This window comes from Paenibacillus sp. NPDC056933, from assembly GCF_042674385.1.
Taxonomy (GTDB): Bacteria; Bacillota; Bacilli; order Paenibacillales; family Paenibacillaceae; genus Paenibacillus.
Genome location: NZ_JBHUQN010000001.1, coordinates 703895 through 933411 on the forward strand (window position 1 = coordinate 703895; position 229517 = coordinate 933411).

The 229517-nt window shown below is 45.1% G+C and carries 243 protein-coding genes, 1 tRNA gene, 6 pseudogenes and 2 riboswitches (2 of these 252 running past the window's edge); of the genes and pseudogenes, 197 read left to right on the forward strand and 53 right to left on the reverse strand.

The window, feature by feature from the left end:
* Positions 1-452 carry the 5' portion of an urease accessory protein UreF gene (locus tag ACFTRD_RS03015; RefSeq protein ID WP_379377680.1) on the reverse strand. Its footprint begins 250 nt before the window's first position, so 452 of the gene's 702 nt are visible here — the first part of the coding sequence; its start codon is at positions 450-452; its stop codon lies off the left edge, out of view.
* A 420-nt stretch (positions 453-872) separates the two neighbouring features.
* Here ACFTRD_RS03015 and ACFTRD_RS03020 point away from each other — a divergent pair.
* A tRNA-Leu gene (locus ACFTRD_RS03020) sits at positions 873-955 on the forward strand.
* Positions 956-1094: 139 nt separating this feature from the next.
* Here the strand turns inward: ACFTRD_RS03020 and ACFTRD_RS03025 are convergent.
* Positions 1095-1571, reverse strand: coding sequence for a glutathione peroxidase (locus tag ACFTRD_RS03025; protein WP_024629320.1), 477 nt, complete (start codon positions 1569-1571; stop codon positions 1095-1097).
* A 367-nt stretch (positions 1572-1938) separates the two neighbouring features.
* Positions 1939-2114, forward strand: a riboswitch (cyclic di-AMP (ydaO/yuaA leader).
* Positions 2115-2231: 117 nt separating this feature from the next.
* Between ACFTRD_RS03025 and ACFTRD_RS03030 the strand changes: the two genes are divergently transcribed.
* Together ACFTRD_RS03030 and ACFTRD_RS03035 are read left to right on the forward strand one after the other, a co-directional pair.
* Positions 2232-2630, forward strand: coding sequence for an HAD family hydrolase (locus tag ACFTRD_RS03030; RefSeq protein WP_228469185.1), 399 nt, complete (start codon positions 2232-2234; stop codon positions 2628-2630).
* A gap of 177 nt (positions 2631-2807) precedes the next feature.
* Positions 2808-3497 (forward strand): HAD family hydrolase, encoded by a 690-nt coding sequence (locus ACFTRD_RS03035; RefSeq protein WP_379377681.1) that lies wholly within the window; start codon positions 2808-2810, stop codon positions 3495-3497.
* 149 nt (positions 3498-3646) lie between these two features.
* On the opposite strand, the gene ACFTRD_RS03040 is transcribed toward ACFTRD_RS03035, so the two are convergent.
* Positions 3647-4942: an Nramp family divalent metal transporter gene (locus ACFTRD_RS03040; protein ID WP_192273248.1), complete on the reverse strand. Its 1296-nt coding sequence runs from the start codon at positions 4940-4942 to the stop codon at positions 3647-3649.
* Positions 4943-5385: 443 nt separating this feature from the next.
* Here ACFTRD_RS03040 and ACFTRD_RS03045 point away from each other — a divergent pair, with 443 nt between their 5' ends.
* The 16 genes from ACFTRD_RS03045 (at position 5386) to ACFTRD_RS03120 (ending at position 19791) form a co-directional block, all read left to right on the forward strand.
* Entirely contained in the window at positions 5386-5805 is a 420-nt protein-coding gene (locus tag ACFTRD_RS03045; RefSeq protein WP_063564421.1) for an organic hydroperoxide resistance protein, read from the forward strand.
* 207 nt (positions 5806-6012) lie between these two features.
* Complete coding sequence (locus ACFTRD_RS03050) at positions 6013-6258, forward strand: zinc ribbon domain-containing protein (RefSeq protein ID WP_024629326.1); 246 nt, start codon at positions 6013-6015, stop codon at positions 6256-6258.
* Between the two features lie 110 nt (positions 6259-6368).
* Positions 6369-6647 (forward strand): hypothetical protein, encoded by a 279-nt coding sequence (locus ACFTRD_RS03055; protein ID WP_192264867.1) that lies wholly within the window; start codon positions 6369-6371, stop codon positions 6645-6647.
* 144 nt (positions 6648-6791) lie between these two features.
* A complete protein-coding gene (locus ACFTRD_RS03060) occupies positions 6792-7214 on the forward strand; it encodes a thiol-disulfide oxidoreductase DCC family protein (RefSeq protein ID WP_192264868.1) in 423 nt (140 codons plus the stop codon).
* Positions 7215-7314: 100 nt separating this feature from the next.
* Entirely contained in the window at positions 7315-8178 is an 864-nt protein-coding gene (locus ACFTRD_RS03065) for a DUF6612 family protein (RefSeq protein WP_379377682.1), read from the forward strand.
* A gap of 259 nt (positions 8179-8437) precedes the next feature.
* The gene (locus ACFTRD_RS03070; protein ID WP_379377683.1) at positions 8438-8821 is read left to right on the forward strand and encodes a VOC family protein; all 384 of its coding nucleotides are present in this window, start codon (positions 8438-8440) and stop codon (positions 8819-8821) included.
* Between the two features lie 160 nt (positions 8822-8981).
* Entirely contained in the window at positions 8982-10205 is a 1224-nt protein-coding gene (locus tag ACFTRD_RS03075) for a nucleotide-binding protein (protein WP_379377684.1), read from the forward strand.
* Positions 10202-11506: a TadA family conjugal transfer-associated ATPase gene (locus ACFTRD_RS03080; RefSeq protein WP_379381142.1), complete on the forward strand. Its 1305-nt coding sequence runs from the start codon at positions 10202-10204 to the stop codon at positions 11504-11506. The genes ACFTRD_RS03075 and ACFTRD_RS03080 overlap by 4 nt, the downstream gene beginning before the upstream one ends.
* A 19-nt stretch (positions 11507-11525) precedes the next feature.
* Positions 11526-12293 (forward strand): type II secretion system F family protein, encoded by a 768-nt coding sequence (locus tag ACFTRD_RS03085; protein ID WP_379381144.1) that lies wholly within the window; start codon positions 11526-11528, stop codon positions 12291-12293.
* Between the two features lie 12 nt (positions 12294-12305).
* On the forward strand, positions 12306-13175 hold the full coding sequence (locus ACFTRD_RS03090; RefSeq protein WP_379377685.1) for a type II secretion system F family protein: 870 nt from the start codon (positions 12306-12308) through the stop codon (positions 13173-13175).
* Positions 13176-13186: 11 nt separating this feature from the next.
* Positions 13187-13375 (forward strand): Flp1 family type IVb pilin, encoded by a 189-nt coding sequence (locus tag ACFTRD_RS03095; protein WP_379377686.1) that lies wholly within the window; start codon positions 13187-13189, stop codon positions 13373-13375.
* Complete coding sequence (locus ACFTRD_RS03100) at positions 13359-14033, forward strand: TadE/TadG family type IV pilus assembly protein (RefSeq protein ID WP_379377687.1); 675 nt, start codon at positions 13359-13361, stop codon at positions 14031-14033. Before ACFTRD_RS03095 ends, ACFTRD_RS03100 begins: the two co-directional genes overlap by 17 nt.
* A 57-nt stretch (positions 14034-14090) precedes the next feature.
* Positions 14091-16241 (forward strand): hypothetical protein, encoded by a 2151-nt coding sequence (locus ACFTRD_RS03105; protein WP_379377688.1) that lies wholly within the window; start codon positions 14091-14093, stop codon positions 16239-16241.
* 29 nt (positions 16242-16270) lie between these two features.
* Positions 16271-17317, forward strand: coding sequence for a pilus assembly protein (locus ACFTRD_RS03110; RefSeq protein WP_379377689.1), 1047 nt, complete (start codon positions 16271-16273; stop codon positions 17315-17317).
* Positions 17318-17325: 8 nt separating this feature from the next.
* On the forward strand, positions 17326-17841 hold the full coding sequence (locus tag ACFTRD_RS03115; protein WP_379377690.1) for an A24 family peptidase: 516 nt from the start codon (positions 17326-17328) through the stop codon (positions 17839-17841).
* Positions 17842-17901: 60 nt separating this feature from the next.
* Positions 17902-19791, forward strand: coding sequence for a DUF6382 domain-containing protein (locus ACFTRD_RS03120; RefSeq protein WP_379377691.1), 1890 nt, complete (start codon positions 17902-17904; stop codon positions 19789-19791).
* Here the strand turns inward: ACFTRD_RS03120 and ACFTRD_RS03125 are convergent.
* Positions 19780-20691 (reverse strand): TIGR01777 family oxidoreductase, encoded by a 912-nt coding sequence (locus ACFTRD_RS03125; RefSeq protein ID WP_379377692.1) that lies wholly within the window; start codon positions 20689-20691, stop codon positions 19780-19782. The genes ACFTRD_RS03120 and ACFTRD_RS03125 overlap by 12 nt on opposite strands.
* A 166-nt stretch (positions 20692-20857) precedes the next feature.
* Positions 20858-21325: a DUF2621 domain-containing protein gene (locus tag ACFTRD_RS03130; protein WP_379381146.1), complete on the reverse strand. Its 468-nt coding sequence runs from the start codon at positions 21323-21325 to the stop codon at positions 20858-20860.
* 173 nt (positions 21326-21498) lie between these two features.
* On the opposite strand from ACFTRD_RS03130, the gene ACFTRD_RS03135 reads away from it, so the two are divergent.
* Both ACFTRD_RS03135 and purU read left to right on the forward strand, forming a co-directional pair.
* On the forward strand, positions 21499-22626 hold the full coding sequence (locus ACFTRD_RS03135) for a deoxyribonuclease IV (protein WP_379381148.1): 1128 nt from the start codon (positions 21499-21501) through the stop codon (positions 22624-22626).
* A gap of 22 nt (positions 22627-22648) precedes the next feature.
* Positions 22649-23542 carry a formyltetrahydrofolate deformylase gene (purU, locus tag ACFTRD_RS03140; protein ID WP_379377693.1) on the forward strand — a complete coding sequence of 298 codons (894 nt, stop codon included), beginning with the start codon at positions 22649-22651 and terminating at the stop codon, positions 23540-23542.
* Here the strand turns inward: purU and ACFTRD_RS03145 are convergent.
* Positions 23484-24110 (reverse strand): hypothetical protein, encoded by a 627-nt coding sequence (locus tag ACFTRD_RS03145; protein WP_379377694.1) that lies wholly within the window; start codon positions 24108-24110, stop codon positions 23484-23486. The genes purU and ACFTRD_RS03145 overlap by 59 nt on opposite strands.
* Before the next feature lie 432 nt (positions 24111-24542).
* On the opposite strand from ACFTRD_RS03145, the gene tkt reads away from it, so the two are divergent.
* The 5 genes from tkt to ACFTRD_RS03170 all read left to right on the forward strand — a co-directional run bounded on the left by tkt (position 24543) and on the right by ACFTRD_RS03170 (position 29992).
* The gene (gene tkt / locus ACFTRD_RS03150) at positions 24543-26585 is read left to right on the forward strand and encodes a transketolase (RefSeq protein WP_379377695.1); all 2043 of its coding nucleotides are present in this window, start codon (positions 24543-24545) and stop codon (positions 26583-26585) included.
* A gap of 147 nt (positions 26586-26732) precedes the next feature.
* The gene (ppnP, locus tag ACFTRD_RS03155) at positions 26733-27050 is read left to right on the forward strand and encodes a pyrimidine/purine nucleoside phosphorylase (RefSeq protein ID WP_062326904.1); all 318 of its coding nucleotides are present in this window, start codon (positions 26733-26735) and stop codon (positions 27048-27050) included.
* Positions 27051-27236: 186 nt separating this feature from the next.
* Positions 27237-28592: a glucose-6-phosphate isomerase gene (locus ACFTRD_RS03160; protein WP_379377696.1), complete on the forward strand. Its 1356-nt coding sequence runs from the start codon at positions 27237-27239 to the stop codon at positions 28590-28592.
* 159 nt (positions 28593-28751) lie between these two features.
* The gene (locus ACFTRD_RS03165; protein ID WP_379377697.1) at positions 28752-29384 is read left to right on the forward strand and encodes a YigZ family protein; all 633 of its coding nucleotides are present in this window, start codon (positions 28752-28754) and stop codon (positions 29382-29384) included.
* Positions 29385-29389: 5 nt separating this feature from the next.
* Positions 29390-29992, forward strand: coding sequence for a TetR/AcrR family transcriptional regulator (locus tag ACFTRD_RS03170; RefSeq protein ID WP_062326899.1), 603 nt, complete (start codon positions 29390-29392; stop codon positions 29990-29992).
* A gap of 187 nt (positions 29993-30179) precedes the next feature.
* Here ACFTRD_RS03170 and ACFTRD_RS03175 read toward each other — a convergent pair whose 3' ends face one another.
* Positions 30180-30581 (reverse strand): secondary thiamine-phosphate synthase enzyme YjbQ, encoded by a 402-nt coding sequence (locus tag ACFTRD_RS03175; protein WP_192264920.1) that lies wholly within the window; start codon positions 30579-30581, stop codon positions 30180-30182.
* A gap of 330 nt (positions 30582-30911) precedes the next feature.
* On the opposite strand from ACFTRD_RS03175, the gene cysT reads away from it, so the two are divergent.
* The 16 genes from cysT (at position 30912) to ACFTRD_RS03255 (ending at position 45912) form a co-directional block, all read left to right on the forward strand.
* The gene (cysT, locus tag ACFTRD_RS03180) at positions 30912-31727 is read left to right on the forward strand and encodes a sulfate ABC transporter permease subunit CysT (protein ID WP_379377698.1); all 816 of its coding nucleotides are present in this window, start codon (positions 30912-30914) and stop codon (positions 31725-31727) included.
* A complete protein-coding gene (locus ACFTRD_RS03185; protein ID WP_379377699.1) occupies positions 31724-32521 on the forward strand; it encodes a sulfate ABC transporter permease subunit in 798 nt (265 codons plus the stop codon). The genes cysT and ACFTRD_RS03185 overlap by 4 nt, the downstream gene beginning before the upstream one ends.
* A 1-nt stretch (position 32522) precedes the next feature.
* The gene (locus ACFTRD_RS03190; protein WP_379377700.1) at positions 32523-33587 is read left to right on the forward strand and encodes a sulfate/molybdate ABC transporter ATP-binding protein; all 1065 of its coding nucleotides are present in this window, start codon (positions 32523-32525) and stop codon (positions 33585-33587) included.
* 55 nt (positions 33588-33642) lie between these two features.
* The gene (locus tag ACFTRD_RS03195) at positions 33643-34704 is read left to right on the forward strand and encodes a sulfate ABC transporter substrate-binding protein (protein WP_379377701.1); all 1062 of its coding nucleotides are present in this window, start codon (positions 33643-33645) and stop codon (positions 34702-34704) included.
* Between the two features lie 221 nt (positions 34705-34925).
* Entirely contained in the window at positions 34926-36533 is a 1608-nt protein-coding gene (locus tag ACFTRD_RS03200) for an ABC transporter substrate-binding protein (protein ID WP_379377702.1), read from the forward strand.
* A gap of 274 nt (positions 36534-36807) precedes the next feature.
* The gene (locus ACFTRD_RS03205) at positions 36808-37758 is read left to right on the forward strand and encodes an ABC transporter permease (protein ID WP_379377703.1); all 951 of its coding nucleotides are present in this window, start codon (positions 36808-36810) and stop codon (positions 37756-37758) included.
* 7 nt (positions 37759-37765) lie between these two features.
* On the forward strand, positions 37766-38611 hold the full coding sequence (locus tag ACFTRD_RS03210) for an ABC transporter permease (protein ID WP_113051907.1): 846 nt from the start codon (positions 37766-37768) through the stop codon (positions 38609-38611).
* A gap of 138 nt (positions 38612-38749) precedes the next feature.
* The gene (locus tag ACFTRD_RS03215) at positions 38750-39775 is read left to right on the forward strand and encodes an ABC transporter ATP-binding protein (protein WP_379377704.1); all 1026 of its coding nucleotides are present in this window, start codon (positions 38750-38752) and stop codon (positions 39773-39775) included.
* Positions 39772-40707 (forward strand): ABC transporter ATP-binding protein, encoded by a 936-nt coding sequence (locus ACFTRD_RS03220; RefSeq protein ID WP_379377705.1) that lies wholly within the window; start codon positions 39772-39774, stop codon positions 40705-40707. Before ACFTRD_RS03215 ends, ACFTRD_RS03220 begins: the two co-directional genes overlap by 4 nt.
* A 59-nt stretch (positions 40708-40766) precedes the next feature.
* Entirely contained in the window at positions 40767-41213 is a 447-nt protein-coding gene (locus ACFTRD_RS03225) for a hypothetical protein (RefSeq protein WP_379377706.1), read from the forward strand.
* Between the two features lie 198 nt (positions 41214-41411).
* A complete protein-coding gene (locus ACFTRD_RS03230) occupies positions 41412-42191 on the forward strand; it encodes an MBL fold metallo-hydrolase (RefSeq protein ID WP_379377707.1) in 780 nt (259 codons plus the stop codon).
* A gap of 133 nt (positions 42192-42324) precedes the next feature.
* The gene (locus ACFTRD_RS03235) at positions 42325-43191 is read left to right on the forward strand and encodes an RNA polymerase sigma factor (RefSeq protein WP_379377708.1); all 867 of its coding nucleotides are present in this window, start codon (positions 42325-42327) and stop codon (positions 43189-43191) included.
* Between the two features lie 18 nt (positions 43192-43209).
* Positions 43210-43791, forward strand: a complete 582-nt coding sequence (gene clpP, locus ACFTRD_RS03240; protein WP_379377709.1) for an ATP-dependent Clp endopeptidase proteolytic subunit ClpP — start codon at positions 43210-43212, stop codon at positions 43789-43791.
* Between the two features lie 255 nt (positions 43792-44046).
* On the forward strand, positions 44047-44427 hold the full coding sequence (locus ACFTRD_RS03245) for a GntR family transcriptional regulator (protein ID WP_379381150.1): 381 nt from the start codon (positions 44047-44049) through the stop codon (positions 44425-44427).
* Entirely contained in the window at positions 44424-45293 is an 870-nt protein-coding gene (locus tag ACFTRD_RS03250; RefSeq protein WP_379377710.1) for an ABC transporter ATP-binding protein, read from the forward strand. Before ACFTRD_RS03245 ends, ACFTRD_RS03250 begins: the two co-directional genes overlap by 4 nt.
* The gene (locus tag ACFTRD_RS03255; protein ID WP_379377711.1) at positions 45286-45912 is read left to right on the forward strand and encodes an ABC-2 transporter permease; all 627 of its coding nucleotides are present in this window, start codon (positions 45286-45288) and stop codon (positions 45910-45912) included. Before ACFTRD_RS03250 ends, ACFTRD_RS03255 begins: the two co-directional genes overlap by 8 nt.
* 188 nt (positions 45913-46100) lie before the next feature.
* Here ACFTRD_RS03255 and ACFTRD_RS03260 read toward each other — a convergent pair whose 3' ends face one another.
* Positions 46101-47522 carry an aminotransferase-like domain-containing protein gene (locus ACFTRD_RS03260; RefSeq protein WP_379377712.1) on the reverse strand — a complete coding sequence of 474 codons (1422 nt, stop codon included), beginning with the start codon at positions 47520-47522 and terminating at the stop codon, positions 46101-46103.
* A 120-nt stretch (positions 47523-47642) separates the two neighbouring features.
* On the opposite strand from ACFTRD_RS03260, the gene ACFTRD_RS03265 reads away from it, so the two are divergent.
* Entirely contained in the window at positions 47643-48581 is a 939-nt protein-coding gene (locus tag ACFTRD_RS03265) for a DMT family transporter (protein ID WP_379377713.1), read from the forward strand.
* Between the two features lie 122 nt (positions 48582-48703).
* Here the strand turns inward: ACFTRD_RS03265 and ACFTRD_RS03270 are convergent, their stop codons facing one another.
* Positions 48704-49273 carry a TetR/AcrR family transcriptional regulator gene (locus ACFTRD_RS03270; RefSeq protein WP_379377714.1) on the reverse strand — a complete coding sequence of 190 codons (570 nt, stop codon included), beginning with the start codon at positions 49271-49273 and terminating at the stop codon, positions 48704-48706.
* Between the two features lie 156 nt (positions 49274-49429).
* Between ACFTRD_RS03270 and ACFTRD_RS03275 the strand changes: the two genes are divergently transcribed.
* Positions 49430-50956 carry an NAD(P)/FAD-dependent oxidoreductase gene (locus tag ACFTRD_RS03275; RefSeq protein ID WP_379377715.1) on the forward strand — a complete coding sequence of 509 codons (1527 nt, stop codon included), beginning with the start codon at positions 49430-49432 and terminating at the stop codon, positions 50954-50956.
* 139 nt (positions 50957-51095) lie between these two features.
* Here the strand turns inward: ACFTRD_RS03275 and ACFTRD_RS03280 are convergent, their stop codons facing one another.
* Entirely contained in the window at positions 51096-51899 is an 804-nt protein-coding gene (locus ACFTRD_RS03280) for a Cof-type HAD-IIB family hydrolase (RefSeq protein WP_379377716.1), read from the reverse strand.
* Positions 51900-52140: 241 nt separating this feature from the next.
* Positions 52141-53142, reverse strand: a complete 1002-nt coding sequence (gene lplA / locus ACFTRD_RS03285; RefSeq protein ID WP_379377717.1) for a lipoate--protein ligase — start codon at positions 53140-53142, stop codon at positions 52141-52143.
* Between the two features lie 211 nt (positions 53143-53353).
* Between lplA and cobD the strand changes: the two genes are divergently transcribed.
* From cobD to ACFTRD_RS03340, 11 genes are all read left to right on the forward strand, one after another.
* The gene (gene cobD / locus ACFTRD_RS03290) at positions 53354-54502 is read left to right on the forward strand and encodes a threonine-phosphate decarboxylase CobD (RefSeq protein ID WP_379377718.1); all 1149 of its coding nucleotides are present in this window, start codon (positions 53354-53356) and stop codon (positions 54500-54502) included.
* Complete coding sequence (locus ACFTRD_RS03295) at positions 54483-55328, forward strand: adenosylcobinamide amidohydrolase (protein WP_379377719.1); 846 nt, start codon at positions 54483-54485, stop codon at positions 55326-55328. Before cobD ends, ACFTRD_RS03295 begins: the two co-directional genes overlap by 20 nt.
* 44 nt (positions 55329-55372) lie before the next feature.
* Complete coding sequence (gene cbiB, locus ACFTRD_RS03300) at positions 55373-56353, forward strand: adenosylcobinamide-phosphate synthase CbiB (RefSeq protein WP_379381152.1); 981 nt, start codon at positions 55373-55375, stop codon at positions 56351-56353.
* A complete protein-coding gene (locus tag ACFTRD_RS03305; RefSeq protein ID WP_379377720.1) occupies positions 56344-56991 on the forward strand; it encodes a histidine phosphatase family protein in 648 nt (215 codons plus the stop codon). Before cbiB ends, ACFTRD_RS03305 begins: the two co-directional genes overlap by 10 nt.
* Before the next feature lie 165 nt (positions 56992-57156).
* Positions 57157-57293, forward strand: a riboswitch (cobalamin riboswitch).
* Between the two features lie 201 nt (positions 57294-57494).
* A complete protein-coding gene (locus ACFTRD_RS03310) occupies positions 57495-58499 on the forward strand; it encodes an ABC transporter substrate-binding protein (protein WP_379377721.1) in 1005 nt (334 codons plus the stop codon).
* Complete coding sequence (locus ACFTRD_RS03315) at positions 58496-59542, forward strand: FecCD family ABC transporter permease (RefSeq protein ID WP_379377722.1); 1047 nt, start codon at positions 58496-58498, stop codon at positions 59540-59542. The genes ACFTRD_RS03310 and ACFTRD_RS03315 overlap by 4 nt, the downstream gene beginning before the upstream one ends.
* Positions 59539-60345: an ABC transporter ATP-binding protein gene (locus ACFTRD_RS03320; protein WP_379377723.1), complete on the forward strand. Its 807-nt coding sequence runs from the start codon at positions 59539-59541 to the stop codon at positions 60343-60345. The genes ACFTRD_RS03315 and ACFTRD_RS03320 overlap by 4 nt, the downstream gene beginning before the upstream one ends.
* Positions 60346-60394: 49 nt before the next feature.
* Entirely contained in the window at positions 60395-61525 is a 1131-nt protein-coding gene (gene cobT / locus ACFTRD_RS03325) for a nicotinate-nucleotide--dimethylbenzimidazole phosphoribosyltransferase (protein ID WP_379377724.1), read from the forward strand.
* The gene (cobU, locus tag ACFTRD_RS03330) at positions 61522-62082 is read left to right on the forward strand and encodes a bifunctional adenosylcobinamide kinase/adenosylcobinamide-phosphate guanylyltransferase (RefSeq protein WP_379377725.1); all 561 of its coding nucleotides are present in this window, start codon (positions 61522-61524) and stop codon (positions 62080-62082) included. The genes cobT and cobU overlap by 4 nt, the downstream gene beginning before the upstream one ends.
* Positions 62079-62969 (forward strand): adenosylcobinamide-GDP ribazoletransferase, encoded by an 891-nt coding sequence (cobS, locus tag ACFTRD_RS03335; protein ID WP_379377726.1) that lies wholly within the window; start codon positions 62079-62081, stop codon positions 62967-62969. Before cobU ends, cobS begins: the two co-directional genes overlap by 4 nt.
* Positions 62970-63029: 60 nt before the next feature.
* Positions 63030-64571: a cobyric acid synthase gene (locus tag ACFTRD_RS03340; protein ID WP_379381154.1), complete on the forward strand. Its 1542-nt coding sequence runs from the start codon at positions 63030-63032 to the stop codon at positions 64569-64571.
* A gap of 147 nt (positions 64572-64718) precedes the next feature.
* On the opposite strand, the gene ACFTRD_RS03345 is transcribed toward ACFTRD_RS03340, so the two are convergent.
* Complete coding sequence (locus tag ACFTRD_RS03345) at positions 64719-66419, reverse strand: methyl-accepting chemotaxis protein (RefSeq protein WP_379377727.1); 1701 nt, start codon at positions 66417-66419, stop codon at positions 64719-64721.
* A 333-nt stretch (positions 66420-66752) separates the two neighbouring features.
* Here ACFTRD_RS03345 and ACFTRD_RS03350 point away from each other — a divergent pair, with 333 nt between their 5' ends.
* Both ACFTRD_RS03350 and ACFTRD_RS03355 read left to right on the forward strand, forming a co-directional pair.
* Positions 66753-68150: an L-cystine transporter gene (locus ACFTRD_RS03350; RefSeq protein WP_062326839.1), complete on the forward strand. Its 1398-nt coding sequence runs from the start codon at positions 66753-66755 to the stop codon at positions 68148-68150.
* 240 nt (positions 68151-68390) lie between these two features.
* A complete protein-coding gene (locus ACFTRD_RS03355) occupies positions 68391-69074 on the forward strand; it encodes a queuosine precursor transporter (RefSeq protein ID WP_379377728.1) in 684 nt (227 codons plus the stop codon).
* A gap of 148 nt (positions 69075-69222) precedes the next feature.
* Here the strand turns inward: ACFTRD_RS03355 and ACFTRD_RS03360 are convergent, their stop codons facing one another.
* Complete coding sequence (locus ACFTRD_RS03360) at positions 69223-70314, reverse strand: M24 family metallopeptidase (RefSeq protein ID WP_379377729.1); 1092 nt, start codon at positions 70312-70314, stop codon at positions 69223-69225.
* A gap of 252 nt (positions 70315-70566) precedes the next feature.
* Here ACFTRD_RS03360 and ACFTRD_RS03365 point away from each other — a divergent pair, with 252 nt between their 5' ends.
* Positions 70567-71760: a PQQ-dependent sugar dehydrogenase gene (locus ACFTRD_RS03365; protein WP_379377730.1), complete on the forward strand. Its 1194-nt coding sequence runs from the start codon at positions 70567-70569 to the stop codon at positions 71758-71760.
* Between the two features lie 154 nt (positions 71761-71914).
* Here ACFTRD_RS03365 and ACFTRD_RS03370 read toward each other — a convergent pair whose 3' ends face one another.
* Together ACFTRD_RS03370 and ACFTRD_RS03375 are read right to left on the reverse strand one after the other, a co-directional pair.
* Positions 71915-72646 (reverse strand): MBL fold metallo-hydrolase, encoded by a 732-nt coding sequence (locus tag ACFTRD_RS03370; RefSeq protein ID WP_379377731.1) that lies wholly within the window; start codon positions 72644-72646, stop codon positions 71915-71917.
* A 76-nt stretch (positions 72647-72722) separates the two neighbouring features.
* Positions 72723-73229: a hypothetical protein gene (locus ACFTRD_RS03375; protein WP_379377732.1), complete on the reverse strand. Its 507-nt coding sequence runs from the start codon at positions 73227-73229 to the stop codon at positions 72723-72725.
* Between the two features lie 130 nt (positions 73230-73359).
* Between ACFTRD_RS03375 and ACFTRD_RS03380 the strand changes: the two genes are divergently transcribed.
* On the forward strand, positions 73360-74223 hold the full coding sequence (locus tag ACFTRD_RS03380) for an SDR family oxidoreductase (protein WP_379377733.1): 864 nt from the start codon (positions 73360-73362) through the stop codon (positions 74221-74223).
* A gap of 136 nt (positions 74224-74359) precedes the next feature.
* Here the strand turns inward: ACFTRD_RS03380 and thrS are convergent, their stop codons facing one another.
* From thrS to ACFTRD_RS03395, 3 genes are all read right to left on the reverse strand, one after another.
* Complete coding sequence (gene thrS / locus ACFTRD_RS03385; protein WP_379377734.1) at positions 74360-76336, reverse strand: threonine--tRNA ligase; 1977 nt, start codon at positions 76334-76336, stop codon at positions 74360-74362.
* A 474-nt stretch (positions 76337-76810) separates the two neighbouring features.
* Positions 76811-78571, reverse strand: a complete 1761-nt coding sequence (locus ACFTRD_RS03390; protein ID WP_379377735.1) for a sensor histidine kinase — start codon at positions 78569-78571, stop codon at positions 76811-76813.
* A complete protein-coding gene (locus ACFTRD_RS03395) occupies positions 78568-79335 on the reverse strand; it encodes a response regulator transcription factor (RefSeq protein WP_379377736.1) in 768 nt (255 codons plus the stop codon). The genes ACFTRD_RS03390 and ACFTRD_RS03395 overlap by 4 nt, the downstream gene beginning before the upstream one ends.
* Before the next feature lie 215 nt (positions 79336-79550).
* Between ACFTRD_RS03395 and ACFTRD_RS03400 the strand changes: the two genes are divergently transcribed.
* Both ACFTRD_RS03400 and ACFTRD_RS03405 read left to right on the forward strand, forming a co-directional pair.
* The gene (locus ACFTRD_RS03400) at positions 79551-80657 is read left to right on the forward strand and encodes a M23 family metallopeptidase (RefSeq protein WP_379377737.1); all 1107 of its coding nucleotides are present in this window, start codon (positions 79551-79553) and stop codon (positions 80655-80657) included.
* 175 nt (positions 80658-80832) lie between these two features.
* Positions 80833-81336, forward strand: coding sequence for a GNAT family N-acetyltransferase (locus tag ACFTRD_RS03405; protein ID WP_379377738.1), 504 nt, complete (start codon positions 80833-80835; stop codon positions 81334-81336).
* 89 nt (positions 81337-81425) lie between these two features.
* Here the strand turns inward: ACFTRD_RS03405 and ACFTRD_RS03410 are convergent, their stop codons facing one another.
* Together ACFTRD_RS03410 and ACFTRD_RS03415 are read right to left on the reverse strand one after the other, a co-directional pair.
* Positions 81426-81707, reverse strand: a complete 282-nt coding sequence (locus ACFTRD_RS03410; protein ID WP_379381156.1) for a DinB family protein — start codon at positions 81705-81707, stop codon at positions 81426-81428.
* On the reverse strand, positions 81599-81922 hold the full coding sequence (locus ACFTRD_RS03415) for a DinB family protein (protein ID WP_379377739.1): 324 nt from the start codon (positions 81920-81922) through the stop codon (positions 81599-81601). Before ACFTRD_RS03415 ends, ACFTRD_RS03410 begins: the two co-directional genes overlap by 109 nt.
* 280 nt (positions 81923-82202) lie before the next feature.
* On the opposite strand from ACFTRD_RS03415, the gene ACFTRD_RS03420 reads away from it, so the two are divergent.
* From ACFTRD_RS03420 to ACFTRD_RS03440, 5 genes are all read left to right on the forward strand, one after another.
* A complete protein-coding gene (locus ACFTRD_RS03420) occupies positions 82203-82622 on the forward strand; it encodes a hypothetical protein (RefSeq protein WP_379377740.1) in 420 nt (139 codons plus the stop codon).
* A complete protein-coding gene (locus ACFTRD_RS03425) occupies positions 82619-83908 on the forward strand; it encodes an ammonium transporter (RefSeq protein WP_379377741.1) in 1290 nt (429 codons plus the stop codon). Before ACFTRD_RS03420 ends, ACFTRD_RS03425 begins: the two co-directional genes overlap by 4 nt.
* Before the next feature lie 150 nt (positions 83909-84058).
* Positions 84059-85003 (forward strand): YwqG family protein, encoded by a 945-nt coding sequence (locus tag ACFTRD_RS03430; RefSeq protein ID WP_379377742.1) that lies wholly within the window; start codon positions 84059-84061, stop codon positions 85001-85003.
* 170 nt (positions 85004-85173) lie between these two features.
* Positions 85174-85641, forward strand: a complete 468-nt coding sequence (locus tag ACFTRD_RS03435) for a DinB family protein (protein WP_379377743.1) — start codon at positions 85174-85176, stop codon at positions 85639-85641.
* A gap of 163 nt (positions 85642-85804) precedes the next feature.
* On the forward strand, positions 85805-86668 hold the full coding sequence (locus ACFTRD_RS03440) for a transglycosylase domain-containing protein (RefSeq protein WP_379377744.1): 864 nt from the start codon (positions 85805-85807) through the stop codon (positions 86666-86668).
* A 235-nt stretch (positions 86669-86903) separates the two neighbouring features.
* Here ACFTRD_RS03440 and ACFTRD_RS03445 read toward each other — a convergent pair whose 3' ends face one another.
* The 12 genes and pseudogenes from ACFTRD_RS03445 to ACFTRD_RS03500 all read right to left on the reverse strand — a co-directional run bounded on the left by ACFTRD_RS03445 (position 86904) and on the right by ACFTRD_RS03500 (position 96728).
* The gene (locus tag ACFTRD_RS03445) at positions 86904-87353 is read right to left on the reverse strand and encodes a threonine/serine exporter family protein (protein ID WP_379377745.1); all 450 of its coding nucleotides are present in this window, start codon (positions 87351-87353) and stop codon (positions 86904-86906) included.
* An 18-nt stretch (positions 87354-87371) separates the two neighbouring features.
* On the reverse strand, positions 87372-88067 hold the full coding sequence (locus tag ACFTRD_RS03450; protein ID WP_379381158.1) for a threonine/serine exporter family protein: 696 nt from the start codon (positions 88065-88067) through the stop codon (positions 87372-87374).
* A gap of 360 nt (positions 88068-88427) precedes the next feature.
* Entirely contained in the window at positions 88428-88733 is a 306-nt protein-coding gene (locus tag ACFTRD_RS03455) for a hypothetical protein (protein ID WP_076291774.1), read from the reverse strand.
* A 64-nt stretch (positions 88734-88797) separates the two neighbouring features.
* Complete coding sequence (locus ACFTRD_RS03460) at positions 88798-89841, reverse strand: S66 family peptidase (RefSeq protein WP_379377746.1); 1044 nt, start codon at positions 89839-89841, stop codon at positions 88798-88800.
* Between the two features lie 100 nt (positions 89842-89941).
* On the reverse strand, positions 89942-91273 hold the full coding sequence (locus tag ACFTRD_RS03465) for a DUF4179 domain-containing protein (RefSeq protein ID WP_379377747.1): 1332 nt from the start codon (positions 91271-91273) through the stop codon (positions 89942-89944).
* Complete coding sequence (locus ACFTRD_RS03470; protein WP_379377748.1) at positions 91270-91785, reverse strand: sigma-70 family RNA polymerase sigma factor; 516 nt, start codon at positions 91783-91785, stop codon at positions 91270-91272. The genes ACFTRD_RS03465 and ACFTRD_RS03470 overlap by 4 nt, the downstream gene beginning before the upstream one ends.
* A gap of 232 nt (positions 91786-92017) precedes the next feature.
* Complete coding sequence (locus tag ACFTRD_RS03475; RefSeq protein WP_379381160.1) at positions 92018-92419, reverse strand: NUDIX domain-containing protein; 402 nt, start codon at positions 92417-92419, stop codon at positions 92018-92020.
* Positions 92420-92620: 201 nt separating this feature from the next.
* Positions 92621-93112, reverse strand: a pseudogene (locus ACFTRD_RS03480) (GNAT family N-acetyltransferase); the annotation flags it as partial.
* A gap of 213 nt (positions 93113-93325) precedes the next feature.
* The gene (gene flgB, locus ACFTRD_RS03485) at positions 93326-93736 is read right to left on the reverse strand and encodes a flagellar basal body rod protein FlgB (RefSeq protein ID WP_379377749.1); all 411 of its coding nucleotides are present in this window, start codon (positions 93734-93736) and stop codon (positions 93326-93328) included.
* A gap of 168 nt (positions 93737-93904) precedes the next feature.
* Positions 93905-94720, reverse strand: a complete 816-nt coding sequence (gene speD, locus ACFTRD_RS03490; RefSeq protein ID WP_379377750.1) for an adenosylmethionine decarboxylase — start codon at positions 94718-94720, stop codon at positions 93905-93907.
* Between the two features lie 177 nt (positions 94721-94897).
* Positions 94898-95476, reverse strand: coding sequence for an SLOG family protein (locus ACFTRD_RS03495; protein ID WP_192273260.1), 579 nt, complete (start codon positions 95474-95476; stop codon positions 94898-94900).
* Positions 95477-95594: 118 nt separating this feature from the next.
* Positions 95595-96728 carry an RluA family pseudouridine synthase gene (locus ACFTRD_RS03500; RefSeq protein ID WP_379377751.1) on the reverse strand — a complete coding sequence of 378 codons (1134 nt, stop codon included), beginning with the start codon at positions 96726-96728 and terminating at the stop codon, positions 95595-95597.
* 189 nt (positions 96729-96917) lie between these two features.
* Between ACFTRD_RS03500 and ACFTRD_RS03505 the strand changes: the two genes are divergently transcribed.
* Positions 96918-97325 carry a hypothetical protein gene (locus tag ACFTRD_RS03505; protein WP_379377752.1) on the forward strand — a complete coding sequence of 136 codons (408 nt, stop codon included), beginning with the start codon at positions 96918-96920 and terminating at the stop codon, positions 97323-97325.
* A gap of 219 nt (positions 97326-97544) precedes the next feature.
* Here ACFTRD_RS03505 and ACFTRD_RS03510 read toward each other — a convergent pair whose 3' ends face one another.
* Complete coding sequence (locus ACFTRD_RS03510) at positions 97545-98255, reverse strand: GT-D fold domain-containing glycosyltransferase (RefSeq protein WP_379377753.1); 711 nt, start codon at positions 98253-98255, stop codon at positions 97545-97547.
* Between the two features lie 353 nt (positions 98256-98608).
* On the opposite strand from ACFTRD_RS03510, the gene ACFTRD_RS03515 reads away from it, so the two are divergent.
* From ACFTRD_RS03515 to ACFTRD_RS03585, 15 genes and pseudogenes are all read left to right on the forward strand, one after another.
* Positions 98609-99298 (forward strand): glycosyltransferase, encoded by a 690-nt coding sequence (locus tag ACFTRD_RS03515; protein WP_379377754.1) that lies wholly within the window; start codon positions 98609-98611, stop codon positions 99296-99298.
* A gap of 18 nt (positions 99299-99316) precedes the next feature.
* On the forward strand, positions 99317-100306 hold the full coding sequence (locus ACFTRD_RS03520) for a polysaccharide biosynthesis protein (RefSeq protein ID WP_379377755.1): 990 nt from the start codon (positions 99317-99319) through the stop codon (positions 100304-100306).
* Positions 100307-100331: 25 nt separating this feature from the next.
* Positions 100332-101885 carry a nucleotide sugar dehydrogenase gene (locus ACFTRD_RS03525; RefSeq protein ID WP_379381162.1) on the forward strand — a complete coding sequence of 518 codons (1554 nt, stop codon included), beginning with the start codon at positions 100332-100334 and terminating at the stop codon, positions 101883-101885.
* Positions 101872-102618, forward strand: coding sequence for a class I SAM-dependent methyltransferase (locus tag ACFTRD_RS03530; protein WP_379377756.1), 747 nt, complete (start codon positions 101872-101874; stop codon positions 102616-102618). Before ACFTRD_RS03525 ends, ACFTRD_RS03530 begins: the two co-directional genes overlap by 14 nt.
* Before the next feature lie 196 nt (positions 102619-102814).
* On the forward strand, positions 102815-103933 hold the full coding sequence (locus tag ACFTRD_RS03535) for a glycosyltransferase (protein ID WP_379377757.1): 1119 nt from the start codon (positions 102815-102817) through the stop codon (positions 103931-103933).
* Positions 103934-103942: 9 nt separating this feature from the next.
* A pseudogene (locus ACFTRD_RS03540) lies at positions 103943-104257 on the forward strand (Rpn family recombination-promoting nuclease/putative transposase); the annotation flags it as partial.
* A 341-nt stretch (positions 104258-104598) separates the two neighbouring features.
* Complete coding sequence (recQ, locus tag ACFTRD_RS03545; RefSeq protein WP_379377759.1) at positions 104599-106479, forward strand: DNA helicase RecQ; 1881 nt, start codon at positions 104599-104601, stop codon at positions 106477-106479.
* Between the two features lie 493 nt (positions 106480-106972).
* Positions 106973-109015, forward strand: a complete 2043-nt coding sequence (locus ACFTRD_RS03550) for a B12-binding domain-containing radical SAM protein (protein WP_379377760.1) — start codon at positions 106973-106975, stop codon at positions 109013-109015.
* An 881-nt stretch (positions 109016-109896) separates the two neighbouring features.
* Positions 109897-113031 (forward strand): S-layer homology domain-containing protein, encoded by a 3135-nt coding sequence (locus tag ACFTRD_RS03555; RefSeq protein WP_379377761.1) that lies wholly within the window; start codon positions 109897-109899, stop codon positions 113029-113031.
* Positions 113032-113641: 610 nt separating this feature from the next.
* A complete protein-coding gene (locus ACFTRD_RS03560; protein ID WP_379377762.1) occupies positions 113642-114241 on the forward strand; it encodes a DUF6933 domain-containing protein in 600 nt (199 codons plus the stop codon).
* 90 nt (positions 114242-114331) lie between these two features.
* Complete coding sequence (locus tag ACFTRD_RS03565) at positions 114332-114724, forward strand: GNAT family N-acetyltransferase (protein ID WP_379377763.1); 393 nt, start codon at positions 114332-114334, stop codon at positions 114722-114724.
* Positions 114725-114930: 206 nt separating this feature from the next.
* Positions 114931-115173 (forward strand): hypothetical protein, encoded by a 243-nt coding sequence (locus ACFTRD_RS03570; protein ID WP_379377764.1) that lies wholly within the window; start codon positions 114931-114933, stop codon positions 115171-115173.
* A 321-nt stretch (positions 115174-115494) separates the two neighbouring features.
* Entirely contained in the window at positions 115495-115866 is a 372-nt protein-coding gene (locus ACFTRD_RS03575; RefSeq protein ID WP_379377765.1) for a DUF7674 family protein, read from the forward strand.
* Between the two features lie 318 nt (positions 115867-116184).
* Complete coding sequence (locus tag ACFTRD_RS03580; protein ID WP_379377766.1) at positions 116185-116472, forward strand: hypothetical protein; 288 nt, start codon at positions 116185-116187, stop codon at positions 116470-116472.
* A gap of 252 nt (positions 116473-116724) precedes the next feature.
* The gene (locus ACFTRD_RS03585) at positions 116725-117168 is read left to right on the forward strand and encodes a hypothetical protein (RefSeq protein ID WP_094938018.1); all 444 of its coding nucleotides are present in this window, start codon (positions 116725-116727) and stop codon (positions 117166-117168) included.
* A gap of 390 nt (positions 117169-117558) precedes the next feature.
* Here the strand turns inward: ACFTRD_RS03585 and ACFTRD_RS03590 are convergent, their stop codons facing one another.
* A complete protein-coding gene (locus tag ACFTRD_RS03590) occupies positions 117559-118266 on the reverse strand; it encodes a CAP domain-containing protein (RefSeq protein WP_379377767.1) in 708 nt (235 codons plus the stop codon).
* Between the two features lie 729 nt (positions 118267-118995).
* Between ACFTRD_RS03590 and ACFTRD_RS03595 the strand changes: the two genes are divergently transcribed.
* The 15 genes and pseudogenes from ACFTRD_RS03595 to ACFTRD_RS03665 all read left to right on the forward strand — a co-directional run bounded on the left by ACFTRD_RS03595 (position 118996) and on the right by ACFTRD_RS03665 (position 134650).
* The gene (locus tag ACFTRD_RS03595; RefSeq protein WP_024634496.1) at positions 118996-119517 is read left to right on the forward strand and encodes a GNAT family N-acetyltransferase; all 522 of its coding nucleotides are present in this window, start codon (positions 118996-118998) and stop codon (positions 119515-119517) included.
* Positions 119518-119834: 317 nt separating this feature from the next.
* Positions 119835-120218 carry a nuclear transport factor 2 family protein gene (locus ACFTRD_RS03600; protein WP_379377768.1) on the forward strand — a complete coding sequence of 128 codons (384 nt, stop codon included), beginning with the start codon at positions 119835-119837 and terminating at the stop codon, positions 120216-120218.
* Between the two features lie 194 nt (positions 120219-120412).
* Complete coding sequence (locus ACFTRD_RS03605; RefSeq protein WP_379377769.1) at positions 120413-121180, forward strand: nucleotidyltransferase domain-containing protein; 768 nt, start codon at positions 120413-120415, stop codon at positions 121178-121180.
* A 190-nt stretch (positions 121181-121370) separates the two neighbouring features.
* Complete coding sequence (locus ACFTRD_RS03610; protein ID WP_379377770.1) at positions 121371-122090, forward strand: ferritin-like domain-containing protein; 720 nt, start codon at positions 121371-121373, stop codon at positions 122088-122090.
* Between the two features lie 57 nt (positions 122091-122147).
* Positions 122148-122657 (forward strand): tetratricopeptide repeat protein, encoded by a 510-nt coding sequence (locus ACFTRD_RS03615; RefSeq protein WP_379377771.1) that lies wholly within the window; start codon positions 122148-122150, stop codon positions 122655-122657.
* A gap of 33 nt (positions 122658-122690) precedes the next feature.
* Positions 122691-122916 (forward strand): annotated as a pseudogene (locus tag ACFTRD_RS03620) (Rid family hydrolase); the annotation flags it as partial.
* A gap of 223 nt (positions 122917-123139) precedes the next feature.
* Complete coding sequence (locus tag ACFTRD_RS03625; protein ID WP_379377772.1) at positions 123140-124192, forward strand: LacI family DNA-binding transcriptional regulator; 1053 nt, start codon at positions 123140-123142, stop codon at positions 124190-124192.
* Between the two features lie 627 nt (positions 124193-124819).
* Complete coding sequence (locus tag ACFTRD_RS03630; protein WP_379377773.1) at positions 124820-125782, forward strand: ABC transporter permease; 963 nt, start codon at positions 124820-124822, stop codon at positions 125780-125782.
* A 15-nt stretch (positions 125783-125797) separates the two neighbouring features.
* Entirely contained in the window at positions 125798-126682 is an 885-nt protein-coding gene (locus ACFTRD_RS03635) for a carbohydrate ABC transporter permease (RefSeq protein WP_379377774.1), read from the forward strand.
* 41 nt (positions 126683-126723) lie between these two features.
* The gene (locus ACFTRD_RS03640; RefSeq protein WP_379377775.1) at positions 126724-128349 is read left to right on the forward strand and encodes a type 2 periplasmic-binding domain-containing protein; all 1626 of its coding nucleotides are present in this window, start codon (positions 126724-126726) and stop codon (positions 128347-128349) included.
* Positions 128350-128391: 42 nt separating this feature from the next.
* Positions 128392-129663 (forward strand): Gfo/Idh/MocA family protein, encoded by a 1272-nt coding sequence (locus ACFTRD_RS03645; protein ID WP_379377776.1) that lies wholly within the window; start codon positions 128392-128394, stop codon positions 129661-129663.
* 185 nt (positions 129664-129848) lie between these two features.
* A complete protein-coding gene (locus ACFTRD_RS03650) occupies positions 129849-130973 on the forward strand; it encodes a GntR family transcriptional regulator (protein WP_379377777.1) in 1125 nt (374 codons plus the stop codon).
* 644 nt (positions 130974-131617) lie between these two features.
* On the forward strand, positions 131618-132790 hold the full coding sequence (locus tag ACFTRD_RS03655) for an ABC transporter substrate-binding protein (protein ID WP_379377778.1): 1173 nt from the start codon (positions 131618-131620) through the stop codon (positions 132788-132790).
* A gap of 70 nt (positions 132791-132860) precedes the next feature.
* Positions 132861-133796 (forward strand): carbohydrate ABC transporter permease, encoded by a 936-nt coding sequence (locus ACFTRD_RS03660; RefSeq protein WP_379377779.1) that lies wholly within the window; start codon positions 132861-132863, stop codon positions 133794-133796.
* Positions 133797-133813: 17 nt separating this feature from the next.
* A complete protein-coding gene (locus tag ACFTRD_RS03665) occupies positions 133814-134650 on the forward strand; it encodes a carbohydrate ABC transporter permease (protein WP_379377780.1) in 837 nt (278 codons plus the stop codon).
* A gap of 226 nt (positions 134651-134876) precedes the next feature.
* Here the strand turns inward: ACFTRD_RS03665 and ACFTRD_RS03670 are convergent, their stop codons facing one another.
* Positions 134877-135302, reverse strand: a complete 426-nt coding sequence (locus ACFTRD_RS03670; protein ID WP_379377781.1) for an exosporium protein C — start codon at positions 135300-135302, stop codon at positions 134877-134879.
* A 201-nt stretch (positions 135303-135503) separates the two neighbouring features.
* Positions 135504-135897 (reverse strand): annotated as a pseudogene (locus ACFTRD_RS03675) (ABC transporter ATP-binding protein); the annotation flags it as partial.
* A gap of 635 nt (positions 135898-136532) precedes the next feature.
* Between ACFTRD_RS03675 and ACFTRD_RS03680 the strand changes: the two are divergent.
* The 40 genes and pseudogenes from ACFTRD_RS03680 to ACFTRD_RS03875 all read left to right on the forward strand — a co-directional run bounded on the left by ACFTRD_RS03680 (position 136533) and on the right by ACFTRD_RS03875 (position 165974).
* Positions 136533-137039 (forward strand): hypothetical protein, encoded by a 507-nt coding sequence (locus tag ACFTRD_RS03680; protein ID WP_379377782.1) that lies wholly within the window; start codon positions 136533-136535, stop codon positions 137037-137039.
* A gap of 248 nt (positions 137040-137287) precedes the next feature.
* Positions 137288-137656: pseudogene (locus tag ACFTRD_RS03685) on the forward strand (ATP-binding protein); the annotation flags it as partial.
* A gap of 105 nt (positions 137657-137761) precedes the next feature.
* Positions 137762-137944: pseudogene (locus ACFTRD_RS03690) on the forward strand (hypothetical protein); the annotation flags it as partial.
* A 30-nt stretch (positions 137945-137974) separates the two neighbouring features.
* Entirely contained in the window at positions 137975-138700 is a 726-nt protein-coding gene (locus ACFTRD_RS03695) for a hypothetical protein (RefSeq protein ID WP_379377783.1), read from the forward strand.
* A 60-nt stretch (positions 138701-138760) separates the two neighbouring features.
* Positions 138761-139474: a HEAT repeat domain-containing protein gene (locus ACFTRD_RS03700; protein ID WP_379377784.1), complete on the forward strand. Its 714-nt coding sequence runs from the start codon at positions 138761-138763 to the stop codon at positions 139472-139474.
* Between the two features lie 127 nt (positions 139475-139601).
* Positions 139602-139724: a hypothetical protein gene (locus tag ACFTRD_RS03705; protein WP_379377785.1), complete on the forward strand. Its 123-nt coding sequence runs from the start codon at positions 139602-139604 to the stop codon at positions 139722-139724.
* 331 nt (positions 139725-140055) lie between these two features.
* Positions 140056-140607: a hypothetical protein gene (locus ACFTRD_RS03710; protein WP_379377786.1), complete on the forward strand. Its 552-nt coding sequence runs from the start codon at positions 140056-140058 to the stop codon at positions 140605-140607.
* A gap of 57 nt (positions 140608-140664) precedes the next feature.
* A complete protein-coding gene (locus ACFTRD_RS03715; protein ID WP_379377787.1) occupies positions 140665-141012 on the forward strand; it encodes a DUF3969 family protein in 348 nt (115 codons plus the stop codon).
* Between the two features lie 65 nt (positions 141013-141077).
* Positions 141078-141674 carry a chloramphenicol phosphotransferase CPT family protein gene (locus ACFTRD_RS03720; protein WP_379381164.1) on the forward strand — a complete coding sequence of 199 codons (597 nt, stop codon included), beginning with the start codon at positions 141078-141080 and terminating at the stop codon, positions 141672-141674.
* Between the two features lie 324 nt (positions 141675-141998).
* On the forward strand, positions 141999-142304 hold the full coding sequence (locus tag ACFTRD_RS03725; protein WP_379377788.1) for a hypothetical protein: 306 nt from the start codon (positions 141999-142001) through the stop codon (positions 142302-142304).
* Positions 142305-142534: 230 nt separating this feature from the next.
* Complete coding sequence (locus ACFTRD_RS03730; RefSeq protein WP_379377789.1) at positions 142535-142867, forward strand: DUF3139 domain-containing protein; 333 nt, start codon at positions 142535-142537, stop codon at positions 142865-142867.
* A gap of 646 nt (positions 142868-143513) precedes the next feature.
* Positions 143514-143792 (forward strand): hypothetical protein, encoded by a 279-nt coding sequence (locus tag ACFTRD_RS03735; RefSeq protein WP_379377790.1) that lies wholly within the window; start codon positions 143514-143516, stop codon positions 143790-143792.
* 136 nt (positions 143793-143928) lie between these two features.
* Positions 143929-144969, forward strand: a complete 1041-nt coding sequence (locus tag ACFTRD_RS03740) for an ABC transporter substrate-binding protein (RefSeq protein WP_379377791.1) — start codon at positions 143929-143931, stop codon at positions 144967-144969.
* 1 nt (position 144970) lies between these two features.
* Positions 144971-145747 carry an IucA/IucC family C-terminal-domain containing protein gene (locus tag ACFTRD_RS03745; protein ID WP_379377792.1) on the forward strand — a complete coding sequence of 259 codons (777 nt, stop codon included), beginning with the start codon at positions 144971-144973 and terminating at the stop codon, positions 145745-145747.
* A gap of 45 nt (positions 145748-145792) precedes the next feature.
* A complete protein-coding gene (locus ACFTRD_RS03750) occupies positions 145793-147514 on the forward strand; it encodes a helix-turn-helix domain-containing protein (RefSeq protein WP_379377793.1) in 1722 nt (573 codons plus the stop codon).
* A 234-nt stretch (positions 147515-147748) separates the two neighbouring features.
* Positions 147749-148006 carry a hypothetical protein gene (locus ACFTRD_RS03755; protein ID WP_379377794.1) on the forward strand — a complete coding sequence of 86 codons (258 nt, stop codon included), beginning with the start codon at positions 147749-147751 and terminating at the stop codon, positions 148004-148006.
* Positions 148007-148081: 75 nt separating this feature from the next.
* Entirely contained in the window at positions 148082-148366 is a 285-nt protein-coding gene (locus tag ACFTRD_RS03760) for a retropepsin-like aspartic protease (protein ID WP_379381166.1), read from the forward strand.
* 106 nt (positions 148367-148472) lie between these two features.
* On the forward strand, positions 148473-148886 hold the full coding sequence (locus ACFTRD_RS03765; RefSeq protein ID WP_379377795.1) for a hypothetical protein: 414 nt from the start codon (positions 148473-148475) through the stop codon (positions 148884-148886).
* Positions 148887-148970: 84 nt separating this feature from the next.
* Positions 148971-149279 carry a hypothetical protein gene (locus ACFTRD_RS03770; RefSeq protein WP_379377796.1) on the forward strand — a complete coding sequence of 103 codons (309 nt, stop codon included), beginning with the start codon at positions 148971-148973 and terminating at the stop codon, positions 149277-149279.
* A gap of 48 nt (positions 149280-149327) precedes the next feature.
* Positions 149328-149660 carry an SRPBCC domain-containing protein gene (locus ACFTRD_RS03775; protein WP_379377797.1) on the forward strand — a complete coding sequence of 111 codons (333 nt, stop codon included), beginning with the start codon at positions 149328-149330 and terminating at the stop codon, positions 149658-149660.
* A gap of 172 nt (positions 149661-149832) precedes the next feature.
* Positions 149833-150300: a hypothetical protein gene (locus ACFTRD_RS03780; RefSeq protein ID WP_379377798.1), complete on the forward strand. Its 468-nt coding sequence runs from the start codon at positions 149833-149835 to the stop codon at positions 150298-150300.
* A 389-nt stretch (positions 150301-150689) separates the two neighbouring features.
* Positions 150690-150845: a hypothetical protein gene (locus ACFTRD_RS03785; RefSeq protein WP_379377799.1), complete on the forward strand. Its 156-nt coding sequence runs from the start codon at positions 150690-150692 to the stop codon at positions 150843-150845.
* A 160-nt stretch (positions 150846-151005) separates the two neighbouring features.
* Positions 151006-151407, forward strand: a complete 402-nt coding sequence (locus ACFTRD_RS03790; RefSeq protein ID WP_379377800.1) for a DUF4279 domain-containing protein — start codon at positions 151006-151008, stop codon at positions 151405-151407.
* Between the two features lie 246 nt (positions 151408-151653).
* Positions 151654-152112, forward strand: a complete 459-nt coding sequence (locus ACFTRD_RS03795) for a hypothetical protein (protein ID WP_379377801.1) — start codon at positions 151654-151656, stop codon at positions 152110-152112.
* Positions 152113-152164: 52 nt separating this feature from the next.
* A complete protein-coding gene (locus tag ACFTRD_RS03800; protein ID WP_379377802.1) occupies positions 152165-152515 on the forward strand; it encodes a hypothetical protein in 351 nt (116 codons plus the stop codon).
* A 270-nt stretch (positions 152516-152785) separates the two neighbouring features.
* The gene (locus ACFTRD_RS03805; RefSeq protein WP_379381168.1) at positions 152786-154420 is read left to right on the forward strand and encodes a serine hydrolase domain-containing protein; all 1635 of its coding nucleotides are present in this window, start codon (positions 152786-152788) and stop codon (positions 154418-154420) included.
* 130 nt (positions 154421-154550) lie between these two features.
* On the forward strand, positions 154551-154862 hold the full coding sequence (locus ACFTRD_RS03810; RefSeq protein ID WP_379377803.1) for a hypothetical protein: 312 nt from the start codon (positions 154551-154553) through the stop codon (positions 154860-154862).
* A gap of 195 nt (positions 154863-155057) precedes the next feature.
* A complete protein-coding gene (locus ACFTRD_RS03815; RefSeq protein ID WP_379377804.1) occupies positions 155058-155318 on the forward strand; it encodes a hypothetical protein in 261 nt (86 codons plus the stop codon).
* Between the two features lie 9 nt (positions 155319-155327).
* Entirely contained in the window at positions 155328-155567 is a 240-nt protein-coding gene (locus tag ACFTRD_RS03820; RefSeq protein WP_379377805.1) for a phage integrase N-terminal SAM-like domain-containing protein, read from the forward strand.
* 62 nt (positions 155568-155629) lie between these two features.
* The gene (locus ACFTRD_RS03825; protein ID WP_379377806.1) at positions 155630-156121 is read left to right on the forward strand and encodes a tyrosine-type recombinase/integrase; all 492 of its coding nucleotides are present in this window, start codon (positions 155630-155632) and stop codon (positions 156119-156121) included.
* A gap of 169 nt (positions 156122-156290) precedes the next feature.
* Positions 156291-156848 (forward strand): DEAD/DEAH box helicase family protein, encoded by a 558-nt coding sequence (locus ACFTRD_RS03830; RefSeq protein ID WP_326087871.1) that lies wholly within the window; start codon positions 156291-156293, stop codon positions 156846-156848.
* A 286-nt stretch (positions 156849-157134) separates the two neighbouring features.
* Positions 157135-157878 carry a barstar family protein gene (locus tag ACFTRD_RS03835; RefSeq protein WP_379377807.1) on the forward strand — a complete coding sequence of 248 codons (744 nt, stop codon included), beginning with the start codon at positions 157135-157137 and terminating at the stop codon, positions 157876-157878.
* 229 nt (positions 157879-158107) lie between these two features.
* A complete protein-coding gene (locus tag ACFTRD_RS03840; RefSeq protein WP_379377808.1) occupies positions 158108-158920 on the forward strand; it encodes a DUF6602 domain-containing protein in 813 nt (270 codons plus the stop codon).
* A gap of 150 nt (positions 158921-159070) precedes the next feature.
* Positions 159071-159847 carry a hypothetical protein gene (locus ACFTRD_RS03845; RefSeq protein WP_379377809.1) on the forward strand — a complete coding sequence of 259 codons (777 nt, stop codon included), beginning with the start codon at positions 159071-159073 and terminating at the stop codon, positions 159845-159847.
* A 147-nt stretch (positions 159848-159994) separates the two neighbouring features.
* Positions 159995-160492, forward strand: a complete 498-nt coding sequence (locus ACFTRD_RS03850) for a hypothetical protein (RefSeq protein WP_379377810.1) — start codon at positions 159995-159997, stop codon at positions 160490-160492.
* 234 nt (positions 160493-160726) lie between these two features.
* Positions 160727-161314, forward strand: coding sequence for an RES family NAD+ phosphorylase (locus ACFTRD_RS03855; protein ID WP_379377811.1), 588 nt, complete (start codon positions 160727-160729; stop codon positions 161312-161314).
* Between the two features lie 233 nt (positions 161315-161547).
* Positions 161548-162540: a hypothetical protein gene (locus tag ACFTRD_RS03860; RefSeq protein ID WP_379377812.1), complete on the forward strand. Its 993-nt coding sequence runs from the start codon at positions 161548-161550 to the stop codon at positions 162538-162540.
* 206 nt (positions 162541-162746) lie between these two features.
* Positions 162747-164129, forward strand: coding sequence for a hypothetical protein (locus ACFTRD_RS03865; RefSeq protein WP_379377813.1), 1383 nt, complete (start codon positions 162747-162749; stop codon positions 164127-164129).
* A 261-nt stretch (positions 164130-164390) separates the two neighbouring features.
* A complete protein-coding gene (locus tag ACFTRD_RS03870) occupies positions 164391-164975 on the forward strand; it encodes a hypothetical protein (RefSeq protein WP_379377814.1) in 585 nt (194 codons plus the stop codon).
* 159 nt (positions 164976-165134) lie between these two features.
* Positions 165135-165974, forward strand: coding sequence for a hypothetical protein (locus tag ACFTRD_RS03875; RefSeq protein ID WP_379377815.1), 840 nt, complete (start codon positions 165135-165137; stop codon positions 165972-165974).
* A gap of 467 nt (positions 165975-166441) precedes the next feature.
* Here the strand turns inward: ACFTRD_RS03875 and ACFTRD_RS03880 are convergent, their stop codons facing one another.
* Together ACFTRD_RS03880 and ACFTRD_RS03885 are read right to left on the reverse strand one after the other, a co-directional pair.
* On the reverse strand, positions 166442-167398 hold the full coding sequence (locus tag ACFTRD_RS03880) for an IS30 family transposase (RefSeq protein ID WP_379377816.1): 957 nt from the start codon (positions 167396-167398) through the stop codon (positions 166442-166444).
* Between the two features lie 439 nt (positions 167399-167837).
* Entirely contained in the window at positions 167838-168092 is a 255-nt protein-coding gene (locus tag ACFTRD_RS03885; RefSeq protein ID WP_379377817.1) for a helix-turn-helix domain-containing protein, read from the reverse strand.
* Positions 168093-168256: 164 nt separating this feature from the next.
* Between ACFTRD_RS03885 and ACFTRD_RS03890 the strand changes: the two genes are divergently transcribed.
* The 3 genes from ACFTRD_RS03890 (at position 168257) to ACFTRD_RS03900 (ending at position 169661) form a co-directional block, all read left to right on the forward strand.
* Positions 168257-168442 carry an aspartyl-phosphate phosphatase Spo0E family protein gene (locus ACFTRD_RS03890; RefSeq protein ID WP_379377818.1) on the forward strand — a complete coding sequence of 62 codons (186 nt, stop codon included), beginning with the start codon at positions 168257-168259 and terminating at the stop codon, positions 168440-168442.
* Positions 168443-168476: 34 nt separating this feature from the next.
* Positions 168477-168779, forward strand: coding sequence for a hypothetical protein (locus ACFTRD_RS03895; RefSeq protein ID WP_379377819.1), 303 nt, complete (start codon positions 168477-168479; stop codon positions 168777-168779).
* Positions 168780-169061: 282 nt separating this feature from the next.
* Positions 169062-169661: a hypothetical protein gene (locus ACFTRD_RS03900; RefSeq protein WP_379377820.1), complete on the forward strand. Its 600-nt coding sequence runs from the start codon at positions 169062-169064 to the stop codon at positions 169659-169661.
* A 105-nt stretch (positions 169662-169766) separates the two neighbouring features.
* Here ACFTRD_RS03900 and ACFTRD_RS03905 read toward each other — a convergent pair whose 3' ends face one another.
* The 3 genes from ACFTRD_RS03905 to ACFTRD_RS03915 all read right to left on the reverse strand — a co-directional run bounded on the left by ACFTRD_RS03905 (position 169767) and on the right by ACFTRD_RS03915 (position 175232).
* Positions 169767-171446 (reverse strand): type 2 periplasmic-binding domain-containing protein, encoded by a 1680-nt coding sequence (locus ACFTRD_RS03905; protein ID WP_379377821.1) that lies wholly within the window; start codon positions 171444-171446, stop codon positions 169767-169769.
* Between the two features lie 134 nt (positions 171447-171580).
* On the reverse strand, positions 171581-173191 hold the full coding sequence (locus ACFTRD_RS03910; protein ID WP_379377822.1) for a response regulator transcription factor: 1611 nt from the start codon (positions 173189-173191) through the stop codon (positions 171581-171583).
* Positions 173192-173420: 229 nt separating this feature from the next.
* Entirely contained in the window at positions 173421-175232 is a 1812-nt protein-coding gene (locus tag ACFTRD_RS03915; protein ID WP_379377823.1) for a sensor histidine kinase, read from the reverse strand.
* 275 nt (positions 175233-175507) lie between these two features.
* Between ACFTRD_RS03915 and ACFTRD_RS03920 the strand changes: the two genes are divergently transcribed.
* The 5 genes from ACFTRD_RS03920 to ACFTRD_RS03940 all read left to right on the forward strand — a co-directional run bounded on the left by ACFTRD_RS03920 (position 175508) and on the right by ACFTRD_RS03940 (position 179043).
* The gene (locus ACFTRD_RS03920; RefSeq protein WP_177185780.1) at positions 175508-176365 is read left to right on the forward strand and encodes an ABC transporter permease; all 858 of its coding nucleotides are present in this window, start codon (positions 175508-175510) and stop codon (positions 176363-176365) included.
* 16 nt (positions 176366-176381) lie between these two features.
* Positions 176382-177254 carry a carbohydrate ABC transporter permease gene (locus ACFTRD_RS03925; RefSeq protein ID WP_264930476.1) on the forward strand — a complete coding sequence of 291 codons (873 nt, stop codon included), beginning with the start codon at positions 176382-176384 and terminating at the stop codon, positions 177252-177254.
* A gap of 228 nt (positions 177255-177482) precedes the next feature.
* A complete protein-coding gene (locus ACFTRD_RS03930) occupies positions 177483-177725 on the forward strand; it encodes a hypothetical protein (protein ID WP_379377824.1) in 243 nt (80 codons plus the stop codon).
* A complete protein-coding gene (locus ACFTRD_RS03935; protein WP_379377825.1) occupies positions 177726-178103 on the forward strand; it encodes a retropepsin-like aspartic protease in 378 nt (125 codons plus the stop codon).
* Positions 178104-178401: 298 nt separating this feature from the next.
* On the forward strand, positions 178402-179043 hold the full coding sequence (locus tag ACFTRD_RS03940) for a FusB/FusC family EF-G-binding protein (RefSeq protein WP_379377826.1): 642 nt from the start codon (positions 178402-178404) through the stop codon (positions 179041-179043).
* A 96-nt stretch (positions 179044-179139) separates the two neighbouring features.
* Here ACFTRD_RS03940 and ACFTRD_RS03945 read toward each other — a convergent pair whose 3' ends face one another.
* Entirely contained in the window at positions 179140-179727 is a 588-nt protein-coding gene (locus tag ACFTRD_RS03945; protein WP_379377827.1) for an NAD(P)H oxidoreductase, read from the reverse strand.
* A 246-nt stretch (positions 179728-179973) separates the two neighbouring features.
* On the opposite strand from ACFTRD_RS03945, the gene ACFTRD_RS03950 reads away from it, so the two are divergent.
* From ACFTRD_RS03950 to ACFTRD_RS04010, 13 genes are all read left to right on the forward strand, one after another.
* Complete coding sequence (locus ACFTRD_RS03950) at positions 179974-180360, forward strand: winged helix-turn-helix transcriptional regulator (protein ID WP_379377828.1); 387 nt, start codon at positions 179974-179976, stop codon at positions 180358-180360.
* 137 nt (positions 180361-180497) lie between these two features.
* Entirely contained in the window at positions 180498-180869 is a 372-nt protein-coding gene (locus ACFTRD_RS03955) for an NUDIX domain-containing protein (RefSeq protein WP_379377829.1), read from the forward strand.
* A gap of 64 nt (positions 180870-180933) precedes the next feature.
* Positions 180934-181323, forward strand: coding sequence for a hypothetical protein (locus ACFTRD_RS03960; protein WP_379377830.1), 390 nt, complete (start codon positions 180934-180936; stop codon positions 181321-181323).
* Positions 181324-181466: 143 nt separating this feature from the next.
* The gene (locus ACFTRD_RS03965) at positions 181467-182330 is read left to right on the forward strand and encodes a DUF4085 family protein (protein ID WP_379377831.1); all 864 of its coding nucleotides are present in this window, start codon (positions 181467-181469) and stop codon (positions 182328-182330) included.
* A 435-nt stretch (positions 182331-182765) separates the two neighbouring features.
* Entirely contained in the window at positions 182766-183302 is a 537-nt protein-coding gene (locus ACFTRD_RS03970) for an HAD-IIIA family hydrolase (protein WP_379377832.1), read from the forward strand.
* 120 nt (positions 183303-183422) lie between these two features.
* On the forward strand, positions 183423-184286 hold the full coding sequence (locus ACFTRD_RS03975; RefSeq protein WP_379377833.1) for an aminoglycoside phosphotransferase family protein: 864 nt from the start codon (positions 183423-183425) through the stop codon (positions 184284-184286).
* Positions 184287-184357: 71 nt separating this feature from the next.
* Positions 184358-184900 (forward strand): MepB family protein, encoded by a 543-nt coding sequence (locus ACFTRD_RS03980; protein ID WP_379377834.1) that lies wholly within the window; start codon positions 184358-184360, stop codon positions 184898-184900.
* A 271-nt stretch (positions 184901-185171) separates the two neighbouring features.
* Entirely contained in the window at positions 185172-185588 is a 417-nt protein-coding gene (locus ACFTRD_RS03985) for a MerR family transcriptional regulator (RefSeq protein ID WP_379377835.1), read from the forward strand.
* A 25-nt stretch (positions 185589-185613) separates the two neighbouring features.
* Positions 185614-186585: an aldo/keto reductase gene (locus ACFTRD_RS03990; RefSeq protein ID WP_379377836.1), complete on the forward strand. Its 972-nt coding sequence runs from the start codon at positions 185614-185616 to the stop codon at positions 186583-186585.
* A 693-nt stretch (positions 186586-187278) separates the two neighbouring features.
* Positions 187279-189720, forward strand: a complete 2442-nt coding sequence (locus ACFTRD_RS03995; RefSeq protein WP_379377837.1) for a X2-like carbohydrate binding domain-containing protein — start codon at positions 187279-187281, stop codon at positions 189718-189720.
* Position 189721: 1 nt separating this feature from the next.
* Positions 189722-192448, forward strand: coding sequence for an InlB B-repeat-containing protein (locus ACFTRD_RS04000; RefSeq protein ID WP_379377838.1), 2727 nt, complete (start codon positions 189722-189724; stop codon positions 192446-192448).
* A 262-nt stretch (positions 192449-192710) separates the two neighbouring features.
* On the forward strand, positions 192711-193094 hold the full coding sequence (locus ACFTRD_RS04005; protein ID WP_379377839.1) for a hypothetical protein: 384 nt from the start codon (positions 192711-192713) through the stop codon (positions 193092-193094).
* A 64-nt stretch (positions 193095-193158) separates the two neighbouring features.
* Positions 193159-193458: an SHOCT domain-containing protein gene (locus ACFTRD_RS04010; protein ID WP_379377840.1), complete on the forward strand. Its 300-nt coding sequence runs from the start codon at positions 193159-193161 to the stop codon at positions 193456-193458.
* Positions 193459-193582: 124 nt separating this feature from the next.
* On the opposite strand, the gene ACFTRD_RS04015 is transcribed toward ACFTRD_RS04010, so the two are convergent.
* Positions 193583-194551 (reverse strand): cation diffusion facilitator family transporter, encoded by a 969-nt coding sequence (locus ACFTRD_RS04015; protein ID WP_379377841.1) that lies wholly within the window; start codon positions 194549-194551, stop codon positions 193583-193585.
* Between the two features lie 438 nt (positions 194552-194989).
* On the opposite strand from ACFTRD_RS04015, the gene ACFTRD_RS04020 reads away from it, so the two are divergent.
* The 5 genes from ACFTRD_RS04020 to ACFTRD_RS04040 all read left to right on the forward strand — a co-directional run bounded on the left by ACFTRD_RS04020 (position 194990) and on the right by ACFTRD_RS04040 (position 199611).
* Positions 194990-195667 (forward strand): response regulator transcription factor, encoded by a 678-nt coding sequence (locus tag ACFTRD_RS04020; protein WP_192265164.1) that lies wholly within the window; start codon positions 194990-194992, stop codon positions 195665-195667.
* Positions 195664-197040 carry a sensor histidine kinase gene (locus tag ACFTRD_RS04025; protein WP_379377842.1) on the forward strand — a complete coding sequence of 459 codons (1377 nt, stop codon included), beginning with the start codon at positions 195664-195666 and terminating at the stop codon, positions 197038-197040. The genes ACFTRD_RS04020 and ACFTRD_RS04025 overlap by 4 nt, the downstream gene beginning before the upstream one ends.
* Before the next feature lie 65 nt (positions 197041-197105).
* The gene (locus ACFTRD_RS04030) at positions 197106-198230 is read left to right on the forward strand and encodes an ABC transporter permease (RefSeq protein ID WP_379377843.1); all 1125 of its coding nucleotides are present in this window, start codon (positions 197106-197108) and stop codon (positions 198228-198230) included.
* On the forward strand, positions 198227-198904 hold the full coding sequence (locus tag ACFTRD_RS04035; RefSeq protein ID WP_379377844.1) for an ABC transporter ATP-binding protein: 678 nt from the start codon (positions 198227-198229) through the stop codon (positions 198902-198904). The genes ACFTRD_RS04030 and ACFTRD_RS04035 overlap by 4 nt, the downstream gene beginning before the upstream one ends.
* A gap of 167 nt (positions 198905-199071) precedes the next feature.
* On the forward strand, positions 199072-199611 hold the full coding sequence (locus ACFTRD_RS04040; RefSeq protein WP_379377845.1) for an NUDIX hydrolase: 540 nt from the start codon (positions 199072-199074) through the stop codon (positions 199609-199611).
* Positions 199612-199830: 219 nt separating this feature from the next.
* Here ACFTRD_RS04040 and ACFTRD_RS04045 read toward each other — a convergent pair whose 3' ends face one another.
* From ACFTRD_RS04045 to ACFTRD_RS04065, 5 genes are read right to left on the reverse strand one after another with little or no spacing between them, the layout of a single operon-like run.
* A complete protein-coding gene (locus ACFTRD_RS04045; RefSeq protein WP_379377846.1) occupies positions 199831-200127 on the reverse strand; it encodes a spore coat protein in 297 nt (98 codons plus the stop codon).
* An 11-nt stretch (positions 200128-200138) separates the two neighbouring features.
* Complete coding sequence (locus ACFTRD_RS04050; RefSeq protein WP_379377847.1) at positions 200139-200339, reverse strand: hypothetical protein; 201 nt, start codon at positions 200337-200339, stop codon at positions 200139-200141.
* Positions 200340-200370: 31 nt separating this feature from the next.
* On the reverse strand, positions 200371-201507 hold the full coding sequence (locus tag ACFTRD_RS04055; RefSeq protein WP_379377848.1) for a zinc-dependent alcohol dehydrogenase: 1137 nt from the start codon (positions 201505-201507) through the stop codon (positions 200371-200373).
* The gene (locus tag ACFTRD_RS04060) at positions 201504-201890 is read right to left on the reverse strand and encodes a spore coat protein (RefSeq protein ID WP_379377849.1); all 387 of its coding nucleotides are present in this window, start codon (positions 201888-201890) and stop codon (positions 201504-201506) included. Before ACFTRD_RS04060 ends, ACFTRD_RS04055 begins: the two co-directional genes overlap by 4 nt.
* Positions 201891-201901: 11 nt before the next feature.
* Positions 201902-202144 carry a spore gernimation protein GerQ gene (locus ACFTRD_RS04065; RefSeq protein ID WP_379377850.1) on the reverse strand — a complete coding sequence of 81 codons (243 nt, stop codon included), beginning with the start codon at positions 202142-202144 and terminating at the stop codon, positions 201902-201904.
* A 327-nt stretch (positions 202145-202471) separates the two neighbouring features.
* Between ACFTRD_RS04065 and ACFTRD_RS04070 the strand changes: the two genes are divergently transcribed.
* The 7 genes from ACFTRD_RS04070 (at position 202472) to ACFTRD_RS04100 (ending at position 208452) form a co-directional block, all read left to right on the forward strand.
* Entirely contained in the window at positions 202472-203566 is a 1095-nt protein-coding gene (locus tag ACFTRD_RS04070; RefSeq protein ID WP_379381171.1) for an L-dopachrome tautomerase-related protein, read from the forward strand.
* Positions 203567-203812: 246 nt separating this feature from the next.
* Positions 203813-204331, forward strand: coding sequence for a helicase (locus tag ACFTRD_RS04075; protein WP_379381173.1), 519 nt, complete (start codon positions 203813-203815; stop codon positions 204329-204331).
* A gap of 1 nt (position 204332) precedes the next feature.
* Entirely contained in the window at positions 204333-205376 is a 1044-nt protein-coding gene (locus ACFTRD_RS04080) for an alpha/beta fold hydrolase (protein WP_379377851.1), read from the forward strand.
* A 265-nt stretch (positions 205377-205641) separates the two neighbouring features.
* Entirely contained in the window at positions 205642-206052 is a 411-nt protein-coding gene (locus ACFTRD_RS04085) for a GNAT family N-acetyltransferase (RefSeq protein WP_379377852.1), read from the forward strand.
* Positions 206053-206109: 57 nt separating this feature from the next.
* Positions 206110-207105: a GNAT family N-acetyltransferase gene (locus tag ACFTRD_RS04090; protein WP_379377853.1), complete on the forward strand. Its 996-nt coding sequence runs from the start codon at positions 206110-206112 to the stop codon at positions 207103-207105.
* Between the two features lie 3 nt (positions 207106-207108).
* Entirely contained in the window at positions 207109-208116 is a 1008-nt protein-coding gene (locus tag ACFTRD_RS04095; protein ID WP_379377854.1) for an aminoglycoside phosphotransferase family protein, read from the forward strand.
* A gap of 42 nt (positions 208117-208158) precedes the next feature.
* Entirely contained in the window at positions 208159-208452 is a 294-nt protein-coding gene (locus ACFTRD_RS04100; RefSeq protein WP_379377855.1) for an RNA polymerase alpha subunit C-terminal domain-containing protein, read from the forward strand.
* A 21-nt stretch (positions 208453-208473) separates the two neighbouring features.
* On the opposite strand, the gene ACFTRD_RS04105 is transcribed toward ACFTRD_RS04100, so the two are convergent.
* Positions 208474-209412 carry a hypothetical protein gene (locus tag ACFTRD_RS04105; protein WP_379377856.1) on the reverse strand — a complete coding sequence of 313 codons (939 nt, stop codon included), beginning with the start codon at positions 209410-209412 and terminating at the stop codon, positions 208474-208476.
* 229 nt (positions 209413-209641) lie between these two features.
* Here ACFTRD_RS04105 and ACFTRD_RS04110 point away from each other — a divergent pair, with 229 nt between their 5' ends.
* A complete protein-coding gene (locus tag ACFTRD_RS04110; RefSeq protein ID WP_379381175.1) occupies positions 209642-209722 on the forward strand; it encodes a DUF2569 family protein in 81 nt (26 codons plus the stop codon).
* A gap of 154 nt (positions 209723-209876) precedes the next feature.
* Positions 209877-210509 carry a histidine phosphatase family protein gene (locus tag ACFTRD_RS04115; RefSeq protein WP_379377857.1) on the forward strand — a complete coding sequence of 211 codons (633 nt, stop codon included), beginning with the start codon at positions 209877-209879 and terminating at the stop codon, positions 210507-210509.
* On the opposite strand, the gene ACFTRD_RS04120 is transcribed toward ACFTRD_RS04115, so the two are convergent.
* On the reverse strand, positions 210479-210802 hold the full coding sequence (locus tag ACFTRD_RS04120) for a GNAT family N-acetyltransferase (RefSeq protein WP_379377858.1): 324 nt from the start codon (positions 210800-210802) through the stop codon (positions 210479-210481). The genes ACFTRD_RS04115 and ACFTRD_RS04120 overlap by 31 nt on opposite strands.
* Before the next feature lie 279 nt (positions 210803-211081).
* On the opposite strand from ACFTRD_RS04120, the gene ACFTRD_RS04125 reads away from it, so the two are divergent.
* The 5 genes from ACFTRD_RS04125 (at position 211082) to ACFTRD_RS04145 (ending at position 215351) form a co-directional block, all read left to right on the forward strand.
* Positions 211082-211738, forward strand: a complete 657-nt coding sequence (locus ACFTRD_RS04125; protein ID WP_379377859.1) for a pyridoxine/pyridoxamine 5'-phosphate oxidase — start codon at positions 211082-211084, stop codon at positions 211736-211738.
* A 21-nt stretch (positions 211739-211759) separates the two neighbouring features.
* The gene (locus ACFTRD_RS04130) at positions 211760-212059 is read left to right on the forward strand and encodes a hypothetical protein (RefSeq protein WP_379377860.1); all 300 of its coding nucleotides are present in this window, start codon (positions 211760-211762) and stop codon (positions 212057-212059) included.
* 105 nt (positions 212060-212164) lie between these two features.
* The gene (locus tag ACFTRD_RS04135; protein WP_379377861.1) at positions 212165-213133 is read left to right on the forward strand and encodes a radical SAM protein; all 969 of its coding nucleotides are present in this window, start codon (positions 212165-212167) and stop codon (positions 213131-213133) included.
* 215 nt (positions 213134-213348) lie between these two features.
* Complete coding sequence (locus ACFTRD_RS04140; RefSeq protein ID WP_379377862.1) at positions 213349-214335, forward strand: phosphodiester glycosidase family protein; 987 nt, start codon at positions 213349-213351, stop codon at positions 214333-214335.
* A gap of 2 nt (positions 214336-214337) precedes the next feature.
* Positions 214338-215351 carry a GtrA family protein gene (locus tag ACFTRD_RS04145; RefSeq protein WP_379377863.1) on the forward strand — a complete coding sequence of 338 codons (1014 nt, stop codon included), beginning with the start codon at positions 214338-214340 and terminating at the stop codon, positions 215349-215351.
* A 399-nt stretch (positions 215352-215750) separates the two neighbouring features.
* On the opposite strand, the gene ACFTRD_RS04150 is transcribed toward ACFTRD_RS04145, so the two are convergent.
* Genes ACFTRD_RS04150 through ACFTRD_RS04160 form a run of 3 tightly spaced genes read right to left on the reverse strand, consistent with a single transcriptional unit; the run spans position 215751 to position 218627 of the window.
* Positions 215751-217208: a PTS transporter subunit EIIC gene (locus ACFTRD_RS04150; RefSeq protein ID WP_379377864.1), complete on the reverse strand. Its 1458-nt coding sequence runs from the start codon at positions 217206-217208 to the stop codon at positions 215751-215753.
* Between the two features lie 31 nt (positions 217209-217239).
* On the reverse strand, positions 217240-217746 hold the full coding sequence (locus tag ACFTRD_RS04155) for a PTS sugar transporter subunit IIA (RefSeq protein WP_379377865.1): 507 nt from the start codon (positions 217744-217746) through the stop codon (positions 217240-217242).
* The gene (locus ACFTRD_RS04160; protein ID WP_379377866.1) at positions 217743-218627 is read right to left on the reverse strand and encodes a BglG family transcription antiterminator; all 885 of its coding nucleotides are present in this window, start codon (positions 218625-218627) and stop codon (positions 217743-217745) included. Before ACFTRD_RS04160 ends, ACFTRD_RS04155 begins: the two co-directional genes overlap by 4 nt.
* A 372-nt stretch (positions 218628-218999) precedes the next feature.
* Here ACFTRD_RS04160 and ACFTRD_RS04165 point away from each other — a divergent pair, with 372 nt between their 5' ends.
* The 20 genes from ACFTRD_RS04165 to ACFTRD_RS04260 form a co-directional block, all read left to right on the forward strand.
* The gene (locus ACFTRD_RS04165) at positions 219000-219713 is read left to right on the forward strand and encodes an AAA family ATPase (protein ID WP_379377867.1); all 714 of its coding nucleotides are present in this window, start codon (positions 219000-219002) and stop codon (positions 219711-219713) included.
* 34 nt (positions 219714-219747) lie between these two features.
* Positions 219748-220233 carry a DinB family protein gene (locus tag ACFTRD_RS04170; RefSeq protein WP_379377868.1) on the forward strand — a complete coding sequence of 162 codons (486 nt, stop codon included), beginning with the start codon at positions 219748-219750 and terminating at the stop codon, positions 220231-220233.
* Positions 220234-220361: 128 nt separating this feature from the next.
* Positions 220362-220850, forward strand: a complete 489-nt coding sequence (locus ACFTRD_RS04175; protein ID WP_379377869.1) for a cysteine hydrolase family protein — start codon at positions 220362-220364, stop codon at positions 220848-220850.
* 52 nt (positions 220851-220902) lie between these two features.
* Positions 220903-221130 carry a hypothetical protein gene (locus tag ACFTRD_RS04180; protein ID WP_379377870.1) on the forward strand — a complete coding sequence of 76 codons (228 nt, stop codon included), beginning with the start codon at positions 220903-220905 and terminating at the stop codon, positions 221128-221130.
* 186 nt (positions 221131-221316) lie between these two features.
* Positions 221317-221838: a GNAT family N-acetyltransferase gene (locus ACFTRD_RS04185; RefSeq protein ID WP_379377871.1), complete on the forward strand. Its 522-nt coding sequence runs from the start codon at positions 221317-221319 to the stop codon at positions 221836-221838.
* Positions 221839-221872: 34 nt separating this feature from the next.
* Positions 221873-222280 (forward strand): hypothetical protein, encoded by a 408-nt coding sequence (locus ACFTRD_RS04190; RefSeq protein ID WP_379377872.1) that lies wholly within the window; start codon positions 221873-221875, stop codon positions 222278-222280.
* A 226-nt stretch (positions 222281-222506) separates the two neighbouring features.
* A complete protein-coding gene (locus ACFTRD_RS04195; protein WP_379377873.1) occupies positions 222507-222989 on the forward strand; it encodes a hypothetical protein in 483 nt (160 codons plus the stop codon).
* A 61-nt stretch (positions 222990-223050) separates the two neighbouring features.
* Entirely contained in the window at positions 223051-223386 is a 336-nt protein-coding gene (locus ACFTRD_RS04200) for a hypothetical protein (RefSeq protein ID WP_379377874.1), read from the forward strand.
* Between the two features lie 83 nt (positions 223387-223469).
* Positions 223470-223994 (forward strand): hypothetical protein, encoded by a 525-nt coding sequence (locus ACFTRD_RS04205; protein ID WP_379377875.1) that lies wholly within the window; start codon positions 223470-223472, stop codon positions 223992-223994.
* Between the two features lie 50 nt (positions 223995-224044).
* Positions 224045-224668, forward strand: a complete 624-nt coding sequence (locus tag ACFTRD_RS04210; protein ID WP_379377876.1) for a hypothetical protein — start codon at positions 224045-224047, stop codon at positions 224666-224668.
* A gap of 17 nt (positions 224669-224685) precedes the next feature.
* Entirely contained in the window at positions 224686-224994 is a 309-nt protein-coding gene (locus ACFTRD_RS04215) for a hypothetical protein (protein WP_379377877.1), read from the forward strand.
* A gap of 64 nt (positions 224995-225058) precedes the next feature.
* A complete protein-coding gene (locus tag ACFTRD_RS04220; protein WP_379377878.1) occupies positions 225059-225541 on the forward strand; it encodes a GNAT family N-acetyltransferase in 483 nt (160 codons plus the stop codon).
* Positions 225542-225977: 436 nt separating this feature from the next.
* Complete coding sequence (locus tag ACFTRD_RS04225) at positions 225978-226232, forward strand: hypothetical protein (protein WP_379377879.1); 255 nt, start codon at positions 225978-225980, stop codon at positions 226230-226232.
* 187 nt (positions 226233-226419) lie between these two features.
* Entirely contained in the window at positions 226420-226866 is a 447-nt protein-coding gene (locus ACFTRD_RS04230; RefSeq protein WP_379377880.1) for a LytTR family DNA-binding domain-containing protein, read from the forward strand.
* Positions 226863-227273, forward strand: coding sequence for a hypothetical protein (locus ACFTRD_RS04235; protein WP_379377881.1), 411 nt, complete (start codon positions 226863-226865; stop codon positions 227271-227273). Before ACFTRD_RS04230 ends, ACFTRD_RS04235 begins: the two co-directional genes overlap by 4 nt.
* A gap of 17 nt (positions 227274-227290) precedes the next feature.
* Positions 227291-227692 carry a hypothetical protein gene (locus ACFTRD_RS04240; RefSeq protein ID WP_379377882.1) on the forward strand — a complete coding sequence of 134 codons (402 nt, stop codon included), beginning with the start codon at positions 227291-227293 and terminating at the stop codon, positions 227690-227692.
* 75 nt (positions 227693-227767) lie between these two features.
* Positions 227768-228121, forward strand: a complete 354-nt coding sequence (locus ACFTRD_RS04245; RefSeq protein WP_379377883.1) for an immunity protein Imm33 domain-containing protein — start codon at positions 227768-227770, stop codon at positions 228119-228121.
* 248 nt (positions 228122-228369) lie between these two features.
* The gene (locus tag ACFTRD_RS04250; protein WP_379377884.1) at positions 228370-228705 is read left to right on the forward strand and encodes an HAD family hydrolase; all 336 of its coding nucleotides are present in this window, start codon (positions 228370-228372) and stop codon (positions 228703-228705) included.
* A 79-nt stretch (positions 228706-228784) separates the two neighbouring features.
* The gene (locus ACFTRD_RS04255) at positions 228785-229045 is read left to right on the forward strand and encodes an HAD family hydrolase (RefSeq protein ID WP_379377885.1); all 261 of its coding nucleotides are present in this window, start codon (positions 228785-228787) and stop codon (positions 229043-229045) included.
* Positions 229042-229517, forward strand: the 5' portion of a protein-coding gene (locus ACFTRD_RS04260) for a hypothetical protein (RefSeq protein WP_379377886.1). The gene runs 37 nt beyond the window's last position; the window shows 476 of its 513 coding nt (coding positions 1-476); the start codon lies at positions 229042-229044; its stop codon lies beyond the right edge, outside the window. The genes ACFTRD_RS04255 and ACFTRD_RS04260 overlap by 4 nt, the downstream gene beginning before the upstream one ends.

Here is a 229517-nt window from a genome sequence, read left to right on the forward strand (position 1 = left end):
TCGACAGGGATATCGAGGTGGTGGTTAATCCAGGCGTGAACAGTGGAGAGGCAGCCAACGGATTCATACTTAGCCAAGGTTTGTTCAAGTTCGCTAAAATCAATCCAGGGGTGGAGTGCGTGAGCCAGCTTAATCAGTCGTTTGCCCATTGTGGAGGCGTGTTCTCTGAGGTGTACTGGGGTCCGCTGGACATGGACGAGCTTGTCGATGAGGGCTGTACGCCACGCGTCATTATGATCTGTGGCAGTGTAGATACCTTTAATCGCCATGCCTTCCAGACGGACGATGCTGGGGTGCAATTGACAGCGCATGAATGATTCAAGATCTTCGGCACTACGAATGGTCCCTTCAGCGATATGGGTATCCATACCGAAGGAATGGGTGAACCCTCCTACCTGGATAGAGGAATCAAGCAGTTTGACGTAATCGAGCAGCTTATTCCCACGGTTCACAGTCTTTCGCCTCCTACGTTCGTTAAATGTTATGTTAAATAACATTTAAACTCCTTTTTAGTTCGCTTTATGTGTGTAAATCCGAATTATATGATATATATATTCACATAATTATCCGCTTTTTGTCAATAGTTTCTTGGTTTTTAAATTTAAAAATCTTATAATGTTAATTTATATAACTTTAAAAGTTATATTCGAAAAAAGTGAATGAGTTGTCTGTTTCTTATAAAAGTAGGGGGGGATCAGCCTAATCGGGTATTAAACGAGATCAAATTTAATCATATGCGGTTCATAGGAGAAAATGACGAGATAATACGATTTATGGAAGGAAAAGCGCAGTTGAAATGATAATATTAAAAATGCTTTACATTTTAACATGAACCGGGTATAATCAATTCTGTTGCCGATTATTTACGACATGCGGTCGTGGTGGAATGGCAGACACGCTATCTTGAGGGGGTAGTGGGCGTATGCCCGTGGAGGTTCGAGTCCTCTCGACCGCATTATAAGATTGATAAAGAAGCTTCCCATACTGGGGAGCTTCTTTTTTTTTGTTTTTCTATAGTAATAGGACAGAGAAAAAATCACCCGTTACCCGGTAGAGGTTCCTCTGTCCACGGGATGCGGGTGATCGTTATCTTGTTATTTGAGCAATTCTTTAATATCTGCTTCAATTTTATCAGGTGTTGTTTTGGGGGCATACCGTTTCAGAACACGTCCATTTTGATCCACAAGGAATTTGGTGAAGTTCCATTTGATAGCTTTGGAGCCAAGTACGCCCGGTGCTTCTTTGGTAAGATGCTGAAATAGAGGATGAGCGCTTGAACCGTTCACATCGATTTTCTCAAACATCGGGAAGCTGACACCGTAGTTCATCTGACAGAACTCGGCAATATCATCGGAAGAACCTTTTTCCTGTGCGAACTGGTTGCTTGGAAAACCGAGCACTTCAAACGGGGAGTCTTTGAATTTGTCCTGAAGTTCTTGCAGCCCTTTAAATTGGGGTGTGAGACCGCATTGACTTGCTGTGTTCACGATAAGCAGTACTTTGTCACGATAGTTGGACATTTCAACTTCCTGACCGCGAAGGGTGTTTACTTTGTAGTCGTAGACTGATATGAGAATCGCCTCCATTTCATATTCTTCTTATCTCCTATTATATTGATTGCAATTAAATATTGCAAAATTTAAATTTCTTTTTTAAGCACAATGTAAGCCTTCCGTGTATGAACTGTGAATGATTAGCTATGTGAATTTCGCTAAAGGGAGAATTAGAGAGCTTTGACGAGATGGGTAGAGAATGGATATGTTGTAAGCGTTATTATTGATGCGAAATGGCAAAAATCCGTCGATTCGGTGATCTGCACAGACTTTACACCGATAGGGCATGGGTGTATGATTCATATCGTAATTCCAATTAAATTAAATTTTACATGAAAAACGAAACAAACGATAATATCGCTCTGATTATGTTCACAAAGGAACGATGTTTTAATCGCTGAGTTTCCATTCATTCATGGGTGGGAAACGGGGGAACCAACAGGATGAACTGTCCAGGACAGTAGGCATCCATGGGGTGAATTTTCCGGTGACAGCCGGAAATAGGGCGACTCTCGCGTCCGAATCCGTCAGCTAACCTCGTAAGCGTTAAAGGGAGAGGCAACAAGCCGTACGCTGGTTCATAGTGTCTTTTTGCTGTGGATTAATGAAGAAGCGTCCGGGAGGCCTTGGTCCCCCACGCTTCTTTTTTGTTGTCTTTTCACGCCAAGGGAGGAACGAATGATGGATAAAGAGATGATCTTAGTGACTGCTCCAAATGAAGCAGGACGTAAATTTATCAAATTGCTGATGTACAAAAAAATGCCGTTTGCCGTTCTGACCAACAGTGCAGGTGAAGAGCGCAGGCTCCGGAGAATCGGTGTGGAGCATGTCATTCGCATGAACACGGCTGCAGCTCAGAAATGGTTTTTGCCGCAAGGGAGTGTCGGCAATGTTTTTATTTTTGAAAATAGCCTAAACCTGACCTGTCGATATTTGCAGATCTGCCGCTCATGGACATCCAAGTCCTTGTGTGTCATTACAGAACAGAGCCATCCGAAAGGGATCTATCGGGGGATGGGAGCTGACCGGATTGTGTACTCTTTAAATGGGGAAGTGGGGTTCCTGCTTAATGGGTAGTGTTTAGTTGTTGTTCCTGTTCCATACCTGTGATTGATCCGGTGTCAGCTGCCTGTTATAATTGAAATCATAAATAAACGGAATCTTGAGGAGACTCATGCATGATGGTGGGTCTTCTTTTTTATGGTTTGGGAAATGGGGATAAGAATTTCCTGTGGCTAACGAGGAGGAATAGGCGTGCCGGAAGTACGTGGGATACAATGGTTGTTCTTTGATGTGGGGGATACGCTCGTGGACGAATGGGAGCCGGTGGATGATATTATCGGTCAGTTCGTGCGTGAGGCTTGTGCGCTTGGTTATCAGGTGGAGATGCAGACGGTGCGGGAAATATTTGCCGCCTCTTACCGAAATTACGAGCAATGGCCGATGAAATTGGCTATTCGAACCCTAATCAGTGATGAGGGGCACCGCGAACAGATCCAGGAGAAGCTGAAGTTCCGCAAAGAGCTTGAGCGCCCCTTCGCGTCAGCCAGCTCTGTTCTCCAGACGTTGTCGCAGCACTATAAGATTGGCATTATTGCCAATCAAAGCCCGGGAACAGAGAGTCGACTGGATAGCTACGGTTTGCGCAAGTATGTCGATGTGCTGGCCTGTTCGGCTGAAGAAGGAGTGTCCAAGCCTGATCCTGGGTTGTATGCTGTGGCGCTAAAACAGGCAGGGTGTAAACCAGAAGAAGCGGTTATGATTGGAGATCGGATTGATAATGATATCATTCCGGCCAAGAAGCTGGGCATGCATACGATCCGAATTTTACAGGGGTATGGCAGATTTCAGCCAGAGCTTGCAGACGAAGATCGTCCCGACTGGACGATTGAATCACTGGAGGAACTACTTCCGTTGTTGGTAACTCAAAAATCAGACAATTAACCTATAGCGTTATATGAAATCTAATCGATATGGATATGGATATGCTTTAGGATCAAGTTGCACCAACACCATACAAAAGGCTGATCGACTCAAGAGATATATTACTTGAGTCGATCAGCCTTTTTGAGTTATGAAAAATATTGCCTTACCTAGAACAACAGAATGGTCTGGATGATCAGATACACATTCAGGATAACGATAACTCCGGCAATGATCCAGGAGATGATTTTGAGCCATAACTTATTGGCAAATGCCCCCATGCTTTTTTTGTCACTCGTAAACATCACCAGCGGGATGACGGCAAAGGGCAGCTGCAGCGACAGTACAACCTGACTCAGAATGAGCAGTTCCTCTGTTCCGTGCTCTCCGGCAATGGCTGTAACGATTACAGCCGGGATGATGGCGATTAGACGTGTGACCAGACGACGAAGCCAGGCCGGAATACGAATGTTCAGGAATCCTTCCATTACAATCTGCCCGGACAGCGTACCAGTGAGTGTTGAGTTCTGGCCTGAAGCCAGCAGCGCTACACCGAACAGGATGCTTGCAATGGTGGTACCCAGCAGAGGTGTCAACAGATGGTAGGCATCTGTAATTTCCGCAACCTGGGTCATGCCTGCGCTATGGAACACGGCAGCTGATACAATCAGGATGGCTGCATTGATGAACAGGGCCAGCGTTAAAGCGATGGTTGAATCCATGGTGGAATACCGAATCGCTTCTTTTTTACCCTGAGGTGTCTGTTCAATCTGACGGGTCTGCACGATGGAAGAATGCAGATACAGGTTATGGGGCATGACGGTTGCACCGATAATTCCGATAGCGATGTAGAGCATGGCTGGATTTTGCAAAATCTCGGCACTGGGTACAAAACCATGCATGACGCCGCCCATATCCGGTTTAGCGAGAAACAGGTCAATACCGAAGCAGAGGGCGATGGTAGCCATCAGCACAATGACGAGGGATTCCAATGCGCGGAAACCTTTATTTTGCAACAGAAGAATGACCAGTACATCAACTGCGGTAATAATAACGCCATATAACATAGGAATGTTAAAGAGCAGCTTAAGCGCGATCGCTGAACCAATGACCTCCGCAAGGTCGGTGGCTGCAATCGCAAGCTCACACAAAATCCATAACATCATGACGACAGGCATACTGAACCGTTCACGACAGGCTTGAGCCAGATCTCTACCCGTAACAATTCCGAGTTTACCAGCGAGTGACTGCAGCACAACTGCCATCAGGTTCGAGATCAAAATAACGGATAATAAGGTATACCCAAACTGTGAACCACCCGCAATATCGGTTGCCCAGTTTCCGGGGTCCATATAACCTACGGCAACCAGGTAACCTGGGCCAACAAAGGCAAGGAATTTCTTCCACCATGCAGCATTCTGAGGCACCTTCATGGAGTTATGGGCTTCCCCTAGAGAAGGGGCCATACCCGCAGCCAATGGCTCATTTGAAGGAGTGTTGAAGAGATTTCTTTTACTCATAATAATCACCCGACTTTGAAGTATTGATATTCTATATGAAGAGGAAACGTTGTGTCTCCTTAGATTAAATTTGAAAATTGAAACCAAAATCAAAAGCGTTAATAAACTGCTTTCGATATGTCCAAACGTTTATGTCGATACATACATTGTACTCCTTCAATTATTTTTGTCTAGTGCAACTTTTGTGTATAAGGACAAAATATGGCGAGGAGTGAATTGTGCCTTAGTATATTACCCAAGCTTGGATAAATTACCTATGATGTCTCAAATGCATGAAAATGATAAAGATGTAAAAGCTGAATAAGGGCTCCAGTACGTTTCAAAATAAGCCAGAAGTTTAAATTGAATAGTAGGCAGCAAAAAAATCGAAGGTGAAGGAGAGATTTTTAATGGAAGCTTTATATACAGCAACAGCGACAGTTAAAGGTGGACGTACAGGTTCAGTGGCTTCTTCGGATGGTGTGCTCAAACATGATTTGAAAATGCCTAAAGAGCTGGGTGGTTCCGGTGGTGAAGGGACAAACCCCGAGCAGCTTTTTGCCGCTGGATATGGCGCATGTTATGAAAGTGCACTTGCCAATGTCGCCCGTAAAGCAGGTGTGAAGCTGGAGAATGTGGTCGTTACAAGTAACGTATCCATCGGCAAAGATCCTGCGGATGACGGTTTCCAACTGTCGGTTCGTCTGGACGTGAGCATGCCTGGCGTGGATCACAGTCAAGCTGAAGATCTGGCGCGCAAGGCACATGATTTCTGTCCGTACTCCAAAGCAACACGCGGTAATATTGATGTGGTACTTAATGTAGTCTAAGCCGTGACTCGATGGAGTAACGGGGAACATATTGAAGCAGAGTATCCTTGGATACCTGATGTTCAAGCACAAGACCCTGCTGGTATTCGGCAGGGTTTTGTATTTTAAAATACAGTTGTGATGCAGGAAATTGCATGTTGAACAGCGTACTATTTTACATAATCTACTCTTGCTTGATGTCATACATTCGAAGAAGGGGGAAGGATAATGAGTATTGAAGAGATGATCGAGCGGCGATTTGTATGTACAAAATGCAGGGGGACGGACTGTAACATTAAGGAAGTATCCATGTCAGGGGCAGGTCTTAGCAAGATGTTTGATATTCAGCACAATCATTATCTCTTCGTCGCCTGTTCTTCCTGTGGGTATGTTGAAGTGTTCGATCCAGATGTGCTAAAGGGTAAAAAACAGGGGCAGGTGGGTACCATTCTTGATATTCTGTTTGGTGGATAAAGGTGTGTGAGTTGACATCGAACTAAAATTTCTTTAATATGACTTAGTACTGAGAAGTGTCAGTGTCAATGTCAATGCATGAACCAAATTTGAATTAACAGGTGATATCCATGTCTTATAGACCAAGTATTGCAAAATTGCAAGTAGCCAGCAAAAACGAAAAAGACGGATTGTATGAATTTACCATGAAATTGGTAGATGGCACACAATGCCGTGTATTCTATTCCAAATCCCCGGAATGGAAAATGACTGCAATTAGCCGTCTGCAGAAAACGCCTTGTCCAGTATGCCGCAAAGATTTCATTTGCAAATGCATGGACCAGTGGGCAAATGACCTGCATCAACAAATGATCGATGACCAATGGATGGAAAAGGCAATTGCTGAGTAATTGCCAAGACAGATACGAGCGTGGGCACAGAGCCTGCGCTCTTTTTCTATTTTCCGTTACACTTAAATAAATGTAAAAAAAAGCGACCGGGATGACTCAAAACGGGTAAGTTACTCTAATAGCACACGTGAGGAGGCCACGATTATGACAGTAAATCAAACGGATCAGCATCAGGGACACCCGATTGTGCTTGTGGACGGAGTCTGTCATTTCTGCCAGGGATTAACCAAATGGATTATCAAGCGTGATCCCGAGGGGACATATCATTTTGCATCACTCCAATCGGATGTAGCAAAAAAATTGCTTGAGAAGGGCAATCTGTCCACAGACAGCATGGATACGTTTGTACTCATTGTGGACGGAAAATATTACACACGTTCAACTGCGGCGCTGAGACTGGCCAAAGGACTCAAATTCCCTTATCCATTATTGTACGGGTTGATTATTGTACCGAAGTTTATTCGGAACGCCATCTATAACATGGTAGCTCGCAACCGGTATCGCTGGTTCGGTAAAGATGAAGCGTGCATGCTGCCTACGCCTGAAATAAAGGATCGATTTCTTTAAAAAACCTGACATGAGACATATTGTATCATTACCTGTTGATTAATAACGGAAATAATTGGGTAATGACTACGGATAAACTCTATATTGGGAGGCAAATCATTTGAAGAAGTGGACTACATTATTTATTGGGGCATTATTAGCAGTAAGCATGACAGCTTGTGGTAGCGATGCGGATAACAGTACGGCAACACCCCCAGCTGGCAACGAAACGTCTAACGAGGGCAATACAACTGCGGAGCAGGAGACAAAGATCCCTACATTGGACGAGTTGATTGAGAAAACGAATGCTGCGACCAAAGACATCAAAAGCTTCACGACTGAAGCCAATATTGATCAAAATTTGAAACTGGCGGCTGGCGAACAGTCCCAGGATCAACAGGTGAAAACATCGCTGAAGATGGATATCATCAAAGATCCGATGATGATCTATCAGGAGATGAAAATGGAAATGTCCGGACAGGAAGGGCAGAATGTGAAGCAGTACATCACTTCGGATAACATCTATTCGCAGGTGGGAGAGCAATGGGTCAAAATTCCCGATGAACAAACGAAACCACTGATTGAGCAGATGAAGGCAAGCATGAATCCGGAAGGTGAACTGGAGCAATTCAAAAAGATTGCCGAAGACACCAAGATTACGGAAGAGGGAGACCACTACGTCATTAACGCTGACGTATCCGGTGATAACGTGAAGGAACTGGCCAAAGCGGTCATGGAGCAAAACGGATCGGATGCTCAAACTCAAGCGATGCTTGATCAAATGAATATTACCAGCATGAAAATGAAATATATGATTAACAAAGAAACCTACCTGCCTGCAAATACGGATGTCAACATGGTCATGGAGATGGAGCAGGAGGGACAGAAAATTTCGATGGACATGAAAATGACCAGCACGTTCTCCAACCATAACGGCGTGGAAGAGATCAAGATCCCGCAAGAAGCATTGGATAGTGCGAAATAAGAATCCATCAGCTGTAAAGCGGAATGATATTCTCTGATGAGAATATCATCCTATCCAGGGATAGGATGATATATCGTTTGAAAGGCACCTTTGATCCATTTGTGTGAACCGACACGTTCCACGAATGAATCAGGGGTGTTTTCTTTTTTTGCTTGCATCCTGGTCGGGTTCAAGGTGGTATAGTATAGTCATGTAAGCGATTGAATTTAGAGTTGATGGGAAGTTGAAGGAAGTCTATTTAAGAGTGGAGGTCGAAGAAATGATTGAATATGCACATATACACCACGTGAGTCTGGCTGTACGTGATCTGGAGGTCGCGAAGAAATTTTATTCCGGTTTGCTCCGTATGCAGGAGATTGAACGTCCGCCTTTCAACTCCACAGGCACATGGTATGCGATTGGAAGTCAGCAGCTTCATCTGTTGCAATATCCGGAGGGACACACGCTTCGTAATGCCGGGATTGATACAACGGATGGACATTTTGCGATCTGGGTGAAGAGTTACAAGCAGACTTTGGCCTGGCTTGAACAACATGGGATTGAATATGAGGCAAGACCGGATAGCGTTGCCGGGTTTGCACAGATTTTTGTGCTTGATCCTGACCGCAATATTATTGAGTTCGATGCGCCTTATCATTCTTGATTGTATTTGCGTTTGAATAAATGCCTTGCTCCCCCAGAAATTGTATGCTATATTATCCATACATTCATAGCACGTGACGGAAGCACCGTCCATATACTGCATATTTTGCGGTTATTGGACGGTGCTTTTTTTGTGCATTTTTGCAGGGAGGGAAGAAAAATTGATTGTTCTAAAGGCAGTGCTGGCTTCCAAAGACAAAGAATATATTAGTGCCTGGCTTGATTTTGTACAAGGGAGCCAGCCTGGCTCCGGTATACGCTTTACTGCTTTTTCACAATGGGAACCGTTCAGGGATCACATGAATGAACAGGAAGGCAGGGAACTGCCAGATCTTGTGGTTGCGGAACCGGAGTTTCTGAACAACTGGCTGAGTAATGGTGGCGAAACCTCGGGTATTCCTTGGTTGACGCTCAGTGAAGGACTGGATGAGGTGGATGAGGACAAACGGCTGATGAAATATCAACCTTTGCCTGCACTGTTAGATGCTGTTCTTAACGCTTGCCACCAGCCCCGTCGGAGGAAGGTCCATCGCCCAGGACAGGAGACGCTATCCATTGCAGTTGTATCTGCTTCCGGAGGAAGTGGCAAGACTGCGGTGGCAATGCATATGGCGAAGCAGCTGGGGATTGCAGGATATGCCGTTCTGTATCTCAATTTGGAGACGCTGGATAGTTCGATGCCGTTTCTGGAAAAGGGATTGTCTAGAAGTGCACAGCGTATAGCTGATGCAGAAACGGGACTGTCACGTCTGCTTTACGATTTGAAGGTGGGCAGGAAGGAATCAGGTAAACAGGGACAAGTGCAATCTTTGTCCAAAGGTGTTGACAGCTACGTGCTTCGTCACGAAGCTTTGAAGTCGGATGTATTCTGGCCGCTGTCCAATCGGAAGGAACTGCTGCAAATGTCCCATGAGGATACGAAAATCCTGATCCGGTATCTGGCGGACTGCGGACAGTATGATGTGCTCATTCTGGATGGGGATTCAGGCTGGGATGGTCGCAGTGAAGGGATTCTGGATCGTGCAGATGCATTCGTCTGGCTGATTGAGGATGACATCTCTTCTATGCACCGCTGGGGTCAATGGATGCAGCATATGGAGCGCACAAGGCCGGAATTCCTTGATAGTGTACTGGATCGTGCCCGCTTCGTTGTTAACAAGTACCGGGACAGTGTCATCAACGTCCTGCCAAGACCCGATCTGCATCTGGACGCAGTGCTGCCCTATATCCCTTCCTGGAAGCAGCTGAGTAAGGAGGAAGTGATGCTTAGCTCACCGATCTTTCAACGCGAAGTAAAGAGACTCTGCGCCATGATCGTACAAGATGGGGAAGAAGAACTGAAGCAGGCGGGACGAATGCAGAAGGGTGATGGGTGGTCGTTATGACGGATGCATCCAAGGTGATACTGGACCGTGAAGAACAGTTTCAAATCATGCGTCGGGAGGTCAGGGCTGGCCTGGATCTAACGTCCTCTGCAGGGGACGAAGAACTGTGGCAGGGAATTGAGCGTAAAGTGCTTTCTGATCCGAAGCTGGATGATCTGACCTCCGGGGAGCGGCATACGTTGGTGCAGCGGTTATTTGACTCCTTTCGAGGATTGGATATCCTGCAACCATTGGTGGATCATCCCGAGATCACGGAGATAATGATCAACAGCCACCGGGAGATCTTCGTTGAGCAGGAAGGTGAAGTCAGACAGATCACACTGGAATTCGAGTCCAGTGAACGATTGGAAGACATTATCCAGATGATTGTATCCGGGGTGAACCGGATTGTGAATGAGTCTTCTCCAATTGTAGATGCGCGGTTAAAAGACGGCTCGCGTGTCAATATCGTGCTGCCTCCGATTGCGTTGAAAGGCCCGACCATGACGATTCGTAAATTCCCGAGTGAACCGATGAAAATGTCCGATCTGATTGATAAAGGTGCCCTGCATGAAGCAGCGGCAGAATTGCTGCAGCAGTTGGTGCGCAGCAAATACAATATTTTTATCGGCGGTGGAACTGGATCGGGAAAAACAACTTTTCTCAACGCATTATCCCAGTATATCCCGGCGGATGAACGGATTATTACGATTGAGGACTCTGCTGAATTACAGATTGTAACGGTACCGAATCTGGTATCGCTGGAAACACGGAATGCCAATACCGAGGGCAAGGGCCAAATATCCATTCGGGACCTGATCAAATCATCCTTGCGGATGCGTCCGAATCGAATTGTCATTGGTGAGGTACGGGGGGCGGAAGCGCTGGATATGTTGCAGGCCATGAATACTGGACATGATGGCTCGTTGTCAACGGGACACGCAAATACGATCTCCGATATGATCAGCAGATTGGAGACCATGGTGCTCAGCGGAGCGGATCTTCCCATTGCTGTTGTTCGGCAGCAGATTAGCTCGGCAATTGATATTTTTGTGCATTTATCCCGACTGCGAGACCGTTCACGTCGAGTGACCGAGATTAGCGAAGTGATCGGCATGCAGGAGGGAGAAGTGCTGCTGAATCCACTGTTTCGTTTCCAAGAGATTGAAGAAAAAGAAGACAAAATTATTGGCGGACTCGTGCAGGTAGGGAAGCTAAGACAAGTGGAAAAAATTCAGATGGCGGGACTTGGAGAATGGCTGAACGAGTACATAGAACGTTTTAGTGATGGGTTCATTGAATCGGATAACAACGTAGACTAGTTGATTTTATTGGAAGGTGATGAAGTTGGGCGAGGCCAGACAGGCGTTAATGGATTACACCGTATATATGCTATCCCGGAGACAGCGGATGGTCTGCATGCTGATTAGTGGTTTGTTATTCTTCGGTATCGGTATTCTGTTCTATCACCACTGGTTGGCCGGACTGATATTGGCGGCGGGGTGTATATGGGTACCGAAACATTGGACCAAAGTGCTGCTGGAGCGAAGAAGAATGACTCTCAGTTTACATTTTAAACAGGCATTATATGCGTTGTCCTCCGCGCTGGCTGCGGGTAAATCGGTAGAGAACGGATTTAAGGAATCCGTGGAGGATCTGCGCATGCTGAATCCTGAGGCAGATACAGATCTCATTCGTGAATTCACTATTCTGAGGACGCGGATGGAGTATGGACAGCCCATTGAAGAGGCGCTGCAAGACTTCTCGGATCGGGCCAAGATTGAGGATATCACTAATTTTGCGGATGTATTCATCACATGTAAGCGAACTGGTGGAGATCTGGTCGAAGTTGTGCGGCGAACTTCGGCGGTCATTGGTGAGAAGTTGGATATTCAGCAGGACATCATGGTGGCAGTGGCACAGAAGAAGTTTGAATCCAAAGTGATGTTTGCTGCTCCGTTTATTTTTCTGATTTTTCTCAACTTTACGGCCAAGGATTTTATGGAGCCCCTATATAGCGGGATGGGTTATCTGATCTCCAGTGGTGCATTGGTGTTACTTGCCTGCTGTTATCTGTGGATTACACGCATTATGGATATCAAAGTATAAGGAGGTGACACGATGCTGCTTCCCGTTATTTTCGGAGGGGTGCTCGTGGCGGGATGGCTGATGCTGGATCGAACACGAGGACAGACCTATCGGCATTTGCGCGAACTGGATATGGAAGGATTACGTCTGAAGAAACTGCATGGTCCCTTTTTGTTTTTGTTGGAGAAGTTCGAGGTGGGCCGCAGATTGCCTGTACTTATGTTCCGCATGCAGCATGCTATTCAGAAAATGTATGGCATACAGCATAGTGGCGAGAAAACGATGCTCTACTGTGCTGAAATGCTGACGTATTCGTGGCTGATGTTAATCGTAGGCTGCCTTTTGTCACTCGTTGGAGATATGGGGCTGGGGGGGATGGTGGGTGGACTGGCGTTGGGTGTTGCACTGCCTTTAGCGCTCTACAAAGATCTTAACACTAAGATGCAGCGAAGAGATCAGGACATACTCATGGAATTACCGGAGTTGTTGAACCGAATTGTTTTGCTGGTTGGTGCAGGGGAAACGGTGCAACGCGCCATTGTTCATTGTGTAGCCAGTCAGGAAGAACGGGATCATCCACTATACAACGAGCTGCGCAAGACGGTTGGGGATTGGAACAACGGTTATTCGTTTCAGCAATCCTTTGAACAGTTTAGCCGCCGCTGTGGTGTACAGGAAGTGACGATATTTACAACAACTGTACTGTTGAATTTCCGGCGAGGGGGAGGTGACTTTGTATTGGCGCTGCGGGATCTGTCACATGTATTGTGGGAGAAACGCAAGGCCGTTAGTCGGGCAAAGGGAGAACAGGCTTCTTCCAAACTGGTGTTTCCGATGGTACTGATCTTTTTTTCGATCGTGGTAATGATCGGAGCGCCAGCTTTTATGATGATGAATATGTAGGAGGAATTGGGATGCTGGAATTGATGAAAAGCAAGGCAACTGCATTTTGGGACGAAGAAGACGGGCTCGGTACACTGGAATTGATTCTGATTATCGGCGTTATTATCATTATTGCGTTGATTTTTAAAGATCAAATTAAGACGCTGGTAGAAAGACTGTTGAAAAATGTTAGCAATAAAAGTAATGAGTTTTTTGAATAAAAATTTTAAAAAGGAAGAAGGGAGCTTCACCATCGAAGCCTCCCTGGTCTTCCCTATTGTGTTGTTTATTCTCATGTTACTGTTATTTTTCTCCATGTACATGTATCAAAAGACATTTCTGAACCAACATGCATACGCAGCCTCTGAACGTGCCGCCTACAGTTGGGATAACAGCCACAAGCAGGCGATGACAGGTGAAGTTGTGGCTGGGGAACATGACAACTTGTACTGGAGATTGACCGATGATCGATTGCTCGGAGCACTATTTGGATGGGCGGGAACGGACAATGAGATTATTGTCTCTTTACCCGCGGGAGATGGCGGAAGTCTATCGGAAAAGAAACTGTTCCAAGCGGCACAAGGCATGCCTTCTGGCATGAACGGAACGATTGAATATCAGAACTCGCTGATCCAGCGAAAAGTAACGACAAAGCTGGAGCAGGTGATTTCTTTACCGCTACCTTCTTTTTTATTTAATTCAGGTAACAATGTGTTAACGCAAGGGTCATCTACAGTTGTAGAACCGACGGAATTTATTCGAACGGTGGATCTGGTCCGTTATTATGCAGCCAAGTTTAAAGGCAAGGGCGGAGCCGCAGCCAGTACTGCCGCAGAAGCAGGACAGGTTGTACAACATTTTGGCAAAGCCAAAAAATGAGGAGAGGAGGAGGAAACGCTGTTCAGAAAAAAAGACGGTGAATCGGGAGCCGTAACCGTGTTCTTGATCTTGATTTTGGCTGGAATCTTTATGTTTGTTTCCATTTTCATTGATTATGCACGTATTGCTGCTTTCAAAGTACAGGCAGAGCGAATGACGCATGCGGCGATAAGATCTGTGATGTCAGCCTATGATCCTTCTTTGCGAGAATATGGTCTATTTGGATACGGTGACAGCAGTGGTGAGGCCATCATGGCCAAGGTACTCAATGATAGTGTGAAGCCTTCGGCTGTGAAAGATGGATTTCCAATCCTGGATATCCAATGGGATACCACTTCATTGAGCATGGAGCGTGAACTGGGCAGATATGATATTTTTAATCGGCAGATTCAGGAAGATATGAAATATCGTGCGCCGGTCGATTTTACCCTAGAAGTGGTCAATCGGTTCAAGCCGATGTCGGAAGAGATGAAAGAAGCCGCGCATACTGTGGATCTGCTCAAAAAATTGCAGAAACTGTATGACAAACGTGAGGAATTACTGGACGAAGCAATAGTCAATCAGACGATATCAGCCGAAAAGCTGAAGGGTCTGCCCACACTGATCATGAATCCGCCTTCCTCTGCCATTTACGATGAAATGCTTAGAGACACACCAGAAACAGCCGCTGAGGTAGCAGCGCGTTATGCGGATTATCTGAACAAAAAACAAATGGATGAAGGACTGCCCTTCAACCAGCAATCGTACATGCTGGAGCTGGCTCGTTATCGGACAGGCGTAGGTAATGTGGTGACAGGCATAAGCATGATCATACAGCCAGCATTACAGGCTCATCAGACGAAATTGGAGGAAGCACAAGCCAAAATTGAAGAAGCTCGAAAGATCAACGAGGAAATGAAGCGGGTAATCGCTGAAGGGGAAAATCGTTCACAGAATGCCAGCTATGAAAATGTAGGGAACTCAACGCTGCCTGGAATGAGCCCTCCATCTACCGGATCGGGAAATGAAGCTAAAAGTACACGCTCCCTGGCTTCGGAACTTGTAAGAGATGACACACTGTTTGATCAGTTGAATGCACATGTTCGTTCACAAAATTCGGATTTTACCAATGTCAGAAACGACAGTATGGAACTTAATACGCAGCTTCGCACCATTACGGTGATAAGTGGTGTTTCTATTAAACCAGCGGTTAGACAGGCTAGCCAGGTCACGGAACGATACATGGACACTTACGTGCGAAGTGGACCGTCCAATGTCATTCTTCAAAGCAAACAGCAGTTGGAGAACGGTCGCGGATCTGATGCCCAACGCAAAGCGAATGACAAGGAATCCAAAGGGAAGTTGAAGGAAGTTAAACGTATTTTGTCACAGATTGAAAATGGTAGCTCCGGATCAATGGAAGCCTTCAAACAGCTGGAAGAGTATTACAATGCCAACATAGCTTTTAACGAGGCAAGCCGTGAAGAATCCAAAAAGGCAAAGATTGCCGGTGACCCGTACGACTCAGGTGGAGACGCCATGAACGGAATGGACAGTTTATTCGGTGGGATGTCCAGTCTGCTGGATAGCCTTGGCGATGAATTGTTCCAGAATGAGTACGCACTGGCGTATTTCAATTCGATGGATTTTGGACAGTTGTTTAACTGGACTGAAGGTAGTGGGAATGCTGGTGAAGTCTTCAAACTGGAGAATCAGGAATTGGAATATATCGTCTATGGTTTTCATAATCCTTCGGGCAACATTGCCTCTGCGTATGCAGAGATCTTTGGCATGCGTCTGGCGATTCGAACTGCAGAAGGATTAATGGAGAATAGCAAGCTTGGTAATCCACTACTTGTATTATCTGCTGCGATTTTATACGGAATTACAAACGCTATAGCAGATATGGTGAAATTGGCCAAAGAAGGAAGCGTGGAACTCTCCAAGTATATCAAAGTCAAGCTTACCTACAGAGACCATCTCAGACTGTTTCTGTTGATGCATAGCAACAATGAACGCAAAATGTCCAGAATGTTGGCTTTGATTCGAATGAATACCGGAGTGAATCCGGATGAGAAACAGACATATGCTTCGGGAAATATGCGCAGCAGTATCAAGCTGTGGTTTCTGCCAGTGGTCACCAAAAGCATAGGCGCTGTTATGGGCAGTGCAGATCAGGTAGAGGATGGGCGATTTTTCATTGATCGGAAGACCGATTATTCCTACTGAGTAATTTGGGTCGTTTCGATGGAGGGATTATGGATAAGCAGCATCAGCAGGGAAAAATTTTGGCATGTTTACAAAACCGACTAACACAAATTCGCAGACTGGAAAGATTGAAGTCATGGCGTGAACAGAGACGTTCTCCTCAAAAGGTGCGTTCTCCAGAAAGAGAACATGGAAGCATCGTTTTGGAAGCCTCACTGGTTCTGCCTGTATTTCTGTTCTTTGTCATGTTCTTGATTTACATCGTGCAGATGACTCTGGTATCGACAGCGTTGCAGAGCACAGCAGGGGAAGCGGTGAAGCAGTTATCCACCCAAATCTATCCTGTTTCCCTCGTATTCACCCCCTCTGATTCCGCTGGCAATGGATCGGAAGGTGGATGGAAAATTCCTGAGTTGTCCTTGACGGAATGGGCTGAAGAGTACGCCTCTTCTCTACCGGAGCCGCTAAGCGATTGGGTGCGTGCAGCCGCTGCAAGAGGTGAACAACCGTTACAGGAAATCAAAACATCCGTTCTTGAGACCGTTCTTGATCCAACCGTTAAACCGCTGCTCAAGCCTTTTATTAATACTTCTGTGTTGGAAGTAGATCGTGTGCATGTTAACGGGATTTCTATACCTGATCTCAAAAATAAAACGAATCCTTACTTCCGGCTTGAACTGAGCTATGAATTACCTGTGAAAGTCCCCTTCTTAGGGAAATCTTTACGGATTCAAGCGGCCGCGGCAGAACGGGTATGGATCGGAGATACAGGAGAAGGTTCGGACAGCAGTGGAGGAGACGCGGATTCTGCAGGAGCGGCAACCGTGATATCCAAACCGGAGCCGGCATACATAGGCAATAATGCGACAATCAAGGTTAAGGTTGAGCCCGGAGCTACAGCGAATTTAACGATTTTTTACAAGTCCGGTGAAAGTTCAGCCAAGCATATCGGATGGGCTACTGCCGATGAAAATGGTGTGATTGAATGGAACTGGTTTGTTGGTACACGTACAACGGAGGGGACATGGACATTTGTTGTGGAGACAGCGGATGGTGCCAAGACGGTGACCGAGTTTAATGTGGCTTCCAGAAAATAATAAAGGAGATGTTGGAGGTGGAGTGGTTTTACTTAGCCTGTGGTCTATACGTAATTGCAGCTTTTGTTACAGATGTTCGTTCGATGAAAATCCCCAATCGTTTAACTGTACCAGTGACTGCGGCAGGGTTCCTGGCCCATATTATCTGGGGAGGATGGGAGGGATTCCTGTTCTCAGCAGTTGGATTCTCGGTTGGGTTCGGTGTGTTGTTGCTGATGTATATGATTGGGGCAGTGGGTGCGGGAGATGTTAAATTGTTTGGAGGAATGGGTGCTTGGACGGGGCTGGTCTTTGGTATTCATGTGATTATTTATTCCGTTTTGTATGCAGGGGTAATCGGCCTGGTCATTCTATTGTTCCGCAGGGATTCAGCGAAACGAATTCGCGGCATGGCGGGAAATCTTACCGGTTTTTTCATGCTGGGTTCGCTCAAGCTGGTTAACAAGGAAAAGACGTTGAAGTTTCCTTTTATGCTGGCCGTTTTGCCCGGATTCATCAGTGCCTATATCTACATGACTTCATAAAGAGTATATAAAGTGTGTGGAGTTTGGATTATAGCTTATTAACGGAAAGAGAGGATTGGCATGTATGGATTAAAGAGAGATTTTATTCGGAACGGCGGAGCATTCATGGTTTTGGAGAAAGAGGAAGGGTTGCGAATGGATGAACTGAGCCGTGTGCAGATGGGCATGTTGTCTTCCAATCAGATTCCAAGGCTCCTTCCTGTCCATATCCGGGAATTGGATCGAAATGTAACGTTGCAGTATGACATTTCGGGGTACAAGATGTTATCCCAGATGTTAAAGTCCGGAAAAATTCAATTGCGTGTGTTATATGGTCTGTTGTTTCAACTGGCGGACACCTTCACAGAATGCCGACAATATATGCTGGACTCCCGTAAATTGCAGATTCAGGAAGATTACATATTCATCAATGGCTCATTTGAACAGGGAGAACTTGGCATGGTATACATCCCGATCATGGATACGGTTGAGGTAGATTCGACCCCTCAGCAATTCCGTGAACTGGTTATCAGGCTCATGGCCCATGTGCAGGAACTTCAGGGAGAAGGCATTCAGCGTGTTCTCCAGCTATGTGATAGTGAGCATTGGGATATCGGTCGGTTGCGTGAACTCTTACTTGAATTATACGCGGATGAGCAGAGTAATTCAGGCCAAGCATCGTTTCTGTCCTCTCGTATTCCGTCTGGGTCAGCTGACAGTAAGTTGGATACTCCACAGCTGGCGGTTCCAGAGCAGGAGAGTGAGCAATCTTCCATTAGAGTTGGACAATATCAATACCGTCAATTTGATCAAAATAGTGCTGCTGAGCAGCCGTTGAATCCACACCAGCAACCGAGGGTCTCTGTGTCCGAGAAAGAGAACCCGCGTAACAACCCCTTCTCTGGCTTTTCCGGTAGACGCTCACCAGGCGAGTCTTCATTACATTCCAAAGGTGTTACAGATCTGTCACAACGCCAAACCATTGATTCATTTCAAGGGGAGGTTTTGGAAGAAGACGAGAAGTCGGGGTCCCAAGTGACCTATATCATTTTGGGCTGTATGGTTGCCATGGCGCTGGTATGGAGATTTGTTTATATGGAGCAACCCGGTCAGGCTCAAATGATTCTATCCGCAGCATTGAGTGCTGGATTGCTTGGGGTTGCGGGTTGGGCATGGGTGACCAAAGGCAAATGGGTAAAATCGAAGTCCAATCTGCAAGGCAAAAAGATAGCAAATGATGAAAATGAGGATTTCACCGAAGATAAGGAATTGGGACAGCCACGCAATGGACGTTTTCAGGTTGAGAGAATAACGGGCGGACTGGAGAAGGAATCATCCAATAAGCGCTCTGCTTTTTTTGGATTGGGCAGAGGAGGAGACAAGCAGAAAGAGAGCAGAGAAGAAATGTTTCAGGAAAGCTGGCGTTGGAATGCTACTGATAAGTCGGCGGATTTTTTTGAATCCAGACGATCTGGCGACGTAAATGCTCGCTTTCAGAATATGCATATACCATCCGAAGCATCAAATGTACCAGTTGTTCAGCATGCTGTCGAAGTCACAGCTGCTAAAGGAGACTTACCTCGTCATAATGCGGGAGCGGATGCAACGGTAAACTTGCAGAGCATGGCCGGAAGTGGTTTTACAGCAGCAGGTCCAATGGTGCCTGCCGTTTATCTTGAACGTCGATCAGCAACTGGAGATAAAAATGAACGGATGGATGTCCGCGGAGCATCTTTTGTCATCGGAAGGTCAGCTGACATGGTTCAATGGGTTGACTCAGCAACCGGTGTGTCCCGTGCTCACGTGGAATTGAGCCGGAACAAATCGGGCTATGTAATTAAAGACTTGGGTTCCGTCAATGGAACCGTTCTTCAAGGCAATGTTCTTGCTCCGTACAAGGAATATCCATTGGAAGATGGGGATACCTTTACGTTGGCCGAGTCTGTCTACACGTATCGGTCAGTCGGATAGACCCCGGTGTTTCAGATCTTCCAGTGCTACGGTTAAGGTAGGAAAAGTGAACCTGAATCCGTGATCCAACGCTTTCTGCGGGATAACCCGTTGTCCCTGAAGCAGTACCACAGAGAGTTCTCCGACCAGTGCTTTGATCAGAATTCCTGGTACGGGGAACCAGTGCGGGCGATGGTACACTTTGCCTACTGTGCGCCCAAATTCATCGTTGGTAACCGGGGTGGGTGAAGAGGCGTTTACCGGACCGGAGATTTCTTTATTATGGATTGTAAAATCAATCAACCGCACAATATCCATAATGTGAATCCAACTGGTCCACTGTTTTCCACTTCCTACCCTACCCCCAACACCAAGCATATAAGGTAATTTCATTAATGGAAAAGCACCTCTTTTATGACCAAGTACCAGGCTAACGCGAATCTTCACAAGTCTCACATGTTTGATGGCATCGGCAGCAACTTCCCACTGCTCCGAGACACGGGAGGGGAAATTCATTGATTTTTGCGGACTGTTCTCATCAAATGTTTCTGTAGGAGAGGTACCATAGATCGCCATGGCAGATGCCTGAACGACCACCTCCGGCTTGTGCTCCAGTGAATCTATCAATCTAGCCACACGGGCTACAGTGGTGACTCTGGATTGAACGATCTCCAGCTTCGCTTTGGTTGTCCACCGTTGATTCAACGTTTCCCCGGCAAGGTTGACCAAGGCATCCATTCCTTCCAGCAATTGAGGCTGTTCTTCGACCTGTTCCCATGAGATATATGTAAGGTTGTGGCTGGGATTATGTAGATCTGGCAGCTTGCGTGTAATAACTTTCACATGATGTCCTGCCTGAAGCCAGTAATCTACGAGTGCTCCTCCGACAAAACCGGTACCTCCACAAATCGCAATCTTCATCTTTTGACGACCTCCTCGATATTCTGATGGGATGTGAAATGTATTCTCCGATCAACAAACAGCCCCGGACGGTAAGTGCTGCCTTGCTGGGAATGACTTACCTCACGGAGCATGTTTGCCGATATGTAACTGATATACTGAACGGTTGTTTTGATTGAAAGCAATTCTATTTATTCATCAAATGTTTATAAGGCGAATAGTCAATTTGGTTTTTCTCCAGAAATTTCACCAAAAATTTATTATCCCGCTTCGGTGTAGCTATAATGTATCCTTTAATGCAATGATCTCTGGATACTTCAGCTGCATTGTCTTCGACCGCAATTTTACCGATCTCGGCAGCAATAGAATGTTTGGCAATATCGCGAAATGGTCCAGGCACAGGTTCCACAAGCTGGTCCAAAAAAGCTTTTGCTTCATCGGTCCATAAATGACGGCTGGCTTCCACCCAATAATTTTGCCAATCGAGCTTGGATTTTCCGTCTGCCTTTGGTAGCACTTTCAAAAACTTACGCATCATAAAAAATCCACCAATACACATGCTTCCAAGTAAAACAAATGTCCAGAATGCTATCGTATTCATAAACCAATTGCTGGGGGAACTGCTGGTCAACGTCAAAGCGAAGAAGCCGAACATCATTACGGAGTCACCTCGGTTCATTGATTTCCACGGAAAGACGGATTCCGCCCACCCATGTTCCAAATGCCAGCTGTAAAAAATAGCCTGTACCCCGAATTATAGCGCATTTCTAGATTTATTTCGATAATCGCGTTAGAATAAGGAATAATTCAGAATAAGGGGGATCAATGATGCTGAAAATCGGCTCCCATGTGTCCTTTTCGGACAAGGGATTATTAAGTGCAACGAAGGAAGCGGCTTCGTACGGTTCCAGTTCGTTTATGATATATACGGGTGCACCGCAAAATACCCGTCGCAAGCCTATTGAGTCCATGTTTATTGAGGAAGGCAAACTTGCCATGCAAGAAGGCGGGATGGAAGATATCGTTGTCCATGCCCCATACATTATTAACCTCGGTTCCTACAAAGAAAACACGTATGAGCTGGCCGTAAGTTTCCTTCAGGAAGAGATTCGTCGTACACATGCGATTGGTGTCAAAAATATCGTGCTGCATCCCGGCGCATTTACGGACAAGGACGCTCACTATGGCATTGGACGTATCGCTGAAGGATTGAATGAAGTGCTGGACGGTGTAAAAGAGACGGATGTTAATATCGCTCTGGAAACGATGGCCGGTAAAGGAACTGAAATGGGTCGCAGCTTCGAAGAGATCGCTCAGATCATGGAGAAAGTTACACACAATGAACGACTTACGGTATGTATGGACACATGTCACATTCATGACGCAGGTTATGATATCGTGAACGACCTGGATAGTGTTCTTGAACAATTTGATCGTACGGTAGGGCTTGACCGCATTGCCGTAATGCATATTAATGATAGTAAGAACCCTGTGGGTTCACATAAGGACCGTCATACACCGATTGGCTCCGGTTGGATTGGTTTTGAGGCGATTAACCGTATCGTGCATCACGAGGCTCTTCAGGGACGTCCGTTTATTTTGGAAACGCCTTGGATTGGGAAAGAGGCCAAAACGCAGCGTCCAATGTATGAAGCAGAGATCGCGCTGCTTCGCGGGGATGTCGCAGGTCGATTCGGTCCGGAATTCCTGACAGAAGTGGAACAATTGCATCACTTCTTCAAAGGAAAAGAGATTGAGTCCCGTTCGTATGTTCTGGATGTCTGGACATTGCTCAAAAATGATGCCAAAGCCAAAAAAGCCGACCCGCGTGAGCCTCTGGAACGTCTGTATGACCTCGTGGCTGAAGCTGCAATCTTCCAGCATTTGAGTGAAGAACAACTGAATCATCGTTTGATCGCCTGGCTAGCAGGAAAAGAACTGCTGGTTCAGGCCTAGTTGAAGGAGGAAGAATAACCCGATGGAGATTCACGCTAAACAAGTACGTCCTGATGTTAAAAACCGCGCCGATCGGGCGCGGATGCTTATTTCCTGTCCGGATGGACCCGGAATTGTTGCTGCAGTATCGCATTTCCTGCACCAGCATGGTGCAAACATTGTACAGTCGGATCAGTACACCATGGACCCGGCTGGCGGCATGTTTTTCATGCGGATCGAATTCGATCTTCCGCAATTATCCGTGAACCTGCCTAAACTGGAAGCAGATTTTACAGAAGTCGCAGGTCGTTTCAAAATGGATTGGAGTCTTTCTGAGGTTAGCCGCAAGAAGAAACTTGCCATCTTTGTATCCAAGGAAGATCACTGTCTGGTCGAGCTGTTGTGGCAATGGCAGGCTGGTGACCTGGATGCAGATATCGCGCTTGTCGTGAGCAATCATCTGGACATGAAGGATTATGTGGAATCATTTGGTATTCCTTATCATCATATTCCGGTTACAGCAGATACGAAGAAGGATGCGGAACAACGTCAGCTCGACGTCATTGGCGATGATATCGATGTGATTATCCTTGCACGTTACATGCAAATTATCTCCCCGATGTTTATTGAGCATTTCCGCAACCGGATCATTAACATTCATCATTCGTTCCTGCCTGCCTTTGTTGGTGGTAAGCCGTATGCCCAAGCGTACAACCGCGGTGTGAAAATTATCGGTGCGACAGCTCACTATGTTACGGAAGAACTGGATGGCGGACCGATCATTGAGCAGGATGTACAGCGTGTAAGCCACGGGGACGATGTAAGTGAACTTAAACGGATTGGACGTACCATTGAGCGTGTGGTTCTTGCCCGTGCTGTCAAATGGCATGTCGAAGATCGTGTTCTGGTTCATGAAAATAAAACAGTTGTATTTTAAGCTGATGCTTTAATACTGTGCAAGGTTGATTCGAAACGATACCGTTTCTATTTCTATCAAAAGAAAAGGCGAATTCCCTATTCATGCTTGAAAGGGAGCTCGCCTTTTTTTTGGTGTGCTGCCATACCTGTCCGCATCCCCCTATTGCCATGCCAAACAACAGATGGCCTGCCAGCCAGTATAGTATCGCTTTTCCATCGTGCAGATTGGGCACTCGAGCAGACAACTGAGATAGCGGAATGTACAGGAGGGAAGAGAGAGCGCCGATCAAAATACCTTTGGACATCGGATGCCCAGAACGCTGAACCCACCATATGTAGAATGTCCCGATAACTATGGAAACGACAAGATGTAGGACAAATTCGATGTATTCGGGTAAGGTTGGCGGAAGCCATGGAACAAAATCGATATTCAATAGCAGGGTGTAAACCTTCTCGTCGGTGTACGCCTCAATGGCTTTTAAAAAGAATCCAAGCACAAATCCGGAAAAGATGCCTGTTAAAATCCCGCACTTCCAGGGTAATGTGTGCTTTAACGGTTTTGATGGCTTCGCAAAATGATGTGGCATGTGCTGATCTCCCCTTCATTTTGAAGTAAAACCTAATGTATACAATAGTCCAAATGTTGAAACCGGAATAAGGACCATTATATGCAAAAACAACTTTGAAATCTAAAAAGAGTATGGTTTTCCGGTTAAAGGTTATACTTCATGCGATGGATTTGCGAGGATCACCGAGCTGGAACATATGTTGAAATGCACTGTACAGGGCGTTTTCTTTCCTGCTGGAAACAAATCCCTCGTCAAAATCAGCCGAATTTTCCCGATCTTCTAAAAGAAGGTTATGGAAAAGCTTCACGCCAAGTGATACAATACAAAAGTGAATAAGTCAAAATGAAACACTCAAGCGGATTCACTTATTGTGAAATTCGGTTTACTTGTATGATGAGAGGGATTCGCTTGCGCAACCCGACTTATCTAAAGACATGAGGAGGACAAACCATGACTGACAAGAACGAAGCGATTCAAAAGGAAGAAAATAATACGATCGATAACCTGTCGATCACTACCGTACGTACACTGGCGATTGATGCAATCGAGAAGGCAAATTCCGGCCACCCGGGAATGCCTATGGGCTCCGCTCCAATGGGGTACCAACTTTTTGCAAAAACGATGACACATAACCCGGACCACCCAACTTGGGTTAACCGGGACCGTTTTGTCCTGTCCGCAGGACATGGCTCCATGTTGCTGTACAGCTTGCTGCACCTGAGCGGGTATGACCTGCCTATGGAAGAATTGAAACAGTTCCGTCAATGGGGAAGCAAAACACCGGGTCACCCGGAATTCGGACATACTGCAGGTGTTGACGCAACGACCGGACCACTGGGTCAAGGTATTGCAATGGCAGTAGGTATGGCTATGGCTGAAGCTCAACTGGGCGCAACATACAATAAAGACAAATTCAACGTAATCGACCACTACACGTACGCAATCTGTGGTGACGGTGACTTGATGGAAGGCGTATCCCATGAATCAGCTTCCCTGGCTGGACGTTTGCACCTGGGCAAACTGATCATGTTGTTCGACTCCAATGACATCACACTGGATGGTAAATTGAACCTGTCTTCTTCCGAAAGCATCGCGAAGCGTTTTGAAGCTTATGGCTGGCAAGTGCTGCGCGTTGAAGATGGTAACGATCTGCCTGCAATCCAAAAAGCAATTGAGGAAGGTCAAGCAGATACGCTTCGTCCTACACTGATCGAAGTTAAAACGGTAATTGGTTACGGCAGCCCGAACAAACAAGGTAAAGGCGGCCACGGCGGTACTCACGGATCTCCACTGGGTGCAGACGAAGCCAAATTGACTAAAGAGTTTTACAAATGGGTTTACGAGGAAGATTTCCACGTTCCAACTGAAGTTCGCGAACACTTTGCACAAGTGAAAGATCGTGGTATCTCTGCAAACAAAGCATGGGACGAGAAATTTGCCGAGTACAAAAAAGCATTCCCTGAGCTGGCAGCTCAATTCGAAACGGCAATCAATGGCGACCTTCCAGAAGGTTGGGATCGTGATCTGCCTAAATATGCTGCAACAGACAAAGCTGTATCCACTCGTGTAGCATCCGGTAATGCACTGAACGGTCTGGCACATAACGTACCTAACCTGACAGGCGGATCTGCTGACTTGGAAAGCTCCACAATGACTCACTTGAACAACCTGGAGAACTTCACGCCTGAAGACTATTCTGGCCGCAACATCTACTTCGGTATCCGTGAATTCGGTATGGCTGGAGCGATGAATGGTATGGCGCTGCATAGTGGTGTGAAAGTATTCGGAGGTACGTTCTTCGTATTTACAGACTACCTGCGTCCAGCTGTTCGTCTGGCTTCCCTGATGGGGCTGCCTGTAACGTATGTCCTGACTCACGATAGTATCGCTGTTGGTGAAGACGGTCCTACCCACGAACCAATCGAGCAATTGGCATCCCTGCGTATCATTCCTAACCTGACGGTTATTCGTCCGGCTGACGGTAATGAAACTTCCGCAGCTTGGGCTTATGCGCTTGAGAACAAGAGCAACCCGGTTGCACTCGTACTCACTCGTCAAAACCTGCCGATTCTGGAAGGTACCGTTGAAGGTTCCCGTGAGAACGTGAAACGTGGTGCGTATGTTGTCTCTGATGCAAAAGACGGCAAAGCTGTTGCTCAAATCATTGCAACAGGTTCCGAAGTGCAGTTGGCTGTCAAAGCCCAAGCAGCACTTGCTGAACAGGGCATCCAAGTTCGTGTAATCAGCATGCCAAGCTGGGATCTGTTCGAGAAACAGGACAAGGCATATAAAGAATCCGTCCTGCTTCCGGATGTTAAAGCACGTCTGGCGATTGAAATGGCTCACCCAATGGGCTGGGAAAAATATGTCGGCGATCAAGGCGATATTCTCGGAATCAGCACATTTGGTGCATCCGCGCCTGGCGACCGTGTTATCCAAGAATATGGTTTCACTGTGGAGAACGTGGTTAGCCGCGTGAAAGCATTGCTGTAATAGCTTCAAAAGCGCTGCAATGAATGGGATGAGTTCAACTGCGAGTCCTGTCCATGCGGCAAGTTATTTCCGACAGATGATGGGCGGGCAACCGTCCTGATCTGTTTTGCCTTTTGTTTTCATTAACTTCAGGGGGAGCGGGTACGCATGTCACAGTTTGATCAAGTCAGTGTAGTAAAAGAGGCCAACATTTATTATGGAGGTCAGGTAACCAGCAGAACAGTTATTTTGGGGGATGGCAGCAAGGTGACTCTGGGCATTATGCTACCAGGCAGTTATGAGTTCGGTACAGATTCCCGTGAAATTATGGAGATTCTGTCCGGCGACCTGAGCGTATTGCTTCCCGGAGAAGAAGATTGGCAAGAGATTCAAGGTCAAGCTACGTTCCACGTGCCTGCCGAATCCAAATTCAAACTGGAGATACGCAGCGTTACCGACTACTGCTGTTCGTACCCGGCGGAATAACACAAGAAGGGTAACCGGAACCGCAACATGCGGATTCGGTTTACCCTTTTTGCTTCTTGAACTTTAACGACAAAGTTCAGGCTGCAAGCTTGTCAGTCCCAAGGATTTGCAGTATCCTTATGCTAAGTTGTTTAGAATGGAAAACGGAAAAAAATATGCTACCGATATCAGGAGGTTTTACAGATCATGGCAAAAAAAGTGAAGTTCGACTACAGCACTGCCCTGCAATTTGTCAATCAGCATGAAGTGGACTATTTCGCTGAACCGATTCGTTTGGCTCACGAACAGCTCCACAACGGTACGGGAACAGGATCGGATTATCTGGGCTGGATCGACCTGCCTACCGCTTATGACAAAGAAGAGTTTTCCCGTATTCAAAAAGCGGCTGCCAAAATTCAAAGCGATTCTGAAGTATTGATCGTCATCGGTATCGGTGGATCTTACCTTGGTGCTCGTGCAGCGATTGAGATGCTGACGCACTCTTTCTACAACAATCTGCCTAAAGACAAACGCAAAACACCGGAAATCTACTTTGCTGGAAATAACATCAGCTCCACGTATGTAACTCATTTGCTGGATCTGGTTGAAGGCAAAGACTTCTCCGTTAACGTTATCTCCAAATCCGGTACTACAACGGAGCCAGCGATTGCTTTCCGTATCTTCCGTGCAGCGCTGGAGAAAAAATACGGTAAAGAAGAAGCTCGCAAACGTATCTATGCAACAACAGACAAAGAGCGCGGTGCATTGAAAAAACTGGCAAATGAAGAAGGCTATGAATCCTTCATTATCCCGGATGATGTAGGTGGACGTTACTCCGTTCTGACAGCAGTAGGTTTGCTGCCAATCGCAGCTGCCGGCATCAACATCGAAGAAATGATGCAAGGTGCGGCGGATGCATCCAAAGAATACAGCAACCCTAACGTAGCCGAGAACGAAGCATATCAATATGCAGCTGTTCGTAACGCACTGTATCGTAAAGGTAAAGGAACAGAGATTCTCGTAAACTACGAGCCATCCCTGCACTTTGTATCCGAGTGGTGGAAACAGCTGTACGGAGAGAGTGAAGGTAAAGACTATAAAGGAATCTATCCTGCATCTGTTGACTTCTCAACTGACTTGCACTCTATGGGTCAATTCATTCAAGAGGGGAGTCGGAACATCTTCGAAACGGTCATTCAAGTTGCTGAAGTGTCCGAGCATATCTCAATCGAAGCTGATCCGGATGATCTGGATGGTCTGAACTTCCTGGAAGGTAAAACGATGGACTTTGTTAACAAAAAAGCGTTCCAAGGAACACTGCTTGCACACACAGATGGTCAAGTACCAAACCTGATTGTGAACATTCCAGATATGTCTCCATATTCTTTCGGATATCTGGTATACTTCTTTGAAAAAGCATGCGGCATTAGTGGTTACCTGCTCGGCGTCAATCCATTTGACCAACCAGGCGTGGAAGCATATAAGAAAAATATGTTCGCTTTGCTGGGCAAACCAGGCTTTGAAGAAGAGAAAGCAGCGCTGGAAGCGAGACTTTCCGAATAATTCATCGGTCTGCTCATATAGTTAAAGAAAGTAATGTAATTACATGGGGAGTCATTGTGAAGCAATGATTCCCGGATGTTTAAACCAAGGCAGTTCGTCCGCGTTCGCGTGGGGAACTGCTTTCTTGCAAAATGGATCAAGTTGGAAAGTTGGATAGGGATGATTGAACGTTATCGAACGGTTCGAGGACCGGGTAATCTGGAAATTGTAATCAAAAAGTCGCGATTTATCGGTCATATTATGCCGGTCACGACCGAAGAAGAAGCCAATGCGTTTATTGATGAAATCAAGAAAAAACATTGGAATGCCACTCACAACTGCTCGGCTTATATGATTGGTGAGCGGGATGAGATCCAGAAGCAATCCGATGATGGCGAACCAAGCGGAACCGCTGGGAAACCCATTCTTGAAGTGATCAAAAATCAGCAATTGAAAAATGTGGCTATTGTGGTTACACGTTACTTTGGAGGAATCATGCTTGGAGCAGGTGGGTTGATTCGCGCTTATACGGATGGAGCAGTTGCAGCCATTGAGGCGGGGAAAGCCATCACCAAAGTACTGCATCGTGAAGTATTTGTTGAACTGGATTACACATGGCTGGGCAAAGTGGAAAATGAATTAAGGAGCCGGGAAGTCCGTACAGGTGAAACTGGATTCACCGATAAGGTTACGTTGACTTGTCTTCCGCCGGATAGTGAAACCGAGGCATTTGTAGCCTGGATCACAGATTTGACGCAAGGGCAATCCCGGATCACGGAGGGACAGCGGCTTTATTTTATTGAAGGGGAATAAAATATATGGCTAGAAGAGCAGTCGAACAGGAGTTGTCGAGGGAGCGGATACTGGAGGCGGCGAGGCATCTTTTTATTACCAAAGGATACCGCGCCATTTCGATGCGAAGCATCGGCCAGCATCTGGGCTATAGTCATGGGTCGCTGTATTATCATTTTAAGGAAAAGGCTGAGCTGTTCTATGCCATCGTGGTTGAAGACTTCAATCATCTGGGGCATCTGTTGCTGCAAGCCATGGTCAGGCCAGTCGTGGGCGGCGTGAGCAAGGTAGAACATATCATGATGGAGTTTATTCGTTTTGGTCTGGAGAATCCGTATCAGTATGAGATCATGTTCATGATTCGGGATGAAGAATTGCTATCCTATTGTCGTACGGAGCAAGGAAGATGCTTTGAATTGTTTGCCTCCATTATTCGACAATACATGAATGAAGAGGGTTGTACGGAAGAAGATATTCAATGTGTACCACGTACGCTGTTTTTGTCCATGCACGGATTCATATCATATTATATTCAGGACCGTTTGACCTTTGCAGAGATTGAGTCGGCTGCATTGTCTCATGTCAAAGTGCTTTGCCGCAATCTCCAACACCAGCCTGGCGTCCAATAAGGCGCTTTTGTCGCACTCCTATACTTCAGGGCGGTGAATTGTCATAACATTAATTCTTTATAACGTTGTCTCGCGAAAGTTTTTTCGTGAACAAGACCAGGACAGGCGGATCACATCCTGAAATAGGGTGGACCGCCTGTTTGCTTTTTTGCGCTTCTGGAATAGGGTTAAATAAGGTGAAATGAAGCTAACCTTCCATGAGTTTAAGAAAATATTCCCGCTGACGTGGGCCATCGAATTCGCAAAAATAGATTCCCTGCCATCTGCCAAGCAGTAACCTGCCCTCATGTATAATCACCGTCTGTGATGGTCCGGTTGTGATTGATTTCAGGTGAGAAGCCGTATTCCCCTCAGCATGCCGATATTCAGGGTGCTCCCAAGGATAGACTTCGTTCAAGCGGAGAAGTACGTCATGCTTGACGTCCGGGTCTGCATTTTCATTAATGGCAATGCCTGCCGTCGTATGTGGACAATAAATCAATACAGTCCCATGCTGCACACCGCTGTCACGGACGACCTGCTCCACCTCCCGCGTAATATCTTTCATCTCATCCCGTCGGGATGTCGATACATTTTTCGTATATAACATATTACACCACTCCTTTGCGCCAAATTGTGTCCCCTAAATTGTACCTTAACCACTACATACCAAACAAACCACATAAGAAAATGATATGTAATTACACATTAATGTAGAGGATAGAAATATTATTAATCCATCTCATATACGCCCCAATTATATTCAATAAAAGCATTGACGATTAGCACTGCAAACTGGTAAAGTATCAGATAAGCAAAAACCAAGTAGACTAATGGGAATAATGTTAAAGTAATAAAATCCAACTTAGGAAAAAGGTTGTATGGAAGCAGGAAGACTGCCGACCGGACATAGAACCGGAGGCTGGGAGGGAATGCAGCAATGAATACCGTTCTTCGTCATAAGGGATGGACTTGGGGATTCCGCAGTACCGTATTGTTATATTTTATCGTACTCATTGTACTTCCAATCATCGGTGTGTACGTCAATTCCTTCTCTGAAGGATGGAGCAACTTTATCCAGAGCATTATGGACCCGATTGCATGGAAAGCCGTGCTGTTAACCATCCGGCTGGCCGTTATAGCTACCGTGATTAATGTCGTTCTGGGAACCATGATCGCTTGGGTACTGACACGTTATCGCTTTTTTGGAAGGTCGTTCCTTAACAGTCTGGTAGATCTTCCTTTCGCACTGCCAACAGCTGTTGGTGGACTGATGATTATGCTGCTCCTGGGTCCGGTTAGTGCTATTGGGAAACTGGCGGAATCCATGGGGGTTGAAATTGTATTTCACCAGCCTGCAATTGTGATCGCGATGACCTTTGTGACGTTTCCTTTTGTTATTCGTGCAGTGCAGCCTTTGCTCGAAGAGATCGACCCTTCGGAAGAGGAAGCCTCCTACACGATGGGTGCGTCGAAGGCGCGCACGTTCAGGCAGGTCATTCTTCCGTCCATGGCTCCAGGCATGATTAGTGGGGGAATGCTCGCATTCTCCAGAGCACTGGCCGAATTTGGGGCTGTTGTGCTGGTGGCAGGCAACATTCCGGGAAGAACATTGACGGCTTCCGTATTTATTTACGGCGAGATCGAAAGTGACAATCCAACCGGTGCCGCGGCAGTATCCGTGCTGCTCTTAACACTCTCCTTCCTGATCCTCTGGCTGATTAATCTGGTGCAGATGCGGGGGAGAAGACGATGAGGCGACTATTAATCGGACTGACGTTTGCAGTGTTCATTGTACTGCTGATCATCCCGCTTGGACGTATTTTTATTGGTGCATTTGAAGACGGGGCAGGAGGATTCCTGAATGGGCTGTTGCGCCCTGAGGCGCTGCATGCCTTGATGATGACAGGACTTGTTGTACTTGTTGTCACGCTGTTAAATACATTGTTTGGCGTTATGATGGCCATCTATCTGGTTCGCGCCGGATGGCTGAGTGACCGGGTGAAAGGGCTGCTGAACAGCATTGTGGATCTTCCCTATGCCGTATCGCCAGTCATTGGCGGATTGATGATTGTACTACTGCTCGGCCCGAATAGCATTATGGGTGCTTTTTTTGAAGGAATTGGATTTAATGTGGTCTATGCCTTCCCGGGCATGGTCATTGCAACGTTGTTTGTCACTTTTCCACTGATGGTTCGAGAGGTGATGCCTGTCTTGCAGGAGCTTGGATCTCAGCAGGAAGAAGCGGCTTCAACGCTTGGTGCATACGGCTGGAGAACGTTCTGGAGTGTTACTTGGCCATCGATTCGCTGGGCGGTTGTGTACGGTCTTGTGTTGACGGTTGCACGCTCGCTTGGGGAATTTGGTGCGGTGCTGGTTGTATCGGGTAACATTATGAACAAAACGCAGACAGCAACAACGCTTGTATATCAGGATGTTGAGAATTTTAATGTAGCTGCCGCAAATGGTGTGGCATTGGTACTGGTTACTTTTTCCGTCGGGCTCCTGCTTATGATGGAATGGGCCAAGAAGCGAAAGGAAGTGCATTGAGATGCATGTGGAAGTCCGTGATCTGAACAAACATTTCGGTGATTTTCATGCGGTAAAAGATGTCTCGTTCGATATTGCCAAAGGCCATCTGATCGGTTTGCTGGGACCCAGCGGAGGTGGGAAAACATCCATTCTGCGTATGCTGGCGGGTCTGGAGAACCCGGGTTCCGGGGAGATTCGTTTTCACGGAAAGATCGTCAACCATCTGCCTCCACAGGAGCGGGGAATCGGATTTGTATTTCAGAACTACGCCTTGTTCAAACATATGACGGTATTTGATAATATCGCCTTTGGACTCAAGGTCAAAAAGACCCCTAAAGCCCAGATCCGTGATCGGGTCATGGAGCTTGTGGAGTTGACGGGGCTGAAGGGGTTCGAGCAGCGTTATCCGCATCAGTTGTCTGGTGGACAGCGTCAGCGTGTTGCTTTTGCCAGAGCATTGGCACCGGAGCCGCAGCTGCTGCTGCTGGATGAACCGTTCGCCGCCATTGATGCCAAGATCCGTCAAGAGCTTCGTTCATGGCTAAGAGAGCTAATTGAGCGGGTGGGAATCACCTCGATTTTTGTAACCCATGACCAGGATGAGGCAATTGAGGTTGCTGACGAAATTATGATTATCAGCCAAGGGCGGTTAGAGCAGAAGGGCACGCCATGGGATATTTATAAAAACCCGGAGACACCTTTTGTTGCCACATTTATCGGGGAATCCACCGTTGTGGAGGATGCTTCACAGCTTAAGGGCTTCGAACATGCGGTGGAAGGGGAGCGCACACGTGCGCTGATCCGGCCTGAGTATATTGAAATCGGTTTGAAAAACGAGTTTAGCATGCTGTCCGCTACTGAAAAGGGTACGGTCAAACACCTTCATTTCCGGGGCAGTGAATGGATGGTCGAAGTGGAAGTTGAGGGACATAAACTGATCACGTATCGTTCCCTGGAAAAAACAACCTTGCAAGTCGGCCAACAGATCCGGGTGCTTGTCCATCGGGCGTATCTGTTTAATGATTCCGATAGCTGGGTTGTGGAGAACCGATTGAAGGAAGATCCAATGCCCGTCATCATCTAATCAGAACATTAATTATTCAGGGAATGATCTAGAAGTTTGGAGAGAGGTGCTGCCCATGCAGACGAGGAAGAAGAAAATCACACCTTTATATGCTGTCCTCATGCTTCTGCTCGTCTGCATGACCGTTGGATGCAGCAAGCAGGAGGATGCGAGCGAACAGAACGGAACCTCGGCAGGTGATCAATCCAATACGCTGGTTATTGGTGCTTACAGTGTAGCCAAAGACGCTGTTGGAGAGTTGCTGCCCAAATTCAAGGAGGAATGGAAAGCCAAGACGGGGCAGACCGTTAACTTCCAGGAGTCCTATGAAGCTTCCGGCACACAAGCGAGAGCCATCGTTGGCGGATTCGAAGCGGATGTTGCGCTTCTCGCGATGGAAAGTGATATCGATAAGCTGGTCAAAGCTGATCTGGTCAGCTCCAATTGGAAGCAGGCACCGAATGATGGCATGATCACCCGTTCGATTGTTGTTCTCGGTACAAGAGCAGGCAACCCGCTTGGGATTCGTGATTTTGAAGATTTGACCAAGCCGGGGGTTAAGGTGCTCTATCCTAATCCGAAGACGTCAGGCGGTGCCCAATGGGATATTAATGCCATCTACGGTGCAGGTTTGAAGCTATCTGAGGAGCAAGGCAAGAAAGATCCTGCCGTGGCTAAAGCCTTTTTGGAAAAGGTACATGAGAATGTCGAGTCACTGGATAAGAGCGGTCGATCTTCGATGGCGGCTTTTGAATATGGCGTCGGGGATGTTATCGTCACGTATGAGAATGAACTGCTTGCCCGGATTGCCAAGGGAGTAAATTATGACATCGTCGTTCCCAAAAACACGATCCTGATTGAAAATCCGGCGGTTGTCGTAGACAAATATGCGGATAAACATGGCAATCGTGAATTGGCTGAAGCATTTGTAGCGTATTTGCGTACGCCGGAGGCTCAGCGCATTTTTGCCAAGCACGGTTTCCGTTCGGTAGACCCTGATGTGTTTGCAGAGACAAAATCTGCGTTCCCGACGCCCGAAGGTCTGTTCGATATTAATTACCTCGGCGGATGGGATAAAGTGCGCAGTACACTGTATTCCAAACGAGGTGTATGGTACCAGGTGTTGGCGGGATTATAGACCATACCATATCACACGGTTATTGAATTTCAGACGATAAATTATGACCCAAACCTTCATTTCACGATATAAAGTGAGCTGGAGGTTTTTTGCATTTCTAGACTAAGATGTTATTTCATTTAAACCCGATAGGTTAAGTTGGAAAAAATCGTTGCTTTTTGTCGAATCCTTGCCTATACTAACTAACAGAACATCAAATTACAGCGAGGGGAAATATCATAATGAAATCTAAAAAAATGTGGCTGTCCATGATGCTGGTACTGGTTATCGCAATCATGACTGCATGCGGAAGCAGCGGTGACGGAACAAGCTCTTCGTCTAATACCGGAGAAAATACAGCAACTACAGATAATGGTCAACCGAAAGACGGCGGCAGCATCATTATTGCTGTTCAGGATGACCCTAAAGTGATGAATCCGATTTATGCGGGTGACCGTGTAACGTTGACGATTGATCAATCCTTATATGCTCCACTGTTCAATGTGAATGATGGTAAAAAAACGTATGTGCTCGCAGACAGTGACAGCTTCTCTGATGATCACCTGACGTATACGTTGAAGCTGAAAGACGGATTGAAATGGCATGACGGACAGCCTTTGACAGCGGATGATATCGTGTTCACGATGGATAGCATCCTTGATGAGAAACAACACAGTTCTTCCCGCAGTCAGTATGTTTTTAATGGCAAACCGGTGAAAGTAACGAAGATCGATGACCTGACGGTGGAATTCAAATTGCCGGAAGTATCTGCTGCTTTTGAAGGAGCATTGGTTTCTTTCTATCCAATTCCTAAACATATTTTCGAAGACGAAGCCGATATTGAGAAAAGCGACAAAAACAACAACCCGATCGGTTCCGGTCCGTTCAAGTTCAAGGAATACCGTCCGGGCGAATACGTAACACTGGAACGTTTTGATGATTACTTTGCAGGCAAAGCTCATCTGGATAGCGTGACGTACCGTGTAGCGAAAGATCCAAATGCGGCGAACCTGGCTCTGCAAAACGGCGAGATTCAAATGCGTATGGTCGACACACAGGATTACAACAAATTGAATGACACAGGCAAATTCAACATGCTGACTTACCCGGAAGGCCGCTTGCAATACATGGTCTTCAACCTGAACGTGCCTTCAATGCAAAAGAAAGAAGTTCGTCAAGCCATCGCTTATGCTTTGGATAAAAATGAACTGATTACCGCTTCGTATTCCTCAGCTGATTTTGCTGAACCGGCTCCGTCGATTCTGACACCAGACACGTTGTACCAAACGGATGATGTCGAGAAGTACGACTACAACCTGGAAAAAGCGAAGCAACTGCTGGCTGATGCAGGCGTAAGCAACCTGAAATTGCGTCTTGCGTACACAAACACCAACAAACCACAAACCAGCCAAGCGCTGTACATTCAGCAAAAACTGAAAGACGTTGGCATTGAAGTGGAATTGCTGCCGATGGACGGAACGGCTTACGGTAACCGTACACTGGACATGAACAATACAGACTTTGAACTGTCCTTTGGTGGATACATCATGGGTTATGAGCCGGATGCCTATAAATCTCTCTTCATGAGCGATGCGGCATACAACTACTCCCATTACAAAAATGCCGATTTCGACAAGCTGTGGAATGAAGCAGCCGTTCAAATTGACGAAACCAAACGTGGCGATTTGTACAAACAAATCCAACAAACCGTAGCAAATGAAATGACTGTATACCCAATTGCCTACACGAAAGCTGTAGTAGCAGTGGATAACACATATGGCGGCGTTGAAGATGCAAATCCGAAACCAGTCGTTATGCTGGAAGATCTGTCTAAACTATTTAAAAAATAATCATATAGAATGAAACGTATTGTTTGAAACCTATGGAGTTCACAAAGAACGTAGAGGGCAGAAAAAATCTGGGGAAGCATCGGAAGCATACGCTATCCCCAGATTTCCCCTTTTTATAAAGGAATCAATGAAATCTGGGGGTAACAGCGATCGGAAGGTTGTTCTGTCATCGGAGTGGCCGATGTGAATCCTTGCTTCAATCTACATGCGTTCATTCTATATAACAAGCCAATAACGCCGGCCGCGAGGCCGGCGTTGATTCGGAGGTGCCCATGTGAACAACTATATTGTCCGAAGGATCGCACAAGCGATTCCGCTTCTTTTTGTAATCTCCATCGTATCGTTCACCTTGATCAAGCTGGCGCCGGGCGATCCGGTGCTTTCCTTTGTTACCCCGAATATGGGAGCAGAGGATGTGGAACGTATTCGGCAAAACCTCGGACTTGATCAGCCGATGTACGTGCAGTATGTCGTATGGCTCAAAAATGTTTTGTCTGGTGATCTCGGTTATTCACTGGTGAACCATCGACCGGTTGCCGAGATGATTATTGAACGCTTGCCTGCAACGTTTGGCTTAATGGGGGCGTCGCTATTATTATCTTTGCTCATTTCCATTCCGCTCAGCATGATTGCGGGTTCGCGTCAGAACAGTCTGTTTGACCGTGGACTCAGCTTAATCTCGTATATCGGGATATCGATTCCTAGCTTCTGGTTCGGTATGATGCTGATCTATTTCTTTGCAGTAGAGTTGCACTGGTTGCCGAGCATGGGTATGCGAACGGTCGGTATGGACTCCGCATGGGATATTATCAAACACGGTATTCTGCCATGCACAGTATTGACCTTTATGAACGTGTCCGTGTACATGCGTTATATTCGATCGAATACAATCAGTCAACTGGAAGAGGACTATGTTCAGATTCAGTATGCCTACGGTGCAACGAAAGGAACGGTACTGCTTCGTCATGTGCTTAAAAATGTACTGCTGCCTGTAATCACCATTCTGGGCATGTCTTTGCCGGAGTTGATTGCGGGAGCATTTATTACGGAGTCCGTTTTCTCATGGCCGGGAATGGGCTCGCTCGGAATCTCGGCCGTTCACGGTTTGGATTATCCGATTATTATGGGTATTACGATGATGTCTTCTGTGCTGCTGGTCGTCGGAAACCTGATAGCTGATATCTTATATGGCGTGGTAGATCCACGAATCAAGACAACGGGGTGAGACAAAAATGAATTCAATGCGCTGGCGTAATTTACGGACGCAGTTCCGGCAGCAGAAACTGGGCCTTGCGGCTGTCATCATATTGGGCATCTTTGTGCTCGCATCCCTGTTTGCGTTTCTGTCTCCGCATGATCCTAATGAAATTGTGGTGATGGAACGGCTTCAACAGCCAAGTGCAGATCATTGGTTTGGTACGGATGATTATGGACGGGATTATCTGGCTAGGGCCTTGTATGGAGGGCGGGTATCTCTCGCCGTAGGTTTCCTGTCGATGGCGATCGCCGTTATTGTAGGAACACTTGTAGGGACGGTTAGTGGTTATTTTGGCGGCTGGGTGGATAATACGTTGATGCGTATTGTTGATGTGCTCATGTCGATTCCATCCTTCTTCCTGATGCTGATCCTGAACGCATATCTCAAGCCGGGGATTGGTACGATTATTGTCATTATCGGGGTGTTAAGCTGGATGAATATTGCCCGGATTGTCAGGGCTGAAGCGATGTCGGTCAAGCAGCGGGAATATGTGCTGTATGCGCGTGTATCGGGTCAAAAGCCTGGCCGGATCATCATGAAGCACATCATTCCCAACATTATTCCAACCATCATTGTCGCAGCAACCATCAACATCGCGAGTGCGATCCTGATGGAGTCGTCGCTAAGCTTCCTCGGACTGGGTGTTAAACAACCGAACTCTTCTTGGGGCAGCATGTTGAATGATGCGCAGGGCTTTATTAGTGAAGCACCGTATATGGCGATCTTCCCGGGACTGTTTATTTTGCTGACGGTGCTATCGTTTAACTTCTTAGGGGATGTGTTCCGCGTAGCCTTCGAGCCAAAAGCGAACAAGCGATAAATGATCGTTTACTGCCAAATGTTTTTGGAATAGAGAAGTTGTTCTGATCACGTAGTAATCCAGTAATCCATTGTAAAATTAATTTTTTCTTATATAGTCGACAACCCATATCATGTAAACAGCGGGGTGAATACAACAATGACAGATTTATTATCGGTCAAACAACTGAAAACGTCCTTTGCAACCCGGGAAGGTGAGGTACAGTCCGTCCGGGGTGTGAGTTTTACGTTAAATGAGGGCGAAGTGGTGGGACTAGTTGGTGAGTCCGGCAGCGGAAAAAGTGTAACCGCCCGTTCGCTGATCCGACTGATCCAGCCGCCAGGCCAGATTACGGATGGTCAGATTTTGTTCAGGGGAGAAGATTTGCTGACCAAGTCGGACAAGGAGCTGCGCAAAATCCGGGGTAACCGCATCTCGATGATTTTTCAGGACCCGATGACATCACTTAATCCAGTGGTTCGTGTGGGCAAACAGATGACAGAGGTCATCCGTCGTCACCGAAAAATGGACAAGGTGGCTGCACGCAAGGAAGCAATCGAGTTGCTGCGACAAGTGGGCATTCCCTCTCCGGAAGAGCGGATTGACCAGTATCCACACGAGTTCAGCGGAGGCATGAGACAGCGGGTAATGATCGCTATGGCTCTGTCTTGCAAGCCGGAGTTATTGATCGCCGATGAACCGACGACGGCACTGGATGTGACCATTCAGGCACAGATCCTGCAGCTGATGCAGGAACTGAAAGAGTCCACGCAGACGTCCATTCTAATGATTACGCATGACCTTGGTGTTGTTGCGCAGGTCTGTACCCGTGTAATTGTGATGTACGGTGGACTCATTATGGAAGAAGGGCCTGTGGAACGTATTTTCGCTCATCCTCAGCATCCATATACCCAAGGGTTGCTGCGTTCCATTCCGAAACCCGGCGAGGAAGGTGGACGCCAGCGGCTGGCAACGATTGAGGGCACACCCCCCAATCTGCTTCATCCACCAACCGGGTGCCCGTTTATGGAACGTTGCCCACACGCCATGGAGGTATGCAAACAGATGCCTGCGTACACTGAGACTGCACCCGGTCATCGAGCGCTATGCTGGTTGCTGGACGATAAGGCTCGGGAACAGCATCAAGTACAAGCAGATGCAACGTCAGAGGAGGTGGAGAAATGAGTTCAGGAACAGATCAGCGTGAAGTATTGCTGGACGTGCGTGGATTGAAAAAACATTTTCCGGTCCGTGGTGCTGGCAAAGGCAAAGACGTCGTGAAAGCCGTGGATAACGTTAGTTTTCATATTCACAAGGGAGAGACATTTGGGCTGGTTGGAGAATCTGGCTGTGGCAAATCAACGACTGGACGCAGCATTGTGAGACTCTTCGATGTTACGGACGGAAGCATTATGTTTGGCGGACAGGATGTTGCCAAGATGAATGAACGCCAGTTGAAACCGTTTCGCAAACGGATGCAGACGATTTTCCAGGACCCTTATTCTTCACTGAATCCGGGAATGAATGTCCTGCAGATCATTAGTGAACCTATGGAAATTCATAATTATGCTTCCAAGGCAGAAATGAAGGGACGAGCGCTTGACCTGATGAACCGTGTTGGCCTGAAGCCAGAACACGCGGAGCGTTATCCGCATGAGTTCAGTGGCGGACAGCGTCAGCGGATCAGCATTGCCCGGGCATTGTCGGTGAACCCGGAATTCATTTTATGTGATGAGCCCTTGTCCGCCTTGGATGTGTCCGTACAGGCACAGGTGGTCAATATGCTTGAAGATCTGCAGGCAGAGATGGGACTGACCTATTTGTTCATTGCCCATGATCTGTCGATGGTACGCCACATCTCGAACCGGATCGGTGTGATGTACCGCGGCAAATTGGTGGAAGTTGCACCAACGGAGGAACTGTACCGTAATCCGGTACATCCGTACACCCAGGCATTGCTGGCGGCAATCCCTGTACCTGATCCAAGTGTGCGGAACGTGGCACCACCGGTCTACAGCGGGGATACCGATCCTTCCGCCCGGGGGCGGGATGAAGAACCGGAGTGGATGGAAGTTTCGCCAGGACACTTTGTATCCGGCTATCGGGACAGGATATAATGGACTAGGCTTGGATATGTGGATAGAGTGTATGATGTATAGAGGAAGGTGTGAGCAGGATGAGTGCTGAATTTAAGTTGTCTCAAAATACAGCCATTCGGTTGGAACAGGCCCGTGGCAAAGGCATGTCGGATGCAGCTTTGTTGGAAGCGATACAGGCCAAAGATGTGGCTGCCTTTGATGCCGTGTCTGAGGAGCACTACAGATATGATGATCTTTTCTCCTATGCGGACGAGCATGGCGAGAATCTGGAAGGTGCGGTTAAAGACGGTTACCGGATTACCTTTAACACTCGTGGTGGTCTGGGCATCTACTTGGAGAAGTCCTTCGGATTACAGCCGGAGAAAGACTTTACTGTCGGTGAAGGCATCGTAACCGGGTTGAAATTAAAACAGGAGCAGGCAGAAGTGCTCGCCAAACGCCTCGCATCAAACTGGGTCATTACCGAGTCTAAGGAAGTGCCTGAGGGCCAAGAGTTGACGTTGAAGCTTAGGGCTTTGGTTTAGTTCATAGCGAATCAACGGATAGGAAGTCTGACTGCGAAATGTCAGATAACAGGCTGTCCCGTTTGCAGTGAATAACTGCGGCGGGATGGTCTTTTTTTTGCAAAAATAGAGGTGGGAGATTACAATCTACATATCATTATTCGGATGGAACATGAATTTGGAATGTATTGCTTCCGGGATAGAGAGGGGACTAACATAATGAATCAGCTAACTTTCTTGGGAACCGGGGATGCGATGGGTGTTCCGCGGGTGTATTGCGAGTGTGACGTCTGCACAGAAGCCCGGCTTACCGGGATGAACCGCCGCAAACGTTCTGCTGTTTTGATCCATGGTGATGGCGAGCACGAACCATTCATGATTGACTGCGGACCCGACTGGAGGTCACAGATGGAAGACCAGGGGATGCGGATGGTGCAAACGCTGCTCATCACTCATGCGCATTTTGATCATATTGGAGGCTTGCCTGAATGGGCAGATGCGTGTCGCTGGTTGGGGGTAAAAGGGCAGTTGTATGCCCCACGGGAAGTGATTGCGACCATTCGGAGCCAATTTCCATGGCTTGGTCGCCATATGGATTTTATGGAAACGGATGCGGATATCGAGCTTGGTGGATGGAAGGTGCATTCCTGGAAAGTTTGCCACGGCCATAATGGCTATTCATATGCGTATCGACTGGAACGTGAGGGGTACACCTGGGCATATTGTTCGGATGCCATTGATCTGAATGCTTCGGAGAAGCAGCCGCTATATGGGTTGGATCTGCTGGTACTCGGTACGAGCTTTGTCCATGAGCTTGCGGAATTCTCCACACGCTCGGTGTACGATATGCGAGAGGCACAGGAGCTGCTGCAGGATTTGAAGCCGGGTCAGACTTATTTTACACATATGTCTCACGACGTGGATGTGCGCCAGAATTATGATCTGGATCAGGGGATTACGCTGGCACTTACCGGTCTGAAGGTAAAGTTGGGAGAATAGGACAGCCATGCTAAAAATAAATTCAGAAGAGCGTATCCTTTGCCGGAGGTTCTTCGTTTACATAGTGTAAGGCAAATACAGCAAGTGAATTGAAGCAAGATCAATCAGGAACCAACAAAGGGGGGCCCCAAACATGGCCTTTGTGAAGTCCGTGGATTGCAGAATCAACAGACCACATGAGAATAAACGAATTGAATCATATAGCCATTCCGGTGTTCAAACCGGATATACGTTAGAGCAAACGATGGAAGCTGCGCTGCCGGACCTGCTGGGTTCGTTGTATGCCTATTGCATGTCATTGACTGGTTCAGTCTGGGAGACAGAGGATCTCGTTCAGGATACATGTGTTAAAGCGTTATCCTCTTCAGCTACCCGAAGAACGAGCATGACAGAGGACATGAACTGGGAAGCCTATCTCATCCGCGTTGCGCGCAACACCTGGATTGACGCCATACGGAAGCGTGAGAACCTGGCAAGCAAATTGGAAAGCATGAAGCCATTGATGCAGGAATATGAGGAAGAAGGGCGTTTCGAGGAAGTTGAGTTCGCTGTTCAGATCCTTGTGGATGAACTGCCACCGTGGCAGCGAGCGATATATATGTTACGTGATTTAATGGGATACACGACGGTAGAGACTGCTGAACTGTTGGATACGACGGAAGGTGCAGTCAAAGCTGCCCTGAGTCGTGCCCGCTCTGCCCTGGCCAAAGTGAGGCACAGCCTGAACGAAACGGATTCTGACCATACGAATCAAGTGGATGAGAACCAACAAAACCGGGAGGAATTGCGCCGTTATTTACTGGCGTTCCGCAGCGGTGATACTGCCCGCTTAATCGATCTATGCCTGAGTCAGAACGATGATCCGATGGCTGTGGCGGGAACGATTTTGCAGCAGACTCTGCCGTCTCAATCGATGCAACCCGTGATGTACAGTTATTCAAGCTCCGGTACGAATTCCATGTCGTATGGGGGAGGATATACAGTCAGCATGGTTGCGTAAACCGGGGAGGCAAATTGCATGAACGTGGTACCTTATGTTGTTGAACAGACAGCCCGCGGAGAGCGGAGTTATGATATTTATTCCCGTTTGCTGAAAGATCGGATCATTATGGTATCCGGGGAAATTGAGGATCAGATGGCCAACGCCATCGTGGCCCAGTTGTTGTTTCTAACCGCAGAGGACCCGGAGAAGGATATCCAGATGTATATCAACAGTCCGGGTGGTTCCGTGACTGCCGGATTCTCCATCTATGACACGATGCAATTCGTGAAGCCCGACATTTCCACGATCTGCACAGGCATGGCGGCCAGCTTCGGTACGATCCTGCTGGTTGGTGGAACAAAAGGGAAACGGCTGGCATTGCCAAACAGCGAAATCATGATTCACCAGCCGCTTGGTGGAACACGAGGGCAGGCCTCGGATATGCTGATTCACGCAAACCGGATTATCCAGCACCGTCAGCGCCTCAACAAGCTGCTTGCTGATCATACGGGACAGCCGATGGAGCGGATTGAAAAGGATACAGATAGAGATTACTTCCTGACCGCTGCGGAAGCCGTCGAGTATGGTCTTGTGGATAAGGTGATATTCAGCACGTAAGGGACGAAAGACAAGGATTGAATTCCGTCTTTTTGAATTAGCAGGTTAGCCAGTAATTGCTGGTTAGCCTTTTTTGTCATTTTACGATGGGATAAGTCAGGAGCACATGATGTCTTTGGCTTTCGGGGCTAGGTCTGTATTTGTGTTGGAAAACAAATGTGAAATAACCATTGACTAAAAGTGTGTATAGTGTGTATATTTTATATATACACTATGTGCGCAAGCGACTGAATTATGATCATGAGGTGAGGTAACATTAGAATTCTAATATCCAATGCATCAAGCGATCCGATCTACATACAGATCCTGACCCAGATTAGACAGAGCATTTTAAGCGGGGAACTGGCTGCAGGGGAGACTCTGCCCTCAATCCGTCAACTTGCGAAGGATCTCCAGGTGAGTGTAATTACAACCAAACGTGTCTATGAGGAGCTGGAGAAAGAGAAGCTGATTGATTCTGTCGTAGGCAAAGGCAGTTTTGTCTCCGGGGCCAATCAGGATTTTATTCGGGAACAGCGGCTGAAGCGAATGGAAGAGAAAATGCTCGATATCCTTCGTGAGAGCAAGGAACTGGGCATGAGTGCTCAGGAAGTAATTAAGCATTTTACGTTGTTAGTGGAGGAGGAAAACACATGACGAACGCAATTGAATTGCGCAACCTATCGAAAACGTACCCCTTATTCAAACTGGATCAGATATCTTTGGATGTAAAACAAGGGTATATTACCGGACTTATCGGACCTAACGGGGCGGGGAAAAGCACACTGATCAGCCTGATTACCGGATTGATTCGTCCAGACTCCGGGAGCATCAGAACGTTGGGAAACGCGATCCCTACTCAGGAAGTTAGCGTTAAGGAGCGCATTGGTATTGTTTCAGATGAATGTTTCTATTATGAGCATCTTACGATACGTGAAATGAAAAGCATGATTGCTCCCTTTTATAAGAAATGGGATGAAAAGCAATTTAACAGCTATCTGGAGCAATTCGAATTGTCTCCCAAAAAGAAGATTCAGGAACTATCCAAAGGCATGAAAATCAAATTTTCACTGGCTGTCGCTTTATCTCACGATGCAGAGCTGCTTATCATGGATGAGCCGACATCCGGGCTTGATCCTGTGTTTCGGAGAGAACTGCTTGACCTGCTTGCAGATATGATACAGGATGAGACCAAATCCATTATTTTCTCTACTCATATCACAACCGATTTGGAGCGTATAGCAGACTATATTACGTTCATCAATAAAGGAAGGATTATATTTAATGAAGCAAAGGATGATGTGCTTGAAAGGTACACGATCGTAAAAGGGGACATGAAGCTGCTTGATGCGGACACCCGAAGGCAATTCATTGGAATCCGTGAGACAGCGGTCGGTTTTGAAGGCTTGGCAGATAACAGGGCGGAGGTAGAACGATTGTTTGGTAATGATGCTCTTTTACACAGACCCTCACTCGAAGATCTCATCTATTTTACGGCCAAGGGGGAACGGCATCATGCTTAACTTGATTCGCAAAGATTATATCGCTTTGAAAAGTTCACTATGGACGATTATTTTTTATTTTGTTGTATTCAGTGTCGCATTTATCCCGACAGTGGAAATGTCGATGTATTTTGTAGGGATCTATACCGCATTCGGTTCAATTATGCTTGCAACCATGATTGATATCAAAAACCATAATCATAAATTTCTTGTCACGCTCCCGATCAGCCGCAGAAACATTGTGCAAGCGAAGTATCTGTCTGCCGTTCTCTATACACTTTTTGGAGTTTTCGCTTCGTCTGGCGCTCACTGGCTGCTTAACGTTCTTTTCCCTGAATTGAACAAGCCTGACTTATCGGTACTGGACATCCTGATTTCGATTGGAATGGTGCTTGTATTAATTTCGATCTACATGCCTCTTTTTTACGCCCTTAGTAAAAAGGGAGCCGGAATCATTAATACGGTATTCATGTTCGTTCTTATTATTTTAGCGCAACCTGTTGCCTCACTCATGAGTATGGCAGGAGAGAACGGAATGGGGCGTGCTTCGGTTTATGTTGTGGTTTCAGTTTGCATTCTTCTATTATTCATTGCCTCCTATTTTGTAACGGTCCGTCTGTTTGCAAGGAAGGATCTATAGGATGAATGAATAAGAATTTCAAAAAAAATAAAAACATCAGCTTTCTGTTTAGTCTGGCATTCGAGATGAACAGAGCTCAAAAAGTCGCCATATGGCGACTTTTTATGTTTGCACAAGATGCATCATCCTCTCAACTTGCCAGACAAAGCTATACGTTAATTTGCATTTGCAGAATTTGCAACGTGCCATCACGTACTTTCAGCTAATGCAATCAGCCTGCTCATGCCTTCCCGGATCTGCTGCTCGTGCGCATAGGAGAAGGAGAGGCGCAGCTTGCGACTGGCGGCCGCATCGGAAGGATCGAACACTGTTCCCGGCACAAAAGCGACAGAATGCTCCATGCATCGGTGAAGCAGGCGCCCTGTATCGACTCCCTCCGGAAGCTCCACCCAGATGTTAAGTCCACCCTCGGGACGGGTCCATGTCCACTCTGTTTCCTGAAGGCAGTGTTCCATCACTTCCATCCGTAGCTGAATGGCAGTACGCAGCTTGGACAGGTGCTGATGCATGCGTGGGGACTGAAAATAACGGAGGAAAAGCTTCTGATTCAGCAGAGGTGATCCGTTATCCGTCAGTGCTTTTACGGCCTGTAATCCCGGCATAAACCGGGGGCGACACATGATTGCGGCAATCCGTAGACCCGGTACGACATATTTGCTATAGCTGCGAATATAGAGTGTATGACCTGTCGTATCGTATGTGAAGATCGGCGCGGGAGGTTTTTCCTTGAAATAGATATCGTAGGTACTGTCGTCTTCCACCAGAAAACATCCGTATTGTTCCGCCAGCTCAGGTAGCTGTTTGCGCTGCTCGGTAGGAATATTGATACCTGTAGGGTTATGGAAGGTCGGCGTCATATAAAATACTCTTGGCTTTTCCTGCTTCATCAGGCGTTCAATCTGTTCCAGATCATAACCCTCCGGGTGAACATCGGTAAAAATCAACCTTGCGCCCTGTTTGCGGAAAATTTCCATCGCAGGCCCGTACGTTGGCCTCTCCATGAGCACACGGTCACCGGGTCTGACGAGACTTCGTGAGATGACATCAATGGCCTGCTGTGCACCAGAAGTGATAAGAACTTCATCGGCCGAGATATAGAAGCGTTCCTTGGTCGTGAGATGACTTGCTAAGGCACTTCGCAGCTCCAGATCTCCTTGAATCGTGGAATATGTACCGAGCAGACGGGGGTATATATCCAGCAAATCCCGCATCAGTTCTCCCCAATAGCGGTTTGGCAGCAAGGCAGGGTCGATTAATGATTTGGAAAATTGGTACTCCGCCTCCAGAGAGTGCACGCGGGCAAGTGAATCCCAGTGCAACCAGGCAGACACTGCCGGGTCATCGGCCTGATCCGTCATAGGAGAAGGGGCGGCAGGACTGACAAAATAACCGGACTTATCCTTGACGTAAACGTTCCCACGGTCCTTTAATTCCTGGTAAGCCTTGAAAACGGTAAGACGATGTACACCGAGCAGCTCAGACAGGCTCCGCACAGACGGCAGCTTATCATGCTCTTTCCACTCTCCGGCTTCGATCCGTACAACCAGATAATGTACCACTTGCTCATATAGTTTAAGGCTGTTATCTGTCATCAACATGGTTTTGCCCACCCGGCTCACGCTCCTTTTGAACTCTATTGTAACAGCAAATGAGAGCGAACTGTTCTGTTTTATTCACTCTGTTCTGTAGACGATGCTATATGATGGAGAACAGATGAAGGAGGGGCTAGCATGGTTGCAGTAGCATTTACCGTAATGTGTCTTATTTTTGGAACAACGTTTCTGGCGATTAAAATTGGCGTGGAGGCAGGCATACCGCCTTTTCTGTCGGCCGGACTACGCTTTATCATTGCAGGTGCTCTAATGTTTGCGTGGATGTGGATGAAAGGAAAAGTGAATCTGTCTTTACTATGGCGGAAAGAGATGCTCTTGACGGGGGCCGGACTGACGTTTGGTACGTTTGCCACCTTATATTGGGCTGAACAATATGTAAGCTCGGGTGTGGGCGCGATTCTGTCAGCAACAGGGCCGCTCATGATTATGGTAATGCAGACAGCGTTGTTGCGCCAAAAAACATCTGCGCGCATGATTGCAGGCTGTCTGATCGGTTTTGCCGGAGTTATCCTCGTCGTGTTGCCGGGTGTATCCATTGGTGGCAATTCCCTGTGGCTGTGGGGCTGTATTGCCGTATTGGTGGGTGAGGTCTGTTATTCGGCAGGTGCCTTGTACTCCAAAAAGGTCATTAACCAGTTTAAGGAGGCTAATCCTGTAGCGATCAATGCGGTGCAAATGATGTACGGAGGAGTGCTGTTATCCGGGCTTTCGGCGGTGACGGAGTCATGGAGCACAAGTGGACTGGATTGGGTGCCAGCGGTGTCATCCCTGATCTATCTGACGGTAGTTGGTTCGATGGTCGGGCACAGCTTGTTTTATTGGATTATGTCTCGCACTAACCCTCTGTTCCCGGCGACATGGTTATACATTTCCCCACCGATTGCGGTTGGTCTGGGTGCTGTTCTCTACAATGAACATGTAAGCTGGGTTACGTGGGTTGGCGTTGCTCTCATTGTTTCGGGTTTGCTGGCGATGAATGAGAAAGTAATGGGCTGGTTGAAGAAGGGAAAACGTGCGAGTGCATTGATTCAGCCTTCCGAATCTGTTTTAAAATAGGTGAAGTTCAATTCTGTAATATACAGGAATGAGCTAACTCAAACCGTTTGATTCAACTTGTTCTGGTTAACCTTAGAGGCTCAATCTAAACATCATTCCTTGATTTTAGATTGAGCTAAAATCTATTCCAACCATATTTTTTCGTTCACCAATTGGTAATAATAGTGATCCATCTGTTCTGCCGTAACGTCATCCTCGAAATGGTGTATCCACCATGCGACAAGCAAACTAATCACCCCTGAGTGAAACTCTGCTACAAGTTTTATGGGTAGAGAATAGTATTTACCCCTTTGCTTTAATTCCAGAAAATCTTGTCTGAATATTTCTCCTATATATTTAATGAAAAAGTTGTTAAACACTTCATCCTTCTTTTGGTTCTGAACGATCGTCTCCAGTACACTTCCGAACAGGATTTTAGATATGCTTTGTAGAGGCTCCTTTATTCGCTCATTTACATCTATTTGTAAATAATCCTGGAGAATCTGAGTTAAGGTGAAAGACAATAGAGCAAATTTATCCTCAAAATGTTTGTAAAACGTTGTTCGATGGACCATAGCTTTGTCACATATTTCAGTGATTGTGATGTTGCTGAAAAGTTGACCTTTTTGGCATAACAAATCGATAAGCGCCATCGTTAACAATTTATGAGTGCGGGTAACTCTCAAATCAAGCTTTTTACCATTATTTTTCATCTACACCATTTCCTTATTGTAGTTTAGCTATATAATATCCTTATATTGATTCTTACTTAATACGAGACTCCAAATGTATACTGATATTATAAGTAATTTTTTGGTAGTACTACAAATATAGGTGAAATATGATCGTGTAGAAAGGGTGGAGTTGCGATGTCTGACATGAAAAAAGCTGTGGTGATCGGGGCAGGGATAGCAGGGATAATCACTGCAAGAATGTTATCTGATTATTATGATGAGGTATGCATTATTGAGCGAGATGAGTTACCTGCTGAGCCAGCCAATCGGCAGGGTGTACCTCAGTCCTTTCATCCACATCGTGTATTACCACGCGGTGGAATCATTCTGGAACATTACTTTCCCGGGTACAATGACGAATTGGTCACGCTTGGCGCCATTCCTTCACAGGAAGAGAAGTTTATGGTTGCCAATCGATACGGCACATTAGTCAATAAGGCGAATGCTGCTTCTTCATTCAAAATTGCATCGAGCAGCAGAGCCCTGCTGGAATGGGTACTGCGTCGGCGAGTCCAGAACATAGATCATATAAGCTTCTTAACGAGTACGGAAGTTACCGGGCTAATGACGTCAGAAGATCGGGGTTCCATTACAGGTGTGTATACTAAAGAAAGAGGCCGGGATAATCGGGAGGAAATGCTTGCAGCGGATATGGTGATTGATGCCTCAGGACGTTCTTCCAAATTGATCAGATGGCTTGAACAGATAGGGTTGTCCGTGCCTGAGCCGGAAGTGCTGAAGGTGTCTCTTGGTTACAGCACCCGCTATTATAAAATACCATCCTCTATTCAAAATGAATGGAGAACGGTGATAACAGAATCCGATCCTGTGCAAGGAATTCGTGCAGGCATGTTGTGGCGCATTGAAAATGATATTGCTGGACTATTACTGTTCAACGCAGGAGGAGATGAATATCCTTCAACCCATCCGGATGAGTTCCAAGAGCAAATCAAGCATCTGTTTGCTTCGGATGAAATCGTAGCGTTGGCAAACCAGCTGGAGCCTTTTCAAGGTCCGCGGGGATACCGTATTTCCGAGTCTGTCCGTCAACATTTTGAACTCATGGAGAATTGGCCCTCCGGATTACTCGTCCTTGGCGATGCATTTTGCAGCTTCGATCCGATCCATGGCCAAGGCATGACCATTGCCGCAATGGAAGCCGAGACCCTAGGAAGATGTTTGGATGAGCAGCGAATACATCCTGAGCCGCAGTTTGAGCGTCAAGTGCTGCTTCGTATGCAGCGGGAAATCGAACCGGCCTGGTGGCTTAGCTCTGTGGCCGATCTGCGTTGGAAAGGAGTTGAACATGTTGGGTCATCCCAACTGAGAGGGGTTGCTTTTGCTCAGAAATATATCAATTTGTTTACGAAGCAGGCTGTGAAAAAGGCGAGTCAGGAAAACAATAATCATCTCTTTTTTATGCAGTTCCTGATGAATGCCTTAATTCTTCCTCCAAGTGAATTTTTTAAAGGGGACGTCCTGAACATGATCCTGAATGACAACGGTTCCGAAGAAGAATTGGAGTTAAGAGCAGAGCTTGGTGTACAAGATCCGGAGCGGTTTCAGCAAAGAATAGATGAGATCCTTCCGTCTTTTCAGTTGGAGTCTGATGGTCGAATCAAGAAACTGCTGGAGTCTTTTCAGCATGCCATGAGCAAGTAAGACACTGGAAAGCGGTGCGTGCAGGGAAACTTCTCATATTGTTATGCCGATATGAAATAAAGGGAAGAAGGCAAAACATACAAGCCCGGAACCACAAATCATTGTGGCATCCTGGCTTATTATTATAACTACTTTATTTTTACTCCGCGTTCAATACAAACTTCTCAATAACCTGCTTTACGCCATCTTCGTTATTGCTCGCGGTAATGTAGTCCGCCAGCTCTTTCAGAGCAGGGATGGCATTCCCCATCGCTACACCCAAACCAGCGACTTCCAGCATTTCGTGGTCATTCCAGGAATCCCCGATGGCAATGCACTCGCTCAATTGGTGACCGAAGTGATCTGCCAGGAACGTAAGGGCATGACCTTTCGTTCCCTCGTGGTGCATGATTTCAAGGAAATATGGCTTGGACTTGGTGATGTGCACTTCAGGTCCGAGCAATTCACGAAGCTCTACAGCAACTTGATCCAAATAGTCTGGCTCATCGATAATGAGCAGTTTTGGTGTCTTTTGCTCGATCACTTTGATGAAATCCGGTTCGATGTGGTACTGAGTACCATTCAGTTTGGCGTAGTCACGCAGCTTGTCGTTTTCTTCACGGGCGTACAGCTTGTCGTCAATGTACGTTTGCAGGTGCAGGTTATGCTCCAAGCAGTAGTCGTACAATTTGCGGGAAGCGTCCTGTGGAACGTAGCGCTCGTAGAGTACTTTTTCGTCCAGCAAGTTTTTCACCAAAGCGCCTTGATACGTAATGATGGGCACGTTCAGCTTGGTTTGGCGAGCTAGTGCTTGGGCAGAAGCATAAGCACGTCCAGTTGCTAGTGTTACAACCGCACCATGGGCAACCGCTTGTTCCAGGGCAGTCTGTGTTGCAGGCGTTACTTCCTTGTTATCGTTAATCAGGGTATCATCAATATCGATTGCGATTAATTTGTAGGTCATCTGTGTTTCTCTCCTTTTTTATCTGTATCTATACTAATGAACAAAAAAATAAGTTTTACACGAGGCCACTCCGAATACAGATTCATCTTTCGATCGCTGTTATCCCCGGATTTTTGATTCCATTCCCCTAAGGGGAAATCCGTTGATAAAGGCGAACACTTCGCTTCTCCCGATGAATTCTGTCTTCTCCGTTAACGTGTAATCTTAGACTTCGTTCTAAAACTATATTTACATCTAAATCCTACTCTTCCAGGAAAATGAGGCCAATAAAGTCCTCCAGCTCCAAATTGCCGAAATAATGTTTTACATCCAGACCCTCAAGTGCAGTACGCACCTCGGATTCCTCATAACGCTTGCCGCGCAGCATGTTCTCGATATCCGCTACGTCGCCTACGCCGAAGAAGTCGCCGAAGATTTTGACATCTTCAATGCGTCCATCTTTGATATTCATGCGCAAATCGATGATGCCGACAGGGAATTTGCGTGTATGTTTCACATTGCTCTCCGGTGACAAGCCATAGTTCCAATCCCAGTTGCTATAACGCTCGGCGGAGATTTCCTTGATTTTGTCCCAATCTTTCTCCGTGAGTTCATATTGAGGAACGTCCTGTGGCTCCATACGGAAAATATGACGCAGCAGCTCGTCCCGGAATTGTTCAATGGTCAGATTGCTGTCAATCAGATCACGAATGTTGGCAACCCGACTGCGCACGGATTTGGTGCTCTTGGACTTGAACTTCTCCGGGTTAACGTTGAGCGAAGCCTGAACATGATCAAGATTCAGGTTGAACATCAACGTACCGTGACTGAACATGCGACCGCGCGTAGAGAACTGGGCGTTGCCCGAAATTTTCTTTTCTCCGACTTGCAGATCGTTGCGTCCTGTCAGTTCGGCGTTCACGCCAAGCTCTTGCAGGGCTTCCACCACAGGCTGGGTGAATTTGCGGAAGTTATGGAAGGATTGCCCGTCATCGGCTGTAATAAAACTAAAGTTAAGGTTGCCCAGATCATGGTATACCGCTCCGCCTCCTGAGAGACGACGTACAACTTGAACACCGTTATCCTGAACATACTCGATGTTGATCTCTTCAATGGTATTTTGGTGTTTTCCGATAATAATGGACGGGCGGTTGATGTAAAACAGCAAGTAACTGTCATCCATCGGCAGATGCTTCAGAATGTATTCCTCAATGGCGAGGTTTACAGAAGGATCTGTAATGCCCTGGTTATCAACAAACAGCATGGTCATTCCTCCATTAATGTATGTGAGGGATGCGTATCCCTTATGTAGTGATGCTTTACGGAATCGAAATTCCTTCTCTATTGTAAACGAATTGTCGAAAGGACACAAAGAAATTGAAGCCGCAAAGGGCTTGAATAGCCAAATCAGGATTGACCCCTGCCTGCCAAGCCATCCATAATAAATAGGACATGCAGAAAGGATGACGGACAGGATGACCAGTTTAATTGAGGTTTTTGGACATGGCGGTGATGTGGAGACAGCCGCGGCACGTTTTGGAGGGAATGCTGCGGATTTCCTCGATTTTAGCGCGAACATTAACCCTCTGGGGCCACCTCGTGAAGTGCTGGAGGCTCTGGAACAAGGGTTGCATATGGTACTTCGTTACCCCGACCCGGGTCATCGTGCGTTCAAAAGATTGCTCAGTAACCGACTGGGTTTAACCCCGGATCACATATCTGTGGGTAACGGGGCGGCAGAAAGCATGGCTCTGATCTTACTTGGAATCGCGCCGCGTAGAGTAGGTACGGTAGAACCTGGTTTTTCGGAGTACAGTGCATTGTCCAAACAATTTGGAGCAGAAGTCCACCATGTTCAAGGACGGGAAGAACTGGACTGGCGAGCAGAACCGGAAGATATTGAGAAGCTGATGGAGCGAGTGGACCTGCTCTTCCTTGGACAGCCCAACAACCCGAATGGGGTACAGTATCCGGTGGACATTCTGCAACGGCTTGCACGTAAAGCAGAGGCAACAGGCACAATATTGGTTGTCGATGAGGCATTTATCGATTTTATTCCTGATTCACAGCGGCAATCGCTTGCACCCAGCTTGAAAGAGTATCCGCAAGTAATCATCATCCGCTCCATGACCAAGTTTTATGCGATTCCAGGCCTGCGTCTGGGGTATGCGCTGGGGCGTCCCGAACTGATTCATGCCATGACAGAGAAGCAGGTCACCTGGAGTGTGAATGGGCTGGCGCTGATTGCAGGAGAAGCTTGTCTGAGGAGTGGAAAAAGCTTTGAACAGGAGACCATGGTGCTGGTAACACACGAGCAGAAGAGATTAACGGAAGGCCTGAAGGCTTTGGGATGTAAGGTGACGCCAGGGGAAGCCAACTTTATATTGGCTGCTTTGCCAGAGCCGTGGACATCAGCATCGATGCAGGCTGCTCTGGGTGAACGCGGGATACTGATCCGAAGCTGCTCAATGTATCCGGGACTAGGGGAACGTCATGTACGCTTTGCGATTAAGGACGCGGAGGCTAACGGACGTTTGCTGGGAACAATGGGAGATATAATCGGGCTTAAAACGTCTACCGGATCAGAAGCAGGAGGACAGAACGATGGTACTGCCATTCTTTGATATTTATAAACGATGCACCGATGTACAAACAGACCATACCCATGCCGAATACAGATCTTCTGTGTGGCCGGGGCTAAGGATCTCTGCATATGAACGGCATATTAAAGCGTCAAGCCCCTCTGTTGTAAAAGCACTTTCAAGTGCTGTGTATGGAGGCGGCATGATTGAACTGGACCGCATATTTAACATCTATGTGGACAGACATTATCGCTGTGACGATCCACCTCGTGATATTGCCGATCTATTGAGTGAATGGCAAGAGCAACAGGATCAATGCGCGGGACTTCTGACTGCGGTTCGATTGAAGCACACAGCCATCCAGGAATACAAAAGCGATGAGTTTGGATTACTTTGCTGCACTACAGCAGGGGTATCCAACGCTGCGCGGGCAGGTTCTGCTAGAACTGTGTTTGATGCTGCAGGGAATGAGATCGGAAATGAGACAGGGCATGAGACTATGCCTCAGAAATATGGGAGGAGTTCGGTTTTAAGCTACACTCCCGGTACGATCAATATCATGCTGTGGATGAATGGGCGTATGACCGCTGGAGCGATGGTGAATGCCATTCAGACCGCGGTAGAAGCGAAGGCAGCTGCGTTAGCTGATTTTGGTGTGGTGGATTCAGAGAATGGTCTGACCGCAACCGGAACAACAACGGATGCCATCGTGCTCGCGGTGAGTCAGTCAGAAGAAGAAAGACCCCTCATCTGTTACGCCGGTACGGCTACGGTCATGGGTGCAGCCATCGGCAGGCTGGTGTATGACACGATAACGGAAAGCCTGCAAGCCGCGCAGGAGTGGAAAGAGGGGAGTAACAAGCCATGACATCTCTGCTGCATCAATGGGCTTCTTGGCCGTTCTGGATGGGAATGGCTGGAGCCTGGATTATTGTAGGAGCATACATATTGGATCGCTGCATTGGAGATCCGCGCTGGATTCCTCACCCGGTGATTGGCATGGGTAAGGCCATCTCTGCGCTGGAGCGAGTGATAAGGTCGCGGGTAGACTCGAACCAGGCTATCAAAAGGGCAGGCGTATTATTTCCCGTTTTGATTGCAGGCGGTTCTTTTGCAGTGACTTGGGGCTTGGTCTACCTGCTGGGTCTCATCCATCCTGTCGTTGCGATTGTGGCAGAAGTCGTGCTGATTGCAACCACCATTGCTTCCAAAGGTTTGAAAGACGCAGGTATGGAAGTCTACCGCCATCTGAGTCAACAGGATTGGCCTGCGGCGAGACGTTCACTGGGTATGATTGTGGGACGTGATACGGCCCATCTGGATGAACCGGAGGTTGTGCGGGGAACGGTGGAGACGGTTGCCGAGAATATCGTGGATGCCATTGTTTCTCCACTGTTCTATGCGCTGATTGGTGGTGCACCGCTTGCCATGGCCTACCGGGCCGTGAACACACTGGATTCGATGGTAGGTTATAAAAATGAAAAATATCTTCATCTTGGCTGGGCATCTGCCCGCCTGGATGATTGGGCCAACTGGATTCCCGCACGGCTTACCGCCTTGCTGTTGATTATGGGAGCCTGGTTCATGAAGATGGATGCCAGAGGTGCAGCGCGCATGGTATCCCGGGATGCAAGGCTGCATCCGAGTCCCAATAGCGGTTTTCCCGAGTCGGCGGTGGCCGGAGCGCTGGGTATCAGACTTGGTGGACATAACGTGTATCATGGCGTGGCTTCATTTCGGGCTTATATGGGTGAGCCTACAAGGCGGATGGAAGCAGAAGATATCGTGCGCACGACAAGACTAATGTTTTGGTCGGCAAGTTCTTTTGTTTTATTATGTTGGCTGGTCACCTTCGGGATATGGGCTGTTGGAGGTACACTGCCATGGACATAACTGCTGGACAAGGTGCAACGCAAAGCCGAGAGATTATTCTCATACGTCATGGTACTACGGCGTGGAACTTGGAAAAAAGATATCTCGGGCATACCGACATCAGTCTGTTGCCGGAGGCAGAACAAGAGCTAACTCCGCTGCGCAAGCAGTTTAGCAATGTCATCTGGGACGCCCTGTATTGCAGTGATTTGCTGCGTTGTCAGCAGACACTCGCAAACATTGCACCGTTTCAAGCGGGACAAGCCAAGCTTGATCCCCGCCTAAGGGAGATCGACTTTGGTAAGTGGGAGGGGCTGACCTATGAACAGCTCAAAGATAATCCAACGTACCGAGACTGGATTGATGCCCCGCAGGAGGTGACGCCCCCGAAGGGCGAGTCCTGGAAGGCATTTTCTGCGCGAATTGAATTATTCCTGGAGGAGCGCCTGTTGTCCTTTTCACCGATGCTGCATTCTCGCAGCATAAACATGCCAAAGGTAGCTGTGATTACGCATGGCGGTGTTATTCGTTATATGGTATCACGTCTCATTCCGGATCAGGGATTCTGGGATACGCAGGTGATACCAGGACAAGCGATAAAGATCCGTCTGGATGGCGATGGGGATAGCTGGATTGGGACCAGATTGACTTTTCCGTAAATCGGGTTGTAAGGATGTACAATATAACCTATAATCACAACAGAAGTGTGACTTAGCAAGTGCATCATCGGATACAGGAGCGGTAAGCCCTGCCAAGATGCAGAATGCTCACTTGAATGGTTAAACAATATCAGCGACCAAGGGTCCCGCGTGCATGCAGCAATGTTTTATGGGCCTATATGAGGCCATGAACGGCAAACGGGTGAAATAGGGAAGCCGGTGTAAATCCGGCACGGTCCCGCCACTGTAAATCAGGATGAATTCCTGTAAGTCAGGTTACCTGCCCTGGACGTTTTAAACCGGTGTTCCTTCGAGGAAAGGACAGCGTTTCGGGCATTTTTCTGTGCATATACAGCGCCAAGCTGACCATGTGCAGATCGCCACATGCGAGACGTCATCCCTGATCCTGACCTAAGGATTGGGGATTTTATTTTTTCGGAACACAAATTCAAGCGGAATTGGGACAGGAGCACTACTCACTAGAATGAACAGAGAAGGGGAGAATGAACACAATGAATTTCAAGACATGGAAAGGTGCGGCGTCCTTGCTAAGCGCAGCGATGCTGGCACTGGCTTTGGCCGGATGTGGTACAACGACAACGAACGAGGGAACAGGAAGCTCGCAACCTGCACAGGAGCAATCCCAAGGACAGGCACAAACGGATCTCAAAACACAATATCCAATCACAGTTACCGATGCTACAGGTGAATCGTTTACGTTTGACAAAGCGCCAGCCAAAATTGTATCTGTATCACCGGCTGAAACGGAATCCCTGTTTGCACTCGGATTGGACGAGCAGATCGTAGGGGTATCCGACTATGACGATTATCCGGAAGCAGCAACGAAAAAACCAAAAATGGGCGGCATAACGAAGCCTAACGAAGAATCAATCATTGCAGCTGAAGCAGACATCGTATTTACAGGTATTTCGATGAGCGAAGAGTCTGTGAAGAAACTGCGCGATTTGGGCATTACCATTTTCAAAACAAATCCCAAATCAGTTGATGATGTGATGACCAACATTGAAACCTTTGGTAAAATTACGGATCATCAGGAAAAGGCACAGGAGATCATCACCCAGATGAAACAGGACGTGTCTGATGTGACTGAAGCTGTGAAGGCGGTTAAACCGGAAGAAAAGAAAAAAGTATATGTGGAATTCTCCCCAGGCTGGACTGTAGGTAAAGGTGAATTCATGGATGAATTGATTACACTGGCCGGAGGTACCAACATAGCTTCCGACAAAGACGGTTGGTATGAAATTAACGAAGAGAATGTTATTGCTTCCAATCCGGACGTTATTCTGTATGCGAATGATGTCATTGATGAAAATTCCAAAACACTGGATCAAATCATCAAAGCCCGCAGCGGCTGGGATCAAATCACGGCTGTGAAAAACGATGCAGTCATCGGCCTGGATGCCAACCTGCTGAGCCGTCCGGGACCACGGGTAACCCAAGGTCTGAAAGAAGTAGCCAAAGCGATCTACCCTGACCTGTTCAAATGAGTAAGAAGCTGGCAGTGTACGGAATGGCCGGGATTGTGCTGCTTGTATTGACAGTGCTCATCTGCACTGGCATCGGTTCGGTTGCCCTGCCTGTCCGGGACATTGCAGGCATCCTGCTTCATCGCATTCCCTGGCTGGGCAACTGGATTGTTCCTGACTGGAATACAGCAGCAGAACAGATTATATGGAAAGTCAGGTTCCCACGCGTACTGCTGGCCGTACTTGTAGGTGCATCACTGGCGATTGCCGGAACGGGATTCCAGGGGGTTCTTCGTAACCCTCTGGCTGATCCGTTTACCTTGGGCGTATCGTCCGGTGCATCGGTGGGTGCGGCTTTTCTGATTTTTTTCGGATTGCAGTATGCGCTGATCGGGATCTGGACCTTGCCACTGGTCGCGTTTCTGACGGGAGTAATCACATTATGGTTTGTGCTGGCCCTCGCTCGTGAGGGACGCAAAATACCGACACACAGCCTGATTCTGGCTGGTGTGGTCATGCAAAGTTTTCTGGGAGCAGTCGTTTCCTTCCTGTCGACGATGTCGAAACAGACCATTAATGAAATTATATACTGGACGATGGGAAGTCTGGCACTGCGTGGGTGGTCGTATACGGCCATCCTTTTCCCGTATTTTGTGTTGGGACTGATTTTCCTCTGGAGTCGTGCGCGTTCATTGAATGTGCTTGCCCTCGGGGAGCGTCAGGCCGCGCATATCGGGGTTCGGGTGGATGGATTGAAGCTGTCCGTGCTTGCAGTGGGTACGCTGCTTACGGCAGGTGCAGTCTCCGTATCCGGCGTAATTGGTTTCGTTGGATTGGTCATTCCGCATATTCTTCGGCTGATCGTTGGGCCTGATTATCGCTTGCTGGTGCCTTTGTCCGCGATTGGTGGGGCCATCTTCATGGTCTGGGCAGACACAATTGCACGCTCATTACTGGCGCCGACCGAAATTCCGCTGGGTGTAGTTACGGCCTTTGTTGGAGCGCCATTCTTCGCGTATCTGCTGCACCGGAACAAAAAGCTGCGGAAAGGGATGATGCCATGACAGACCTTAGCGAGAGCATGCCATTGATCGAAGTCACGGGAGCAGGGAAAATGTATGGTAATCATCGGGCGCTGCATGCGGTGGACTGGCAAGTCACAGAGGGTGAATGGTGGGGCGTTGTGGGTCCGAATGGCAGTGGCAAATCAACCTTGCTTCAACTCCTTGCCGGAACCGAACAGCCGAACGCAGGCCGCATTCAGATTGATGGAAGGGACATTTCCTCATACACTCGTAAAGACTTGTCACGCATGATTGCCGTATTGCAGCAGGATGGTCTCCCGGCCATCTCTTATCCCGTAAGGGATGTTGTTGAGATGGGTCGATATCCTTACCAGAACTGGTTCGGAAAGGAACCGGCGGATGGAGCGGCAGTGGTCGACCGGGTACTCGAAGAATTGGGCTTGAGTGACATGGCCGAACGGCCTTTGGATGAACTTAGTGGCGGGCAGCGGCAGCGTGTTGCTCTTGCCAAAGTCATGGCCCAGGAGCCCAGACTGTTGCTGCTTGACGAGCCAACTACCTTTCTCGATATCAAATATCAATTGCAATTCATGGAGTTATTATCAGCGTGGCGTCAAAAAAATCATATTACAATTGTGGCGGTGCTGCATGATCTGAACCTGGCCGCCCAATTTTGCGATCATATTCTGGCACTCCGTGACGGGACATGCGTAGGGAATGGTACACCCCATTCGTTGATGACGGAAGAGAACATCTACAGGATATTCCATGTGAGCCCGGCCATGGTGAGTCATCCCGACAATGGATTGCCACAGCTGCTGCTGAGGCGGGAGAAGAAGTGAGTGAAGCGGGGGGCGACCCCCATATCTTGATGAAGGAAGTGCTGGCTGTATGAATAATGAACAGGTGTTGAAACAGTTAATGGGTCGGATCGTGGGTCCTAATCAAGAAGTCGCGGCTGAAGCCTCTGCACATGTGGATGCATTAACGAAGCCACCCGGCAGTCTGGGCAAGCTGGAACAGCTGGTTATTCGCCTTGCGGGGATCACCGGTAAGGCTCGGCCGTGCTTTGATCGAAGAGCTGTCATCGTTATGGCTGCGGATCATGGGGTGGTTGAAGAAGGGATTAGTGCTTTTCCTGCTGAGGTAACTCCGCAGATGGTGCTGAATTTCCTCGCTGGAGGAGCCGCTGTCAATGTCCTTGCGCGCCACGCTGGAGCGAATGTAATCTGTGTGGATATCGGCGTGAATGCCGATCTGGATCATCCGGACCTGGTCTCACGCAAAGTTCGCAAAGGCACAGCCAACATGGCGAAGGGTGCTGCGATGACCCGTGACGAAGCGATTGAGGCCATTCTTGCAGGAGTTGAAGTGGTCTCGGCTGAGGTAGAGAAGGGAACACAGTTGTTTGTCACCGGAGAGATGGGCATCGGGAATACAACTGCAAGCGCTGCGGTGATGTGTGCATTAACCGGGACAGCTCCTGCTTCAGCGGTGGGTCGGGGAACAGGTGTGGATGATGCCGGTTTGCAGCGCAAAGCCGCTGTGGTCAGCCAGGCTCTTAGCGTGAATGCTCCCGATGCAGGAGATGCACTCGATGTATTGTGCAAAGTGGGTGGACTGGAGATTGCCGGACTGACGGGTGTAATTCTTGCGGCTGCTGCAAACGGATGCCCTGTTGTTGTGGATGGATTTATCTCCACCGCTGCCGCATTAATTGCCAGACAGCTGGCTCCAGTGAGTACAGAATATATGATTGCTTCCCACACATCACATGAAAGTGGACATGCCGCGTTGCTTTGTGAACTTGGTCTGAAGCCCATGCTGGATCTCGACATGCGATTGGGTGAAGGTACCGGAGGCGTTCTTAGTCTTCATCTGATAGATGCGTCATGTCGCATTCTGAACGAGATGGCGACATTTGCAAGTGCTGGGGTGTCGGACGGCACGACGGAAACTCAACCTAATGATGCTTCATCCGCTTCTCCTGGTTCATCCGTTCAAGGAGAGGTATCTCCATGAGTGTACTTGTGACGGGTGGGGCGCGGAGTGGAAAGAGTTCATTTGCCGAGCGCCTCTGTATGCAGCGATCTTCTGAGGCCTGGTATGTTGCGACAGCTCAGGCCTATGATGACGAGATGCGCGAGCGTATACGTCTGCACCAGAACCAGCGGGATGAAGCAGGATATCTGTGGCATACGGTGGAGGAGCCACTGGCATTGCCTGAATTAATTACACGAATGGGAGAGTCCCATATGGGTGCGTCTGCACCGACCATTCTGGTGGATTGTCTGACACTGTGGTTGACCAATGTGCTGTTAGCTCATGAACATGAACCTGAGCAGGTGCTGTACGATCATATGGATGCGCTGGTAGCAGCCATTCAGTCGTATCCGGGTCTACTTGTGCTTGTCACCAATGAAGTGGGCGATGGCATTGTACCCGAGTATGCGCTCGGCCGAAGATATCGGGATTTGGCAGGTATTCTCAATCAGCGGATTGCCGCGATTAGCCGGGAAGTGTTTCTGGTGACTGTGGGTATTGCGATTGAGCTGAAAAGCAAGGAGTACCGTTTATGAGTAAAGGAGACGTTGAACAAAAACATGCGGCTGCGGCCGCTTTTCAATTTCTGTCCCGTTTCCCGGTAAAAATGCAGCTTGATTTCGTCCCGCCATTATTGCGGGAGAGTGTGGTGTACTACCCGCTGGTCGGTGCGGCCATCGGATTGTGTGTCTGGCTGGGCGGAGCCCTGACGGGTGCGCTGCTTCCATCGTTTCCGGCAGCGGTATTAACCTTGACGCTATGGGTATGGTTAACCGGGGGTCTTCATCTGGATGGTTGGATGGATACGGCAGACGGGCTGCTCAGTTATCGCACCCGTGAGCGAATGCTGGAGATTATGAAAGACAGTCGTGTGGGGGCCATGGGCGTGATCGCTTGTGTCCTGCTGTTGATGATGAAAGCAGCTTTGATTGCTGATTTTATCGCACGTGGCAACTGGGCCTACGGAGCTTTGCTCATCCTGCCGATGATCTGGAGCCGCTGGTTCATGGTGTATGCCATGGCGGCTTGGCCGAATGCCCGCAAGGACGATGGACTTGCTGTCCTGTTCAAGGGATTGGGAGAGCGGAGGGAAGTCCAGCGTACACGCAGCTCTGCGATAGGGCTGACCCTTCTGGCAGGAGTTATCACGTTGGCGGCGGTATGGATATTCCAGCCGGATACAACCATGTTCCAGTTGCTTGCGACGGAGAATGGATTGGGGACGTTACCATGGTGGTTATATCCCGTTGCAGCGATTATCTCGGTGCCACTGGCTGGATACGTGATAGGCAGATTCGTTGCCGGGCGCATCAGCGAAAGGCTGGGTGGACTTACAGGGGATACGTATGGAGCCATGAATGAGTTACTGGAGGCTGCACTGCTAACCGTACTTAGTCTGTTGCAGGGATTCTTTTTAATATAACGCTGAGAGCTGAGGTGAGGGAACGTGGAAGGTACGTCTGCACAAACGGCGGCAGTATTAATGCTGCAAGGAACGGCATCGGATGTGGGGAAAAGCGTAATTACGACGGCCTTGTGCCGGATATTTAAGCAGGATGGCTTCAGGCCAGCACCGTTCAAATCACAGAATATGGCTTTGAATTCCTACGTCACCGAAGACGGCAAGGAAATCGGCAGAGCCCAGGGAGCGCAGGCTGAGGCGTGCGGCATTGAAGCGACGACGGACATGAATCCGATTCTGATCAAGCCGATACGGGATATGCATTCCCAGATTGTGGTGCACGGTGTACCTCTCGCACAGATGAGTGCGTGGGACTATCGGCAGTATTTTCTGCCCGAAGCCAAACAGACGGTCATGGATGCGCTGAATCGGTTACGTGGGACGTATGATATCGTACTAATGGAAGGCGCCGGAAGTCCTGCGGAGATCAATCTGAAGGATCGGGATATCGTTAACATGAATTTGGCGGGCTGGGCAGATGCTCCGGTCATTCTGATCTCGGATATTGATCGTGGCGGCGTATTTGCCTCCATTGTAGGCACACTGGAGCTGCTTGAGCCACATGAGGCTCAGCGTGTGAAAGGGTTCATCATTAACAAGTTTCGTGGCGATCTATCCTTGCTGCAGCCAGGGTTGGACTGGCTCGAAGAACGGACAGGCATTCCCGTACTAGGCGTATTACCTTACATAAGCGATATTCAGATCGAAGCGGAGGACTCGGTGGTGCTCGACTCGATGCGTCACGGCAAATCCGGTCAGCAGGAGCTTGACCTTGCGGTGATTCGTTATCCGCGTATTTCCAACTTTACTGATTTTGACGCACTTTCCCGGGAACCGGATGTGAATGTGCGATACGTGACTTCTCCCGATGAACTGGGGCATCCCGATGCCATTCTGCTTCCGGGTACGAAGGATACAATTGGAGATCTGGCATTTCTACGTGCTTCCGGACTGGAGCAAGCGATTGCCAGCCAGACAGAGCGTGAACATGTTCAACTTGTGGGCATATGTGGTGGGTACCAGATGCTTGGGCAACATCTCAAGGACCCCTTCGCTGTTGAAGCGAATCAGGTTCAGGAAGCGAATGGGCTTGGATGGCTTCCACTCTCTACAACGTTTCTCCTGAACAAACAAACGGTAAGAGCCTCCGGGCATGTACACGGCCTTCATCCAATTCGTTTGCACGAGGAAAGCGTTACAGCAAGCTCGTTGTCCATCGAAGGTTACGAGATTCATATGGGTGTTACCGAGTGTCATGATCCTGAACGTGTAACTGCCTTGTTCGAAATCGCCCATCCGGGTGGTCAGCCCTTCAATGAAGGCTGGGGCACAATGGACGGCAAAGTGTGGGGAACGTACCTGCATGGTTTGTTTGAAAGTGATCAGTTCCGGCGTTCGTGGCTTAATGGTCTTCGTGAAGGAAAAGGGCTTGCTCCGCTGTTGGAGACGTACAGTTCCCGGGAACGCAAGGAAATGGAGTTTGACCGTGTAGCCGAATCATTACGCTCTTCATTGGATATGCAGCGTGTGTACGAGATTATGGGTGTTCAGGCACCTGAATAAGATGCGTCCCAGCATATTGTCCAAAAGAATACCCCCATGGTGCAGCCGTTCCTTATAACCTGGAACGATACTGAACATGGGGGTATTTGCATATTCTGATGATATGATTTGATTAAATGTGGGAATGATGGGTTAATGGTATACCTGTTAGTTTATTTTGAAGTTCTTCATGGCGGATTGCAGTTCTACGGCTTGTTCATGCAGATGGCGAACGGTGTTCGAGTGTGAATCCATCTCGCTGAGTTGAAGATCCGCTGTAGAAGCAATTTGCTGCATGCTTTGACGGGACTTGGACGTAATCTGAGCCGTTTCTTCCACGGATGCACTGACTTCTTCAGCTCCGGCAGATACTTGCTGAGTAGATGCGGATACCGTCTGAATCGTCAGATTTACGTTCTGGATCAATTCGTTAAGCTGCTGGAACGCGGAGCCTGCCTGCTGCACCACATGAGAACCTGATCCAATCTCCTGGGTAACCCGATTCATGGCATCAACCGAACGTTCGGCATCTTCACGAATGGTACTCAAGTAGTCGGAGATTTCCTCTGTAGCTGTCTTGGATTGTTCAGCTAACTTGCGTACTTCTCCGGCAACGACCGCGAACCCGCGTCCATGCTCTCCAGCGCGTGCTGCTTCAATGGAAGCGTTGAGGGACAGCATGTTGATCTGTTTCGTGATTTCAAAAATGGATTGAACGATGGTACCTATGGCGATCGAACGCTCGTTCATTGTTTCCACATAACGCAGAGATTCGTTTGCGGTCTGACCCACACGTTCCATTTGCTGAATGGCATCCTGAGCCAGACGGTTACCATTAACCGCTTCGGTCGCAGCATCTCCGATTTGCTCGGATACTTCGGCAGAAGAAGAGGCAATATGCATAATGCCCTGCGTAATTTCTTCCATGGCTCTTGCATTTTCGGCTGCGCTGGAAGCGATACTTTCACTGCCTTTCTCCACACTCTCAGCAGAACGGCTGGAATCTTTCACCATATTGGACATGGATTCAACCCGCTTGAGCAGATCATTGGAGCCTTCCACAACCTCATTGGACGTAGAGAGGGCACGGCTAATCATTTCTTTCAAATTATGAGTCATTGTCTGGAAGCTTGAAGCGAGCTGTGCGATTTCATCCTTGCCTCTAATCTGAAGTTCTGCGGTCAAGTCACCTTGTGAGATCTGTTTGCTATGTTGAACGAGCTGGATGATCGGTTTGGTTACTCTTTTGATCATGCTTGTCGAGATAAGCCATCCAAGCACAAAGACCAATGCCGTAATACCGAGGCATAACCAGAAAATCTGGGCAATTTTGTCCTGGATGAACTGTGCATCCATACTTACAGCCATGATCATGTTACTTCCTGCTATTGGGATAAAGGCTGCTTTATGTACACCGAAGGAATCGGAATAAACCTCGCTGATTTCCATTTCTTTCTTCTCAGTGGCTGTATTCATTGCTGCGTCTACGTCTATTTCATCTCCGGCTTTCATGCCTGAGGAGGCGTTCGCGATCACAACGGTAGCTTTATCTTCCTGGACAGCTACAACATAGGCCGCGTCCAAATTATGCTCTTTTGCTTTACCAGCCAAATAGGATTCAACGGTCAGTGCCGCTCCATCCGAACCCGCGCCGCCACTTTGCACCTGCAATATTTTGGAGGCGGATGTATTCTTGTATATATCCTGAATGGACGTATTAAGGACCTTGTCGAACTGCGGAAGCACGTAGCTTTGCATGATATTCATGGACACGGCGTAGAAACTGATACTGAACAACAGGGAAGCAACCAGCAAAACGAGGAACAATGTGCCTCTGATTTTACCGGCAACGGTGCGATTTCGAAACATATAATCATCCTTTCACGTCATGTTCATTAACATTGTCGCTTTTCCGTCATCGTAAGACTAAATACCAACGAAGAAAGGCCTAATTTTCACGTTGAGAAAACTTGGGAATAAGCGGATATACCTATATTACAAAATTAACCTGAGGTTGAATACTATAATTTTCACGATTTCGTGTATTTTTTTCAGAAATAGATGAATTAATTACATACATATTACATAATATCAATTAATACCTACCAGAATAGTTTGTTATGTGATATATTGTTGAATATCGCTTTTGAGCGAGTAGAAAACCGAATATCCGGTTACTCACACTGAGGAGGATTTATACAAATGAATACCTTTTTAATCATTTTGAATGTCGTGGTTATGCTCGCTCTTCTGGGTGTCCTGTTCTGGATGCAGAAGAAACATGTTTCCTTTACGAAGCGTGTATTTGCGGGTCTAGGCATTGGAGTCGTATACGGCGTCATTCTGCAACTGATTTACACATCTGATTCTGACATCATTACCAAGTCGGTCGATTGGTTTAATCTGGCCGGTTCAGGATATGTTCGTTTGTTACAAATGGTCGTGATTCCATTGATTATGGTTTCCATCATTTCGGCCATCATGAATTTGAAGGGCAAGCAGAATCTTGGCAAAATGAGCCTTTCGATTATCGCCATCCTGCTCATCACGACGGCGATTGCCGCAAGCGTGAGCATTGTGACGAGCTTGAGCTTCAACCTGACTTCCATTGAGATTGAGGGTGGAGACAGAGAGCTTGCCCAGGGGCAGAAGATGGAGGAACGTCTCGTTGACGTGAAGGATCAGACGATTCCACAGCAAGTACTGGAGTTCATTCCGTCAAATCCGTTCGCGGATATGACCGGAGAACGTCGTACATCCACGCTGGCTGTTGTTATTTTCTCGGCCTTTATCGGAGTAGCAGTACTGGGACTGGATCGCAAAAAACCACAGCAGGCGGAAACGTTCCGCGGCATGGTTAATGCGGTATATGCGGTGGTTATGCGGATTGTAACACTGGTGCTGAGGCTGACCCCTTACGGGATTCTGGCACTGATTACGAAGGTAACCGCAACAACGAACCCGGATGAGATTCTGAAGCTGATCAAATTCGTCATTGCTTCCTACGTGGCGTTGATCGTCATGTTCATCATCCACCTGATTATTATCTCCCTGTTTGGCTTCAATCCTATTACGTATGTGAAAAAGGTTCTGCCAACGCTGATATTTGCCTTCACATCCCGTTCAAGTGCGGCAGCGATTCCGCTTAACGTGGAGACACAAACGAAGAGACTGGGCGTATCGGACGGGATTGCGAACCTGTCGGCAAGTTTCGGGGCTACGATTGGTCAAAACGGCTGCGCCGGGATCTATCCGGCCATGCTGGCGGTCATGATTGCTCCTACGGTCGGGATCGACCCGATGAGCTGGGACTTCATCATTACTCTGATCCTGGTGGTCGTGATCAGTTCATTCGGCGTAGCCGGTGTGGGCGGCGGGGCAACCTTCGCTTCCCTGATCGTGTTGTCCACGATGAACCTGCCGGTAGCTTTGGCAGGCTTGCTGATCTCGGTTGAGCCGCTGATCGACATGGGCCGTACGGCGTTGAACGTGAACGATTCGATGACCGCAGGTCTCGTATCCAGCAAAATTCTGAAAGAAAACGATCAGGATACATTCAATGATCAAAGCCATGATCTGGATTCCGCCGTTCAGGCGTAATGGATTCGGGCTTACTTTTCACCTCTGACATGCAGGTGGATGTGTAATTACCATAAGCTGGATCAGCCGTCCTTCGGGTTAACCCGGAGGGCGGTTTTTTGCATCGAAGAACAAGTTGGAGTTATTTAGTGCTGTTCAACCATGAAGAAATGTGATAGAGTATTCATGTTTTGGCCCGGAGCCAAACCGCGGTTCGTAACCATCCCGCGTAATCAAAACTAGGAAGGCAGTGTATTATTCGTGTTTAATTTAGGATGGGGAGCGCTTTTTGTTCTCGTAACGTATGGCTTTTTTCTGTTGTGTTACCGCTTGTTCGGTAAAAAAGGTCTTTATGCCTGGATCGGTGTGGCAACAGTCATTGCCAACATACAGGTGACCAAAACGATAGATATTATGGGTATCGTTCTGACGCTGGGCAATACGATGTATGTCAGCATGTACCTGACCAGTGATCTGCTCAATGAGAAGTATGGACCAGGTGAGGCACGTAAAGCCGTATGGTTCGGGTTCTTCACATTGATCATGACGACAGTTCTGATGCAGATGGTGTTGTTCTTTGAGCCCGCATCGACGGACTTTGCACAGGAGTCGATGGTGAAGCTGTTTGGTCTGCTGCCACGTCTGGCACTCGGAAGTCTGTCAGCCTATTTCATCAGTCAGTTCCTGGATGTGCGACTGTACAGCTGGCTGCGCAAGGTGGCGCCAGGGCGCAATCAGTTGTGGATACGTACCAACGGCAGCTCGATTATCAGTTCGTTTGTGGATACGCTGGTATTCTGCACAATCGCTTTTGCGTTCATTTATCCATGGGATGTCTGGCTTGAAATTTTCCTGACGACGTACGTGATCAAATTTGTATTGACCGCGGTAGGAACGCCGTTTCTATATGCTGCACGAAGCTTTAAATTCAAGGATGAAGCCTAGATTCGCAGGTAAGTCTGTCCGCATAATGCTGAATCCAAACACAAAAGTCCCGCAAAACCATGCTTTCATGGTTTTGCGGGACTTTTGGTTATGGCACCCTATTTTCTTCAGGAAAACCGAATCGCGAGGGGCCTGATCCCAAAAAGGATTAGTCCGTCAGGATTTGCAGCTCTTTCGGATAGGACGTCAGCACCTCAACGCCAGTTTCTGTCACAAGTACATCATCCTCGATACGTACACCGCCTGCGCCGGTTACATATACGCCAGGCTCAATCGTAAATACCGTACCTTCCTCCAGAATGTCCATGTTCTGCCCATGCAGGGAAGGATACTCATGCACGTCAATACCCAATCCATGCCCGACTCTGTGCAGGAAGCGCTCGCCATACCCGGCTTCTTCCGTAACCTGACGTGCAGCACGGTCAATCTCCGCACAAGTAACGCCAGGTTTAACTGCGCGAATGGCAGCTTCGTTTGCTTCGAGCACAGTATTGTAGATCGTTTGGAGTTCAGGTGAAATGTCACCAAAGGCAAATGTGCGCGTAATATCCGATGCATACCCACCCGCGTATACACCCATATCAAACATCAACAGATCCCCGTGTTGGAGCTTGCGGTCCCCCGGTGTGCCATGTGGCAGACCTGTTTTTGGCCCAGTGAGTACCATGGTATCGAAGGAAGGACCGTCTGCACCCAGTTTTTTCATCTGATATTCCATCTCGGCAACCAGTTCAATCTCGGTAACGCCTGTACGAACGTGGGAAAGTCCCTGACGAAGTGTCTCTTCGATCAGATGGATGGCGTGGCGAATACGAGCGACTTCATCCGGTGTTTTTTTCACACGCAAGGTGCGAAGCAGAGGACCGACATCTTCAAAGTTGGCAGCGCCCAGCGCGGCGGTCAACTGTTCATAACGTGCGACCGTCACGTATTCTTTTTCGAGACCTACGCGGCCCAGACGCCCCTGATAGCGCTCAAATAAGGCGTAAGGATTGTCCGTATCTGTATGCGTGGCGATGTTGGATACCGAAGAAGCGGCTGCGGCAGCCTCCTCGTCGAGTGCAGGCACGATCAACAGCGGCTCTTCACCGCGTGCGAGAACAAGCCCGAGGAAACGCTCATGCGGATTGCTTGCAAAACCTGTTAAATAGTAAATATGTTTCGGATCTGTAATTAGCATGGCGTCCAATCCTTGTGTAGACAGACCCGCTTCCAGCCGGGATAAAGGAGTTTGATTCATGAGTGTATACATCCACCTTTCAGTTCGTTCTATCTTTCTATTATAGAAGAATATCGGGGAATTCCAAATGGGAGACCGTGATGCCTGGAAAATAGCTTTAATTCTCCGTTTAAGTGGCAGAAGGGAAGGGTAATACAGGGCGAAACCGCGTAGGGTTGCTTACTTGCTCGCTTATTTACTTACTATGGATTGGACAGTTCTTGAAACTGGGATTACACGATATAACAACGACATTAGAAGGGAGATATATTCATGAATAATCGACTAAGCGTTCCGTTGTATGCTTCGTTACTCAGTATAGCTTTGCTAACTGCATGTGCTTCGGCTGACCCGACGACAGAATCGCAGCAGACCGGGGCAGGTCAGGAGCAGACAACGGAAGGTGGCAATAACGGTGCGAGTGGTGGGGAAGAGGAAACAGACGAAAATGCTGTAATTCCTTACGAGGCTTCCGTGCTGGTCGACGGACTCCATGTGCCCTGGGAGTTGGTTAGTGTGCCTGATGGGCGAATGTTTGTAACGGAGCGACCTGGCACCATTCGGGTAATCGAGGATGGAGAGCTGTCACCTGAACCGCTGATTGAATTTGCTGCTCCGTTTAATGAAGAAGGGGAAGGTGGCTTGCTCGGCCTTGCTGCTGATCCGAACTTTGACAATAATGGCTACCTGTATGCATACCATTCCTATCTTGAAGGCGAGGACATTGCCAATCGGGTATTGCGCTTGAAGGTGAGTGATGGGAAGGCGACTATAGACAAAGAGCTGCTCAGTAACATTCCTGGCGGGATGAATCACAATGGAGGGCGAATCAAGATTGGCCCGGACAATCTGCTCTATATTACGACAGGTGAACGATATGAACCGGAGCTGGCCCAGAACAAAGACAGCTTGGGTGGCAAAATATTGCGGATTGGTCTCGACGGATCGATCCCAGAAGATAACCCGTGGCCGGATTCACCGATCTACAGTATGGGACATCGGAATGCACAGGGACTGGCCTGGAACCCGGACAGTGGCTATCTGTATGCCACAGAGCATGGACAGCGTAATTTTGATGAAGTCAACCGGATTGAAGCTGGCGAGAATTATGGCTGGCCTGAAGTGGAGGGAGACGATGATGACAATGGCACATATCAGGCCCCGCTTGCCCATAGTGGAAATGAAACATGGGCTCCTTCGGGTGTATCCTTTATAGAGGAAGGACCATGGGCTGGATCACTGCTTGCTGCCAATCTGCGGGGCGAGCAGTTGCTCAAAATTACGTTGTCAGAGGATGGCACACAAGTAACGCAGGTGGAACCGATTTTTGAAGACAAGTGGGGGCGTATTCGCAATGTAACTGCCGGGGAAGACGGGAAGTTATATGTGCTGACGAATAACCGGGATGGACGTGGCTCTCCGCGTGATGGAGATGATCAATTGATTGTTCTTTCGCCGCAGAGTTGAGAGTAGATTAGGGTGAAAAAGATTGTATTAATCGAACATGCCCTCGTGATTATCAAAATAGAAAAGGGGTTGTCCCGCCATATTCATTCATGACGTATGGGACAGCCCCTTCGCTTCATTATTTAATTAAATATAACTTAGTCGCACGTACCAATTAGTCGGCGCTTTCCGCGAGTTCGGCGATGCGCCGACCGGGCTCATCGGTGTACTCACCACCATGATAACAAAGCACTTTCTTCAGCTTCAGGCCGAGAAGCCTCTGCAAGCTGCGCAGTGCTTCAGGCATGTCCGGTGTCGCGGGTGGAGCAGGACCCACCAATTCATCATCGACCACACGTAATTCATCGGCAGCAAGCAAGAACTGTTGCTCCCGGATGTACAGGCAGATATGCCCTGGGGTGTGCCCTGGTGTATGAATGACCTGAATACCGCCTTGTAGAGGCAGCATGTCACCGTCCTCTAATACTTTGGAAATGTTGAACTCAGTCCGTTGTGAGATCAATTGTTCCGCCAGCTCCGCTACGGGTGCAGGCAGCAACGCCTTGCGTTCCGGAGTGAATTTGATCATGGGCTGTTTGCCTGTGATATACGGAATTTCATCGCTATGCGCCCAGATTTCCACATCTGGAACAGCACTTACAAGGGCACCAAGGTTACCCATGTGGTCTATATCGGAATGTGTTAAAATAATGCGCTTGATATCAGACAACTGAACGCTTTCATGCTCCAGTGCGGACTGAAGCTCGGCGAATTGGCCAATCATGCCTGTATCCACAAGCGTAACGCCATCTTCATCGCGCAACATGACAGGGTAGATCGGGTTTTTCCCCGCAGGTGTGACAATATGAAGATGTAGAATCGTAATATCCATGGATTGATTGTTCATATATGTTTCCGGATCGAATCCGGAGCACCTCCTCGTGTAGGACCATTTTCCATTTTGCAATAATATTATGCATTCGTTAATTCTCTGGCTGATTATATTTCAAGTATTTTCTATATTTCTTCACTGTATCCAGGATGAATTCAAACTCTTGTTGCGCATCGTGATTCTCTCTGATGATGGAAGCATAAGAAAAGTTGGAATGAATAAGTTTATTTCTAAGTTGAAACACTTTGGCTATTTCTTGTTCAACGTTCTCCTCTCCCGATTTCAAGGAAAGGTGATGACTTTTCAATTCAGCCTGAAGGATTTCGATATTGGATAACGAACGGTATGCAGGATTTTTCATCAACTGGATCGAATTAAACTTCTTTTGGTACGTTTGTTGGTATAGATGATTCAGCAGGTCTTCAATAATGGTGCATAATTCAATCGTCCATGAACTATATTTTCGTTCTTTCCGTTTTTGGATAAGCTCACCGATCTCTTTATCGTTTCGCTGGAGATGTTGAACTTCCTGCTCGATCAGTGCAATCTCATGTTTCGCTTCTTTTTTCAGTTTCTTGAAGTCTTCTTTGGTTAACATACGTATCCTCCCTCTAAGACCAATATGTGATCTTTCAATTATCTCATATTGACGGCAGCAGTGCTTAGAAAACAAGAAGACGATTGTCCCAAAATAGGAAGAACCTTTGGTTCAAGAAAGGAAGTACCTGATGTCCATTCCAACAGCAATTGTTACGGGAGCCAACTCAGGAATGGGTCTGGCAACTACCATTGAACTTGCAAGGCGAGGATATCGCGTAATTATGGCGTGCCGCAGCGAGAAACGCGGACAGCAGGCTCTGGAGGAGGCATTGCGGCAGTCCGGTTCTTCTTCCATTGAACTGATGCTGTGTGACCTGGGATCCCTGGAAAACATCCGTCATTTTGCTCAATCTTTCCGTGAGCGTTACGGCACACTCGACGTTCTCGTTAATAATGCAGGCGTCGTCATGTTGAAGCGCCAGGAAACCTCGGACGGTTTCGAGCAGAGCATCGGCATTAACCATCTTGGACATTTTCTGCTTACCTTACTCCTGATCGAACCTTTGAAGGCTGCGAAGCAGGGGCGCATTGTGAATGTTTCGTCAGGTGCTTACAAAGCCGGCAAAATCCATTTTGAAGATCCCCATCTGCACAAAGGCTACAATCCAATTAAAAGTTATGCCCAATCTAAGCTGGCCAATGTGTTGTTCACCCGTGCTCTGGCCCGTAAATTGGCGGATACCCGGATTACGGTGAACTGCTTGCATCCCGGTGCGGTTGGCACAAGTATTGGCGTAGATCGCAATACCGGGTTTGGCACACGTATTATGGCTTTGGCGGGCAAGCTGCCCTTTTTTCTCTCTCCTGAAGAAGGAGCGCAAACGGCTATCTATCTCGCGACAAGTCCAGAAGTCGCAGGGGTAACTGGACGTTACTTCTATCAGCAGAAGGAACAGCAACTGAAAGCTCATGCTCAAGATGATTCAGCCGCGGAGCGTTTCTGGACATGGAGCGAAGAGCAAGTCGGACTCAGACCCGAAGAAAAATTGTAATTGCGAAATTCAATGCAGAAGGGGCTGCCCACAATGAAGTCACAAATTAGAAGCGAAGAAGCCCCTTCCACCTCAGACTGTCTGTTTTTACGATCGGATTAGACTACAGCTTACAGCTAATGTCTGATCGATCCGCTCAGGCTTTGGCCTTCACGGCCTGCTGAATCAGCTCAATAAATGCTTCTATCCGCTGAATGCCCTGATCGCCCTGACCGTATGCACGGACAGAGGCGGATGAGGCATTTTTCTCATTTTCCCCGAGTACGAGCGAGTAAGGTACCTTTTCCATCTGGGCTTCACGGATTTTGTAGCCGAGCTTCTCACTGCGCAAGTCTGTTTCTACCCGAATGCCGGCAGCCCGCAGCTGGCTCTGTACTTGAAGTGCATAGTCTGCGTAATGATCCGACACTGGCAGCAGCTTCACTTGCACGGGCGCGAGCCAGAGTGGAAACGCACCGGCATAATGTTCAGTCAGAATACCGATGAAACGATCAATTGAACCATAGATGGCACGGTGGATCACGACTGGACGGTGTTTCAGGCTATCCTCGCCAATATAAGTGAGATCGAACTTCTCGGGCATTTGAAAATCGAGCTGAATTGTTCCGCACTGCCAGCTGCGCTTCAGTGCATCGAGAATGTGAAAGTCGATTTTCGGACCGTAAAAAGCACCGTCACCCTCGTTAATGCGGTATTTCACACCGCGCCGATCAAGTACATTTTGCAGTGCACGTTCTGCCTGATCCCACAGCTCTTCCGATCCCATGGAATCGTCCGGGCGAGTGGACAGTTCGATTTTGTACTCGAATCCAAAGATGTCGTACATGCGTCCAATCAATGAGATCGCCTGATTGATCTCATCCTCAATCTGTTCTGGCATCACATAGAGATGCGCATCATCCTGGCAGAAAGTCCGTACCCGCATCATGCCGTTCAGGGCTCCAGAGAATTCATGGCGATGAACCTGACCGAATTCCATCATTCGAATCGGAAGCTCGCGATAGGAGTGGAGTGTATTTTTGAAAATCATCATATGCCCGGGGCAGTTCATCGGTTTCAGTGCAAAAGTGGCATCATCCACTTCGGAGAAATACATGTTGTCCTTATAGTGGTCCCAGTGACCGGATTGCTCCCAAAGACGGTTGTTCATCATGAGGGGAGTCCGAACTTCCTGATAGCCTTCATGTAACTGCAACTCACGGGAGAATTGCTCCAGTTCTGTACGGACAGTCATGCCTTTGGGCAGATAGAAGGGCATGCCGGGTGCTTCTTCGGAGAACATGAACAGTTCAAGTTCTTTGCCCAGTTTGCGGTGATCCCGTTTCTTCGCTTCTTCGAGCATGTGCAGATGTTCATCCAGTTGGGATTTACTCGGGAAAGCAGTGCCGTAGATGCGTTGCAGCATTTTATTATCCGAGCTGCCCCGCCAGTACGCACCAGCCACATTCAGCAGCTTGAATGCCTTGATTCGGCCAGTGGACGGGAGATGGGGACCGCGACACAGGTCGAAAAACTCTCCTTGATCATAAATCGAAAGCTCGGCATCCTCTGGCAAATCCTGAATAAGTTCGAGTTTATACGGGTCCTGAATCTCTCCGAAGATGCGGAGGGCTTCTTCCCGGCTAACCACCCGGCGGCTAATCTTTTCATTTTCTTTTATAATTTTGTTCATTTCATGCTCAATGCCAGCCAGATCACTAATGGACAGGGCATGCTCCAGATCAACATCGTAATAGAATCCATCTTCAATGACAGGCCCGATGCCCAATTTCACTTGTTCCGCACCGTAGATGCGTTTGAGAGCCTGTGCGAGTACATGAGCTGTGCTGTGTCGGTAACGATACAGACCTTCCGCGCTGTCCAGTGTAACGATGACGAGTTCGCAGTTTTGTTTCAGCTCCCAATCGAGATCGACATTCTTGCCATCTACTATACCGCCAATGGCCTGTTTGCCCAGACTTGTGCTGATGGATGAAGCGACCGCTCCGACAGTAATGCCTGCGTCGTAAGAACGTACAGCTCCGCCTTGCAGGCGAATTTCAATCGGATTTTTAGGTTGCTGTTGCTCATTCGATGGGTTGCTGGATGGGCTGTTTTTATTCGGATTACTCATGTGGACCACTCTCCAATACTCAAATTTGAAGCGCAAAAAACACCCGTCCCGGAAAAGGGACGAGTGCGCTCAGCTCGTGGTTCCACCCTAATTTGGTTATGAATACTCCTGAACACGACCAGCCGCCGCAAGCAAGAAACATCATAACCCTCATTGGAATCCGTTATCGGGGATCAGGCGGTGAGCTCTACTGACAGCTTTGTCGGAATTCAGGAAGAAGACCGAAATGCTAAGGTTCGAGGTCACGGCTGCAGAGGGGTAATTCCGGTCCGTTCGCTGAAGAAGGTTTCACCAATCCCTTCTCTCTCTGGGCAGCACGCAAACGGAATCTTGTCTCTGGTCATCGCCAAATATGCAAAGTCGATATCACTTGAATTTATTTTAAATCGTTGAAGTCTATATCAATATATGGGAACAGGTGTTATTGAGTGTCGATTATATAGATTGAAAATGAAAAGGTCAAGCGGAATGTTTTTACACATGTTCTGATTTTCCATCCCATATTAACCGAATGACGGTACCCTCACCAGAAGTGGATTGTACTTCAATACGACCCTTCATTGCTTCAATTAAGCCTTTCGTAACCGCCATGCCGAGGCCTGATCCAACATCGGTCGTACCTGTATCCGTCCCTCGGTAATAACGCTCAAACAGCTTCCACACTGTCTCCGAGTCCATTCCTTGTCCATCATCGGCGAAATGAACACTGAACTTACCTGCCTGCTCACCAGGATGCACGCTTACAATCAGAGTCGTGTTCGGAGGATTGTGCAGCAAGGCGTTGGCAGTGAGATTATCTACAATTCGTTCAAATGACGGGATATGCACATGACCGTACACCGGGACAGCAGCTGGTCGAAACTGGATGCGTCCCTCACCGTAAGCCGGGTTGCGCTCAGCGCGCTGAACAAGATTCCGCAGCAGCGTATTTACGTCTGTTTCTTCCACAAGTGGCTGATATCCACCGCTCCGCAGCCGATAGGTCATTGCCAGGTCGTTCACCAGTCGGTCCATGTACATTGATTTGTCCAGCATAATGCTGGCAAATTCCCTCACATCTTCGGTGGACCAACTGTATTTCTCGGCTTCAAGCATGTGAGCGTAGCCCTGAATGGAGGACAGGGGGGTTTTGAGGTCATGTGTTATACCGGCGATCCATTCCTCACGCAAAGACTCGGTCTGTCTGCGAAGCTCTTCATCTTGTTTCAAGGTAGCGGATAATGCCTGGATGGAGTGAAGTACCTCAGCATATACACGATATTTGCGCTTCCACTTTCCATTTCGCCGCTGGCTGCGAGGTGTTCCGCCCACTCCTGTGGGTTCTTCATAATGTCCCTTCTCCAGTCGCTGGAGCCATTGAAGCATATGCAGCATCGGGGAACCGAAACGATTGGCATACCAGAAGGCGAGCAGGCTAATTAAAATGACAACGGCCAGGAGCAGCACAATGAGAGCTGGCGCCAAAATGAATCGATATGGGTTCTCATCTCCCGATGCAGAGGTGTCTACAGGTATGCTCATCATCCAGGTTGTACCTTTCTGTTCATCATAAAAGGTTGCAGTCGATATGCCATATCGATTGGGATAACGAATACGCAAAACCAGTTCCTGAATGTCATAGCGATCGGGAACATCCATGACCGGTTTGTTAAAGGAAGCCAGTTCCTGGCCGTAAGCATCCAAAATTTGCAGATAGGCGCTTTTGGAACGAATGGCATTCTGTTGTTTCGGCTGAAGAACAAGCTCTCCATTTGTGTAATAACTGTTATGATGGGCCTGATCAAGCAAGGATTTGGCCTGATTACGCTCACCGTACAGCAAGGTGAAATTCTGTCCATCCTTCTCCCGAATCTGTATGATGATTTGGTAGGGGAAGGGCTTTTTGGCTTCCCAATAAGCGATCAACTCACCAGCGTTGTAATGTTTTGGCACATCGGGTGGTGTATTAAAGTCGTCAATAACGAAGCCCTTCGTATCCAGAACCTGCAACCATCCCTGATTATGTTTAACCTGTTCCAACAGCTTGGGATCATAACGTACCGTGCCATCGGGCATCATTTCTGCGGTATTGATTAATTGGTCCAGTCCGCTTGTAGCGAAGTCATCCACCAGGCTTACTTCATTTATCCTTTGAACGACCCAATAGGTAGCCGCAGAACCCAACAGGATAATAAGCACAACTATACCGGCAAGCATCCCGACAAACCGGGTCATCAATTTGCGACGAATACTCATGGACGAAGCGCTTTTTCTGGCTGAATGAGCTTGTAACCCAATCCCCGGACATTCACAAGAAAGACGGGATTCGAAGGATCGGCTTCAATTCGCTCACGAATACGGTGGATATGAACCATTACGGTGTTGTCATCGCTGATCGCTTCCGAGCCCCATACCCGCTCGTACAATTCCGATTTGGTGAAAATGCGATTGGGATGCTTACAGAAGAACAACAGCAACTGATAAACAAGAGCTGGGCACGGCACCCCTTGTCCTTCCACTCGAAGTTCACCGGCGTGTTCCAAGAGTTGAAAGCGACCAAAATCATATACCCCTTCCTGCACAGCAGGAGATGACGAAGTTGCGTCAGAAGTGGGTGGATTCGCAATTGTAGTTGTGGCCATTTTGGCAGGCAAATAACGTTTTAGCAGCGATTTGATCCGGGCCACCACTTCCAGTGGATTAAAAGGTTTGGCGACATAGTCGTCGCCGCCAACGGCGAATCCGGTTAACTTGTCATAATCGGTTGTTTTTGCGGTCAGAAAAAGAATAGGTGCATCGGTCACTTGTCGCAGAAAAGGACAGATTTCCAGTCCGCTTTTACCAGGAAGCATGATGTCGAGTACGATGCAATGATAGGTTTTATTTTCGCAGGCGGTAATGGCTTCTTCTCCAGTCGTGACGGTGTCAATGTCAACAAATTGTTCTTTGAGCAAAACGGTTTTGAGCATATGTAAAATAGCTTGTTCATCATCTACTAGCAGAATGGAGACGTGATCCATGATGTGTAATGACCTCCTGGGCTTCCTTTGTGATAGTGCAATCATACCATCCATAAGAACAGTTTGGCGTGTGAGATATCTTAACGGAATCTTAATTATGAGCCAACGGAAGCTGTCACAATTTAACTACAAGTAAGGAAGGGTTAGACGAAGGATAAGATTCATTCTGTACACTTAACTGGAAAGTATAACGATCAATAGAAGGGGTGTCGAGAATGAACAGGGAAAGTCAGCTGAATTCAGAGCAAGCTTCAAATAACAAATTACAAAGCAGAAAGGGCTGGAAGCTGCTTGCAATTGCTCTCGGTGCCTGTGTGATATTGTCTGCCTGCGGTAACGATAACTCGATTACATCCGAGGAGGGGGAGAAGCAGTCAGCCGAACAGACATCCAATACCAATAAAGAGGGTGAGAGCACTTCTACGGAACAAAATTCCGGTTCAGAAGCGAGTGCAATGGTTACCCCCGACAATTTTGTTGATACCCTGATGAAAGGTTCCAAGGAAGAAATTTACCGTCAGTTTAGTCCGCAAATGAAGGAAGCGATCACATTTGAACAGTTCCAAACGACTGCAGACGAGTTTTTAGAGGGAGTAACTTCCCTGGATCAAGTGTTCGCGGCTGAAATGAACAATTTGACCGAGTTCGCCTGGAAGGATCAAACAGGAACAAAAGGGATTCAAGCCTATTTTACCGAAGCCAATCAGATTGATGGTATGTTGACCAAGCCACTGGAGAGCCATGAGGATACAGATCAAAAGTTCACCAAAACCGAATTCCATTTCCCTTTAAAGGGTGAATGGTATGTGTTCTGGGGAGGCAATGATGTGATGTCGAACTATCATTACGAGCATGAAACACAGCGCTATGCGCTGGATATCGTTCGAACCAAAGAGTCTTTCAGTTTCAACGGAGATGCCAAGGTGAATGCAAGCTACTATGCTTTTGGTGAGCCACTCTATGCTGCAGCGGATGGAACAGTTGTCGAAATCAAAAATGACATTCCAGACAACACACCAGGCGTTATGAATCCGGAAGAGCCAGCGGGGAATTATGTGATCATTGACCATGGTCAGGACGAATATAGCATTACAGCACACATAAAAAAGGGAAGTGTAGCCGTTAAAAAAGGGGATAAAGTCAAGCAGGGGGATCTTATTGGAGAGCTGGGCAACTCGGGGAACTCCAGTGAAGCGCATCTGCACTTCCAGGTATCGGACGGCCCCGATCTGTTCACAGCCCGTTCCATCAACATTCGTTGGGCGGATCAAAGCCAGCAGTTAACCCGCGGAAATACCATTCAGGCATTGCCAGAGTCATAAGTATCAGGTGCCAAGGGATCGAGCGAAACCAGGCTTCGCACAGGATAGGTTGGTTCGGGCCACCAGGTCAGCATTTATTCCAACAGAGCGTTTGGGGGATGACGACGACTTCCTTCCTCCGTTATAATACCGTCATAAGATAGATAGAATCGATCTGTATGATGGAGGAGTAGACATGAAGCTGGATAGTGTGCAGATAGAGTATGCGCGCCGTGAGGACTTGCCAAGGATTGTGGAAATCTATAATTCCACGATTGAGAGCCGGATGGTGACGGCGGATTTGGAGCCGGTGACTGTAGACCAGCGTATTCCGTGGTTTGAGGAGCATTCATCAGATCATCGCCCGCTCTGGGTGATGAGGCATGAGGGGCGGGTTGTAGCCTGGGCCAGCCTGAGTTCGTTTTATGGACGTCCTGCGTACAATGAAACGGTGGAAGTCAGCGTGTATGTGGATCAGCAATGCCGGGGAATTGGGGCTGGTGGACGTTTGCTGAACACGATTTTTGCCGCTTGTCCTGCGCTTGGAATCAAGACGATTCTGGGCTTTGTGTTTGGACATAATGAACCAAGTCTGGGATTACTGCGGAAGCATGGCTTTGAACAGTGGGGGTATTACCCTGAAGTGGCTGTGCTGGATGGTGTCAACCGGGATTTGGCGATTTTGGGCAAAAAAATATAACAAAGTATCAAAACAAATGAAAACCTCCGAATCCACAGTACGTGGATTGGAGGTTTTTTGGCCTACATTGAACAAAATGTTCCGGTGGCTTAGGTACGCGATACGCCCAGCCTTTGTTTAATATGCTGAATCTGCGCCAGATGACGTTCTTCATGATAACTTGCAAAATCAATCCACTGAGCCAGATCCATCTCACCAAAAACTGGATGAGGAAAGGACTTGCTCCGCAGCAGATCAGGATCATGATCCAGAGCAAAGTCGCTTAGTGCTTGATGAGATTCTTCCAGATCTTCGCGAACATGTGCCAGTGCTTCCGGTTCGGCAGGTGGCTGGAGATGAGTGGGGGCGCTGACAGAGTGGCTGCGATCCAGGGTAAGCTCGGCTTTTTGTCCACAGAAACGGTCTGTTCTTTCTCCAGTGCGGTGCGGCATTGCTTCACAATCAAGCTTTCCATTAAATTCAGATGACGGAGCACTTGCATGATACTCCAGCGTTCGGGTGTGGGATTGAGGTTCAATTGTTCTTCATTGAGTCCAGAGACGGCTTCCCAGATTTGACTACGTATGTCGTCATTACGAGTGAACATCGTACCATCCTCTCCTTTTTATGAGTTTTATGATGTCAGCTTGTGTATGTACAGTACCTAAAATGTGGATGTTTGATATATCATAGAGGGCATGAAAGGCGAATGTGAAAATATGTTTAATTTCCTTTGTTATAAGAAGATATAATGTGGGACTAAGGCGATTTATCAAAAACAAACCAGATTCAACTATTGGCATCGCCAAAAAAGGATTGACGCTTAGTGCTGCTGGACTCTATAATCGATAACAAGTAACTCGATATGTGAGGAGTCCTGACATGATATGTTAGTAATTGACGAGGTGTATCATCATACAGCATTGCAAATATCATCGTCCGATTTATTGTACCTTATCCAACAGCTCAAGGTCAAAAAAGAAAACGAGATCGAAACACTCAAACATAAAATCGAACAATTCGAGCAAAAAAAACGTGCGGAAGAAGTGGCATATCAATCCTTGTCTACCGTACGCAAATGGTTCGCAGGACGACCCGCATCCCATCACCAGGCGGTGGAATATATGGTTCAGGTGAAGGAACGTTTTCGCAAAATGGAGCAGATTCGACGGCGGATCCGAGAACTGGATCGCATTGCCGAACGAATCAAGCATCCGGACAGTATTGAACGGGACGAAATCGAGCTTACGCCCGAAACCATCCGGGAAATCAGACAGCTTAGGGAAACGGAGGATGTACAAGCATGACTTTGGAGACGTTAAGCTCCGGGATTGATACGGTCTGGGTCGTACTGAGTGCAGCCATGATTTTGTTGATGGAGGGCGGATTCGCCCTGCTGGAGGCTGGATTTGTACGTTATAAAAATAGCGTGAATATTATTATGAAGGTTTTTGCTGACATTACGATTGGAACATTGCTTTTCTATGCCATCGGATTTGGCTTGATGTATGGCTCCGATGCTGGAGGTTTTGTAGGGATAACGGGATTTTTCCTGAATGGTGACCTGTCTCACTTGGATGTGCCCGTATCCTTGGAAACATTCTGGCTGTTCCAGGCGGCGTTTACCATTGCTGTTATTTCCATCGTATCGGGTGCTGTGGCTGAGCGAATTAACTTTCGAGCCTATCTGCTGTACATCATATTGATGACGGCGATTATTTATCCGATTGGTGGACACTGGGCATGGGGCGGCGGCTGGCTCAGCAAGCTGGGCATGCAGGATTTCGCCGGTTCCGCTGTCATTCACGCATTGGGCGGATTCTCGGCACTCGCCGCTGCGATCATTATTGGGCCGCGGAAAGGTAAATACACGCCGCTTGGCGTGAGTGCGATCGCGCTTCCGAGTAATCTGCCGCTAGCGTCTGTAGGTGCATTTCTGCTGTGGTTCGGCTGGTTTGGCTTCAATGCAGGAAGTACGCTCAGTGCGACAGATGTAAGAATCGGTCACATAGCCATCGTTACGATGTTATCTGCAGCTTCGGGCGGTGCGGTTACGCTGCTGTACACCTTGTTCCGTTTCAATCGTTCGGATGCACCATCGGTCATTAATGGCTCGCTTGCCGGTTTGGTCGGCATTACTGCGGGTTGTGCATTCGTCGGTGATGCAGCGGCGATATTCATCGGTGCAGTATCCGGGTTGCTCATGATGGCTGCAACGAATTGGCTGGACCGCAGGCAGATTGATGATCCGGTAGGCGCGTTTCCTGTTCATGCCGTATCCGGGATGTGGGGAACGATTGCCGTAGGTTTATTTGCAACCGATGGTGGCTTGTTCACGGGAGGAGGCTGGAGGCTGCTGGGTGTTCAGGCGCTCGGACTCACGGCTCTGGTCGTCTGGGGATTTGTTATGACCTGGATCGGACTGAAGCTGATCGGCAAGATTGTTCCTGTCCGTTCCACAGAAGAAGAGGAGGATCTGGGTCTGGACATTAGTTACCATGGTGTAATGGCCGCCCACCAGTCGCATGAATTCCTGGATGGCGAGGAGCATATTCGGGCTTTCCAGGATGAGTCACCGGATCGACACCATTAAGAATGAATGGAATAGATAATAAAAGGGCTGACAGCGGATGTCAGTCTCTTTTTTCGTTAGAAGCAGGGAAAGAAGAGACAGCGGAAGAATATACAGATATGAACCTGAATATGTCTCACCAAGATGTATTGTCAGAAGGGGAGGATCTGCATGATTAAGCCTGAACAATGTGAACGTCTGACCAGAAAAGCCCGGAAAACACTTGAGGAATACGGTTTGGGTAATGCTGCCGATCTGCTGTTATCTTCAAGTCGTTGGGGAATTCGCCTTGATGTATCGACAGTGGATGAGTACCGCAGAACAGGGAATTCACGTGTTGGTGGAAATCCGGATCTGCCGGAGCAGATGAAATGGCCTGTGACACAGGATGGGGTGCCCATGACGTTCCTGGCCCAGTTGAATCTCGTAGACTTAACGCCTTATACGCCAAATGATGGGCGCGGGAGTTTGCCGGAACGGGGTATGTTATACTTTTTCATTGGTGTGGATGAACCTGCTTATCATATTGAACATCGTGTGATTTACGAGCCAGGCGCCCATAACCTGACGAGGCGGGAGCCTGGGGGCAAAACCGCGCTGCATGAGAATGATTTTGTAGCGCATTCGGTAACAGTACTGCCTAATCTTGAGTTTCCTACATATGCATATATTGATGCTCTGGCACTGAATGCACTTGTTGCCCCGCTGGCTGGTGGAACGGTAGCAGTCGAAGGGGAGGAAGGTCTATATGATCGATACCTTGAATTCGAATCCGACTGGAATCATCCAAGTACACAGAACTGGGGTGGCATGTTCGGATACCCTGACGGTCAGCATCCGGATGCAGAACATCAGGCACTGCTGCAAATCGTACTTGGTGAAGAGTATGGTTATGACAAGCAGGCATGTGAGAAAAAGCTGACTGCTCATTATGGCGGAGATGAGGAACGGACGAGGCAAGAGCTTTCAGATACGCTGCTTCTGTTGAAAATTGATACGCACGACGCCATCGGTTTTCAATGGTGGGACTGCGGGGAGCTGCAATTTTTCATTCGCAAGGCTGACTTGCTCGCGGGACGATTCGATCAAACGTATTGTTCGTTATATTCAAGTTAAGTCCGCATTGGTTATCATAGGAGCAACAAATTGTCCCAAATCCCGTCTATAAGAGGGAGGCGGGACTTTTTTGTTTGTCTTGTTGGTTTTTGGGTATAGCTGGTTTATATATAAAGGGGGATATGGGTTGAAATGAGATCATATGTTCTGTATAATGGAATAAAAAGGGGGTGTATCTGTTGATTGATTCTGCATTTAAACATATTGATAGGGCCGTGACATCATTAATTGATCTATGTGATCAACTGTCCGAACAGGATTTGGCTCTGACTCCGATTGAAGGTAAACGGCCGGTTGGAGAATTACTTTCACATTTATCTGTCATTTGTCGTGCGGATGTACATATTTCGGAGGGAGCTTCCGAAGAGGAAATGGCTTTGTTTTACGAGAAAAATCAGCCAAATACGCTGAGCGAGATCAAGGAAGCGCTGATTGCGAATCAGATGTACCTCTACCATCGGTACAGGCAGTTTAATACGGAGGAATTATTACAGGTGACGGACTCCTATTGGGGCGCATCGTACAGTCGTCTGGAGTGGCTGCTTGAGATTATGGGACATGTATATCACCACAGAGGCCAACTTCATACGATGCTGACGCTGACTGACATAGAGCCCACAGTGGCATTGTTTGAATAGAAAAAGTAGATCCATTATACGAGATTTTGCCTGAATAGGAACAAGACTTAATAAAATACATAGAGCATGTATCCGCAACAAGCAACGGTTAAACCCGGATTAGAGAGATGATACTGTACGTAATAATGGGGATTTCAAATGGAAGGACCGTAAGGATGAGCAAGTGCAGGCGAGCATGGTCATTATGGACCAGCATAATGGTGAAGTCAAAGCGATGATGGGCGGGCGATCCCCTGTGAAAGGAGGCATCAACCGGGCAACCACGGATGCAAGGCAACCCGGTTCTGCATTCAAGCCTATTATTGCATATGGACCTGCACTGGAATCTGGTCGTTTTAAGCCGGAGATTGTGCTGCCTGATCAACGTATGAAATATGGCAGCTATCAACCGAGCAATCTGGATGGCCGTTACAGAGATGGCGTCACGATGACGCAAGCCATTGAACATTCCATTAACGCTCCAGCGGTGTGGCTGCTGCATGAGACAGGGCTTGGACGCGCACATCAATTTGCAGATCGATTAGGCATTGAACTGGGCAAAGAGGATCTCAATCTGTCGATTGCTTTGGGTGGTATGCACAAAGGGGTATCTCCCCTGAAAATGGCCCAGGCCTATTCTGTGTTTCCCAATAACGGCAAACGGAATACAGCACATCTGATTCGTGAAATTACGGATTCACGCGGCCGAACGATCTATGCTTTTAAGCCAGAGAACAAGCAGGTGATCTCCGCCAGTACGGCGAATGCCATGACCAGCATGCTCCAGGATGTAGTCAGTCAGGGAACGGGTAGACGGGCACAGCTGAGCCAGCATAAGGTAGCGGGGAAGACGGGAACAACACAGGCTGCCTTACCTGGTGTAGGCAGGGAAGCCATTCGGGACTTGTGGTTTGTGGGGTATACCCATAAGTGGACGGCAGCGGTCTGGATGGGATTTGATCGTACGGATGCTGAACATTATATGAGATCGGGAAGTGGTGTGGCGGCGGATTTATTTGCGTCGGTTATGGAGCGTGCGATGCCATAAGAAGAAAGGTTTACTGTACATTAAATGAACAAGAATTCACCAGAAGACATGAGGTAGTTCTGTCTTATGGATCGTCCAGTTATCGAACAAATGGGTGCAACGTTGAAAACACTGCAGATTCATTGATGATCCTAAATCAACATGGGCTAGAAATAAGAAAGACCCGTGAAGAACAGCGTTTACACTGTCTCCAAACGGATCTTTATCGTTTTAGTGATATTATATTCGTCTGCTGTTAGGATTTTGCTCGCAACGATTCGGGTAAACGACGAATCATCTGGTTCAACACCTCGGACAATACAAGTCCGATGGCAATGGCACCGGATAACATGAGTGCCTTGGCAGCCATCTCCATGGCAGCACTGTAGTCATTTTGTACAAAATTACGCATAGCATTATACGCCAGCCCCCCCGGAACAAGCGGAATGATACCAGCAACGCTAAATATAATAACAGGCGCACGAAACATGCGGGAAAACAGCTGGCTGATGACTCCTACCGCGATGGTGGCTGCCAGTGTCGCAGGAACGGCATCCGCAGCATATTCGAGCACAATATAGATGATCCAGCCGATCATGCCGACAAATCCACCGTGAAGCAGCATTCGCCTGGGTGCGTTAAATATAATGCCGAATGCGGCCGATGCGACAAAGCTGGTCAGTGCTTGTTCAATAAAATGAAGCATAACCTGCACTCCTCCGACTTACGTAAAAAGTGAAAAAACAACAGCAATACCGGTACCAATCGCAAAAGCCGTTAAAAACGCCTCGGCTCCCTTGGATAACCCGGACACGAGATGTCCAGCCATCAGGTCACGCACAGCATTGGTAATCAGCAGCCCCGGTACCAGAGGCATGACTGAGCCAATGATGATTTTGTCCCGTTCATGACCCGCACCGATATAGACAAGCAAAAAGGCAAGCAGGCCAATGACAAATGAGGCTGTCAGCTCGGCAAAAAACTTCACCAGTACCAGTCGATGGAAGATAATGACCGCTGCATAGCCGATGCCACCGCAGAGGACCGCTGGGAGAAAGTCAATCCATCCTCCGCCAAACATTATGGTAAAGCACCCACTGGATAATGCCGCTGCAATAAGCCGCACAACCGCAGAATAAGAGGAGGGCTGTCCTTCAATTTGTTGTAACAAGGCATGTGCCTCTTCAACAGTCAGCTCACCTTGTCCAATTCGCCGGGAAACGGCATTCACTTCGGATACCTTGTGCAAATCCGTGGTTCGTTCAGAGATCCGAATCAGCTTGGCAGGCTCGGTTGCATCTACCGAGAAGAAGATGCCTGTGGGCACCACATAACTATGCGAATGGGGAAGGCCCAGCGCGGCAGCCATGCGTTTCATTGTATCTTCCACACGGTAGGTTTCACCACCGCTTTGCAGCATGATTTTGCCTGCCAATAGACAGATTGCGATCACACGGGATTGTTCAGTATGATTTGTCCCCACCAGCTCCGTCTCAGACTGAGGCACGGGTGGAGGATCATGGGGGATGTATTCCAACCGGATCAAGCTCCGTTCATATGAGATAAGGCTTGTGCCGACACCATTGTATCATATTTCACACGTTAACAAGGAAACATACCGCACGAACGACAGAACCTCATTCAGGCTGCAGAGATTGATGCATACATTCAAGCCAAAATGACGACTTAGGCACCCAAAACCAAAAAAATCTTCGTTCCCGGACCTAAGGGCCTCAGGAGCAAAGATTTATGGTTTAGGCTCGATAGAAATTAAAAACAATTACATCAACAGCGTAATGACCAACAGCTCATATAGAACGAGTGGCAGAATCGTCGGTCCAAACAAGGCGCGCGGCTCAGGATATCCATGCATCGGTGTAACCTGGAGATACAATATTCCCCGATCTGCACTGATAATGACACCTTCCCATACCTGACCATCGATATTCTGGACTTGCACTTTCTTGCCTACATGCTGTCGGGCTGTATGATGAAGCATATTCCGCACACTTTGCACGGATTGGAGCATCGGTTGATTGGCTTGGTATACAACCCGTGCGGATGGTGTGGATGTGGATTCAGACATAATGCACAACCCTTCCTCAAAATAAGTTCTTACTTCAAGGTATGCATCTGCCTACAAAAGGTGTTTACACAAATGCCATCTCAAGGCTTCCCTGCCCATTTTCATAAGCCACTTTGCCCAGTGCGCCATTCACAAAGGTTAACTGTGGCGGGATGTGGCCCAGATCCACATCATACAGTACGGGAACATCCATATCCCCCAGCGCTGAATTCAGGGCATCGGTGAAATTGAAATCTCCTGTATCCGAATACCCGGCAGGTCGGCCGAACATGAAGCCTTTAACGCCAGCAAACCAGCCAGCCTGTCTCATCTGCCACATATGACGGTAGATATCACCCGCATTCATCTCACAGCTTTCCAGATACCAGATCGTTCCTTCTTCAGCACAATATTGATCGAGGTACGCTTCAACTGGTGCATAAGGTGTACCGATCAGACAAGTGATTGTATCCATGCACCCGCCGATCAACCGACCTGAGAATGTAATTTGTGAGTCTGCTCCTTCGGGCTGCCCCAGCTGTTTCCAGTGAGAAGGGGTATCCAGATTAAACCTCGACAACTCCGGTTTCCATTCCGATTGATAGTGAGAGGAGGAAGGTTGAGTGATCTGCCCTCCCTGGCCAGTCTGTAATACATCAATCCAGCGAGCGGTCACCGGATCGAGCTCATTGGATCTTAGATCTACGTAGTTCGTACCATGTGCTGAAGCCGTTCCGGTGATCAGGGTGTAAGCGAATAAAAAGGTACTGATATCCGAATAGCCCATGACCCATTTGGGCGACAAGGTTTTCAAGGCTTCCCAATCCAGCAGGGGCAGGATATCCATGAGAAACTCTCCACCCCATGGAGGGATAATAGCCTGAATCCCCGGGTCACGGAAAAATGCATTGATTTCAGCAGCTCGGTCCTCTTTGGAGGCACTCACACATTTGCTGTTGTGACGCAGTGACGGGCTTTCCTGCACGCCAAACCCAAGGCGCTCCATATTGTGTCTGCTTTCTTCGAGGTAATGGTGCAAGGATTCGCCTACACCGCTGGACGGTGCAGCTACGCCAATAGTATTTCCCGGTGTGAGCGGTTGCGGGTAACGGATCGAACGCTTATTCATTGTGGAAACACCCTTTCCTGTGAGGATTAGTATTGCTCGTCTAAACGAATGCTTCCATTATATAGAATTGGTGCAGTAATGACAGCCTCTGTTATTCAGATTAAGGGTTCACCGGAACCTCAATGGAGAAAGGGGAACGACTATGCGCAGGATAAGAGAAGATTTCCATCGTCAGATTTCCTTTGGCGGTCGCTCCGTTTTTGACAGTTACCCACGCCTCGGAAACGCCGTTTTCGCCGGAAGGACTCCAGCCAGCTTCCTTCACATCGAATGTGTTCCCTTTACGGTCAGCGATATTGGTAAATGAAAGTCCTGAAGTGGAGTTTTGAGCGTTTGCGATGGAGAAATGCATGACAGTATCTTTGCCCTTAACCGTATACTCAAGGAGTTCCAAACCTTGAGGTCCGCCCCGTAGCTTGCTTGAAGACGGATCGATGCTGATCACCAGTTCATCCTTATCCAGTGCTGTTAGACCTGACCCTTGCAGGGTAAGCTTCTTGGGAATGGAGAAATACATGCTTTCAAAAAATACAGAGCTCCCGGAGCCTGAGATCGACGCCGAATCTGTTCGCCAGGCTCGGCCCTGTTCATCCACTAACTGTAAATCATTGATACCGAAGATTTTTTTGGTATTTCCAGAATAGTACTCGATATCTAGGACAAGGCGAGTTGGATATAATGTGGCCTGCTTCACATCAAATCGTTGTCCATCGAGTGTAACCGTTTGGTTCACAGGTACAACTTTTTTCATGTCTTTTGTTAGGCTATGGTCTACAGGAAAAGTGACCCTCCATTCCTTGCGCGTTTTCTTCTCCCGATCCTTAAATACAAAGGTCAGCTCTTTCGGTGGGGAGGACTCTGTAAAAGATACGTCAACAATATCCTCATAAACGCCATGTTCTGAAGCCGGCTTAGGAGAGGAATAGCTAAACGCAACAGGAAGCTGTTTACCCTCTCCATCAAGCAAATCAATGTCATAGTCATTCTTTTCTGAACCTTTCATGCCTTTCATGGTGTAAAAAATGACCATGCGTGATTCGTCGGTGATAACGCCTTCCACGGTCACCGAAGCCCCATCATGCTCGTCGGTCACACCCACCTTCTGCAATAGGGACTGATCGATTGCCATCATTAATCCTTTATCATGGCGAATCATGCTCACAACACCCTCCATGCCTGGGATTTGCTCCACAAAGGATGCAAAGGCAGGAGAGACACGAATACATCCCGTAAACAGCAGAATAATCGCGGCTGCCGAGATGGAACTCACGTACCACCGTAACCGGGACTTGCGCTTGCGCGTGGCCTGACGTATTCCAGCCTGTACGGCCTGGGATACTGGAGCATCCGGTACAGGCATGGCGTCGTATTCCATTTTGCAATGATTCAGTCTTTCTTCCAATCCTTCGAATGGGTTTTGTTCATCGGTCATAATGATGGATCTCCTTTCGTTTCAAGTTGATTTCGGAGTTGTCCAAGCGCCCGGTGTAATCGGGATTTTACGGTTCCGGCCGGGATTTGCAGAACATCTGCGACTTCGGTCAGGGAGAATCCCTCGAAATAACTCAGAATGATGATTTGTTTATATTCCCGGTCCAGCGCAGAGACGGCTGCGGCCAGATCGGGGTCTTCGGGCCGGTCCCAGCTGCTGGGTTCATGAATCTCGGTAACGTGGCTGAACCGGCTCTTGCGTTTACGTTCGTCCGCACAGTAGTTCAGCAGAATGCGGATCAGCCAGGTGCCGAAGTAGGATGGTTCTTTTAATTTTTTGAGTTGCCGATATGATCTATAGGTAGTCTCCTGTATCGCTTCCAGTGCATCGCTTTCGTTGTGAAGATAGGCATAAGCGATCCGGTACAGTCGGCTCTGATGCATTTCCATCAAGGCTGCAAAAGCCTCGGCATCCCCCTTTTGTGCGGCGATGGTCAGTTGAACAGGGGTCACATGGTTCCTCCTTTCATGGATGTTGGTGCGTATTAGACCGTGGAAAGGGTCAAACGGTTCTTGGTTTCTCAAAAAAATATGTATTATTATACTGAAGTTCATATGCGGACAGAAAAGATATACGTCGAAAAGTAAATAGCCACCGAGTTCCTCTTCTAACTAGAGAACAGGAGATCGGCGGCTTTTATTCATGCTATGGATGGTTCCTCATACTAAATCAAAGTATCCACACTCAATCTTTGGAATAAAGTTGCATGACGGCTTTTAGGCCAGGTACGGTAAAACTGGCTAGCGGGGAGGGGAGATCGTTCAGTGGGAACCAGCCGATTTCGCCAATGGCACCACCTTCCTCCAGATTGCGGGCAATACCGTGGATGACCCGCGCGAAATAGAGGACGGATATCCAATGTTCTTCCTGTTCCGAACGAATGGTTTCGGCCGTGCAGAGTAAACCCTCGATGGCAATCTCCAGATCGACTTCTTCCTTGATTTCCCGAATGACCGCCGTTTCCAGCGATTCGTAAGGATCGACCTTGCCTCCAGGGATACTCCAGGTGTATTGTTCCGGTTGTCGATTCCGCCAAACCAAAAGGACTTCATTGCGTTCGTTGAGGATGACGGCTCCAACACCGATGCGAGGTTGGAGAGGGATATCCGCAGTAACCTTAACTTCTGAATCGGACCACGAGGATTCTTCGGCTGCGAGCAGTCGTGAGTCTATGTTAGCTTCTGTCTGTTTATTACCTTGGACACGAGTAGACTGAAAAGCCAATGGCAGCTTGGTCTGCATTGACCATTCTTCCGCTAGAATACTCATCGAGATCAGATCATAATGCGTGCCATCCCGCAGAACGGCAGAACGCTGGCGACCTTCCTCCCGAAATCCGGCTTTTAGATATGCTCGTCTCGCAGCCTCGTTGTATTCAATCACTTCCAGCGCAATCCGATTCAGATTCAATTCATGGAATCCATAACGAATAATCAGGGCAAGAGCATCACTTCCGTATCCTTTACCACGATCTTTATCATCACCAATGCCGATGGCAAGGCGTGCAGAGCGGTTATTCCATTCAATCCGGTAGAGGGCGGTGAATCCGATGAACCGATTATCCTCCAGTGTACGCAGCGCAAATTCAAAACCGTTGTCTCTCCGAACTGCGGATGATCCCGTCTCATCCGGCGTTAGCGGCACAGCGATATCGGTATCGAGGTTACGTAAGTAATCATAACTGTCGGTGAACCGGGAGAGCCGCATACAGTCTTCCGGGCAAGGGGCCGCCAGCCGGACTTTGGAGCCATGAAAAACATTTAAGTTACGTGGAGTCATGTTGCACCTCTTTTATTCTATTCGATATGAAATCGATCATTTTATCCCATTATACTACGAAAGGGGAGGATACCGAAAAAGGACATAACCAGGGGAATTGATCCTCCTAATGAGGAAAAGAAAAGCGACGCTAAATACGGTTAATATAGATCATCAGAATATTTCCGAATATTAGACAAAACAAAAAGCAGCCATAGGCTGCTCTAACATCCATTATTTCAAACCCTGCAACAGGTTTTTCATTTTCTTGTAATGTCCGCTCACCCGATCAACCATGTAATTATATAATAGCTGGTTTTCCGAAAGATTCGCCATTTCCATATCAATGTCAACATTATTGCCATTATTGTTCATGGCCGTTTCATTGTTCTCGACAATCCGGTAGGGGACTACGGAAGAAGCAGGATTACTGACCGGAAAATGCTTCGGATGAGTCCGGTGCATGTCCAAATTCTCTGTTTTACCATTCTCAATGATACGTCTAAGCTCTTCCTCAAACTCCACCGATTTCTTTTTGTAATTGGGCGTGTCTGCATTGGCAATGTTTTCAGTGGTGACCTTGTGCTGCACGTTCAGCACTTGTAAGAGAGATTCGTTACGTCTGGAAGTGTTCGTTTCGATCACGGCTCAGTCTCCTTCACTGGAAATGCAATTGCTTTCATCATAAAAAAATAAGATGCAGTCTGTCAACTTAGGCAAAAGAAAAGGACAAGCGCACATGTCGGAGGTTTCCGTTAAGAAACTCTGCCTTCATGATCTCTTATCCTTGTTGCAGTTCCTGTGAATCGATCCTTATGAAGGACGACTTATATTTTTGCCATAATATATCTCGTCCATCTCCAGCTTCAGCCACTCCGTAATTTCCTGCTGCTCGGCCTTGCTTAGCTTATTCTTGGTGTACCCAAACAGATAATTATCAAGATCGAATTCCCTCAGCTTGCATTTGGTATGGAAAATGTTCTCCTGATAGACGTTCACGTCAATCATGTCAAAGCTGCTCTTGACCTCATCCGGAATGTAATTCTGAATGGAGCCGATCTCATGATCAATGAACAGCTTGCGTCCGCTCGTATCGCGTGTAAATCCACGAACCCGGTAATCTATCGTCATAATATCCGTATCAAACGAGTGAATCAGATAGTTCAGTGCCTTTAGTGGCGAGATTTCGCCGCAGGTCGAGACGTCAATATCTGCCCGGAACGTACTGATGCCTTCGCTCGGATGGAATTCGGGATACGTATGGACGGTAATATGACTTTTATCGAGCTGCATGACGATATTATCGGGCAGGGGACCAGGCGATTCGTCAAAGGATTCCTCAGGAATTTCCACAATGGGCCCTTCCGAAACAAGCATCGTCACACTTGACCCTTGAGGCACATAATCCTGCTGAGCAACATTCAGGACGTGGGCCCCGATGATGTCGGACACATTTCTCAGAATTTTGCTCAGTCGGTCCGCATTATACTGTTCATCAATATATTCAATGTAAGCTTGGCGTTCATCTTTGGTTTTCGTATAACAGATATCGTACATATTGAAACTCAGCGACTTGGTCAGGTTGTTGAATCCGTGCAGCTGAATGCGCTGTTCTGGCGTTAATGTCATGGTTCCAGTTCCCCTTTGTCCCATACGACATGGTAATCGCAGTAATAATACTACTTATACCCAACCTGCTGCAAAAAAAAACATATGTATCAATTCCTGCACGACTTCGCCACTACAATAAAAGTGCATGGATGTGTACATCATCAGTACGTCATGCGAAAGTTGAACCGTCATCCCTCAGAATGAAGAATCTCCGTAATCCATTACATCGTTCATCCGTTCATCCTCGGCAACCGATTGGATATCCTCTGATGTGACGCTGATGATCGTGTAGTCTTCGTTGAGCTGTTTTTTCACGGCCTTTTCCTTGATAAAACGGGGACTGCCTTCCCCGGCATCTTCATCATAGACGAGCAGAAGGCCATCGCTTTTGCGCAGCAGCAAGTCATCCCGCGCAGTGAATTGCCACGGGCCGATATACGGCTGGCGACTAATGGCCCCATAATAGTCTACACCTTGCAGGATGGAGCGGTAATACTCCTGTTTGTCTTCCTTCCATTGTTCCTCCGGATTCTGAAAAGCGGTAATGATCGACAGCTTCAGATCCGGAAACGTCTCCTTCAGCTCAAGTACCACTTCGCATGCCCAGAGGTCCACGCCGTATTGGCCTGGCGTCAGCACCCACTCCAGCCCGTCTTCAACCAGAGGCGTAAGACGGGAGGAGATCGCTTTTTTGATGAAAGGAATTCCCTCGTGCTTCTGTCCGAAAATCTGTAATTCATGTGCCCGGTAACCGGTAATCAGCAAGTTTTTCAGCAGTGGTTCCTCCTTTCAGGCATGGCCAAACATTCGGCCAGTTCTGGCACCGAGGCTTGTCCTGTCCAGAATGGCTACAATCGCTGAGTTGGCAATGCCCGGTAGCTGAATCATCCCGTTAGTTCACTGGAGGGGCATCCGCGCGGAACGGATAGAGGAACTGCTTCGGAATATCCGTCTCAAATCTCATCAGTTCACCTGTCGTTGGATGGATGAACGAGAGTACACGTGCATGCAGTCCGAGGCGTCCCAGTGTTTTGGTGCGAGCACCATACTTCTTGTCTCCTGCGATGGGATGGCCCAGATCTTCCATATGCACACGAATCTGGTTTTTGCGTCCCGTTTCCAGACGGACTTCCAGCAGGGAGAACTCGCGGTTCGACTGCAGGCGTTTGTAGTGTGTAATCGCGTGCTGTCCATCATTCGGGCGAGAACTGGAATACATCTTCAGTGTTTTGGTTTCTTTCAGCCAGGAGGAGATGGTACCCTCTTCCTTCGCAACGGCACCTTCCACAAGGGCAACATACACACGTTCCTGTACATTCTCTTTCCAGTTGTCCTGCAGCTTTTGCTGCACTTCTTCACTCTTGGCGAACATCATGACACCCGAAGTGTCACGGTCCAGGCGATGGACAATAAATATCCGGTTCAGCGCGTTGGTACGGCGAACATGCTCGGTCAGCTGGCGATAAGCGGTAAGATCATCACTTTTGTCAGCGGCAATGGATAGCAGTCCGGCTTCCTTGCGAATGACAATGATATCATCGTCTTCATGCAAAATGTTAATCCCCGTCAAGGAAGGAGCGGCGACGGCGCCTTCTCTGCTGATCGTTACGATCTGCCCTGGCGTCAGCTCGAGATTAAACTTGGTCACCACTTTCTGATCGACGGATACCTGCCCGCGACCGAGAATGGATTTGACCGCATTCCTTCCGGACTTCAGATGTTTCAGCAAGAAGTTGAGCAGCTCATCCGGTTCGGTTACTTTGTACGGGCGCGGTGGTTCTTGCTTACGATAATAGGAATTGCCCGAGCGTTTGGCTGCTTTGGGTTTGGAAGCTCCGGATTTCTTGGGCACGGCCGAGGTTTTGGCGGCTGCTGGCTTCTTCGCCGTTCCTGTATTGCGTGATGCGGAAGGTCCTGATGATTTGGCGGAAGTAAAAGTGGACCGCCCGGACCGCGCTGTGGATGAACCTGTAGATGCTTTCCCCTTGGCCGATGTATTGCCTGTTGGGCGTTTGCGTTTATTCATAAATAGTGATCTCCTTCTGAACAGCCTGTACCGCTTGTGTGCATACGATCCGTTCATTTCGTTATGCAGTTCAATATACCATTAACCGGGGGCAAATAAAAATAGGTGGATGGAATCTGTTACCCATCCAGTCCAAAGAGAGCCGAGATTCATAGAATACCGTATCCCATAGCATTGGAGGTGTAACTCATGGGTGTGTTTCTCGATATGAGAACTTCGATGAATTCGGGAACCGTAGGACAACCCGGTTTGTCTCTGGGTCCATCCCCGGAATTGTTTGGCTCCATTGGTCTGCAGACCCTTGGTGTTCCGAATCCAATTATCACCTTAAATGGCACGGTTGGTGTGACCGGAGAGCTGGGAGATACATTTGTTGTTGAGCTTGTACGGGGTAGCGTTTACGATCCGTTCTTTGTGATTTATCGCGCGGAAGGTACGGTAGGTCAGAACGGTGGCGCTGAATTTCATTCGTTCACTGCACAGGATCTGTCCGCACCGCCTGCGCTGGAAAGTGTGTATTCTTCGTTTATTTCCGGCGTGTCCACATCGGTACGGACTGGACCTGAGATGTTCTATGGTATTGCAGCCTCTAGGTAGTTTCTATGAACAGAAGGTTCAACAGGAAGAGTATTATCGTATGGCATCTTATGATGAGCAGAGCTTGCTATAATCCTGCCAGAAGCCGTCCTGAGAGGATGAGGCATCAATCTTGTTGGCGCTAACAAGACTCATGTCTTGCCGAAGAAAAGAAAACACAAAATAATCCCGGACTCCTTGCAGCCGGGATTATTTGTGTTTAAGCAGTTCATTTTACCCTTAGTTGGCGCGTCCTTTCAAAATGATGTTGTTGGCTTTGCCGAAGTCGATGGCGACTTTGCCCGCGAGTGCCGCTGTGCGCTCGGCAAGTACAACTGCGTTCACTCCGCAGGAGAAGAGAGCTACATCGAAGGTATCCCGATTTGTCTGAATCCATTGCAGTGTTTCTTCCATCTGGTCCCAGCTGTCGAAGGGCAAGGCAGCTGTAATATCCAGATGGTACGGTTCCTGAACAAGCACCGTTCGCAACTGCTCAATCTCCCGGGTAACGAGCAGCACCCGCTTGCCTGCAAGCATATTCCAGAAACGGGGCATTTGCGCGAGTTCTCGATTGATACAGGCATGGCAAGTCAGTGCCGGAGAGATCCCGAAATGCGCGAACACGATGTCGGTCAGTTGTCTTTTGAGATGCTCCGGGGCTTTGATCGTGCTGTCCCCGTGAGGAAGAACACCTACGATATCTGCCCGTTGCAAGGAAGCGGCGACCTCATCCCGAAGCTGCAGGTTGGGTAGGCGAAGTCCCTTTTGTCCCAGATTGGCCTTGATGGCCCAACGCTCCTTCAGAACCTGTTCCGTGGTCCAGACCGTTTCCTGGGACATGACGATATTCTCCCCATCGCCCACACGAACCAGAGAGAAGGGACGCTTCTCCTCCACCGCGGTTTCAAGTTGATCCAGCACACTATCCATTTCAAGATAGATTGAATTCATTGTGGTATAGGGCCCCCTTTGAAAATTCAATTGCTCTATTCTATGTTGCGGCTCCGGCAACGTATTGTGTGTTCGACCCGCAGGGCTCATCTTTGGTTGTATTTCAATCTACTTCCGGGACCGACAAGTGATGGTCGGCTTATGTAAAAGCTGATTTGTGGAGGAACCCGTGCAAATGTCCGGACCGATTCTATTATTTTTTCATACGTTATAGAGTCAGCTGGATTGAAGAGAGCTTCTGTATAGCAGTCTCGGGCAGACGGAGGCATTTTTTGTGTGGAAAGGGCTGTAAAGACTATGAAAATTGTCTGACTGAATTGAAAGAAGATCACAGAAGAATGAGGAGGAAGGGTATGTCCAGAAAAGTGGTTATTGAGATTAACTTCAACAATTACGGAATGGACCCGCAGCGGTTGACAAGAGATTGGCTGGAGCGGCGAATGAGTATTTTCCGTACATTCACCCTTCATTGCCTTAAGGCGCAGACGAATCAGGATTTCCTGACCGTGGTGAAGCTGTCCAAGGAATCGGGGGAGTTGATGCAGGAGATTTTGGCTGAACAGGAGCCGATGCCTGCCAATATTCGTTTTGGAACAAATATCGAAAGTGTGCGCGCCATTCTGGCTTTTGCTAAGGGAGCAGAGGATATCTATATAGCCCGACTGGATTCGGATGATCTATATCACAAGACGTTTGTTCAGCAGCTCTATGATGTGCAGCCACAGCCCGGAACGATGGCACTCATCAACCAGAATGGATACCTGTGGGACAGCTTGAATCATGAAATGGCTCCAGCGTTTCACCGTTCCCCGCAATTCTATGTCTACCTATATAAAACGGCTGAGTACGCTGCGGGATACCGGGTGAAGCTGCCAGGCAGGGGAACACATGGCAATGTCATCGATCTGCCGCACGAGCTGCTGGCTCCGCGCAATTACGTGAATGTTGTGCATTCCAACAATACGTCTGTCAAAAAAGTACCGCCCAAAGATCGGTTGAGCCGAGAAGAGATGGCTGAGGTACTACGAGAATTCATGATCTGAACAGGGAGGGATTCACCTATGATTCAAGGACAAACGATTCTAATTACCGGAGGAACAGGCTCATGGGGACAAAAACTGACGGAGGTACTGCTGGAGCAGAATCCGGCCGAGATTCGGATTCTCTCGCGTAATGAGTACGCCCAGATTGCGATGCAGCGCGATTTCGGTCATGATGCACGATTGCGTTTTGTCATTGGAGACATTCGTGATTATCGGGCGGTGGAGGAAGCCTGTCGCGGGGTGGATGTTCTCTTTCATCTGGCTGCACTGAAACACGTTCCGGTATGCGAGGATCAGCCGGATGAAGCGTTCAAGACCAACGTCATTGGAACGCAGAACATCATTCGAGCAGCCATTCGCATGCAGGTGGCGAAAGTCATTGACGTATCCACCGACAAGGCGGTAGATCCGATTAACGTATACGGTATGACCAAGGCTTTGGGGGAAAAGATGATGATTCGTGCCAATGGGCTGAGCGAGTCCACACGATTTGTCTGTATTCGCGGGGGGAATGTGCTCGGAACCAGCGGCAGTGTTGTTCCATTGTTCCGCCGTCAGATTGATGAAGGTAAGAGCCTAACGATTACGGACAAAGGCATGACCCGCTTTTTCCTGACGCGTACGGAGGCGATTCATTTGTTGCTGAAGGCGGCTGAGGCTGCGGTGGGCGGTGAGACATTTGTCATGAAAATGAAGGCTTGCAAGATGACCGATCTGGCTTCGGTTATGCTGGAGCAGGCAGGTCGGCCAGCTCACGATTATAAAGTAACCGGGATTCGTCCGGGTGAAAAATTGCATGAAGTACTCATTTCTCCATTCGAAGCACCACGTACCTACAAGGTTGACGAACAATATTATGTGATTTTGCCGCAGGAACCGGACAAGCGCCTGACAGGTCCATATAGCAGCCTGCCTCGTGTGACCTTTACCGAGTATCGTTCGGACAGCGCGATGATGAACCGTTCCGCGATTGCCCAATTTTTACGTGCAGGCGGCTTTATCCATTAATAGAAGGGAGGCGGACCGTTTGGAGGTGGAAGGAATGGAAGAGGACAGCAAGCATGACGACGTTACGAAGATCAATCAGGGAAATGCCAAACTTCAAAACATAAACAACCGCTCCCTCAACGCCGCCGTTATTGGTCTCGGGTATGTCGGGTTGCCGATGGCAGTGGAGATGGCTCAGGCTGGGTATCAGGTGCAAGGGATTGATATCGATGGGGCGAAGGTGGCTAAGCTGCGTGCAGGAAAATCGTATGTGATTGGCATTGAGGATAAGGTGGTGCAATCTCTTGCTCAGGCTGGGTTGTTCATGGCGGGGACGGATTATGCAGCAGTGGCGCAGGCTGATGTCATTGTCATCTGTGTGCCTACGCCTTTGACCCCGGAGCATCAGCCGGACATTTCTTTTATCGCTGCAGCGGTGGATGGCATAACGCCTTATCTTCGGGAGGACTGCCTTGTCATATTGGAGAGTACTACGTATCCCGGCACCACCGAGGAGCGCGTAAAGCAGCCGATTGAGGATGCGAAAGGGTGGAAAGTAGGGCAGCAGTTCCATGTCTGTTATTCTCCAGAACGGGTAGACCCCGGAAGTGTGCATTACGGCGTGAAAAATACACCGAAGATCATTGGCGGCTCCACGCCAGCCTGTCTGTCCTATGGAAAAGCATTCTACGGGTCATTCTTGAACGAGATCGTTCCGGTCAGTTCAACGACAGTCGCGGAGACGGCAAAGTTGTTCGAAAATACGTTTCGCAGCGTGAACATCGCGCTCGTGAACGAACTGACACCTGCCTGTGAGCAAATGGGTGTGAACATCTGGGAGGTGCTGGACGCGGCGGCGACCAAGCCCTTTGGTTATATGCCGTTCTATCCGGGTCCGGGCATTGGAGGACATTGTATTCCAATTGACCCGATCTATCTGTCCTGGGCCGCTGGCCGTCAGGGATCGGAGCTGCAATTCATTACACTTGCGGATACGACCAATCGGCAAATGCCGGAAAGAGTGGTGAAGCGTGCCGCTGAGCTGCTTGAACAGAATGGCTCTACGATGCAGGAAGCCCGAATTGTACTGGCAGGTATGGCGTACAAAAAAGATATCGACGATCTGCGTGAATCTCCAGCGCTGGATGTCTTTAGGTTACTTAGTGAAGCAGGTGCAGACGTCTGCTTCACCGACCCGATGGTGCCTGTGTTCCGCAAGGAGGATGGCATGGTTATCCAGGCTCAACCAGCCTCACCCGAATTATGGGCAGGAGCTGATCTGGTCATGATTACGACGGATCATACAGGCTTCGATTATCAGGAGATGGCGGATCATGCCAAGCTCGTCTTCGACACACGCAATGCGACGGCCGGATGTGTCGGTGGAAATATCGTAGTGCTCGGACAGCCGATCCGGTCGGGTGTAAACGTGATGCAAAACGTGAAGGAAGTACATGAAATGCAAGTTCACAAAAACATGCGAGTGGATCAGACGGAGGCTGGGGATAAGCAGGAACTGACAGATTATATTGAGGCAGACCGTGAACCTCACCTCAAACACTCGCACGAAGATTCTGGAGGCAGCCATGGCGAATCATGATCGGGTAAACGAGCGTTATTATGGCGAGATTAATTCGGAAGAATCACATGAGGCCACACGTACCCGCATTCACTGGATGTGCAGGGAAGCAACTGGCAAGCGGATTCTGGATGTTGGGTGCAGCCAGGGCGTCACCTCCATTTTGCTGGCACGGGAAGGATTTCGGGTGACCGGCATTGATCTGGAAGAAGAGAGCATACAATACGCGCGAGAGGAACTGGCGAAGGAGTCCAGACCCGTTCGGAATAATGTGGATTTTCGTCTGCTGGATATTACGCAATGGAAAACGAGAACGGCCTTTGATACCGTACTGCTGGGCGAAGTGCTGGAGCATTTTGCCCATCCGGAGACGTTATTGCTGCAGATTCACAGACTGCTGCATGAGGAGGGAACTCTGGTTGTGACCGTACCATATGGCTATCATCCCTTTTACGATCACAAGCAGACGTTCTATGCCGGGAATCTGGCAATGTGTCTGATGCCGTATTTTGAAGTATTGAAGCTGGAAGTTCATCATAAATATCTATGTTGCGTGGCACGCAAGAGACGGAAAACGCAGCTGCATATGTCACCAACCCTGAACCAACTGACGGAATGGATGGAGCTGGATCACTTACATTTTGCCGCCGTGGAGAAGAATCACCTTCGCCTGATGAATCAGCGCAAGAAAGCGTTGGATAATGCGGTGGAACAGGTTAAACGTCTGCGACGTCAGGAGAACGGAGAAGGGTAACGGGGAAGCATAACAGATGGTAGCTGGATGAAGTTGAAACATGAGGATGATGGTCAGGGTGAGACAAGGAAGGTAGAAAGACAGAAAGACAGAAAGACAAGTATGTAAGAAGGTAAGAAGCAAGTATGCAAGTAGAAAAGGGCAAGGCAGTAACACAGCTATAGCAATACGCGCAAGACAGGAAGGGGCTTAAACCGTGATCACCATCAGCCTGTGTATGATTGTGAAGAACGAACAACGCACGCTTGCGCGCTGTCTGGGTTCGGTCGCCGGAATTGCGGATGAGATCGTTATTGTAGATACCGGTTCATCCGATCGTACGATGGAGATTGCCGCGCAGTATACCGACCATGTCTACACGTATGAGTGGAAGGATGATTTTGCGGCAGCGCGCAACTATTCATTCGACCATGCCACGCAGGAGTATATCTTGTGGCTGGATGCGGATGATGTGCTGCTTCCTGCTGATCGGGCGAAGCTGGAGATGCTGAAGCAGCAGCTGCCGTCCGGGGGGGAGACGGCGGCTGTGATCTTGAGCTATACGCTGGCCGAGGCGCCGGAGGGAAGTCCGCTCGTGACGGACCGTCGGTTGCGCCTCGTCAAGCGGAATGCGGGATGCCGCTGGCATGGCCGGCTGCACGAGCAGCTTGCTTTCCCGCCGGGCGGGGTCATTACGGCAGACATTGCCGTTACGCACCGCCGCGAAGCGGGCCATCATTCGGCGCGAAACGTGCGCATCCTGCGCAAATGGATCGCCGAAGAGGGCGCAGCCCAGGGACGCCTGCTGTTCTATTATGCAGGCGAATGTTATGACCGCCAGCGTTATGCGGCGGCGGTTCGGGCGTATGCGAAGCTGCTGCTGGAGCCGAGCGGCTATCGCGAGGATCGGCTCCTTGCCTGCGCGCGGCTGGCGGAATGTTATGAGCGGCTTGGCGAGCCGGGCCGCAAGCTTGGGGCGCTGCTACAGTCGTTCCAGTACGATCTGCCGCATGCTGACTTCTGCTGCTCGATAGCTGCCTGCTTCCAGGATCGGCAGGATTGGATGGCGGCCATCTACTGGTACATGCAGGCACTGGACGTGAGCAGCCGGGATACCGGGCTGCGTCCGGTGCCTGTGGCATGCCGCACATGGCTGCCGCATGCCCGACTCTCGATCTGTTATGCCCAGATGGGCTACTGGGAACAGGCGCTTCTACATAATGGGAAAGCCTGTGAGTTCCTGCCGAATGATCCCGGCCTGCTCGCCAATCGGCAGAAGATTGAAGAGGTGTTGAGTACGGGGAACAGCAGCCTGGAAGAAAAAGAGACAGACTAATATTGATCTGTTCTGGAGGTGAATCCAGAGACATTGAAGAAAGCGATGGATACGTTGGAGTTTCTGAGTCAGGATCGGGAGGCTCGTCGACTGTACGAGGAACGTCAGAAGTATTTGCACAATGAAGCCTCGATGATTGAATGGGCTACGGAAAAGGGCATAGAAAAAGGAATAGCAAAGGGAATGGAAAAAGGATTAGTGGAAGGTGAAAAAAGAAAGGCGATCGAGATTGCAAAGAACATGCTCTCATTTGGTATCGAAGTTTCAGTCATTGCCAAAACAAGTGGTCTAACCGATTCTGAAGTTGAGGCGCTAAGAGACTAGCAAATGAACTCCAAATCCAAACAATCGTCTTGCCCACAAAGGGCAGGCGGTTTTTTTAATTTGTCCTGGAAGCCCTCAATCGCACCTGATTTTACTTGCAATCTTTCCGACCACTTAGGTGATACCGCTGTTACACATTTGCCAAAGATCGTTTTACATGAAAACGCGGTTGCTCATTCGGGTCTGGGCCGTTAAACTAAAGGGAGCGGCGTTTGCTTGACGGACAAGTCATGAGAACGCCATTTTGTTGTCAAGGATGCGGGTTATGCCGCTTTCGGATGTCAGAATCGGATCGGACCAAGCTGGTGGAAGAACACCGGTGATAAGTAAGGAGTCTTTACATGAGTGTGCAAACACCTACATTAGAAGAAGCGCAGGGTCTCCTGCAAAAATATTATGGCTACCCCGACTTCCGTGAGGGACAGAAAAAGATTGTAGCCAGCCTGCTCGAACGTGAAGATACGCTCGGCATTATGCCAACCGGGGGCGGGAAGTCGATCTGTTATCAGATCCCCGCTCTGTTATATTCGGGTCTGACGCTTGTCGTCTCCCCGTTGATCTCATTAATGAAGGACCAGGTCGATGCGTTGACGACCGCGGGGATTGCTGCCGCTTATATTAATAGTACGTTAAGCGGCAAAGAAGTGAATGAGCGCATCCGCGCGGCGCAGCGCGGTGAGCTGAAGCTGCTCTATGTCGCGCCTGAGCGACTGGAGCTGGATTGGTTCCGCGAGGAGATGGGCTATTTGCCGATCTCGTGCGTTGCCGTGGATGAGGCCCACTGTGTGTCGCAGTGGGGGCATGATTTTCGGACAAGCTACCTGGCAGTAGCGCCGTTTGTGGACAGTTTGCCGGAGCGGCCAGTGGTGGCGGCCTTCACGGCTACAGCGACGCCCGAGGTCATGGGCGATATTCTGCGGCTGCTGCGTTTGCAGAACCCGCAGACGTATGTGACCGGACTTGGGCGGGATAATCTGGCGTTCAGCGTGCTGCGCGGCGAGAGCAAGAAGGACTTTGTCCTGAATTACGCGCGCGAGCATGCCAGCGAACCGGGGATTGTATACGCCGCGACCCGCAAGGACGTGGACGATCTGCATCAGCGTTTATTGCAGGCAGGCTTGCCAGCAGGACGCTACCATGCAGGGATGACGGACGATGAACGGGCCCAGAGCCAGGAAGCTTTTTTGTACGATGATATCCGGGTGATGGTGGCGACGAATGCGTTCGGGATGGGGATTGATAAATCTAACGTACGATACGTTATTCATAACAGCATGCCGAAGAACATGGAGGCATATGTGCAGGAAGCCGGGCGTGCGGGACGGGACGGTGAGCCGAGCCAGTGCATTTTGCTATTTGGGGCACAGGACATTATCACCCAGAAGTTCCTGATCGAGCAGAACCCAATGGAGGGAGACCGCAAGCAGAACGATTACCGGAAGCTGCAACAGATGGTGGATTATTGTTATACGACGCGCTGCCTACGCAGTGCACAGCTGGATTATTTCGGCGAGGTACACGAGGACAAGCCGTGCGGCATTTGCAGTTCCTGTACGGACGACCGCGAGCTGGTGGATATGACGATTGATGCGCAGAAAATATTCAGCTGCATTCACCGCATGCGTGAAAGGTATGGGGTATCACTGGTCGCTTCGGTACTCAAAGGCTCCCGTGCCAAAAAAGTGCTCGATTACGGCTTCAACTCCCTGCCAACCTATGGTGTGATGGGCAATCGTACGGAACGTGAGATTGCCGAGATCATCAACGTGATGGTATCGGAAGGCTATCTGATGCTGTCCGAGGGGCAGTATCCGGTCGTTCGTTTGCAGCCACTTGCGGTAGAAGTACTCAAAGGTCAGCGTGAAGTGATGCAGCGTGTGGTTCGCAAGACGGCAGCAACCGCTTCGGGTACGAACTATGGCGGACGTCGCGGACGCGATGCAATGCCATCTGCGGTGAACGAGACGGTATTCGAACAGCTGCGTCTGATCCGGCGTGATCTGGCGGCGAAAGAGCATGTGCCGTCGTACATTATTTTCAATGATGCGACCTTGCGTGAGATGAGTGTGGTATGTCCACGGACAGAACGTGACATGCTGGATATCAAAGGGGTCGGTGAAGTCAAGTACCGCAAGTACGGACTGCCATTCCTGGAGTTTTTCCAGAAGCAATCGGGCGAAGACGTCGATACGGATGATGATGCTTTTTACGAGTATGAGTAAGAAGTAAGTAGCGGGTTGTACCTTTGCATTGTGTGCGGAGTGCCCCTGAATGATGGACATGGACATGGACTTGGATCGATCGTCTCTCTGTGGTGGACAAAAGGGGCTACATTGTCTTTCAAAAGGTGGACATTGGCGGTGGGAATGGCGAGCGTTATTGGATACTGCATGTAGTTTGTCTGTGTGCAACTCATACTGTATGTAGTGATTTGGGTATGGTGGGGAATATATGTCTTTTTGAAAGGTGTGTCCACTCTTTGAAAGACAAAAGTTGGATATGTCCATGAGGAGTGGAATGTCTACCTTTAGAGGTAGGTAGTGGCATGTGGATAGTTATCGCTATAGTTATAGGTTCAGGTGCAGATGTAGATGTAGGTATGGCTCGGAGCAAGAGTTAGAGGTTTGCATGAGCAGCATCCGGGGCAGGATGGCTGTGGAGTTTTACTTTTACCCCAAAAATATGGTCTGGGTGTCCAGGCAAAGGTTGTGAACCATGAAGGTTATTCTTTCTACATTAAATGCAAAGTACATCCATACCTCCTTGGCCTTGCGGTGTTTGAAGGCGTACAGTGAGAAGGATTTTGATATTGAGCTGGCGGAGTATACGATCAAGGACCCGGTCATGAATATTGTGTCTGATCTGTATCAGCGCGGCGCGGACGTGATTGGTTTCTCGTGTTACATCTGGAACATAGAAGAGACGATCAAGGTCATTGATAATCTGAAAAAGGTTATGCCTAACGTGAAAATTCTGCTGGGTGGGCCGGAAGTGTCCTACGACACGGAATATTGGATGAACCGGATTCCCAATGTCGATTTCATCGTGATGGGTGAAGGGGAAGAGACGCTGCATCAGCTCTTAACAGAGCTGGAGGGAAGCAAGAAGTTCCATTTTGTCTATGGACTGGCGTACCGCAAGGGGGAAGAAGTCATTCTCATGCCAGGACGGCCGAAAGCGGATCTGAACGATTTGCCTTCACCGCACCGATTTGAAGAGGATATCCCGGATCTCGGGAAACGGGTTGTTTATTTTGAGACCAGTCGCGGCTGTCCGTTCAGTTGTCAGTTCTGTCTGTCCAGTATTGAGGTCGGCGTGCGGTATTACGATATTGAGCGGACGAAATCGGACATTCTGTACCTGATTGAGAAGGGTGCGAAGCTGATCAAGTTTGTGGATCGGACATTCAATATTAAGCGGGATTATGCGCTCGAAATGTTCAAATTCCTGATCGAGAATCATCAGGGGACGGTGTTCCAGTTTGAAATTACGGCTGATATTATGCGTCCCGAAGTACTGGACTATCTGGCAGAGAATGCACCGCCGGGTACATTCCGGTTCGAGATCGGGGTTCAGTCCACGAATGATCCGACAAATGAACTGGTGAAACGCCGCCAGAACTTTGCCAAGCTGAGCCGTACGGTGAACAAGGTCAAAGCCAGCGGCAAAATCGACCAGCATCTGGATCTCATCGCCGGACTGCCAGAGGAAGATTACAATACGTTTCGCAAGACGTTTAATGATGTGTTTGCTTTGGGTCCGGAAGAGCTTCAGCTCGGATTCCTCAAAATGCTGCGCGGTACGGGTCTGCGTCTGGACGCGGAGAAGTACAACTATACGTATATGGACCACGCGCCGTATGAGATTCTGGGCAGTGACGTGCTGCCGTTCAGCGATATTGTGCGTCTGAAGCGGCTGGAGGATGTACTGGAGAAATACTGGAATGCTCACCGGATGGACCATACGTTGAAGTATCTGATGGAGCAGGAGTTCAACTCGCCGTTTGATTTCTTCCAGGCGTTCGGGGATTACTGGGAGGGTCAGGGCTGGCAGAAGATCGGCCACCAGCTGGAGGATCTGTTCACTCGTCTGCACAGCTTCCTGGAGTCGCGCAATACGCCGCATATGGATATCGTGCTCGGTCTGATGAAGCTCGATTATTTCCTCGGCCACAAATACAAACCACGCAAAATCTGGTGGGAAGAACCGCTCCAGAAAGATCAGTGGGCGGGTTATATGAAAATGTTGGCTGAACGTCCGGAAGACGTTCGCCTGCCACGTGTAGCCGGTGCCACTGGCACGGCATGGCTCGAAAGCAGCGGCACGAGTGTGAGTGCCGCTGCGGGCAATTCGGCTGCTGCCGGGGAAGACTCTGCCGCAGATGCGGCGGGTGTGATTGGCAGCAGTGCCGGGGGTGCAGCGTCGCTCCCTGCGGGCGACGCAACAGGGTCCGCTGCGGATGGAGCGGCGGACGGGGTGGACGGCAACGCTTCGCGTGCGTTGCCGATGACCTCAGCCATGACCGCACAGACGGTCATGGGTGCCCGTGCTTTCGCCGACCTCGGTCTCGGCGAAAAGGAATTGCAGAAGCACACCGTACTGGATGTGCTTCCGTTCCGGCTTGAGCGTGTGCTTGCTGGCGCCAGCCCGCTTGCCGCGAAAGGCCGGACGCTGCTGGTTGTTGTGTACCAGCAGCATGAAGGGCAGCAGGCGCAGTATTACACGCTGCCGCTGGGGGAAGAAGCCGCTGCCATGTAGATGCAGCGGCCTTAGGATGAGCTGCATGGCCGATTGGCGGCATGCAGCGGGAGAAAGTGCCACGATTTATGGCCGTGGCACTTTTTTTTGCATGCATCACGGCAATGCGCTTGTGATGCTGCAATGATGAGCACCGCGCTAATGAACGCGGTGCGTCTCAAGAAGGTGCTGCACCCAGTGGGCGCAGCACCTCATCCTTACGCGGCTTGCCGCCATCGTACAAGCCGCGCTCCGATCTACCTTTTACAACATCATACATGTTCCGAAAGCATCGGAAGGTCATCTGACTCCCATACGGGATGAAGAATGATCTTCCTTTTTTGTTTTCCAAATCCCCATGAGAATCACATACCCAATTCAGTCAAAGGAGAGTTTCGTATGAATGATTAGGCCAAAACTGAAGAGACAATCACAGTAACTAAAGGTTCAGCTGACTCATTGCATGTCCATATTCCCTAAATGCTGTACATATTCAACGCATTCGTCAGTTAAAGGGTAGACGGTGGGAGCCAAATAAGAAACTGTGGATCATTCCTACACTATTGCAACCATCCAGGATTTTACGAACCATTTTGATGCAGTACATGTGCAGATTACTACCCGGCCAGATGGTTTGTATAGTTGTTGTATAGATTCAATCGTTAAAATAAGAGTTGCAGAAACTGTGGGGAATTGCCGAGAATATAACCCCATGTTAATTCGAAGAGATTGGATGAAAAATAGAGCTCTATTTTTACAATCCAACATGAGGTAACTTCATAAATTGATAATTAAATTAGGGAGGTCGTCGAAAAAAAAGAAAAACATTTGCTCATATGAAAAAGTGCCAAAAAGGATTTGTCTACATCAGAAAGTCTAAAAAAGAATTGGGGGAAAGGTACGTGTCAAAACAAAGCAACAAGTTTCTTAAGAAAAAGCATGGAGCATTATTTCTCGCAGCGGCTCTGACCGTGGGCGGTTTACCACCAGCAATGTTCCCGACGACAGCAAGTGCAGCTGATGCAGGCGAAGCTTTAATATCCACATCAGGTGGTACAACCAGCTACGATATTTTGGACGGAGAGCAATCGTCCGGGGCCGTTATTGATCCTGGAATTCTGATTCAAGACTCCTCTTATACAATAAATCTGGACGCTGCCACCGTGCTGCTTGAAAATTTTCAAGCAGGGGATCAATTGACATTTACCGCAGCGACAGGAATCACAGGAACATATAATCCTGCGAATGGTGTCTTAACGTTGAAGGGAACTGCTTCAGCGGAAGCCTATAATCAGACATTATCGACTGTTGCGTTCTCAACAACCTCCAGTAATACGTCAGCCAGAACCGTTAGGTTTACCTTGGGTGATGCCCTCCCAAATGATGCTAACGGCCATTTTTATAAATATATCAATAAGGGAAGCAATATTACCTGGGCCGAGGCGAAGAACGAGGCTGCAGCCGACGATTATTTCGGGCGCGAAGGATATCTGGTCACTATCACAGATGCTCAAGAGAATGAGTTTGTAAAAGAAAAGACGTTAGGTCTTGGATGGATTGGCGCACAAGATATCCAACGAAAAAACGGTGAACCCGTAAATACTGGTGACTGGCGTTGGGTAACCGGACCGGAGGGCCAGCAAGATAGCGGGAATGGCCAGAAGTTCTATGAGGGTTATCTGGGCGGCACAAAAATAGGGTATGCAAATTGGGCCGCCAACGAACCCAATAATTATTCTGGTTTGGAATATGTGGCCCATATTTTTGGACCCGGCAGCAGCGCTGGACAGTGGAACGATTACCCTTTGAGTAACAATGTTACAGGGTATGTTATTGAATACGGCGGCATGGCGGGCGATGAAAATTTGGATATCATCGCCGAGAAAACCGTTGCTATTGTCAATAGTACCGATCTTAAGCAAGCCGTTGAAGAGGGGGATCAACTGAACCAAGAAGATTATATGGCAGCGGAATGGCCAGCGTATAAAAAAGCTCTGGAAGACGCCAAAGCCGTGCTTGACAACAAAACCAAAACTCAAGAAGAAGTAGATAAAGCACTTCAGGAATTGAAAACAGCGAGAGAGCTGCTGCAACCCATGTTGATCACCGAGCCGAGCGGCGGGCTGGTCAACGTCTCCAAGCCTGAACTCAAAGGTGTGGCAGACCAAGATTCGAAAGTCACCGTTGAATTGAAGGATGAGAACGGCAAAGTGATTGAAACAAGGGAAGTAGAAGCAGATAGTAATGGAAATTGGAGCTTTACCCCGTCGGCAGAATTGCCGGATGGAAAATATACGGTCGATGTAACGGCATTGAAAAATGGAAAAGTGACCAAACAATCCAAGACAATCGTAGTCGAGTCTGCTCAAAAATCGCATCTTACCGGTCTCGAGCTGAATGCCAACGATGGAACTTCGATACCTCTGTCACCGGCTTTTGCTGAGAATACGTACAATTACACCGCTACTACTGCAACGTACAGCGTATATTTCACCCCAACACTGGACTCGCTTGCAGGTCTGGATCCGAACGCCAAGATTGAGTTTTCGCTCAACAATGGTGCCTGGACGGATGCAGCCAGCGGTAAAGCAAGCAATGAATTGCCTTTGAATGAAGGCAGCAACACGATTGTTGTTAAGGTTACCGTTAACGGAAGGGAAAAACTCTATACGCTGACCGTCTTCCGTACATTCAATAATGGAAATAATGGTAACAGCGGAGGCGGAGGTGGCGGAAGCACGACTCCAACAACAACGCCAGCAGCACCAAGTACTCCTGAAGCTCCAAAGGGCAATCTCGACGTAACTTTGAATGGCAAAGACGATCCGTTTGCAACAGGCACAACTTCAACTGCAGACGGCCGTACGACAACGTCAGTTAAGGTAGACCCGGACAAGCTGGGTAAAGCTGTATCGGAAGGTACAGGCCAGGATCTGTCGATTCACTCGCCAAATGAAGGCGATATGACGGTTGATGGCTTGACGGCAGACACTTTGAAGAAACTGGGCGATAAGGGCGCAAGCCTGAAAATCAGTAACCCACTGGCCATTTATCCGGTACCTGTCGGAAAAATGAACCTGAATGCTGTCGCCGGTCAATTGGGCAATGCAGCGCTGAACGATATCGGTGTTCGTATCGACATCAAGCGTTCTTCGGATGCCTTGATTGCATCTGCGAAGGACAAGGCAGCAGCGGGAGGTTATGAGCTGCTGGTTGATCCGGTTGATCTGGACCTGACGTTTAGCCATGGCGGTCAAACCGTAAAATCCGGTCAATTGAACGGCTATGCGGCGAAATACATCGCTCTCCCGGAAGGCATCGATCCGAACCGGATTACGACGGGTGTTGTAGTGAATCCGGACGGCAGCGTATATCACCTGCCAACCGTTGTAACGAAGATCAGCAATCGTTATTATGCACAAATCCATGATTTGCGCAGCAGCGGTACGTACTCGGTAATCTGGAATCCGCAGGATTTCACGGATGTGAAAACCCATTGGGGTCAAGCGGATGTGAATAACATTGCGGCACGACTGGATCTGAAGGGGAACGGGGATAACACGTTCTCGCCGGGACGCAGCGTAACCCGTTCCGAGTTCGCGGAGATCGTGGTCCTCGGCCTGGGTCTGATGCGTCAGGAAGCGTCGCAGAATAACTTCCCGGATGTACCGACTTCCGCCTGGTACGGAAATGCCCTCGCGATTGCGGATGAATTTGATATCGTTCGCGGTTATGACGATGGCAACTTCTACGGCAACCAGCCAATTACGAGAGAGCAGGGCTTCGCAATGGTAGCCCGCGCGTACCGCCTGATTAAATCCGAAGCTGCCGTTAGTCAGAATACTTCTGCTCTGTCCGAATATAAAGACGGTGCGAGCGTATTGAACTGGGCCAAGGCGGATGTGGCGCAATTGATCGAAACAGGCATCATTCAGGGCGAAGGTACTCATCTCAGCCCGAAAGCTCCGATGACGCGTGCTGAAGTGACGGCACTGATTGCAAGGATGCTGAAAATTACCAATTTAATTGACAAGTAAGCAAGATTATTCAATCAACCACTGACAGCCTAAAGCCGTCAGTGGTTGTTTTTTTATACATTTGCCAGAGGACAGGACATATACGAATAGAAACCGCCAAACGGACGGTTTTTTGTTTTAACAATGCAAGTTCTTGTAGCTAAGTGCTCCGTGATTCGGCGATACGTCCATTTCTTTTCGACGTGTAACACAAGCTGCATGGCCGAATGGCATCATGCAGCAGGAGGAAGCGCCACGACGATGAGGTCGCGGCGCTTTTTTTTGCGTGCATCACGGCGCAGCTACCGTGATGCACCACGTGTTGCCACCACGGAATTGTGCTCGTGATGGCAGCATTAGCACCACGCTAATGCATGCGGTGCAACCTCGTGAGGTACTGCCCTATTGGGGGCAGCACCTCACCCTCATGCGGCTTGCCATTGCACAAGCTGCGCTACGTTGTACCTTTCACAAGTTAAAGCAATCATATAAATCTGAGAAAACATCGTGATATAATCAAAGCAAAATGGATCAAGGCAGAAGAGTTAGAGAATATGTATGATTTTACAAAGAAGCGGATACAAAAGATTATGGACAACTACACCGAAAATACAGTATTAGATGAGAAGGCATGGAAAGTGTATTGGCAGGAAGTAAAGGCAAGTGGCATTTCATCGATGATATCGAACCGAACGAAGATTTTGAAAGGGGGGACTCGTGTATGATTATTTTCAAACCAACTCAACCAACATTAAAAGATCTGAATGTCAAACCGGAAACTATCAAAGAGACAGATGCTTTCTTTAGTTGGCATGTAAACTTTTTCACGTTATATGGCAGAAAACACTATGTGTTTATGAATGATATATCCATATTAAGTTTAACGGTTAGTGGGATTAGAACAAATCAGGCCAGTAAACTGGCATCCATCTTTAAACAAAATTTGGAGGCTTACTTGGCTGTTGAGGAAATTCCTGATCACCTGGCGAACTATTATTTGGAAAAATGTAACGAGGACACAATCACCAAAACGGATAGTCGTTCTGTTATAAGTACCATGAATGACCTCATGCTTGTGATGAAGGCACTTGAAGTTGAAGACAATGATTTTAGAGATAAAGACATACGGCATAAGTGGAATAATAGATCCATTTACAAACCCATCGACTACAAAGAACCAATCGAAGTATTTGTTAAAGAGCTTCAAACGAGGTTTGAAATGGAGAATTAGAGTCCTTTTTAGCTTAACCATTTTTGGGAGAGGAACGGTCGTCTGCGTTGCCTGATGATTTAAGCCATTACCGTTACCGTATAGACAGTCATGTTCAAAGAAATAAAAGATATTGATAAACAAGCAATTCAAGAACTGTTTCACTCGGTGGACTGGAAATCAGGAGATTTCCCAGAAGATCTTAGACAAGCAATAAAAAACTCGCATACGGTTATTACTGCATGGGATGATACCAAATTAGTTGGCTTAATAAATGCACTGTCTGACGGTGTGATGACAGTATATTTTCATTACATGTTAGTACATAAAGAATATCAATCATTAGGAATTGGAAAGAGAATGATGGAAAAAATGCTTAGTCGATATTCTAATATCAAAACAAAAGTGCTTATATCCTATGATAGTGCAGAAAAATTCTATGGAATATTTGGATTTAAGCCAGAAGAAGGAACTAAAGCCATGTTTATTTCAGATATGGTATAGGAATTTTGTGAGTTTATCAAAGAAGTTGGGAGCATCAGATAACATCATGTTCATTCGTCGGGGCATCGGCCCCTTGGTCCGAAAGTAGTTAGAGGTGAAATCGAAGAGGAATTTCGGTAGGAAGGAAGCATAGTCATCGGACACATCCGCACCACCTAACCGGGTCGCGACCAGTCGCATACGCTCCTTTAAGGTGGTGGGAGGTTATGAACACAACAACGTTAGGTGAAATTACTGCATATAAAAAAAATAGGAGAATTTTAATGAACGATAAACTGAATAGTTTGTTTCTGGAATTAGAGATCATTAAAGAGACATATGTCGATCTAAGTACTTGGAGTCTAGATAAAAAATCAAAAATGCCATGGACAGAATACAAGAAGGAATATGAAAATATTGGAGAAGTAGAGCACAGGAGAATCGATAATAAAGAATGTTCAACTACATGATAAGTATAGGGATTACATTGAAGCTAAGAAACAATCGTGAGGAGTTCGAGGGGCATTAATATCATCTAACATCACATTCAACATATCGGGCGGGGACAAGCCCGACCCTTGGTCCGGAAGAGGCATTTCGAGGATGTGATTTCACCGGACACATTCAACCGGCTAGCTAAGTGGCAGAACCACTGGCAGCTACGCTTCCTTAAGCCGCTTGAACAGAAACCTCTGTGAGAACTGCTTTAAAGGACCAGGATCAGAAACAAAAATATCAGATACTTACGTCACATGATGCAAGTATCTGTTCAAACAGAGGAGCTGGTAGTCATGAGCAAAAAATCGGAGGAATTTTTTAGAGTAATGTTGGAGTTCTTGCCTTCAAAGAGTAATGATTATATAAAATCCATTGAGGTTTACGGTGAGGTATTAGAAACAGTCATAATTGAGGATATCTTCATGCCCGACATAATTAAGCTATTAAGTGAGAATAGAAATATCAATCTGTTAGAAAGAATTTTTGATTATTTTGAAGAAGTATCTAATTGCAAAGATGATCACTTAATTAACATTTTTTCAATTACTGTATTGGAAATATTAGGGAACGACAGAGAAATCCTTCGATTAGCGCAACAATATATGGGACCTAAAACCATACAACTTCAAATTGAGGCTGATAGAGGATTAGGTAGAAGAATCTAATAAGCTTGTTTAAGGGCTCTAAATAAAATCTTCAATTAAGGACTTTGATAAAAGGACTTTCATATAAGAGCGATGTGTCTGTAAATCGAAGAAGACGGAGGACTCTGCTAACACGATGTTCATGCATCGGGGGACAAGCCCCCTTGGTCTGGCAGAGGAATTTCGGGGAAGTGGGAGCAGCCAGACACATCCGCCCCGACTAAGCGCATCGCGCCCGGTCACTTCGTAACCTTAAGTCGATGGGACGTCGTGAACACAAAAAATTTTATATGAAAGATCGGCAAATAAATAATAAATTCGAAGAAAGATGGTAATTCTATGGGATTCTGTATTGAATTCAAATTACTTAAAATGAATGATACCAATGCAATATATGTGTATGGGGATTGTTCGGAAAATTTTGAGGGGATATTTGAACTAGATTTAGAAAAATTAATATCTGGTGAGACTCCAGGTGATACGAATATGAGGCAAGTTGTGAAAGTAATTAAATCATGCATAAGTGATGGAGATTATCAGCATAAAGCAAACAGGGCATTTAGTAAGATTTATAAACACTATAAAGAAACAAGAACATATTTATTAGAAGGGGGCTATTATTCATAGATTTAATCGTCTAACAAAACGTATAAGAACATTAATTGTGGAAGTAACACAAGATGGCCGATCCATCATATAACATCATATCTACGCTGCGGGGCATTCGCCCCTTGGTCTGCAGAGGAATCTCGAGGTTGCAGATTCAGCAGACAACCCTGCACTCTTACCGCGTCGCACCCAATCACCTTGCTCCTTTAAAGTGGTGAGGATTCGTATTTACCCAAACATTATACGAAACACTTCGAAAGCAGGAAAAACATGAAAACAAATAAGGCGATGAGAAATTTATTGAATGAGCTTGCTAAATCAAAGGAATCGATCAGTTCGAATTTATTTAACCCTACTTTTCATGAATGGGACAATTGCATTTTAGTTGATGCTTCAAGTTTAAGAGAGACAGATTCTATTGAAGAAACCATTTATCAAGATCGAACAGATTTAGAAGCCTCAATTAATCATTACCATATAGAGGATTTAAGGACTGGAATAAAACTCATTTCGAATTGGAAAGAGAATATAAAGTTGAACTACCCTGAAAAAGACTTTATTTTAATTTTAAGTTCTACAATCGAAGGAGAAGATGTGGTAATTAGATTCTATCAATTTAGAGATCATGAACCTGAATGGATTAAACTAAACGATCTTGAAGGCTATAAAGAAGAAGCTATTTTAGTCATTGAGATTTTGAATGCAGTTCAATGAAGCGAAGTGCTTCGTATAACATAATATTCATTCTTTGGCTCCGATGGAGCCTTGGTCTGCTAGATGGATTTCGAGGAGGCATTTCGGCAGACAACCCCTTTGGGGTTCATGAATACAGAAATGTTATATGAAAGGGATGCAAGATAAAGATTATAAAAACAAATTGAGAACGCTTGTACGTAGATGTAAATAAAGGTAAAATATATCTACAATTGAATCTTGGGTGGGCATGGTTTCCCTTCGAAAGGAGGTGAAGCCATGGATAAGATTTACAATTTAATCCGGTTCGAGGAAACAAAACAACTGGTGGCGTATGCAGGATCTGTAAGTATCAAAAACCCGACATAAATTGCGGGTTTTTGATACTTTATTGTTGGGAGATGAAAGGCGCTACCCAGTAAATTCCTGGACCCATGTGTTGTTATAATAAGCAATACCGATATGAGTATAACTACTATTCAGTATATTTGCTTTGTGGCCAGGGCTATTCATCCACTCCTTCATAACCTGGGTAGGGGTGGTTTGCCCTTTTGCGATGTTTTCTCCAGCGGTATTATATGTGATCCCGAATTCCTTCATCATATCGAAGGGGGATCCATGTGTTGGCGAATTATGATCAAAGTAACTGTGGTTGTACATGTCCTGTGCCTTGACCATAGCCACATTTGACAATTCTTCATTCCTACTCAAGGAACTTAATCCTGTTTTGGCCCTTTCTTGATTGACTAGATCCAGAACCTGCTGCTCAAAATCGGTTTTATCCGTAGTATTTTTTTTACCTTCCTGTACTTGTCCCGTTGGCTCCTTATTTTCAGGATTTCCTGCAGGTGCCTGGTTTACTGGATTTCCATCCGGTGTTCGAATCAGATCCAACAAATCCAATGGAATTCCATTTTGGGCTTCTTTTGTTGTAATAGATCTCTCTTGCCAAGATGTAGCTGTTGATGATGCCTGTGTGAGGACAGAGTTTGGTGCAGCAGCATGATCATGAATTGAAATTTGTTTTTGCTCAGGAGTCACTTGTTTTTGCATCATATTGTTATGGGACGAACAGCCTGCCACCAATAATAATATTGTTAAAACGAAAAACTTTGCCATTTGCCAACCTCCTAGATCCGTTAGTTAATGAAGTTCCCGGATTTATGTTTTCCTATATGCCATTTACTTATTCCTAATATGGTTCTCTCCTTATCCAGTACTTTTTTATGAACGATACCATTTAGATAGCCTTGTCTTTTTTTGTGTCTCGAGGAAAGCAAAGCGTGTTGCGAATAGTTATGGATAAAGAAGGCCATATCGGGTCATAAATGCATCACGGGATGAATGTTATCTATTTCAATGGGATTCCTGATGATTGGAGTATTTCGATGGATAATTGGGAGAATCTATTCAAACTAATTTCACTCATTCATTATTGCCGCGAGATACAGTGTCCTTTTCGAAGTCCTGCTTAACTAAACGCCCCCGTTGGTGGTATAGACAATTTTATAGAATATAAACCATATGCTGCATCATATAAAACAAACTGAAAGCTAGTATTTGATAATTCGATGAAGTCAGCAACTACGTTTAACACAGTATTCAAGCTGCGGGGCTATCGCCCCTTGATTGACAGATGTATAATCATGGAAGAAATCTCAGTCAACAAACGCCCCAGCCTAAGATAAGAGCTATCAAAGGCCGGGGCGTTTCGTGAATACAAGAAAGTTATGAGAAATCATCGTAAATAAATTACAAGATAGGAACTGTATAATGCTACTCATTATATACAGTTATGGCTAAGTGCTTGAGATATTCGTTTTAACTAATCCTATGAGGTGGTTATTTATGCAAATAAGAAAAGCAACGATTAATGATGCAGAAGGCATTGCAAAAGTTCATGTGGATAGTTGGAGAACAACTTACAAAGGTATCATTCCAGATGAATTCTTATATAATCTGTCATATAAAAAAAGAACTGAATTATGGATCAAAAATATTGAAAGAGAAGATAATTTTGTAGTTATAGCAGAAAACCCAGAAGGAGAAATTATTGGATTTGCAGATTCTTGGAAGAGAGAAACAAATATAGTAGCCAATTCCAGTGATTTAACATCTATATACATACTTAAGGAATATCACGGAAGAGGTTTAGGGAAAGAATTACTTAAACAACTGTTTCTACAATTTAAATTTTTAGGCTATCAAAAGATATTTGTTGAAGTTCTAGAAGATAATAAGACACGATATTTCTATGAACATTATGGAGCTAAATTATGTAAATCAATTCAAATAATAATAGGGGGAAAAGTTCTAAATGAATTAATTTATGAATGGGATAACATTGATGAGGTTTTAGCGAAATTATAAGTTTATTAAACTTTAATTGAAATAAAACCACATTTAATAATATTCTTGTATTTCATTGGAGTCGATGACATCTCATAACATTATATTCACGCTGCGGGCCAGGTAAGGCCCTGGGTCGACCGGAACAAGAGAAGCAGATTCATAACGAGGCGAAATTCAGTGGAAAGGAAGCGGACTCAGGCGACAACCACTGAGAGGCTAAGTCCTGACGGACCCAGTCGCTACGCTCCTTTGAGCCTCTCGGATTCGTGAATACAGCAACGTTATCTGAAATCAGGACAAATATGTAATATCAAAATCTAGGAGTGTGATTCGACTTGGAGAACTCAAATTTAAAAGATCTTATTGAAAAATACCTGAGCGCATATAACACGTTTAACATTGATGGAATGATAGGAGTTTTGAATGAGAATATTCATTTTCGAAACATTTCTAAAGGTGAAGTGAATTCGGAAACAAAGGGGATTCAGGAATTTCGCACATTAGCAGAGCAGTCAACTCAGGTATTTTCTCAAAGGCGTCAAGTAATAAAGAACATTATTTTCGCAGGAGATAAAGCAGAGGTTGACATTGATTATGAGGGAATATTGTCCAGTGATCTCCCTAATGGAATGAAGGCAGGAGAAACATTAAAACTTCAAGGGAAATCAATATTTCAAATGAAAGATAAGAAGTTAATACTGATTGAAGATCATAGTTGAAACATTATTGAAAGTTAATCATAGATTACCCTGAAATCAGATAACAATATATTCACGCTGCGGGCATACGCCCTCGGTCCGGCAGAAGCATTTCAGGGAAGCAGAGGCTACCGGACACACACTTGGCATACGCCAAGCGTCGTGAATGCGGGAACGTTAGACGAAAGAAGTTCTTAGTTTAGGAGGAGTCTATAATGATATTAGAAAAAGTTATAAATAGAATTGTAATACAAAGTGAATATAAGGATTTTGTTGATAAGTATATAGATCATATACTTGCCGAATTTAAAGGTAAGATTCATAGCATTTATATGTGTGGCTCGATTCCAAAAGGAACTGCTAAACCTTTTAAGTCAGATGCAGACTTTACTATTGTATGTGTCAATCCCAAAGATATTGATTACGAAAGATTGTCAAATATTAAAGACAGGCTTTTGGAAGAATATCCAGTAGTAACTAAGATTGATACGATAATTTGCTCGATTGACGATGTATTAAGTAAACCAAATGAGTGGGGTTTTTGGGTTAAGATCATTTGTGTTTGCATATCTGGTCCTGACGTTGGTGAAAAAGTACCACCGATAATTATTTCTCCAGAGTTCATTTTAGACTTAAATACAGAGACTAAGGAGGAAGTAGATCGTATACATCGTTTACTTTCTAATGCTAGTGATAACACAATGAAAACTAGATATATTAAAGGTTACTCTAAGAGATTAATTCGTGCATTATACTCTTTGGTTTTAGAAGATACAGGGGTATGGCAAGATGACATTATTAAGATGAAGAATGCCATATTAAACTATTGTGAGATTGACTCCGCTTTAGTTGATTATCTGTATGCTTGTTACTTGGATAGTAATGTACTTGTTGAAGAGTTTCTGGGAATTGCAGATGAAGTATATAGCTATTTTGAGAACGCCTTAAATGCAATGGCTGCTTCCAGAACTTCCTTCGACTAACAAAATATTGACGATCCGGGTCACTCTGAGAAGCGAAATGACCACACTCAGCCCCCTATGCCCGTCGGGACGTCACTGCATTAGGTGTTCGGCAAGCCTCACAACTATAAGCAGCGACTCTACGGGGCCAGGACGTCGTCAATACAAAACGGTTATCTGACATAAACCTATTACATTTTAGGAGCAAATAATGAATATCACTTTCTCGAAATGGGTGCAATATTATCGAAGAAATAATCAAAACCTCAAATATATTCATTGGGATGACAACTATAAATTAACAACTAATGAAAGAGAAATAATCATTAAGTCAATTCAACAGTTTCAATTAGGAGAAAAATCTGAAGGTAAACATCTAATTAAACGTGCGCAAGAATATGTACATCAGACACAAGATCAAGATTACTATGAAGCACTTATAGAATTCATTAAAGAAGAACAGAGGCACGCTAGAGATCTAGGCAGATTTATGAAGGTACAGGGAATCCCACTCCTTCGTAGACATTGGGTGGACAATGTATTTAGAAGATTACGTCGATATGCGAGTCTAGAACAATCAGTCATTGTTCTATTAACTGCTGAGATCATTGCTAAGTTGTACTATAAAGCTTTGCAAAAATCTACAAAGTCAGAAGTATTAATAGATTTATGTAATCAGATTTTAAGTGATGAGGAGAAACATGTTCAGTTTCAATCCGAAACACTTCATAAATTTGCTCAAAATAGAAGAGTTCTCTTTAACAGAATAGTTTATATCCTTCGTAGAATCCTTTTTGAAGGAACGCTAATTATAGTGTGGTATCAACATAAGCCTGTATTTAAAGCTGGGGGATATAAACTCAAAAGTTATTACTATGAATGCCGTCATGAGTTTAACTTAACGAAGAAGATTATAACTAATTCACAGTAGAGGTTTACGTCAGATAACATTATATCCAAGATTTCAAAAAGAGAGGTAAATGTAAAAATGAAAAGAGAACTTTTGGATAAGGCCATACAACTTCGCGAAGAAGGAAGAGCTAAGCAGGATCAAGCGATACTTGCTGAAGCTCGTACAATGCTTTTAGATTTGGTTTTCACTTACCCCGACGATGCTGAGATCAATTTTCAGACGGCTGTTGCTCATGACAATTCAGGACTAGGAAAAGAAGCCATTCCATTTTATGTTCGAGCTATTGAACAAGGACTATCCGGGCCGGATCTTGAAAGAGCTTTGCTTGGTCTAGGAAGCACATATCGATATTTAGGATTTTATCAGGAAGCAGAGGAAACATTACGTCGAGGTGTAAAAGAGTTCCCTGATCATAGAGGTCTTCAAGTGTTTCTGGCGATCTCTCTTTATAATACGGGAAAATACAAAGAGTCGACTGAACTTCTTTTAGCTAATTTGCTAGAAACAACCTCAGATGAAAAACTTCAGTATTTTAGCAGACCGATTCAATACTATGCACAACATCTTGATGAAACCTGGGGATGATTTTGCTAATTCGGTAGATTTATAAGTTTACAGAAGCAATCGCTAACTAATGTGAAGGCAATTTTGGAAGCTGCAGATTATACCATGGAGCATGTAGTTGAAAACGACGGTACTTCTAAAAGACATGAACGATTTCCAAACGGTTAATGAAGTATATGCCACTTTCTTTGCGGAGCCTTATCCGGCACGTAGCGCCGTTGAGGTTGCGAAGCAGCCGAAGGACGGACTTGTGGAGATTGAAGTGATTGCGGTAAAATAACTAGGATTCGATGAGCCTCCGGGAAACCGGGGGCTTTTTTATCGTACAGATTGTCAAACAATTTAAAAGCTTATGAGAAGTGGAAAAAATCGCGTGTTGATAGTATAACGGTACTTGTATGGCGGCTTGTTTAATTGACGCCAAAATATTACAATATTATGATATGATCATTGCTAAACATAAATTTTGGCTCCAAATGAAGAGAGCAAGAGGAGGTGCTGTAATGCCAAAATTAAAAGATATCGCAGAACGTGTAGGCGTATCCATATCAACGGTTTCGCGCGCGATCAGCAATGATACCAATCGACCGGTCAATGAAGGGACAAAGCGGAAAATTAGGGAAGCTGCTCTTGAGTTGGGATATATTTTGGATGAATCCTCCAAATCCATTGGCAAAGAGATTACCTCAGCCAAACGGATAGCTTGTATCGTGCCACAGATTTTGATGGATGATCATCCGTACTTTTCACAGGTACTGACTGGTTTTCACGTTAAAATGACGGAAATGGGGCTGCCTCCAGCAATTGTCCGAACTTGCGAAGAACTTAGTGACACCGAACGGATAAAGATGATGCTTCAGGAAACGGGTACTCAAGGAATAGTCGCAATCAGCTGGTACGATGAAAAATTGTTTGAGCTGCTTGAGCAAGAGAATATCACTGTATTGGGTGTGAGTCTCAATGACGAAAGGCTTACTGTACCGGTCGTTGACTGTGACCGAATATTTTCTGCCCGCACAGCAGTCCGTCATTTGATCGAGCAAGGGCACACCTGGATTGGGTTTATCGGTGGCCCCGCATATTCGGAACAAATAGAGAGCGAAGAAAGGTATGTCGGTTATAAATTTGCCATGCTAGAAGCAAACCTGAATCTGAATGAACATTGGATTATCAACACCAACTGGAATGTGAATCTCAGCTACAGCAGACTGACGGAACTCCTGACCAAAACGCCGAAGTCTGATTGGCCAACGGCAATTTTTTGTGCAAGTGATATGCTCGCTATTCCTGCGATGCGGGCAGTTGTTGAACAAAATGGCCGTATTCCTCAAGATATCGCATTCGTGGGCATGGATAATATTTCTATGGCGCAGTATACAACACCACCTCTGACGTCCGTACAAGTTCCAAAATATGAGATCGGCAAAGTGGCTGCACAATTAATTAACGATTATCTGGAAGGACGTTATTCATCTTTGCATAAAGTGTTGTTGCCCAGCACCCTTATTGTACGGGAATCATCTGTTTATGATCGTACAAATCGTACAAATGACTAGTTAGTTGTGTGATATTATATTACATATAAAACCAGATAATTTTAATATAAAACCTGCGAGGAATGCATCCGCGTGGGTTTTTCTTGTCTTTTTAGCCAAAAAATAATCCAAATAAAACCAAAAAAATGTTTGACAACCGTCTGTGGGCTATATTATGATGTATGAAATTAAGTATTTGGCGTTATTTTCTATATTTTTGGATTTAGCCACCAGCTAAGATTATACCGTAAACAAAATTATTGATTGCGCTTTCATCCCCTTTAAAACAATGTTTATATAAAATATACAAGAATCCTCTAAAACTCTTATAACCCATTATCCAAACTGATTCCTATCAATTTACATAAAACAGACTCCAAAATAAAACCAAGTATATATCCAAATATATATCCAAATATATATCCAAATATATATCCAAAAAATCTCCTTGCATTAGATAATGAAGTCATCTATTAACGCTCTTCACTCACTTTGTGTAACAACTTCTAACATATAAGTACTTTAAATCAAATCTTAGAAATCGAAAGAAAGGTGGGAACTGCTTCAAGCAGCGTTAGGACGCTGGTGATTTAACACAAAGACATTTTGCCAGGCAGAATTGTAGTGACAATTCCAGGGGGGATGTTCATGGCCAATACAACTGTACAACCTGCAATGAATGCAGTACATGAAAAGAAGAGAAGAAGACTTCAAAAGTGGAACCCCATTTTACGAAATTGGCAGCTTTATTTGTTAATTTCACCAGTTGTTGCTTATTACATTGTCTTTCAGTACTTGCCGATGTATGGCATTCAAATCGCATTTAAGGATTTCATTGCAACGAAGGGAATCTGGGGAAGTCCCTGGATCGGTGTTGAACATTTTGAACGTTTTTTTCACAGTTATTACTTCTGGAGATTAATTAAAAATACGCTTGGACTTGGGTTGTACAGCTTGGCGGTAGGTTTTCCAGTCCCTATCATTTTGGCGCTTCTGATGAATGAGGTAAGGGCGGAAAAGTTTAAAAAATTTGTTCAGACCATAACCTATGCGCCGCACTTCCTATCAACCGTCGTGGTCGTAGGCATGATGATGATGTTTTTATCGCCGCGATACGGAATCATTAATCATTTCATTGGTATGTTCGGCGGTAATCCCATTAATTTCTTGTCTGAACCATCCTGGTTCAAGACCTTGTTTGTGATGTCGGATGTATGGCAGACCATGGGCTGGAGCTCGATTATTTATTTGGCGGCATTAGCCGGCGTGGATTCTCAGCTTCATGAAGCAGCGCGTGTGGATGGGGCAACCCGGTTGCAGCGGATATGGCATATTAATATACCGAGTATTATGCCGACAATTATCATTTTGTTCATTTTAAATATCGGAAGCATCATGGGTATTGGTTTTGAGAAAGTCCTACTGATGCAGAACACACTGAATTTAGAAACCTCGGACATTATCTCTACCTATGTTTACCGGAGCGGGATACAAGATGCTGAATACAGCTTCTCGGCGGCGATTGGTCTGTTTAACTCCATAATCAATTTCATCTTACTAGTCACGGTTAACCAGATCTCAAAACGTATGAGTGAAACGAGCCTATGGTAAGGGAGTTGCTGATGCATGCTTGTTGAATCTAGAGGAGATCGTATTTTTAATATAGTTAACCATTTTTTGTTAATTATAATTACGCTCATTGTTATCTACCCGCTTGTTTTTGTGTTAAGTGCTTCGTTCAGTGATCCGCAGGCCGTCCTGCGTGGTGAAATGTTCCTATGGCCCAAGGGGATCAATCTCCATTCTTATGAGAAGATTTTTCAGAACAAAGATATCCTCAGAGGTTATACCAATACACTGATCTATACGTCAGTGGGGACGCTGATTAATCTTGTCATGACGATTCTGGCGGCATATCCGCTATCCCGGAAGGATTTTATTGGCCGCAATGCCATCATGGCCCTGTTTGTTTTCACGATGTTCTTCAGTGGCGGACTAATTCCAACCTATATGCTAATCAAAAACCTTGGCATGTTAAACACATTTTGGGTCATGATCATTCCGAATGCCGTTTCGATCTGGAACATCATTATTATGCGGACATTCTTCCAGCAATCGATTCCACATGAGTTGCATGAGGCGGCGACGATTGATGGTTGCTCCAATATTCAAACGTTAACCCGGATTATCCTGCCATTATCCATGCCCATTATCGCGGTGACGATTCTGTTCTATGCTGTTGGGCACTGGAACGCCTTCTTTAACGCAATGTTGTATCTGTCAGACAAGAACAAATTTCCACTTCAACTCATTTTGCGGGAGATTCTGATTCAAGGCCAGACGAATGATATGGTCAAAATGTCAACCGAGTCTGCGATTAAGCAGCAAAGGGAAGTGGAGGGCATCAAATATGCTGTACTCGTCGTTGCTAATATCCCGGTGCTCCTGCTTTATCCTTTCCTGCAAAGATATTTTGTTAAAGGCGTAATGATTGGTGCCATTAAAGGATGATTCCTTGTATGGATAACGATGGGACAAAGGGAGGAATAAGAATGACGCTCAAAAAGTGGGGGAGTATCGCTCTGGTTTGTATGATGTCCGTTTCGATGCTGGCCGGGTGCAGTTCTAAGGATGCTGATTCGGGAAGTAGCAAGGATAAAGGAGCTGCCAATGGCAAAGTCAATACGAGCGGATTTCCGATCGTAAATGACACCATTAATGTGAGCGGATTTGCCGGGAAGTTTTTTGCCAATGCGGACTGGAACGATCTCAGACTCTGGAAAGAGTATGAGAAGATGTCCAATGTTCATATCCAGTGGGATACGGTGCAGAAGGATAATTTGAAGGAAAAACGCAATCTCCTGCTGGCAGGCGGCGCTTACCCGGAGCTGTTCTACGCCTCGGCGTTTTCCAGATCGGATCTGCTGAAATACGGCAAGCAGGGCGCATTCATTCCTCTAAATGACCTGATCGACCAATACGCGCCTAACTTTAAGGCTCTAATGAAGAAGTATCCAGTTATTGGCAAAGGGATTACGATGCCGGATGGTAACATATATGGGCTGCCAACCTTGTATGATCCGGAATTCAAGTCGGTTCTGTACGGAACACCTTGGGTGAAGCAAGAGTGGCTTGATAAATTAGGTTTGCAGGAACCGCAGACTTTAGATGACTTCTATACTATGTTGAAAGCTTTTAAAGAAAAGGACCCGAACGGCAACGGGCAAAAGGACGAGATTGCCTGGGGCGGTGTGGGAACGAATGGTGTGGTGAACTACCTGCGAGGTTCATTTGGGTTGAATAATCATGGCACCTCCAACCTTAACATTGATACAGACCCTCAGACAGATAAAGTACGCTTTATTCCAACCGATCCCCAGTACAAGGAGCTGTTACAGTTCGTGAATAAGCTCTACAAGGACGGATTGCTCGAGCAGGACATTGTATCTGTTAAGAGTACCGAAGTGGATGCTAAAGGTATGGAAGGCCTTATCGGAGTCGTGGATAATGTCGATCCGGTTGCGATATACAATCAGCAAGGTTATGTTGGCATGCCAGTACTGAAGGGTCCTCATGGCGATCAGACATACAACGCCTATGGTTCTCCGCTCGGTAATATCGGGATGTTCGTACTGACAGATAAAGCTCAAAATCCAGAGGCCATGATCCGCTGGATGGATTATTTCTACAGTGATGAGGGCATCAAAACGTTCTTCATGGGCTGGAAAGATGAGACGTATAAAGAAGACGCAGAAGGTAACGTAGACTATGTCGACAATATCAAAAACAACCCGGATGGCCTTAATCTAGACCAGGCAGTAGGTCAATACCTGATCTGGCCGGGTGGATACTACCCGGGTTTTGTGAAGCAGAAATACTTCAAGGGTGCTGAAGGTCTGCCAACTTCGGTTGATAATGCGAAAAAAGCAGAGTCGCACATCTTACCACAAGATCAAATTTGGCCTCCATTTAATTTCACGCAGGAAGAGCAGCGGGATCTGACCACTTTCCAGACGGATATTGAAACGTATGTAGATGAAATGCGTGACAAATTCATTACTGGAAATGAATCCTTTGACAATTGGGATCAGTATGTGGCAGCTCTCCAAAAGATGGGCGTAGAACGATATGTAGCCATCTATCAATCAGCGGCAGACCGTTATACCCAAGCGGATTAGAGGGTCATGAGTAGATTTCAGAACATAAAGGAGCGAACAAATATGAGTCAACTGAAAGCAGTCCTGATTGGAGCAGGTGCAAGGGGAGCGGGTGGCTATGCACCCTATGCACTTGATTATCCGCATGAGCTTACCTTCATTGCAGTTGCCGAAGCTGATCCAGTGAGGAGAGCAAGATTTGCTGAGAAGCACGGGATTCCGCCCGAACACTGTTATGAGTCGTGGGAGCCCCTGTTGGCTGAACCTAAGCTGGCTGATATTGCGGTTATTTGTACACAGGACAGAATGCATTATGGCCCAACCATGCAGGCTTTAGATAAGAAGTATCATGTTATGCTGGAGAAGCCGATGTCCCCTGATCCAAAGGAATGTCTTGAGATGGAACAAGCGGCCAGAGATAATGACCGGCTGCTGACGATCTGCCATGTGCTGCGGTACACACCGTTCTGGAATACAATCAAGAAGGTGATACAAGAAGGGCGTATCGGAGAAATTGTCTCCATTCAGTTGAATGAAAATGTGGGTTACTGGCATATTGCCCACAGCTTCGTGCGAGGAAATTGGAATAATTCCAACACATCCAGCCCGATGATCCTGTCCAAGTCATGCCATGATATGGACGTATTATCCTGGCTCGTGGATCAGCCTTGCCTCAAGGTCAGTTCGTTTGGATCTCTTAAACATTTTCATGAAGGCAATGCACCGGAAGGTTCCGCTGACCGATGCTTGGATTGTGCTGTAGAACCAACCTGCGCGTATTCTGCACCAAGATTTTATTTGAGTGACCCGTTCAGAGGTTGGGCAGGACATTTTACACAGGAGCTGACGAAACCGAATATCATACAGGGCTTGCGTGATACCGATTACGGCCGGTGTGTATACCGGAGTGACAATAATGTGGTAGATCATCAGGTCGTGAATATGGAATTTGAAGGTGGAGCTACGGCCATGTTCAGTATGTGCGGCTTTACATTTGAGCAGGAACGTAGAATCCAGATCATGGGGACTAAAGGAGAACTTCGCGGTGAGGAAGATCAAATCACCATGTATGACTTTTTGACACATCAAAAAACAGAAATCACAATCCCTTCTCAAACCAGTGGCCATGGTGGGGGAGACAGCGGCATTGTGAGAAATTTTCTGGATGAGGTGCGTCACTATAACGGCCAGGAAAGCCTGACATCGGCTGCTGCTTCTGTCCGGAGTCATCTGATCGCATTCGCAGCTGAAAAGTCGCGGCTGAACGGGGGCGAGTCTATCGATCTGAATGAATATGCCCGTCAGCTTATGGTGAAGGAAGAGCTATCTAAATAATTAGCAGTGTATCGATAAGCTGCCCCTCAAGGTATGAATATATTTTGAGGGACTGCTTTTTTTGTTTGTTTGGGGTTCGAGAGTTTTCTTCACGGACCTTCACCACAATCCCATCCACTAACTTTGCGAATTACTTCTTGTGTAATATACTTAGTATATTAATATTATGATGTCAGGGTGGTTTTGTGGAATTGCATTTATACGAGCAGATATATATCTATATTGTACAAGAGATTAAAGAAGGTCGATTAAAAGAAGGAGACCGGGTCTCTTCTGAAAAAGAGTTGGCTGAAAAATTTGGCGTCAGTCGTATTACATCGAAAAAGGCTCTGGAGAAATTGGCAGATTCTGGGGTTATCAAACGAATACAAGGAAAAGGTTCATATGTGGCTGATGGTATAATTGGAGGACAAGAACCGAAGCACTATTCAGAGGTAAGAACGCCCTTGGTTGCTGAGGATGATAAGCGGTTGATCGGGTTTATTATACCGAATTTTTCTGACGAGTTTGGCTTACAACTTCTTAGATCGATGGAAAAGCGGAGTGCTGAGCATAATTATCAACTCATTATCAAGCGAACTTGCGGGGATCGGGATGAGGAAAAACGTGCGATCGACTTATTTATTCGTTTAGGCATCAAAGGATTAATCGTGACCCCCATTCATGGTCAACACTATAATTCGGAGCTGCTTCGACTTGTATTGGATCGGTTTCCAATTGTTTTGGTCGATAGATACCTAAAAGGAATTCCGGTTTGTTCGGTGTATACAGACAATAAGAAAGCAGCCATGGATCTTACGCGTCATCTGATTAGCAAAGGTCATAAAAAAATTGCCTTTTTATCTCCGCCGGAAGAGAACACTTCAACATTGGAGGAAAGGCTGCTCGGATATACGTTTGCCTTTACCCAAGAAGGAATGAACTTGAACAAAGATTATGTATTGACGAACTTGAAGGGTACCCTTCCCATAAACATAAACGGAACAGCGATTGAAGGTGATAAAGAAACAGTAAAGCATTTTTTGAAACAACACCCTGATGTAAAGGCGTTTGTCGCGTCGGAATTTCTAATAGCTACCATGCTGGCTCAGGTCATCCACTCGATGGGGAAATCTTTAGAGGAATTCGAGATTGTTTGTTTCGACTCCATGAACGATTACCTGGGTCAACCCATCTTCACACATATTGAGCAGGATGAGAAACAGATGGGTGAATTAGCGGTGGATATGTTAATCTCTCAGCTGCATGGAACAGCAGTTCCCGAGCTGAACATTATTGAACATCGTATGGTCGTTAAAAATAACAGGTAGGGTTAATACAAGCGCAGCTCAACTAAAGCTAGGATATTGCTCAATGTGTCGAGAAGTCCCCAGGGGCTTTTCGGCACTTTTTTGATATCAGAAAGTATAAACTTCGTAGCATGGACCTTCCTGATATGGCTAGAAAAACTTCTTCTAAACGCGGTCTGTCTTCTGTGAAGTATGTCGATAGACGTTTTTCTTATGGTAAAGCTCGTTTCACATCAGGGAATTGGTTAGGAGACCGGAGATTAACGAACCTCGAAACGTCGATTTATATTTATTTATAGCCATACATCAATGTCGTAATATTGCAATTGACACGCTGTACGACGTCATATTAACATACTTAGTATAACTAGTGGATTTCTTATAACAAATTCACTTCGTTTATCATTTTCTGATTTTAATAGTTCATATCATCACTATTGTTAACGCTTACATAAATTGTGGATTTATCAGAAAATGAAGTGGATCTTATAGGAATTCAAGTTAAACGAATGAATTTAACTTAAGGGGGACTTTGAATGGGGAGATCCAAAAAATTCGCATTTCTAATTCTTGTTTACTTTCTGGTTATGTTACTACTTGTAACCGCTTGCTCAACGAAGGGAGGCTCAAGCGATCAGGCCGGAGAGGGGATTACAACGGTTACGATGTGGCATGGTCTTACCTCAATTGATTTAGATAATATGAATAATGTCGTGAAGGCATTTGAGGAGAAAAACCCTACCATCAAAATGAAATTGGTTTATACAGAATCCAGCGAGGGATCCGATCAGAAGCTGCTGACTGCAGTCGCAGGTGGCAATCCTCCTGACGTTGCACTTTTCGACCGGTTTAAGGTCGGTACTTGGGCTGCGCAAGGTTCTCTGACTGACTTATCCTCGATGGCAGCAGAATCCGGAATTCGTAAGGAAATGTATTATCCATTTGCTTGGGAGGAGTCCAGTTATCAAGGAAAGCTTTATGCAATGCCGATGGATACGGACTCTCGCCTGCTATTTTATAATAAGGATCATTTCAAAGAAGTAGGGCTGGATCCCAACAAACCACCACAAACGATCGCCGAGCTTGAAGCGGCCTCCGAAAAGTTAACCATCAAGGAAGGTAAACGTTTCAAACGGATCGGTTTCATCCCATGGTATTCGCAAGGCTGGCTGTATACTTGGGGATGGGCATTTGGAGGAGAATTCCAGGACGCTGCCACTGGCAAAATTACCGCAAATGATCCTAAAGTCGTTGAAGCGCTACAATGGATGACCGACTTCGGCAAAAAATACAATGTCGAGGATATTGCCGGATTCACAAGCGCAGCTGGCACGGAGGAAATGGATCCGTTCATTTCCGGTCAAATCAGCATGAAGATAAGTGGAAACTTTACGGTGAAGGGGATCGAAAAATTTAAGCCGGATTTAAATTACGGTGTTGCACCAATACCGACCCCAACAGGTACTGATTTTACGACATGGTCGGGAGGCGGGTCTGCTATTATCCCTAAAGGCGCCAAGAACGTCGCTGCTGCTTGGAAATTCCTCGAATTCTTAGGGAAAGAAGAGGGGCAAACGTTATTAAACGCTGACTCTCAAATTTCCGTTATCGATTCGGTTAACGACAAATACGGTTACAAGGACGATCCGATTATGAAGGAATTTATCAATATTTTGCCCAATTCACACAACCGCCCGGTTATTCCTGAAGGACAGCTGTTGTGGAATGAGTTAGCTTCCGCTACGGAAAAGGCTACCCGCGGTAACGGTACTCCGAAAGAGAACCTGGATAGAGTAACAGAGACTGTTAATAAGGCTTTAGAAAAATACGACAAATAGGGTGCTCGGTAGGCAGGGAGCGAACTCTCTCCTTGCCTATTAAAGAATGACAATTGGAAGGAGAATGCACATGGCGAAACTAGCCGATTCAGTTCAAGTAAACGCAATTCCATCGGCAAGGAAACGAGCACTCCACAGAACTAACGTGGTTGGGTGGCTGTTTGCTTCACCTTGGGCTATAGGGCTGCTATGCTTTTATGCAATTCCGATGCTAATGTCCATCTACTTCAGCTTCACTACTTACAGCATTCTGCAGCCTGGTGAATTTGTCGGAATGAATAATTATATAGATCTATTTCATGATCCTTTGTTTTGGAAATCCATATACAACACGATTTATTTTACCGTATTTTTTGTTCCATTAAGTATATTTTTCGGTGTGGCACTCGCTATGATGTTGAATATGAAGGTCAAGGGTATGGCTGTATTCAGAACGATCTTTTTCTTACCTACTCTTGTGCCACAAGTGGCTCTGGCTGTTCTGTGGATGTGGTTGTTACATCCAAACTTCGGATTGGTGAATGGGATGTTAGCGCATATCGGTATCGATGGGCCTTCTTGGCTTGGTGGTGAGTCGTGGTCCAAGCCCTCTCTCATTCTGATGTCGCTTTGGGGTATTGGGCAAGCTGTCGTTATCTACCTTGCTGGATTAGGAGACATCCCTGATGAGTACTATGAAGCGGCGCAAATCGATGGAGCTAACTGGTTTCAGAAAACGAGAAAGGTAACCCTGCCTTTGCTCACTCCCGTTATTTTCTACAACCTTGTCATGGGAATGATCGGTGCATTCCAACAGTTTACTCTTCCCTATACGTTGACCAAAGGGCAAGGAACTCCTGCAAATTCCATGACTTTTTACGTCATGTATTTATATGAGAACGGATTCAGGTATTTCAAAATGGGTTATGCCTCCGCAATGGCCTGGATCTTATTTATTATCGTTATGGCATTAACCGGAATTATTTTTATTACGTCCAAACGCTGGGTTCATTATCAAGGGAAATAAGGAGGAGGAAGTAAGGGATGAATCCTATCGCTATCAAAAGAATCAATCGTGCGTTAGCCTATTTATGTCTAATTGTTGCTTCTGCATTTTTCCTTATTCCGTTCATTTGGCTGCTTTCGACTTCTCTTAAACCACTCACACAAGTCTTTACATTCCCACCAGAGTGGATTCCGCATCCAATTCTGTGGAGTAATTATTCCCGTGCCGTTGAGTATATCCCTTTCTGGACTTATCTGAAAAATACGGCGATTATAACAATCGTTAGTACGCTTGGTGTGATCATATCCTGTCCCTTGGTTGCATATAGTTTTGCCAAATTAGAGTACCGTGGGAGAGGTATACTTTTCTTTGTTACCCTTGCTGTTATGATGATTCCCGGACAGGTGACGATGATTCCTCTGTTCCTGTTGTTTACTAAATTAGGTTGGGTAGGAACACCTCTTCCTCTGATTGTACCCCAATTTTTTGGAGTGCCCATTTACATTTTTCTATTACGGCAGTTTTTCATGGGACTGCCTGATGCCCTGCGCGAAGCGGCTCGCTTAGACGGCGCTAGTGAGTTCCGCATATATTTACAGATCATGTTTCCACTAGCCAAATCCGCCGTTTTAGCCGTGGCATTGTTTCAATTTATGGGGAGCTGGACTGATTTCATGGGCCCCTTGCTCTATTTAACCAATGAACCATCTTACACGGTTTCACTCGGATTGCAGCAATTTCAGAGTCAAAAGGGATCCGAATGGGGGCTATTAATGGCCGTATCCACCTTGATGACATTACCTATTATTGTTTTGTTCTTTTTTCTTCAAAAGACGTTTATTAGCGGCATTACATTTAGCGGTATAAAAGGTTGAACATCATTTGTATGAATTAAGCTAGCGATTCGGAACCCCAGTGTAGGTGGAGCCTTGGCCTGCGAGATGGGTTTCGATGAGGCATGAGCAAAAGCAGCCCATCCTCTGACGAGAACGAGCTGCTTATTACTTTTCTATTTCTTTTTCCATCCTAGAGTACTTATTCCCTCAAAATTGAGGTTTTTATAGGGCTATCATTCAAGTGCTGAGAATTGCAAATATGGTATCAGGTTCTCGTTTTAATGGCTAACCCACTAAACGATATAGGCCCAACAACATCGGCTCTTGTATTTGCAGTAAGGTTTTCTGCTGTGACTGTGTAAACATGGGAACCGGCTATTACATTTCTATCTTCTGCCTGGAACGTAACTGCATAATTTTGTTCAGAACCACTAGATTCGATACCTTGTTGGGTGTTGAAAATCTCTCTTCCATCGCGGAAGACTCTAAAGAGTATTTGCGCAATGCCAGTGACACCTCGAACACCAACGGTTGCTACTAAATCTACCCGATTAGGTTGAGCATTGACTGGAATCCGTAAAGTGATTGTTGCAAGGCGAGATCTTGCTGGTGAACGCCGGATAATAAATGAGTTTGCTAAGTTGAACCTACGGCGCGGCTGTACGGCAGCTTTATCAAGAATACGTACCAAAATATCAACTCCTCTTGTTTGATATCTTCAAGATATGTTGGACACAAAGAGAGTGATTGGACAATGATATAAGATGTGTGTTCTCACTTGGTCTGTACTACTTTTTCACCTTAACAATATTCAAAACCATTGGAAGGTCGTCTGATTCCCTCATAGGGATGAGGGGGCCTTCTTTTTTTTCCTTACAGTGCTATTTTTTTATCATTGAAGCTGATCTTTATTTATTTTTCCATCAACAATTTCGATGATGCGATTGCATCTTTTGGCGACTTCCAGATCATGCGTTACGATAATGACGGTTTTTCTTTCCTGATGGAGCTGCTGCAAGAGATCCATGATCTCCTCTCCGGTTTTTCGATCCAGATTTCCAGTCGGCTCATCGGCCAGAATTAATTCAGGTTCTCCGACCAAAGCTCTCGCGATGGCAGTCCGCTGCTGTTGTCCACCCGATAGTTCGCATGTGCTCCTTCAAACCGACTTTTTCAATATACAGCTGGGCTTTGGTGACTCGGTCTTTATGTTTTGATTTTCGGTAGGTGAGGGGCAGTGCCACATTATCAAGAACGGAATAGTCCTTTAACAACGCAAAGAATTGAACCCTAGTATATTTAACAGTGTACTTTTACCAGAACCAGAAGATGAGTTATCATATACGTAGTTCAGATACTGGGCCGAATGTTTAGTGTTTACGAAGTACATAAATTAGCTGTTAAGCGCAACTTCTGAAGGACATATTTAAAAACGATTTAAGAGTTTCTGAAGGTCTGATCAGATTGTCGAAGTGGATTCGGAATCGAAGCGCGCCCTGCGAGAGTAAATCAGACGAGGCGAACTCGAGCACGAGGCAAATACTTCATAAGTTTTAAGCAGAGAAAGATATAACAGAAAGATTGATCGAACGCATAAAGAAATTTTAAATTGGTATGCCACGAAGAAGAATTAAGAAATTAGATGTTAAGTCAGTATAAGACTAGTGAAGTCAATTCAGGAAGACAGAAGCAACGCTTAACATAATATTCACGCTGCGGACATTCGTCCTGGGTCCGGCATTCGCTGGACACTCAAAGAAGTGGAGTCAGGCGGAGAACCCTGCACCACCTAACCGCATCGTGGCCGGATGATCTGGGAGGCTAAGATAAGATCTATCTGATCCTCCCAGACTTCCTTAAGGTGGTGAGGGTTCGTGAATGCAATAAGGTTAAGTGAAATTACTGAAGGGAGGGAGCGTACTTGATTTTAGAATATTTAAATAAATACGCCCAGAAGGCATATCGAGAGATTACTTCAATAATAACTTCTCCTACTTTTTTGTTTTCTAACGATCCTGCTCTAACGAGAGATGAAGCAAACTATAATTACTTGTACATTCATGGATTCAATAGACTTATAAAGAATAATAGAATATCTTCAGATCAATTGATTGAAGTGTTTTCTTTGCTAGAGCAAGAAATAGAGGCATATCTTACGAAGCACTACACAGGTAAAAATTTTATATATTACTTGAATGCGGATGCTCTAGTGCCGACATTTACAATAACGATTGTATCGCATTATGAAGGTATGGAAGTAAAAGAAAGTGTATCTTTAGTTGAATTAATTGATTGGTACAAACAGAATGCATGTTTTGATGGATTGGAGATAATTACGAGACAGATAAATGATGAAAGTAAAGAAGCAGAGTCTAAAGAAGTTCTTCCAGATTCAGTAAAAACATATACAAAGATAATTAATACCTAGATAGCATTTCAAAGAGGTTAGTAACTCCGCTTAACATAATTTCACACATCGGGCATACGCCCTCGGTCCGGCAGATGAATTTCGAGGAAGTGGAATCAGTCGGACACATCCGACTACGTTGGACGTCATGAGTACAGGAATGTTACCTGAAAGATCGGCTTAAAAATTAATAAGTAAGTCAACGATGATATCGTTACAATTAGAATCTTAAACCGATTGGAGATAAGATTATGACCCGCCTTTTAATCATGACGGTTGGAAAGACACATAGTGGGAAAACGACGTTTGCAAAAGAATTAGAATCAATATTACAACAAGCTGTTGTGATAGATCAGGACAACCACGCAGAATTTATAAATAAACACTATAAGAAGCTGCGTCCCACAGAAGGGCCAAATCATTTGAAATTTACTGTAACAAATTCAATTGTTGAGTATGCTGTAGAGCAAAGTAACTTTGACATCATCTTAAGTAATTCAAACTTAAATCAGCCAGCTCGATCAAATGTCCTCGGATATTTTCGTGAAAAAGGATTTAAATGTATTATTGTCTCATTTGATTTACCCATTGAAGTGTTGAAAGAACGAGTAGTACAAACACAGAGAAGTAAGGCTATCTTTCGAAGGGCGTCGAGCTTTATGGAAGTGTTAGAACGACAAGAAAAGTCGAAATCGGATGAACCTACCAAAGAGGAAGCAGATCATGTATTTGTTATTAAGAATCAAAAGGAGGTTATTGAAGTGATTCAAAACATTAAAACAAATGAAATGAATGAGGCCAATGATTATTTTATTGAAACGATGGAACGTGAAGAATTGGCCGATTTTATCGACAAGGCGGCTAGGCTGGCTGGATTAGACGCCCAAGAGGATGAAGATATCACGGAAGAATGGAGAGAGTGGTAGGTTGGTGAAAAAAGAGAGGGGATGGTATTCATGGATCAACAGGAATATGGCCGCTATTTATTAGCGATGGGCGGAGAAGAATTTGAGCCAGCAGAAGATGAGCAGGTTGAAGCAGACCATCTCTACGGATTTTTTCAGTGGTTTATGCCATCGGGAGCAGGCGTTGAACGTGTGTTTGAGCCGATTCCAGACGGTCAGCGTTTTCTGGACAGCATACGTCTGATCTATGAGATGTTGAATCCAGAGGAATTCGCTGGCGAATATGTGCCGGGTTATTTCAATGGTGGACATGAGGATGCTTCCTTGGAAACGCTCCGTGGTCTAGGGGAGGAACTAATTCAAAGATTGAAGAGTCTGTTCTCCATGGTGCCGGAGGATGATGAAATAGCGGACGTAGCTAAGGAAGCATACGAGGCTTTGGCATGTGTAAAGGAAGTGGTTGTATTACCGCCAGGGGAAATTGGCAAGTTAGAACAAAGACTGATTCAAGGCACGGATGAAGAGGATAGCGAGGTCGTTTACGAAGCGCTTGGCGACCTCCTTCGCTCACGCAAAGATTACAATGAAGCTATCGAAATATTGAGCGAAGCCTACTATTCCATCGCTTGCGATTATTGGGTAGCCTATTACTTGCAATGGCCCCGCTATCAAGGTTTGCAGGAAGCAGAAAACTGCCTGTATCCTTACTTTGAGTTATATCGCTATGGCTATAATCTTCATTGGACTCAAACGAAGCTATTCATCGGCAGACGTTAAAACGTTGCGATTGTTTTTATGATCGACTGATGTGGGGTGAATACTGGAAGGGGCGAAAATATGTTTGCTGATCTTTTTAACAGACTGGGTATTACTTTATCTGCTGCAATTGTTGAGGAGTTAGAAGTCCATCTTCAGAAACAGAAGCATCACAAATTCTTGTTCAGATTAATGCAGTCTGAAGAGATCATTGAATTACTGGATGATATGGCTGGAATAGAGGTATGTCACAATATGATTCCTTTATGGACAGATGATCATTCGAACTACATAGGCTTACATGTGCAAGGTGCATGCCAAAACAGAGTAAGTTATATCAGTCATGAGGAGACGGATATAGCTCCAGCTTATAGAAGTGTAAGTTCATTCATACGTGAACTGAAACGAAATCCTCATCAGGATTGGGATGAATTGAAGAAAGACTATCCCAGCGATATCGAACTCAGTAGAGATCAGATAAATGAAGACTTAACTTGTATTCAGGAGTTGAACGATGTAATTGAGTCTGATCAACGATTAAATGAGGATGTTCGTTGTCAGTACATTTATTGCATTATGGCATTAACCCCGAAAAGCCATCTGAATTCTCTGATGAAATATGTAGATGATGAAGATATGTATGTTCAAGAGAGAGCATGCGAGATTATGGGGTTCCATCGTTACACGCCGGCTAGAGAAAAATTAGTAGAAGTCTCCAAAGAAGGAATGCACAATGGGAAATTAGCGGCCAAACGAGCATTAGCCCAAATGAGAGAACAACGAAAAGAAGAATGAAAGATGAGTAGATAGTACGTTTACTCAAATATGGAGGCGTTTATTTTGAAATCGACTGAGGTTTTACAGCAATTTATGAATCTTTAATCAACTGAACGTATACGCAGGCAAACCTGTTGGATTGGACATGATCCGCGAGGTAGAGGAGCGGGATAACTTCTCTGTTCAGTCAGGGGATATTGTTCTGATTGACTTTGGCTGGGATCACTATTATAAGCCGGACGCCAGCGGCAACGAAAGAGACTGGTGAGGGAAAAATGAACCGGGTTTAACCAGTGAGGTGTGCCAATACTTTTACGAGTCAGGCATTAAAACCATTGGAGCAGATACACCGGGAGTAGATATTTGTATGGTGAACGGAGAGATCCTAGGCGCCCCAGGTCATGTTGAATATTTTTTGCCCAACCACATTCTAATTATGGAGGGGTTCAGCAGAATGAACCAGGCTCCAGCAACAGGCATATTCATGGCACTTCCTTTGAAGATTAAAAATGGATCGGGCTCGCCTATTCGTCCAATTTTGTTGGCGTAATTTCCTAATACCATGTGAAGAAAGCCAGCAGAGAAGGAGTTTTATCATTATGAAGATAGAACCTAATAAAGAGTTTGCTTGCAAGCTCGGTATTATGCTCGATAGTAAATTAATCTGGTACAAACACTTTCATCCTTTTTGTGATGACATTATCCTTGAGTACAAGAAGCCGCCATACTGGATCATAGAATTAGCTACGGTGCGTTATCAAGGCAGTGCTATTGAAATCGTTAACAGATACATTCATTCAGAACCTTTTATTGATTATTACCGTATGTCATTATTTGATCAATACATTGCTTGTTTGTACATAAAATACGACAGAAGAGAAATATCTTGGGCCAGTTTTTTGCTGGAATCTGGTCAGTATGCTGACAGTTGTGAAGCAGTGAAAGAACCTTGTGAATACTTCTTTGAATTATTGAATGAATATGAAGCCGAAGAATTCAGCATTGAGCTTGAGTATAAGCAAAGAGAAGAGATACAGGGTAAGTTTCGGAACGAGATTATTGAAATGCAGGCGATTTATGATGTGTTCAGGGATTGTTTTAAACAATATATTATGAAGGAAAGAGAAGTATCAAATAAAATTGGCAGATGATTTCGTTGAAAAAATGATTCATGGGACATATAGCTTCGAACCAAAAGAAATAAAGGAGTGAAAAACATAACATTTAAAATAGAAATCACTGACAAGGAAGAGATAGAAACCTTTTATTCGATTCTGGTTCTAGGGTGTATAACAGCTATAAGGGAAGGCCTTATGAATTGGGATCAAGCGGAAGAACGATTATTCGGCCCAAATACATTAGCGAAAATAGAAAATCTAAGCCTTCACTCAACCCTTATCGAGATTACAAGTCAAGGCATGATGGAAATGAGTTTGCTTCAGCGATTAAATGCGATACATTATGAGAAATCACTAGACGAAATAGAAAAGCTTTTGAGAACGTTCTTAATAGAACAGAAAATTACTGAAGGGACTTGGAAACATTGGATTAAATGAGTTGGAAATTTTTTTGGTATGTGATTTGAATGGCAGCACCAATTCTAATGATAAGAGTGATTGATGTGGAACGAGGACTCATTATATTTTTGAACGGAACGTCAAGCTCGGGGAAGACGAGCATCGCGGTGGAATTGAAAAATCAGGGAGAGATTCCATTTCACCATCTATCTGTAGATCAATTTTTCCAAAATTATGATCAGTTCATCGATACTACATATCCAGATATGAAACCAACAAGAGAATTGGAAGCCAATGTGATGTCAGACATCCTTTTCGGCCCGATTGGCTCATTGTACTATGCAACCATTAAACTGTTTTCGGAGCTGGGTTTAAATGTCATCGTGGATACGGTCATCAGCAATGACAAGTGGTTTAACGATTTTTATGATGTGCTTGCTGATTACCCGATCATGTTTGTAGGTGTACATTGCTCCAAAGAGGAACTCACCAGAAGAGAGCAGAGCAGGGGAGATCGCGCGATTGGACTTGCCCATTCCCAGTTCGACTACATATACTCCTATGATGAATATGATCTGGAAGTGAATACGGAAGAGCTTAGTTCAGCTGAATGTGCGGAGAAAATATTAAGTTATATGAAGTCTAGTCAGGAATACTCGGCATTTAAGAAATTAAGTAGAAGAGAGATTCGTGTTTCATAGAAATTGAATGTCTCAGATTGCATCTTACGCATAGGGACTATTGTCCATTTGGTCCTTAGTCAGGTTAGAAGTTACCAAAGAGATAGACGTCTGTTACCTAACAAGAATTTCACCTCGTACCTCCCTGTTGTCGATTCACTTTAAAAAGTAAATAACTCTGCACACGAATATGTAAAAATTTACAATTCTAAAGACTTATTGATATTTTTATGATATGACTCATTATCAGTATTAATATCTAATTTAACAACGATTAATTCCTCCTATGGAAAAATAGTGTAAATTAATATAAATTTAGAATATAAACTATAAGGAGGGATATTGTTGAAAAAGATTCTTGTAAAAGGATTCCTTTTATTAACATCTATGTTAGTAGTTCTAGGAATGCTTCCTGTGGGGCAACCTACGGCTAGTGCAGAGACACAATACACTACTCATGAGATATCATCGGAAGTGGAGATTAGTGTGCCTGACTCGGTCTATGGGAATGATGAAGATTTAATGGGCGGTGTACAATTACAAGAAGGCTACACAATACCTTATTCAAATCGATTCACCCCTAGATACACTTACTCCAAACTATTGTTCCAAATTTATATGGCAAGCTTTTTACTATGGAGAGGGTATTGATATTACTGATAAAGGTAAGACTGGTGATACTAATTTTTTTGTAACCCCTTCAGCGTTTACTAAGTCTAACCATTTTGTTTATACAACCTCTTTTAAAGCTGTGCGCAACTAATAATGTAATAAAAGTTACACAGAAACTCTGACTTTTCAAAAGTTAAAGAGTTTCTTTTCTTTATAGATTAAAGTTGATTTGATAGAATTAATGCTAATATTACCGTTAGGAGGTTTATATGAAGAAAACGGGAAGCATAAAAATGATTCTGAGCGGTGCTATAATTCTAATCTTATTATTAATAGTCGGTTTTTATGTATTCTTACAGTTCAAATACAATTCTCTTGAAGCAAGCCTAAAAGAACACCTTATAAATGTCGAGGGATATAAAGAAGAAGAAATTGTTAGTATAGAAGCTAAGTTGAGTTCTATGCCTAAATATCCTGTATATGTTGTATTTTCAGATGATCCAGAAACTAAATATATTTTTACGGATGGGGATGGAGAGGTTCCGAAGTGGCATCAATTAGATCCTAAGACTCCTCAACGTTTAAAAAACGGCCAAGAATGATTCATATCACCGTCAACCTAACCAATAATAAGAAGACCTTTCTAAACGGCGACTTTTTCCAGATATGTTGGAAGAGGTCGCCGAATTAATTTTAGAATCTCTCCTTGATAAATGTTCAGCGCATAGCAGCAATAAGGTTGAAGAAGTAGAAGACGTGCTCGTCTTTGACAAATGAGGAATTATCAGGAGACAGAACTCCATTCTACTGAACAGTATGCTTTATTGAGAGATGCCATATAGTTAGACTTCTATTACGATTTCAGGGTGCCAGATGTCAAAAGCGAGCTACCTATTTATCAGAGATAGGGAGGACATAGAATGGAAACTAAAATGCTGTTGTCCCTACTGTTAAAGATTACACATGTTTCGAAAGCATCGGAAAGGTCTTCTGATTCCCTATGGGGTGAAGAAAGGCCTTCCTTTTTTGTTTTTTAGAGAACACGGGGAAACATAACTCGTTTAATCAAGAAGATTTTCGATGAAGGAACGTATCAATTACAAAGAAGAGTCTAGAGTCTAATCACTTCAATCAAGCATGAGCTCTGTCACCATCAGCATAAATATTTCCTGCTCGTTAATTTTTATTCAAAAACGTAACCGCATGGACTATCATATACACAGATACAGGTTGGAATGGGGAGAGTCTATGAATCCAGAAGTCCATATACAACAAATGTTACAGACGATCATTGAAAAAACACAATCTATCATTAACGATAAACGCAAGCAATCTTTCGGATCTCTGGAGTATTTCTTGGAGCACATTCTAGAGTATCGGGATGAACAGCAATACATGACAGATGAGTGGCATATCCGTACACCACGCTGGCTAGGAGAGTATGGAAATACGCCGGAGGAAGAAGAGCTTCTTTCAGACATCTACCGACTGCAAGCGTATATTGCTGAAAATTTAAAGGGCGGATAAGCAGCTCATGATGTCGCTTTAGTCCGGCTCAAATGTCGCAAAAGTACATGGTAACCCAATACGGAGATCGTATATACTCTCTTTATGTTTCGATAATGAAAATCATTATCAGTAATATACATAAGGGGGATTCATCATGAATCAAGGAACAAAGGGGCAAGTGGCTGGAAGCAAGGGCTATGCTGCTCACAAATCACGATTATTCATGGGCTTGATGTTGGCCCTTATTCTAGTCTTGACGGCTTGCGGTGCCGGAACAGGTACAGATAGCGGCAAGCCTTCGGCGACCAAGCCAGCGGAGACACCTGCGAATTCAGAAACGCAGACGGACGGAGCTTTTCCTGTAACGATCACTCACATGAAGGGTGATCTGACGTTAAACGAAAAACCAAAGAAAATTGCAGTGCTTGATGTTAAGTTTCTGGATCAAATGTTAGCGGTTGGCGAGAAGCCGGCAGGCAGTGTTATTGCAGGGGGCAATACTGATTTTCCAGAATACTTGGGCGATCAGCCGAGTGATGTACAGGTTCTGGGCACACGGGACGAGCCCAATCTGGAAGCAATTGTGGCGTTGGATCCGGATATGATTATCATGACGGACTTCCAGGAGAAGCAGTATGAGAGTGTAAGCAAAATTGCACCTACCCTCGTACTCGACTTCTACGAAGACTGGCGTGATACGTTAGCTACGGTGGCTAAGATTACTGACAAGCAGGACGAGGCAGAGACGGTACGTAAGGCTTATGAGGACAAAGTCGCTGGACTGAAGGCGAAGCTGTCAGAGGAAATGGGCGATGAAACGGTAGCGCTGATTCGTCCGAGAAAAGAAGGCATTCGTGTCCATGGGATCGAGCACCGCACAGGCGGCATTTTGTATCAAGACCTGGGCTTGAAAATGCCGGCACTCGTTGAAGGAATCAAGGATGATACTTCTGTTGAAATTTCCATGGAAAAGGTTCCTGACATTGGGGCAGATCGTTATTTTGTACTGTCGGATGAGCTGTTTGCGGCAGAAGCAGAAGCTATGGTGAGTAATCCCGTGTGGAAGTCCCTGGATGCTGTGAAAAATAACCGTACGTATGATGTAAACTCAACACTGTGGATTGCATACTACGGACCGCTTGCGATTAATCTGATTGTAGATCAGGCAGCGGAAGCCCTGCTCGGATCGAATTAATATGAACCGATATCTCTCGACAGACTTATGGAAAGAGACGGTAGAGGATCATTCGATTTTGCTTGGTGAGCCGCCTGAACATAGTGTCCGTACCATTGCTTTGAGTGAGCTGCATGACGAAGAGGCATGTCGAGAGTACATCCGCTGGTTTCAGAACTATATCGATGCGCCTGACATGAGAGTGGCAGCCTCCATGTTAGCCAAACGGCTTGGCTATCTATGGACGACTCCGCTCGTGACCGCGATGACGTTTCATCATCAGCATGTAACCTTTCAACTGGAGAACAGCTTTCTCTATCATCCGGCGCTCTCAGATGATGAGGGCGGTACACGTTTTCCTTTTCTAGCGGTGGATGGGCTTAAGGCAGAAGAACTAATGGGAGACAGGGCAGTGTGGCGGGAAAAAGCGGTCCAGGAGATGTTTGCGGTACAGCTGACACCTCTGTTAAAGACACTTGCTGCGATTGCACCTCTTTCGATGAGCATTCTCTGGGAGAATATTATGGTACGGATTAGCCGACTATTCGCTCCTGATGAAGATGATGCTGGGCAGGTAGGTGCGCACATCCAGGCGGACTTTTCATATTTGACGCGAGCGGCATCCGGGCAGGTGTTCGGTGTAAGAAAGAATCCGTTGACCCGGTTCACAGATTGTACAGATAATGTACCCGTTGCGAAAAGCGAGCGGATCACCTGTTGTTTGTATTACCAGATGTCAGGGGAATATTGCCGGAAATGTCCGAAAATTGACAATGAGAAAGAATCTCAATTAAAATGACAACAGCAACAATTTTACCTATGCGATTGTCAGGAGATGAGAGAAATGCCGCTGCAAGAACAGACAAGTGGTTGGAGTGATACGGCGATCAAGATGCTTGACGGGTATAGCGGTACTTTGCAGACAGGCAGCGTTCTACGCGAAACGGATTTAACTTCAAATGTCTTGCTGCTGGCATGCGGAGGGGAAGGGGAGCTTGCAATGGATGGCGAGGGTTGCCACATTGGAGCTTCTTTTGCCTGTCATGTGGTGAAGGGGGCATCCTTTACGCTGACGGCCAGATCAGAGGACATTCATTATATTGTCATCATGTACAAGGCTTCTTCCATGGAGGGAGCCTCTCTTGTTATGCCTTCGTATCGTAAACACCCATTGCAAACTTCGTTTGTTCAGAATCCGGTAACCCAAGCCGAATGGATTGAGAATGCGGAAAAAATCGTTGTTAAGTGGCGCCGCGGCGAAGGGCTGGAACGGTTTTATGCCAACGCGCTACTCCAGGGCATGATCTACGAGCTGATCATGGAGTATGAATGTGGTCAAGGCGGAGCGGAGTCCGACATGGTGGATGTGGTCGCTTCTTATATCACATCGCACTATCGCCAAAACCTGGAGCTGAAAGAACTGGCAGCCCTTGCGGGATGCAGTGTAAGACAGTTGCAGCGACGATTCAAACATGAGAAGCAGCTGGGACCGATGGAGTACGTCATTCAGCTGCGGATGGAGAATGCATCGCGGATGCTGCGTCATACGGATACTTCTATCGGCGAAATTGCAGACAAAATAGGCTACCGTGACATGTATTATTTCAGTAGGGCGTTTAAGAAATATTATGGCGTTCCCCCGCTGCGTTATCGTCTTGCTGCCGCTTCGAAAACAGATGCAGACTATGCAAATGCTTTACTGCAGAATCGCACGGCTTCATCGTATGAATCAGCCCAAGGTACGGTGATCTGCCATATGCGAGGAGAGTATACGGTCACCGAATTACCACAGCGTATCGCCGTACTGGATGTTCAATATGCCGATCATCTGCTGGCGCTCGGGTTGTCTCCGGCAGGAAGTGTAGGAGTAGGAAGTGCAGTGTTAACGTTCCCTCAATCACTCCGGGCAGAACTTCAGCATACCGAATTACTAGGCACGTATGAATATCCCGATCTGCCTGCGGTGGAACGACTGTCGCCGGACCTAATTATTTGCACCGAAGTGCATGATCAGCACTATGAACGGCTATGTGCGGTCGCTCCAGTTCTCATGTTTAAGCGCAATGAAAGCTGGCAGACCATTCTAAGCCTGTTTGGTGAACTGACAGGTAAACGAGCAGAGGCAAAGCGTATACTTGCGGATTATCAACGCCGAACTGCTTTGCTGTCCGAAGAACTGGCTCCGGTACTGGCAGGCAAAAGCGTAGCCCTGGTCCGTCCACTGGATTCTCTCGTTCGCGTACATTCTGCCGCTCATCGCACAGGTGCTGTGCTGTACCGTGATCTAGGTCTGCCTGTTCCGTTATTTGTGGCAGACACCTCCGACACGGCGTATCATATCTCGGTTGATAGACTACCGGCTGTCCAAGCCAGCCACTACTTTTTGCTTAGCAATGAACTCATGCAGGAAGGCATATCCGTGACAGAGCAACGTGTCTGGGGGATGCTCGATGAGGGTGAGCGACAGCAAGTACACTCGGTCGATGCCGCCACATGGATCGGCTGTTATGGGCCGATGGGGATTAATGGGATTGTGGATCAGATTGCGGAGGCGTTGTTGGCTTGAGTAGCCGCTTTTCATGAGAAAAAAATAAAAGAAACTGACCCGTAGTTAATGGAAGTGCGTGCGAGCAACCATCCACCCACCTAAGGGAATGGTTTCTTTGTATATTCTACATATTTGATGAGAACATATTGGACTAATTCGGGTGTTAATAATGCAGGTACGTTATATGAAATCAGGGGTATATGTTAAAATGAAAGAAAGTTGATCTATTAAGAAAAACAGGAGGTATAACACATGAAATGGCAGGAAGTTAGAGAACTGTTCCCTGACCAATTTGTTCTGGTTTCTATCAATCATTATCATGAGGAAGATAACAAAAAAATCGTAGATGAAGTTGCACCAATTCGCACCGTATCAGAAGAAGATGCGAATAAAGAGTTTTTTCGAGTAGAGCCTGGTAACGTTGTATATCATACTTCGAATCAAGACTTTGTGATTCATCTCCGTAAAGATCCATTAATGAGAGTGAGACGTAATACGAATGGAAATTAACTATGATGACAGCTAATTACAACGTCACTTACCGTTACATTTAGAGGAAGAACACTGAAAATAGATGATGTCATTATAGACACTGGGTCTTCCCATACGATCATTAGTCCTGATGTTTTGGAGGAAATCGGCGTGACTTACGAAACAGGAGATTCAATTTTTGAAGCATACGGGATTGGAGGAAGTATTCCTTTCTACACCAAAATCATGGACAGGATTGTGATAGGCACAAACAGCATTGAGAATATAGAGATCGATGTAGGCATATTGCCTAAAGATCATAAAGGTCTTCTCGGATTGGATATTCTGAAACAACAGAATTTTATTATTGACTTGAAGAGATTAGATTTACATAAGTGAATTTCAAAATTTAATTCATTTGGCTGGCTATACATGAGATTACTAAGAGAGTCTGGTTTCAATCATGTTGTTATAGGGAAAGTGGAGATGGAGGATAGACAGTCCTATGAACGAAAAAGTTAAAGGGAAATTAAAAAAGCAATTTGTATTCATCATATTATTTATTTTTATCATTGGAATTCAAATAATTGCCAAAAATTACTTAGTGAATCATCCCCCTGCATGGACAACTGGATTATCAATTTTTTGTTTTATTATATTTTGTATACTTGGACTACTGACCTACCTTGATCTCAAAAACCAAGAACAGTTCGTAACAATTGGGCAAATCGTAGATGTGAATAAGAATAAAAATATTATTATAGTTAAAGGATTGGGACGAGGTAATCGTAAAATATTAATAAAAGATAGTCACATCGTGAATTTGAATCAGCCAAATCAACTAATTGAAATAACGAGATTAAAATATACAAAAACGATAACGAAAATAGTATATAAAGACCAAGAGATATATCCTTGATCAAGTAATTGAAGAAGTGTGGTACTTTACATAAAAATAGAGGATATATTGGATATACGTCTAAGGTAGAAGGAGAGATTGTAAATGAACAACATAAATTCTCATAATTGCAACCTAAATATAAGGTATGATCTGCCTGATGAGGTATGGGATAAAGTTTCTAAAGTATATGAGAGTATGCAAGGGTGGATAGGTTATAAAAGTGGAATTCCATATTGGTTTGGGTATGAAGGGGATGATGTTTTTATTGAAGCATCTGTTGAGCCTAGTGGATTATCATTTTATGCACAGATGAATAACGATGATTGGATGTCTTGGATAGAAACATTTAAGTTAGAAGCGTCAAAAGTGTTGGGTTTTGATGTTGGTGAACCTGAAGATGGATATATGTGATGAAAGCCCAGTTACTTCTCCCAATGATGCCCTTTCGCAACAGGAGAGATGGATCTCAGACTTGGTGGAAAGATTACTTTCGATGATGGTGAAGGAACGACATATGAGAGGACCATTACAGAGTTAGAAAAGCCATATGTATTTGGTTTCCGTGAAGTTGATGATCTGGTTAACCTTTCATTGCAGGAAGAAGATAAAGGATGTCGAAAGATCTTTACCCATACGTTTAACGATGATTCATGGGCAGTGAATACCGCCGCAGGATGGCATCGGTGTCTGGATGTGTTGGTCCAAATCATTAATGGTGAACCCATTCAGTGGCATGATAACTCAACTGAGTTTGGTGAAATCTATAGTGAAGCATTCAATATGGAAGGTTAACAGAATAAAAAAGTTATTCCAATACAACACCCCACCTATACGTAGTTCAGATATCAGGAAGGATGTGTGGTATTTACGAAGTACATACATAGATTAGATGTTATAGGAAATCAGCAAACACATAAAGAAAATTTATTTTATTTAACATATTTTTTTGTGAGGAAGTGATTGAGTGAATAAAGACATTCTACTTGAATGGGATAGTAAGCATAGTGCAATGAAACGCACGAGAGAACATTACTGGAAGACCTATGGGAAGTGGCGTGATGAAAACAAAGGCGATTATCATGATACTTTTAAGGGCAAATTATATGATGAATTTATAAGTCTTGAAGAGCGTGCCATATACCTAAAATATAGTTTTAACACAACAGAAGCCATGGTATTTTGCTCGATTAACATCTTTTACATAGAAGAGCATATAGGAACCTATGATATAGAGTTCTTTTTGAACGGTGAGATCGCTGATGATTATCTCGATTTTGGAAACGTATTATTTAAAGATCGGATTATTAAAGTAAAGCATAATTTGAAGACTGCAAGAAGCGCTCTAAAACTAGGACTTGAAGTATCAGACATTTTGAAAATCACAGAAATCCCACTCAAATATATAGAATTATTAAAAGAAAAATATAGTTGATATAAAGGGAATGGTACAAGAAGGATTGGTGATTCGAAGAAGCCGCTGACATCCTATAACATAATATTCACGCTGCAGACATTCGTCCTGGGTCCGGCAGTCGCCGGACATTTCAGCATACGCTGGATCGTGAATACAGGAACGTTAACTGAAATACTCAAGAAGGTGAAAACAATAAGACCTAAATTCGTTCCACTAATTATTCCAAATGATTGGAAAGTCGTGTGGAATAACTTCACACAAGCTGAACCAGATCATTTTGTTGATGAGGATTCCTTCATGTTTGGGAGTTCCAAGAAGACATTTTTTACTTCAGAAATGAGAAGAAAAAAAGAATATTAGATCTTGGATGGTACCCTGCCCATCAACCTGAAGGACAGTATACAGTCATGCTGATTCGAATAAAAGAGATTGAAAATCATACAGAAGATGAACTAAACGAAGACTGGGGAAATCCTCTTTTAACGTACAAAACCAGAAATATCAATGAATTAGAAAAGAAAATAAATTGGATATTGAAAGAAGTGAGTGAAGACAGATTGTAAGGATATTCAAGGAGGCTGAGTACTTTAGTTAACATTAAATTTACGCATCGGGCATACCCCCTCGGTCCGACTGTTGCCGGACACCCAGCATAAGCTGGGTGGTGAATACAGCATCGTTAGGTGAAATCCAGCTAGACATATAAATTGAGGAGATTCCAAGATGGAAAGAACGAATGTAAAAGTAGAATTCAGTATATTTGGAGATCAATTTGACCTCAATATAATTACAAATACGTTGTTAATTCCCCCCACAAGAACTTGGCTCAAAGGCGATCCTATACAGAGAGATCTATTCCGTAAAGAAACGTGTTGGGAGCTAGCTACAGAGTACGAAGAATCTTTGGATATCAATGATCAGATCGATAAGGTTAAAATTCTGATTCAGGATCGAAAAGATCAAGTAGTAAAATTAATTAGGCAGAACAATCTTGAATGTAAGTTTGAAGTCGTAATTAATATTGAGAATAATGAAAAGCCAGCAATGTATTTAAACAAAGATACCATAAAGTTCATCTATGATTTAGGGGCGGAAATTGATTTTGACTTATACATTTATAGCTAAGAATTGAAAATATAAGACTCAAAGAAGAGCAGGACATCACCCAACATAATATTCACGCTGCGGGCATTCGCCTTGAGTCCGGCATTCGCCGGAATACCTATTTAAAAGGACTTAGGAAATATCCACAGATTAGATTAGCGATTGCACTTGAACTTGCAAATATGGATCTTCAAGGTGTGATTAATTGCAAAAGTGATTAATTATCCGAAATTGACGAAAACATATCTAATAAAGAGGTGTATCTTTATGGAAAGAAAAAAAGATGAAAAAAAAGAGATGGATGTAATTCCAGAGCACCATAGCCCTGTACGACATATCCTTAATGAAGCAAACGGACTACCGAACAATCAATTTATAGATTGTTTTAAGAAAGCTGCAGATACTCCAGATGCATATGTAATTATGGAAGGTGATGATGGAGGACAAATCTACTTGTCTTGCCCTATGAAACTAGTCAATTGCAGTGAGGAGACATTACATACTCTATTAAAAGATTTAGATACCATTGCATGGGACTGTAATGAGGGAGACGGCCAAGGACTATTTTACGAAAAACACTTTCCTGGTGATGGGATTAGTGGAGGTATGGGGGGAGGAGATGTTGAGGAAGGACTATGGATTCATGAAGAATTTATAGATTTACAATTATATGATGAAATTCATGAAGTCATATTAGGCAATAAAGAAAGAATAACAAAGCAATAAAATGAATGAATCATAAGACCCATCAACATCGGATAACAAAGTGTTCATGTGGATGGGCAATCGTTCGCTCCAATCGATTATTTATTGGTATGTTGACCCGGAAATTGACGACGAAGGAATAATCAAATTACATATCGTTTCTGAGGATAAGAAGTTACTCGTTACTTATGAAGTGGGACAACACAGTATTAAGAACAAGACCCCATATATAGTCATCATCGGAGAAGAATTTGAAGGCTGGACAACAGAATATATAGGATACAGAAGAGTACTAACGCCGAAATGGAGCGATGAGATCATCACGCCAAAATTGATAGGTGAAATCATTGATTGGTGCCTCTTGAAAGATAAAGAAATAAACATCGTAAATTGGAAAGGTGAAATTCTCCGACCTCTCTCCTGAATGGAGTATAATTGCAGTTGAAAAAAATTTAGAGTCATGTGGACTCTTTTGAAAACGCATACGTGAAAACAAGAGAATGTAATTACATTTAAAATAAAAGGAGAGAAGCAAATGCAGATGAATCGTGGACATCACACGGTAAACAAAGTAATCGCTTGTGTTCTTTCATACATATTTATCATTATGGCAATAGCAGTACCTGCCCACGCTGATGAGAAATAGGTTGAGACTACACCATCCAGGATTCCTTTATCCAAATTAGAGGAAACGATTGATGCTTATGTTGCTTCGTATGAGAAGTATACCGCTGCCGTTTCGGTTGTGGCTATCAAAGACGGTGAAACCATTGTGAATAAGGCATATGGTTACGCGGATATTGAGAATCAGCGAAAGGCGGATACCTCTACGGTTTTTGAATGGGCTTCCATCTCTAAACTGCTGGTCTATACGAGTGTGATGCAGCTTGTCGAACAAGGAAAGCTTGATTTGGAGAAGGATATCCAGGAATATCTGCCAGATGGATTTTTCAAAAAGCTGAAATACGATGATCCAATTACCCTAATGAACCTGATGCATCACAATGCAGGTTGGGAAGATCAAACGGCGGCCGAGGTGTTTTATTACTCCGAGGATGAAATGTTAGAATTAGGAGAAACGCTGCGTAAAAATGAGCCGAAACAGATATACAAACCGAATAGCATAGTGAGTTATTCGAACTACGGCGTAGGTCTAGCTGGTTACATCGTGGAAGAGATAAGCGGCCAACCTTTTTATGAATATGTTAATCAACATATTTTTGAACCGCTTCATATGAACGACACTACGGTTCATCCAACGGGGCAAGATCATCCAGACCTAGTACAAAGAAGAAATAAGATTGAAGGGTATACAAAAGATTTGAAACTGATCCCTGAGAACAGAGTATACGTAACATTTTATCCTACAGGGGCGGCTATAGCAGAAGATTTAGGAAAATTTCTTGCAGCGCTGATGCCAGTAGATGATAGCAATGTATTATTTAAGAACAGGGATACGTTGAACGAAATGTTGTCAACAAGTCTATATTATGAAGGTACTTCCACTCCGCGATTTGCGCATGGGTTCGTTGAGATGGAATACTGGGTGCCTACACTGATGCATGTGGGGAATCTGAAAGGGTTTTCTAGCAAAGTTGTCTTTGATCCAGAATCCAAATTTGGAATGGTGGTCATGACAAACATTGCGTTCGAGGAAATTTATTATTATGGACTTATTAGCAAAATCTTCGGTAATAGTACATACGTTAATTCCGTTACTTCCGAAGAGGGAGGGTATTTTCAATCCGCACGACGGGCTTCTTCTAGATTTACTGATTTATTCAGGCAGCTTGATATAACCAAATTTTCAAAAGCGGAGTTAAGTAGTCTGTATAATGTGGTTGAGCATAATGGGGTTATTGAGAAAATTTCCGTCACTCCTTACATGGATTACTTACCTGTATCGAAATGGAAGGTGAACTTGATTGTAATATCTTTTATTCCTGTCATACTAGCCATCCTTTTCAGTGTGACAGCTTTGCTCGTCTATTTTATACGGATGCTACTTTACAAACGAAATAAACGAGGAAATCCTCGGATAGATTTTAATAAATATTATCTTGCAATTAATGTTGCAGGTGCGGTACTTCCTCTTAACCTTTTAATCATACACACGAGACTTCCAATTTATCCCGCTCATTCTTCGATACGGATCAATTTAATGTTTAACCTACTTTATGTGGTTCTAGCAGCCGCGTATCTTGGCTTGCTTATGTTCAAACTGCGGAAGAGCAGTTACAGCAAAAAGCAAAAGGTGATGTACATCATGTCTGGCATCTCGGCGTTCATCTTGGCTGCTTTTATTGTGGGATGGAATTTGTATATGTAGAAGGGCAGAAGCTAAATGGGTAACTTAAGCATTATTGATAGATGCCATGGTTAGACTTCGTAATGCCGAACTCAGGGTAAGAGATGTCAAAGGCGAGCTATTCATAGATCAGAGATAAGGTGGTCACAGAATGGAAGCTAAAATGCTGTTTGGCGTTGGCTTAGTCTTCGATACACCGGAATTCGGAACCATCGTTATGGGGGCCAATGAAGAGTTGGATGAACTACTGCCTTCGACAATTAAAGAAATGATTGGTGAACAGATTATCATCAAAAAAACGGACGGGGTAGAGCAAGTGTATGGAGTCGTTTCTACTCAAATTAATCATTCTATAGCCGGCAAAAAGAATATCGGTATATGTTTGGGGAAAGAGATATCCCCCTACGAAATATCTGCTGGTTCAATCGTCTACTGTAATTCATCAGGACAAATTGATCAGTAGGTATGCTTTGTTGAAGCTACATGGAGTGACGATTTGCTATTGAACTTGCTGTGCTCATCTTTACTTTTAAAGTTCATAAATGTTCCGAAAGCATCGGAAGGTCATCTGATTCCCTTTTTGGGATGAGGATAGCCTTCCTTTTTATTTCTCAAAATTGCGGAGAAAGACATAGACTCAAACAAAGGAGAGTTTCCTATGAACGATGATACTACAACGGAAAAGAAGATCACCATAACTAAAGGTTCTACTCATTCATTGCATATTCGTTGTCCCTATAACCCTGCATATATTCAGCGCATTCGCCAGATTACGGGCAGAAAGTGGGAACCCAAACAGAAAATGTGGATCATACCCTACACTATTGCGGCCATCCAGGAGTTTACGAGCCAGTTTGATCCAGATGAAGTTCAGATTACCCCGGAGTTGTGGGTTGACAATGAAGAACTGCAGCAATAGAAAGCTAATATGGGAAACAACCAGTGGAGCAAAGAACCGTTACAGAAGGCACTAAAGTTACGAGGATATAGTCGCAAAACGATCAAAACGTATTGTAATCAGGTTGAGCGTTTTCTGAGCAGCCTTCGCCTTAAAAATACGGATGTCACTACATCAAATGTTCAGAGATATTGCTTGGGTTTGCTTGAGCGAGGGATCTCACATTCAAGCGTGAATCAGACCATTAGCTGTGCTCCATCACCCTACTGAAATCCAGTATATTCGTCCCAAAAAGCAGACCAAGCTTCCACAAGTGTTGTCAGAAAAAGAAGTTGCTCAATTACTCAAATCCGTTCCTGACCTATTCTTCCGGGCTTCGTGTAGGTGAAGTTGTGCGTCTGCGTTGCAGCGATCTCGATATTGTAAGGCAGAAACTTATTGTGAGACAGGGGAAGGGTCAAAAGGATCGGAGGACGCTTCTTTCAAGTCTCGCCTGGGATATCGTGCAGAAATACATAGCTGAATATAGACCCAATCGTTGGCTGTTTCCGGGGCAATCTTCTGAACGACATCTTACCGAGCGGAGCGTGCAGAAGGTATTTGAAGAAGCTAGACAACGCGCAGGAATTGTGAAGAAGGTTAGTATTCATGTGTTAAGGCATTCCTTTGCCACTCATTTGCTAGAAAACGGGACAGACCTGCGCTACATTCAGGAGTTACTTGGTCATACGAGTGCACGTACAACTCAGCGATATACGCATGTTAGTACGAAAAATATTGAACGTATTCAAAGTCCACTGGATCGTATGGATATGGGAGATTGAGTATCCTAATATATCTCCCTTTTTCACCAAATTTTCCTTCGCAAATATCACCCCATAGGTTATCATATACGTAGTTCAGATATCTGGCAGGATGTGTGGTATTTACGAAGTACATAGATTAGATGTTATAAGAAATTGGCGCAAGATCTTAAGAGCAGGAGTGATTTCTATTAAGTTCATATTGTTATTTGGACCCCAGGCTGTCGGTAAGATGACGGTTGGTCATGAATTAACGAAAATAACCGAATTGAAATTGTTTCACAATCACATGTCGATTGAGTTGTTCTACCCCTTCTTTGGTTTCAGTAGCGAAACTTGGAGACTATCTAGTATCGTAAGAAGAGAGCTTTTTGAATCGTTCTCAAATAGCAATCAATATGGGCTTATTTTTACTTACGTATGGGGATTTGATCTAGAAGCAGACTGGGAATTTGTTAAACAAACGTGTGAAATTTTTGAATCGAAAGGTGCTCAAATCTATTTTGTTGAATTAGAGGCAAATATAGAAGAAAGAGTAATACGAAATACAACGGCCTTTAGACTTGATCAAAAACCAACAAAAAGAAATGTTGAACAATCTGAAATGGACTTGATCAACACGGCGGAAAAACATAGACTCAACTCCCATAAAGGAGAAATTACAAGAGAAAACTATTTGAGAATTGATAATACAAATTTAAGTGCAGATGAAGTCGCAAGAATTATTAAGGATAGATTTCATCTATAAAGTGCGTGTGTAAGTAATTCAAGAAGGCACCAACATCTTATAACACCATGTTCAAGCATCGGTCCATTCGGCCCTCGGTCCGGCAGAAGTTAGAAGAGGGTTCGGAGAAGTATTTGGCAGTTGCAAGGAAGCGGAATCAGCCGGACACATCCGCACCGACTAACCGCATCGCGGCCGGCTCCTGGCGGAGCCTTAAGTCGGTGGGACGTCGTGAACACATGAACGTTATCTGAAATCGGCGCAAAGAGTAAACCCATAATTAATGCAAATACATAGGAGTAAATCTATGAATTACAAATATAGTCTATTCGTCGAGGATGGCAGTTTAATTATCGGACATTGCGATAATATTGCTGGATTATTAGAAACGAACATTAGTGAAACTGCGGATGAGGATTACTACGATCTCAGTTTTATTAATTTTCATTTCAGCGCTGACTTTAAACAGATTTGCTCAAACCGAAAGTATCCCATAAGTAATTTATACATACTTATTTTAGATCATTGTGGTAATAAGATAGGTAATTATTATTTTGTATTGAATACTCAGAAAGTATTTACCTCTTCAGATTTAAAAGATGGGCGAGATGTTAATATTGCTGGTTATCTTCCAATTGCTCTTTCTATGGAAATTCTAAGACTCTGGGATCTTGGTAGAGAGTTAAAACAAAAAAATATTTGGTCTCAATTTACTAACCACCAGCGCGAGATCTGGATGGAGATAATCAGAAATCGCGATAATTGTTGTAAAATCTCCAGTAATATTCAGGACATAACTAATCAAACGTATTATGTTGATGGTCGACATATCACAGATAAGATTTCTTTTTATTTTGCGCTGGGTGAATCCATCAATGGCCCTGGAGGTTATTTCGGCGGATGCCTGGACAGCTTGTCAGATTGCTTGTGTGGAGGCTTTGGTGTGAAACCACCTTTTACGATTGAAATCAATGGATTTGCTGATAAATGCGAAATAATTGAGAATATTTTAGAATTGCTTAACGAACATAATGTTACAATCAAACTTTAAAACAAAAAAATGATTTTTTGAAAGTTAATCGAAGAAGACACCGACATCTTATAACATAATATTCACGCTGCGGCTCCGATGGAGCCTTGGTCTGCTTGAAGGAATGCGGAGAAGCATTTCAGCAGACAACCCCTGTGGGGTTCATGAATACAGAAACGTTAGGTGAAATTCTTGAAATCAAATATGTTTGAAACATTAAAATAGAAACTCGGAGGTATAAGTAGAAAAAATGCCTAACTACTTAGAATATCAAAAGTCAATCGCCAAGGAATTTAAAGCACATGAGTTACGTGTTCGTCACCTTATTGACGATGCTAATTGGGCAGAAGAAGGGCGATATAAGGAAATCATATTAATGAATTATTTAAAAAGGATTCTTCCCAAAAACCTCTCTGTAGGAACTGGATTTGTAAGGAACAAAAATTGTATAACCAAACAGATAGATCTCATTATTTATGAAAATAATATACCACCTATTTTTTCAGAGGGAGATTTTATTGTCACAACTCCAGAAAATGTGATAGGCATTATCGAAGTTAAAAGTTCTGTAGAACCTCACAATTTATTAAAAATAGTTGATAAAGCTAATGATAACGGCCTTATTATTTCTAATGGACGCAACATTTCAATATTTAATGGCATTTTTGCGTATAGCGAAGTTAAAAGAAAAGACCAAACTTATCAAAGTTATTTGAAAAAATTTTTTGATAATAAAATTGTACAACGTGATCACTTTAATGAAATTGTTCCGAAAAATTTAAAAGTTTGTGTCAATAATATTTGCTTAGGAGATGGAAGATTTATTAAATTATGGCCGTTTAAAAAAGAATATGATGAATTCTTTGCAGAATATAGTTTTTATAAATTACCAAGTGGGTTAGGTATATCTTATTTTTTATCTAATTTACAGGAGTTTATTTTACGTAGACAACTTGGAAATTATAGTGATCCTTTAGAATCGCATTATAAAGATGTTTATTATCCTCTTCCAGAAGGCAAAGAAGTTCATAAAATTTATTCTGAAAAGTTTAAGGTACTATAAAAATAACCAAGAAAATCGCCTAACAATATATTCACGTTGCGGACATTCTTCCTTGGCCCGGCATTCGCCGGACACCTGACATGCGTCGGGGCGTGAATACAGGAACGTTAGGCGAAATATACTCAAATATTGTGAAAGAAGGGATATAATATGAATACTAATATTTCTAAGTTTGAAGATGATTTAAAACAGTTAATTGCTAAGTCGGATCTTCTTTATTACAGCTTGATCAATGAATTAAACGTTGTAGAACCAAAAGCAAAGAAAAAACTTGAAGCAATGAGTTTACCCCGATTTAAGTCTGAATATGAAGTATGGTATTCAGAATCGCTAGCAGTAATTAAGTTGCTTTTGCCAGATCGTTTATTAGATTTTTCATCTCTCTACAAGAATGAAAAACGGAAAGAGATAGATTTTCTCACGTATACAATATCCGACTATATGATTGGGCTAAGAACTACAAGAGGAACTGAAGTGAGAACTGATGAAAAGGCTGCTGTTCCAAAATTTGAACAACAAAGAAATATTCTGAAATCGGTCGAGAGAAAGTTTTCTAGCTCACTATTTGATATTAAACAAATTATTCAAGCAGATTTTTTTGATGATGAACTTGAAACTGCTGAAGAATTAAATAAGAAAGGATTTATTCGAGGTGCAGGTGCTATTGCGGGAGTGATTTTAGAAAAGCATTTGAAGCAAGTGGCAAATAATCATGATATAAAGATAAATAAAAAAAATCCTGGAATTGGAGATTTCAATGATCTACTGAAAAACAATGAAATCTTTGAGGTTCCTACTTGGCGCTTCATTCAACATTTGGGAGATATCAGAAATTTATGTGATCATAATAAAGAGCGAGAACCACTTAAAGAAGAAGTAACAGATTTAATTTCTGGAGTAAGAAGGATAACAAAGACTATATTTTAAATCAAATTCACTTCACCTAACATAATATTCACGCTGCGGGCATACGCCCTTGGTCTGGCATTTGCCAGACACTCAGCATGTGCTAGTCGTGAATACAGGAACGTTATGTGAAATCAGCTTAAATAAGAGAGAGAAAGAGTGAGATAGATGATCCAAAGTAGATACTTATTTATATCGCGTGAAGGCAAAGTTGTGAAGATTGCTCGGCCTAAAGATCATAAATATAAATCTGTTCCTCGATTAGCAGGCGAGGACGTACTTGAAGTGATTTTATATTACAGGAATAAAGATAGGAAGCCACATAAACTACTTATGGTGGAATTTGATAGATTCCATTTGGATTCTCAGGGGAATTATAAACAGACAGAAGAGGATAGAAAAAGAGCTATTCATAATTTCCTTTCTTTTGGGATGGTTGATTTGCTTGAAGGAGCAGAAGTGGAAGACAAGCCATTACCCATACCTGTTGCTCCGATAATTCCAACAAGTGCTGAGAAAAGATTATTATACGATTACATAAATGAGAAACTACCCAATTTTTCAGATGATGCTCCCTATGTAGTAGAAAGTAGAATCAAATCTGTTAAAGAGAAGTACGAAGAGTTCAAAAGCATGGCAAAGCGATCAAGAAAGCCTTCTAAGTAATTCAAAGAAGAAGCTGACATCACATAACATAATATTCACGCATCGGACATTCGTCCTCGGTCCGGCATAAGCCGGACACCCAATATTCGTTGGGTCGTGAATACAGGAACGTTATCCTCAGAACTACAAGCGTAATAGAAGGAGAAATGAGAGATGGAAATATAAGTATCCAATAATGATGATGCTCTGAACAAGTATTCTCAATTTACGGAACTATTCAAAAATAATAGGTTTTTGATCGATCAGGATCATGATTTTATCAAACATTATCTTTCCAGTCTTGTAACAAAAACATATGAAGTGACGAAAGGTCAAAAATTTTATAGAGCAAGGGTTAATGGATTGAGTCCGTTTAATGAGGATAAGGATTTAGGAGCTCCGCCTGACGGAAAAGCTTCTTATGGTAGGGTAAATCCAAAAGGTATTTCTTATCTCTATGTAGCAGAAGCTAAGAAAACTGTCATTGCAGAAGTCCAACCATGGCTAAATGCAAGTATCACAATAGCTGAATGCACTGCATTAGAAACATTAAAGGTAGTAGATTTATTACCTTCGCAACAAGAACTTTCAGCAGAACACAGTCATCGTAAGGTAATAAGCGAGGAATTTTCGAAACCTGTTAGACCTGAAACTAAAGAGTTGGATTATATACCCACACAATATATAGCTGAATGGTTCAAAAGTAAAGGATTAGACGGATTAAGGTATGGAAGTGCTCTACATTTTGGAGGGATTAATCTAGCCTTTTTTGAGCCTACTAAATTACAAGTTAGAAGGATCGAAGAAGTTACTATAAAAGCAATAAATTATAGAGCTGATTAAATTTTATAGCTAAGATAAGAGCTGATTTTTAAGTAGACTCGATAAAGTTGATTACATCCGATAACATAATATTCACGCTGCGGCTCCTTTCGGAGCCTTGGTCTGCCAGATGGATTTCGGGGAGGCATTTCAGCAGACAACCCCTCCGGGTTTCATGAATACAGGAACGTTATACAAAAGATCAGAACTATAAAGACAAAAAATGAAAGAGAAAATTTTAAGGAGAGACTAATTTGAAGTATAAGTTTATAACAATTATGCACAATTTGAAGTTTGATAGTATTAGGAATAAAGGCGTTAGGTTTTTTCCAGGGGCTCGCTTTTCTAATAGAAAAGAAATACTAAACGAATTGTTTAATTCCGATTTAATGAAATATACTGTTGGAATTCATTCAATAAATGAATTCGAAGGAAAAGTTTATTGTTATGTTACAAGTGAGCTAGAGAACATAAAAACTAAAGAAGAGATGGATAAACTAGGCAGTAGTCTTACGTTTTACTTATTAAGAATTGTTCAAAGTTTTCTTACGGAACTTTGGGAAGTAAAAGATAATAATATTTATGTCAGAGACGGTTTTCTGGTTGCATATGACGACATTATTGAGGATGGATTTACTTATAAGGCTTCTTTATCAGCAATTTTCAGTAATTCTACTTTATATGATGATGAAACTTTGTATACCCGGAGTGAACTAGATATAGCTATTGAGAAATTCTTAGATAACGCAAAAGAGAAAAATATATTTGATAAAGAGTTTGATTATAAAACCCCAACTGATGAAATATTTTTTAAAAATAAAAAATCAACAAGAATGGAACGAGCATATTATTTTGTTTTATCTGCTAGAGGTAGTTCTACTCTTCCTATGAAGATAGTCTACTATTGTACGGCATTAGAATGTTTGTTTTCAACTGCAAAGACCGAAATGAATTATAGAATTGCTGAAAGAGTCGCATTAATGTTGGGAGATAATGAATCTGAAAAAAGAAAGTACTTTAATCTTATTAAGAAAACTTATGATGTTAGGTCGACGATAGTTCATGGATCAAGCTTGAAGGGCAAAAGTGAAGAACTAGAAGATGTATCCAAAGGACTAGATCAAGTAATGAGAAAATTATTGACCGCAAAAAATGATATTTTTGATAAAGAAGATAAAGAAATGGAGAATTATTTTCTTGATTTAGTATTTGATAGTGGAGTCAAGGATGACCGATTCTTCGTATAACATAATATTCAAGCTTCGGCTCCTTACGGATCCTTGGTCTACTGTAGAATATCAAAGTGATATCTCAGCAGACATCCGGCTACGCCAAAAGTCGTGAATACAGGAACGTTAGCTAAAATTATTGCAAATAAACAAGAAAAAAGTCCCGAAAATGATTCGAATGATATATACTTGAATTATGTATATAGTTCAATGGGAGTGATTATGTGATTGGTTTTAATACAATTTTAAGTCTTTCTGATGAAACAAGTGCGGAAGATTTTTTATCTTTATGCAGAGAGTGGATGGAGAAAAGTCCGCATACTAGTTTGAAGCTTGATTCAGTTAAGATTGAAGATGGACTTAAATATGTCAGCGAGAATGAGACACTTGAATTTGCATGTATTTTAGGGAGTGAAGGCACTCATTGCGGTGTGAGACATACAAAGAAGGATTCTGATTGTGAGTGGAGAACTGATGTTATCGGGTTTAAGACATCAGTTAATTTTGTGGTATCAATCATCACATCAAAGGCAGACTTTAATGTAAGTACATACAGTAAAATGCCAACAAGACCTCACATTGTTAAATTGCTTATGGAAAAAACCCCACCCATATTTGATGACGACATATTGGTGCAAAAGGAACCTAAAGCAGTTGGTGTTAATAACTATCATGAACTAGTGTCAATTATAAAAAATGAAAAGAAAAATAAGTTGCCTGTTGTATTTATTAGTAAATATTTTTCTGGCGAGTATTTAATTAATCCTGCTGAACTGGCTAAGTGGCTATCTGGTTTTGCACATGTATATTATGAAACAGAATCTACTGTATCAAATATTTTGAAAGAAAGTACTAATGGATTGAATTCTTACAATGGTAGTGTAGGTATATATTGGCCTGGTGGTTCCCGGAACTATTATTATAGTAACGAAAACGTTGATCATATATTAAAGCTGCGCTTATTTGTACAAAAAACATTAAGCAGTAGAACCTTACTGAAAGAATGCAGATGGTCCTATATTCAAGATATTAAATATAAGAAAAGATTGGATGAATATAGAAAAAATAATACAGAAATGACAGAATTCATGGAATACACATTCAATGAGATTAAAATACTAAAGGACAGGGTAGATACGCTAGAATCTGAAAATGAGTATTTAACACAACAAGTTGAAATTTTAACCGATCATGATTTCTCAAATAAATCTACACTTCTTATTAAAGGAGAGGAGAGGGAGTTATTTAAGAACGAACAATTAGAATTTATATTGGATTTATTGCAAGAGAAGATTAGTAGTGGATCTTGTTCGATGAGAATGAAAAATGTAATAGAATCTATACTCTCTTCTAATAATAGAACTAATAATAAAGACGAATTTTTGAAATCAATCAAGCAAATATTAGTATCTGATAGAGGACTAAACAAACAGGATAAGAAAGAATTAAAGAGACTCGGTTTTGATGTTGAAGAAAGTGGCAAGCATTATAAATTAGTTTATCAGATGGATGATCGGTATTCCTTCATTGTTCCGAAATCACCAAGTGATTATAGAGGACCAAAGAATAATTTTTCTCAATTTAAAGAGTACTTTTTCTCTGTTTAGTGATTTTGAGTGTTCCATTTTGGAACACTCTTTTTATGCGAGATTTGAAGTAGTTCAGGAAGTAAATGACTCCAGCTAACATCGTATTCACGCGGCGTGTCTGACGGTCCTTGGTCTGCAAGAGGCATTATGGAGGAGTGAACTCCGAAGACAACCCTGCACTGGGTAAGTTCGTCGGACATGGGCTTAGGCCCCATAAGCCAGTGTGGGTTCGTGAATACACCAACGTTATCTGAAATTCTAACAGTAAGGAGTGCTTAAATGACTCAAAGTCAGATTGCAATTCTAGGTTTAATAGTTAGCTTTGTTGGCGGAGGAACGGTAAGTGCAATTATTAATTGGGTTCGCTCTAGCATAGCTGAAACAAAAGAAAGATCTTCAAAGTATATTGAACAACAATTAGAAAAGCTATATGGCCCTCTATATTATTTGACTTTGCAAAGTAGTAAATTATTTGAGATTGAGAAGAAGTTAGACGATGCTTATAAAGTGGAGTATATTGATCAGAAGTACAGTGATGATCCTGTTACAAGACAAAGATTAAGAGAAGATACTGAATTAGTTATTGAGCTAAAGAACCAATACATCGAACAAGTTGTGAAGAATAATAGGAAAATAATTGACTTGCTTGATAATAATTTTGCATTGATTGATGTTGAAATTTTCATTAATGAATTTTATGAACATTTTATTCGTTATCAATCAGAAGAAATAGGCAAAACTCCATATATGGTGTATGAACATCTAGGTGCAATTTCTTTTTTAAGACCAGAGTTTATAAAAAGAATTAAGGAAAAATTCAAAAATAAGAAATCACAATTTGAAGGAATCGCAAAGAAGCGTTAGAACATCAGATAAGATAATATTCAAGCAGCGGCTCCTTCGGAGCCTTGGTCTGCTGGATGAATTTCGTGGAAGCAGGATCGCAGACACACCCAGCATTCGTTGGGTGTCGTGAATACAGGAACGTTAGGCGAAATTACTTTTTAGCTTGGGGGAGATAAAATGTCCAATTTATTTTTTGGATTGTATTTAGAAAAAATGGACTGGAATTCTGATGACTATAAAACCGAAGTTACACACCTAAAAGCTTTTGAAATAGCAGATGTGTTGGTAACTGAAAAAACAATTAATGATTTACATATCGAAATTATTCAAGCTAAAGGTGACTGGTTAAACTTTAACACCAACGTAGTAGAAGAAAATTATTATATTCAAACAAACTTAATTTTTCACTCAATGGACTTGAGTGAGGAAGACGAACAAATCATTAATAAAGTAATAGGAAAATGTGAATCGTTCTTTCAGGTTTTGAAGCGATTGGATGCAGCAACAAGGCCAAGCAATTTTGAATTACTAGATAAGATACTGGATGAAGATGGTTTTGTAATTAAAGCACACGAAGGTGGGGGTTGGGGAGTAGCAGAAGATTTAACGCAACTATTATCGTCTCAAAACATGAGTTTTAAGACGATTCGACATCAGAAATCTCGGTTTGACGGTGGGGCGTCCGGAGGATTTGAAGAGATTTTACTGTTTATTGGTGGGGCAGCCAGTTCCGGTATAACATGGGACATTCTAAAGGGACTTTTTACAAATAGGTTTGGTATTGAGCTTGAAAATATTAAAGCTACGTTTGTAGACAGTATGAGATTTAAACAACTCAGAAGAAATATTGCTGACAGAATAGTCGAAGACCACAAAGATCTTATCTTAATTGATTTTTATAACCAAGAAAGTGAAATTATTTGCGAATTTAAGATTTACGGAATTATTGAGAAAACAATAACCGTTCTATGCGATTCCGAGTATCAGATTAAAGAGCTAAAGTTGGAGAGAAAGTAACTCGCCTAACACAACATTCAGCATCGGGCCATACTGCCCTCGGTCCGCAGAAGTTGTTTCGAGGAAGAGAGAGCTGCGGACATCGACCCCCTAAGATAATAGTTATCTTAGGGAGAGCGACGTCGTGAATGCAATAACGTTAAGCGCAACTTCTGAAGGGATTGAAGATTTCATCAGATCAATGAAGAAAACTCGGAACCGAGTGCGCCCAGAGTAGGAGGGATGAATCCAATTGAAGAAAAAACGATTAATTTTTAAGCCTTCCATTCTTCAAACTTTTTATAGAAGATTTTAATGATCGAATCTGTCCAGAATGAACGTTCTCAATTGTTGTGAGTTTTTCTTCAATGCTATTTAACTTCTCAATAATTATTTTGTTTGTATAGTCACCTTGGTCTTGTAAAACAGATGTGTCAACAACAATTAATATGGTTATGCCAACGCCCATAATTATTAATGACAGATTGTCAAACCAAGTGCGACAGTTCCTCTGTGAAAGATTCGTGAGCGGTTCTCCAACCCAAGCATTTTCGTGGTCTGTGGTTAATCAGATCCAGTGAGTGGCCGAGATCTTCATCCTCTACTTGAGCGAAATCGGTACCCTTGGGATGAAACTCCCGCAGTAGTCCATTCCCATTTTCGTTGGAACCGCGTTGCCAGGAAGAATACGGGTCAGCAAAATAGACGTGAAAGCCATGTGTGTCTTCCAGGTTTGCATAGCAAGCAAATTCCTTGCCTCTGTCAGCCGTGGCTGTAAGGAAGGTACCTTTAGGGTACTGGGAGATGGCTACACCAAGCGCAATTTCCATGGACAAAGCGGTACGATCAGGCATGAGAATGGCGGTATACAGCCGGGTTTTGCGTTCAATGAGCGTGGCTACGCATCCTTTACTTTTCCCACGACCCGATACGACGGTATCCAGTTCCCAGTGCCCAAACGTTTCTCGGGAACGAACCTCTTTGGGGCGATCCGAAATCGATCTGCCGATAGCGAATTTACCGCGAGTTTCTGTGGGTTTCTGACGCTTCCCTTTGTGCCGAAGGACCTGTAACACGCCTCGAACCAGACGTCCGGCATAGAGCCAACGATAGATGGTTTTAAAGGAGACCGACGGCAGGCCTTGGATGCGGAAACGTTCCGTGATCTGCTCCGGAGACCACGTTGCCTGCAGTTTTTCCTCCAAGGAAATAGCTATGACTTCGGACCATTTACCAGGTGAGACAGAAGCTTTACGACGCTCCTTATAAGCGTTCTGAGCCTGCGCTGTACGATAAGGTTGCGATGAAGTAGCACGGTCCAATTCACGACAAATCGTGGAAGGATGTCTTCCTAATTCTTTTGCGATGGCTCTCAAACTTTGACCTTGCTGATGGAGGATTTCTAGCTTGCTGCATTCGATTATGCTAAGATGAGTGTAGCTCATGGTGGATTCTCCTTGTGTGAATGTGGTGTAGGAACCTTCATTCTACACGAATCCGGCCATGGGCCCTTTTTTTATTTATTTCCAGTAGGTGTCGCACTTCATATTACAATCCGTCTAATAGTTAAACTTCACCTAGCGTCGGATCGGCTTTTAATGTTAAAAATCAAGCAATACAAGTTCAATTATCTGAGCTGAACTTAAAGTATGATTAGCGCCCTTCGGTTTTTTTTTTGTTGCTGTTTGCTCTAAGAATAGAATCGGGGAGAAGAAGTGTTTGTTTGGAAACGAATAAAATAATTTAGCAGTAGTCTGAATTTGATATAAAGGTAAATTTAATAAAATAAATTGTTAGTGATGGTCAAGACGGTATATTAACATTCCATTTCATCAGAAGCGTAAGTAATCTGGTGACGTTAAAAGGTGGCCTTAGTCTAGTTTCTCACTTTTCAGTTTCTTCCCCAAGCAAATACCCCACAGAAACCTCCAAAGCCTTTGCAATCATCACCACTTCATAATCTTGAACAAGACGATATTGACCCTCCAATCGTGAAAGACTGGTCTGACTGATATCAAGACCCAGTGTTTGCAATCTGGCGAGGAATTCTCTTTGTTTGATGCCCTTACTTTTACGAATAGCTACGACTTGGGAGCCGATGATGTTTTTGTCACCAGGTGGTTCTTGTCTATGCTTCATTATGTACACCTCTCATTTCAACCAAATTGTATGAGAAATAATGGTTGTTTTAATGCGGATATCGAATTAAAATAAAATAAACCGATATTCGCATTAAAATTGACTGCTCACGTCTAGCATTACCAAGATATGACGCAGTATAGACCCATCAGAGAGGTGGATGTATGAGCCGGTTGCTTGACTTATTGGAAGAGGAACGGCGCAAGCTTAATCAGCTTGGAGAGGCATCCTTGAAGCAAGCGATTCCGTTGTGGGACAATCCCGAGGTTCAGGAGCAGAGCCGAAGGGTGGATGAACTGGTGGCCCGAGTTAGTGAAATGAAGGCGAGACGTAACCGAGTTGGACGATGAGGTGAGGTACATAATGCGTAGGGGAGGAGAAACTATGGATTTTCCACCGTGGATGCAACGAGCGATTCAAGCAAGGCTGGATGAGGTGACTGCCCGGATCGAACATGATCCTGAACTGAGTCGAGTACGTGGGGGAACAGATGAAGCGTTTGAAGTTTTGTTTGCAGGTAAGGATGTCGAGCAGACACCTGAATATATCGAGTGGGAGAATCGTTATATTGTCAGCAAAGGCATAGAAAATGAGCGGTTGTATATGCAGGGACTACGAGATGGCATTCAGCTTATAGTATCCTTGCTGGGTCAGTCGATGCCAGAGGAGAGCGATACAGAGGCTTGATCCACTAAGGTGAACCCATAAATCAGGGGAAACTACCTCGATCTTAACTTAAAAACCGGAGCCGAAGCGTGAATCTATCGCTTCGGCTCCGGTTTAATGCTCTACTTTTACAAATTCTAAATTCCAAATTATTACTTCTATGCAGATTGTAACGTTATATATGTATACAGTTGCACACCATGAATTAATTCTGCAAAGGCTTGGGAGGAGCTGATAAGGAAAGGAGGGCGCTAATTATGTGTTAAGCTTTAAGAAACAAAGGCAGAAGTGAGGTATGGTTATATGAAAAAAAGATCTAAATACTTTATCTTGCTTTTTATGTTTATTTCGATTGTGTTTATTCTGCTTTTTTTGAATACCAACAAAAATGAAGCCAATGAGTCAGTGGTTAATGGCAATATCATTCAAGTCAAAAACTTTGATCTGGATGCCAAATCAACGAATTTAAAGACAATGACAGAAGGATCGATATTTGTTGAGGGTAAGAAGAAGCAAATTGATCATATAAAAATAGTAGCACATGTAGAGATTGACCCCGCTGACTGGGGTGGTGTTGCATATTATATCCCTGATCAATGGAGTGTCTCCAATATCACCAGCAGTTACCCTGAACATCAATCGAAGTTAAAGCCCGCTGAGTATGTATCCACCTGGATGAATTCTTCTGATGACTCTTCATGGCGCACGATGATTGAAATTGGGAGAGAACGAAATTACACAGCAAATGGCGGAGGTACTGGAACGATTGTGATCGAATTAAGTCCGGATAAAAATGGGGTGTCCCCCTCTGAGTCATTAAAGATTGGTATTGAGGTCGGATCAGAAGAAAAAAATGGAAAAAGGGTTATGGGTACGGATTCTGTTGAAGTTCCTGTATTTTAAAGTGCTGGGTTAACTTGATTTAGAAAACAAGCCGAAGCGATGGTAATGAACGCTTCGGCTTGTTTTTTTATTCTTTTATTTTGACCCATGTTACTTCTTCAATTCTTACTTCGCACTCACCGACTTAAACCAATCATTTACTTCTTGCGTGATCTGATCTCCGCCATTGGATTTCCAGTTGGCGACGAATTGGTCAAAGGCATCAATTGGCAGATTGCCGTAGATGATTTTGTTGAAGGTTTCCATCTCGGACTGGCGGAGCAGGTTCCATTTGGATACCATGGTTGGTGTTGCAGCGCCAGTAAAGTAGTTTTGTTTACGGACGTCGATCTGGGACATAACGACTTTACCAGCATACCAGTTTTCCGGTTTACGGAATTCAGCCATTTGTTTCTCGTAAGGTGTCTCAGGCTTCTCGCCGTTGGCCAACTTCACGAGTGTTTTCATGTACAGATCCGGGATACGTGCTGGGCCGGTCAGGAAAGGGAATTCGTTGGAGAAGTCTTTGATCTTCTCTTTGTCACTGGTCGGTTGTCCGTCAATGATATCCCAGTCGTAACCTTTGGCGAAGCCGTATTCATACTCACTGCCCGCTTTCGGGTTAGCCAGGTTATCGAGCAAGTAGTTGTAGTACAGGAAGATGGCTTCTGGATGCTTCGCATCTTTGTTGATCATGATACTTGCGTTGACACCAGAGTTCTGCCACTTCGTACCGATCTTGCCGTCTGGGCCAGCTGGAACAGGGTATGCTTTATACTTAGAGCCAGGTACGTTCTTCAGCAGGTCAGGTGCAGGCCAGTCCGGTACCCAGTTGGCGCCAGGCAGAATGCCCGCTTTGCCAGCTGTCCAGCTTTCAGCAGATTTGCCTTCGTCCCACAGAGCGGAGTCAGCGTGGATATAACCTTTATCCATCCATTCCGCTAGCTTGGCAAGGGCTTGTTTGGCACCTGGGTTAACGGAGCCGTACTCGAGATTGCCGTTCGCGTCTTTGTTCCATTGCTCTTCGATTGTGCCGTAAGCACCGAACAACCAGTCGAGCTGACCCATCCAGGTGTTGGTGTTATTTTTCAGCGAGATTGCCAGTGGGAATACTTTGTCTGGAGACAGACCGTCCGGGTTCTCGTTTTTGAATTTGTCCATGATGTTCTCAAGGTCTGCGATGGTTTTCGGAGCTTCCAGGTTCAGCTTCTCCATCCAGTCCTCGCGGAGCCAAAGCAGCGTATCGTCGTTATCGGTGTACTCCATGATCGGCATGTTGTATTTCTTACCGTCCTTGGTGAACGGATACCACAGTTCAGGATGTGCTGCGGCGTGATCTTTCAGGGTCTGACTCGCGTACTTGTCGAACAACTCATCGATGGCGATGAATTGACCGGAGTCGATCAGTTGATTGGTCAGTACCGCATTGGTAGGTACGGTGACGAAATCAGGGAGCTTCTCGCCAGAGGCGATAGCCAGTTGCAGCTTTTGTCTGTATTGATCGTCATTGGCCGGATACCAGGTATCTTTATGCTTCATACCCAGCGTTTCGAGCATCCAGCGATCGTGCACGTTATTTTCTTTGGTATCTCCTTGCACGTATTTCTTCGGCATCAATACCGAACTGAACTCGATGGGTGGGTCATATTTTCCTTTGGCAAAAGCAGCTTCCGCTTCAGCTGAGCCGACAGTTCCCGGCGTATTATCGGTACCATTGTCACTAGCTGTCTCGCCACTGCCGCACGCAGTGATCGTGATGAGCGCGATAACCATGAGCAGTGACGACCATGTTTTGAATTTGATCATTGTTCAATCCCCCTACGGTGTATGATCTTTACAATGTAACTGTACCAATTTGAGCGGGAGGGCATCTATATGAGTTTGTTAGTTTCCATAGGACTCTATTAGTGAATGTTCCAAAAGAACGGTTTTCTGTCATGTTATTTATGCTGGTCTCTGTATTCCTGCGGCGTAACGCCGAATTGACGCTTGAACACTTTTATAAAATAAGCCGGGTCCATATAACCAATCTCCCTGCTGATTTCATATACTTTTTTGGTGGTCGTCACCAGCTTGTGACAGGCCCGATCCATACGCAGGCGCGAGATATAATCACTGATGCCTTCGCCCGTTTCAATCTTATAGATCTTGGACAGGTGGGTCGGGTGCAGATTGACATGGTCGGCCAGTACACGCAAAGACACATCCAGATGCAGGTTCTTATCTGTAAAATCCTGAATCTTCTTCACATACTCGGAACGGATGTCCTTGATCTCGTTGGACGTGCCTTCCTTGAGTTTGCTCAGCACGCTGAGCGACCATTTCCGAAGTTTGCTGATGGTAGCGAAAACTTCCCCACTTTGCAAATCCTCGACATCGTTTCCCATCAAAGTGGTCAGAGTCAGTTTGTTCCGATGAGCGATGTTGGTGAACGAAGCCGTAATAAGAAATCCTGCTTCCATGCAATGCTCCCATGATTCAGACCATTTCTCATCCAACTCCGCGCAGACCGCAAGGATTTTCTCTTCGGCGGCATCCCACTGTCCGCTTTCCAACAGACTAATGAACGTTGGCGGGGTGTATAACACGTCCAGTGGACCTTGCGCCGCAGGTGTCTCGACATCGCTGACACGCATGACGAATTCGCGTTCGTCGCCAACGATCTGTCGGAAATAGGCGGAAGCCTGACGGAAGTGATCGTAAATCTGTTCCGGGAAGGTGAACCACTCGGTGATAACGATGGAGAGAGAGCCTTTCAGAAATTGTTTTACTTTGGATTGGAGCTGAATGGACAGCTTCTCCAGCATGGTTTCTTTGCCAATATCGCCTTTCCGTTCTTTCAACTGAAGCAAAAACACCAGATATCCGTGCTCCTCCTTCACGCCCCACACTTCCATAAACTCACCCATAATCTCTTCCGCCATGTTGATGATCGCATATTCGATCAGGGTCTGATCATTGCTGTCATAGTGTCCGAATTCTTCTTCCAACCGTACCAACATTAATGCGGCATCCCCGGTGTGAAAGGGTAGATCGTAATTGGCGAGCTTCCGCTCCCATTCTGCTGCTGCGATTCGTTGTCCCTGCAAAGCCCCAAGGAGAAGTCGTCCTCGTAAATGAGGGAGATTCTCTCGCAACGTAAACTGGGTCCGTGTCAGTGAGCTGACCAGTTCCCATTCGTTGTTCAATTGATCAATGGCCTTCTGCACAGCACCCATTAGTTCATCGTCAGTGGGTGGCTTCAGCAGATAGTCCACGGCTTCGAACTGGATGGCTTTTTTGGCGTAATCGAATTCGGAATAGCCGGATAACAGGATGCATTTTATTTTTTTGTCCCGTATGCGGATACGTTCGATCAGTTCTATGCCTGTCATTTCGGGCATCTGGATGTCCGAGATTACGATATCGATGGGATGGGTGTCGATCATTTGTAGTGCTTCGTGTGCCGAGTATGCTTTATGCACATGTTCGATCCCGAGCTTATGCCAGGGTTTGGTCATGGACAGGTTATCGACCCAGTGTGCTTCATCGTCTACGATCATCATTTGCATTATAATGTCTCCCTTGGTGGTTGAACTAAGGCATATTTACACTCGCCACTCCGATGACAGAATAACCTTCCGATCGCTGTTATCCCCAGATTTATTGAATGAATTTTATAATGTGTAAATCTGGGGATAAAGGCGAACGCTTTGCTTCTTCAGGTTTTTTCTGTCCTCTGCGTTCACGTGTAAATGGTTCGTTCAAAATCAAATAGTCAACTTATCGTTCGTATCTATATCAATTCGTATCGGTATTACCTTTATCGGAATCGGTATCCTCTTTTGGTATCTCCCAGATGAGCTCGGTTCGGAATCCGCCTAATGGGGATGGGCCGAATAGGAGGTAGGAGTGACTGCCGAACATGTGTGTGATTCGTTGGTACGTATTCCAAAGGCCGCAGCCCATTTCTTCTTGTAAAGGTTCCTGCATCTTCAAGTTCAGCGCTTCGTACTGTTCCGGGCTGAGGCCTGGCCCATCGTCGTCGATGTAAATTCTGCCAAAACCGTTCTTACGCTCCCCGGTAATTCGGATTTCCCCGGAGGAATAGGACTTTGCTACACCGTGTATGACGGAATTCTCGACCATCGGTTGAAGCATTAATCTCGGCACCGATTGGGCAAGCATATCCTCAGGGATATCAATGTGATATTCAATCCGGCCATTGCGCAGCTTCTGAATGTCCAGATAGTTAATCAGCAGTTTGATCTCTTCCTGAAGCGAAGACGTCTCTTTTTCCATACGGGTGGTATAGCGGTAGTAGGCACTAAGGTTATGCGCCATGGAGACCACAGCTTGTTCGTCCTTCATCTGAGCCATATTGATGATATAACCAAGACAATTATATAGAAAATGTGGATTGATCTGCGCCTGTAATTGCTTCAGCGTAGCTTCCCTGGCTCTAATCTTCTCATGGAACACATTCTCGATCAGATCCTGAATCTGATGGGACATATCGTTGAATCGGCGGAACAGGAATGAGAATTCATTCTGGTTTTTGCTATGCAGTCGAACGGAATAATCGCCCTGCTCTACGCGGCGTAAGCCTTTAATCAGCTTTTGGATCGGATACTGGACATTCCGGTACAGCAGGATGGAAGCCGAGATTCCCACAACGAGTAGCAAAATCATACAGGTGTAGAACAGATTCTGACTGAGCGAGATGGGTTTCAAAATCTGATACAGCGGGATGACGTCAACCAGATGCCAATCCAGATAGGTGGACTTCACGGAGCTAACCAGATATTTCTTTCCGTTCAGTTCGACCACGTCCTGTGTGGTATCCTCTGGCGAGTGCGTATCCAGATACTGAGTGAGTGCTGCGGATAACTGCTTGTCCGCGCTGCGATTCAGAATGGGTGCATTTCCTTTGTGATATAAGAAAGGATCACCTTGTCCGCCCGCTTTATACGTATCCAGCATATTCTGAATATTCTCATAGCTGAAGCTGGCTTCAATCACCAGATTGCTTCCAGTGAGCATTCCTGGTTGGGCAAGGGAGTCCGTATAGAACCAGTAGAAGGATTTCATCTCATCCTGTGATTCCGCACTTTGGTCCCCATAGGTCCATTGTCCGCTCATATTTTTTTTCAAATACGCCTCATCATAGCCGGTATCCCGGTTGTAGTTCGCGATGACCTCCTGATTCTGCTGGGAATACACCGCATATCGGGTAGGCCATATATCGGTAACGCTCGTCTGAAGCATCATCTTCTCCTGAATTACATAACGGGTCTGCATCCGGTCATATCGATCATCCCACATGTTCAGGCCGTTGAAGGCTCTGACATTGGGATCACGGGAGAGAATCAGGCTGAAATCCATCATCTGATTGATACGCGAGTCGATCTGACTGGACAGAAACGTGAGCTGTTTCGTATTGGAGATCTGCAGTTCTTTGCTGACGACATCATAGGTGACGTTATTCGAGTAGGTGTACATGATCAGAATGGGGATGAATAAGACCACAATTAACAAGTTTATTTTGGCAAACAGACTGAATCGGGATCTGGTTTTACCTTGAAAAAACATGAAGCGCTTCCATATATGCATAAAAAGTCTCCTTCTAATTCGTGTGTAAACAACTTCTTCCTAGGATGGCCCTAACAAAACACTATCAAGCCTAACAATGTTATATAGCAGACCTCAGTATGGCTTGATACTATTTATATCAGAGAACCCCATCACACACAAAAACTTTTTTTGGGAACAGGAGCAGTGCTATGGAGGCTAAATTGGAGGGTAAGCGGGTCCCGCAGGCAAACGTTGGGAACAAGCTGGAACAAAAGAGAAAAAAACGCTATAAACAGCCATGGATTCTGCACTTCATGGTGTTGCCGGCGGCCATTATGGTCTTTATATTTTCATACATCCCGATGTCCGGGATTTTAATGGCATTTCAGGATTATAAACCTGCACTGGGATTTTTCGATTCCGAATGGGTCGGACTGAAGCATTTCAGATACATGTGGGAAAATGATTACTTCCTGCAAATTACGTGGAATACGCTGTTTTTTGCCTGTTCCAAGATCGTCATGAACCTGATCATTCCGTTTATCTTCGCCTTATTACTCAATGAGGTACGGAAGATGGCGCTGAAAAGAACGATTCAAACGCTTGTGTATCTACCACACTTTTTATCATGGGTAACGTTATCAGGCATTCTGATCGACATTCTGGCCCAGACGGGTATTGTCAATCAGTTCCTGGTATCCGTATTCGGCATCAAGCCGATCTTCTTCCTGGGGGATGGCAGCTGGTTCCGATTCACGATTATTGCGAGTGATGTCTGGAAAGAGTTTGGATTCAACACGATCATCTTCCTCGCGGCACTATCCGGTATTAATCCGGCGCTGTATGAAGCAGCTGAAGTGGACGGCGCAGGACGCTGGAAGCAAACGATGTATATTACCATCCCGGCACTTATTCCGATTGGGATCGTAATCGCAACCCTGGCACTGGGTAATGTGCTTAACGCGAACTTTGACCAGATCTTTAACTTGTACAGTCCATTGATTTATCAGCAAGGAGATATTATTGATACGTTTGTATATAGAGAAGGTCTGCTGAGTGGGCAGTTCAGTTTCGCTACCGCCGTGAATCTGTTCAAATCGGTCATTAGCCTGATCCTGATTGTGATCTCGTACCGACTGGCTTACCGATTCGCCGGATACCGAATTTTCTAGAAAGGAGGACGAACGAATGTATCATAAAACGATGCCTTACCGCATATTCAGCATATTCAACAATGTGTTCCTGACCATTCTTTCACTGCTCTGCTTGCTGCCTTTGTATCACTTGCTCATGGTATCCCTTAGCGCATCTGCACCTGCGAATGCTGGTCTCGTCACGTTCTGGCCGATTGGATTTACACTGGAGGCGTATGCAAAAACATTTGCCAATACGAACTTCCTCTCCTCCTTATGGGTATCCGTGGAGCGGACCGTACTCGGTACAGGACTTGCGTTAATCGTTAATACGATTGCAGCCTATGCGCTCTCCAAAGAGACACGGGTGTTCCGCGCACGTAACATCTACCTGTGGTATTTTGTCATCACGATGCTGTTTAGCGGTGGCCTCATTCCGGGGTATATCCTGATCCTGAAGCTGGGGCTGATGAACACGTTGTTGGCCTTGATTTTGCCGGGATTGGTTGCGGTGTTCAACATCATTCTGTTGCTCAATTTCTTCCGTACCGTTCCGAAGGATCTGGAGGAAGCTGCATTTATCGATGGCGCAGGACATTTCCAGACGTTTATCAAAATCTATCTGCCGGTCTCCGTACCTGTTATTGCAACGGTTTCGCTGTTCATGATGGTGGGGCATTGGAACGCATACTTTGACGGGATTATCTACATCCGTGATGCGGAAAAGCTGCCACTCGCGACATTCATGCAGACGATTATCGTGCAAGCGGATATGTCGAAGCTTGATCCGGAAGCCGTTAAGAACCTGTCTCAACGGACGATTCGGGCTTCGCAGATCTTTATTAGCGCACTGCCGATCCTGCTTGTGTATCCGTTCCTGCAACGGTACTTTGTAACTGGGATCGTGGTTGGTGCTGTTAAAGAGTAGGGAACGTAAGTGTAAACATGTGTTGCTTAACTTAAATGAATGTATTATGAAAAAGGAGTTGCTGAACTGGGGAAGGCCAGGGAGGTGGCTCTTTTTTTGTGTTCTCTATCTACATTGAATTGGATATTATTCTATTTTTCAATAATGATTAAAGGACAGATGAAATTTCGATGATTGGTGCGTGTTTACTAAGTGGTATAATATCATCAAACGATAGGAGGTATGACTATGAAATGGGAAGAAGTCCAACAGATGTTCCCGAATCAATTTGTGAAGTTTGAAATCCTTCATTCTGAAGAGACAGAGAATCAAGAAGTTATAGATGAGGTAGCTGTGATCGGTCCTGTAAGCGATGAAAAAGCAACCCAAGAATTGCTGAATAGCCGGGATAAGACCTTGGTCTATCATACTTCCAAAGATCAAGTCATCGTTAGAGTACGGAAGAATGTAGGTTTAAGGAGAAAATTATAAATGAACATTGAATATAGAGAGGGACTGTTATTCACTGAACTAACCATCCTTTTTAACGGTAAGAGAAAAAGGATCAATAACATAGTCATTGATACGGGAGCAAGTCATACCTTGATTTCTCAGGGTGAAGTAGACGATATTGGCATTAAAGTTGGGGTAGAGGATGAGATCATAACAAGCTACGGAATTGGCGGTAAGGAACATGCTTTTAGCAAGCGGATCGAGGGAATACAGGTGGGAGATTTTGTTTTAAAGGATATTCCGATAGATTTTACTTCATTTAAATATCATAATATTAACGGTTTATTAGGACTAGATATACTTAAAGAAGGCAAATTCAATATAGATCTAGAGAACTTTAGACTTTATCATTTATAAATGTAGAACAAAGCTATTTTTGAATTGAAAACTGGAACGAAGCCCGTTGCCTACGCTATGCTACCCTGTTATAATTCCGGTATATCTATCGCATTGGGGGTTATGACGTGGCAATATGGATGATGCCGGATTGCTCGTTCGCTAGAAAGCCTTACGCAAAGCCTGAATAGGGGCGGACTTTGTGTAGGGCGCGACAAAATGAGATCGTTTGCCCTGGAATCAACATCAACATCATGGTTCAACCCGCAGGCTTTGCACCTTACTTTATTTTACTAATAAAAATAAGGGGCTGAAAGCCATGCAAACACCATTTATTCACAATCATCAATTTAATTATATTCATAAACAAGCTGATTTCCTGCTCAAAACGCTACGCTCGGTTGTTGATCCCAAAGTATTGGAAACCGTCCGTTATACGGTCGGCACGAATGCGGTAGGCATCTTCAATGAACTGACGCCTGAACAAAAGCAATTGCTGGAGCAGTTATCCACGTATGAGACGATACATGAGTTGCAGACGTATCTAAACCAGCTGGAAGCCTATCTGATTCCGTTTCCACAAGTATCCGCGAAGCAGATTCAGAAGCTGTATCCGAAGGCGAAGAAGCTCAAAGTACCTGATCTCGAATCCATCGATTATGCACGTACAACCTACTTGAGATGGACCGACATTGCGACCAATCGCTTGTTCATTGTGTACCCGCACGAAGGCAAATACCTCGGTATTGAGGGACGACTTACAGCTACGAACAAGAAAGGGTACTGCATGTTCTGTCATCGCCATCAGGAGCTCGGATTCTTCAACGTGAAGACCAAGAGCCATACGCCGGATAACATTTCTTCTGTTGCCCAATATGTATGCATGGATAACACAGCTTGCAACCATAGCATTACCGACATCACTATGTTGGAGAAGTTTCTTCTCTCGACAGTAAAATAATGCCGGACACACAGACAGGGTCGCTCTTCGGAGCGACCTTTTTTGCCGCGTTCAAGCGTAGTCGAGGCGTCATATCAATGTAGCGCTACAATGCCTTTATAGCGTCGAAGGATCGTTGGCATAATTCAGTCCCAGGTTATGCGCATGGTTCAGCAATGCCTCATAATGCTCAGGCTTGGATTCCAACGTTTCATATAAAAACTCAACTCTGGATTGGGACACGCCGCAGTAATCGGCAATACCTACATTGAGCAGATTGGCAATCGATTCCCCATAGTTGCGCTTGTGCATCTGTTCTTCCGTCACCCCCGAAAGAGAGATCCACAATATTTGCTGATGAGGAAGTTTATTCGTGCCATATGCAAACCCGTTGTTCATGACTCGATCCACATAACCTTTCAACATGGCTGGCAGATGCCACCACCAGAGAGGAAAAACAAAAGCCACAGCATCGTGCTTCTTCAATCGTTCCATCTCGGTTTCAACCTCAGGTGAGAACACTTGATTTTCTTGGGTATAGTCTGGTTCATCCATCTCACGAAGAATTGGGTCGAATCCAATCCCATGCAAATCCAATATCTCATAACCGTGACCAGCCTCAGTAAGCCCTTTTGCAAAACGTTCAGCTACCTGGAAGGTCAAGGAATCTTTACGCGGGTGGGATACTACAACGAGTACGTTCATCTTAACGTTCACTACCTTTCTGGATTACGGTCTTGTAGCCATAAATCAATGGCTGATGCTATTATAAACAGGTATGAAAACATCTGGAAGTACGCACTTTGATGTTCTATAAGAAGAATAAAGTGCTATAGGAACATTAAAGTACCCTAAATGGCTGCCCCGAAATGGGCTTGAATAATGGAAAAAGAGCAGCAAGAAGTTTATGTTTTTACCTTGGATACAGCCTGATTATGGAGGGGTTCAAAAATGACGGAACATGGAGAAACGAGTGCTCCAAAGAAATATAGAGTAGGCGTGGAAGCGGCCTTGGAAGTGATGGGTGGGAAGTGGAAGCCTTTGATTATTTATCATTTGATGACAGGACGGAAACGCACGTCGGAGCTTCGAAGATTGATACCGGACATTACACAGAAGATGCTGACAACTCAGCTCAGAGGTCTTGAAAAGGACGAGATTGTGCAGCGCAAGGTATATTCCGAGGTTCCTCCCAAAGTGGAGTATGAGTTAACAGACTACGGCTGGGGACTCAAGCCTGCCCTGGATCATCTATGCTATTGGGGAGAAGAGCATCTGGATAAAATCCACGGGGATAAGTTTAAAGTTTTGGAGGACTTCGATTCTCAGGAAAGTTGAAGAGAGGGGCACGAGAAATTGAATGGTGCAGAGCACGTGAAACAGGCAGTCCCCATTCGTTGTGAAGGCGTGGCTGTAGTTCTGTGAAGAAGATCCTCGATCAATACCTTGTACTAATGCTAAAACGGGCTGGTCGCATGTTGCATAATGAGTGGTGTTATGTTGGCGGCGGTATAGAGCAGGGCGAGAAGGCATGGGAAGCTGCACTCAGAGAAGTTCACGAGGAAACAGGCATTAGGGAAGTACGGTTGTATTCTGCCAATCAATTCGAACAATATTATTCACCTAAGGAGGATTATATCTATACCGCTCCCGTGTTCGTAGGATATGTGGATGAAAGCCAGCTTGTCCGGTTAAATCATGAACATACCGAGTATCAATGGATGACGTTTGACGAAGCCAAGGAAAATGCAGCATTGCCCGGAATCGATGACATTTTGGATTTTGTTGAAAAGCATTTTGCCAAGAAGTCTCCTTCCAAGTGGCTGCGGATTAATGGAGAAAAATGATTAGGAGGTGGAACTCATCACATACAAGACGATTTATCCAAGAGCATTGTTGAGCCTACTATGTATGTTGGTCATTGAAGCTATACTTTTGAGGGATGGTATTTACGATAAAAATGGTATTCTGAAGTACTCCCTGATCGTTATATGGACCTTTATTCTGGGTTATATCGTTTTCCTGATCTGGCGTTTATTTTTCACTAAACCCAGTATTACGCTGGAAAGCGACCATGTGATTTCTACGAAACACCAAAAATATGATGCATCTCAGATTGAATGTATTTATATGAATTACAGACGGATCGGCATCAAACTCTATGGTAAGCGGTTAGTGCCGATGGATCTGTGTTTTTATTTTCAACGAGGTCAGGAGTCCGCAGGCGTAGAAGCTGTACATGAATGGGCGGCGCAAAACGACAAAGAAGTAAAATACAAATTTTTTCAAACCTTGGCGTAGACCATTACGTCTGTTGAATATAAGGAACCGTTCTTATTTTAAACGCACACGAATCCCAGGTGCAGCTAAATTTTCGTCACAAATTAAAAAAGTCTATGCTTCAATAGCAAAGTAGATTCTAAATGTCAGCAGAAGAGGTGCATATGAGATATTTAACGAAAGAATGGTACGAGTTGTGTCAGCGGACAGGACTTCATTTTGGGATGCGGGTACATCGTGGAGCTTATGAATTGGATGAGAATCTATTTCTAAGGCTGTATAAAAGAAAGGAAAAAGAGCATATAAAGCAGGAGCGAGAGCTATATAATATGGACCCTCGTCTCATGCTAGAGCATGATGGTCAAGTGCTCACTCGCGTAGACAAAGCTTTCAGTGGGGAAGAAGTAACAGAAGAGGATCAGATGGTATTCCACATGCCACCGGAAGAGAGAGCGCATATTGAGAAACTTATTGCGGAGTATGATGTCCGTCCACCTTTTGACGAGAAGAAATGCAAAGAAGAGTACATAGAATCAATGGAATGGAATTTTCGATATAAAGCGGAGAATTTGCCACAGGAAATCGTTGAACAAATTGCGGATATCCGTGTGTTTACGTTAGGGTATTGCACTAGAGAAATAATGCGTCAGTTGAACAAACAGAGCGCGGAGAACAGGAAAGAGATGGAACGTGTATCGAATGAATACAGGGAAGCCATTGTGGCACAGAATATTCCAGATGAAATACATAAGCGGGTTCAATTTCATGATTGTACAGTGACGGAACTACTGACGGGAGAGGAAGTGGTCATTCGTTTTGACACTCGTGGGGGCTTCACCAATATAAATAGACTTACGCTGGTTGCACCCGAAATCATCAAGCAAGAGGGTGAGATTGTAGGCAGTTACTGGCTGTATCAAGAGCTGTATCGGATCGATAATGGATATGAACTTCATGTTCTTTTTGGTGGAGAAAATATGCCTGAATTGATTGTTCGCTGTGCCGACATTCTCGCAGAGGAAGAATGAGACGGATATTATTTTGATTGGGAAAATTATAAGCAGGCCATTGAAAATACGTTGGGTACGGCGGGAATTCAGTAAGGAAAACAGGAGGATGGAGGAAATAGAGTTGGAATGGACCACCAGCACCTTTGGTTATTTATCTATTCCCGTGTTTGTCGTGGGCATTGCATGTTACTTCTTTTCGGACCTTTTATACAAAATATTTGTTCTGATGAGATATCGAGAGATTAAACCGAATTGGGAGTTCGAAGATAACCCACCTAATAGTGATATTCCTCAACATATAAAATAGTGAACTCTCTGAAAACTAAAATTAAAAAAACAGCAACATCATAGGCAGCAAGATGACAGCAAGCATATTTTTGACGAGAAAGTATAGGAAATAATTTTAGGTAGAAGCGAGAGATACAATAATATTTTCTAGGAAAGGAACAGACCATGATGAAACCACAGGGGAACGTACAAGCTGTTTTTATAGACAGAGATGGAACAATCGGTGGTACAGGTCATTTTATTCATCCGAAAGATTTCAGATTATACCCCAATGCTCAAGAAGCAATTATGTGTTTGAAACGTGAAGGCATTATGGTACTGGCTTTTACTAATCAATATCGAATCTCACGTGGAGAAGCAAGTGTTCAGGATTTTGTAGAGCAATTTCGCGAGTACGGATTCGATCACTCCTATATATGTCCGCATGAGCAAGAATGCAGTTGCCGAAAGCCGAAACCCGGAATGTTATTACAGGCATCAGAGGAACACGGTCTGGATTTATCCAAATGCATAGTTATTGGTGATGTAGGGGACACAGACATGCTTGCTGCCCATGCCGTAGGAGCGACCAAGATCATGGTGAGAACAGGTTGGGGAGAGTCTTCATTAACTAAATTCAGAGATAAATGGACGGAGACCGAGCCTGATTATATCGCAGCAGATATTTGGGATGCCGTACAATGGATTATTCATGGAAGATGATTAGAAAATAAAGACAGGAGGTGAACCTGAATGGGCATGTCAGACTATTACAAAAACCTCAGGACAAGATCGGCAACGAGCTTATTTTGAAAGATAATTCAGCGTGTTGAGGAGAAGCGTATGTTAATCAACCCAACGATAGAAGAGATCAATGATCTGTTCAAGATGCATCATATTAACGAGGAAATCACTGAAATTCAACGTTTGTCAGGTACCACCGCTGGACGTGTTTATCGGTTGAGTACCACTCTCAATAAGCAATATATTCTGAAATCGGATGAACCTGAGCAGATTCACATCGCCCAGCAGTTTTTGGATACGTATAAGCATTCTCCGTTACTGCCTGAGGTTCTGTTGACTGATCTGGACAACACTTATCTAATTTACTCCTATATAGAAGGCACGACTCATTTTAACCGTGGACACAAAAGCGAATGGTTATCTCGTCTGGTGAAAGAGCTATTCAATACATATGTGCGTTCTTCAGATACGAAATCATGGGGCAGAATAGAATTCCCACAGAGGACCTGGAAAGAATTCAATCAAATCAGTATTCATGAAGCAAAGATGAATATCGGAAGTATTTTAACGACAGATGATTATAATCTGGTTCAATCCAAAATGGATCGTCTCTTTCATGAGGAAGAAGAGAAGTTTCTTTTGCATGGCGATACGGGGGTTCATAATTTTGTATATGATCAAAATGAACTCATCGGCGTCATTGACCCTTCTCCAATGGTTGGACCTATCCTCTATGATTTCTTGTATGCTTTTAGCTCTTCGCCGGATGATATCAACACCGAAACATTATTTGCTACATTCGAACTTCTGGAACAGGTGGAAATGGATAAATCCAGATTGATAGAGGAAGCTCTGGTCCATCTATATTGCCGAATTGGGCTGAGTAACAAGCATCATCCTGATGATCTGCCTGAGTATTTGGAGGCATGGCAGGAATGGAAGCTACTGTGCCAGGGATGTTAAAATAGCAAGGTCTTCAAACTTATCACCAATGCTTTAGTTCAGACTAGACAAGACAGGAGAGATATCACAAGTTGGATAACAAAAATAGTTCGAATGCTTGGATAACCTCCGATATGCTTCACAGCGACTTACTTGCCAGTAAGGAACTTATCTATGACAAGTGTCGCTTTGTTTGCTCCCAACCACATGAAGAAGTACAAAATGCTGAATATGGGGCGTATGTGTTTACAATAAATTCTACGTTCATTCGATTTCGTGTCGCTAAAACAACCCCAACCAAGATCGGGCAATTTGTTACCCTCTGGCAGCGGAGTGAGGATGGATCGACACAGCCATATGACGGATCAAATCCAGCAGATGTGTATGTCATTAGTACGCGAACAGGCAGCCACTTTGGTCAATTCGTATTTCCAAAGCATGTATTGTTACAGCGAAATATCCTATCGGATCAAGGCAAAGGTGGCAAGCGCGCCATACGTGTATATCCGCCTTGGGACAATCCAACAAGTAAGCAGGCTCAAAAAACGCAGCAATGGCAACTGGAATACTTCATGGAAGTACCTTTTACCGAACCGTTGAACTGTGATCAAGCCCGGGTACTTTATGACACCTAACAATTAAAGTAAGTGAAACAATTGCTCAGATTCTCCAAGTTCTTTTCCTCCGAATCCCAGCTTTTCACCGATCTTTTCGACATATCTCCTCTATTCGTTATTTTTAAGTACTAAAGCGTGTGCTATGTCCTCCATTTGTTAAAAATAGTGAACGTCAGTTCATTTAAATTTTTTGAAATTTGTGCTTGCCTTAATGTGAACATTAAGCCTTAGGATGTAAAAGAACCGGCCAAATGCATCCAAAAATGAACATAAAGGAGGAGTCAGCATTATGGCTTTTTCGATAAAAGAAGCTTCGGAGCGGCTGGGTTGTCCTGCACATAAAATTCGTTACTACGAGAAGGAGGGACTGCTCCCTTACATTCAACGGGATCAACATGGAAATCGGATGTTCGAGGAAGAACATTTGGATTGGATGAGACTGATGTCCTGTTTCCGGGCAACGGGTATGAAAGTATCTACACTGAAACATATGGTTAGTCTGGCACTGGACGGGGATTCAACCATTCCACAACGGAAAGCGATCCTTCACGAATATAAAGAGGAATTACATCGCCGCCAACTTGAAATTGCCGAAGCACTTGCAGCGGTAAATAACAAATTGACCATCTATGAAGACATAGAAACAGGAAAGCTTCCTTCAGAAAGCAAGCTGCTAGATCAAATGGAAAGCATCGACAAAGACTAATATTAACGGATGGAGAGATGGAGAAATGAAGCAAAGAGTGCTGGGAAATAGCGATATAGTCGTATCTTCGATTGGATTGGGAATTATGGGCATGTCTCCGGGGATGTATGGGGAAACTAATGATGAGGAGTCAATAAAGACCATCCATCACGCGTTGGAGATTGGTGTTACACTGCTAGATACAGCTGATGTGTATGGTAATGGTCATAATGAAGAACTACTGGGGAAAGCGCTGAAGGGACGTCGGGATCGGGCCATTATTGCTACCAAATTCGCGTATACCGCAAACTATGAGACGTTGAATGGTCATCCAGATTACGTCAAAAAGGCTGTAGAAGCAAGTCTTCGCAGGCTGGACACCGACTATATTGATCTGTACTATCAACATAGAGTAGATCCTCAGATTCCAATTGAGGAAACTGTTGGCGCGATGGCTGACTTGGTTAAAGAGGGGAAAGTCCGCTGTCTTGGCTTGTCGGAAGCATCGGCTTCCACTTTACGCCGTGCACACGCCGTTCATCCGATTTCTGCGTTGCAGAGCGAATATTCCCTGTGGAGCCGGGATATTGAGGACGAGATTCTACCGACTGCGAGAGAATTGAATATTACACATATTGCATACAGTCCATTAAGCAGAGGGTTTATCTCAGGTGAGATACGGAAATTCGAAGATTTGCATGTTAATGATCTGCGCAGATATATGCCGAGGTTCCAAGGAGACAATTTCGCCAAAAATATAGAAGTTGTAGATAAAATCAAAGAGATTGCGATGGAGAAGAGCTGCACGCCTGCACAATTGGCTTTAGCTTGGACTATGGCTAATAACGCATTGCCGATTCCGGGAACGAAACGAATCAAATATTTGGAGGAAAACGCGAACGCTGCAACAATTGAACTGACACCTGATGACTTAGCTCGTATTGAAAAGGTAAGTCCCCAAAATGAGGTGCATGGAACACGTTATATGAAAGAAATGATGACTCAGCTCAATGGGTAAATAATGTCCTTATAACTTGTTATTAGTAGTGAAGTAGCTGCTCAGTAAAATACAAATATAGAATACAAATAGAGACTCTCCTTTAGTGAAAGTCTCTATTTGTATTCATTTCCAATCGCTCTACATTTACACTGGAGAGACTTCGATTGGGAATTTTCTTATTTTCCATAGATCATATGAAGAATGCTGTGATGTTTGCGAGGGTGAGCTTCGATATTACACAAACTTAGGGAATGGTACTGTGGTTAAAGAGTGTAGAACATGCGGAATGTTTTATAACGGACAGACAGGAGAAAGAATTGGATTGCTCAAGGACATCATCCTAAGACCTTCAAGAAAAAGTGAACTCGTAAGAGAAGGTATTATCTAAGATACTTAGAATGATGTGTTTATCAACATTTTGATAACGATCTGTAATGCCGAACTAGGCCAAGTGGGTTGCTGAAGGGATATGATTTGATTAAACGCCATGATTATGAATTGCATGGCGTTTTTTGATGTTTGCGGCTGGGAAAACGAAAACGGCTGTTCAGAATCGGTTCAGAATCGTTTGTTATAATTCACGTGAAGTTCCAAATTTTAATTGTATATGAGGAGGAATATGATTTGAAGGGAAGCATAGGGGGCCAAAAGATGGCATCTTTCAAACGAGGGCTAGTGACTATACTGGCATTTTTGATAATGGTGGCTTTCATGACGCAAAATTCTGCGCAAGCAGTTTCTGGTGAATGGGAACAGGTGAGTCCATTCCCTACGGCTAATTCAATTAGTGCTGTAGCTTATGGCAACAACCAATTTGTCGCTGTGGGACGAAATCAAGTGATTATCACTTCCACTGACAGTAAGAATTGGATAGTTTCGGACCATCCACAAGCAGTGAATTCTAATCTAGCAAGTATCGCCTACGGTAATGGTAGATTTGTCGCAGTTGGATCGAGCGGTTTGATAGTAACCCTAGTAGACGGTGAAACCCAGTGGAAAATTCAGAGACAAAATATCACCTCTTACGCTATAACTAGCGTTGTATTTGCCAACGGGAAGTTCGTAGCAGTAGGGGCCCTTGGGAATGTTATTACATCTACAGACGGGATAACCTGGACGGGGCAGCCAGTAACAAGTACATATCATATGGGTGTTACTTACGGCAAAAATAAATTCGTTGGTGTGGGACAAAGAGGATCTGTGATCCAATCTGCCGACGGAACTACTTGGAGCACGTCAACAGTCAACAATACCTATATGTTTAACGGAGTAACTTATGGTAACAACAAATTTGTAGCTGTTGGTCAAGGTGGATTGATTGTTACATCCAGTGATGGGAATAGTTGGACCACTGCAACAAGTAATAGTTCTGTCACGTTCAACACAGTAACATATGACAACGTTAATAACTTATATGTGGCAGTAGGTGGAGGCGGAACCATTGTGACCTCTGCTAATGGAACTAACTGGACGGTTCAAAGTACAGGCACCATAAAGGATCTTAATGGCGTTTTTGCTAAGGATGGTCTCATTTTTGCTGTCGGTTACAGTGGTGTGATCTTGACCTCTAACGACGGAATCTTATGGACAGATCAGTTGAGGGGAACGGCTGCAGGTCTTGAAAGCCTGACTTATGGCCATGGCATGTTTGTTGCAGCTGGTTATGAAATGATAGGATCAACGAGTATGATCGGCGCAATTTACACATCTGTAGACGGAAAAACTTGGGTGAACCGAAAATCGGCAGTTTTTCCGTATATAAGAGATTATATTGGCAGTGTTAACTATGGTAACGGCAAATTCATAGCAGTAGGTTATAAAGAACTTTCCGGACTCGAAAATACTGGGCTTATAATGATGTCTCCTAACGGAGTATCTTGGACAGAGCAATTAACAGGTGAAGGGACACTCCTGGATAGCGTATATGGTGATCATCAATATGTAGTTGTAGGAGCTTTTGGAAAAATTATGACTTCACCGGATGGTGAAACTTGGACGAGCCAAACAAGTGGAGTGTCAGTTCCGCTTACTGATGTTAGTTACGGAAATGGTTTATTTGTTGCAGTAGGCGGGAGTACAGTTTTGACATCACCTGATGGGGTTACATGGAAGGAACAACCGAGTGATTCTTCAAGGTATATATATGATGTCGCATACGGTAACGGCTTGTTTGTTGCAGTTGGACCAAGCGGAAAAATCATCACGTCTTCCAACGGGGAAAACTGGAGTAATGTAACGAGTACAGTAACTAGTGTGCTGCAAGGTATCCATTATGACGTAAATGGATTTAAGGCTACTGGGGACTCTGGAGTCATACTTACTTCACCGGATGGTATCACTTGGAGCAAGCAAATGAGCGGTACGAAGGTTGACCTGCGTGGCAGCATCTCAAGCGGAAGCGAGGATGTAGTGGTAGGGTTGGATGGACTTATTTTGCGAAAATCGGTTATGAACAGCACAATCAATCCTACAACCGGTTCTTTTGACAAAAACAGTTCATCTGCGGATTACAAGGATATTGAAACAGAAGTCGTTTTAAATGGAAATGAATTAACTGGAATTGAGAATGGGTCCGAGAAGCTTGTACTGGACACCGATTATAAGATTGTTGCGGGGACTGTGACGATCAGTAAGGAGTATCTGGCCAAACAAGCAGAGGGGACAATAGACCTGAACTTCACCTTTAGTACAGGGGATATACAGAAGCTGGTAGTTACAATCAGTGACACTACCCCGAAGGTCGTGACGGTTAACTATTTACCAGGAGAGCACGGGACAATCGATGGCACGAACGAGCAGGTAGAGATTGGTGGACATCCAGTAAACGTGCCGACAGTTACGCCTGTTAAGGGGTACCATTTTGCAGGATGGAGCAGCGATGGTGGCGTCACTAAGCTGAGTAGTCATGAATTAGCTACGTCTGTAGTAATAACGGATGTAACGTATACTGCACAGTATACAGAGTTTGTTATGGGAGATGCAGATGGCGACGGTAAAGTGACTGCTGCTGATGCACTTTTGTTAACCAAATACATGAAAGGCAAGATTACACTTACGCCGGAGCAATTGCAGGCGCTTGATATGAATAGTGATGGGAAATGGGATGATGAGGATGTCAAAGCGATTCTTGCCATTGCCGTAGGAAAGGGTTGATATGATGGCTTGGAAAAAATGGATCTCAATAATGATGGCGGTCGTTGTATTTTTAACTTTTGGAACAATGGGTTATGCCGATTCTAGTTCAAATGTAGCTTCAAACTCGATTAAGGTAAGCAGCGAACAAGGATATCCCGGAGATTTCGTTGACATTTCGGTATATTTGACACCGGAGGATCTGATCAATCACTATGATATTTCGATTGGATTTGATGCCTCTACATTGGCGTTGGTACCTGGAAATGAAGTGACAGATGAATTGGGGGTCATTTCAGATGAAGAAGGTTTTGAATCGGATTTTTCTAGTAATGGGACGATCCATATCAAGGCTAATCCAGTATTCATTACAGAAGCAGGTACAAAGGCATTCACCCTTCATTTCAAAATCATGGACTCTGCAGAGCCTGGAGATTGGGATTTCAATGTGATAAAACATGACCTCTATGAGGGTGATGAGCTCGCTTCCACTTCAGTTGAGACTGGGAAGGTAACGGTAAAGACAACAAGTATGATTAAGCATACTGTGATATTCGACTCACAGGGAGGCAGTGGTGTAGAGAGTGTGACCGACGTGGACAGCGGCAAGACGATCAGTGCTCCGCCAGCTCCGACGAAGGCAGGCTACTCGTTTGCAGGCTGGTACAAGGATGTGTCCGTTGCGGATGCATGGAACTTTGAAGAAGACGTGGTAACGTCCGATATGATGTTGTATGCGAAATGGACGCGGCACGCGGTGCAGATTCAGATTGGCTCGGTGAGCGGAACGCCTGGCTCTACGGTGGACGTACCAGTCACAGTGACCGACTTAACTTATGGAATAGCAGGCTATAGTGTACAGCTTGATTTTGACTCAGAAGATTTGGAAGTAACTAGGGTTACAGGAAACGCTGGAGATTACTTCGACTCCAATTACGATAACGATGCAGGCTGGCTCAAAACAGTATGGGTAGATAATGATGGGGGAGATACACCGATCCTGGCAGGAGAGAGGTTGTTCACTGTTAGTTTCAAGGTGAAGAGCGAGGCAGTGAAAGGAGAAAAGTCACTTACAGTGCAGACAGAAGATTCCGACCTATTCTCCATCATGGACTCATCAGGGCTAGAGATGAACAAAATGCTAATCCCTGGCAAGGTAATGGTAATCGATGGACCAGTGCAACATACTGTTACTTTTAACTCGCAGGGAGGCAGCTTGGTTTCCAGTATTTCCAATGTGAACAGTGGCACGACAATCAGTGCTCCGACAGCACCGACGAAGACTGGTTACACATTTGCAGGCTGGTACAAAGAAGCAGAGGGCACAAATGCCTGGAACTTTGCGGCGGATACGGTCACGTCGGATATGACATTGTATGCGAAGTGGACAAGCAATGGTTCGAACAATTCGAACAATTCGAACAATTCAAATAACGCCAATAACTCTGGCATGCCATCTGTTCCAAGTACGTCGTCTGACGATAAAGCAGTTGGTTTTCAAGTCATTGTTGACGGTATTGTGAAAGACCAAATTGCTACAGGATCGACGACTAAAGAGAACGGGAAATCGGTGCTGAAGGCTACAATAGATTCATTCAAGCTAGCTGATCAACTCAAGAAGGCGGCCGACAAATCCACTGTGGTCATTCCTGTGACCGTCAAAATGGACAAAGTATTAGTGGTTTTGACCGGTGAAGCAGTGAAAAGTATGGAAATTAAGCAATCGATTTTGGAGGTACAAACGACAAACGGGACCTACAAGCTGCCTGCTGGGCAAATTACCATCGATGATATTTCCACTAAACTGGGCGAACAAGTTAAACTTTCCGACATTGTCGTACAAGTGGAGATTGCCAAGAGCGATGAGGATACAACTGTTCTCGCCGCGACTGCTTCTGCTCAAGGAGGCTTTGAGGTTGCAGCCCCGCCGGTCACTTTTAATGTAACAGCTTCTTACAATGGTAAAACGGTAGCTGTGGAGCAGTTTAGCAGCTACGTGGAACGCGAAATTCCGCTTCCCGACGATATCGATGTGACCAAGGTGACAACGGCAGCAGTGCTGAATTCAGATGGCAGTGTACGCCACGTACCAACGTATTTCACGACTCGTGAAGGGAAGAACTATGCGACCGTGAAAAGTCTCACCAACAGCGACTACTTCCTGATCTGGAATCCAAAGACCTTTGCGGACGTGGAAAGTCACTGGTCGAAGCTGGCCGTTAATGATATGGCTTCCCGATTGATTATCAAAGGTAAAGATGAGAATCATTATGAACCCAATGCTGTCATTACCAGGGCAGAACTTACAGCCATTGTGGTTCGTGCGTTGGGCTTGTCAGACACTGGCACCGAGAGCGGGTTCAATGATGTGATGTCCAGTGATTGGTACGCAGGTGCTATCGCCAAGGCTGTGGAATATGGCTTGATTGAAGGTTATGAGAACCGGACTTTTGCTCCTAACCAAACCATTACTCGGCAGGAAGCATTGGTGATCATGAACAGGGCGATGATACTGGCTGGTCTAGTAGCTGACGGAGCCTATCCAGATTCTCTGCTGTCTCCGTTCGCAGACCAAGCAAAGGTTGCATCCTGGGCGAAGCAGGCCATGGCTGCAGCTGTGAAGAACAGACTTGTAGAAGGATCGAATGAAGGCTTGATGCCAACAAAGAACCTTACCCGAGGTGAAACTGCAGCGATAGTACAAAAGTTTTTGATAGAGACCAATTTAATTGATAACCCGAATGACTGATGGGATAATTTACTGATGTACAAAACTAGGCTCTATGTTTCTATTAGAGCCTAGTTTTTTGTTGTTAATTGACAATGGGGAGGAACATACATGTCAAAGGGGTCTTTAATATATCGGTAGCGTCATTTATACTAATGGGAGTTCACCCATACATAGAAAAGATCAACGGAGAGCTCTATTTTGCCTTTTTATGAATTTTACGAGTACCACAGATTATTTAAGAACCTTATAGACAATGGAGATTGCCGGAAAGGAAGAGCACATGCAAAACTCCAAATTCACACCGTATTTAAGTTTTATAGGTTTTGGATTAGTCATTCTCACCTTGAGTGTGAATGTAAGCTTTAAGCTAGGAATGGAGAAAGGTTTGGATGAAGGTTCCCTTATGCTGTTGTCAGTTGCTAATGCAGTGTTACTGGTATACCCATTGGCGTGGGGAGTATTTGCAATACTTGAGTTCTACATGTTATGGAAGGACAAACAAAAGATCAAGTCCAGGCTGGAACGTGGGAAAATGAACAAAGAAGAATACTTGGATCAGATCAAGAAAGTTAAGACCAGTTTGGGAATCAACATCAGTTATATTGTCATCCTGTTGTTTCAGCTTGGATACGTCATAGTAAATTGGAACGAGGTTGATGTTTAGTCTTCTGATCAACCTTTCCTGATTTTGAATAGAAAGATACATAACATTTAGGAGGAAAATTCAATTGAAAGCACTATCGATCATCAGCCTTATTTGGTACATACTTATTTTTTTATTAATAGCAGTTTTTTCGCTAGACGATTCACCAGACAGTTCGGATTCCGCAGCAGGAATGGGAATCCTTGCTGTCTTATATGGTCTGCTTTTCTCAATTGTATCTTTAATCATATCTAGCAAGAGAAAAAGGGCCCCTGTGAATGTTCATGAACAACTGCTACAGTTAGGTGAATTAAAAGAGAAAAATATCATATCGGAATATGAATTTGATCAGAAGAAAGAGAAGTTACTTTCCAGATACAAGTAGTCCAGGAGCTTGCGACAAGGTGAAGAATATTCCATTTTCTGCTCATGCAAAATGCATAAATTCTCTAAACAAAAAACAGGGCGTTCCCTTTTACGGGAATCTGCCCTGTTTTTGTTTACCCAACTCAATGCTGATGATGCGCGTGGGCATCCGGTGCGTCGCCTTTGACCGTACATAGCACCGAGGTATCATGCAGATGTTTCTCGGACTCGACTTGGAGCGTCACATGTTTGATCTCTTTATGCTCCAGCAGATGTTCAATCTTCTGAACCAGGATCTCGGATGCATAGACATCCATCGTTCCATCTACCACGATATGAGCGGTCAGTGCGTTCAGGTTACTGGTAATGGACCAGACATGCACATCGTGTACGCCTTTGACGCCATCCACTTGTTTGATGGTCTCCACCAGCTCATTCACATCCACATTAGCCGGAGTACCTTCCATCAAGATATGCAGGGATGATTTGGTGACATAGAACCCACTACGCAATACCAGTGCCGCCACAATTACACTTGCAAGTGGATCGGCCCAACCCCAGCCAAAGAACATCATGAGCAGAGCCGCAGCAATGGCCCCAACCGATCCCAACATATCACTGATGACATGTAGATAAGCACCGCGCATATTCAGGTTTTTCTCCGTATCGCTCCCTCGCATCATAATCCAGGCCACCAGAATATTGATGAGCAGTCCAATGATGCTGATGATCAACATGCCGACCGTTGCGACTTCTGGGGGATGAATGAAGCGACCAATGGCTTCGTAGAAGATGTAAAGAGAGATGGCGATTAACGTGATTCCGTTTAACGTGGCTGCGAGAATCTCAAAGCGTCTGTACCCGTACGTTTTGCCTGAGTTCACCGCTTTTTCGCCAAAGGTGAACGCCAGCAAAGCGATTCCCAAAGCTATCGAATCAGACAGCATATGACCTGCATCGGAGATGAGCGCCAAACTGTTCGTGATATATCCGCCAACGGCTTCAACAATCATATAAACGGTAATAATGATGAAGGAAAACAATAGTACTTTCTTGTTGTTTGTGTGAGCATGATTGTGTCCATGGTCGTGATTGTGGTGATGTTCAGACATATGAAATCCTCTCCTTTGGAGCGTTGCTCCGGTATGTAATATGCTTTTTTTATAATTAAAAGTGATCCTCGGCAATGATTAATCACTTATAAATGAATATATGAGCAATTGTTCATATGTTATGGTTTTATTATAGGTGCGCCTGATCATAGTGTCAACCAGATTTGAGAAAATATAAACAATGCCCACGTGGCTTCACTGCATGTTCGCTGGCGATTTACGTTGCTTTTGTGCTACCATCTGTGCATGGATCAATGTCGAGGAAGTTCTCGCTATTAATAATAAAATAAAGAATATATAAGTTAAAACTAATATTTACACGATAACGGAGAGGGCAGGAAAGATCTGGAGTTAACAGCGATCACAATAATGTCCTGACCTTGTAGTGGCTAGTGTAAAATTATTCATTCAACTTATACAGAAGGGGTGGACAACGATATGAAGCATCTGCTTCTGGCGGACGACGATGCCAATATTAGAGCACTCCTCCGGCATGTCATGACCAAGGAAGGGTATCGGGTGCATGAAGCACAGGATGGGTTGGAAGCAGTCAAGATAATGCAAGCAACGCCGATTGATCTGGCGATCCTGGATGTAATGATGCCAGGCATGGACGGACTGGAGTTATGTGATTTCATTCGCCAACATTATGACATTCCGATTATGCTGCTAACTGCACGAGATCAGCTATCGGATAAACGAGATGGGTACTTGAGAGGTACGGATGAGTATGTGACGAAGCCTTTTGAGCCTGAGGAACTGGTCTACCGGGTTAAGGCATTATTTCGCCGATACCATCGCACGTCCAGTGATATCATTCGCATGAATCGCATTGTGATTGACCGGAACAATGTCGAGGTCTCCGATGGGCAATCGATTCTCTTTTTGCCAATGAAGGAGTTCGAGCTGCTCTCTCAACTTGCTCAGTTTCCGGGCCGCTTATTCTCGCGCGATGAACTTATTCGTTTAGTCTGGGGAGCGGATTACGAAGGAGATGACCGCACGGTGGATGTACATATCAAGCGACTGCGTGATCGTTTTGCAGATTATGCAGATGATTTTGTTATTCAGACAGTACGGGGGATTGGTTATAAGATTGAGGTGAAAGCGCATTGAGATCACTGTACTTTCGGGTGTTCATGATTACGATCGCGGTGATTCTGGTCAGCGCCATGCTCGGTTTTCTTTTATCCAACATTTATTATCATGCGAAGCTGAAGTCTTTCAATGACGAGAAGTTGGTGGGCATCGCGACACAGATGAAGCAGTTTGCGGAGCAAGAACCTGCTACGGTGGAGCATTACCTGAACAATGCCGCAGCCCTCGGTTACGAAATTTATGTGACGGATGGAAAAGGAAATGACCAATTCTATGGCCGTGAATTCCGCCAGAAGGATCTGGACCAGAAAGCTGTAGACCGGGTACTGAGGGGTGAGGTTTACCATGGCGTTGCCGAGTTTCCCAGCAAACCTTTCATTACCGGTTTTTTCGATAATCAATTAAGCAATACCGTTGGGGTACATCTACAGATGGGCAATGCAAGCTATGCCTTGTTTATGCGCCCGGATGTCATTTTGCAATTCGGTGAACTGCGTATCTTTTTTGCGTTGATTGGAGCATTTACGGTGGGCATTAGTGTCCTGCTCTTTTTGATAAGTACCCGCTATCTGGTAACTCCGATTGAACGTCTATCGGAGGCGACCAAGCGCATTGCCCAAGGAAACTATAATCTGAAATTATCCACCACGCGGCGTGATGAGATTGGACAGCTGGCCCAGCATTTCATGACCATGAGCCGTGAATTGGAGCGGGTAGATCAGGCGCGTCAGCAGTTTGTATCCAATGTATCGCATGAGATCCAATCGCCGCTGACCTCGATTCAGGGTTTTGCCCAACTGGTGGGGGATCGGGATCTGCCTGAACAAGAACGGGAGCATTATGCCTCCATTATTGAAGAAGAGAGCCGCCATCTCTCGTTGCTTAGTAAACAATTGCTGCTGTTGTCCTCCCTGGAACAAGGTCATGAGGATTTAACAAAATTGAGATTCTCTCTGCGAGATCAATTCCGCCAAGCGGTTCAGGTGCTGCAATGGCAGTTAGAAGAAAAAGAACTGTTGCTAAGGATCTCGGTACCCGAATCCATCCATCTTTATGGCAATGAAGTGCTGCTCATGCAAGTATGGATGAATCTGCTGGGGAATGCCGTGAATCATCTCCCACAGGGAAGAAGCATCGAGATCCGTGCCGAGGAATCAAATGCTCAATGCGTAATCCATATTCGGGATACAGGGGATGGGATTGCAGCAGAGCATTTGCCGTTCCTGTTTGATCGGTTCTACCGGGTAGACCGCGCAAGAGAGCGTTCTTCCGGCCGAACCGGGCTTGGACTTGCTATTGTGCAGAAAATTATCCGCATCCATGACGGCACGATTGAGGTTGCCAGTTCGTCAGAAGGAACGGTCTTTACCGTGACGCTGCCGCAGATGTAATCTGTTATTCATTTGCCGTTCATTTTCACCTCCTATACTTGGGTTATCAAGAGGAGGTCAGAGACATGTACTTGGCTATTAGAGAAATGAGGTTTGCCAAAGGGCGATATGCATTAATTGCTACAATTATGGTGCTTGTTTCATTTCTGGTTTTATTTGTCACAGGTCTGGCACAGGGACTCGCGTATGACAACGCGGCATCCATCAAAAATATGGCAGCAACCCATTTTGTTCTGGAGCAGGATTCGAATCATCGTTTTACCCGCTCCCAGGTGAATCAGGATCAGCTGGAGCAGACACGCTCCGTTGTGGGGCAAGAGAATGCTGAACCACTGGGTGTGAAAATGACAACCGTCAGTCCAGCTGGCGACACGAAGAAGCTCGATGTAACCTTATTCATGGTGAACCCGGAAGGCTGGCTCGCTCCAACCGCAACCGAAGGATCACCAATCACGGATCTGAAGAATGGACAGGTTGTGGTGGATCACAAGCTGTCTGAAGACGGCGTGAAGATTGGAACAGTCCTGGTGGATAAAGCTTCGGGCAGAGAGTGGACAGTGGCTGGATTTGTAGAAAATGAGTCCTTCAGTCACTCACCCGTTGTGTTCCTGAACGAGCAGGAATGGGGGGCTATTCAAGAAGGCTCCCGAACTTCGCAAGGAAAAATAGACTCCAATGCGCCTGTATATAGTGCGATTGCCGTTAAAGATGCAGGCGGGAAGGTAGACAGCCTCAGTACCGCTTTGCCGAATACGGAAGTGATTACGAAGTCCGATGCGGTATCGGCCATTCCTGGGTACAAAGAAGAGCAGGGCTCGCTGCTCATGATGATTGCCTTTTTATTTGTCATCTCGGCGTTTGTGCTTGCGGTATTCTTCTACGTCATCACGATTCAGAAAACGAGTCAATTTGGCATTTTGAAAGCCATTGGAACACGCAATTCGTATCTGGCTGGCAGTGTCTCACTACAAGTATTACTGCTGTCCGTTGGCAGTCTGGTGATTAGTGTTCTGCTGGTTCAGTTATTTGAATCCATCTTGCCAGCTTCAATGCCGTTTCAATTAGGCTTGTCCACCCTGACACTAACCTGCGTGTTATTCGTGATAATGTCTATGGCAGGTTCGTTATTCTCGGTGTGGAAGGTTACCAAAATTGATGCGCTTGATGCGATTGGGAGGACAGCAGCATGAGAAACCGACTGGTATTGCAGGGAATTACACAGACCTTCGAAGATGGCGGGGTCAAACGGACGATATTGGATAAGTTGGATCTTAAGGTGGCCGAAGGAGAACTCGTCGCGGTCATGGGTCCTTCCGGCTCAGGCAAAAGTACGTTTCTGTCCATTGCAGGTGCACTGCTTGAACCTACGGAGGGACAGGTTCTGCTGGATGGCGCATCGATTATGGGCAAAAACAAGCAGGACATATCCGATGTGAGGCTGCAGCAGCTCGGTTTTATTTTTCAAAGTGCCAACCTCATTCCGTATCTGAAAGTGGAAGAACAACTAATGGTGGTTGCCAAGCTTGCCGGAACGGACAAAAACAAGGCGGAGAAGCGAGTTAATGAGCTGCTGGATACAGTAGGCTTATCACATCGGCGTAAGGCATATGCCGAGAAGCTGTCCGGCGGGGAACGTCAGCGGGTTGCCATTGCCAGAGCTTTGATGAATGATCCGGCCGTCCTGCTTGCGGATGAACCGACAGCCAGTCTGGATGCGGAACGTGGACTGGATATTGTGGGTATGATTGCACGGCTTGTGAAGGAGCAGGGCAAGAGTGCGGTGATGGTTACACATGATGAGCGGATTTTGCCGCTATGTGATCGGGTTCTCTTTTTGGAAAACGGGAAACTGGTACACCATTAGTGCTGAGAGTAGCTAGTGTAAATATTCTCTAGTTCAACGGATATCACATGAGAAGGTCCATGAATTCCCGATGGGAAAAGTGGCCTTCTTTTTTCTTTTTTGATCTATAATGAGAGATAGGATATAGATGGAAGATTTAGTTTTACATAGAGAGGAACGGATATAGGATGAAAACGTTGGATCGGGAACAATTCCCGTCGCTCAGTACATCGATTCATTGGGGAATTATTGAAGCTAAGTTTAAGTTGAATGACATCGTGGATGAAACGCTGGTAAGTAATGTGAGCATCATCCCGTTTTTCGGGGAACAAGTGGTTGTTTTTCAGATCGATAATGGGAAATGGGAGCTGCCCGGAGGAACGTTGGAGGTAGGAGAGAAGTATATGGATGGACTGCAACGTGAAGTGATGGAGGAGCTCGGAGCCAAGTTGATCACGTATCAGGTGTTTGGACAATTTCATTGCATGTCGAGTGCACCTGAGCCGTATAGATCGCATATTCCACATCCTCATTTTGTAAGACTTATTGGCTATGGAGAGGTTGAGTTGATCGGTAAACCATTGAATCCGGTGGACGGGGAACAGGTAATTGCTGTAGAGGTTGTGGAGATTGGTGAAGCGATCAAGAGATTTGAAGAACAGCATAGATATGACATTGCGGAAATGTACCAATTGGCTTATGAGCTTCGAGAAGAAGGCAGACGGTGAGTAGATGGAAAGCTAGCTTATTCTAAACCTAGATACAGGTTTGCCCAACAGACAATGCAGCCCGAGATGCTTTCAAAGCCAAAATAAGGGCGGAGTGTATCCGCCCTTATTTCATTGTTGGATTCTTGACACAGGAGCATTCTGTTCTCTGAGATCTCCGGCTAAAATCAAAAATGGACCTGGCCAGTGTGTTTTTAAGCCTTTTGCCGGAATGAAAAATCAGGACGGAATGTTCATAGCAGTCTGAATGTTTTTCAGATCGAGCTGAATTTGCTCTGGAATATGGTAAGGATGGTATAAGCCATGCTGCACCATGTAATTTGATATTTTTTCATGAGATTCTATGGCTTCATCGAGCTGCTTCATCAAAATTTGCTTGATTTCGGGGGTAGTACATTCGGTCACAGCCATGGCGTAGTTTCTGACTCCGCTCTTGGCGTTTATCAAAAAATCCATTGCAATCACGTCATCGGTCAGCATATGAAGACCTGTCATGTGTTCTAATATTGGGTTCATTTTTTTATCTCCTATACAGTCGCTTTAGACAGCACTCCACCGAGCTCCTGAAGCTGCTGTTGTGATAATGTCACATCTTGTTGCAAAATTAGCATGAGCTCCGGGTCGGTTACCATAGCTTGCATGGTCTTGGATTTAGTGATGCAAACCGTTTTGAACGCAGCTATTTCATGTACCTCAAGCATCTCATGCAGAGCGTAAGTGGAATTCATTCGGATTATCCTCCCATGTATCTATCCATATTTAAGGCTTTAAGATGACTTTAATGCAATCGTCCGTTTTCGTATCGAACACTTCATACCCCCGCTTGGCCTCGCTGAGCGGAATGACGTGCGTAACGATGTCGCCAGGGTCCACTTTGCCAGACGTAACTAACTCGTACATATACGGCATATAGTGAATGACCGGAGCTTGTCCGGAACGGATATTCACGTTTCGCTGCATGATGTCGCCGAGCGGGAATCCGTTATAACGTCCGCCGTATACCCCAGTGACTTGGATGGTGCCGCCTTTGCGGACAGCCTGAGATGCAATGATAAATGCGCTCATGGTGCCGCCTTGCAGTTTCAAACCGCTGGCTAGAAATTCAAGATCGCTCATCTTGCCGTCCATTCCTACCGCATCGATCACAACATCGGCGCCGCCTTTGGTCATCTCCTTGAGATTGTTGCCGATATTTTTATCCTGTTCGAAGTTTACGATTTCCACTTTGTTCGTTCGCTTCGCATGCTGTAAGCGGTAATCGACATAGTCGACGGCTATGACTCGTTTTGCTCCTTTGAGCCAGCAGAATTTCTGCGCCAGAAGTCCGACGGGACCACATCCGAGCACAATGACCGTATCTCCATCCTTTACGCCGGCGTTATCCACGCTCCAGAATGCCGTCGTCATGGCATCGGCAATCAAGCTCAGCTTTTCGTCCGGTTGTTCGCAGCTTTCGGGAATCTTGAAGTGGGTAAAATTGGCGAACGGGACCCGTAAATACTCGGCCTGCCCTCCAGGGTATCCGCCGGTCGTTCCGGAGTATCCGAAATATGCGCCCATATCCCCGTGTTGGTTTGATTCGTCACATTGGCTTTCCAGCTGATTTTTGCAAAAAAAGCATTCTCCGCATGCGATGTTGAACGGGATGATCACACGGTCGCCTTTCTTTACCTTGGTCACGCCGGGGCCTACCTCTTCTACGATCCCCATCGGTTCATGCCCGATGACATAATTCTCCTGAAGGTTAGGGATCATCCCGTGAATAAGGTGTAGGTCAGAGCCGCAAATGGCGGAACTGGTGATCTTTACGATCATATCATCCGGTTTCTCAATCTTCGGATCAGGCACCTCTTTGACCACGACATTTTTAATCCCTTGATATGTTACTGCCTTCATGCTTTATGTCCTCCCATATGTTCATCTGGGGTCCGATCAAACATCCCTTTACGTGACGTATCATCCGGGAACAAATTCATCTGGCCGATCATCACCGTATTTTTTGCCGAAAGCTGGTCGAGTTGGTACTGTTCGTTCAGCTCGTAAGGATGGAACCATTTTTTGCGAATCATGAGCTCTGTGATTTCCTGGTGCATCGCAATCCCCTGCTTAAGATGATTGTGCAGCAGGGTCCGTACATCTGGTGAAGCCGTTTCCGTCAGAGCGATGGACAAATTACGCACACCCTCCTTGGCACGAAGAAGGAAGTCCATGGCAAAAGTCATATCTGCCATTTCCGGCATATTTAATGAATTAATCGGATCTAAATAATCAGTATTCATTGGAGTTCCCCTTAATGAGTTATAGGTGTCGGGCTATTCGGAACAGGTGCTTCGAAAGGAGCTCTTGCGTAGATGGCTTGCAGCTCGGCGATCTGTTGTATGGATTGAGTTACGTCTTTCTGCATTAAGGCTTTTAGCTCTTGGTCAAAGACCAGGCCTTGCATAAGTTTTGACTTGGCGAGGCAGAGCGTTTTAAAGTTTAACGCTTCATGCAGTTCCATCGATTCGTGCGGTGCTAGCGTTGAATTATTCATTCAGAAATGATCACCTCCATTTTTTCATCCACGTTAGATTTTCCAACGGATCAGATCTTATACTAAAAATGATTGCCGGAATTGTGGGGTCTGGATATTTTCATGCAGTCGCTAGAACAGTCCGCTAGAATTAAAAAACTCAGCAGGAATGGTATCTTGTGCCAATGCAAGTGATCGACGAATCGGTGAGTCGTATTTTTCGCGATACAGCAGCTAATTTAATGTGGGCTCCTACCAGTAAAAAAGAATAATGAAGAGCCAGGCATTAGAAAAAGTCTTAAACATATGATTAGGTAACATCTATTCAAATATGTTGGGGAGGATATCATAAAACCTATGTTACCTATGGAAGAATATTTCGGTAAGTTAGAGCTCGTTTTTTCATTCTATGGGGCTATGCCTACAGGCGTTAGTGTTTCAGAGAGCGGGCGCATCTTCATTTGTTTTCCGAAATGGGGAGATGATGTTAGGTTTACGGTAGCGGAAATTGTTGATGGCCAGTTGCTGCCTTATCCGAATGTGGAAACAAATACGGTAAATCCTTCGGATATCCGTATGTCCTTCATCAGTGTTCAAAGTATAATTGCTGATGGAAGAGGGACTCTGTGGGTATTGGATACGGGTGCACCCAATTTTTCTGAGCCTGTTAAAGGAGGAGCAAAATTAGTCGCTGTAGATTTAAAAACAAATACGATAAGAAAAGTATATACATTTACAGAAGATGTAGTCTTGTCGACAACGTATCTGAATGACGTCCGATTCGATTTTCGTGTGGGTAAAGCAGGTTACGCATATATAACGGATTCTTCTACCAGAGGTCCAGGCGCTATTATCGTCGTGAATTTAGAAAACGGAAATGCATTTAGACGGTTGAATGGAGCAAGCTCAACTTCACCCGATCCGTATTTTGTACCGAAAGTGGAAGGTAAAATTTTGATGAATCGAAACCCGGATGGTTCGACATTTCCCTTTCAATTGGCCTCTGACGGTATAGCGATTTCCCCAGATGGAAAAATGTTATTTTATTGTCCACTATCCAGTCGTTATCTATACTCGATCTCAACAGATGCCCTTCGGGACAGAACGATACCGGATTTCAATTTAAGTGATCTTGTACAGTATTGGGGAGAGAAGGGTGCATCTGATGGGATGATCACGGATGCAAAAGGAAACGTTTATGCTGGAGACTATGAAAACGATAGTATTCGAAAAATATTGCCGAATGGAATCATGGAAACCATCGCACATGATCCAAGAATTTTATGGCCGGATACGTTTTCTATTGGTCCGGATCAATACTTATATGTAATTGTGAACCAATTACATAGGCAGGCAAGATTTCATTATGGAAAAGATCTGCGACAACAGCCTTATAGTTTACTACGTTTAAAAATTGATGAATTACCTGCTCCTACCTTTTGATAAATAGCTCCCACTTTTCAAAGCTGACTCTATTTACTCAGAGCATGCATTATATGGTTTTGAAGATAAAGGCTGCCGAGCGGCAGCCTTTTCAATTAACGGAGTTTAGTATTGAACAAGGAATTGCATGTGGAATTCTAGAATATTTATATTCAGTCTATTATTTCGGTTATTAAGCCTAACCCAATCTGTTTGGAGTGATTACGAGTGTGTATTGAAAACGAGAAAATATACCCCGAGAGTGAAATGATTAAGAGGACAGTAGAGATTGGCGGACTCACGAAAGCGCAGCTTATCCGGAAATTGCAACAAAACTCTATCTTGATGAATGAATTGGGAGAGAAGCTATTAGCTGATGATCAATTTACAACTTCTGCTGCAAAGTACAGTCTGCAGACCGTTGAACTAACCGTTGGTGAACTTGGTTTTCCTGATGGAGGTACTACAGGGCAGATCTTTAAGAGAGCAAGCGAATTAGATTTGGAATTGTGCCCGCTTGAGCTGGGACCTCACCTAAGATTGGTATATCTGGACCAGCCTGAAGGTAATTCGGGAAATCTTACACAGCGACATCGAGCCCCATTAGGCTCCATCACAATTGCATCGGAGATCCTAACTGAAGACGAAGATTTTCCGAAAGGGTTCTATCTTAGACGAATTAACGGCGTATTGTGGCTACGTGGATACCGTGCTGATCATCTGCACGTTTGGAATCCTGATGATCATTTTATCTTTATCCAAACAAAAAAGCCCGTGGAGGATTAAAATGGTGCGTAAGAAGTTGATGAAAATATTCAGACGCACGATAGTTAGTATTCTTTTCATCGTAATACTCGCTCTGATCTTTCCCACATGGACCCCTGGAATCAAGGGAGAGAATAGTATCAGCACGTTAGGACAGATAGAGATCAATGGTGCAGGGCATGAGGTTATGATTCGCGGGGCGGATCGGAACAATCCTATCCTTCTTTTCGTCCATGGTGGTCCAGGCTGCTCCGAGATTCCTTATGTAAGGAAGTATCAGCAGGAGCTGGAACAACATTTTACCATTGTGCATTATGATCAACGCGGAAGTGGAAAGTCATATCATTTTATGGAGGATTATTCGGATGTGACCTCGGATGTGCTTGTAGATGATTTGCTGGCTTTAACGGATTACGTCACTGCCGAGCTGGGGCAAGGAATGGTTACGCTAGTCGGTCATTCATTTGGTACATACATAGGGACAAAAGCAGTGGCAAAAGCACCAGAAAAATTCATTGCTTATATAGGTATTGGACAAATGGCTGATACTGTGCGGAGTGAATTGGATAGTTTGGAATATACGATCGGACAAGCGAAACAAGCCGACAGTACAGCGGATGTGGAAAGTCTGGAACGTCTTCGGGGTCCGATTGAGCGAGGCGAGCAGTACACACCAAGAAATATGGTTCGCAAATATGGCGGTGCAGCCAGGCTTATTGATGACAATAGGGATTATACGCTCGGCTTTCTTCTGGGAACCGAATATAATGCGCTGGATGTGATTCGTTATTCCATGGGAGTGCAGGCTACACAAGAAATTCTCATGAAGGAAGAATCGGTCAACCATTTGCCAGGCATTGTAGATCAGCTGGAGCTACCGACTTATTTTGTTATGGGAAAATATGATTATATGACGTCTGTGAATGCGGCACGGGATTATTTCGATGAGCTCGAAGCACCCGAAAAAGATTTTGTTGTATTTGAAGAGTCGGCCCATTACCCACAGTTCGAGGAGAAAGAACGCTTTGCAGCGTGGTTGATCGGGGTAGTAGACCGTTTGCAATGAAGTAATTAATTCAGAGAAAAGAATTGGACTATTGATCAAGCGAGGGATCTTGATGGGCAACTAAGCTCATAACATATAGATTGAACTAAACATTTACACGAGAACGTAGAGGACAGAAATAACCTGAAGAAGCGGAGCGCTCGCCTTTATCCTCAGATTTTCCCCTTTGTAAAAGTGAATCAAAAAAAACTGGGGATAACAGCGATCGGAAGGTTGTTCTGTCATCGGAGTGACAAGTGTAAATATTCTTTAGTTCAATCGGTGGTTGAACTCCAAAGAAATATATCAATGGCGTCCGGAGTATTTCAATCTGGAACAAGTCATTGAATTCATGACGGATGGATCAGACGTATATCTTGCTGAAAGGAATCATGAAATCGTGGGTACGTATACCTTAACATGGTCAGATCCTCAGATTTGGAAAGAACTCGACAACACTGATTCCGGGTACATACACCGATTCGCAGTGAATAGAGATTTTAAAGGGCAAAATATAGGCCTACTGCTTCTAAAATCAGCAGAAGAGAACATTAGGCACAAAGGCAAGAACTTGATCAGGCTGGATTGCATGGCAGATAACCCGAGACTTAATCAGTACTATAAGGATTATGGATTCCAATATATCCGAAGAGTGGAGCTAGGGAGCTGGAGTGCCAGTCTATATGAAAAACAATGAAGGTGTCTTTATCGACTTCGTTAAGCCCGTAATGTAAAAAAGGAGGACTGCTATTCCATGCTTTTATCCTATCATCCAATGAAATTAACTCATGCGGAAAAAATCGTTACCTGGACGTATGAAAATGAATACGCGATGTACAGTTTCTCTGAATCCAATGAAGATATTCATGAATTAATGAATGGGGAATACTTTTCAGTCCTGGATGAACTGGGAAGGTTGGTGGGATTTATCTGTTGCGGAGAATCAGCACGTGTACCGGGAGGAACCGCAATCGGACTGTATCAAGAAGATGGATATCTGGATATAGGCCTTGGATTAGATCCAGATCTGACTGGACAAAAGATAGGATCTGTATTTCTTAAACAAAGTTTAGTATTCCTGCAAAACCAATTTAAAAGTTCTCGGTTTCGGCTGGTGGTTGCCACATTCAACGAGCGAGCAATTAAAGTATATGAGCGGACAGGCTTTCAAAGAGATAAGGCGTTTTATAGCAAAGTGAATGACGAAGACATGTTATTTATCAGTATGAAAATGAAAATGGAAATGGAAATGGAAATGCCCATGTACTCTTTTGAAGAAATAACAGAGCAGCATTTGACTGAAGTCAGGGAAATATATAATTACTATGTCTCTAATACAACCATCTCATTTCATACCGAAGCATTGACCCTGGAAGAAACCAAAGCATCTGTCATGAACCAAAATCCGCGATTTAAATCGTTTGTCATTAAACAAGAGAACGAAATTCAAGGTTATGTTCTAATTACCCAGTACAAGAGTAAACAAGCCTACGACTTCTCGGGTGAAGTAACGATTTATTTGAAACCGGATATTGTAGGGAAGGGCATTGGTAGAACGGCACTGCGATTTATAGAGGATGTTGCGCGCGAGCAAGGATTCTACACCTTGATTGCTACGGTATGCATGGAAAACACACGCAGCAAGTCTTTATTTGAGAAGCATGGATATGAGCAATGTGCGATGTTTAAAGGAGTGGGATATAAATTTGACCGCAGATTGGATATTGGTAGTTTTCAAAAGGTGTTATAACGTATGAATCATATTCAATATAATCTAAAATTCGAAAAACTCGTCACTGAATTAGAGCTTGGTGTGTTGATCAGTAAGCCCAGGGCAATCTCGGGTGGGCTTTTACATCGCATGTATGCCATTGAAACCACACATGCCAAATATGCTGTGAAAGCGCTGAATCCTCAAATTATGGGTAGACCTGCAGCTAAGCAGAATTATATTCAATCCGAAAAAATAGCAAACGTGGCAGCAAATTTTATCCATGCTCAACCTGCCAAAGTGATAAACGGTTCCTCTATGCAGATCCTGGATAATCAATACTATCTTATATTTGACTGGATCGATGGTAAAAGTCTGGAGCTTCATGAAGTAACCGAAACTCATTGTGAGCATATGGGCATGATTCTTGCGGATATTCATAAAACCGATTTTTCACAGCTTCATATTCCTAAACTTGAGCCGGATCTTTCGAAAGAAACCGATTGGAATTATTATTTAGTCAAAGGTCAGAAAGAGAATTCGGATTGGACGATTCTATTAGGTAATACCATTCAAAAGCTCTATAAGTGGAGTGCTCAGGCAAAAAATGCATCGGTAATACTGGCTTCAAATACAGTTATTAGCCATAGAGATTTAGAACCTAAAAACGTGATGTGGCAGCAGAACAATCCCATCATTATTGATTGGGAATCAGCGGGTTATATCAATCCGATGCATGATCTGGTGGAAACCGCTATGTATTGGTCTGTAGATCACACCGGAAACGTGGACAAAGGAAGGTTCTTGGCTTTTACGGATGGATATCGGTCTCGAGCGGGAAATTTAAACGCCAACTGGAAAATAGTTCTCGAAAATGGTTTTGCCGGAAAGTTGGACTGGCTTGAATACAGTTTGAAACGATCTTTATGGATTGAATGTACAGATATTGAAGAACAACAGATGGGAACCTCACAAGTCACATGGACTATAGAAGCGTTAAAACAACACGAGGATATGATCTCAGATGTTGAGAACTGGTTGTGTAGCTAAATCCGAGATAATTGTTATCCGATACAGGAAGGGGTGACTAACATGGCAAACACTAAAGGAACATTAAGAACATGCGAACAAGGGCATTCCTATTACAAAAGTAGCGATTGTCCAACCTGTCCGGTCTGTGAGAAGGAACGGAAACCGAAAGAAGGATTTCTTTCATTGCTGTCTGCACCCGCCAGACGTGCACTGGAGAATCAGGGGATTACGACATTACGACTACTCTCGCAATACACCGAAAAAGAGATTTTGAAGCTGCACGGGATCGGCCCTTCTGCGATGCCAAAACTTCGACAAGCACTTGAAGAAGAGGGGTTATCTTTTAATAAATAACCCTCTTCACTCTTAATCTCCCTAAACCAAACCTGAAGCCAATTCCTCAACCGTCACCTGATACAACCCATTCCCATCACTAAGGAGCAAACGGTTTTGGCGAAGATCCTGTCTCGCCTGCTTGAACGGCTTATTCTGTTCATTCACGAACTCAATCTTCTGCCCTTTTGTAAGTGTGCCGGGCTTCTCCATTTTCTTGAGAACAAACGTCCCGTGTTTACCATACCCGGCATCAAACAAAAAGTGATACCCATCCGTACAGAAACCGGAGGAGCCGGATAGGTTAGGATCTACAAATGTTACTTTAGGTTGCTGGGTACCGCCTGAAACACAGCCAAGCATAAAATCGGTATAATAATAAAACCATACCTGCTGTTCATTCACCACATTGAGTGCGTAACAATCGGCAATATCGGCTGTATGGTCTTCGTATAGTTTGTTACCGTGCATATCCCAGGCTAACAGTCCTTGTGAGCCAATCGGATTATTCCACCCATTGTTCCCGAATACACCCTCGTCAAAGTAGCTGGTCCAAATGGTCCCGTTCTCGGTCACCTGCACACTCTGAATACCGTCTCCCAGCAGAAACTCGCGAATCGTGTTTCCTTCTCGATCACACACTTTGGCGTTCAGATCATACTTGTCATTCCCGTAATACGTGCAGCGCGCCCCGATGAGCAGCAGGTGACCATGTAATGGTTGCACGTAATGATAATTGAACGTTTGCCCCCAAATAACAACTTCCTCAATGGATTGCTCCGTTACAATCAGAACTTTGTATGTGTAGGTTTGATATAGTTTGGTCTGTACAAACATGCCTTGTTTTCTTTCGGGAATTTGGTTTATGAGCAGTACGTAGACCTTACCCTCCCTCCCCCACTGTGTGGAAATAATTTCGAAGCCATCCAAATGTGCTGAAATCTCTGCAAAGGGCAGAAGTTTTATCTTGGGATTGGACATTGGATTATTCCTCCTTAAAACATGAATGCAGAAGTGCCATCTGCATGATGTAATAAAGTATGATGGAAAAGTACGCTGCCGAACATGGCGTAAGTATAACGAAGGCTCTCTTTTCAGAGTAATAACTTGAAGGGGGGAAAAGGGTATCCTTCCTCATCCTCCCATAGTATACTAAAACAGTTGTGTAAAATATTATGCGAGGAAATGTTAATGTCAGCTCAATTTGATTATGATCACCCGTTGTAGGTCCTCGATATGGACCCCATACTTTATCAAATCAGAACGAGTTCATAATACGTTTGTCAGATAAAAACATACACCCCGACCTAAGATGGTAGATCTAAGGACGGGGTTGTTATCATCCAATTATTCAAAAAAATGGCCAGATGAACTGCATATAGATGTGGATAAGATTAATCCACCTAAGGGGAAGGGATTGGCTGCTAAATTGAGGAGGAGATAAATTGAAGATTTTCTTAGTAAGACACGGGATGGATGAGGAGGGCTACAGAGGTGGCTGGAGTCAGCGAGGGCTCATTGAAGAAGGTATTACTCAATCGGAGAGACTCGGAGATTACCTGTACCATCATTTAGAGCAATATAACATAAACACGGTGATTAGCAGTGATCTTCCGCGTGCAGTTCAGACTGCAAAAGAGCTTGAAAAAAGGCTTAACATCAAAGGGGATTACCTGAAAGACTGGAGAGAAATGAATAACGGAGATTTGGCTGGCATGCCAAACAAGGAAGCTGAAGTGAAATATGCAGGAGTTTATTTTAACACTCTTGGAATGGATGCCCCGTTCCCAGGAGGAGAAAGTCCTCGGGATTTTTATAACAGAATATGTACATCCTTTCGAGATTTATGCCGGAGTATAGAGGAGCAAAAGATCAAATCCAATGTTCTACTGGTCACGCACGGTGGAGTAATCAACATCCTTTATTATCTTTTAGAAAACCAAAATTGGACCAATACATCGGAGTTTCATTCTATAGGGAATACCAGTGTTCATACGGTTGAAAAAGGAGTAGAGGGTTGGGAGTTTAGCAGCATGAATATGATGAGTCATCTAGGTTGGTTTTTGCTCATAAACTGAATCAAAGTTTTCATTGCTGCCTTGCCATAACCTTTACCTTGATGCTTCTCGTCAATCATTATGGCAGGAATCCAATAGTTATCATCCTTGTCTGGATTTGTACAGAATACAAGAAAACCGACTAAAACCTCTTCCGAGTAAATAGCACGTAATTCAAAATCATCAACATATTTAGATTCAGCAATCCAATAAACGACAGGTGCAGGAAAGATATGAAGCTGTTCTGGCTTAACTTTAAGTTGGGTACATTCATACCAATTTTCATTAGACACTGGCTTTAATACAACTACCATACAAAATTCCTCCCAAATTTTACTTCACAGAGGAATTTATCCTCTGTGGTTACTTCGTATCCTTTCTAAAAACTATTGCAACATGGTTATTCTTCATACCACATCACTCCTCTCGAAATGAAAAAATTTTAATGTATCTTATTTTCTTTTTTGTTTAATATATCCTTCTTTTATCAGAGAAAACAGTTTAAACATATCAATCACTTCAAAACAAATAGTTGAGAAAATGGCCTACTACGCTACAATGGAATGAAATGGAAGTGTAAGGAGGTTGCCGATATGAGTGAAAAACCAAGTGATTTGCTGCGCGGATTGAAGTCCTTATCTGGACCTTTTCCGACTTGGGATACCGAGCAGTTACCGGATGGACCGGGGGAGCTTTTTTTGGATTGGCTGAGACTGGCTATCGATTATGAGGTAAAAGAACCTCATGCGATGACAATCTCGACAGTGGACTCAAATGGTTTTCCAGATGCACGAGTATTGATTTTGAAAGACGTCGTTGACGAAGCTTTTTATTTTGCATCTGGCTCGGAGAGTCGAAAAGGTCAGCAACTGGAGAACAATCCGAATGTGGCACTGACCTTTTACTGGCCTGCGCTGGGCAGACAAATTCGCATAAGAGGGATTGCTGAGGATATGGGCGAGGAAGCAGGTGCGGCGGATTTTCGAAAAAGATCGGCAGGGGCACGCGCAGTTGCGATGACAGGAAGACAGAGTCAGGAGCTGGACAGCGAGGAGGAATTGGAACACGCCATTGCCGCTCAGAAGGAACGGATCAGTCGTGATCCAGATGTCATTACACCGAATTGGAGACTGTACGCCGTAAACGCAAAGGAAGTTGAATTCTGGCAGGGAGACCCGGAGCGAAAGCATGTGCGAATCCAATATATTCTGCAGCAAGGGCAATGGAAGCACCAGAGGTTATGGCCGTGATTTTATAAAGGAGGAATATGTGTGAGTCGTAGAACTACAGGGACACTTCTGCTGGTCATAGCGGCATTACTGTACAGTGTTCGATATTTGAGTGCTGCCATTTTTGGTTCAGGTGTAACTTCGTGGGATTCGGAACTGTTTCAGGAGATGCTGAATTATGTGGGAACTGCTCCGCGAAATTGGAGTATAGCTGCTTTAATTCTGGGCTTGTTCTATTTAGTATGGGCGGAATATGAAGCAACCAGCTCCAAAACCAAAGAGAGTCTCAAGCGTTTTGTGAGTAATGAAACTGTAGATCAAGAAGATTATGATTCCAAGTGATGATATGATTCCCAACGTACATAATGTCATATCGAGCATCGACCGCATCCGCTATAATCTCCAAGTTGAAAAAAACATGGAACAGGAATCGGGAGGTACATCGATTTGACAGCAAAAAACAGATATAAATCACTTGAACTTGAAACACCCGGCGTATATGAACTGGAGGGACTGGAGGTCGGCGTGACCTCCAATTGCAATTACAAATGCGACTATTGCTGCGCGTACAATCGGGACGATGGGCAATGCATCGGTGGTCAGGAAGTGATTCGCATAATCAGTGAGCTTCCGCGGCTCAAGCGGGTGCGTTTATCCGGGGGAGAAGTGACTCTGAAATATCAGGATTGTCTGGACATTGTGACGTATTGCGGCGCACATGGCATCGACACACAATTAAATACCAATGCCAGCTTGCTAACGGAAGAACGAATTCATGCTTTGCGTGATGCCGGCTTGTCCAATATTCATATATCGTTCAACTATACAGATCGGGATGCATATGCAGCCTATTACCGTGTACATCCCCGCATGTATGAGCGATTGGAGCACAACATTCGTCTTTGTACCGAGGCGGGGCTGGAAACTGTGCTAGAAACGCTGCTATTTGAATGCACCCAAGCGAACATGCAGGCCATTAGCGATAAAGTCTATGAACTGGGTGTGCGCATCCATGAGATCCAGAACAGCATTGTGATGCCACATAGTCAATGGAGCCAGATTGCTTCCAAAGAATCACTCATCCACTCCGTAAACGAGCTGATTAAGCACAAGAAGGAAGATACAACGTTATATTTTACCTGTATGGATCGTTTTGCCGAGAAATTGGGTTTGCGTGAACAGCCAGGTGTGCACTTCTCCAATTGTGTGGATGGAACCAAACAGCTGCATTTGCACGGCAATGGGGATATTCTCATATGTGAGCTATGCCATCCGGTCGTTATTGGTAATATCTATGAGGGTACGTCTTTGAGAGATATTTATATCAAACAGCCTCAAGCGTTAACGGATTATTTAGAAAAGAAGCCCTGCCCCGCATACGATGCTCTTTTTGCAGGTGAACAATCAGGCTTATAACAAACAGCTTGGCATCGTACCTGTCCCCTATTGGGGTATACATATGTGGATTAAAATCCATTCATATCATTCAAATGGAAGGTTGCCTGATCTCCATAACGGAGAACAGAGTAATCTTCTTTTTTTGCATTCCTAATGTTTCAGATTCATTTAAGCTAACCCGCCTATGATGAGCCTTAAGAACCTAGAATTTTAGATGAAGAGGTGAGCTTCACATGATGAAGATCTATCCAAAATCCAACGAGAACGATCCCAATAAAAATGCAAAACCAAGGCGCAAATGGCTGATGATCACACTTGTTATTGTTCTGGGCCTTGGTACTGTGATATACAGTCTGGCAGATCGCTACTTAATCCGGCATGTACAGGTTGTTGTAGCGGATGACAATACATCTGCAACCAGCACCTCCAGTGATACTTCAACCACGGCGACTGAAGTGAATGCAACGTCAGATGACTGGAACTATTCCAGCGATGATATGCAAGTCAAGATCGACAAGGTGCAGACGGGCTCAGGCTCAGATCAGCTCACGTATTACGTCGCAGATGTACAGCTAACAGATGCGAGCAGCCTGCGCTCGGCTCTGGCAGATAACAGCTTTGGCACGAATATTACCGAAAACACTTCAGAGATTGCAGCGGACAACAACGCCATATTTGCGATCAATGGTGACTATTACGGCTTCCGTGATGACGGCGTGATTATCCGTAATGGCACGGTATATCGGGATGATCCGGTTCGTGATGCGATGGCGCTATTCAGTGACGGTACGATGAAAACGTATAACGAGACGGAAGAATCCTCATCGGAACTGCTGGCGGAAGGCGCGACCAATACATTATCTTTTGGGCCAATTCTGATTCAGGACGGTGAGATTGTAAGTGACTTCAGCAGTGTGAAAATCGATAACAACTTTGGTAACCGGTCGATCCAGGATGCGAATCCAAGAACGGCGATCGGCATGATTGCCCCGAATCATTATGTATTCGTTGTGGTGGACGGACGGCAGGATGACAGCCGTGGTATGACCTTGGCAGAGCTTGCTGATGTCATGAAAGGTCTTGGCGCAACGGAAGCCTACAATCTGGACGGCGGCGGCTCATCCACGATGTACTTCATGGGTCGGGTTGTCAACAACCCGCTGGGGAGAAATCAGGAACGAGGCGTAAGTGACATCCTTTATCTGAAGGAGGGACAATAAGCATGACGATATTAATTCCATCATACGAACCGGATGTTCGTTTATTGAATCTCATTTTACAGTTGCAGACGTTTCAGTTAGGACCTATTGTCATTGTAGATGATGGCAGCGGGCCAGGTTACCGGGGGATTTTCGAGACGGCAGAAGCCTATGGGTGTACAGTCCTGACACATACAGTTAATCTGGGCAAGGGACGTGCGCTCAAGACAGGATTCCAATATATCAAGGGACATGGTCTACAGGGCGGTATCGTATGCGCAGACAGTGACGGACAGCATCTGCCGCATGATATCAAACGCATCTTCGATGTACTATTGGAGCAGACTGCGCCGGGGATTGTACTGGGGAGTCGTCGGTTCAGTGGAACCATTCCAAGGCGCAGCCGTTTCGGCAACACGGTCACACGAGGTGTCTTTTCTCTCACGACAGGTACGAAAGTATATGATACGCAGACAGGCCTGCGAGGTTTTCCTTACTCGATGCTGGACTGGCTGTGCCAGATACCGGGGGAACGATTTGAATACGAGATGAACATGTTGCTGACAGCGCATAAAGAAGGGTATGAGATCACGGAAGAGTTTATAGATACGGTCTATTTGGATTATAACAAATCCTCTCATTTTCGCCCATTAGTAGATTCATTCCGCATTTATATGCCGATTCTGATGTTCAGTACGTCTTCGGTGTTATCGGCCTTGATTGATTTTGGCTTACTGTTCGTGATCCAGTATTTCACGCATAATCTGTTCCTGTCGGTTGTTGCAGCGAGACTTTGCAGCTCGATTTTCAATTATACGATCAATCGAAAGTATGTATTCTCAGCGGGAAAAACGTCCAAAGTCCGTCAGTCTTTACCGAAATACTTCTCACTGGTCGTTCTGGTGCTGCTATTAAATTACGGATTGTTGTACTTCTACAATGAAAAACTGATTATCCCGCTGATTGCAGCCAAGCTGTTAACGGAGGTGTCGATCTTTGTGTTCAGCTATTGGGCACAACGCAGATTTGTGTATTAACACTAAAGAGAGTAAGCACACTGCTTGCTCTCTTTTTTTTCATTCAGAACCGTTTTATGTTTACCTCGTCATGGGGTACGATGGAGGTAGTTGGGATTTTTCGCAAGTTTGCATCCATTAATTTGAAACAGGGAGAACGAATCATTCCTCCAATCGCAGTTGCCCCCCAAATTTCAAATTATGTTTTAGCGAGAAATTAGGGGGCAAAGGAGAACACTGACGCTTTTCCGGAATTTCTTCGTTCTCTCCGCGGCTTCGTGCTCAGCCCTACCTCATAGACCAAAAGGAGACATGGCCACTCAAAAGAATATCCTGCGCTTCTTGGTTAATAAAAAAAGGTCGAGAACAGGGGGATGTTTACCCTGTTCTCGACCTTTTAAATTCAAAGGAGGACGAGCATTACATCAGCTTCTTAATCTCATCCTTCAGAATTTCGGACTGGGTGCCGAAGATGACCTGCACAGCTCCGCCACCGAGCCTCATGATGCCGGAAGCGCCAAGCTGTTTGAGCGCCTGGTCGTTGACGGCTTTGTCGTCCCTAACAACAAGACGGAGGCGAGTGATGCAGGCATCGATGCTCTCGATATTATCTGTTCCACCGATCTCGGCGAGCACTTTGCCAGCTTTGGTGTCGGCAGACGCCGCTGCCACGGAGGAAGCATCAGTGGGGATATCGGCATCATAAGCGTCATCCTCGCGCCCCGGCGTTTTCAGGTTGAACTTGACAATCATGAACCGGAACAGGAAATAATAGACGACCGCAAATGTGAGTCCAACTGGAATCATGAGCAGCGGATTGGTCGATAGCTTCATGTTCACGAGGTAATCAATCAGACCTGCCGAGAAGGCGAAGCCAAGCTTAACATTCAGCAGATACATGATCAGGGCCGCTGCACCGGTAAGAATAGCGTGCATCACATACAGCAGAGGCGCCGCGAACATGAAGGAGAACTCGAGCGGTTCGGTAATACCCGTTAAGAACGAAGCCACCGCTGCGCCGATAAAGATCGAAGCGACCATTTTGCGCTTTTCAGGCCTGGCTGTATGAATCAAGGCAAGCGCCGCCGCCGGAAGAGCGAACATCATAATCGGGAAGAATCCAGACATGAACATGCCTGCTGTAGGGTCTCCGTTGAAGAAGCGGGTTAGGTCCCCGTGCACGACTTCCCCGGCTGCATTGGTATAATCCCCGATCTGGAACCAGGCGATGGAGTTGAGGACATGATGCAGACCGAGCGGGATGAGCAGGCGGTTGGCGATCATGAACACCATGGAGCCAATGCCGCCAAAGCCTACAATCCAGGCGCCGAAAGCGCCGATGGCATCCTGAATCGGGCTCCAGATCATGCCGATCAGGATGGCCAACACCAGCATGGAGCCGGCGGTGACCATCGGCACAAAGCGTTTGCCCGAGAAGAAGCCGAGCCAGTCAGGAAGCTTGATATTGTGGTATTTATTATACATATAGGCTGCAAGCAGTCCGGCAAATATCCCGCCCAAAACGCCTGTATCCAGCTTGACATCGTCAGGAATATAGCCGAATACACCTGGAACGGCTCCCAGAATCCGAATCAGCACCATATAAGCGATCAGGGCGGAAAGAGCGGCGACCGCATCCCCCGCCAGTCCGATTGCCACCCCGATGGCGAAGATGAGCGCAAGGTTGCCGAAGATCGCCCCCGCTCCCTCATTCATGAATGGAACTACATACTGATTGAGAAATCCCCCTATCACGGGTCCGAGCGGAATGTCCTTTTCATAATTAAGAAGACCCAAGCCTTGAAGAATACCTGCTGCAGGCAGGGTTGCCACAGGAAGCATCAGGGATCTTCCCAGCTTTTGCAGTGCTTTCAGCATATTGTTCTTCCTTTCTTTTTTTAGATTTATGTTATTTGGGCAAGCTGACTTTCATGATAGTTCCCAAGCCCGCTTCTACGTTGCCATACGTCGGGTGTGACTCCCACGGCTGTTCTGCCGCATTCGCAACGATGACAGGGGTGATGACCGGATAACCAGCCGAAGCGATAGCATTCAGGTCAAATTCGATCAGGGTTTGACCGACAGCGACCTGATCCCCGGTCTGCACTTGGGGGGTGAAGCCCTGTCCTTTCAGACTGACAGTATTCATACCGATATGCAGCAGCAGCTGCAGCCCGGAAGCATGCTCAATCATTACGGCATGATGCGATTTAATCAGGTGCACTACAGTGCCGTCGATAGGGGCGACCAGCCTGCCCTCCTGGGGAATCACTGCAACTCCTGGACCCATTAGTCCTTGCGCGAACGCTTCGTCAGGCACTTCTTCCAAACTGACGCAGGTTCCGGTGAGCGGGGATACGATGGATATTGTCTCAGATGTTTTAGCAGATTTATTGTTTTTCCATTTCCAGATCATTGTGTGTTGTCCTCTCTGTTGTTGGTTTTGGCATGGGTTTGAAAAAGCCGGTATAAATGCATGGCGAGAAAAGCCGTTTCTTCCTCGGGTACCTCTGTACCCAAATCCTCGGCCATGACAGCACTTAGCTTTCTGGCCAGCTGGTATTCGGATGGATACCCATTTTGCACATATTGTGCGAAGGTGGGGGCCGTCATCGGCTTCTGATACAGGCGTTCCATGGAAAAGCGCAGGTGTATCATGAGTCTTGCCTGGCTAAGGCTGCCCTGCCCAAAGCGAACGCCAACCTGCTCTTCAATAATGGACTGAAGCTTCCTGATTACATTTGATACCTTAACCAGCTGTCCGACAGGGACGTGATTTACGGAGGAGTACACATGGTATGTCAGGAACCCCGCCTCATCCTCCGGAACCTCTACGGCAAAGGCCTCTCCGATCATGGCCGCCGCTTCCGAAGCGATTTTGAATTCTTTCGGAAAACTGAGCTTTGTCTCCGTAAGGAAAGGATTCAGAATCTCCATCCCGTTGCGGAGCCGATATAAGGTGAACTGAATATGACTTGGAAGAGCAAGGTAGATCTTGTCATTCAGCTTGCCAGGAAACTGATCAGCGATGAGACGGATAATCTGGTCAGAGATGTCGATGACATTGGGGTCCAAGTCCTTCATCAACTCCTGCGCCTGCCCCCACTCCTCCCGGTCCTCCAGCCGGAACCTTTTCTCAATCCGCGGATCATCGGCCTGAATGGTGCTTTCCCCTTTGAACGCAAATCCCAACCCTTTGCCGATCAGCACGTACTCCTTGGTACTCTGGTGCGACCGGGCCAGAACAATATTGCTGCCGACGACCCGCTCCACCTGCAGCAGCATTCCTTTACTCACGGTTCACCGCCTCCTCGTTTCTAAAGTTAGCGCTTCCAGGTCCCGGAAACGGCAAAAAGAGCCAAGAAGCGAGTATGGTCTCATGTTCGCTTCTTGGCTCATGCCCTCTGGAATGGTAACACGCCAATTCATTTTATGTTTTTATGCAGTACATTCTTTCTACATCATATAGAAGTTGGTCTGATGCCGTCAACCATAATTTTGTCATCCGTCTGTTCGTCGTTTAATATAGGGGATGTTAAATGAAAAGATACCTGCCGTATTTGATGAAAAAGGAGCCATGATCACCTTTTAAGGTGGAATGAGTGTGATCCGTTGTTGAATCGTGTTCGGGTAGATGGAGCCAAATCTAACATGAATAGGAGCGTGTCTATGTATCTTCGAAGTGTGGAGTTACTGTCTGCTAAAGTCGAGAATCCAGATCAATATCCGTTTCATATACCGTCCATACAGTCTCTGGATCGATTGGAATTCAACAATAACATTACGTTCTTTGTTGGTGAAAATGGATCGGGCAAGTCCACACTGCTCGAAGGTATTGCTCATCAATGTGGATTTAATACAGCCGGGGGCGGGAGGAATAATGCATTTGAGATTTATGCTTCTGAATCGTCGCTCGGGAATTATCTAAGACTAGCCTGGTTGCCCAAAATTACGAATGGTTTCTTCATGCGCTCGGAGTCTTTCTATCAATTCGCATCTCATGTAGATGAGTTGGGGCCGGAGTCTCTCAGGTATTATGGCGGTCGTTCGTTGCACGAACAATCCCATGGGGAGTCTTTTCTCAATCTGTTCGTAAACCGATTTAATTCCAAAGGCATCTATCTGCTCGATGAGCCCGAAGCCGCATTATCTCCAGCCCGTCAACTCTCCTTGTTGCGCATTCTTCACGATCTATCAGACAATTCCCAATTTATTATCGCGACACATTCGCCGATTCTATTGGGATATCCGGGAGCGTGCATTCTGAGCTTTGACGATGGTGGGATTCAGGAAGTGGACTATGAGGATACAGAACATTATCAGATCACCCGCAGTTTTCTGGAAAACCGTGACCGGATGCTGAACGAGTTGTTCAAAGACTAATGATTTTATTTTAAAAGAAGGAAGGGAGCCGAACATGAGTACCAAATTGATATTGTTGGATCAACTGGCTGCCTGTCATCATGACAAGAGCTGGTTTGTCCCGCTGGACGAGATGTTACGTGATGTAACCGCTATGCAGGCCTTATGGCTGAATGATGAGGGGCAATCCATCTGGAGGTTGGTGAATCATATGACTTTCTGGAATGAAACTTGGTTGGATCGATTCATTAAGGGTGAAGTGGTTATGGACAAGAGCATAAATAATGATGAGACGTTCATTGTTGACCCATCCCAGGTAAGTGAAGAAGATTGGCAGAAAAGCATTGCACACATTGGTGCAACATTTAGTCGCTGGATACAGGCTGTAGAGGATAGTGATGAAGTAAAACTGGGGACGCCCATCCCCTCGTACTTCAATGCCCCATGGTGGAATGTGATATCCAATGTGTGTATTCATAATGCATATCATATTGGACAGATCATGATGCTGAGAAAGAAATTCAAAGATCCAGCAGAATGAAGCCGTACTTGATTTAAAGGAGTAGCGCCTGTAAAACCGAATATATATGTGAGCAGTTTTATACCCTGTGGCTCGGATAGATTAAAATTTCCAATAAGACGTTAAATTATATTTTGAGGAGTGTATGGATGAAAATTGGTTTCCTAATTGTGGATATGCAAGAGAGTATTGTACGAGATAAGTTAGATCAAAAAGCAATAGACCGCGCTTGTGAATATATCAATTATGTTGCAGACGTGCTGCGTTCGAGCGGCCATGTGGTCGTACATGTACAAGATGTGGAAGGTATGGAGGATTCAAATTCTGAGGCGTATCGTATTATCTCTGAGGTGGATGTGAATGAGAAGGACCTGACTATTGCGAAGGAAAGTTCCAATGCATTCTGGCAGACAGACTTGGAAAAAATTTTGAAGAGCCACGGTGTTGAGCTGTTGATCATTGCAGGGTTTGCCGCGGAGGAATGTGTGTTATTTACCTATAATGGAGCGATGGAGCGAGGATTTAGACCGGTCATGTTGCAAAATGGGACTCTCAGTACGCATCCCGAAGCGGTGATTTCAACCTACAGAGACCGGAACGTGATTTCTTATCCTGTCGTTAATTATCTAAGCAAATAATTGCTGGTTAATTAAGATATCGTTGATTACTGTAAAAATGGAGGTGATGGCTTTGAATATGCTTATCATCGCTTTGGTCATGTGGCTTGCAGTAGGGTTAGTACTACTTGTTCAGGGGTTAAAGAAAAAATCCCCACTTACGCTGTTTTTCGGTGTGATATCGATACTGGCTCCCATACTTACATATATGGGTTGGCTGAATTTTTTACCTTTTGTTAGCCCAGCTGCACTTGCCATCGCATACCTTGGGAAGAAAAAAACAAACGACAAATATGCCTAAGCGGACTCTGTAAAGGGTCTATTTTTTATGCAAAAGCCTTTCTCCAGGTGTGGGTACTTCATGGTTTAAATCAAACTTTGCCTATATCTGCGGTAGTTGAAACGATATATTGGGGGCAGGACACAACAATCGTGCTGTATACATCGATAAGGATGAGCGTACAACACATGATAAGGGAGATGTGCAATGATGATGAATGTACAAATCACGAGTATTTTGACAGAAAATAAGGAATTATTTCTTAACCTCTACAACTTGTATTTATATGATCTGTCCGAATTTACGGGGGAGGAACTGCTTGAAGAGGGAAAATACGATCCAACGAATACCTATCTCTATCTTGAACGAGCGGAATTACATCCGTTTTTTATTCAATATGAGGGGAAGGTTATCGGATTTGTGCTGGTTTGCTCTCCTCCATATGTAGATGATGATGTAGATTATACGGTACAAGAACTGTTTCTGGTCAAAAAGTATCGTGGACAAGGATTGGCAGCTCAGGCTGTTGATTTGGTGTTTGCACAATTTCAGGGCAGATTCAAAGTGGAGCAACTGGCTAACAACCAATCCGCTGTTTCGTTCTGGAAGAAATACTATGAACAACATCACATTGAATATGTCGAGTCTGAATATAGCATTGAAATCGAGAATGTCGCTGGCAGCCATCGAATTCTGTCACAGACATTTGTATATGCAAGAACAGACTAGATTTATGTGAATCGTGATAGGAAGGAAGATTAATTTGATTATTATATTAGCTTCAAAAGGCAAGTCCAATTGGATTTCAGGAATATTTCAGGCAGAAGAGGTAGCCGTGCAGTACATGGAGCTAATACCAGAAGGGCTGAAGGTACATCAAAATTTGATTCATGTAGAGGACTTGAAATATCCTTTTTATATTATAGAGAGTCAAGGCGACTTTCAGTTTCTAACTAAAGATGAAGTGATTGCACTTTTCAATAATACGGACGTGTCAGAAGACGAAGATGAGGTGCTCTTCAATATCTACATGATCGACTCAGATTACAGACCGAAGAAGCCGGGCACAGACTATATGGGCATACTTCATCATGATCATGTGACCAATGAATTTATTGAGAAGTACAAAGAAGAAGGAACTGAGATTCTGGTCAAAAGAAGGATCTTTTAGATGTAAAGTTAACCGTGTTACTATTTCAATTATCTAACTCTATACTTAATTAGATTCTGTTTGCCTTCCTTCTTTGGGAGTCAAAAAGGATCTTTTTTTGTATTTTGTCTATTTTCAAAAGGAGTTGCAAGTGCACAATTCTGAACTTAAAACCACTTCGCATTTACCAATACATGGGTTATGATGAATGAAAAGGGGACCACGAGAGAAACGAGGGTCGGAAAGCATGCCTATTCATAATTTTGTTGTTGAAAATAAGTCCAATATAAGTGAATTGATCTACACCTCCTACTCATGGGATGCTCATGGGGTTATACATAAAAGCGGACTAATGGCAGAGGAACATGCTTACTTGGAAGATGAGTTCATTTCATACAATCAGGATTCTCTTAACTGGTTGAATACGTGGAATCCATCTACCTGTAAAAGATGTAGTGGACTGAACAACTATGGAATAACTGTTATTGAAGAAAAAGATGCTTTGTCGAAGTTGCATCAACTGATTCACGCATGGGTTGGTGTATTCAACCTTGCTCCCAATCAGATCAAGCTTAGAGGGGATTATTGTTTTGATGGAAATAAACAGAGGGGCTATTACGAGGAACTTCTGTATAACAGAGTTGAATTGATAAACGAATTAAATAAACTTTCCAATATGGCAAAAAACGCTGAGGTAAGTGAAAAATGCATTGTGCATTTTGGTATTTGATCTTCTAAAGTGAAATTTTCTTATGGAACATAGCTGCTGATTATGAGGAGAAGTGAACCATTTGAAAAGAGACGAGAAAAGAGGTGTAGAAATGGAACAGAACAAAATTTCAGCATACCAAACATTAATATATCAAGCTTTTTTAGATATACGTGTGATTGCATCCAAGTTAGCATATTCCTCAATTGAAGAGGTTGAGGATACCAAAAGAAATGGTTTGCTCATATTTTATATGACAAACGCTTTTCACAATCTTGCACTATCATTTGCTGAGGGCACAAATTCAATTTATGAAGATGACTTCTGGAGTAGAATAAAGTATATTAATGAAAAATTTCCTGAGTCGACACAGTATAAAGACATATTTAATCAGTTGATTCAAAATTCAGATGGTTAAAATATGAATCACTCAAGTCATACATGTAAGTTTGCAGTAGTAACCCATCATCCTTGGCATATGAAAGAGTAAAGGAGAGTCCTATGAACCAGTTTTCAGTGCCTGAGTCGATTGTGGATTCTGTAGAATCATTAAGAATGACAAACACCTCGACTCAAATTTTTTTTGAGCTTTTAGTTCTAAGTGGGTCGCAGACTGCAACAATTGATCGAGAAAAAGAATTTATCATTTGGCTTGCGCAACACGACCAAAATTGTGTAGGCCGTGGGAACGTTGGGTTTGATATGGATGAAATGCCATGGACAGAAGAAGATTTTTATCCTATGAAAAAATTCTTGTTAGAGACAATCGAAGGGGCGATGCTTAAAACGGGATGGGCTATATTGAATTATGAGCCCAGTGTGCAATGGAGCAACATTACATTTCAGCATTTCTATCAAATGATTGAAAGTTTTGAGCAAAAACATGTAAATTCTCAAAATTACCTCGAATGGATAACACCTTATGAAGGTGACGAGGTGCCAACGATCCCAGAGGGCTATCCAATGTGTAATCAGCATTCGGTGTATTTATCATGTTTTGGATGTATCATCTGCAATTCTTTATAATGTAAACATCTGAGTTTAATAGAGAAAGGAGTCCTTACATGCCGTGGCCCATGGTTCATTTTGCAATCGCGTCGGAATTATTATCTGATCCAACCCCTGAATTTATAGTGGGAAGTCTTGCACCTGACTCCATTCATGTGAGAACGAATGAAAGAGCAGAAAAGGCAAAAACGCATCTTATGCCAGAGGCAGGACGGTTCGCAACAGACGAAGAGCTTAGGGCATCTTTCAATTCCAACCAGCAGCGAGCGAATAATGATCCTAAGTTCATGCATTATTTGTGCGGGTACATTGCTCATGTATATACGGATCGGGTATGGACTTTCGAGATTTATCCTGCATATGAAGTTCATCCGAGTGGACGAAGTATTTATACGGAGGATGTTACGAAGCTGGAATTTATGATTTTGAGAAAAGGGTCTGATGGCCATGATTTATTGAATAAGCTGGAAGCGGGTAAAGCTTTTGATTTAGGTGGATTGCTGGAACAAGAGGTGTATCAATATAGAAAAGAAAAAGTAGACTTTTTAAATAACCTTGAAAATGAGCCCTTAGGTGATTTGAGCATTTTATCTATGGAAGCTATAGAAGAGTTTATTCACACAACAGTCCGGAGACTTAGACAATTGTTTACAAAGTGGGGTGTGTTTGAAGAGTTATGCTGCATTGCTTGAGCAAGGGAGTGATATTTATGAAGGTATACAAGAAACAAGTCCGTAAAATAGTGATAAAAGATATTTTGTTCCTGTACGTTGTGGACGAGCAAGCACAAGACATTATAATCCGTATATTTTCGAATGCGTATAAATCTACATTCGTGGAGTTTGTTATCCCTTGGGAAGATACGTGGGATATATTTGTCAATGAGCCCAAGCTGATTTCGAATCTCATTCAACATGCATTAGATCAAGGATGGGACTGCCGCCAGAAAAATAATCGGATGAAATTCGACAATGCGACAAGCATCATAAGAGTGTTACTGGCAAAGAAAGAAGTCTGATGAAGGGCGGGGTTATATGATCTGATTCACTAAAAAAACTATAATGGAAGCAGAGGTGTCCAAAATGAAAAAACGGATTAGCCTGGCCCCATATAATGAAAAGTACAATCAAGACTTGGCTAATTTTTCGTTAAGTAATGAACAAGTCCAATTTACTGCAATGCCTGCGGAAGTGATGGAGGAGGCATTCCAAAATCCGAACAAATATCCGGTAGTGATTTTAAATGATAAGACTCCGGTTGGTTTCTTCATATTACATAAAAATTCTGAATACGTAGAGGAAAGAGATGCTTCCCGTACAATACTAGTACGTGCGTTATCCATTACGATGGAACATCAGGGGAATGGATATGCAATGGCTGCCATGAGGGCACTGCCTGAATGGGTTAAGCAGCTCGATCCAAAGATCAATGAAATTATTTTAGCTGTGAATGAGGGGAATATTGCGGCACAAAAGCTGTATCTGAAAGCAGGTTTTCTGGATATGGGAGAACGAAAAACGGGCATTCATGGTCTTCAACTGATTTTGCATTATAGAATGATGTAGGCTTTGAACTACGGTAAACAAGACTACATAATTTATGAAAAAGAGGAATAACATGGCGAACAAAGAACTTTACATGAAGTGGAGAGAATGATCCCGCAGTACAATCACCTGAGAATCCTTAGCATATGACTCAAGTGAAGCTCGAATTTACAATTATCGCAAGTAGAGAGGAGCATGTTATTGAAAGTTAAAATCAAACCAGAAGATTTGGCTTCTGAGCAGCTTAGCTGGCTGTGCGTCCAACCGATGTTGATCTCCGTTCGTAGGTAAAGATGTTGCAGAAAAAGTAGAGGTATACCGACAATTACATGAAGGACAACCAGCGTTATTTTTATTCTATTCCTATCATAACCACACCAAGAGCTTGGCGGAGTTTTATTGGTTTTCGGCATATAACATTATCGACATGAAGAGTTGGAATGGAATTAAGAATGGGATGCGCTATTTTAACCAAAATGATATGGTGACTCTGCTAGATGACATTGAGCGTCTGATTACAGATCAAAATAAAGTTGGGGACACATGGCGTGAGGTTCTGCCCACGGATTTGGAGAAAGACCCGATCCTGCTGCAAAGAACGGAAGAGCTATACGCTAGATATCGAGTCACGGCTCAGGAAGCTATTTTACACATGAATGAAATCATTCGGCAAAATCAGGAGATGTATCTGGAAAACAGTTCGGTAATCTGATTCCAGATGACAGTCTGAAAGAGAGACATGGGGGGCTACTCTTGAATGAGTAGTCCTTTTTATCGTGTCTGTACGCTGAAAAAGCAGTACCGATGTAACAAACCTGCAAATTCATGCAACAAAACGCAATACTGTGGGTTTGTCGTGGCTTTGCTTGTAATATGAGTTGTGAGAGGAGGAATAAGGCGTGAAAGTCATTTTTGAAAAAGATATGGCAATGGAAAAAAACACGGCTAAAGTCGTAACCCATCCTGATGAGAAGTCACATTGGAACAGTATGCAAGAAGCGATCTGCCAGTCGGAAACAAAACTTGTTGTCATCAATGCCAAGAACAATCGTAATGTGCAGGTCAAGTTGAGTTCGGTGGTCGCGATTGAATCAGAGGATCGATTGTGCTGTGTACGTGTCTTCACAGGAGAAAGGTATTTGCTCAACAAACGTCTGAAGTTTGTGGAAGAGGATTTGGGGGCATCCCATTTTGTGAAGATCAATAATCAAACGATCATCAACACACGTTTTATTAGCGAATTTTCATCAACAGACCACGCCAGGATCCAGGTTGATCTGAACGATGGTTCCAGTTACTTTGTCAGCCGATTCTATATTAAAAACTTTAGGGGGAAATTATCATGATTAGTCAGCTCAAGCATTCATTTTTTCAGGTTTTTACAATTACTTCGTTGTGGGTGACCTTGTTATTGACGCTATTCTCTAATGGTCAGTCCATTGAAATGGGTTACCTGTGGAATATTGCCGGGATTTCAGCTATTGCCGCTGTATTGTTTGGCGTAATGTACAATGCACTGTGGAACTACTTTACGATGAAACCCGTCTGGAATATCGTCATTTCTTCCACATTTAATATTGCAGGAGGAATGGCGATCGTATGGTTGTTTTCTACAGACATGTTCCTATTGATTGCTCCCTGGTTCCCTGGAATGTGGGTCTTATCCCTCGTACTGCACATTATCGGTTTTTATTTCTATGCTAAAATAGATAGCAGGAAAAAAGCGGAGGAATTAAACAATATTCTGAAGTAAGCAAGGAGAACAAAGAGATGAACGAAGAAGAGATTCTGGAGTTGTACGGTTTAGATCCAGATACCAAACATAGAGAGCGAGTCCGGGAGTTGTTGCAGCAGGAGATCGAGAATCAAGAAGCAGTGGATCATGAGTATCTCAAAACCTTATGTATTATGTTATTCTGCATCGGAAATGTAGAGGACACTGGGCTGATCTGGCAGGCAAAACGTAAGAATCAGGATACGGGCAGTTATATTGATGTGCAGCTTCTGTGTGGTGCCGGTTATGAGAAGACAGTGACTTATTTGGAGCAGAAGGATGGGGATGAAGCGGGAGAACAGTTGAACTATCTTAGACAATGTGAGTTATATGATTTTGTTGATTTTTCCAAAGAGGAATGGGTTTTTAACTATAAGCAATATTATGGTCTTTCTTGATTATGGAGGAATATCGTAGAACATAAATTATACCGTAATATAATCCAGCCTTTAGAGAGATGAGATGATCAAATAATGACAAATGCTGCTTCCATCCAGGAACAGATGCAGATGTGCCAGAAATATAGTGCCGCCTATGTACCCAGTGAACTGCACCATAAGATCGGAATCGCCTGGAACGTCAAGGAGAAGTTGGAACCGATCCACGGAATGCGTATTCAGCCCGAGGGAGATACAACCGGATGGTACATTTGGGCAGAAAAGTACTCGGATGCAGATGATTTTTTTGTGCCTTTACATGTAACGCACATCGATGACTGGGACCCGAAAATCAAGAAGTACCTCGGACTGGCGCCGGGATGGCGGTTTGTGATTGCAGAAGATTATGAGGATGTATGGTTTGACGAGCAGTTGCTTAACAGGTCATAAGTAGAGCAAGAAAGCAGTCGCTGTTCAGATGTTGGAAGTTGGAAAGGATTTATCGACATACCACGCTTTTGTATGATGCAAACATGCAGAGCAGCGTGGTTTTTGTGTTGAACAGAATCGTAAGGAGGGGAGGATTACGTTATTTGGTTCATTCGCAAATTCCACATTATGGGTTATGATGTACCTACAGAGAAAATTTAACATACATAGGAAGTTTTTTGTTAGCGTATTCCAGTGGGAAGGATAGAATGAAAGCCGTTTTCCTTGATTTCTACGGGACCGTTGTTCATGAAGATGATGATATTCTTCCCTTGATTTATAAACAAGTTCGAGCGACAGCGCAGGTGGAGTGTACAACGGATGAGATCGGTGATTATTGGTGGAAGGCTTTCTCAACGTTGTTTCATGCAAGCCATGGCAGCCAGTTTACCACGCAAAGAATGCTGAATGTGCAATCCCTAGCAGAAACGCTTCTCCATTTTCAATCGGATCTACAAGCTGATTTGCTTAATCAGGAACAGTTAGCTCATTGGCGTAACCCGGGCATATTTGCGGATTCAATTCCCTTTCTGCAATCGCTTTAAATCCCTGTATACATTCTGTCCAATATTGATACGGATGACGTGAAAGCTGCAATGAAGGCATAACATTGAAGAGGCCGGAGTGATTACCAGCGAGGATGTTCGATCGTATAAGCCAAGGTCAGAGATGTTTGATGAAGCGATCAAGAGGTATGGTTTGCAGCGAGATGAGGTGATCCATATAGGGGATTCTCTGGTCAGTGATGTACAAGGAGCGCAAAATGCGGGAATTAAGGCTGTCTGGTTGAATCGGAAAGGTAAACCCAAACCGAAACAGATTACACCGGATTATGAGTGCAAAGATCTTGCCGACGTTTTGCATATATTGGAGGGTTGGTTATGAAGAAGTTAACCGCGTTGTCATTATTATTTCTATTCTTAATCGCCTGTCAGGATAAAACAACGAATGAAGCTATGCAGAAACCAACGATTCCAGTGACGGAGAGTGTTACTGACGAAGCAATTCAGCAAAAAGACGATGAAGCAGCAGCGCCCAAAAAAGATAAAGGCATTCCTCCTGTTTACCTTGATGAAACGAACTATACAGGTGATGAACTAGAAATCGTCAAACTGATGAACGTTCGCATGCGTTATATATGGGAAGAGGATGAGAAGGGCTATATGAGCCTTTTTGATCCACAGTCGCCAGTCTCAGGCATGCCAGCTTCAAAAGTTCACAAGGTGATCTCAATGAGCAAGATCAAGATTCGAGAGCAAAAGAAGCTCTATGAGGCACTTGTGATGGTTACTGAATTAAGAGAGAACGGGGAAGAGTTCGGCCCTAGCATGGTGTTTTGGAAAAAGAAAGCGGATGG

What these genes read in the sequence shown, in the direction of transcription:
- ACFTRD_RS03030 (WP_228469185.1), top strand. Translation starts at nt 2,232, where the DNA reads ATGATGGATAAAGAGATGATCTTAGTGACTGCTCCAAATGAAGCAGGA.
- ACFTRD_RS03040 (WP_192273248.1), bottom strand. Translation starts at nt 4,942, where the DNA reads ATGGCCCCTTCTCTAGGGGAAGCCCATAACTCCATGAAGGTGCCTCAG.
- ACFTRD_RS03045 (WP_063564421.1), top strand. Translation starts at nt 5,386, where the DNA reads ATGGAAGCTTTATATACAGCAACAGCGACAGTTAAAGGTGGACGTACA.
- ACFTRD_RS03050 (WP_024629326.1), top strand. Translation starts at nt 6,013, where the DNA reads ATGAGTATTGAAGAGATGATCGAGCGGCGATTTGTATGTACAAAATGC.
- ACFTRD_RS03055 (WP_192264867.1), top strand. Translation starts at nt 6,369, where the DNA reads ATGTCTTATAGACCAAGTATTGCAAAATTGCAAGTAGCCAGCAAAAAC.
- ACFTRD_RS03060 (WP_192264868.1), top strand. Translation starts at nt 6,792, where the DNA reads ATGACAGTAAATCAAACGGATCAGCATCAGGGACACCCGATTGTGCTT.
- ACFTRD_RS03070 (WP_379377683.1), top strand. Translation starts at nt 8,438, where the DNA reads ATGATTGAATATGCACATATACACCACGTGAGTCTGGCTGTACGTGAT.
- ACFTRD_RS03080 (WP_379381142.1), top strand. Translation starts at nt 10,202, where the DNA reads ATGACGGATGCATCCAAGGTGATACTGGACCGTGAAGAACAGTTTCAA.
- ACFTRD_RS03085 (WP_379381144.1), top strand. Translation starts at nt 11,526, where the DNA reads ATGAAGTTGGGCGAGGCCAGACAGGCGTTAATGGATTACACCGTATAT.
- ACFTRD_RS03090 (WP_379377685.1), top strand. Translation starts at nt 12,306, where the DNA reads ATGCTGCTTCCCGTTATTTTCGGAGGGGTGCTCGTGGCGGGATGGCTG.
- ACFTRD_RS03095 (WP_379377686.1), top strand. Translation starts at nt 13,187, where the DNA reads ATGCTGGAATTGATGAAAAGCAAGGCAACTGCATTTTGGGACGAAGAA.
- ACFTRD_RS03100 (WP_379377687.1), top strand. Translation starts at nt 13,359, where the DNA reads ATGAGTTTTTTGAATAAAAATTTTAAAAAGGAAGAAGGGAGCTTCACC.
- ACFTRD_RS03110 (WP_379377689.1), top strand. Translation starts at nt 16,271, where the DNA reads ATGGATAAGCAGCATCAGCAGGGAAAAATTTTGGCATGTTTACAAAAC.
- ACFTRD_RS03115 (WP_379377690.1), top strand. Translation starts at nt 17,326, where the DNA reads ATGTTGGAGGTGGAGTGGTTTTACTTAGCCTGTGGTCTATACGTAATT.
- ACFTRD_RS03120 (WP_379377691.1), top strand. Translation starts at nt 17,902, where the DNA reads ATGTATGGATTAAAGAGAGATTTTATTCGGAACGGCGGAGCATTCATG.
- ACFTRD_RS03125 (WP_379377692.1), bottom strand. Translation starts at nt 20,691, where the DNA reads ATGAAGATTGCGATTTGTGGAGGTACCGGTTTTGTCGGAGGAGCACTC.
- ACFTRD_RS03130 (WP_379381146.1), bottom strand. Translation starts at nt 21,325, where the DNA reads ATGTTCGGCTTCTTCGCTTTGACGTTGACCAGCAGTTCCCCCAGCAAT.
- ACFTRD_RS03135 (WP_379381148.1), top strand. Translation starts at nt 21,499, where the DNA reads ATGCTGAAAATCGGCTCCCATGTGTCCTTTTCGGACAAGGGATTATTA.
- purU (WP_379377693.1), top strand. Translation starts at nt 22,649, where the DNA reads ATGGAGATTCACGCTAAACAAGTACGTCCTGATGTTAAAAACCGCGCC.
- ACFTRD_RS03145 (WP_379377694.1), bottom strand. Translation starts at nt 24,110, where the DNA reads ATGCCACATCATTTTGCGAAGCCATCAAAACCGTTAAAGCACACATTA.
- tkt (WP_379377695.1), top strand. Translation starts at nt 24,543, where the DNA reads ATGACTGACAAGAACGAAGCGATTCAAAAGGAAGAAAATAATACGATC.
- ppnP (WP_062326904.1), top strand. Translation starts at nt 26,733, where the DNA reads ATGTCACAGTTTGATCAAGTCAGTGTAGTAAAAGAGGCCAACATTTAT.
- ACFTRD_RS03160 (WP_379377696.1), top strand. Translation starts at nt 27,237, where the DNA reads ATGGCAAAAAAAGTGAAGTTCGACTACAGCACTGCCCTGCAATTTGTC.
- ACFTRD_RS03165 (WP_379377697.1), top strand. Translation starts at nt 28,752, where the DNA reads ATGATTGAACGTTATCGAACGGTTCGAGGACCGGGTAATCTGGAAATT.
- ACFTRD_RS03170 (WP_062326899.1), top strand. Translation starts at nt 29,390, where the DNA reads ATGGCTAGAAGAGCAGTCGAACAGGAGTTGTCGAGGGAGCGGATACTG.
- ACFTRD_RS03175 (WP_192264920.1), bottom strand. Translation starts at nt 30,581, where the DNA reads ATGTTATATACGAAAAATGTATCGACATCCCGACGGGATGAGATGAAA.
- cysT (WP_379377698.1), top strand. Translation starts at nt 30,912, where the DNA reads ATGAATACCGTTCTTCGTCATAAGGGATGGACTTGGGGATTCCGCAGT.
- ACFTRD_RS03185 (WP_379377699.1), top strand. Translation starts at nt 31,724, where the DNA reads ATGAGGCGACTATTAATCGGACTGACGTTTGCAGTGTTCATTGTACTG.
- ACFTRD_RS03190 (WP_379377700.1), top strand. Translation starts at nt 32,523, where the DNA reads ATGCATGTGGAAGTCCGTGATCTGAACAAACATTTCGGTGATTTTCAT.
- ACFTRD_RS03195 (WP_379377701.1), top strand. Translation starts at nt 33,643, where the DNA reads ATGCAGACGAGGAAGAAGAAAATCACACCTTTATATGCTGTCCTCATG.
- ACFTRD_RS03200 (WP_379377702.1), top strand. Translation starts at nt 34,926, where the DNA reads ATGAAATCTAAAAAAATGTGGCTGTCCATGATGCTGGTACTGGTTATC.
- ACFTRD_RS03210 (WP_113051907.1), top strand. Translation starts at nt 37,766, where the DNA reads ATGAATTCAATGCGCTGGCGTAATTTACGGACGCAGTTCCGGCAGCAG.
- ACFTRD_RS03215 (WP_379377704.1), top strand. Translation starts at nt 38,750, where the DNA reads ATGACAGATTTATTATCGGTCAAACAACTGAAAACGTCCTTTGCAACC.
- ACFTRD_RS03220 (WP_379377705.1), top strand. Translation starts at nt 39,772, where the DNA reads ATGAGTTCAGGAACAGATCAGCGTGAAGTATTGCTGGACGTGCGTGGA.
- ACFTRD_RS03225 (WP_379377706.1), top strand. Translation starts at nt 40,767, where the DNA reads ATGAGTGCTGAATTTAAGTTGTCTCAAAATACAGCCATTCGGTTGGAA.
- ACFTRD_RS03230 (WP_379377707.1), top strand. Translation starts at nt 41,412, where the DNA reads ATGAATCAGCTAACTTTCTTGGGAACCGGGGATGCGATGGGTGTTCCG.
- ACFTRD_RS03235 (WP_379377708.1), top strand. Translation starts at nt 42,325, where the DNA reads ATGGCCTTTGTGAAGTCCGTGGATTGCAGAATCAACAGACCACATGAG.
- clpP (WP_379377709.1), top strand. Translation starts at nt 43,210, where the DNA reads ATGAACGTGGTACCTTATGTTGTTGAACAGACAGCCCGCGGAGAGCGG.
- ACFTRD_RS03250 (WP_379377710.1), top strand. Translation starts at nt 44,424, where the DNA reads ATGACGAACGCAATTGAATTGCGCAACCTATCGAAAACGTACCCCTTA.
- ACFTRD_RS03255 (WP_379377711.1), top strand. Translation starts at nt 45,286, where the DNA reads ATGCTTAACTTGATTCGCAAAGATTATATCGCTTTGAAAAGTTCACTA.
- ACFTRD_RS03265 (WP_379377713.1), top strand. Translation starts at nt 47,643, where the DNA reads ATGGTTGCAGTAGCATTTACCGTAATGTGTCTTATTTTTGGAACAACG.
- ACFTRD_RS03270 (WP_379377714.1), bottom strand. Translation starts at nt 49,273, where the DNA reads ATGAAAAATAATGGTAAAAAGCTTGATTTGAGAGTTACCCGCACTCAT.
- ACFTRD_RS03275 (WP_379377715.1), top strand. Translation starts at nt 49,430, where the DNA reads ATGTCTGACATGAAAAAAGCTGTGGTGATCGGGGCAGGGATAGCAGGG.
- ACFTRD_RS03280 (WP_379377716.1), bottom strand. Translation starts at nt 51,899, where the DNA reads ATGACCTACAAATTAATCGCAATCGATATTGATGATACCCTGATTAAC.
- lplA (WP_379377717.1), bottom strand. Translation starts at nt 53,142, where the DNA reads ATGCTGTTTGTTGATAACCAGGGCATTACAGATCCTTCTGTAAACCTC.
- cobD (WP_379377718.1), top strand. Translation starts at nt 53,354, where the DNA reads ATGACCAGTTTAATTGAGGTTTTTGGACATGGCGGTGATGTGGAGACA.
- ACFTRD_RS03295 (WP_379377719.1), top strand. Translation starts at nt 54,483, where the DNA reads ATGGTACTGCCATTCTTTGATATTTATAAACGATGCACCGATGTACAA.
- cbiB (WP_379381152.1), top strand. Translation starts at nt 55,373, where the DNA reads ATGGCTGGAGCCTGGATTATTGTAGGAGCATACATATTGGATCGCTGC.
- ACFTRD_RS03305 (WP_379377720.1), top strand. Translation starts at nt 56,344, where the DNA reads ATGGACATAACTGCTGGACAAGGTGCAACGCAAAGCCGAGAGATTATT.
- ACFTRD_RS03310 (WP_379377721.1), top strand. Translation starts at nt 57,495, where the DNA reads ATGAACACAATGAATTTCAAGACATGGAAAGGTGCGGCGTCCTTGCTA.
- ACFTRD_RS03315 (WP_379377722.1), top strand. Translation starts at nt 58,496, where the DNA reads ATGAGTAAGAAGCTGGCAGTGTACGGAATGGCCGGGATTGTGCTGCTT.
- ACFTRD_RS03320 (WP_379377723.1), top strand. Translation starts at nt 59,539, where the DNA reads ATGACAGACCTTAGCGAGAGCATGCCATTGATCGAAGTCACGGGAGCA.
- cobT (WP_379377724.1), top strand. Translation starts at nt 60,395, where the DNA reads ATGAATAATGAACAGGTGTTGAAACAGTTAATGGGTCGGATCGTGGGT.
- cobU (WP_379377725.1), top strand. Translation starts at nt 61,522, where the DNA reads ATGAGTGTACTTGTGACGGGTGGGGCGCGGAGTGGAAAGAGTTCATTT.
- cobS (WP_379377726.1), top strand. Translation starts at nt 62,079, where the DNA reads ATGAGTAAAGGAGACGTTGAACAAAAACATGCGGCTGCGGCCGCTTTT.
- ACFTRD_RS03340 (WP_379381154.1), top strand. Translation starts at nt 63,030, where the DNA reads ATGCTGCAAGGAACGGCATCGGATGTGGGGAAAAGCGTAATTACGACG.
- ACFTRD_RS03345 (WP_379377727.1), bottom strand. Translation starts at nt 66,419, where the DNA reads ATGTTTCGAAATCGCACCGTTGCCGGTAAAATCAGAGGCACATTGTTC.
- ACFTRD_RS03350 (WP_062326839.1), top strand. Translation starts at nt 66,753, where the DNA reads ATGAATACCTTTTTAATCATTTTGAATGTCGTGGTTATGCTCGCTCTT.
- ACFTRD_RS03360 (WP_379377729.1), bottom strand. Translation starts at nt 70,314, where the DNA reads ATGAATCAAACTCCTTTATCCCGGCTGGAAGCGGGTCTGTCTACACAA.
- ACFTRD_RS03365 (WP_379377730.1), top strand. Translation starts at nt 70,567, where the DNA reads ATGAATAATCGACTAAGCGTTCCGTTGTATGCTTCGTTACTCAGTATA.
- ACFTRD_RS03370 (WP_379377731.1), bottom strand. Translation starts at nt 72,646, where the DNA reads ATGAACAATCAATCCATGGATATTACGATTCTACATCTTCATATTGTC.
- ACFTRD_RS03375 (WP_379377732.1), bottom strand. Translation starts at nt 73,229, where the DNA reads ATGTTAACCAAAGAAGACTTCAAGAAACTGAAAAAAGAAGCGAAACAT.
- ACFTRD_RS03380 (WP_379377733.1), top strand. Translation starts at nt 73,360, where the DNA reads ATGTCCATTCCAACAGCAATTGTTACGGGAGCCAACTCAGGAATGGGT.
- thrS (WP_379377734.1), bottom strand. Translation starts at nt 76,336, where the DNA reads ATGAGTAATCCGAATAAAAACAGCCCATCCAGCAACCCATCGAATGAG.
- ACFTRD_RS03390 (WP_379377735.1), bottom strand. Translation starts at nt 78,571, where the DNA reads ATGAGTATTCGTCGCAAATTGATGACCCGGTTTGTCGGGATGCTTGCC.
- ACFTRD_RS03395 (WP_379377736.1), bottom strand. Translation starts at nt 79,335, where the DNA reads ATGGATCACGTCTCCATTCTGCTAGTAGATGATGAACAAGCTATTTTA.
- ACFTRD_RS03400 (WP_379377737.1), top strand. Translation starts at nt 79,551, where the DNA reads ATGAACAGGGAAAGTCAGCTGAATTCAGAGCAAGCTTCAAATAACAAA.
- ACFTRD_RS03405 (WP_379377738.1), top strand. Translation starts at nt 80,833, where the DNA reads ATGAAGCTGGATAGTGTGCAGATAGAGTATGCGCGCCGTGAGGACTTG.
- ACFTRD_RS03415 (WP_379377739.1), bottom strand. Translation starts at nt 81,922, where the DNA reads ATGTTCACTCGTAATGACGACATACGTAGTCAAATCTGGGAAGCCGTC.
- ACFTRD_RS03420 (WP_379377740.1), top strand. Translation starts at nt 82,203, where the DNA reads ATGTTAGTAATTGACGAGGTGTATCATCATACAGCATTGCAAATATCA.
- ACFTRD_RS03425 (WP_379377741.1), top strand. Translation starts at nt 82,619, where the DNA reads ATGACTTTGGAGACGTTAAGCTCCGGGATTGATACGGTCTGGGTCGTA.
- ACFTRD_RS03430 (WP_379377742.1), top strand. Translation starts at nt 84,059, where the DNA reads ATGATTAAGCCTGAACAATGTGAACGTCTGACCAGAAAAGCCCGGAAA.
- ACFTRD_RS03445 (WP_379377745.1), bottom strand. Translation starts at nt 87,353, where the DNA reads ATGCTTCATTTTATTGAACAAGCACTGACCAGCTTTGTCGCATCGGCC.
- ACFTRD_RS03450 (WP_379381158.1), bottom strand. Translation starts at nt 88,067, where the DNA reads ATGCTGCAAAGCGGTGGTGAAACCTACCGTGTGGAAGATACAATGAAA.
- ACFTRD_RS03455 (WP_076291774.1), bottom strand. Translation starts at nt 88,733, where the DNA reads ATGTCTGAATCCACATCCACACCATCCGCACGGGTTGTATACCAAGCC.
- ACFTRD_RS03460 (WP_379377746.1), bottom strand. Translation starts at nt 89,841, where the DNA reads ATGAATAAGCGTTCGATCCGTTACCCGCAACCGCTCACACCGGGAAAT.
- ACFTRD_RS03465 (WP_379377747.1), bottom strand. Translation starts at nt 91,273, where the DNA reads ATGACCGATGAACAAAACCCATTCGAAGGATTGGAAGAAAGACTGAAT.
- speD (WP_379377750.1), bottom strand. Translation starts at nt 94,720, where the DNA reads ATGACATTAACGCCAGAACAGCGCATTCAGCTGCACGGATTCAACAAC.
- ACFTRD_RS03500 (WP_379377751.1), bottom strand. Translation starts at nt 96,728, where the DNA reads ATGAATAAACGCAAACGCCCAACAGGCAATACATCGGCCAAGGGGAAA.
- ACFTRD_RS03505 (WP_379377752.1), top strand. Translation starts at nt 96,918, where the DNA reads ATGGGTGTGTTTCTCGATATGAGAACTTCGATGAATTCGGGAACCGTA.
- ACFTRD_RS03510 (WP_379377753.1), bottom strand. Translation starts at nt 98,255, where the DNA reads ATGAATTCAATCTATCTTGAAATGGATAGTGTGCTGGATCAACTTGAA.
- ACFTRD_RS03515 (WP_379377754.1), top strand. Translation starts at nt 98,609, where the DNA reads ATGTCCAGAAAAGTGGTTATTGAGATTAACTTCAACAATTACGGAATG.
- ACFTRD_RS03520 (WP_379377755.1), top strand. Translation starts at nt 99,317, where the DNA reads ATGATTCAAGGACAAACGATTCTAATTACCGGAGGAACAGGCTCATGG.
- ACFTRD_RS03530 (WP_379377756.1), top strand. Translation starts at nt 101,872, where the DNA reads ATGGCGAATCATGATCGGGTAAACGAGCGTTATTATGGCGAGATTAAT.
- recQ (WP_379377759.1), top strand. Translation starts at nt 104,599, where the DNA reads ATGAGTGTGCAAACACCTACATTAGAAGAAGCGCAGGGTCTCCTGCAA.
- ACFTRD_RS03550 (WP_379377760.1), top strand. Translation starts at nt 106,973, where the DNA reads ATGAAGGTTATTCTTTCTACATTAAATGCAAAGTACATCCATACCTCC.
- ACFTRD_RS03560 (WP_379377762.1), top strand. Translation starts at nt 113,642, where the DNA reads ATGGAAAGTGTATTGGCAGGAAGTAAAGGCAAGTGGCATTTCATCGAT.
- ACFTRD_RS03565 (WP_379377763.1), top strand. Translation starts at nt 114,332, where the DNA reads ATGTTCAAAGAAATAAAAGATATTGATAAACAAGCAATTCAAGAACTG.
- ACFTRD_RS03570 (WP_379377764.1), top strand. Translation starts at nt 114,931, where the DNA reads ATGAACACAACAACGTTAGGTGAAATTACTGCATATAAAAAAAATAGG.
- ACFTRD_RS03575 (WP_379377765.1), top strand. Translation starts at nt 115,495, where the DNA reads ATGAGCAAAAAATCGGAGGAATTTTTTAGAGTAATGTTGGAGTTCTTG.
- ACFTRD_RS03580 (WP_379377766.1), top strand. Translation starts at nt 116,185, where the DNA reads ATGGGATTCTGTATTGAATTCAAATTACTTAAAATGAATGATACCAAT.
- ACFTRD_RS03585 (WP_094938018.1), top strand. Translation starts at nt 116,725, where the DNA reads ATGAAAACAAATAAGGCGATGAGAAATTTATTGAATGAGCTTGCTAAA.
- ACFTRD_RS03590 (WP_379377767.1), bottom strand. Translation starts at nt 118,266, where the DNA reads ATGGCAAAGTTTTTCGTTTTAACAATATTATTATTGGTGGCAGGCTGT.
- ACFTRD_RS03595 (WP_024634496.1), top strand. Translation starts at nt 118,996, where the DNA reads ATGCAAATAAGAAAAGCAACGATTAATGATGCAGAAGGCATTGCAAAA.
- ACFTRD_RS03605 (WP_379377769.1), top strand. Translation starts at nt 120,413, where the DNA reads ATGATATTAGAAAAAGTTATAAATAGAATTGTAATACAAAGTGAATAT.
- ACFTRD_RS03610 (WP_379377770.1), top strand. Translation starts at nt 121,371, where the DNA reads ATGAATATCACTTTCTCGAAATGGGTGCAATATTATCGAAGAAATAAT.
- ACFTRD_RS03615 (WP_379377771.1), top strand. Translation starts at nt 122,148, where the DNA reads ATGAAAAGAGAACTTTTGGATAAGGCCATACAACTTCGCGAAGAAGGA.
- ACFTRD_RS03625 (WP_379377772.1), top strand. Translation starts at nt 123,140, where the DNA reads ATGCCAAAATTAAAAGATATCGCAGAACGTGTAGGCGTATCCATATCA.
- ACFTRD_RS03630 (WP_379377773.1), top strand. Translation starts at nt 124,820, where the DNA reads ATGGCCAATACAACTGTACAACCTGCAATGAATGCAGTACATGAAAAG.
- ACFTRD_RS03635 (WP_379377774.1), top strand. Translation starts at nt 125,798, where the DNA reads ATGCTTGTTGAATCTAGAGGAGATCGTATTTTTAATATAGTTAACCAT.
- ACFTRD_RS03640 (WP_379377775.1), top strand. Translation starts at nt 126,724, where the DNA reads ATGACGCTCAAAAAGTGGGGGAGTATCGCTCTGGTTTGTATGATGTCC.
- ACFTRD_RS03645 (WP_379377776.1), top strand. Translation starts at nt 128,392, where the DNA reads ATGAGTCAACTGAAAGCAGTCCTGATTGGAGCAGGTGCAAGGGGAGCG.
- ACFTRD_RS03655 (WP_379377778.1), top strand. Translation starts at nt 131,618, where the DNA reads ATGTGGCATGGTCTTACCTCAATTGATTTAGATAATATGAATAATGTC.
- ACFTRD_RS03660 (WP_379377779.1), top strand. Translation starts at nt 132,861, where the DNA reads ATGGCGAAACTAGCCGATTCAGTTCAAGTAAACGCAATTCCATCGGCA.
- ACFTRD_RS03665 (WP_379377780.1), top strand. Translation starts at nt 133,814, where the DNA reads ATGAATCCTATCGCTATCAAAAGAATCAATCGTGCGTTAGCCTATTTA.
- ACFTRD_RS03695 (WP_379377783.1), top strand. Translation starts at nt 137,975, where the DNA reads ATGGATCAACAGGAATATGGCCGCTATTTATTAGCGATGGGCGGAGAA.
- ACFTRD_RS03700 (WP_379377784.1), top strand. Translation starts at nt 138,761, where the DNA reads ATGTTTGCTGATCTTTTTAACAGACTGGGTATTACTTTATCTGCTGCA.
- ACFTRD_RS03705 (WP_379377785.1), top strand. Translation starts at nt 139,602, where the DNA reads ATGATCCGCGAGGTAGAGGAGCGGGATAACTTCTCTGTTCAGTCAGGG.
- ACFTRD_RS03710 (WP_379377786.1), top strand. Translation starts at nt 140,056, where the DNA reads ATGAAGATAGAACCTAATAAAGAGTTTGCTTGCAAGCTCGGTATTATG.
- ACFTRD_RS03730 (WP_379377789.1), top strand. Translation starts at nt 142,535, where the DNA reads ATGAAGAAAACGGGAAGCATAAAAATGATTCTGAGCGGTGCTATAATT.
- ACFTRD_RS03735 (WP_379377790.1), top strand. Translation starts at nt 143,514, where the DNA reads ATGAATCCAGAAGTCCATATACAACAAATGTTACAGACGATCATTGAA.
- ACFTRD_RS03740 (WP_379377791.1), top strand. Translation starts at nt 143,929, where the DNA reads ATGAATCAAGGAACAAAGGGGCAAGTGGCTGGAAGCAAGGGCTATGCT.
- ACFTRD_RS03745 (WP_379377792.1), top strand. Translation starts at nt 144,971, where the DNA reads ATGAACCGATATCTCTCGACAGACTTATGGAAAGAGACGGTAGAGGAT.
- ACFTRD_RS03750 (WP_379377793.1), top strand. Translation starts at nt 145,793, where the DNA reads ATGCCGCTGCAAGAACAGACAAGTGGTTGGAGTGATACGGCGATCAAG.
- ACFTRD_RS03755 (WP_379377794.1), top strand. Translation starts at nt 147,749, where the DNA reads ATGAAATGGCAGGAAGTTAGAGAACTGTTCCCTGACCAATTTGTTCTG.
- ACFTRD_RS03765 (WP_379377795.1), top strand. Translation starts at nt 148,473, where the DNA reads ATGAACGAAAAAGTTAAAGGGAAATTAAAAAAGCAATTTGTATTCATC.
- ACFTRD_RS03770 (WP_379377796.1), top strand. Translation starts at nt 148,971, where the DNA reads ATGAACAACATAAATTCTCATAATTGCAACCTAAATATAAGGTATGAT.
- ACFTRD_RS03775 (WP_379377797.1), top strand. Translation starts at nt 149,328, where the DNA reads ATGGATCTCAGACTTGGTGGAAAGATTACTTTCGATGATGGTGAAGGA.
- ACFTRD_RS03785 (WP_379377799.1), top strand. Translation starts at nt 150,690, where the DNA reads ATGCTGATTCGAATAAAAGAGATTGAAAATCATACAGAAGATGAACTA.
- ACFTRD_RS03790 (WP_379377800.1), top strand. Translation starts at nt 151,006, where the DNA reads ATGGAAAGAACGAATGTAAAAGTAGAATTCAGTATATTTGGAGATCAA.
- ACFTRD_RS03795 (WP_379377801.1), top strand. Translation starts at nt 151,654, where the DNA reads ATGGAAAGAAAAAAAGATGAAAAAAAAGAGATGGATGTAATTCCAGAG.
- ACFTRD_RS03800 (WP_379377802.1), top strand. Translation starts at nt 152,165, where the DNA reads ATGGGCAATCGTTCGCTCCAATCGATTATTTATTGGTATGTTGACCCG.
- ACFTRD_RS03810 (WP_379377803.1), top strand. Translation starts at nt 154,551, where the DNA reads ATGGAAGCTAAAATGCTGTTTGGCGTTGGCTTAGTCTTCGATACACCG.
- ACFTRD_RS03815 (WP_379377804.1), top strand. Translation starts at nt 155,058, where the DNA reads ATGAACGATGATACTACAACGGAAAAGAAGATCACCATAACTAAAGGT.
- ACFTRD_RS03820 (WP_379377805.1), top strand. Translation starts at nt 155,328, where the DNA reads ATGGGAAACAACCAGTGGAGCAAAGAACCGTTACAGAAGGCACTAAAG.
- ACFTRD_RS03835 (WP_379377807.1), top strand. Translation starts at nt 157,135, where the DNA reads ATGAATTACAAATATAGTCTATTCGTCGAGGATGGCAGTTTAATTATC.
- ACFTRD_RS03840 (WP_379377808.1), top strand. Translation starts at nt 158,108, where the DNA reads ATGCCTAACTACTTAGAATATCAAAAGTCAATCGCCAAGGAATTTAAA.
- ACFTRD_RS03845 (WP_379377809.1), top strand. Translation starts at nt 159,071, where the DNA reads ATGAATACTAATATTTCTAAGTTTGAAGATGATTTAAAACAGTTAATT.
- ACFTRD_RS03850 (WP_379377810.1), top strand. Translation starts at nt 159,995, where the DNA reads ATGATCCAAAGTAGATACTTATTTATATCGCGTGAAGGCAAAGTTGTG.
- ACFTRD_RS03870 (WP_379377814.1), top strand. Translation starts at nt 164,391, where the DNA reads ATGACTCAAAGTCAGATTGCAATTCTAGGTTTAATAGTTAGCTTTGTT.
- ACFTRD_RS03875 (WP_379377815.1), top strand. Translation starts at nt 165,135, where the DNA reads ATGTCCAATTTATTTTTTGGATTGTATTTAGAAAAAATGGACTGGAAT.
- ACFTRD_RS03880 (WP_379377816.1), bottom strand. Translation starts at nt 167,398, where the DNA reads ATGAGCTACACTCATCTTAGCATAATCGAATGCAGCAAGCTAGAAATC.
- ACFTRD_RS03885 (WP_379377817.1), bottom strand. Translation starts at nt 168,092, where the DNA reads ATGAAGCATAGACAAGAACCACCTGGTGACAAAAACATCATCGGCTCC.
- ACFTRD_RS03890 (WP_379377818.1), top strand. Translation starts at nt 168,257, where the DNA reads ATGAGCCGGTTGCTTGACTTATTGGAAGAGGAACGGCGCAAGCTTAAT.
- ACFTRD_RS03895 (WP_379377819.1), top strand. Translation starts at nt 168,477, where the DNA reads ATGGATTTTCCACCGTGGATGCAACGAGCGATTCAAGCAAGGCTGGAT.
- ACFTRD_RS03900 (WP_379377820.1), top strand. Translation starts at nt 169,062, where the DNA reads ATGAAAAAAAGATCTAAATACTTTATCTTGCTTTTTATGTTTATTTCG.
- ACFTRD_RS03905 (WP_379377821.1), bottom strand. Translation starts at nt 171,446, where the DNA reads ATGATCAAATTCAAAACATGGTCGTCACTGCTCATGGTTATCGCGCTC.
- ACFTRD_RS03910 (WP_379377822.1), bottom strand. Translation starts at nt 173,191, where the DNA reads ATGCAAATGATGATCGTAGACGATGAAGCACACTGGGTCGATAACCTG.
- ACFTRD_RS03915 (WP_379377823.1), bottom strand. Translation starts at nt 175,232, where the DNA reads ATGCATATATGGAAGCGCTTCATGTTTTTTCAAGGTAAAACCAGATCC.
- ACFTRD_RS03920 (WP_177185780.1), top strand. Translation starts at nt 175,508, where the DNA reads ATGGTGTTGCCGGCGGCCATTATGGTCTTTATATTTTCATACATCCCG.
- ACFTRD_RS03925 (WP_264930476.1), top strand. Translation starts at nt 176,382, where the DNA reads ATGTATCATAAAACGATGCCTTACCGCATATTCAGCATATTCAACAAT.
- ACFTRD_RS03930 (WP_379377824.1), top strand. Translation starts at nt 177,483, where the DNA reads ATGAAATGGGAAGAAGTCCAACAGATGTTCCCGAATCAATTTGTGAAG.
- ACFTRD_RS03935 (WP_379377825.1), top strand. Translation starts at nt 177,726, where the DNA reads ATGAACATTGAATATAGAGAGGGACTGTTATTCACTGAACTAACCATC.
- ACFTRD_RS03940 (WP_379377826.1), top strand. Translation starts at nt 178,402, where the DNA reads ATGCAAACACCATTTATTCACAATCATCAATTTAATTATATTCATAAA.
- ACFTRD_RS03945 (WP_379377827.1), bottom strand. Translation starts at nt 179,727, where the DNA reads ATGAACGTACTCGTTGTAGTATCCCACCCGCGTAAAGATTCCTTGACC.
- ACFTRD_RS03950 (WP_379377828.1), top strand. Translation starts at nt 179,974, where the DNA reads ATGACGGAACATGGAGAAACGAGTGCTCCAAAGAAATATAGAGTAGGC.
- ACFTRD_RS03955 (WP_379377829.1), top strand. Translation starts at nt 180,498, where the DNA reads ATGTTGCATAATGAGTGGTGTTATGTTGGCGGCGGTATAGAGCAGGGC.
- ACFTRD_RS03960 (WP_379377830.1), top strand. Translation starts at nt 180,934, where the DNA reads ATGTTGGTCATTGAAGCTATACTTTTGAGGGATGGTATTTACGATAAA.
- ACFTRD_RS03965 (WP_379377831.1), top strand. Translation starts at nt 181,467, where the DNA reads ATGAGATATTTAACGAAAGAATGGTACGAGTTGTGTCAGCGGACAGGA.
- ACFTRD_RS03970 (WP_379377832.1), top strand. Translation starts at nt 182,766, where the DNA reads ATGATGAAACCACAGGGGAACGTACAAGCTGTTTTTATAGACAGAGAT.
- ACFTRD_RS03975 (WP_379377833.1), top strand. Translation starts at nt 183,423, where the DNA reads ATGTTAATCAACCCAACGATAGAAGAGATCAATGATCTGTTCAAGATG.
- ACFTRD_RS03985 (WP_379377835.1), top strand. Translation starts at nt 185,172, where the DNA reads ATGGCTTTTTCGATAAAAGAAGCTTCGGAGCGGCTGGGTTGTCCTGCA.
- ACFTRD_RS03990 (WP_379377836.1), top strand. Translation starts at nt 185,614, where the DNA reads ATGAAGCAAAGAGTGCTGGGAAATAGCGATATAGTCGTATCTTCGATT.
- ACFTRD_RS03995 (WP_379377837.1), top strand. Translation starts at nt 187,279, where the DNA reads ATGACGCAAAATTCTGCGCAAGCAGTTTCTGGTGAATGGGAACAGGTG.
- ACFTRD_RS04000 (WP_379377838.1), top strand. Translation starts at nt 189,722, where the DNA reads ATGATGGCTTGGAAAAAATGGATCTCAATAATGATGGCGGTCGTTGTA.
- ACFTRD_RS04005 (WP_379377839.1), top strand. Translation starts at nt 192,711, where the DNA reads ATGCAAAACTCCAAATTCACACCGTATTTAAGTTTTATAGGTTTTGGA.
- ACFTRD_RS04015 (WP_379377841.1), bottom strand. Translation starts at nt 194,551, where the DNA reads ATGTCTGAACATCACCACAATCACGACCATGGACACAATCATGCTCAC.
- ACFTRD_RS04020 (WP_192265164.1), top strand. Translation starts at nt 194,990, where the DNA reads ATGAAGCATCTGCTTCTGGCGGACGACGATGCCAATATTAGAGCACTC.
- ACFTRD_RS04030 (WP_379377843.1), top strand. Translation starts at nt 197,106, where the DNA reads ATGTACTTGGCTATTAGAGAAATGAGGTTTGCCAAAGGGCGATATGCA.
- ACFTRD_RS04035 (WP_379377844.1), top strand. Translation starts at nt 198,227, where the DNA reads ATGAGAAACCGACTGGTATTGCAGGGAATTACACAGACCTTCGAAGAT.
- ACFTRD_RS04040 (WP_379377845.1), top strand. Translation starts at nt 199,072, where the DNA reads ATGAAAACGTTGGATCGGGAACAATTCCCGTCGCTCAGTACATCGATT.
- ACFTRD_RS04045 (WP_379377846.1), bottom strand. Translation starts at nt 200,127, where the DNA reads ATGAACCCAATATTAGAACACATGACAGGTCTTCATATGCTGACCGAT.
- ACFTRD_RS04050 (WP_379377847.1), bottom strand. Translation starts at nt 200,339, where the DNA reads ATGAATTCCACTTACGCTCTGCATGAGATGCTTGAGGTACATGAAATA.
- ACFTRD_RS04055 (WP_379377848.1), bottom strand. Translation starts at nt 201,507, where the DNA reads ATGAAGGCAGTAACATATCAAGGGATTAAAAATGTCGTGGTCAAAGAG.
- ACFTRD_RS04060 (WP_379377849.1), bottom strand. Translation starts at nt 201,890, where the DNA reads ATGAATACTGATTATTTAGATCCGATTAATTCATTAAATATGCCGGAA.
- ACFTRD_RS04065 (WP_379377850.1), bottom strand. Translation starts at nt 202,144, where the DNA reads ATGAATAATTCAACGCTAGCACCGCACGAATCGATGGAACTGCATGAA.
- ACFTRD_RS04075 (WP_379381173.1), top strand. Translation starts at nt 203,813, where the DNA reads ATGATTAAGAGGACAGTAGAGATTGGCGGACTCACGAAAGCGCAGCTT.
- ACFTRD_RS04080 (WP_379377851.1), top strand. Translation starts at nt 204,333, where the DNA reads ATGGTGCGTAAGAAGTTGATGAAAATATTCAGACGCACGATAGTTAGT.
- ACFTRD_RS04090 (WP_379377853.1), top strand. Translation starts at nt 206,110, where the DNA reads ATGCTTTTATCCTATCATCCAATGAAATTAACTCATGCGGAAAAAATC.
- ACFTRD_RS04095 (WP_379377854.1), top strand. Translation starts at nt 207,109, where the DNA reads ATGAATCATATTCAATATAATCTAAAATTCGAAAAACTCGTCACTGAA.
- ACFTRD_RS04100 (WP_379377855.1), top strand. Translation starts at nt 208,159, where the DNA reads ATGGCAAACACTAAAGGAACATTAAGAACATGCGAACAAGGGCATTCC.
- ACFTRD_RS04105 (WP_379377856.1), bottom strand. Translation starts at nt 209,412, where the DNA reads ATGTCCAATCCCAAGATAAAACTTCTGCCCTTTGCAGAGATTTCAGCA.
- ACFTRD_RS04110 (WP_379381175.1), top strand. Translation starts at nt 209,642, where the DNA reads ATGATCACCCGTTGTAGGTCCTCGATATGGACCCCATACTTTATCAAA.
- ACFTRD_RS04120 (WP_379377858.1), bottom strand. Translation starts at nt 210,802, where the DNA reads ATGGTAGTTGTATTAAAGCCAGTGTCTAATGAAAATTGGTATGAATGT.
- ACFTRD_RS04125 (WP_379377859.1), top strand. Translation starts at nt 211,082, where the DNA reads ATGAGTGAAAAACCAAGTGATTTGCTGCGCGGATTGAAGTCCTTATCT.
- ACFTRD_RS04140 (WP_379377862.1), top strand. Translation starts at nt 213,349, where the DNA reads ATGATGAAGATCTATCCAAAATCCAACGAGAACGATCCCAATAAAAAT.
- ACFTRD_RS04145 (WP_379377863.1), top strand. Translation starts at nt 214,338, where the DNA reads ATGACGATATTAATTCCATCATACGAACCGGATGTTCGTTTATTGAAT.
- ACFTRD_RS04150 (WP_379377864.1), bottom strand. Translation starts at nt 217,208, where the DNA reads ATGCTGAAAGCACTGCAAAAGCTGGGAAGATCCCTGATGCTTCCTGTG.
- ACFTRD_RS04155 (WP_379377865.1), bottom strand. Translation starts at nt 217,746, where the DNA reads ATGATCTGGAAATGGAAAAACAATAAATCTGCTAAAACATCTGAGACA.
- ACFTRD_RS04165 (WP_379377867.1), top strand. Translation starts at nt 219,000, where the DNA reads ATGTATCTTCGAAGTGTGGAGTTACTGTCTGCTAAAGTCGAGAATCCA.
- ACFTRD_RS04170 (WP_379377868.1), top strand. Translation starts at nt 219,748, where the DNA reads ATGAGTACCAAATTGATATTGTTGGATCAACTGGCTGCCTGTCATCAT.
- ACFTRD_RS04175 (WP_379377869.1), top strand. Translation starts at nt 220,362, where the DNA reads ATGAAAATTGGTTTCCTAATTGTGGATATGCAAGAGAGTATTGTACGA.
- ACFTRD_RS04185 (WP_379377871.1), top strand. Translation starts at nt 221,317, where the DNA reads ATGATGATGAATGTACAAATCACGAGTATTTTGACAGAAAATAAGGAA.
- ACFTRD_RS04195 (WP_379377873.1), top strand. Translation starts at nt 222,507, where the DNA reads ATGCCTATTCATAATTTTGTTGTTGAAAATAAGTCCAATATAAGTGAA.
- ACFTRD_RS04205 (WP_379377875.1), top strand. Translation starts at nt 223,470, where the DNA reads ATGAACCAGTTTTCAGTGCCTGAGTCGATTGTGGATTCTGTAGAATCA.
- ACFTRD_RS04210 (WP_379377876.1), top strand. Translation starts at nt 224,045, where the DNA reads ATGGTTCATTTTGCAATCGCGTCGGAATTATTATCTGATCCAACCCCT.
- ACFTRD_RS04215 (WP_379377877.1), top strand. Translation starts at nt 224,686, where the DNA reads ATGAAGGTATACAAGAAACAAGTCCGTAAAATAGTGATAAAAGATATT.
- ACFTRD_RS04220 (WP_379377878.1), top strand. Translation starts at nt 225,059, where the DNA reads ATGAAAAAACGGATTAGCCTGGCCCCATATAATGAAAAGTACAATCAA.
- ACFTRD_RS04225 (WP_379377879.1), top strand. Translation starts at nt 225,978, where the DNA reads ATGCGCTATTTTAACCAAAATGATATGGTGACTCTGCTAGATGACATT.
- ACFTRD_RS04235 (WP_379377881.1), top strand. Translation starts at nt 226,863, where the DNA reads ATGATTAGTCAGCTCAAGCATTCATTTTTTCAGGTTTTTACAATTACT.
- ACFTRD_RS04240 (WP_379377882.1), top strand. Translation starts at nt 227,291, where the DNA reads ATGAACGAAGAAGAGATTCTGGAGTTGTACGGTTTAGATCCAGATACC.
- ACFTRD_RS04245 (WP_379377883.1), top strand. Translation starts at nt 227,768, where the DNA reads ATGACAAATGCTGCTTCCATCCAGGAACAGATGCAGATGTGCCAGAAA.
- ACFTRD_RS04250 (WP_379377884.1), top strand. Translation starts at nt 228,370, where the DNA reads ATGAAAGCCGTTTTCCTTGATTTCTACGGGACCGTTGTTCATGAAGAT.